This is a genomic window from Arsenophonus nasoniae (assembly GCF_004768525.1).
Classification (GTDB): Bacteria; Pseudomonadota; Gammaproteobacteria; order Enterobacterales; family Enterobacteriaceae; genus Arsenophonus; species Arsenophonus nasoniae.
The window spans coordinates 634,386-865,071 of record NZ_CP038613.1 but is presented as its reverse complement, the minus strand read 5'-3'; the positions used below and the strand labels follow the sequence as shown (position 1 = coordinate 865,071).

197 protein-coding genes, 2 tRNA genes, 4 rRNA genes and 19 pseudogenes (2 of these 222 only partly in view) are annotated in these 230,686 nt (G+C 37.8%); 101 read left to right on the top strand and 121 right to left on the bottom strand.

Annotated features, from left to right (window positions below):
- From ArsFIN_RS04055 to ArsFIN_RS04040, 4 genes are all read left to right on the top strand, one after another.
- On the top strand, positions 1-746 hold the 3' portion of the coding sequence (locus tag ArsFIN_RS04055) for a hypothetical protein (RefSeq protein ID WP_026822363.1). It extends 190 nt beyond the left edge of the window; 746 of the gene's 936 nt are visible here — the last part of the coding sequence; the start codon falls outside the window, past its left edge; it ends in the stop codon at positions 744-746.
- 446 nt (positions 747-1,192) lie between these two features.
- Positions 1,193-2,905, top strand: a complete 1,713-nt coding sequence (cptA, locus tag ArsFIN_RS04050; RefSeq protein WP_026822364.1) for a phosphoethanolamine transferase CptA — start codon at positions 1,193-1,195, stop codon at positions 2,903-2,905.
- Between the two features lie 656 nt (positions 2,906-3,561).
- Positions 3,562-4,857, top strand: coding sequence for a dicarboxylate/amino acid:cation symporter (locus tag ArsFIN_RS04045; protein WP_051296972.1), 1,296 nt, complete (start codon positions 3,562-3,564; stop codon positions 4,855-4,857).
- A 587-nt stretch (positions 4,858-5,444) separates the two neighbouring features.
- On the top strand, positions 5,445-5,969 hold the full coding sequence (locus ArsFIN_RS04040) for a hypothetical protein (RefSeq protein WP_026822365.1): 525 nt from the start codon (positions 5,445-5,447) through the stop codon (positions 5,967-5,969).
- A gap of 651 nt (positions 5,970-6,620) precedes the next feature.
- Here ArsFIN_RS04040 and ArsFIN_RS04035 read toward each other — a convergent pair.
- The 7 genes and pseudogenes from ArsFIN_RS04035 to ArsFIN_RS04005 form a co-directional block, all read right to left on the bottom strand.
- A pseudogene (locus tag ArsFIN_RS04035) lies at positions 6,621-7,466 on the bottom strand (M10 family metallopeptidase C-terminal domain-containing protein); the annotation flags it as partial.
- Between the two features lie 2 nt (positions 7,467-7,468).
- Positions 7,469-9,085: a reprolysin-like metallopeptidase gene (locus ArsFIN_RS04030; RefSeq protein ID WP_135677479.1), complete on the bottom strand. Its 1,617-nt coding sequence runs from the start codon at positions 9,083-9,085 to the stop codon at positions 7,469-7,471.
- A 332-nt stretch (positions 9,086-9,417) separates the two neighbouring features.
- Positions 9,418-10,122, bottom strand: a complete 705-nt coding sequence (locus tag ArsFIN_RS04025; protein WP_135677478.1) for a hypothetical protein — start codon at positions 10,120-10,122, stop codon at positions 9,418-9,420.
- A gap of 111 nt (positions 10,123-10,233) precedes the next feature.
- The gene (locus ArsFIN_RS04020; RefSeq protein WP_051297170.1) at positions 10,234-11,907 is read right to left on the bottom strand and encodes a hypothetical protein; all 1,674 of its coding nucleotides are present in this window, start codon (positions 11,905-11,907) and stop codon (positions 10,234-10,236) included.
- Positions 11,894-12,451 (bottom strand): hypothetical protein, encoded by a 558-nt coding sequence (locus tag ArsFIN_RS04015; RefSeq protein ID WP_026823972.1) that lies wholly within the window; start codon positions 12,449-12,451, stop codon positions 11,894-11,896. Before ArsFIN_RS04015 ends, ArsFIN_RS04020 begins: the two co-directional genes overlap by 14 nt.
- Before the next feature lie 18 nt (positions 12,452-12,469).
- A protein-coding gene (locus ArsFIN_RS04010) for an IS5 family transposase (protein ID WP_135677415.1) occupies positions 12,470-13,314 on the bottom strand; the annotation gives its coding sequence in 2 pieces (ribosomal slippage) (positions 12,470-12,969 and positions 12,969-13,314; 846 coding nt in all).
- A 37-nt stretch (positions 13,315-13,351) separates the two neighbouring features.
- A complete protein-coding gene (locus tag ArsFIN_RS04005) occupies positions 13,352-15,082 on the bottom strand; it encodes a hypothetical protein (protein WP_026823645.1) in 1,731 nt (576 codons plus the stop codon).
- Between the two features lie 664 nt (positions 15,083-15,746).
- Here ArsFIN_RS04005 and ArsFIN_RS04000 point away from each other — a divergent pair.
- A complete protein-coding gene (locus ArsFIN_RS04000) occupies positions 15,747-16,766 on the top strand; it encodes a hypothetical protein (RefSeq protein WP_051297124.1) in 1,020 nt (339 codons plus the stop codon).
- A gap of 731 nt (positions 16,767-17,497) precedes the next feature.
- Here ArsFIN_RS04000 and ArsFIN_RS03995 read toward each other — a convergent pair.
- Entirely contained in the window at positions 17,498-19,597 is a 2,100-nt protein-coding gene (locus tag ArsFIN_RS03995; protein WP_026823644.1) for a hypothetical protein, read from the bottom strand.
- Positions 19,598-20,632: 1,035 nt separating this feature from the next.
- Here ArsFIN_RS03995 and ArsFIN_RS03990 point away from each other — a divergent pair.
- From ArsFIN_RS03990 to ArsFIN_RS03985, 3 genes are all read left to right on the top strand, one after another.
- A complete protein-coding gene (locus tag ArsFIN_RS03990) occupies positions 20,633-22,105 on the top strand; it encodes an NAD-dependent succinate-semialdehyde dehydrogenase (protein WP_026823643.1) in 1,473 nt (490 codons plus the stop codon).
- Positions 22,106-22,471: 366 nt separating this feature from the next.
- Positions 22,472-22,624 (top strand): DUF5993 family protein, encoded by a 153-nt coding sequence (locus ArsFIN_RS27190; protein WP_246067335.1) that lies wholly within the window; start codon positions 22,472-22,474, stop codon positions 22,622-22,624.
- A 10-nt stretch (positions 22,625-22,634) separates the two neighbouring features.
- On the top strand, positions 22,635-23,090 hold the full coding sequence (locus ArsFIN_RS03985) for a disulfide bond formation protein B (protein WP_280625569.1): 456 nt from the start codon (positions 22,635-22,637) through the stop codon (positions 23,088-23,090).
- Positions 23,091-23,356: 266 nt separating this feature from the next.
- Here the strand turns inward: ArsFIN_RS03985 and ansB are convergent.
- Positions 23,357-24,409: pseudogene (ansB, locus tag ArsFIN_RS03980) on the bottom strand (L-asparaginase 2).
- Between the two features lie 153 nt (positions 24,410-24,562).
- On the opposite strand from ansB, the gene ArsFIN_RS03975 reads away from it, so the two are divergent.
- The 4 genes and pseudogenes from ArsFIN_RS03975 to istB (ArsFIN_RS03960) all read left to right on the top strand — a co-directional run bounded on the left by ArsFIN_RS03975 (position 24,563) and on the right by istB (ArsFIN_RS03960) (position 27,540).
- Positions 24,563-25,021, top strand: coding sequence for a hypothetical protein (locus ArsFIN_RS03975; RefSeq protein ID WP_210409078.1), 459 nt, complete (start codon positions 24,563-24,565; stop codon positions 25,019-25,021).
- A 9-nt stretch (positions 25,022-25,030) separates the two neighbouring features.
- Positions 25,031-25,663: pseudogene (locus ArsFIN_RS03970) on the top strand (IS91 family transposase); the annotation flags it as partial.
- Between the two features lie 88 nt (positions 25,664-25,751).
- Positions 25,752-26,792, top strand: a pseudogene (gene istA / locus ArsFIN_RS03965) (IS21 family transposase).
- Positions 26,779-27,540 (top strand): IS21-like element helper ATPase IstB, encoded by a 762-nt coding sequence (gene istB, locus ArsFIN_RS03960; protein WP_135677409.1) that lies wholly within the window; start codon positions 26,779-26,781, stop codon positions 27,538-27,540. Before istA (ArsFIN_RS03965) ends, istB (ArsFIN_RS03960) begins: the two are co-directional and overlap by 14 nt.
- An 84-nt stretch (positions 27,541-27,624) precedes the next feature.
- Here istB (ArsFIN_RS03960) and ArsFIN_RS03955 read toward each other — a convergent pair.
- The 6 genes and pseudogenes from ArsFIN_RS03955 to ArsFIN_RS03935 all read right to left on the bottom strand — a co-directional run.
- Positions 27,625-28,035, bottom strand: a pseudogene (locus tag ArsFIN_RS03955) (phage baseplate assembly protein V); the annotation flags it as partial.
- Positions 28,032-29,219, bottom strand: a complete 1,188-nt coding sequence (locus ArsFIN_RS03950) for a phage late control D family protein (RefSeq protein ID WP_026823818.1) — start codon at positions 29,217-29,219, stop codon at positions 28,032-28,034. The gene ArsFIN_RS03950 and the pseudogene ArsFIN_RS03955, both read right to left, overlap by 4 nt.
- Complete coding sequence (locus ArsFIN_RS03945) at positions 29,207-29,431, bottom strand: tail protein X (RefSeq protein WP_407062016.1); 225 nt, start codon at positions 29,429-29,431, stop codon at positions 29,207-29,209. The genes ArsFIN_RS03950 and ArsFIN_RS03945 overlap by 13 nt, the downstream gene beginning before the upstream one ends.
- 128 nt (positions 29,432-29,559) lie before the next feature.
- Entirely contained in the window at positions 29,560-29,772 is a 213-nt protein-coding gene (locus ArsFIN_RS27185; RefSeq protein WP_051297144.1) for a hypothetical protein, read from the bottom strand.
- 65 nt (positions 29,773-29,837) lie between these two features.
- Positions 29,838-30,326: a phage tail protein gene (locus tag ArsFIN_RS27180; protein ID WP_051297145.1), complete on the bottom strand. Its 489-nt coding sequence runs from the start codon at positions 30,324-30,326 to the stop codon at positions 29,838-29,840.
- Complete coding sequence (locus ArsFIN_RS03935) at positions 30,326-32,824, bottom strand: phage tail tape measure protein (protein WP_026823820.1); 2,499 nt, start codon at positions 32,822-32,824, stop codon at positions 30,326-30,328. Before ArsFIN_RS03935 ends, ArsFIN_RS27180 begins: the two co-directional genes overlap by 1 nt.
- Before the next feature lie 40 nt (positions 32,825-32,864).
- Between ArsFIN_RS03935 and ArsFIN_RS26190 the strand changes: the two genes are divergently transcribed.
- Positions 32,865-33,146, top strand: a complete 282-nt coding sequence (locus ArsFIN_RS26190) for a hypothetical protein (RefSeq protein WP_026823821.1) — start codon at positions 32,865-32,867, stop codon at positions 33,144-33,146.
- Positions 33,147-33,229: 83 nt separating this feature from the next.
- Here ArsFIN_RS26190 and ArsFIN_RS03925 read toward each other — a convergent pair whose 3' ends face one another.
- On the bottom strand, positions 33,230-33,502 hold the full coding sequence (locus tag ArsFIN_RS03925) for a phage tail assembly protein (protein ID WP_026823822.1): 273 nt from the start codon (positions 33,500-33,502) through the stop codon (positions 33,230-33,232).
- 122 nt (positions 33,503-33,624) lie between these two features.
- Positions 33,625-33,834, bottom strand: a pseudogene (locus ArsFIN_RS03920) (phage major tail tube protein); the annotation flags it as partial.
- Positions 33,835-33,934: 100 nt separating this feature from the next.
- Between ArsFIN_RS03920 and ArsFIN_RS03915 the strand changes: the two are divergent.
- Positions 33,935-35,095 (top strand): annotated as a pseudogene (locus ArsFIN_RS03915) (IS3 family transposase).
- 5 nt (positions 35,096-35,100) lie between these two features.
- Here the strand turns inward: ArsFIN_RS03915 and ArsFIN_RS26185 are convergent.
- On the bottom strand, positions 35,101-35,250 hold the full coding sequence (locus tag ArsFIN_RS26185; RefSeq protein WP_167876655.1) for a hypothetical protein: 150 nt from the start codon (positions 35,248-35,250) through the stop codon (positions 35,101-35,103).
- Entirely contained in the window at positions 35,250-35,603 is a 354-nt protein-coding gene (locus ArsFIN_RS03910; protein WP_135677475.1) for a putative holin, read from the bottom strand. Before ArsFIN_RS03910 ends, ArsFIN_RS26185 begins: the two co-directional genes overlap by 1 nt.
- A gap of 277 nt (positions 35,604-35,880) precedes the next feature.
- Here ArsFIN_RS03910 and ArsFIN_RS03905 point away from each other — a divergent pair, with 277 nt between their 5' ends.
- Positions 35,881-36,648 (top strand): DNA adenine methylase, encoded by a 768-nt coding sequence (locus ArsFIN_RS03905; protein WP_026821882.1) that lies wholly within the window; start codon positions 35,881-35,883, stop codon positions 36,646-36,648.
- A 32-nt stretch (positions 36,649-36,680) separates the two neighbouring features.
- Here ArsFIN_RS03905 and ArsFIN_RS28715 read toward each other — a convergent pair whose 3' ends face one another.
- The gene (locus tag ArsFIN_RS28715) at positions 36,681-37,592 is read right to left on the bottom strand and encodes a DUF3102 domain-containing protein (RefSeq protein WP_210409082.1); all 912 of its coding nucleotides are present in this window, start codon (positions 37,590-37,592) and stop codon (positions 36,681-36,683) included.
- A 266-nt stretch (positions 37,593-37,858) separates the two neighbouring features.
- On the opposite strand from ArsFIN_RS28715, the gene ArsFIN_RS03895 reads away from it, so the two are divergent.
- From ArsFIN_RS03895 to ArsFIN_RS03875, 5 genes are read left to right on the top strand one after another with little or no spacing between them, the layout of a single operon-like run.
- On the top strand, positions 37,859-38,092 hold the full coding sequence (locus tag ArsFIN_RS03895; protein WP_026821883.1) for a helix-turn-helix domain-containing protein: 234 nt from the start codon (positions 37,859-37,861) through the stop codon (positions 38,090-38,092).
- Positions 38,093-38,149: 57 nt separating this feature from the next.
- Positions 38,150-38,470, top strand: a complete 321-nt coding sequence (locus tag ArsFIN_RS03890; protein ID WP_026821884.1) for a helix-turn-helix domain-containing protein — start codon at positions 38,150-38,152, stop codon at positions 38,468-38,470.
- Positions 38,471-38,482: 12 nt separating this feature from the next.
- Entirely contained in the window at positions 38,483-39,208 is a 726-nt protein-coding gene (locus tag ArsFIN_RS03885; RefSeq protein WP_135677474.1) for a DUF3102 domain-containing protein, read from the top strand.
- Positions 39,209-39,221: 13 nt separating this feature from the next.
- Positions 39,222-39,437 carry a hypothetical protein gene (locus ArsFIN_RS03880; protein ID WP_135677473.1) on the top strand — a complete coding sequence of 72 codons (216 nt, stop codon included), beginning with the start codon at positions 39,222-39,224 and terminating at the stop codon, positions 39,435-39,437.
- Positions 39,434-40,984, top strand: a complete 1,551-nt coding sequence (locus ArsFIN_RS03875) for an integrase catalytic domain-containing protein (RefSeq protein ID WP_135677472.1) — start codon at positions 39,434-39,436, stop codon at positions 40,982-40,984. The genes ArsFIN_RS03880 and ArsFIN_RS03875 overlap by 4 nt, the downstream gene beginning before the upstream one ends.
- 45 nt (positions 40,985-41,029) lie before the next feature.
- Here the strand turns inward: ArsFIN_RS03875 and istB (ArsFIN_RS03870) are convergent, their stop codons facing one another.
- Entirely contained in the window at positions 41,030-41,791 is a 762-nt protein-coding gene (istB, locus tag ArsFIN_RS03870) for an IS21-like element helper ATPase IstB (protein WP_135677409.1), read from the bottom strand.
- A pseudogene (istA, locus tag ArsFIN_RS03865) lies at positions 41,778-42,819 on the bottom strand (IS21 family transposase). Before istA (ArsFIN_RS03865) ends, istB (ArsFIN_RS03870) begins: the two are co-directional and overlap by 14 nt.
- An 82-nt stretch (positions 42,820-42,901) precedes the next feature.
- Between istA (ArsFIN_RS03865) and ArsFIN_RS03860 the strand changes: the two are divergent.
- The 10 genes from ArsFIN_RS03860 to ArsFIN_RS03820 all read left to right on the top strand — a co-directional run bounded on the left by ArsFIN_RS03860 (position 42,902) and on the right by ArsFIN_RS03820 (position 46,969).
- On the top strand, positions 42,902-43,171 hold the full coding sequence (locus tag ArsFIN_RS03860; protein ID WP_135677471.1) for a hypothetical protein: 270 nt from the start codon (positions 42,902-42,904) through the stop codon (positions 43,169-43,171).
- 12 nt (positions 43,172-43,183) lie between these two features.
- Positions 43,184-44,338 (top strand): AAA family ATPase, encoded by a 1,155-nt coding sequence (locus tag ArsFIN_RS03855; protein WP_026821886.1) that lies wholly within the window; start codon positions 43,184-43,186, stop codon positions 44,336-44,338.
- An 11-nt stretch (positions 44,339-44,349) separates the two neighbouring features.
- Positions 44,350-44,652, top strand: coding sequence for a hypothetical protein (locus tag ArsFIN_RS03850; RefSeq protein ID WP_246067330.1), 303 nt, complete (start codon positions 44,350-44,352; stop codon positions 44,650-44,652).
- Positions 44,653-44,654: 2 nt separating this feature from the next.
- A complete protein-coding gene (locus tag ArsFIN_RS03845) occupies positions 44,655-44,885 on the top strand; it encodes a hypothetical protein (RefSeq protein ID WP_026821888.1) in 231 nt (76 codons plus the stop codon).
- Positions 44,886-44,918: 33 nt separating this feature from the next.
- Positions 44,919-45,449, top strand: coding sequence for a host-nuclease inhibitor Gam family protein (locus ArsFIN_RS03840; protein WP_026821889.1), 531 nt, complete (start codon positions 44,919-44,921; stop codon positions 45,447-45,449).
- Entirely contained in the window at positions 45,446-45,616 is a 171-nt protein-coding gene (locus ArsFIN_RS26180; RefSeq protein WP_167876654.1) for a hypothetical protein, read from the top strand. Before ArsFIN_RS03840 ends, ArsFIN_RS26180 begins: the two co-directional genes overlap by 4 nt.
- Positions 45,613-45,846 (top strand): hypothetical protein, encoded by a 234-nt coding sequence (locus ArsFIN_RS03835; protein ID WP_026821890.1) that lies wholly within the window; start codon positions 45,613-45,615, stop codon positions 45,844-45,846. The genes ArsFIN_RS26180 and ArsFIN_RS03835 overlap by 4 nt, the downstream gene beginning before the upstream one ends.
- 16 nt (positions 45,847-45,862) lie before the next feature.
- A complete protein-coding gene (locus tag ArsFIN_RS03830; protein ID WP_026821891.1) occupies positions 45,863-46,042 on the top strand; it encodes a hypothetical protein in 180 nt (59 codons plus the stop codon).
- A gap of 136 nt (positions 46,043-46,178) precedes the next feature.
- On the top strand, positions 46,179-46,601 hold the full coding sequence (locus tag ArsFIN_RS03825; protein WP_026821892.1) for a gp16 family protein: 423 nt from the start codon (positions 46,179-46,181) through the stop codon (positions 46,599-46,601).
- Complete coding sequence (locus ArsFIN_RS03820) at positions 46,595-46,969, top strand: Mor transcription activator family protein (RefSeq protein ID WP_026821893.1); 375 nt, start codon at positions 46,595-46,597, stop codon at positions 46,967-46,969. The genes ArsFIN_RS03825 and ArsFIN_RS03820 overlap by 7 nt, the downstream gene beginning before the upstream one ends.
- Before the next feature lie 287 nt (positions 46,970-47,256).
- Here ArsFIN_RS03820 and ArsFIN_RS03810 read toward each other — a convergent pair whose 3' ends face one another.
- The 4 genes from ArsFIN_RS03810 to greB form a co-directional block, all read right to left on the bottom strand.
- Positions 47,257-47,820, bottom strand: a complete 564-nt coding sequence (locus ArsFIN_RS03810; RefSeq protein WP_026821894.1) for a DUF2441 domain-containing protein — start codon at positions 47,818-47,820, stop codon at positions 47,257-47,259.
- A gap of 563 nt (positions 47,821-48,383) precedes the next feature.
- Entirely contained in the window at positions 48,384-49,709 is a 1,326-nt protein-coding gene (envZ, locus tag ArsFIN_RS03805; RefSeq protein ID WP_026821895.1) for a two-component system sensor histidine kinase EnvZ, read from the bottom strand.
- Positions 49,706-50,425 (bottom strand): osmolarity response regulator transcription factor OmpR, encoded by a 720-nt coding sequence (ompR, locus tag ArsFIN_RS03800; RefSeq protein WP_026821896.1) that lies wholly within the window; start codon positions 50,423-50,425, stop codon positions 49,706-49,708. The genes envZ and ompR overlap by 4 nt, the downstream gene beginning before the upstream one ends.
- 142 nt (positions 50,426-50,567) lie before the next feature.
- Positions 50,568-51,053 carry a transcription elongation factor GreB gene (gene greB / locus ArsFIN_RS03795; RefSeq protein WP_026821897.1) on the bottom strand — a complete coding sequence of 162 codons (486 nt, stop codon included), beginning with the start codon at positions 51,051-51,053 and terminating at the stop codon, positions 50,568-50,570.
- Between the two features lie 188 nt (positions 51,054-51,241).
- Between greB and ArsFIN_RS03790 the strand changes: the two genes are divergently transcribed.
- The 4 genes from ArsFIN_RS03790 to ArsFIN_RS03775 all read left to right on the top strand — a co-directional run bounded on the left by ArsFIN_RS03790 (position 51,242) and on the right by ArsFIN_RS03775 (position 56,735).
- A complete protein-coding gene (locus ArsFIN_RS03790; RefSeq protein WP_026821898.1) occupies positions 51,242-53,563 on the top strand; it encodes a Tex family protein in 2,322 nt (773 codons plus the stop codon).
- A gap of 311 nt (positions 53,564-53,874) precedes the next feature.
- The gene (gene feoA / locus ArsFIN_RS03785; protein ID WP_026821899.1) at positions 53,875-54,102 is read left to right on the top strand and encodes a ferrous iron transporter A; all 228 of its coding nucleotides are present in this window, start codon (positions 53,875-53,877) and stop codon (positions 54,100-54,102) included.
- Between the two features lie 67 nt (positions 54,103-54,169).
- Complete coding sequence (gene feoB, locus ArsFIN_RS03780; RefSeq protein WP_026821900.1) at positions 54,170-56,485, top strand: Fe(2+) transporter permease subunit FeoB; 2,316 nt, start codon at positions 54,170-54,172, stop codon at positions 56,483-56,485.
- Between the two features lie 10 nt (positions 56,486-56,495).
- A complete protein-coding gene (locus ArsFIN_RS03775; protein ID WP_026821901.1) occupies positions 56,496-56,735 on the top strand; it encodes a FeoC-like transcriptional regulator in 240 nt (79 codons plus the stop codon).
- A 90-nt stretch (positions 56,736-56,825) separates the two neighbouring features.
- Here ArsFIN_RS03775 and bioH read toward each other — a convergent pair whose 3' ends face one another.
- Complete coding sequence (bioH, locus tag ArsFIN_RS03770; protein WP_026821902.1) at positions 56,826-57,602, bottom strand: pimeloyl-ACP methyl ester esterase BioH; 777 nt, start codon at positions 57,600-57,602, stop codon at positions 56,826-56,828.
- A gap of 39 nt (positions 57,603-57,641) precedes the next feature.
- Between bioH and gntX the strand changes: the two genes are divergently transcribed.
- From gntX to glpD, 6 genes are all read left to right on the top strand, one after another.
- A complete protein-coding gene (gene gntX, locus ArsFIN_RS03765; RefSeq protein ID WP_026821903.1) occupies positions 57,642-58,325 on the top strand; it encodes a DNA utilization protein GntX in 684 nt (227 codons plus the stop codon).
- Positions 58,326-58,383: 58 nt separating this feature from the next.
- The gene (gene nfuA, locus ArsFIN_RS03760; RefSeq protein WP_026821904.1) at positions 58,384-58,962 is read left to right on the top strand and encodes a Fe-S biogenesis protein NfuA; all 579 of its coding nucleotides are present in this window, start codon (positions 58,384-58,386) and stop codon (positions 58,960-58,962) included.
- A 94-nt stretch (positions 58,963-59,056) separates the two neighbouring features.
- Positions 59,057-59,383, top strand: a complete 327-nt coding sequence (gene glpE, locus ArsFIN_RS03755) for a thiosulfate sulfurtransferase GlpE (protein ID WP_026821905.1) — start codon at positions 59,057-59,059, stop codon at positions 59,381-59,383.
- Between the two features lie 15 nt (positions 59,384-59,398).
- Positions 59,399-60,253 carry a rhomboid family intramembrane serine protease GlpG gene (gene glpG, locus ArsFIN_RS03750; protein WP_026821906.1) on the top strand — a complete coding sequence of 285 codons (855 nt, stop codon included), beginning with the start codon at positions 59,399-59,401 and terminating at the stop codon, positions 60,251-60,253.
- Positions 60,254-60,270: 17 nt separating this feature from the next.
- Positions 60,271-61,029 (top strand): DeoR/GlpR family transcriptional regulator, encoded by a 759-nt coding sequence (locus tag ArsFIN_RS03745; protein WP_026821907.1) that lies wholly within the window; start codon positions 60,271-60,273, stop codon positions 61,027-61,029.
- Between the two features lie 259 nt (positions 61,030-61,288).
- On the top strand, positions 61,289-62,785 hold the full coding sequence (gene glpD / locus ArsFIN_RS03740; RefSeq protein ID WP_026821908.1) for a glycerol-3-phosphate dehydrogenase: 1,497 nt from the start codon (positions 61,289-61,291) through the stop codon (positions 62,783-62,785).
- Between the two features lie 75 nt (positions 62,786-62,860).
- Here the strand turns inward: glpD and pfkA are convergent, their stop codons facing one another.
- On the bottom strand, positions 62,861-63,838 hold the full coding sequence (gene pfkA, locus ArsFIN_RS03735) for a 6-phosphofructokinase (RefSeq protein ID WP_026821909.1): 978 nt from the start codon (positions 63,836-63,838) through the stop codon (positions 62,861-62,863).
- A 637-nt stretch (positions 63,839-64,475) separates the two neighbouring features.
- Here pfkA and ArsFIN_RS03730 point away from each other — a divergent pair.
- Positions 64,476-65,138, top strand: coding sequence for an acyl-homoserine-lactone synthase (locus tag ArsFIN_RS03730; protein ID WP_026821910.1), 663 nt, complete (start codon positions 64,476-64,478; stop codon positions 65,136-65,138).
- Here the strand turns inward: ArsFIN_RS03730 and ArsFIN_RS03725 are convergent.
- The 3 genes from ArsFIN_RS03725 to ArsFIN_RS03720 form a co-directional block, all read right to left on the bottom strand.
- Positions 65,109-65,846: a helix-turn-helix transcriptional regulator gene (locus ArsFIN_RS03725; RefSeq protein ID WP_026821911.1), complete on the bottom strand. Its 738-nt coding sequence runs from the start codon at positions 65,844-65,846 to the stop codon at positions 65,109-65,111. The genes ArsFIN_RS03730 and ArsFIN_RS03725 overlap by 30 nt on opposite strands.
- Positions 65,847-66,730: 884 nt before the next feature.
- Positions 66,731-66,856 (bottom strand): hypothetical protein, encoded by a 126-nt coding sequence (locus ArsFIN_RS28110; RefSeq protein WP_276324655.1) that lies wholly within the window; start codon positions 66,854-66,856, stop codon positions 66,731-66,733.
- Between the two features lie 513 nt (positions 66,857-67,369).
- The gene (locus ArsFIN_RS03720) at positions 67,370-68,233 is read right to left on the bottom strand and encodes a YicC/YloC family endoribonuclease (protein ID WP_026821913.1); all 864 of its coding nucleotides are present in this window, start codon (positions 68,231-68,233) and stop codon (positions 67,370-67,372) included.
- Between the two features lie 118 nt (positions 68,234-68,351).
- Between ArsFIN_RS03720 and rph the strand changes: the two genes are divergently transcribed.
- Entirely contained in the window at positions 68,352-69,065 is a 714-nt protein-coding gene (gene rph / locus ArsFIN_RS03715) for a ribonuclease PH (protein ID WP_026821914.1), read from the top strand.
- 72 nt (positions 69,066-69,137) lie between these two features.
- Complete coding sequence (pyrE, locus tag ArsFIN_RS03710) at positions 69,138-69,794, top strand: orotate phosphoribosyltransferase (protein WP_026821915.1); 657 nt, start codon at positions 69,138-69,140, stop codon at positions 69,792-69,794.
- Positions 69,795-69,871: 77 nt separating this feature from the next.
- Here the strand turns inward: pyrE and slmA are convergent, their stop codons facing one another.
- From slmA to coaBC, 3 genes are all read right to left on the bottom strand, one after another.
- Positions 69,872-70,471: a nucleoid occlusion factor SlmA gene (gene slmA, locus ArsFIN_RS03705; protein WP_026821916.1), complete on the bottom strand. Its 600-nt coding sequence runs from the start codon at positions 70,469-70,471 to the stop codon at positions 69,872-69,874.
- A gap of 113 nt (positions 70,472-70,584) precedes the next feature.
- Positions 70,585-71,043 carry a dUTP diphosphatase gene (gene dut, locus ArsFIN_RS03700; protein WP_026821917.1) on the bottom strand — a complete coding sequence of 153 codons (459 nt, stop codon included), beginning with the start codon at positions 71,041-71,043 and terminating at the stop codon, positions 70,585-70,587.
- Positions 71,021-72,235, bottom strand: a complete 1,215-nt coding sequence (gene coaBC / locus ArsFIN_RS03695; protein ID WP_026821918.1) for a bifunctional phosphopantothenoylcysteine decarboxylase/phosphopantothenate--cysteine ligase CoaBC — start codon at positions 72,233-72,235, stop codon at positions 71,021-71,023. The genes dut and coaBC overlap by 23 nt, the downstream gene beginning before the upstream one ends.
- A gap of 193 nt (positions 72,236-72,428) precedes the next feature.
- Between coaBC and radC the strand changes: the two genes are divergently transcribed.
- From radC to ArsFIN_RS03650, 8 genes are all read left to right on the top strand, one after another.
- Positions 72,429-73,097 carry a RadC family protein gene (radC, locus tag ArsFIN_RS03690; protein ID WP_026821919.1) on the top strand — a complete coding sequence of 223 codons (669 nt, stop codon included), beginning with the start codon at positions 72,429-72,431 and terminating at the stop codon, positions 73,095-73,097.
- A 246-nt stretch (positions 73,098-73,343) separates the two neighbouring features.
- Positions 73,344-73,580 carry a 50S ribosomal protein L28 gene (gene rpmB / locus ArsFIN_RS03680; RefSeq protein ID WP_026821920.1) on the top strand — a complete coding sequence of 79 codons (237 nt, stop codon included), beginning with the start codon at positions 73,344-73,346 and terminating at the stop codon, positions 73,578-73,580.
- An 11-nt stretch (positions 73,581-73,591) separates the two neighbouring features.
- On the top strand, positions 73,592-73,759 hold the full coding sequence (gene rpmG, locus ArsFIN_RS03675; RefSeq protein WP_026821921.1) for a 50S ribosomal protein L33: 168 nt from the start codon (positions 73,592-73,594) through the stop codon (positions 73,757-73,759).
- 1,442 nt (positions 73,760-75,201) lie between these two features.
- Complete coding sequence (gene rfaQ, locus ArsFIN_RS03670) at positions 75,202-76,272, top strand: lipopolysaccharide core heptosyltransferase RfaQ (protein WP_026821922.1); 1,071 nt, start codon at positions 75,202-75,204, stop codon at positions 76,270-76,272.
- A 4-nt stretch (positions 76,273-76,276) separates the two neighbouring features.
- Positions 76,277-77,401 carry a glycosyltransferase family 4 protein gene (locus tag ArsFIN_RS03665; protein ID WP_026821923.1) on the top strand — a complete coding sequence of 375 codons (1,125 nt, stop codon included), beginning with the start codon at positions 76,277-76,279 and terminating at the stop codon, positions 77,399-77,401.
- Entirely contained in the window at positions 77,394-78,191 is a 798-nt protein-coding gene (rfaP, locus tag ArsFIN_RS03660) for a lipopolysaccharide core heptose(I) kinase RfaP (protein ID WP_026821924.1), read from the top strand. The genes ArsFIN_RS03665 and rfaP overlap by 8 nt, the downstream gene beginning before the upstream one ends.
- A gap of 50 nt (positions 78,192-78,241) precedes the next feature.
- Positions 78,242-79,285 (top strand): lipopolysaccharide 3-alpha-galactosyltransferase, encoded by a 1,044-nt coding sequence (gene waaO, locus ArsFIN_RS03655; protein ID WP_051296932.1) that lies wholly within the window; start codon positions 78,242-78,244, stop codon positions 79,283-79,285.
- A complete protein-coding gene (locus ArsFIN_RS03650; RefSeq protein WP_026821925.1) occupies positions 79,282-80,286 on the top strand; it encodes a glycosyltransferase family 8 protein in 1,005 nt (334 codons plus the stop codon). Before waaO ends, ArsFIN_RS03650 begins: the two co-directional genes overlap by 4 nt.
- Before the next feature lie 36 nt (positions 80,287-80,322).
- On the opposite strand, the gene rfaL is transcribed toward ArsFIN_RS03650, so the two are convergent.
- Positions 80,323-81,537: an O-antigen ligase RfaL gene (rfaL, locus tag ArsFIN_RS03645; protein ID WP_034249249.1), complete on the bottom strand. Its 1,215-nt coding sequence runs from the start codon at positions 81,535-81,537 to the stop codon at positions 80,323-80,325.
- A 106-nt stretch (positions 81,538-81,643) separates the two neighbouring features.
- Here rfaL and mutM point away from each other — a divergent pair, with 106 nt between their 5' ends.
- On the top strand, positions 81,644-82,453 hold the full coding sequence (gene mutM, locus ArsFIN_RS03640; protein ID WP_026821927.1) for a bifunctional DNA-formamidopyrimidine glycosylase/DNA-(apurinic or apyrimidinic site) lyase: 810 nt from the start codon (positions 81,644-81,646) through the stop codon (positions 82,451-82,453).
- A 19-nt stretch (positions 82,454-82,472) separates the two neighbouring features.
- Here the strand turns inward: mutM and coaD are convergent, their stop codons facing one another.
- Entirely contained in the window at positions 82,473-82,955 is a 483-nt protein-coding gene (gene coaD / locus ArsFIN_RS03635; protein WP_026821928.1) for a pantetheine-phosphate adenylyltransferase, read from the bottom strand.
- Positions 82,956-83,257: 302 nt separating this feature from the next.
- On the opposite strand from coaD, the gene waaA reads away from it, so the two are divergent.
- Positions 83,258-84,535 (top strand): lipid IV(A) 3-deoxy-D-manno-octulosonic acid transferase, encoded by a 1,278-nt coding sequence (gene waaA, locus ArsFIN_RS03630; RefSeq protein WP_026821929.1) that lies wholly within the window; start codon positions 83,258-83,260, stop codon positions 84,533-84,535.
- 192 nt (positions 84,536-84,727) lie between these two features.
- Positions 84,728-86,194 carry an ArnT family glycosyltransferase gene (locus tag ArsFIN_RS03625; RefSeq protein ID WP_026821930.1) on the top strand — a complete coding sequence of 489 codons (1,467 nt, stop codon included), beginning with the start codon at positions 84,728-84,730 and terminating at the stop codon, positions 86,192-86,194.
- Between the two features lie 164 nt (positions 86,195-86,358).
- Here ArsFIN_RS03625 and rfaC read toward each other — a convergent pair whose 3' ends face one another.
- The 5 genes from rfaC to envC all read right to left on the bottom strand — a co-directional run bounded on the left by rfaC (position 86,359) and on the right by envC (position 91,885).
- The gene (gene rfaC, locus ArsFIN_RS03620) at positions 86,359-87,333 is read right to left on the bottom strand and encodes a lipopolysaccharide heptosyltransferase RfaC (protein WP_026821931.1); all 975 of its coding nucleotides are present in this window, start codon (positions 87,331-87,333) and stop codon (positions 86,359-86,361) included.
- Positions 87,334-87,335: 2 nt separating this feature from the next.
- Positions 87,336-88,382, bottom strand: a complete 1,047-nt coding sequence (rfaF, locus tag ArsFIN_RS03615; RefSeq protein ID WP_026821932.1) for an ADP-heptose--LPS heptosyltransferase RfaF — start codon at positions 88,380-88,382, stop codon at positions 87,336-87,338.
- Between the two features lie 11 nt (positions 88,383-88,393).
- Positions 88,394-89,332 carry an ADP-glyceromanno-heptose 6-epimerase gene (gene rfaD, locus ArsFIN_RS03610; RefSeq protein WP_026821933.1) on the bottom strand — a complete coding sequence of 313 codons (939 nt, stop codon included), beginning with the start codon at positions 89,330-89,332 and terminating at the stop codon, positions 88,394-88,396.
- 301 nt (positions 89,333-89,633) lie between these two features.
- Positions 89,634-90,557 (bottom strand): divergent polysaccharide deacetylase family protein, encoded by a 924-nt coding sequence (locus ArsFIN_RS03605; protein WP_051296936.1) that lies wholly within the window; start codon positions 90,555-90,557, stop codon positions 89,634-89,636.
- Positions 90,558-90,595: 38 nt separating this feature from the next.
- Complete coding sequence (envC, locus tag ArsFIN_RS03600; RefSeq protein WP_026821935.1) at positions 90,596-91,885, bottom strand: murein hydrolase activator EnvC; 1,290 nt, start codon at positions 91,883-91,885, stop codon at positions 90,596-90,598.
- Between the two features lie 341 nt (positions 91,886-92,226).
- Between envC and ArsFIN_RS03595 the strand changes: the two genes are divergently transcribed.
- The 4 genes from ArsFIN_RS03595 (at position 92,227) to cysE (ending at position 95,075) form a co-directional block, all read left to right on the top strand.
- Positions 92,227-92,664 (top strand): rhodanese-like domain-containing protein, encoded by a 438-nt coding sequence (locus ArsFIN_RS03595; RefSeq protein ID WP_026821936.1) that lies wholly within the window; start codon positions 92,227-92,229, stop codon positions 92,662-92,664.
- 72 nt (positions 92,665-92,736) lie between these two features.
- Positions 92,737-93,213: a protein-export chaperone SecB gene (gene secB / locus ArsFIN_RS03590; protein WP_026821937.1), complete on the top strand. Its 477-nt coding sequence runs from the start codon at positions 92,737-92,739 to the stop codon at positions 93,211-93,213.
- Positions 93,213-94,235 carry an NAD(P)H-dependent glycerol-3-phosphate dehydrogenase gene (gene gpsA, locus ArsFIN_RS03585; RefSeq protein ID WP_026821938.1) on the top strand — a complete coding sequence of 341 codons (1,023 nt, stop codon included), beginning with the start codon at positions 93,213-93,215 and terminating at the stop codon, positions 94,233-94,235. The genes secB and gpsA overlap by 1 nt, the downstream gene beginning before the upstream one ends.
- A gap of 24 nt (positions 94,236-94,259) precedes the next feature.
- Complete coding sequence (gene cysE / locus ArsFIN_RS03580) at positions 94,260-95,075, top strand: serine O-acetyltransferase (RefSeq protein ID WP_026821939.1); 816 nt, start codon at positions 94,260-94,262, stop codon at positions 95,073-95,075.
- A 26-nt stretch (positions 95,076-95,101) separates the two neighbouring features.
- Here cysE and trmL read toward each other — a convergent pair whose 3' ends face one another.
- The 14 genes from trmL to cpxR form a co-directional block, all read right to left on the bottom strand.
- On the bottom strand, positions 95,102-95,605 hold the full coding sequence (trmL, locus tag ArsFIN_RS03575) for a tRNA (uridine(34)/cytosine(34)/5-carboxymethylaminomethyluridine(34)-2'-O)-methyltransferase TrmL (RefSeq protein ID WP_026821940.1): 504 nt from the start codon (positions 95,603-95,605) through the stop codon (positions 95,102-95,104).
- Positions 95,606-95,689: 84 nt separating this feature from the next.
- The gene (locus ArsFIN_RS03570; RefSeq protein ID WP_026821941.1) at positions 95,690-96,643 is read right to left on the bottom strand and encodes an NAD-dependent epimerase/dehydratase family protein; all 954 of its coding nucleotides are present in this window, start codon (positions 96,641-96,643) and stop codon (positions 95,690-95,692) included.
- A gap of 30 nt (positions 96,644-96,673) precedes the next feature.
- On the bottom strand, positions 96,674-98,128 hold the full coding sequence (locus ArsFIN_RS03565; protein ID WP_026821942.1) for an oligosaccharide flippase family protein: 1,455 nt from the start codon (positions 98,126-98,128) through the stop codon (positions 96,674-96,676).
- Positions 98,129-98,369: 241 nt separating this feature from the next.
- Positions 98,370-99,179: a glycosyltransferase gene (locus ArsFIN_RS03560; protein ID WP_026821943.1), complete on the bottom strand. Its 810-nt coding sequence runs from the start codon at positions 99,177-99,179 to the stop codon at positions 98,370-98,372.
- A complete protein-coding gene (locus tag ArsFIN_RS03555) occupies positions 99,169-99,969 on the bottom strand; it encodes a hypothetical protein (RefSeq protein WP_051296933.1) in 801 nt (266 codons plus the stop codon). Before ArsFIN_RS03555 ends, ArsFIN_RS03560 begins: the two co-directional genes overlap by 11 nt.
- Positions 99,966-100,376, bottom strand: coding sequence for a hypothetical protein (locus ArsFIN_RS03550; RefSeq protein WP_135677470.1), 411 nt, complete (start codon positions 100,374-100,376; stop codon positions 99,966-99,968). The genes ArsFIN_RS03555 and ArsFIN_RS03550 overlap by 4 nt, the downstream gene beginning before the upstream one ends.
- Positions 100,373-101,497 (bottom strand): adenylyltransferase/cytidyltransferase family protein, encoded by a 1,125-nt coding sequence (locus tag ArsFIN_RS03545; protein WP_051296935.1) that lies wholly within the window; start codon positions 101,495-101,497, stop codon positions 100,373-100,375. Before ArsFIN_RS03545 ends, ArsFIN_RS03550 begins: the two co-directional genes overlap by 4 nt.
- Positions 101,498-101,528: 31 nt before the next feature.
- A complete protein-coding gene (locus tag ArsFIN_RS03540) occupies positions 101,529-102,536 on the bottom strand; it encodes a sulfotransferase (protein WP_135677469.1) in 1,008 nt (335 codons plus the stop codon).
- Positions 102,537-103,007 carry a glycerol-3-phosphate cytidylyltransferase gene (gene tagD, locus ArsFIN_RS03535; protein ID WP_026821945.1) on the bottom strand — a complete coding sequence of 157 codons (471 nt, stop codon included), beginning with the start codon at positions 103,005-103,007 and terminating at the stop codon, positions 102,537-102,539.
- 9 nt (positions 103,008-103,016) lie between these two features.
- Complete coding sequence (locus tag ArsFIN_RS03530) at positions 103,017-104,132, bottom strand: EpsG family protein (RefSeq protein ID WP_135677468.1); 1,116 nt, start codon at positions 104,130-104,132, stop codon at positions 103,017-103,019.
- Positions 104,122-105,207 (bottom strand): glycosyltransferase, encoded by a 1,086-nt coding sequence (locus ArsFIN_RS03525; protein WP_026821947.1) that lies wholly within the window; start codon positions 105,205-105,207, stop codon positions 104,122-104,124. Before ArsFIN_RS03525 ends, ArsFIN_RS03530 begins: the two co-directional genes overlap by 11 nt.
- Positions 105,200-106,384, bottom strand: coding sequence for a CDP-glycerol glycerophosphotransferase family protein (locus ArsFIN_RS03520; RefSeq protein ID WP_026821948.1), 1,185 nt, complete (start codon positions 106,382-106,384; stop codon positions 105,200-105,202). The genes ArsFIN_RS03525 and ArsFIN_RS03520 overlap by 8 nt, the downstream gene beginning before the upstream one ends.
- Positions 106,385-107,740: 1,356 nt before the next feature.
- Positions 107,741-109,111: an envelope stress sensor histidine kinase CpxA gene (cpxA, locus tag ArsFIN_RS03515; RefSeq protein WP_026821949.1), complete on the bottom strand. Its 1,371-nt coding sequence runs from the start codon at positions 109,109-109,111 to the stop codon at positions 107,741-107,743.
- Complete coding sequence (gene cpxR, locus ArsFIN_RS03510; RefSeq protein ID WP_026821950.1) at positions 109,108-109,803, bottom strand: envelope stress response regulator transcription factor CpxR; 696 nt, start codon at positions 109,801-109,803, stop codon at positions 109,108-109,110. Before cpxR ends, cpxA begins: the two co-directional genes overlap by 4 nt.
- A 169-nt stretch (positions 109,804-109,972) precedes the next feature.
- On the opposite strand from cpxR, the gene ArsFIN_RS03505 reads away from it, so the two are divergent.
- From ArsFIN_RS03505 to ArsFIN_RS03475, 7 genes are all read left to right on the top strand, one after another.
- Complete coding sequence (locus ArsFIN_RS03505) at positions 109,973-110,470, top strand: Spy/CpxP family protein refolding chaperone (protein ID WP_167876653.1); 498 nt, start codon at positions 109,973-109,975, stop codon at positions 110,468-110,470.
- Positions 110,471-111,173: 703 nt separating this feature from the next.
- On the top strand, positions 111,174-111,854 hold the full coding sequence (locus ArsFIN_RS03500) for a response regulator transcription factor (protein WP_034249251.1): 681 nt from the start codon (positions 111,174-111,176) through the stop codon (positions 111,852-111,854).
- A complete protein-coding gene (locus ArsFIN_RS03495; RefSeq protein WP_026821953.1) occupies positions 111,841-114,153 on the top strand; it encodes an ATP-binding protein in 2,313 nt (770 codons plus the stop codon). The genes ArsFIN_RS03500 and ArsFIN_RS03495 overlap by 14 nt, the downstream gene beginning before the upstream one ends.
- A gap of 293 nt (positions 114,154-114,446) precedes the next feature.
- A complete protein-coding gene (locus ArsFIN_RS03490) occupies positions 114,447-115,184 on the top strand; it encodes an outer membrane protein (RefSeq protein WP_026821954.1) in 738 nt (245 codons plus the stop codon).
- A gap of 180 nt (positions 115,185-115,364) precedes the next feature.
- Positions 115,365-115,529: a helix-turn-helix domain-containing protein gene (locus ArsFIN_RS03485; protein ID WP_081700612.1), complete on the top strand. Its 165-nt coding sequence runs from the start codon at positions 115,365-115,367 to the stop codon at positions 115,527-115,529.
- Positions 115,530-115,566: 37 nt separating this feature from the next.
- Positions 115,567-116,411, top strand: a protein-coding gene (locus tag ArsFIN_RS03480) for an IS5 family transposase (protein ID WP_135677415.1) whose coding sequence is annotated in 2 segments (ribosomal slippage) — positions 115,567-115,912 and positions 115,912-116,411 — 846 coding nt in all. Because the reading frame shifts where the segments join, the coding sequence is not laid out codon by codon here.
- Between the two features lie 618 nt (positions 116,412-117,029).
- Positions 117,030-118,178, top strand: coding sequence for a BamA/TamA family outer membrane protein (locus ArsFIN_RS03475; protein WP_026824001.1), 1,149 nt, complete (start codon positions 117,030-117,032; stop codon positions 118,176-118,178).
- A gap of 591 nt (positions 118,179-118,769) precedes the next feature.
- Here ArsFIN_RS03475 and ArsFIN_RS03470 read toward each other — a convergent pair.
- The 3 genes from ArsFIN_RS03470 to ArsFIN_RS03460 all read right to left on the bottom strand — a co-directional run bounded on the left by ArsFIN_RS03470 (position 118,770) and on the right by ArsFIN_RS03460 (position 122,887).
- On the bottom strand, positions 118,770-119,879 hold the full coding sequence (locus ArsFIN_RS03470) for an SGNH/GDSL hydrolase family protein (protein ID WP_135677467.1): 1,110 nt from the start codon (positions 119,877-119,879) through the stop codon (positions 118,770-118,772).
- Positions 119,880-120,360: 481 nt separating this feature from the next.
- Positions 120,361-122,685, bottom strand: a complete 2,325-nt coding sequence (locus ArsFIN_RS03465) for an MMPL family transporter (protein ID WP_051297122.1) — start codon at positions 122,683-122,685, stop codon at positions 120,361-120,363.
- Entirely contained in the window at positions 122,660-122,887 is a 228-nt protein-coding gene (locus ArsFIN_RS03460; protein ID WP_135677466.1) for a hypothetical protein, read from the bottom strand. Before ArsFIN_RS03460 ends, ArsFIN_RS03465 begins: the two co-directional genes overlap by 26 nt.
- A gap of 768 nt (positions 122,888-123,655) precedes the next feature.
- Between ArsFIN_RS03460 and ArsFIN_RS03455 the strand changes: the two genes are divergently transcribed.
- The gene (locus ArsFIN_RS03455) at positions 123,656-124,642 is read left to right on the top strand and encodes a hypothetical protein (RefSeq protein ID WP_135677465.1); all 987 of its coding nucleotides are present in this window, start codon (positions 123,656-123,658) and stop codon (positions 124,640-124,642) included.
- 219 nt (positions 124,643-124,861) lie between these two features.
- On the opposite strand, the gene bla is transcribed toward ArsFIN_RS03455, so the two are convergent.
- The 3 genes from bla to ArsFIN_RS03440 form a co-directional block, all read right to left on the bottom strand.
- Positions 124,862-125,668, bottom strand: coding sequence for a class A beta-lactamase (gene bla, locus ArsFIN_RS03450; protein WP_246067329.1), 807 nt, complete (start codon positions 125,666-125,668; stop codon positions 124,862-124,864).
- A 483-nt stretch (positions 125,669-126,151) separates the two neighbouring features.
- A complete protein-coding gene (locus ArsFIN_RS03445; RefSeq protein ID WP_026823634.1) occupies positions 126,152-126,865 on the bottom strand; it encodes a 4'-phosphopantetheinyl transferase family protein in 714 nt (237 codons plus the stop codon).
- A gap of 346 nt (positions 126,866-127,211) precedes the next feature.
- The gene (locus ArsFIN_RS03440) at positions 127,212-130,994 is read right to left on the bottom strand and encodes a beta-ketoacyl synthase N-terminal-like domain-containing protein (protein WP_026823635.1); all 3,783 of its coding nucleotides are present in this window, start codon (positions 130,992-130,994) and stop codon (positions 127,212-127,214) included.
- A gap of 128 nt (positions 130,995-131,122) precedes the next feature.
- On the opposite strand from ArsFIN_RS03440, the pseudogene ArsFIN_RS03435 reads away from it, so the two are divergent.
- A pseudogene (locus ArsFIN_RS03435) lies at positions 131,123-132,283 on the top strand (IS3 family transposase).
- A 27-nt stretch (positions 132,284-132,310) separates the two neighbouring features.
- On the opposite strand, the pseudogene ArsFIN_RS03430 reads toward ArsFIN_RS03435, so the two are convergent.
- The 7 genes and pseudogenes from ArsFIN_RS03430 to ArsFIN_RS03400 form a co-directional block, all read right to left on the bottom strand.
- Positions 132,311-132,716, bottom strand: a pseudogene (locus ArsFIN_RS03430) (phage portal protein); the annotation flags it as partial.
- A complete protein-coding gene (locus ArsFIN_RS03425) occupies positions 132,716-133,270 on the bottom strand; it encodes an HK97 family phage prohead protease (protein ID WP_135677463.1) in 555 nt (184 codons plus the stop codon). The pseudogene ArsFIN_RS03430 and the gene ArsFIN_RS03425, both read right to left, overlap by 1 nt.
- A gap of 19 nt (positions 133,271-133,289) precedes the next feature.
- Complete coding sequence (locus ArsFIN_RS03420) at positions 133,290-134,444, bottom strand: phage major capsid protein (RefSeq protein ID WP_135677462.1); 1,155 nt, start codon at positions 134,442-134,444, stop codon at positions 133,290-133,292.
- An 847-nt stretch (positions 134,445-135,291) separates the two neighbouring features.
- Positions 135,292-135,588: a winged helix-turn-helix domain-containing protein gene (locus tag ArsFIN_RS03415; RefSeq protein ID WP_135677461.1), complete on the bottom strand. Its 297-nt coding sequence runs from the start codon at positions 135,586-135,588 to the stop codon at positions 135,292-135,294.
- Positions 135,578-136,635 (bottom strand): annotated as a pseudogene (locus tag ArsFIN_RS03410) (IS3 family transposase); the annotation flags it as partial. The gene ArsFIN_RS03415 and the pseudogene ArsFIN_RS03410, both read right to left, overlap by 11 nt.
- Positions 136,636-136,665: 30 nt before the next feature.
- Positions 136,666-137,832 (bottom strand): annotated as a pseudogene (locus ArsFIN_RS03405) (IS3 family transposase).
- A 225-nt stretch (positions 137,833-138,057) separates the two neighbouring features.
- The gene (locus ArsFIN_RS03400) at positions 138,058-139,623 is read right to left on the bottom strand and encodes a toprim domain-containing protein (protein WP_135677459.1); all 1,566 of its coding nucleotides are present in this window, start codon (positions 139,621-139,623) and stop codon (positions 138,058-138,060) included.
- Between the two features lie 82 nt (positions 139,624-139,705).
- Here ArsFIN_RS03400 and istA (ArsFIN_RS03395) point away from each other — a divergent pair.
- Both istA (ArsFIN_RS03395) and istB (ArsFIN_RS03390) read left to right on the top strand, forming a co-directional pair.
- Positions 139,706-140,745, top strand: a pseudogene (gene istA, locus ArsFIN_RS03395) (IS21 family transposase).
- Complete coding sequence (istB, locus tag ArsFIN_RS03390; protein WP_135677409.1) at positions 140,732-141,493, top strand: IS21-like element helper ATPase IstB; 762 nt, start codon at positions 140,732-140,734, stop codon at positions 141,491-141,493. Before istA (ArsFIN_RS03395) ends, istB (ArsFIN_RS03390) begins: the two are co-directional and overlap by 14 nt.
- 29 nt (positions 141,494-141,522) lie before the next feature.
- Here the strand turns inward: istB (ArsFIN_RS03390) and ArsFIN_RS03385 are convergent, their stop codons facing one another.
- From ArsFIN_RS03385 to ArsFIN_RS03335, 10 genes are all read right to left on the bottom strand, one after another.
- Positions 141,523-142,107, bottom strand: a complete 585-nt coding sequence (locus ArsFIN_RS03385; RefSeq protein WP_135677458.1) for a primase-helicase zinc-binding domain-containing protein — start codon at positions 142,105-142,107, stop codon at positions 141,523-141,525.
- A complete protein-coding gene (locus ArsFIN_RS03380; RefSeq protein WP_135677457.1) occupies positions 142,104-142,454 on the bottom strand; it encodes a hypothetical protein in 351 nt (116 codons plus the stop codon). Before ArsFIN_RS03380 ends, ArsFIN_RS03385 begins: the two co-directional genes overlap by 4 nt.
- 10 nt (positions 142,455-142,464) lie before the next feature.
- The gene (locus ArsFIN_RS03375) at positions 142,465-143,001 is read right to left on the bottom strand and encodes a hypothetical protein (protein ID WP_026823228.1); all 537 of its coding nucleotides are present in this window, start codon (positions 142,999-143,001) and stop codon (positions 142,465-142,467) included.
- Complete coding sequence (locus ArsFIN_RS03370; protein ID WP_026823229.1) at positions 142,998-143,315, bottom strand: hypothetical protein; 318 nt, start codon at positions 143,313-143,315, stop codon at positions 142,998-143,000. The genes ArsFIN_RS03375 and ArsFIN_RS03370 overlap by 4 nt, the downstream gene beginning before the upstream one ends.
- A gap of 2 nt (positions 143,316-143,317) precedes the next feature.
- A complete protein-coding gene (locus ArsFIN_RS03365; protein ID WP_034249815.1) occupies positions 143,318-143,539 on the bottom strand; it encodes a hypothetical protein in 222 nt (73 codons plus the stop codon).
- Entirely contained in the window at positions 143,532-144,536 is a 1,005-nt protein-coding gene (locus tag ArsFIN_RS29130) for a hypothetical protein (RefSeq protein WP_026823230.1), read from the bottom strand. Before ArsFIN_RS29130 ends, ArsFIN_RS03365 begins: the two co-directional genes overlap by 8 nt.
- Positions 144,527-145,228 (bottom strand): Rha family transcriptional regulator, encoded by a 702-nt coding sequence (locus tag ArsFIN_RS03350; protein WP_135677456.1) that lies wholly within the window; start codon positions 145,226-145,228, stop codon positions 144,527-144,529. The genes ArsFIN_RS29130 and ArsFIN_RS03350 overlap by 10 nt, the downstream gene beginning before the upstream one ends.
- A gap of 67 nt (positions 145,229-145,295) precedes the next feature.
- The gene (locus ArsFIN_RS03345; protein WP_026823232.1) at positions 145,296-145,514 is read right to left on the bottom strand and encodes a helix-turn-helix transcriptional regulator; all 219 of its coding nucleotides are present in this window, start codon (positions 145,512-145,514) and stop codon (positions 145,296-145,298) included.
- Positions 145,515-145,715: 201 nt separating this feature from the next.
- Entirely contained in the window at positions 145,716-146,432 is a 717-nt protein-coding gene (locus tag ArsFIN_RS03340; RefSeq protein WP_034249817.1) for a hypothetical protein, read from the bottom strand.
- 378 nt (positions 146,433-146,810) lie between these two features.
- Complete coding sequence (locus ArsFIN_RS03335; protein WP_026823234.1) at positions 146,811-148,022, bottom strand: tyrosine-type recombinase/integrase; 1,212 nt, start codon at positions 148,020-148,022, stop codon at positions 146,811-146,813.
- Between the two features lie 456 nt (positions 148,023-148,478).
- Between ArsFIN_RS03335 and prlC the strand changes: the two genes are divergently transcribed.
- From prlC to ArsFIN_RS27150, 6 genes are all read left to right on the top strand, one after another.
- Positions 148,479-150,521, top strand: coding sequence for an oligopeptidase A (gene prlC / locus ArsFIN_RS03330; protein ID WP_026823235.1), 2,043 nt, complete (start codon positions 148,479-148,481; stop codon positions 150,519-150,521).
- A gap of 6 nt (positions 150,522-150,527) precedes the next feature.
- Complete coding sequence (rsmJ, locus tag ArsFIN_RS03325) at positions 150,528-151,289, top strand: 16S rRNA (guanine(1516)-N(2))-methyltransferase RsmJ (RefSeq protein WP_026823236.1); 762 nt, start codon at positions 150,528-150,530, stop codon at positions 151,287-151,289.
- 231 nt (positions 151,290-151,520) lie between these two features.
- Complete coding sequence (locus tag ArsFIN_RS03320; protein ID WP_051297059.1) at positions 151,521-152,204, top strand: collagenase; 684 nt, start codon at positions 151,521-151,523, stop codon at positions 152,202-152,204.
- A gap of 65 nt (positions 152,205-152,269) precedes the next feature.
- The gene (locus ArsFIN_RS03315; protein WP_051297060.1) at positions 152,270-154,189 is read left to right on the top strand and encodes a hypothetical protein; all 1,920 of its coding nucleotides are present in this window, start codon (positions 152,270-152,272) and stop codon (positions 154,187-154,189) included.
- A gap of 348 nt (positions 154,190-154,537) precedes the next feature.
- The gene (locus ArsFIN_RS03310; protein WP_246067327.1) at positions 154,538-156,019 is read left to right on the top strand and encodes a type I secretion system permease/ATPase; all 1,482 of its coding nucleotides are present in this window, start codon (positions 154,538-154,540) and stop codon (positions 156,017-156,019) included.
- Positions 156,020-156,602: 583 nt separating this feature from the next.
- The gene (locus tag ArsFIN_RS27150; RefSeq protein WP_338023350.1) at positions 156,603-157,505 is read left to right on the top strand and encodes an HlyD family type I secretion periplasmic adaptor subunit; all 903 of its coding nucleotides are present in this window, start codon (positions 156,603-156,605) and stop codon (positions 157,503-157,505) included.
- A gap of 168 nt (positions 157,506-157,673) precedes the next feature.
- Here the strand turns inward: ArsFIN_RS27150 and gdhA are convergent, their stop codons facing one another.
- Both gdhA and uspA read right to left on the bottom strand, forming a co-directional pair.
- On the bottom strand, positions 157,674-159,014 hold the full coding sequence (gdhA, locus tag ArsFIN_RS03300) for an NADP-specific glutamate dehydrogenase (RefSeq protein WP_026823237.1): 1,341 nt from the start codon (positions 159,012-159,014) through the stop codon (positions 157,674-157,676).
- Between the two features lie 254 nt (positions 159,015-159,268).
- Positions 159,269-159,700, bottom strand: a pseudogene (gene uspA / locus ArsFIN_RS03295) (universal stress protein UspA).
- Positions 159,701-160,112: 412 nt separating this feature from the next.
- Here uspA and uspB point away from each other — a divergent pair.
- Complete coding sequence (uspB, locus tag ArsFIN_RS03290) at positions 160,113-160,430, top strand: universal stress protein UspB (RefSeq protein ID WP_026823238.1); 318 nt, start codon at positions 160,113-160,115, stop codon at positions 160,428-160,430.
- 120 nt (positions 160,431-160,550) lie between these two features.
- Here uspB and pitA read toward each other — a convergent pair whose 3' ends face one another.
- The 14 genes and pseudogenes from pitA to ArsFIN_RS03220 all read right to left on the bottom strand — a co-directional run.
- Positions 160,551-162,038 carry an inorganic phosphate transporter PitA gene (gene pitA / locus ArsFIN_RS03285; RefSeq protein WP_026823239.1) on the bottom strand — a complete coding sequence of 496 codons (1,488 nt, stop codon included), beginning with the start codon at positions 162,036-162,038 and terminating at the stop codon, positions 160,551-160,553.
- A 478-nt stretch (positions 162,039-162,516) separates the two neighbouring features.
- A complete protein-coding gene (locus ArsFIN_RS26930; protein WP_210409096.1) occupies positions 162,517-164,001 on the bottom strand; it encodes a phage tail fiber protein in 1,485 nt (494 codons plus the stop codon).
- 9 nt (positions 164,002-164,010) lie between these two features.
- Positions 164,011-165,042: a DUF6453 family protein gene (locus ArsFIN_RS03275; protein WP_026824074.1), complete on the bottom strand. Its 1,032-nt coding sequence runs from the start codon at positions 165,040-165,042 to the stop codon at positions 164,011-164,013.
- Complete coding sequence (locus ArsFIN_RS03270) at positions 165,042-167,285, bottom strand: phage tail tip protein J-related protein (protein ID WP_135677455.1); 2,244 nt, start codon at positions 167,283-167,285, stop codon at positions 165,042-165,044. Before ArsFIN_RS03270 ends, ArsFIN_RS03275 begins: the two co-directional genes overlap by 1 nt.
- Positions 167,286-167,299: 14 nt before the next feature.
- Positions 167,300-168,459 (bottom strand): IS3 family transposase gene (locus ArsFIN_RS03265; RefSeq protein WP_135677411.1). Its coding sequence is split into 2 segments (ribosomal slippage): positions 167,300-168,180 and positions 168,180-168,459, totalling 1,161 coding nucleotides; the frame shifts between segments, so codons are not numbered across the junction.
- Between the two features lie 62 nt (positions 168,460-168,521).
- Positions 168,522-168,827: a hypothetical protein gene (locus ArsFIN_RS03260; RefSeq protein WP_026824017.1), complete on the bottom strand. Its 306-nt coding sequence runs from the start codon at positions 168,825-168,827 to the stop codon at positions 168,522-168,524.
- Complete coding sequence (locus tag ArsFIN_RS03255) at positions 168,827-169,225, bottom strand: DUF6950 family protein (protein WP_026824016.1); 399 nt, start codon at positions 169,223-169,225, stop codon at positions 168,827-168,829. Before ArsFIN_RS03255 ends, ArsFIN_RS03260 begins: the two co-directional genes overlap by 1 nt.
- Positions 169,225-169,902 (bottom strand): Ail/Lom family outer membrane beta-barrel protein, encoded by a 678-nt coding sequence (locus ArsFIN_RS03250; RefSeq protein WP_051297181.1) that lies wholly within the window; start codon positions 169,900-169,902, stop codon positions 169,225-169,227. Before ArsFIN_RS03250 ends, ArsFIN_RS03255 begins: the two co-directional genes overlap by 1 nt.
- Positions 169,903-169,965: 63 nt before the next feature.
- Positions 169,966-170,547 carry a hypothetical protein gene (locus ArsFIN_RS03245; protein WP_026824015.1) on the bottom strand — a complete coding sequence of 194 codons (582 nt, stop codon included), beginning with the start codon at positions 170,545-170,547 and terminating at the stop codon, positions 169,966-169,968.
- A complete protein-coding gene (locus ArsFIN_RS03240) occupies positions 170,547-171,143 on the bottom strand; it encodes a hypothetical protein (RefSeq protein WP_026824014.1) in 597 nt (198 codons plus the stop codon). The genes ArsFIN_RS03245 and ArsFIN_RS03240 overlap by 1 nt, the downstream gene beginning before the upstream one ends.
- 1 nt (position 171,144) lies before the next feature.
- Positions 171,145-171,585: a phage tail tape measure protein gene (locus ArsFIN_RS27145; protein ID WP_246067325.1), complete on the bottom strand. Its 441-nt coding sequence runs from the start codon at positions 171,583-171,585 to the stop codon at positions 171,145-171,147.
- A gap of 202 nt (positions 171,586-171,787) precedes the next feature.
- Positions 171,788-173,442, bottom strand: a pseudogene (locus ArsFIN_RS03230) (terminase large subunit).
- Positions 173,417-173,782: a phage terminase small subunit P27 family gene (locus ArsFIN_RS03225; protein ID WP_135677454.1), complete on the bottom strand. Its 366-nt coding sequence runs from the start codon at positions 173,780-173,782 to the stop codon at positions 173,417-173,419. Before ArsFIN_RS03225 ends, ArsFIN_RS03230 begins: the two are co-directional and overlap by 26 nt.
- Positions 173,783-174,022: 240 nt before the next feature.
- Positions 174,023-174,457 (bottom strand): annotated as a pseudogene (locus tag ArsFIN_RS03220) (HNH endonuclease); the annotation flags it as partial.
- Positions 174,458-174,546: 89 nt separating this feature from the next.
- Here ArsFIN_RS03220 and istA (ArsFIN_RS03215) point away from each other — a divergent pair.
- The 4 genes and pseudogenes from istA (ArsFIN_RS03215) to ArsFIN_RS03205 all read left to right on the top strand — a co-directional run bounded on the left by istA (ArsFIN_RS03215) (position 174,547) and on the right by ArsFIN_RS03205 (position 176,981).
- Positions 174,547-175,587: pseudogene (gene istA / locus ArsFIN_RS03215) on the top strand (IS21 family transposase).
- Entirely contained in the window at positions 175,574-176,335 is a 762-nt protein-coding gene (gene istB, locus ArsFIN_RS03210) for an IS21-like element helper ATPase IstB (RefSeq protein WP_135677453.1), read from the top strand. The pseudogene istA (ArsFIN_RS03215) and the gene istB (ArsFIN_RS03210) overlap by 14 nt, the downstream one beginning before the upstream one ends.
- Positions 176,336-176,390: 55 nt before the next feature.
- Positions 176,391-176,567, top strand: coding sequence for a hypothetical protein (locus ArsFIN_RS26175; RefSeq protein WP_167876652.1), 177 nt, complete (start codon positions 176,391-176,393; stop codon positions 176,565-176,567).
- A gap of 219 nt (positions 176,568-176,786) precedes the next feature.
- A complete protein-coding gene (locus ArsFIN_RS03205) occupies positions 176,787-176,981 on the top strand; it encodes a MerR family transcriptional regulator (protein WP_135677452.1) in 195 nt (64 codons plus the stop codon).
- On the opposite strand, the pseudogene ArsFIN_RS03200 reads toward ArsFIN_RS03205, so the two are convergent.
- A pseudogene (locus ArsFIN_RS03200) lies at positions 176,947-178,152 on the bottom strand (tyrosine-type recombinase/integrase). The gene ArsFIN_RS03205 and the pseudogene ArsFIN_RS03200 sit on opposite strands and share 35 nt — an antisense overlap.
- Before the next feature lie 252 nt (positions 178,153-178,404).
- Here ArsFIN_RS03200 and ArsFIN_RS03195 point away from each other — a divergent pair.
- Complete coding sequence (locus ArsFIN_RS03195; RefSeq protein WP_026823201.1) at positions 178,405-179,598, top strand: BaiN/RdsA family NAD(P)/FAD-dependent oxidoreductase; 1,194 nt, start codon at positions 178,405-178,407, stop codon at positions 179,596-179,598.
- A 605-nt stretch (positions 179,599-180,203) separates the two neighbouring features.
- Here ArsFIN_RS03195 and pckA read toward each other — a convergent pair.
- From pckA to ArsFIN_RS03175, 4 genes are all read right to left on the bottom strand, one after another.
- On the bottom strand, positions 180,204-181,793 hold the full coding sequence (gene pckA, locus ArsFIN_RS03190; RefSeq protein WP_034249793.1) for a phosphoenolpyruvate carboxykinase (ATP): 1,590 nt from the start codon (positions 181,791-181,793) through the stop codon (positions 180,204-180,206).
- Positions 181,794-182,021: 228 nt separating this feature from the next.
- The gene (gene hslO / locus ArsFIN_RS03185) at positions 182,022-182,894 is read right to left on the bottom strand and encodes an Hsp33 family molecular chaperone HslO (protein ID WP_026823199.1); all 873 of its coding nucleotides are present in this window, start codon (positions 182,892-182,894) and stop codon (positions 182,022-182,024) included.
- Between the two features lie 27 nt (positions 182,895-182,921).
- Complete coding sequence (hslR, locus tag ArsFIN_RS03180; protein ID WP_026823198.1) at positions 182,922-183,338, bottom strand: ribosome-associated heat shock protein Hsp15; 417 nt, start codon at positions 183,336-183,338, stop codon at positions 182,922-182,924.
- 15 nt (positions 183,339-183,353) lie between these two features.
- A complete protein-coding gene (locus ArsFIN_RS03175) occupies positions 183,354-185,498 on the bottom strand; it encodes an IgaA/UmoB family intracellular growth attenuator (protein WP_026823197.1) in 2,145 nt (714 codons plus the stop codon).
- A gap of 349 nt (positions 185,499-185,847) precedes the next feature.
- On the opposite strand from ArsFIN_RS03175, the gene nudE reads away from it, so the two are divergent.
- Positions 185,848-186,399 (top strand): ADP compounds hydrolase NudE, encoded by a 552-nt coding sequence (gene nudE / locus ArsFIN_RS03170; RefSeq protein ID WP_026823196.1) that lies wholly within the window; start codon positions 185,848-185,850, stop codon positions 186,397-186,399.
- Between the two features lie 90 nt (positions 186,400-186,489).
- On the opposite strand, the gene mrcA is transcribed toward nudE, so the two are convergent.
- Positions 186,490-189,015: a peptidoglycan glycosyltransferase/peptidoglycan DD-transpeptidase MrcA gene (mrcA, locus tag ArsFIN_RS03165; protein ID WP_026823195.1), complete on the bottom strand. Its 2,526-nt coding sequence runs from the start codon at positions 189,013-189,015 to the stop codon at positions 186,490-186,492.
- A gap of 115 nt (positions 189,016-189,130) precedes the next feature.
- On the opposite strand from mrcA, the gene pilM reads away from it, so the two are divergent.
- The 11 genes from pilM (at position 189,131) to trpS (ending at position 198,744) form a co-directional block, all read left to right on the top strand.
- Positions 189,131-189,964 (top strand): pilus assembly protein PilM, encoded by an 834-nt coding sequence (gene pilM, locus ArsFIN_RS03160; protein WP_026823194.1) that lies wholly within the window; start codon positions 189,131-189,133, stop codon positions 189,962-189,964.
- Entirely contained in the window at positions 189,961-190,518 is a 558-nt protein-coding gene (locus tag ArsFIN_RS03155; protein ID WP_081700665.1) for a PilN domain-containing protein, read from the top strand. Before pilM ends, ArsFIN_RS03155 begins: the two co-directional genes overlap by 4 nt.
- The gene (locus tag ArsFIN_RS03150) at positions 190,505-190,999 is read left to right on the top strand and encodes a hypothetical protein (RefSeq protein ID WP_026823192.1); all 495 of its coding nucleotides are present in this window, start codon (positions 190,505-190,507) and stop codon (positions 190,997-190,999) included. The genes ArsFIN_RS03155 and ArsFIN_RS03150 overlap by 14 nt, the downstream gene beginning before the upstream one ends.
- Before the next feature lie 48 nt (positions 191,000-191,047).
- Positions 191,048-192,091 carry a secretin N-terminal domain-containing protein gene (locus ArsFIN_RS03145; RefSeq protein ID WP_026823191.1) on the top strand — a complete coding sequence of 348 codons (1,044 nt, stop codon included), beginning with the start codon at positions 191,048-191,050 and terminating at the stop codon, positions 192,089-192,091.
- 622 nt (positions 192,092-192,713) lie between these two features.
- Positions 192,714-193,235, top strand: a complete 522-nt coding sequence (gene aroK, locus ArsFIN_RS03140) for a shikimate kinase AroK (RefSeq protein WP_026823190.1) — start codon at positions 192,714-192,716, stop codon at positions 193,233-193,235.
- A gap of 55 nt (positions 193,236-193,290) precedes the next feature.
- Positions 193,291-194,385 (top strand): 3-dehydroquinate synthase, encoded by a 1,095-nt coding sequence (aroB, locus tag ArsFIN_RS03135; RefSeq protein ID WP_026823189.1) that lies wholly within the window; start codon positions 193,291-193,293, stop codon positions 194,383-194,385.
- Between the two features lie 126 nt (positions 194,386-194,511).
- The gene (locus ArsFIN_RS03130; RefSeq protein ID WP_026823188.1) at positions 194,512-195,384 is read left to right on the top strand and encodes an SPOR domain-containing protein; all 873 of its coding nucleotides are present in this window, start codon (positions 194,512-194,514) and stop codon (positions 195,382-195,384) included.
- A gap of 79 nt (positions 195,385-195,463) precedes the next feature.
- Entirely contained in the window at positions 195,464-196,321 is an 858-nt protein-coding gene (dam, locus tag ArsFIN_RS03125) for an adenine-specific DNA-methyltransferase (protein WP_026823187.1), read from the top strand.
- 2 nt (positions 196,322-196,323) lie between these two features.
- Entirely contained in the window at positions 196,324-196,995 is a 672-nt protein-coding gene (gene rpe / locus ArsFIN_RS03120; protein WP_026823186.1) for a ribulose-phosphate 3-epimerase, read from the top strand.
- Positions 196,995-197,699, top strand: a complete 705-nt coding sequence (locus tag ArsFIN_RS03115; protein ID WP_026823185.1) for a phosphoglycolate phosphatase — start codon at positions 196,995-196,997, stop codon at positions 197,697-197,699. Before rpe ends, ArsFIN_RS03115 begins: the two co-directional genes overlap by 1 nt.
- A gap of 1 nt (position 197,700) precedes the next feature.
- Positions 197,701-198,744 (top strand): tryptophan--tRNA ligase, encoded by a 1,044-nt coding sequence (gene trpS, locus ArsFIN_RS03110; protein ID WP_026823184.1) that lies wholly within the window; start codon positions 197,701-197,703, stop codon positions 198,742-198,744.
- Positions 198,745-199,024: 280 nt separating this feature from the next.
- Here the strand turns inward: trpS and sodA are convergent, their stop codons facing one another.
- On the bottom strand, positions 199,025-199,651 hold the full coding sequence (gene sodA / locus ArsFIN_RS03105; protein ID WP_026823183.1) for a superoxide dismutase [Mn]: 627 nt from the start codon (positions 199,649-199,651) through the stop codon (positions 199,025-199,027).
- A gap of 345 nt (positions 199,652-199,996) precedes the next feature.
- On the opposite strand from sodA, the gene acs reads away from it, so the two are divergent.
- Positions 199,997-201,955 carry an acetate--CoA ligase gene (gene acs / locus ArsFIN_RS03100; protein ID WP_026823182.1) on the top strand — a complete coding sequence of 653 codons (1,959 nt, stop codon included), beginning with the start codon at positions 199,997-199,999 and terminating at the stop codon, positions 201,953-201,955.
- A gap of 147 nt (positions 201,956-202,102) precedes the next feature.
- Here acs and rrf (ArsFIN_RS03095) read toward each other — a convergent pair.
- The 7 genes from rrf (ArsFIN_RS03095) to gmhB form a co-directional block, all read right to left on the bottom strand.
- A 5S ribosomal RNA gene (gene rrf, locus ArsFIN_RS03095) occupies positions 202,103-202,218 on the bottom strand.
- 150 nt (positions 202,219-202,368) lie between these two features.
- Positions 202,369-202,484 (bottom strand): 5S ribosomal RNA (gene rrf / locus ArsFIN_RS03090).
- Between the two features lie 189 nt (positions 202,485-202,673).
- Positions 202,674-205,749: ribosomal RNA gene (locus tag ArsFIN_RS03085) — 23S ribosomal RNA — on the bottom strand.
- A gap of 345 nt (positions 205,750-206,094) precedes the next feature.
- Positions 206,095-206,170, bottom strand: a tRNA-Ala gene (locus ArsFIN_RS03080).
- A gap of 57 nt (positions 206,171-206,227) precedes the next feature.
- Positions 206,228-206,304 (bottom strand) — tRNA-Ile (locus tag ArsFIN_RS03075).
- 66 nt (positions 206,305-206,370) lie between these two features.
- Positions 206,371-207,912, bottom strand: a 16S ribosomal RNA gene (locus ArsFIN_RS03070).
- The 16S, 23S and 5S rRNA genes sit together here with 2 tRNA genes alongside, the layout of an rRNA operon.
- Positions 207,913-208,293: 381 nt before the next feature.
- Positions 208,294-208,881 carry a D-glycero-beta-D-manno-heptose 1,7-bisphosphate 7-phosphatase gene (gene gmhB / locus ArsFIN_RS03065; protein ID WP_026822061.1) on the bottom strand — a complete coding sequence of 196 codons (588 nt, stop codon included), beginning with the start codon at positions 208,879-208,881 and terminating at the stop codon, positions 208,294-208,296.
- A gap of 166 nt (positions 208,882-209,047) precedes the next feature.
- Between gmhB and metN the strand changes: the two genes are divergently transcribed.
- The 6 genes and pseudogenes from metN to proS all read left to right on the top strand — a co-directional run bounded on the left by metN (position 209,048) and on the right by proS (position 214,670).
- Positions 209,048-210,079, top strand: a complete 1,032-nt coding sequence (gene metN / locus ArsFIN_RS03060; RefSeq protein WP_026822062.1) for a methionine ABC transporter ATP-binding protein MetN — start codon at positions 209,048-209,050, stop codon at positions 210,077-210,079.
- A complete protein-coding gene (gene metI / locus ArsFIN_RS03055) occupies positions 210,072-210,722 on the top strand; it encodes a methionine ABC transporter permease MetI (RefSeq protein WP_026822063.1) in 651 nt (216 codons plus the stop codon). The genes metN and metI overlap by 8 nt, the downstream gene beginning before the upstream one ends.
- A gap of 51 nt (positions 210,723-210,773) precedes the next feature.
- Positions 210,774-211,595, top strand: a complete 822-nt coding sequence (locus ArsFIN_RS03050) for a MetQ/NlpA family lipoprotein (protein WP_026822064.1) — start codon at positions 210,774-210,776, stop codon at positions 211,593-211,595.
- A gap of 286 nt (positions 211,596-211,881) precedes the next feature.
- Positions 211,882-212,141, top strand: a pseudogene (gene rcsF / locus ArsFIN_RS28710) (Rcs stress response system protein RcsF).
- Entirely contained in the window at positions 212,134-212,847 is a 714-nt protein-coding gene (gene tsaA, locus ArsFIN_RS03040) for a tRNA (N6-threonylcarbamoyladenosine(37)-N6)-methyltransferase TrmO (RefSeq protein WP_026822065.1), read from the top strand. The pseudogene rcsF and the gene tsaA overlap by 8 nt, the downstream one beginning before the upstream one ends.
- 107 nt (positions 212,848-212,954) lie before the next feature.
- On the top strand, positions 212,955-214,670 hold the full coding sequence (proS, locus tag ArsFIN_RS03035; protein WP_026822066.1) for a proline--tRNA ligase: 1,716 nt from the start codon (positions 212,955-212,957) through the stop codon (positions 214,668-214,670).
- A gap of 60 nt (positions 214,671-214,730) precedes the next feature.
- Here proS and nlpE read toward each other — a convergent pair whose 3' ends face one another.
- Positions 214,731-215,393 carry an envelope stress response activation lipoprotein NlpE gene (nlpE, locus tag ArsFIN_RS03030; RefSeq protein WP_026822067.1) on the bottom strand — a complete coding sequence of 221 codons (663 nt, stop codon included), beginning with the start codon at positions 215,391-215,393 and terminating at the stop codon, positions 214,731-214,733.
- A gap of 271 nt (positions 215,394-215,664) precedes the next feature.
- On the opposite strand from nlpE, the gene rof reads away from it, so the two are divergent.
- On the top strand, positions 215,665-215,931 hold the full coding sequence (gene rof, locus ArsFIN_RS03025) for a Rho-binding antiterminator (protein ID WP_026822068.1): 267 nt from the start codon (positions 215,665-215,667) through the stop codon (positions 215,929-215,931).
- A gap of 38 nt (positions 215,932-215,969) precedes the next feature.
- On the opposite strand, the gene tilS is transcribed toward rof, so the two are convergent.
- From tilS to cdsA, 12 genes are all read right to left on the bottom strand, one after another.
- Positions 215,970-217,310 carry a tRNA lysidine(34) synthetase TilS gene (tilS, locus tag ArsFIN_RS03020; RefSeq protein ID WP_026822069.1) on the bottom strand — a complete coding sequence of 447 codons (1,341 nt, stop codon included), beginning with the start codon at positions 217,308-217,310 and terminating at the stop codon, positions 215,970-215,972.
- A gap of 236 nt (positions 217,311-217,546) precedes the next feature.
- Positions 217,547-218,506 (bottom strand): acetyl-CoA carboxylase carboxyl transferase subunit alpha, encoded by a 960-nt coding sequence (gene accA / locus ArsFIN_RS03015; RefSeq protein ID WP_026822070.1) that lies wholly within the window; start codon positions 218,504-218,506, stop codon positions 217,547-217,549.
- An 11-nt stretch (positions 218,507-218,517) separates the two neighbouring features.
- Positions 218,518-222,000, bottom strand: coding sequence for a DNA polymerase III subunit alpha (gene dnaE / locus ArsFIN_RS03010; RefSeq protein ID WP_026822071.1), 3,483 nt, complete (start codon positions 221,998-222,000; stop codon positions 218,518-218,520).
- A gap of 4 nt (positions 222,001-222,004) precedes the next feature.
- Positions 222,005-222,607: a ribonuclease HII gene (gene rnhB, locus ArsFIN_RS03005; protein ID WP_026822072.1), complete on the bottom strand. Its 603-nt coding sequence runs from the start codon at positions 222,605-222,607 to the stop codon at positions 222,005-222,007.
- On the bottom strand, positions 222,604-223,752 hold the full coding sequence (gene lpxB, locus ArsFIN_RS03000) for a lipid-A-disaccharide synthase (protein ID WP_026822073.1): 1,149 nt from the start codon (positions 223,750-223,752) through the stop codon (positions 222,604-222,606). Before lpxB ends, rnhB begins: the two co-directional genes overlap by 4 nt.
- Positions 223,753-223,801: 49 nt before the next feature.
- Entirely contained in the window at positions 223,802-224,599 is a 798-nt protein-coding gene (gene lpxA / locus ArsFIN_RS02995; protein WP_026822074.1) for an acyl-ACP--UDP-N-acetylglucosamine O-acyltransferase, read from the bottom strand.
- 14 nt (positions 224,600-224,613) lie between these two features.
- Entirely contained in the window at positions 224,614-225,066 is a 453-nt protein-coding gene (gene fabZ, locus ArsFIN_RS02990) for a 3-hydroxyacyl-ACP dehydratase FabZ (RefSeq protein ID WP_026822075.1), read from the bottom strand.
- Positions 225,067-225,179: 113 nt separating this feature from the next.
- Complete coding sequence (lpxD, locus tag ArsFIN_RS02985; RefSeq protein WP_026822076.1) at positions 225,180-226,208, bottom strand: UDP-3-O-(3-hydroxymyristoyl)glucosamine N-acyltransferase; 1,029 nt, start codon at positions 226,206-226,208, stop codon at positions 225,180-225,182.
- Positions 226,209-226,211: 3 nt separating this feature from the next.
- On the bottom strand, positions 226,212-226,703 hold the full coding sequence (locus ArsFIN_RS02980) for an OmpH family outer membrane protein (protein WP_026822077.1): 492 nt from the start codon (positions 226,701-226,703) through the stop codon (positions 226,212-226,214).
- Positions 226,704-226,763: 60 nt separating this feature from the next.
- Positions 226,764-229,169 carry an outer membrane protein assembly factor BamA gene (bamA, locus tag ArsFIN_RS02975; protein WP_026822078.1) on the bottom strand — a complete coding sequence of 802 codons (2,406 nt, stop codon included), beginning with the start codon at positions 229,167-229,169 and terminating at the stop codon, positions 226,764-226,766.
- 33 nt (positions 229,170-229,202) lie between these two features.
- A complete protein-coding gene (rseP, locus tag ArsFIN_RS02970; RefSeq protein WP_026822079.1) occupies positions 229,203-230,558 on the bottom strand; it encodes a sigma E protease regulator RseP in 1,356 nt (451 codons plus the stop codon).
- Between the two features lie 5 nt (positions 230,559-230,563).
- On the bottom strand, positions 230,564-230,686 hold the 3' portion of the coding sequence (gene cdsA, locus ArsFIN_RS02965; RefSeq protein ID WP_034249301.1) for a phosphatidate cytidylyltransferase. Its footprint extends 738 nt past the window's final position; the window shows 123 of its 861 coding nt (coding positions 739-861); its start codon lies off the right edge, out of view; its stop codon occupies positions 230,564-230,566.

Here is a 230,686-nt window from a genome sequence, read left to right as displayed (position 1 = left end):
GCTGCCCAAGAAACAATATTCGTATATTAGTAAGAACAAGTGATTATAATAGCTATGTCGATACTTATAATGGTAACAAAGTTTATGCTACTGGAACGCCAGGAATTGGTTATGCAATAAACGATTATCAACTAAATACAGCCGATCGCGATCGTTGGTTTATGTGGGGAATGGTAAGAAATAACACTGAATTTGTAGCTGGCCAAATGGGTGCCTATGCAGGCGTTAGTTTTTATAAAACCGGTGATATTCAACCTGATGCCACCATCACAAATTTTAATCTGGCAAAATTTTATTTACGCTGTCTTGGTGGTAATCCAGGGCCAAGTCGTCTGATGGCTACCTTAAAATTTGTTGGCCGACTAACAATGAAAGTCGAGCAAGATAATAATAGTGGTTCGAACAACGGTGGCTGGAATAATAGCGGACAAAGCGGTAATGGCAACAATGGCGGTTCGAATAACGGTGGCTGGAATAATGGCGGACAAGGCGGTAATGGCAACAATGGCGGTTCCAACAACAGCGGCTGGAATAATGGCGGACAAGGTGGTAATGGCAACAATGGCGGTTCGAACAATGGCGGACAAGGTGGTAATAACAACAATGGTGGTTCGAACAGTAGCGGACAAGGTGGTAATAACAACAATGGTGGTTCGAACAATGACGGACAAAGAGACAATAATCCAAATAACAATAACAACAACAATAGTAATAGCAATAATAGCAACATTTGGCCGACTCATTAATAAATAAAATAATGATAAAAACTATTTAATAAAAATAATACATAAATAATCAATAAACTTTATACGTATAAAAAAACTATTTTATAAAATAGTTTTCAGTGGAGTTTTCACTATAACTCCACTGCTATTATTGATTATTTTATATATTTTTCTCAAATCGAAGCACTGGCTGCTGTTATTATTACTGTACTTTTCATCTTTATTATTAAAACCCAAAATAATTGGCTATCTTGTTAATCAAAATAAAATTTCATTTAATAATACTTCTTTATAACTGCAAGTCTAGCAACATATTTTCAACAATCACTTAAGAGCAATAATATTTTTGTTGCAATTATCTGTATTTCGTTTAATGTTCAAAAATTATCAGTCACCCAAAAATCTGATAATGAAAATAATACACAACACCTTACGTTTGAAAAACAAAATTGATGAGCATAAATTATATGTTTAATTCTTCACCAAGTAAAAAAAATAACTTGGTAGCCTTTATCTGGTTACTTGTATTTTTTCTCTATTTTTCTACAGTTATTCAGATCATTGTAGTAACAACCGGTCAAAGTAATACTATTGGTCTAAGAGATTCTCTTTTATACAGTACTGTTTGGCTTATTCCAGCACTGTTTTTTTCTCGCCATATTAAATTGGTTACCGCTATTATAGGCATTATTCTCTGGCTATCCTCTGCGATCGCGTTGGCCTATTATATAGTTTATGGCCAACAATTTTCACAAAGTGTCATGTTTATCATGTTTGAAACAAACACACATGAAGCTAGTGAATTCTTAACACAATATTTAAGTATTAAAGTTATCGCAACCCTATTGGTTTATACGCTAATCGCTATTTTTTTATGGACACGCATAAAACCTGTTCATATATCCGTTTCTGCTAAATTTTTATTGTCAACAATTATTATTGGTATTCTTTTTGGCGCACCTTTTTACAAAAAAGTTATCAAATCCAACGGTGATCTCGATGATCTAATGCCATATCTAAATGCAAGAATGGCTTATGCTGCTCCTTGGCAATTTATCAGTGGTTATTTTCTCTATCAGAATCAGCTTACGAATATGGAGGCTATTTTAACCAACAATGCTAAAATTCCTCCGTTAAAAAATTTAATTGATAACAATGGTGCTACGCCAAGAACATTAGTGTTGATTATCGGTGAGTCGACCAGCCGAGGCCGCATGAGTTTATATGGCTATGGCCGTAAAACAACACCACAACTAGATGCATTAGCAGAACAATACCCTGATAATTTAAAAGTATTCACCGACGTGGTTACTTCACGCCCTTATACTATCGAAGTGTTACAACAAGCATTAACTTTCGCCGATCAATTACAACCCGAACTTTATAAAACGCATCCCTCCCTAATGAATATGATGAAGCAAGCGGGTTATAAAACTTTCTGGATCACCAATCAACAGACTATAACTCAGCGTAATACGATGTTAACTGCGTTTTCACGTCAGACCGATAAACAATATTATCTGAACAACGATATGGCGCAAAGTTCACGGCAATATGATACATCGGTGCTAACTCCATTCCAGGAGGTATTAAAAGATCCCGCAGAGAAAAAATTTATTGTTGTCCATTTACTTGGCACTCATATGAAATATGCCTATCGCTATCCAAAAAATGAGGGGATATTTGATAATAAAACAGATACTATGCCGGCTAATCTTAGCAAAAGTGAACAAGCCGATTATAACGACTATGATAGTGCACAACACTTCAACGATAAGGTAGTGGCAATGCTAATTAAAGATTTTGCTGCATCTAATGAAAACGGTTTTTTAGTCTATTTTTCTGATCATGGAGAAGAAGTTTTTGACACACCGCCACATCATATATTAGGTCGTAATGAAGCAGCTCCAACGCGCCCTATGTATGAGATCCCTTTTATTATCTGGCAATCACCGCAATGGATTAATACTCACCACCACCATTTAGATAACATGGTAAATAGGCCTTATAGTATTATGCATTTGATCCACACTTGGTCAGATTTAGCCGGTCTTAAGTATGATGGATTTGATGCCAGCAAAAGCGTCGTCAATAAAGATTTTCAGCCTACTCTCCGTTACATTGGCAATCCTTATAATAAACAACAACCACTAAAAACTTATGATCAACTAAAAAAATAATCCTTTCATTTATTCCCCTGGTTAATTCTCAGGGGATAAAACCACTAATCTTAAGATTTAAAGACAAAAATCATACCCCATAAGCAAATTTAAACTGACTGATCTTCAAACAAGATTATAGTGGCGTACTTTTATTTAAGATATCAATTAAATGATAACTAAAAAGCTAAATTATTAGTTAATAATGGCAAAAATAGCCGAATACCTGCTATTACTAGAACATTTTATTAATTAAATAAACTAATAATATCAGCTCGTTAAGTCACAAAATTTAAAATTATTCATTAAATTATATGGTTTGTTCACTTTAATGCTGTTATGGTTATCATTCTACACAGTAGGATTGCATACAAAATGAAATACTAATGTGTTTAGTGCTTAATGGTATCAATTATTTTTTGACATATAATTTAACACTTAATTAAATAAAAATAATCAATATAAACATACGCTTAACTTGATACTAACCATGTATCTATACCAGGATATTGTATCAATTTCGATAAAAATATAATCAATATTATTTCTCATTTTAAATACATTTATTTAACAAAATTAAAAATAAAGGATGCCTTAGATAATTACACTGAAATACTAATTCAGGGCTTGTTAAATAATATGAGATCTAATATCAGCCTGACAAAAACGGAATCATTATGAAATCGAAAAGTTTAACTACTTGGATTATTATAGGCCTGATCACCGGGATAATCGTTGGATTTGCATTAAATTCACTTACCAGTACAGAAGTAACAACCAGCTACGCTAAAAATATTTCTATCATTACAGATATCTTTTTGCGTTTGATTAAAATGATCATTGCACCATTGATTATTTCAACACTGATCGTCGGGATCGCCAAAATGGGTGATGCCAAAACGTTGGGACGTGTTTTCTCAAAAACGTTGTTACTGTTCATGGTCGCATCTTTCATTTCAATTACCGTTGGTCTGGTTATTGTTAATATTCTCGCACCCGGAGTAGGTATCAATTTCGTGGCAAATACTAGTTCAGCGGTGACAAATATCGAACCCACGACCTTTTCTTTCCACAATTTTATTGCCCATGCTATACCCACCAGCATCATTGATGCAATGTCGCGCAATGAGATTTTACAGATTGTAATTTTCTCAATTTTTATGGGATGTAGCTTATCTGCTATAGGTAAAAAAGGTGAACCAATTATTAAAATTCTAGATTCACTGGTTTACGTAATGTTAAAACTAACAAGCTACGTTATGCTGTTTGCCCCCATTACCGTTTTTGCCGCTATCTCAGCCATGATTGCTGAACGCGGATTAAGTGTACTGATTAGTACTAGCATTTTTATGGGAGAATTTTACTTTACTTTAGCGTTACTTTGGTTGATCTTAATTGGGGTATCGGTGTTAATCGTTGGCCGATGTATTTTACGCTTAGTCAAAAACATCATGCAACCCGCCTTACTGGCTTTTACGACTTCAAGCTCTGAAGCCGCTTTCCCTGGCACCTTAGAAAAACTGGAAGAGTTTGGTATTTCTAATAAGATTGCTAGCTTTGTTTTACCCATTGGCTATTCATTTAACCTTGTTGGTTCAATGGCTTATTGCTCATTTGCAGTTATCTTTATCGGTCAAGCATGTAATATTCATTTAAGTATGGGTGAACAAATCGCAATGTTGTTGATTTTAATGCTGACATCTAAAGGTATGGCCGGTATACCACGCGCATCATTGGTCGTTATTGCAGCGACACTAACCCAATTTAATATTCCAGAAGCTGGCTTAATTTTATTAATGGGTATTGATCCTTTCTTAGATATGGGACGTTCAGCAACCAATGTTATGAGTAATGCCATGGGAGCAGCGCTTGTTGGTCGTTGGGAAGGTGAACACTACGGTGACGGCTGCCGAGGCACACCGAAAGAAAAATCTGACAATTTTTTTACCGATAAAATCAGTTTGAAATCTTAATAGCAGATAATATTCCAGCTAAATAGAACCAAGGCGCGCTGATCGGTGCGCCTTAATGATTTAAAATACAATTCAATTTATTGATTTTAAATATTAATTGATACCACTCGAGAAACGGTTATCCATTATCATTTTTAGCTCAATTACTTATGCTATTTTTTTTTCATTCCTCTAATTCTCATCTATGCTTAATAAATAACGGACATAAGCTACAGAGTTATACTTATCAAGTTGTTATATTGTTAAAATCTTATATCCTGTCTTATGTCTTTATCAAAGTTTGCCGTAAAACCCCGTCCTTTAGGACGAGGATATAAGGCGGTTTTTGCCAAGGTATGTTAGAATCTCAAGTCATACCGCAGGACATGCGGAATTTTAAGCCTGTGGAGAGATGAGGTTTGTGACTCACTCAGCGAAGCAGGAACCCACCGAAATGATTCAGGCTTCGATCTGGACGTAGTAGGAATCCTTGCACTTTAGGGCGGGGAGGATGTCAACCAATAGATGTATCTATAATGTTAAAGTCTTTTTTATTGATTATAGACTTATTTATGATCGTCCATGAATATAGAGAAAGGAACCTATTAATGAACAAAAAAATTCTAAGTATGCTTATCTTGACGGGTATAATAACTGTTGTTACCGGTTGTGATGAATCGCCTAAAGTTGACGATGCTATCCAACAAACCAAGGAGAGCGCTGAACAAATAAAACAGGCTGGTACAGAAAAAGCGAAACAAGTGGTTGATGATGCAAAAGAAGCTGCGACCAATATAAAAAATAAAGCTGCTGAAGAAGCGGATAAACTATCGACAAAAGCAGATCAATTAAAAGAAACAACTCAACAAAAAACATCAGAGTTACAACAAAATATTTCAGATAAAGCGACTGAAGTCACAAATCAAGCAAAAGAGAAAGCAACTCAAGTTAAAGAAGGGTTTAATTCTGAAGTACAGACATTATCTGATAAAGCAGCAGCAGCTAAAGAGGATATAACAAATAAAGCAGCAGCGGCTAAAGAGGATATAACAAATAAAGCAAACGCATTAAGCGAAAGCGCGAAAGAAAAAGCGCCTAGCATGCAACAAAATACTCAACCACCAAAACAATAAAATTCAATTAGTTTGATGAAAGAAAAGAAATATTGTTAAAAATTAATTGTAGCCAGAACCATTAAAAATAAAAATAATATTGTTTTTACACTTCCTTCTAACCTGATAAGGCCAGTAAATCTGGCCTCTTTTTTAACCTAGTTAGATTGATCACATGAAATTTATCATAATTTGACATTAATACTGTGACATGATTATTAAAATAGGTTCTAGATTTGTTACATCAAAAGTAATTTACAAAATAGTCTATTCGACAGTATCTTTATCAGCAGCCAGCGTTGGGATTAGACGCGACATTAATAGCATTATATATAATATTCTCATCAATAATGATAAACTATTAGATAAATATTGAATTAACAGAGAAATATAAAATTTTAGCTTTATACTTTTTAAAACAAATAGTTATTAGAATAATTTACTTTACTATTGTTTATATAAGTAATAATAAAGCAAATAAAAATCTATTCGATTTTACTAACTTAATGCCTCTTAAGCAGAAATAAATTAATCTCATGAGCAAAATAGATGCATTCAATATCACCGATTTACAAACATAAAATTCAACTAATCATTTAATATTGTTAATAATAGTAACATTATTAATTTAAAAATCTTTTTAACTTACCAGATTATAGACAGCTAATATAACTACCATAAAATAACATCGGTATCTGGATTAAAAGAACCAAAAATGTCTAGCATAAAATCCCCTTCCGAATAACTATCCCCTCTGATAAGAATACGATGTCCATTATCCGAATAATGCTTTACCTCAATTTTTCCAATCTTATTACTGAACTGTTCAACAACAAAGTCTTTATTTGTATTTTGCGCTTTATTGCTAATTTTCATAGCAGAGAGATCTATTTTATCAATTCCAGCCTGAAATCCTATAATCATGTCACAAGCTGAGGGTGTTGATTCTTTAGCAGAAAAATAAATAAAGCGATCTTCTTCAATAATTTCATGAGAGATAGCAGCGGTTCTCCGATCGGCTATTTGCTGCGTAGTTATTTGTTGTTGCGTGGTAGATTGGTTAGCTTCTGCTCCTATTATTCCAGCCGCATTGGCTGAATCAAATGCAGTTATCTCCTGTTCAATAGATTGCCACTGTTCTGGACTTAAAGTATCAAAATCAAACTTCTCTGCGCCAATACTTTGCATGGCCTGAGTAAACCGAATCGATTGCGGATTTACGCCATCACCCCAAAGTCGATCCGCACCAAGTCCCCCATAAATAGTATCATTGCCCGCTCCGCCTTTAATATCATTATTAACATCGTTACCGACAATAGTATCATTGCCATAACCGCCGATAACATTTTCAATAACGGTTCCCTTAGCGATTGAAACATTAGCTTTTAAACCACCAACATCAGAAAATGCACCCTCATTCAAATTTATTCGTTGCCTTTGAAAATAGCCGGAAAGATCTAAAGTATCATTACCTCCCGCATCCCATATGCAGCATATCAGCTCGATACGGGCATCATCGGTTAAATAGTAATCTTTGCCCGTATTAGAATTAAAACCATAAGTTGTATCTCCATATTTGGCCCATACAACCGTTGTATAGCGCTGATATCATCTAGCAATGGAGCCGCTGCATAAAATCCTTGAAAATAGGCACCGGTAGCATCCTCACGCCAATAACTCATTACACTGTATTGGCGAGAATCTTCCTTATAACGCGCATCAAACAAATAATTTAATCTAACACCCTCCTGTGCATTATATTCACCCGGATGAGATAAACCTAAGGCATGACCAATCTCATGAACATAAGTATGCCGGCCATAATTGCCATTCGTTGGATATAAATTTTCTGAATGATTCTGAACATTAAACCAGCATTCACCAGACAGAACCCCAGAATTGGGTAAATAAGCAAAAGCTTGACCTTTCGGTCTGTTAAAATTACCAAAATCAAGATCTGATCGGCCATTAAGCGATGATTTAAGCTTAAAAGTGATATTAGCGACATCAGCCCAAGAATCTAATGCCAGCAATATATGCTGCTGTTGTTGTTCACTAAGGCCAACCACCTGATTGGAACCAGGCGAATTTGCCTGTGACCAATCATAAAAAGTGTAAGTTATGTCAGCATGTCGACCAAGAACATTTTTTCCATTCCAAGTTGAATTTGCTCGCGATATTTGTTCTGCGGCTTTAGGAATATCATAAGAAGGTTTATTGTTAACCCCATAACTATAACCGCCTCTGGCATAATCATTTATTAGCTCGACAATTTGCTTTGACGCCGGTGAACGAGGTATAAATGATGCTTCGTGTAGCGTTACTGCTGGCTGTGATGAAGTCGGTGTTCTATCTATTATTAACGTATAGTCTAAATCTACATTTGAACCCGGTATCTTAATTTTTACATGTGAAGTTGGCGTTGTGGTTACAGGCTGTGTAGTTGGTGACGTCGTTACAGGCTGCGTAGTTGGTGACGTCGTTACAGGCTGCGTAGTTGGTGACGTCGTTACAGGCTGCGTAGTTGGTGACGTCGTTACAGGCTGCGTAGTTGGTGACGTCGTTACAGGCTGCGTAGTTGGTGACGTCGTTACAGGCTGCGTAGTTGGTGACGTCGTTACAGGCTGCGTAGTTGGTGACGTCGTTACAGGCTGCGTAGTTGGTGACGTCGTTACAGGCTGCGTAGTTGGTGACGTCGTTACAGGCTGCGTAGTTGGTGACGTCGTTACAGGCTGCGTAGTTGGTGACGTCGTTACAGGCTGCGTAGTTGGTGACGTCGTTACAGGCTGCGTAGTTGGTGACGTCGTTACAGGCTGCGTAGTTGGTGACGTCGTTACAGGCTGTGTAGTTGGTGACGTCGTTGAGGTGACAACAGGCTGCGATGATGTCGGTGTCGTATGTATAACCTCATAATTTAAATCTACACCAGGCCTCTTAATCGTTACATGTGAAGTTGGTGACATCGTTGTGCTATGCGAAGTCGGCAATGTCGTTGTGGTCTCTGTAGCGGGTAATGGGGTTGACCTATCAGAAGAATTAACAGTAGAGACTTGATCTGAAGTAGGTAATGTATACCGAGTATCCGATTGCTTGGAATTATTGTAATTTATCCTAACATGCGTATAACTTCCCCCCATATCCCCTCCTATTCTTAGATGTTAATTTTTTTAACAAACCATAATAGTTTATAACATTACTTTATTTTTACAAATTCACCGCCACCTACTTGCTTATTTTTAAATATCACTCAATTCGCCAATAATAGAAAAATTAAGAAATTGGTAAAATACCAACCGAAATAAAATTAGCAAAAATAGCTATTGAAAAGCCACCTCTACTTATTGAATATAAAAAACACAGACTATTATTTGATATAACGAAATAAATAAAGTCTGAGTTATCATTTTAATTAGTCCTGTTATCAGCAAATTTAATTATGTATACAATCAGTAAATTATCCTTGTCTTTACTAATGTTCCTCTTTTGACAATAATTGATTTAATAAATCAAATGAAGAATGACTTAATGAAAGAATTTCTATTATTAACTCAATAAAATTTTGTTGAGTCATTTCTTGGGAAGTAAATGACCTTATTAAAGATTTTAGCTCCATAAGTGCTTGAGGATATATTCTTCCATCATGCGAAATATATTCTGGATGTAATTCTAAAAAATCCTCTTCATTGATTTTCTTTAATATCAATCTCGCCGCGTCATAGATCAATTGTATTAACAAATATTCTGGTTTAGGTAAATTTAGATGCCTTTCTGCTTTAGCAGAAATGATTTTTTGATTTTGATATAATCCAGCTAAGTCTTTGTAAAATTTATTATTTCTTATATGCTGTTCATCAGCTAAAACTAACTTATTCGGTTCATATATTTTAGGTTTTGTCATCCATTCTTCTTTAGGATCCTCAAACGTTTTGCTCATTGAAAAAGGATAAGCGATTACTTTTTTGTCAAATATATTAGCTAATTTTTGTCCTAAAGACTGGCTACCAAAGGTACTAAAACAAGATTGTAACTCTATCGTATCTATTTTTTGTAAATCAATCGAGTTCGTTTCCTGCATTGATAATCCTTTAATAACATTGGCCAGCTCTAATGCATCCATATCATTAACAATTGATGGTGCTCCTTGCACCTTAATAAGTAATTTATTGCCATCCACCGTAAAGAGAGAACCTTTACCTAATAAAGCGCTTTGTCGCATGGATTTTAGATTGATTTGTCCAATAGTTACCTGCTGATCATCAGATTTGTTATTAAAAAAATTATTAAATTAGCTGGGAGAAATGAGTTCATTATCATATTTAGACGTTTTTTCTAAATGTTCAGAAAATAGCGTAATGAAACCTTTTTTTCCAATACTCATCATTATATAGCTAACTTGATAATCGGTTTTGTGAAAAATAACCAAAGTACCTGATGATAATGCAGTCAATTGATTAACATCACTAATTTTTTCTTTATTAGTTATCACATCATTAATTGTTGTTTTAGAATTGTCAGAGTCGCGCAATATTTCGATTGTGTCACTAAAAATTAAAGCTTGTTCAGGAGATAACTCGCCAGACTTTTGTAAAATAAGCGAAATAAAGCTGGGTGTGTTTTTTATTTTTTTCCCATCGGCTAAATATTTATAAACAGTCGTTAATAACGAAGAATCTTGTTCCGACGAATCTTTTGGATAACCAGCATAAACAAAATATTTTGGTATAGTTAATGGATTTAATAATTTTAATGTTTTTCCTGTAATAAGAGGAATGAGTTGCTCCGCCATAAGAAATTGCATTCCATCATCTAAACTAGGATCTAGCGCATTACTTGCCATAGTGGCAAATCGCCCATTTCCAAGGCTAACCATTGTATGAACCCGTGATTTATTTTTATAGACTAATTCAGAATCATTATCGCTAAAAACAACCAATTCTCCTTTTTTAAGCTGTAATAGTTGATCGATTGTGGTAATTTGATGGGCTTGTTCAATTAGTTCATTAAGTTGTTCATATCTGCTTGATCCTGCTTGTTGAGATATATTCTTTAATCTATCAATTAATTTTGTTTTTTGCGCCTCATTAATTAGACCGCTATGCTGTAATATTTCAGCAGTAAAAGTAAAATTATCCTTAATTGGCAGATCTGTTGTTGCGATTTGATATATTTGATCGCGTATTGTCGGGGTCGCATTTGAATCAATATTTGGTAATTCTATTAAATCATTTTGATTAATATCTTTTTTTACTGTCTTCCAATACCAAGGTGGTGTAATTAGAATTTTTTCACCATCGATAATTTCATTAGGCGCATGCCCTGGGTAGGCGTTATAGACATCTGAAGCTCTATTTGCAGTGTTAAAATCTTTGTATTTAATTAATTTATTGCTCCCTGCAGCAATATATCTTTTTCCCCATTCGGTTTCCTCTAAAATAAGAGGCGCATTTAGACTAGGCATTCCCTCATTTGCAAACTGATGGGCAGTCAAATCAAATACATAATTTTTATCGTTTTTTTTGCCTAAAACAACAAAGTGATTTAACGGCATTTCATCAGTTGCATCATCCCAAATATAAATCCCTCGGTATTTAATGTTAGTCATATCGTGATTAGCCATAAAATTTGCTACAGGTTCCATTAATGATTCGCATTGTCCGATTGGACTAGTAATTTTTTTATTAATCGTATCATCAGCTTTCAGTTGAGCGAGATATTCCACTGATGGAATGTCATTGGTTAGATTATCGGGGTTAATCCTAGACAGCATTTTTATCTCAAAACGATTTTCAAGTTCATTAGGCTCAAGCTTTAATATTTTGCTGCTTTGCTGTAACTGATCATTTTTTGAAAAATTTTTTATTGCATCATTAATATGCAAGCTTTTTTTTATAAATTTATTCTTTAGGTAAAGCTTTATTGATTTTGCTAATGTTTTACTTGCAACTTCAGAGAGATTCACCAAGTAATTCGGCGACAATATTAATGATTCCCTCTTTTAAATAAAGATAATATTCGTCTGATGTATCACTAATCGCTGCCTGAAAAAAAGAAGGCGATGCCGCCAAAATACTTTGATATGCTACCCCTGTGATTGACCCGATTAAAAGGGTTGGCGGAGAAAAATATACCTCAATATCTTTAAATCGTTCAAATAATTCAAATAATAATGCCTCATTAGGAGAACGTACTAATATATCCGCTTCTTCAATATTAAATGTTAGAATATTTTCATATAAATAAGAGTAATCCCGTTCTTTTTTAATTAATTTCATAGTAGAAATATTGGGATCGCTATAATTACTAAAATGATTTTTAAACCATACTTTTAACATTATATTATTATCAATTTTCATTTTCATATCACGAAAAGAAGCAAATTTAAGACGTTCACCCGTTAAAATTGAAACGACGTCAATCGGTGTATCTATTGGATTAATTTTGTCATTAATAATATCATTTCCCGTTCTAGGTCCCCTATTTTTATCTGCAAAAAAAAGCAACAATGGGCTAGGCTGTGTCCCTTAATTGCGTAATCGGCGGTAAAACAAGCGAATGCAGCCCAGTTTCACCATTGCTAGATAGTTTCTTGCCGTTTTTTCATAACGTGTAGCGATCCGGCGATATTCCTTTAAACGGCCAAAACACCTTTCCACAACGTTGCGATGGCGATAAGCATCACGATCAAGTTGCGAGCGTCCATCTGAAGCCAGTTTTTCATTTGATTTTCGGGGAATAACCGTTTTCATCCCTTTTCTTTTCAACTCGTTACGTAGCGCATTCCCAGAGTAGGCTTTGTCAGCCAGTACCGTATGACCACGACGCTTCATGCTGCCGTTCTGGCGTTGCACGCCAATGCCGTCCAGGAGTCGTAGCGCGAACAGGCTTTCGTGAGCCTGCCCAGCACTCAGTACGATGTTTAGCGGGATGCCGCTTCCGTCAGTCGCCATGTGGATTTTGGTGCCATAACCACCTCGTGAGCGACCCAAGCTGTTATCGTCGGTAATATCGGGATGTTTTTTTGAGCACCAGCCGCACATTTGAGAGCACGAATATTACTGCCATCCAGCGCAATGGCTGACCAGTCAACCAGTTCATGAGCATCAAGAAATGAAAGCAACTTATTGAAAATAATGTTAATAGTTCCATCCTTTGACCATCTGTTGAAACGGTTATAAACGGTTTTCCATGGGCCGTAACGTTCAGGTAAATCACGCCATGGGGCGCCTGAACACAGTATCCAGAACATGCCGTTGACGATTTTGCGATGTTCTGCCCACGGCCGACCGACCCGCGAAGATGTCAAAACGGTTGGCAACAAGGGCTCAATGATTGCCCATGCTTCATCAGAAAGATCGTAGCGAGCCATAATTCAAAGTATCGTAGAAACAGATGGATACTATAGCTCAAGCAATTAAGGGACACAGCCTAGTTTCAAGTAAGTAATAGGATTGTTCTTTTTTGTTATAAGTTGCTAACAGCTCTTTTAAAAAAATATAAAACTTCTCTTTCATTTCATTATTATTTTTTAAATTTTCTATTTTGGAGATGTAGATATTTTGAATATCAGTATTATTTATTTCACTTTTTATTTTTTCTGTATATTGAAAAGGAAAAATTCCATTTTTATAATTATCATCACGCTTATATTGTATGTTTTCAGATAACCACTTTCTTTCTTTTCCTAATAAAATATCCCGTATTGTATATTTCATCTCAATTGGCGGGTAAAAATTTTTACTAGCTGCATTAACTTCAGGATTAAAAGAATCAGAGTTATATCTAAAAATTACTTTATCCTTTAAATCAACATTAGTTATATTATTTTTTTCACTTAAATTTAATAAAAATATTGTTAAATATTTTTCTAAGTCTGGTATTTCATCTCTCAATGCATCTTTTTTTTCTTTTAATAAATCAATATTTTTTATTAAGTCAAAATCTTTTTTTAATTGTTTTGCTTCCTCATCTAAATAGTTAATTAATGCAATATTATATTCTTTGGGGTATTTTATATTAACTTTATTTCTTATTGATAAAGGTGACTGACTTTCTTTAATATATCTAGTTAAGCAATCAAAAATAGTTGTTGTATCATATTTTATTTTATCATTTTCATCTATGTAACTATAAATCAACTCAGTATCAATAATATCGTTTATTGATAAATCACCAAAAGCATGTTTATCGGTATCATTAATAGATTTAATTATATTATATATTACGTAAATATTTATTAGGTCATTTGTTCCATTATAATTTAATTTGTTTTTTTCGTAAAATAACTTTGTAATATGATTAATTAAATTAACAACCTCCAATGTCTTTCCTACATTTTCATTGCTTAAATTCTGGTTTAATAAAGAATCAATTAGCTCTTGATAAATTTCTTCTTTTTTAAAATGTAAAGGTGGATTTTTTATATCGGATAATTTTTTATCAATATAATTTTCCATAATAATGGAATAATGTTCTTCAACTTTTTTGTATTCCTCATCTATTAATAAATTAAAATCATTGACTTCAGATAATAATGATTCTTTATCACTCATTGAATTATTTATATTATAAACCTTTTCTTTAAAAGAATTAATTTTATCAACAACTTCTTCTAATGTTTTAGATTCCAAACTAAAACCAGTAATATAAATATGATAAATATGATTACACTGTTCAGATAACAGTAATATGCTGCGATAAATTTCAATATCTTTTTCTTGATTAATAATATCTTTTTTTAAAAATTCATATTCGTTACTTATTTTAGATAAAGATGAATATAAAACCTTATCCTTTTTTATATCAAAGTTAATTTCATTTATTTTATCTTTTAACTCAATATAATGGATACTTTTTTTGATATCATAGAATTGTTTTATATTTTTAATTGAAGTGTCCATAAGGTCAATTAGCATATTAACAGTTACATCTGCTTTATTTTTCGCTAAAGTCACATCTCTAATACTTCTCTTTTTAGCGAGGTTATTGTTTTTAATTTCATCATTCATGTTTATTGAATTATCTAAAGTCAATAATTGATCTTTTATTTTTATATCTTCCTGTTGCAGTAGTTTATTTTCTTTTTGGTAGCTCAGATAGTTATGGGAGTAACAAAGATCAGCAAGTTTATTTATCATCAATATATCCTAAAAAATAATTTGTATTTAAAGTTTTAAATATAGAAAATTTTAACAACTGCGCAACAAATTTAATGCTGTTGTATGAAATATTTATTTTCTTGCGCAAAATTTAAGCATTGACATAATTTTTCATCAACAGCTACATTAAGCAGTTAATCCTATTTATCGATAATTAATAGCTTATTATTTTAAATTTTTTAATATATTGAAAATATTTTTGTATAAAGCTCTATTCATTGGCTAGTTAACTTGAGAAATATAACCATGGCGCTTTTATCATCCTGTATCTGCGCTATAAAGTTCAGCAATCCTTTATCAATTTTAACAATCCAATATGTCTAAAAGTAAATAATAGTAAATAGAGCATTGTGTAGAAAAAACGAAAAGAGCAAAAACCCTTCAAGCTAATCAGTTCCAAAATACTCTACCAAAGACAATCTACTTAGGTTTTTGAGATTGAAATTAATTATTAAGCAAAAAAGCACAATAAATTGACCGCATCAACAAAAAAATCATTTCCATTAATATCATTAAAGCGTTAAATCTTGACATCTACCAATCAGTGCTCAAAGATGAATATAGGTAACCATTTAATGTAGCCACTAATGAAAAAATTATTGCAACAGAGGAAAAGGGGTTATTAGTCGCAAATAATCTGTCAATGGATGAGACTGATAATGAGAGTAAACGATTTGGCAATAATACGATGAACACTTGCAATATCAATGAGAAGAAAAGGAATATGGGGATTAGAACATATTTGTACAATATTATTATATTTGTCGCGCTGTTCTATTCTGGAGCGAGCGCAAAAAGCTATTGTTTAGAAAATACAAATGAGGTTCCTTTTCCTAAAAATAAATTAAATAAAAAAGTTAATGACTCAGATAAATATATACTTCCTGATCGAAGAATCGTTGCTTATTATGGTAATTTTGACTCAAGAAAAATGGGCGTATTAGGCGAGTATTCTCCCTTACAGATGTGGAATAAATTAAAAACTGAAGCTGCACAGTGGAATGCAGCGGATCCAACAACCCCAGCGATAATGGCCTTGCACTATGTCGCCATCGTTGCAAGTAATTATCCAGGTAACGATGGTCAATACATTAACAGAATGAACAAATACCAGATACAAAATGCAATTTCAATCGCTGGTATGGAAAAAGACACCATTTTATTTTTAGACATCCAACCCGGATTGAGTGATTTAAGATACGAGGTGGCAAAACTTCATTCTTATTTAAAAATGCCAAATGTTCATTTAGGCGTAGATCCTGAGTTTATGATGCATAATGGCAATATACCTGGGAAGGTAATAGGTTCGATATCTTCTGTAGAGATCAATTATATTATTGATTATTTATCAAACTTGGTTGAAGAGTTTAATCTACCACCTAAAGTTTTAATCATTCATCGATTCACAAAGAGAATGGTAATTGATTTTGACAAGGTGAAAAAATCGAAAAATGTGCAAGTGGTGTTAAATATGGATGGTTTTGGCGCTCCAGTTTTAAAAAAAACCAAGTATAGCCAAGTAATATCTTCAGAACCTAATGCTATTTATACCGGGATAAAAATATTTTATAAAAATGATTTAATCTCTCCTCCTCACAGACTGCTTTCCAAGCAAGAAATTCTTAATTTAGAACCAAAACCTTTATATATACAATATCAATAATAGCTATTCACCCTTTAGCGTAAATTAAGAAGAGAGCAGCTCACTTCCAACCGCTGACATATTAACAATATGTTTTTCTATTTAAAAAATGATTGAGTTTATATACCATCTCTGTATTTTGATAATTTTTTATCAGACAGATATACGACACCTGTTGTTAAACCTGTATGGTTACATAAATAATATTTTTCGTAAATTTCATGTTTCACCGTTTTTTAACGATAAGTACTTTCAAACCAATGTCGATTATTTAATAAGCTATCCTGGTATTTAATAAAGTAAATAATTTACCGGCACTCGACGAAATATTATTCATCTTTAATGTCGTTATTTTTTGCCATTTATTTTTTGTTACAGACTAACACAATATAACGTAACCCGATGCTATTAAATTATATTTATAACATTATTTTACTCTTTTCCTTTATTAAATTTTCCAAATAGAATCTATTTAACATAAGGTAAATCTATAGCTATAACGACAATCAACTAAAACTTTCCATTTGATAATAAGATAGTAGTATAATGCTCATTTTCATTCGCAATTATTTAACTAATTTTTATAATAGAAGTTAGTTGAAATTTTCAAAAAATCACATCAATTAACTTAACTTAACTTAACTTAACTTAACTTAATTTGTGTAGCATAGTGATATATTAACATTAAGTTTACTATTTAATTTGTTACTATTAATATAATATTTGAAATAGATATAATTCATAGTGTCTTATTATACAGATTTATTGGTATTTTGTTCAGACGTCGATTCAGTTGCTAATCCATTTATTATATGCTCATAAGCATTATCTCTTAGAAATTTAGCTTCATTTTTTATTTGCTTAATAACATAATGGTTATAATGTTGTGTATAAATAGCTTTGGCTTGTTTATCAAGCTGGATTAATTGTTGCAAGTCATTCCAACTAAATAATTTATTAGATGTACCATCTTGATGTTGTAAAGCTTCTTTGATTGTTTTGTTTTCTGTTGTTAGCTGTAAAAAATCGTGTGCACAAGATTTTAATATTTTTTCTTTGGTAGTTGTTGATAGTAATATTTTATGCTCTTTTTGTATCTGCTCTAACCTAGGTATTAAATCATAGTATCCTTGTTGGTTTATTAATTTAATTTCAAGATAGTCAACCCTATATTCACCTAAGGTAAGCATATCTTTTATTATTTTTAGATCATCTAATAATAAACTAGTAGATTGGCGGATAAAATGTTTATTTGGTTGTTCTATAAATCGTTTTTGGCTCTTTTCTACTCTGTCAAATAATTGATTTACTTTATCGAAAACCTTTTTATGTAATGTTTGTGCCGTTAGTAGAGTTTCATTCTGATATGCTTTATTAAGAATCTCTAGAATTATTGACAGTAATTTTGCTTCTGCTAAGATTTTTTGTTGTTGTAGCATAGTATTAGTAGCTACTTTAACAATAGTATTAAGTGTATTAGTCGTTGTTGTTGATGGTGTTGCTTGATTGGTGTCAGTAGCGGTTTTTTTAGCTATATTTTTCGTTAACTCATCAAAATTTAAACGTTTATCAGATGAATTTTTAGCTTCTTTAGCACCTAAAAATTTTACTTCTTGCACCTTACTTCTTATGCGGATAAAGGCTCCATAGATAGTCGCTGGAGCCCCAATTACGGCAGGTACAAAGCCTACCGGCGCACCAACGCCAGTCATTGCACTTAAAGAACTTAATGCCATCGCTGACTGCCCAATAGCCGTTACAACTCCATACTCCAATCTTTGCTTAGAATTATAATGTATTTTGCGATCTGCTATCTCTTTTAATTGAGCAATATTTTCTTTAATAATCTCTTGTTGTTGGTTGTTTTCTAATAAAGTACGATTTTCTTGCAGTAACTTATCCCGTTTATATCCAGCAATGGTTTGAGAAATTCCATAGGTTGTCATCATTATTTGGGCTGGCAAAAGTAGAATATTGCTTACCATTGCTGCCGAATCACTAGCTACTTCTGCTGCCTGGATCCCTTGTGATAACAATAGATCTGCAATTGATTTTGCAGACAAGCCAACCATTCCAGCCGTCATCAAACTCATCGCCGCAGCTTGTAATGGAGAAGAATTGCGTTCAATTCTAACGGCAGGAAGTTCTTGTTTTATACGTTGATACTCGTTAGTTATATACCGTATCTTAGCTGTGCAATAATCCTGTTCTTGCAAGTACTTCCAAGCAGCACACATTTGCTGGATATGTTCGCTATTTTCTTGTTGATTTTCACCTTGTAACCAATCAATCCAAGCATCAAAAAACTGTTCAACTTCTCTTTCAATGAGTTTCTTGTCGATATTATTTGCAACATTAATTTGCTGTAGTGCTTTTAATATTTCCTGTTTTTTTTCCTTAATTTCTTTTATAAATGAGGGATAAATATCCTGAAAATTTTCTATTGATTCATCAATAGCACCTTTAGCACCTATTCCAACCAAAGGTATAGCGGGTAGTAATATACCTAACGATAATAATGCTTGTTGAAATTGTGGTAAGATTTGTCCTGTCGCCCCAGTAAATTCATCAATACCATCAATAGAACGTAAGTAATGATATGCTGAACTTGCTATTTTTTTACAAGAAGTTTTTGCACTATTTAATATATTTTTTTGTTTATCTACTGCATTTGGCTGGATAAAGATAGAAGGTGTAGATTCGTTATCTATATTTTGATTAGAATTACTGACATTATTTATCATAGAAGAAAAAGTTGATTGTTCTATATTATATTTAGCTTCTGGAATCTTTTCCAAAGAATTAGTTGGGTTATTCGAATTTGCAAAAAAGACAGTAGAAGGAGAAAGCATATTAATATCTCATAAATGTAAATGATACTGATTACCAATATCATTTATCATATCAATTTTTTTTATCCTAATGGTAGCTTTTTATTGGTAACTTTTAGTTTTATCACATTAATTGTAAAAAATTTAATTTGGCTAGAATAGAATGTTTTTTTAGACAACAAAAGCATAAAAAAATTTTTTAGCAAAATAAAATAATAAAAAAACGCCTTAATAGATAAAATAATAATTTTTTCGACTTTTATTGTACCTTTAATTACATGAAATGGATGAATAATAATTATTCTAATTGAATTATTATTTACTTCATTAACAATAAAAACCGAATAATTTTAAGGGCTATTTTATGAAAAAACCATAATAATAATGAATAGAGTAGTAATAACACCTATACTTTATTTTCTGTGAAAATTTTATTTAATAAACATGAATAATATTAAGATATGGTAGCGTTTATTTTTATTCCTCTTAATTAAGTTTCGTTATTATATTGTATCAATAGGGTATGATAAATTTATTATTTTTCATTAACATTAGTAGACCAGCAAAGACTACTCTGCTGTTTTTTTAGTCAGCTAACAGATAAATTTGGACTGCCACTAGCAAGTCTTCCCTTTTTGAAAATACAAGTATGTTCGCCAGCAACGATAGCAACTATTATTTTAACACTCCAATGTAGTGCGCCAAATTTATTGCTTCCTTCGCTATAATATAATTGGTGATATTTATGATGAACAAGGTATTCCACCTAGCAATATGATACTAACATGACAAAATGATCACCTAATGCAAAATTATTAACCGGTGATCATTGTTTAGTGCAATAAAATTGGTGTTATTTGTGCTTGGGTTATTATTGTATTTTCAAAATTAGCATAAAAACCTAACCTAGCAATGATGATAACTATCATTAACCTAGTTTTAAATTAGTTAGCAATTGTTGCATGTTCTATTTTGCAGTTTTTAACCATAATTGAAAATAAAATTAAAGATAAAATATCTAATGGTATACCACCCCTAAATTCTGGAGAAAAATCAATGGAAAATAATCTTATTAATTCTCCCCTTTTCCGTCAACAAGCCTTTATCAACGGTCAATGGGTCGATGCTGACAAACATTCAACATTTAATGTTATCAATCCTGCTAATGGTGATGTAATTGCTAAAGTCAGTGATTTAGGCAAAATCGAAACACAAAATGCAATTGCTGCCGCTGACAAGGCATTACCCACCTGGCGAGCGATGAGCGCAAAACAACGCAGTCAAATTTTAAATAAATGGTTTTATCTGATTATGGAGAATCAGTCCGCCTTAGCAGAAATATTAAGTCTAGAGCAAGGTAAATGCCATAGCGAGGCAATAGGTGAAATAACTTATGGCGCTAGTTTTATCCAATGGTTTGCGGAAGAAGCAAAGCGAACCTATGGTGAAACGATCCCTGCTCCTGTCACTGATTGCCGAATAATGACCATTAAACAAGCTGTTGGTGTTGTAGCTGCTATTACGCCGTGGAATTTTCCCAATGCCATGATCACCAGAAAAGTTGCACCTGCCCTGGCAGCCGGCTGTACCGTTATTCTAAAACCCGCCGCTGAAACACCGCTGTCGGCTTTAGCATTAGCCGTACTTGCTGAAAAAGCAGGTATTCCAGCCGGTGTTTTGAATATTGTACCTAGTACCGATGCAAAAACGATTGGTTCGGTTATGACAGAAAGCCCCATTGTCCGCAAATTAACTTTCACTGGCTCAACACAGGTGGGTAAATTATTAATGGCACAGTGTGCTAATACCGTCAAAAAGGTCTCATTAGAGTTAGGCGGTAATGCACCTTTTATTGTTTTTGATGATGCGGATTTAGAAGCCGCGGTTCAAGGTGTATTAGCAGCAAAATTTCGTAATAGTGGACAGACTTGTGTTTGCGCTAATCGTATCCTGGTTCAAGCTAATATTTATGATGAGTTTGCAAAACGGCTTAGTGCAGCAGTAAAAACTCTGCGCATCGGGCCGGCAAGTCAAAAAGATGCACAACTCGGCCCGTTAATTAATCAGCAAGCAATCGATAAAGTAAAACAACATATTACAGATGCTATCGAGCTAGGTGCACAGCTATTAACCGGTGGCAATGTTGCTTCACAAGGAAAGTTATTCTTTGAACCAACAGTATTGATTAATGTAAATAATCAAATGAAAGTCGCTAAAGAAGAGACATTTGGTCCATTAGCACCACTATTTAAATTTACTGATGAATCAGAAGCGATTCAGTTAGCTAATGAAACCGAATTTGGCTTAGCCGCCTATTTTTATTCACGCGATATTAGTCGCATCTATCGTGTTGCTGAAGCATTAGAGACAGGTATGATTGGTATCAATGAAGGACTTATCTCTCACGAAATGGCGCCTTTTGGTGGTATTAAACAATCAGGACTTGGGCGCGAAGGTTCCCATTATGGCATCGATGAGTTTTTAGAAATAAAATATCTCTGTTTTGGTAATATTAAAGCGACTATATAATTTAACGTAATGAAATATTAATATTTTTTATAAAGAATGAAAATTTGAGGGTAATGTTAACTAATAAAATTTGTTTCATTATCCTATTTAATGTTAATTTTCTATTTACTTTTTATATCACTAATCATATAACTTTATAATTATTTATTATATTAAACTTCAGTTTAATAAAAACAATAATTTTGAGTAGTCTATTTTGCCATTAAATTTAAATTATTAACAAATTTTGACATCGTTTAGTTAACATCTATAATTTATAATTAAAGATAATATCTGATATAATATTATAAAATATATCAGGTGCTTTGATAATATTATCATGTATATAAAATCGAATAGTTAATTTTGTATTAATAGGATCTTATAATGTTTTTACCTTTCCTCATCGCTTTTCTGGTTACTATTTCACTTATTTTCAAACAGAGAAAACTAAGTTATCTACTTTTATTAATGCTGTTTATTATAACTATTTTATTATTTAAATATCATGCAACCGACAATATTAATCTATCTTTTTAGTTAGAGAATTATGATGAAAACACTATCTTCAACAAAAATCATTTCTAACCTAAATATCCTAGGATTATTAGGAATATGTGCGATATTAATTGTTGCGTTCTATTATCAAATTATATTACATGAAATACCATGTCCACTATGCTTATTACAACGAGTGGGCATTATAATGATAGGCATCGGTTTTCTATTTAATCTTATCCTTGGCATTAATCAGCGCCATTATAGCATAATTATTTTTAGTTCTATCACCACATGTATGACGGCAACCCGACAAGTGTTAATTCATATTCTGCCAGGTGATCCTGGATATTACTCCACCGTCTTCGGTTTGCATCTTTATACTTGGTCGTTACTTTTCTCTTTAGCTATTATTCTATTCATTTCAGTATTAATGTTATTCAATACCGCTGAAATACAAGTCGCAAAATCCCCTGCTAGAGAAATAGCAATTTATTTATGTTTTTAATATTCGCTAACCTTATATCCACCATACTGGAGTGTGGGCTAACACAATGCGTTGATAACCCCACGTTTTATAAATTATTAAATTAAAAATTTAATTTATTATCTATTGAAAATCCACGACTTTTTAACTCAGCCCAAAAACTACAGGTAAGGTTTAAAAGAATAAGTTTTAGGAAAAGTAAGAAGTTTTTTTGTAATAAGAGTTTAACAATAAACAATGACTACAGCGGCAGCAACTAAACTGGGGCTATACGCCCCAGTTCGTCATTAATACTGCGTGAAATATTGCTGGATTTTCTTCGGATCTTTTGTTTGTGTCAGTGCCAACATAAGTAGCACTCGGGATTTATAGGGGCTAAGCGTTCCAGACGCAATGAAACCGTGTTTGTCATCATCAATTTCACCGTTACGTGTGGTTGGCCCGGAAGAAACACGGGAGGAACGCACCACGACCAGCCCTTTTTGGGCGGCATCGGATAGCGTATTTAATAAGGCATGGGAGATATTGCCATTGCCTACGCCCGCGCTAACAATGCCCTGATAGCCGTTATCAATAAAGGCCTTGGCTGGAATATCAGACGCATTAGCGTAATTGTAGACAATACCCACCTCTGGCAGTTGGGTCAGCTTGCTGACGTCAAACGGTGTTTGTTTAGTGTGCTTTTGCGCAGGCGTCCGGGTATAAGTGACTTTGCTGTCGGAGACAGACCCCAAAGCGCCATAATTGATTGACTGGAAGGCTCCCAAATTCTCAGTATTTAATTTCGTTACATCCCGTGCATCAAGTACCTTGCCATTCATCACTAGCATCACACCCCGCCCGGCGCTGTCCGGTGACGCTGCCGTCACGATTGCGTCGTACAAATTTGCCGGTGCGTCAGAGCTAAGTGCAGTCACCGGACGCATCGCACCTACCAGCACTACAGGTTTCTCACACTTCACTGTCAGGTTTAGAAAATAGGCAGTTTCCTCAATGGTATCGGTACCGTGAGTAATAACAAAACCGTCGGTGCCAGAACACTGCGCGTTTATTTTTTGCGCCAGCTTGAGCCATACCGTCGTATCCATATCCTGTGAGCGAACAGTAACCACCTATTCACCTTTAACATTGGCGATCTGCTTTATTTGCGGCACCAGCGACACTAGCTGATCGATTTTAATTGTCCCGGGTGTATAACTGGCTTTGACCGGTGACTCACCGCTGCCTGCGATAGTGCCGCCGGTTGCCAGGACAGTAATATTAGGTAGTGCGAAGGCTGAACAAGAGCAGGAAACACCGAAGGCTAGTACCAGAAAGCTGATTTTCATTTTCGTTTTCATTTTACTATTCCTTAAACAATGAAAGTGCCGCTTCATCATAGAACGTAGCACGCTACGCGTGAGCGGCGCAGCGGTGCTGCTTCGGGGATGTTAATGAGTTGAGTACTGTTTTATACTCTGCAGTAGGTTAATTTTTTTCAGGGATTCATCTCGATGGCTCGCAATAAATCTCCCAGAAAGCGTAAACCGGTTAAATCAGGCAGGCTGCCCGTCACTTCACGTGCCACAGCGCCTGTTTATCCGAAACGTTTTATGATCTCTCTCCCACCCGAAAATGATGATGACAGACCGCCTGAATTTTTTTATGACACCCTAAAAGAAGCCATACGCCACTGCGTCCGACTCGGCCCCCAATTTTTTCTCGACACGCAGTATTACCCGCCGCTAGTCACGATTATCAGGGGTTTTGAACAACGCCAAGACCAAGCCGATGACGCTGGATACGACTACACTGAGGGGGGAATAACTGAAAGTCTGCCTGCCGATGAATTCATCACCTATACGGAGCTAGGAATAATCCCTGTTTCCTTTGAACCCTGGGATAAACACACCGATAACTGGGCTGACGAATCTGACAATTTCTGTTTCTTTGGCAAGATGCCCATAAGGTAATTGAGTCAGATGTATATCCCTCGTCCTGCTAAACTACTTTTCACCATTGATGACGGTTGGAATAAATTCCTCGAAAAATACGGCGATAGCGTTAGTTCGTGGACGAGTTTATCTGTGGAGCGCATGCTTGCCTGCGGCACTTGTGCCATGGGTGTCCGGCGCTATTGTTGCGCTTCGTCTGATTGTTCTCACAGCCGTTTTTTCTGCCAAAGCTGTAAGTCAAAAGCCTGCAGTTCATGTGGCTTTAAAGCCACCGAGCAGTGGTTAGCACAGCAGGTTCATATTTTACCCGACTGCGACTGGCAACACATTACTTTCACCATGCCACATCTCCTTTGGCCTTTTTTTAACAATAACTGGCCGCTACTTAATGCTCTGTTTCGGGCAGCCACTCGAGCTATGCTGCAGTTGGCTCGCAAACAGGGTATCGAAATTGGTATTTTCTGTGCCTTGCATACTTATGGCCGGCAACTCAATCAACATCCGCATGTTCATGTTTCCGTCACTCGAGGGGGTTTGGATAGTAAACATAGTGTATGGCGAAAGCTGTTTTTCAAAAAAAAGGATGTCGAAGAAATCTGGCGAGGGGCTGTTATCCGACTACTGCGTCACAGTTATGATTTAATTAACCCTGGCCTTCTTTGTCACCGATCATGCAAAACTGATCCACTAACGATCATCTAAAACTGATCCACTTGGTATTATTCGCACATTTTTGTACGGATAATTTATGTTAACCAAGGAGATATTTGTGGATATTCATGTTCGCTTTGCACAAGGACAAAGCCTTCGAAAAAATTGCCAGTGAGTTGGGTATATCCCGTAACACCGTAAAACATCATTTACAACAACAGACAATGCCAACTTATGCTAAAAGAAGTCAACAACCGACTAAATTATCCCCCTTTAAACCTTATTTGCTTCAGCGAATTGAACTGGCTAAACCTGATTGGATCCCTGCAACAGTCTTATTTGATGAGGTAGTTGAAAACGGCTATCAAGGTGGTATTGCTCAATTACGCCGATTTGTTTGTCAATTTAAACCAAGCATTGTTCCCGAAGTAGTCGTCCGTTTTGAAACACAGCCAGGTCAACAAATGCAAATCGACTTCACCAGCATCCGGCGAGGTAAAAATCGCTGAAAGCGTTTGTTGCAACGCTAGGCTATTCGCGTGCGAGTTATGTAAAGTTCTTTGATAATGAACGAGCAGAATCGTGGCAGCAAGGTTTAAGAGAAGCTTTCGACTACTTTGGTGGTGTACCACAGGAAGTATTGTGTGATAACGCAAAATCCCTCATCATCGAACGGGATGCTTATGCAGAAGGTGATCATAAATTACATGTCGAAATGCTTCAAATGTCGAAAGATTACGGGTTTAAATTGAAGGCTTGCAAGCCCTACAGGGCAAAAACGAAAGGGAAAGTAGAGCGCTTTAACCACTATTTAAAAAACAGCTTTATCGTGCCATTAAACACCGACCTTCGTGCTCATAATCTTGAACTGGATATTGAAATAGCTAATGCAAAAGTGGGTCCATGGTTACAACGCGTTGCCCATCAGCGAATTCATGGAACAACGTTAGAGAAGCCAGCAGATAGATTAGCTAAGGAAGTTAAGTCTCTTCTACCCTTACCAGCAAGGGTTTGCCAATCTATCCCACAGACTAATACGCTTAATATCCCTATCGTACCGCCCCTTGAATCTGTCAGTTTGCAACACTCAATCAGCGTATACGAAGCATTACTGGGAGGTGAACATGTTATTGCATGAACAAATTGAACACCTGTGTGAGTCATTGAAATTAAATTCTATTCCGACTCATTGGTCATCACTTGCCGAAAAATGCATTGCCCAAGACAAAAGCTACGGAGAGTTTTTACTGTCCCTGTTAAAATGTGAGCAACAACAACGAGATGAACGAACTCGTAATCTTTTGAGTCGGATGGCAGGATTCCCAGCACATAAAGAACTTAATACGTTCGATTTTAAGTTTGCAACGGGGATCCCCAAACAACACATACAGGAATTAAGCGCATTAACGTTTATTGAACGTAATGAAAATGTCGTGTTGCTTGGCCCAAGCGGTGTAGGCAAAACGCATTTAGCTATTGGGTTAGGATTAAAAGCAGTACAGGCCAAGAAGAAAACCCGCTTTACCACGGCAGCTGAACTGATGTTGCAACTCTCAACTGCCAAACGACAAAATAAGCTCAAACAATATCTATCACGTTCGGTGATGGCCCCGAAGTTGTTGATTATCGATGAGATTGGATACCTGCCGTTTGGGCGAGAAGAAGCAAACCTGTTTTTCAATGTGATTGCCAAGCGTTATGAGCATGGCAGTGTCATATTGACGAGTAACCTATCATTTGGGCAATGGCCAAGTGCTTTTGCTGATGACGCAACATTAACTGCCGCTATGCTTGATCGTTTACTTCATCATTCGCATGTACTGCAATTAAGCGGTGAAAGCTACCGATTGAAAGATAAGCGGCGCTCAGGAGCAATAACTGAGTAAAACAGTGGATCAATTTTGATTGATCGGATTTAGATAAAAAGTGGATCAGTTTTCGGTGATCGTTGACAGTGTGAGCTGTTTACTCGCTTTTACCGTCGCATTTTGCGTCTGGATATGCACATTGCCCTGGGTGGTCAGTATCAGGGTCTGTATCTCGCCCCCGATAGCCATCGCGTGTTTTTTTCGGTCATACTCAACAAAGGTGCCATCGGCAAAGTCGACCCGGCGTTTATCGCGTGACGCAATAGCCGGTCGGTCGACCTGTGAATAGACCGCGCCGAGCACCACACCATCATCGCCATAGGGGTCAAGTAACAGTTTGACCTGCTCGCCAATATCCGGTAGCCAGTAGTCCTTGTTATTCTGTGTGTTGCGCTGCAATACCTCAAGCCAGGCAGTACGCAGATTATCCAGTTCAGGCAAACGAACGCGTACCCGCACCGTTTTCTCATCCACCGCACTCACCGTGCCCGTGGTAAATTTGATACCGCTCATCGTTTTTTCTCCTGTGCAACGGGGGTTTCTGTTGCCACCACGCCAATACTGCCGTCGGCTTTTTTGCCGATGACCATAAGACTCTGTGGCTTGCTGGCCTTGCCTTTTTTATGCGCATTGGCAATCGGCCCCTGACCTAACGCCAGTTCGCAGGTATAGCCGCTTTGTCGGTTAAGGTCGTGCCGCACCGAGGTGATGAGCCAGACTCCGGACAGGCGACCGAAGTCCGCCAGTTGCACCGTGATACCGGCTTTGAGCCGGGTCTGACCCGGCAGGCTGAGATTTGCCGTGCGCTGGTATTCATTGTGGCGGTTAAGCCCGGCACACAGCTTACCGACCGCTTCATCGCGGGTGCGTGCCCGGTTTTGCATCTGCAGCGTATCCGCACTGGGGGTTCGGCTTCCCTTGGCAGGGACGGTTTCCTCTGCCACCGTGCCGATGCTGCCATCGGCCAGCACCCCGACGGTGACCAGTTTCTTGGTGCGGGTGTCCTGATATTTAACCTTGCCTTGCTGATAAATGCGATTCAGTGTATCGCGCAGGGTAAAGCGACTCACCGCTGATGGCGTCAGCGTCAACAGCGACGTGGCTTCGCGCAATGTCGCGCGATGGGAAAACACCAGTGCCTTATCGGTCACCTTGACAATATAGCCATACTCACGCCCCAGTCGGGTGATAAACGCCAAATCGGTTTCGTTATACTGCGTCACCCGGTCGAGCGCCAAAGGCGCAAGGGCCCCTTCCAGCCGCAGATGATTTTTTTTGGCTATCCGGCTGGCGATTGCCCGCAGCGTGGTGGCTTCAAAGGCCCGGTTACTGCGGGTACGCAACGCGCGGGTGACCGGGGCCGATAGCCCCCGTAACCGTACGCTGTCCGGCGGGCTGGAAAATTCCAGCTCATCCAGCGAGAACGTCCCGCACGCCAGCAGCGGTTGACCGGCCAGACCTATCGCCAGCGTCAGGCTGTCGCCTTTGCCCGGATACCAGGCCTCGCGCCAACGACCGTCACTGTCTTCCAGCTCGACTTCAATTTCATCCGATTCCCCGGCCAGCCGGTCGGTAAAGCTTACCGACAGCACATAAGGCGTCACTTCCCGCGAGATATCTTTCTGGCCGTAATGCAGGGTAAAGGTAGGCGTATCTACCGGGGTTATCGTGTCAGACCAGGGGGTTAGCGCAGCCATGGTGGTGTGTTCTCCTCGGTGTCATCCGCTGCAATGATAGGGATAAGCAGCTGCACCCCTGCCGGGAGCGACGCGGTAATGGCCACCTGCGGGTTAGCCATAATGATGCGCCCATAGCCGAACGGGTCGCCATAATAGTGATGCGCCAGGGTGTCCCAGCGTTCGCCTTCCCGGGTGGTATGGATCATGACGGCAGGCGTATCAGCAGACATCATTATCCCCTCCGGCTAATAATACGGCTGGCCAGGCGACTGAGCGGTGCTGACTGATGCTGGTAAACCGTCACGGCATTGCCAACCAGACCGGCGACGGTATCGAGCGCACCGGGCAGATGTTGACTCTAGCCCGGCGCAAGGCCGCGCAGGGTGTCCTGGGCATGGTCTATCATCGTGGCCGCTTCACCGCTCGCCCGCAGGAGCGGGATAGCGTCGGGTAAGGTGCCGGTTAACTGGCGCAGCCAGGGTTGCGATTGCGCCATCGGGGCGGCCACATCGCCCAGGCTGGTCAGTACGCCGGGTACGCGGGTCAGCGCCGCCACCGGATTACTTTTCATCTGCCGTGCGACCCGGATGACACTGGAGGCGGCCTGTAGCGCCGATTGCGCCTGCCGGGCAAAGCCTACCGCCTGGCGCAGCGTCTGCCCAGCCCCGACGCGGGCAAGGCCGTCTGCCGGGTCTGATTCAGGTTTGGCAACCCACCTTTGACGGCAGGCGGTTTCGGCGGCTTTTGCGGATCGCCGGTATATTCGCGCAGCGTCACCTCAACCGATAGCGCCTGGGCACGGCCCTGCGCGCTGCAGAGCTGGGTACTCAGCGACAGGTCAGTAATGACAAACCAGCCCTTGTAATCGCCGTTACCCAGCACAAAGGCCAGCGCCTGATGGGCACGGCTCGCCGCCTGCAGCCGTTGCCACTCACGGGCAGGGTCACAGTAACGCTGATGAAGCACCAGGATCAGATGGTACTCATCCAGTTTTGCCCCGGTAAACTGTAAGCCCGGCTTGTGGCCAATGCGTGCCTGCTCGGCAAAGTCATTGCCAAAAGTCCCGTCCAAAGCATCAAAGCTGGTACCCAGCTGAAAAGGGATATCCCCCAATACGGCAAACATTATTCCAGCCTCCTGCGCTGCTGTTGTTGCAGTACGCGCGCCAGCATCTGCTCCAGTTCGCGCACACCCAGACTCAACGCCTGCTGTACCGCCGAACCGGGGGTTTGCGACCGACCATCCAGTACAATGTGAGGACTAAAATGCACCACGATACCCCCCTGGCCTGCCATGCCATGACCGGCAAGCCCCGCCCCGTTCGGCAGCGAGGGGACGGGAGCGGGTCGCCAGCCAGGCAGACCCGGCAATGCCAGCCCTGAGCCAGCCTGCAACAGAGAGGCCAGCCAGTCGAGGGTCGCGCTGCGGGTTTTGGGGGTGGTGCGTCGGATACCGATAGCGGCACCTTCAACGATATTGTCCCCAAAACCCATAAAGACCCGTGAGGGGCTATTAATGCCCAGCGTCTCGCTAAACCAGCTTTTGATACTGCCACCAAACTCGGTGATACTCTCTCTCGCCGCCGTCAGCTTGCTGCGAATACCGCTGACCAACCCCTCAATCAGGTTGCGACCGAAATCGGTAAAATTGGCGGGTAACTCAATATTGAAATAGCGCATTACCCCCGCGAACGCCTTATAGAACAGCCCCACCGGCGACCAGTTGATAATCAGCGCCGCGACGCCACCGATGCCGCCGGAAAACGCCTGTTTGATATCCGCCCAGCGGGCTTTGAGCCAGGCGCTGATAGGCCCCCAGTAGCGATAAATCAGGAAAGCCCCCACAGCAATACCGGTGATCAGCAGCCCAATGGGGGTCAGCATCAGCGCCCGACCGATAAACAGCACGGCCCGTCCGGCTATCATCAGGCCACGCACCAGTCCGCCGCCGAGCACCTTGCCCAGACGCAACGCGCCGCGTGAGAGTCGGCCCATGAGTCCGGCCAGACGGCGGATCCTGCTGCCCTGGCTAAAGGTGCTTTGCAATAACACCCATTGACTTCGCAGCGTTACAAAACCTTTCCACACCGACACGAAAGGGGTAGCTAGCAGGTTAAGTCCCATCCGTAAAATAAACAAAACCGACTTAAAGGCGATCAGTCCCGTGACGACACCGGCTATCCCGGTCACTAATTGAGGATTGGCTTTTATCCATGATCCAAGCACTGTGACGCAGGGCAGTATTTTATCTACCGCAGTAACAATAGCAGGCGTTAATTGTTCACCCAACGTGATCGCCAGATCACTGCTAGCAATCATCAATTGCTTCATTTTCTCAATCGGTGATGCCAGGCGCTGGGAATAATCCCCCGCCAGCACGTCGCTGTTGGCGGCGCTCAAGGCTTCAGCACGGATAGTGCGGTATTTCTTCATATTGGCCAGCATCGGTCGGACAAACGCCATCACCTGCATATCGGCGAACAGCTCACCCAGGCCGAAGTTCTTCTGCAACGCCTGGAGCGCCCGATCTCGAGCAGCATCGTCCTTTAATGCCATAGCCGCCTTGAACTGTTTGACCGCTTCCGGGCCTTTTTGCGCCAGAGACCACTGGATGGTGTTCATCATCCCTTCAATCGGAGAGATCCCGGCTGCCTTTTGGCGCATCAAGGATTGCTGAAGGTTGATCCCCTGATCGGCAAAGTGCTTTTGCGTGTCCGGGGCAAACATTTTAGTGAGGAAATTCTTGAAATTGTTGGCCGCTTCATCGGGTGTACCCGCACCGATTTTAGCGACCTGTAGTGCGGCGGCCATCTCGGCGACCGCCTCTTTCCCCTGGGCAATGCCCGCCATCTGTGGAGCCAGCGCAGGTAACCATTTAACCTGATCGGGAATTTCAAATGATCCCGCCTTGCCACCGTAGGCCATGATGTTCTGTACGGCGGCAAAATCTTTCGCGGCAATCCCCAAGGATTGCTTGGTCGTGAACGCCGCCTCAGCCCATTGTGCTGCAGTGGTACGCGTTGCGGTGGCACCACGCGCAATGCTTGGCAGATAAGCGCGCAGATCATCCAAATCATCAATATTATTGCCAATCAGTGAACTGCTTGCCGCCTGTAAATCGTCCTGAGTCTGGTTGTACTGCAGGCTCCAGGCACGAATATCTTTCCCCAGCGTGTCGCGGGTTTTCGTGTTAAAGCCCGCCGTGATCGCCATGTCGATCATGTTGTCCTGAAAAGACATGTACTTTTTTACTGAAGGCTGAACGGCACCATAGGCAGCGCGGGCCATACCATAGGTTTCCAGTCCCTGACCGTAAATTTTCAGGCGATTATCACGTAAGGCAGCCGAGGTGGCAGTGGCGCGAGTCAGGCGCGCTTGTTGGCTTTCCAGCCGGGACAGCGTGTGACCAACCCGGGTCAGTTCACCGTTCAAGCGCCGGGCGGCATCCCCACCGAGGCTACCATATCGACTGACCGCCCGTGTCAGCGATGCCTGTCGCTGCTGTAATCGGGATGTTGCCGTACCCAGGCTTTCCAGTGTTCGCTGGGTGCTGCCCATCACACTGCGAAAAGCCCCTGAAAGGGTAGCAGAAACGACAACACCAATTGAAAAACTACTCGCCATAATGGTAAACTCAGTTCAGGTTAAATAGTAAGGCAACAACATGATTATACTCGCTTTCTTGCTGGGAGCCGCGGTAATAGGCAGTTACGGATGGTGCGTGGCCCAGCTTTATTTCTATTTTATGTCCACTGGCGACGATATTTGGCTTAATCTTATCTTGACCCTGATGGGGGCCGCAGGGATTGGCCTGGTTTATTGTGTTGCGCTGTTTTTTCTTCAGCCGGTTATTTTCCTGTTAGCGGGCGTTTGTGAAGGATTATTCCAATTCATTCGCTGGATTACTCGCCGTATTCGCGCTTTATCTGTTCGCCCGCTTCCTTAAGGTAGCCCTCAAATTCTTCTACCGCTAGCCGCTCAATTTCACTGGGCGGCCAGCGAAACCACCTTGCCAGTAACGCCTCCGCCTTACGCAGTTGTCCCGGATACTGTATCCAGCCCCGCAAAGTCGCGAAATCGGCCATGCAATGCCTGGTAATCCGCCAGATCCATTTTGTCCAAATCTTCCGGCAACAACCCGGTCATGCTGGCAACCAGCAATTCATCCAAATCAGACGGATCCTGACTTTGCTTGCGTACCTGCTTCATGTCGCGCACGGTCAACCGCCGCACGGTGACCTGGGTCAGCATCTCGCCATTGGCCAGCGGATAGGGAAAACGCAGAGGGTAAGTATCGTTCATAATAAGCTCCTAGGTTGAGGGGATTTCTTGACCCTGACAGTCTGGCATTCGGGTGGGCTGGGGGCTTTTAAACGCCATTAAGAAGACAGGGACGATAACGCCCCCTGAAAACGGATGGCTCACTAACCACCAATATTGGCCCGGTAGTCTGCCAGCATATCCACCCCGCCCACGCGAAAAATATTCGCCATGTAGTCCAGCTCCAGTAATTCTTCGCCATCCAATACCTGCTTGATATAGGTGCAGGTAAAAGCGCTGCTTAAATCCGGATCCTCATGCTGTTTGAAGGTACCCAGCGGGTTCTTTTTAAACATCACCGTCATATAGGTCACCATCGGCACTTCATTGAACCGACCCTGGCTACCTGTAGTGGTCTAATAAAACTGTAGAGATTTATAGCTTATAATTAAGCAAAATCTTATAGGTATAAATATGACCCGAAAAGTAAAAGTAACCTTTAGCGGAAAGCAAAAACTGGAATATGCAAAACTCATGGTTGAAGGTGGATATAGCAATATCCAAGTTGAAAAAATATCCGGTGCGGGTAAATCTGCCGTATCACGATGGAAGCAACAATATCTTGCCGAGTTAAATGGGAATACGCCTGTAAAATCAAAAGCGTTAACACCCGAGCAACAGCGCATACAAGAATTAGAAGTTCAACTTAAGCGTGCTCAGAGGGATAATGACATATTAAAAAAAGCCGCGGCTTACTTCATCCTCGACAATCAAAACTCAAAATCGTGAAGCAACTGAAAATCATGTACCCCAATTTTACGGTCACTGAGTTATGCCATCTTTTTGAAGTAAGCAGCAGTAGTTTTTATTATGAAACGAAAATACCGACAGTTGAAAATGAAAGACTGTGTGGCGAAATCAAACGTATTTTTTATACATCGGGTCAAATTTATGGCAAAAAGACGTATTCAAGCCGAGTTAAAGGGTTTAGGGCACCAAATTGGCACTTATAAAATATCGAACATCATGAAATTAAATCAATTAGTTGCAATTAGACCAACGAAAAAGCACTACTATCACTCATCGGGTAACGAACATCGATATGCCCCTAATTTGCTTAAACGACAATTTTCCCCTGAACAGCATAATCACTATTATGTCGGGGATATCACGTATATTAGACATCACTATGGGTGGAGCTATTTAGCCTGTGTGTTGGATTTAGCCACCAAAGAAATTATTGGTTATGCCTTATCAACAAAACCGGATTCGAAATTAGTGAAAGAAGCCTTAGATAACGCAATTGAACGGCAATTACCGGATACGACAAGTTTGATGTTCCATTCAGATCAAGGTTGCCAATATTCATCGGAGGAGTTTAGGGCGCACCTCTTTGAACGGAAAATAACTCAAAGCATGAGTCGGCGAGGTAATTGCCTCGATAATGCCGTGATGGAAAGATTTTTTAGGAGTTTAAAGACAGAAAGACTTAACCGTTTATCGTTTATGAATCATCAATCTGTTGTCTGTGAAGTTGAAAATTATATTCAGTTTTACAATTATTATCGACGCCATTCAACGATTGGTTATTTAACTCCACATCAAAAATATCATGAACTAAAAAATGCCGCTTAGATCTTCTACAGAATTTGTTGACCATTACAGTACGGGAGTGCGGCTTGCGGGGGACGGGCGGCATCTGCATCAAAGGCACCCCCCAGCAGTAGCATCAGCAAAAAGAACAGCATCATGCCGGGTGGGTTATCGGGGTGTGGGTGGTTATTCATCATCACAGCCCCGTCGCCACGGCAAGACACACCGCCGCCACAATCACCGCCCGACGCAGCTGCGCAGCAGCAAAGACCTGATGGCAGCCGCCGCGCACCGGATGTCGACCCTGTGCTACCTCGGGGTGGTCATAGTGCAGGTATTGTCCGGGACGGGCTTTGGGGAATAGCGAACGGTCAAGCCAGTAACCCTCGACTGCCGCCAGGGTGATTAATGCCAGCTTATAGAGCACCACCGGCAATTGCTGCGGTGAGACCAGGCCAATCACCAGCAACAGACCAGCAGCGGTGAGCAACCAGCCGCTTAATCGCGGGGTTTTAAATGGGGGCAAGGTCAATTTTTTTCGCGTTTTCATCACCATCTCCCTGAGAATCAGGCAGACAGTGTGACAAGGCAGGGCGCTAAACGCTTTTAAAGCGGTTTACTAGTGGGAGGATGGGTGAACGGTTAGGTTAGGCGCAGTGATTAGCCCCGAGCGGGGCAAGGGAAAAAGCGCGACCTACCCAGTGCACGAACACCGGACAGGCCGTCAACACACAGAGTTCGCCTGTGAGTCAACCGTGGCGCTTTCCGTTCTCGAGAACAGGAAAGAGTCTACACGAATTTCCATTAGTGAAAAAGGCTTACAGACAATGCAGCAACATTTTTTACCCATACTGCCCTGGATAGGCGGTAAACGGCGGCTGGCCAAACAGATTTTACCGCGCTTCCCGGCGCATATCTGCTACGTGGAACCGTTTTGTGGCGCGGCGGCGCTCTTTTTTATGAAGTCACCCAGCAAAGCAGAAGTGATTAACGATATCAACGGCGAGCTGGTCAATCTCTATCGGGTGCTGAAACACCATCTGGAAGAGTTTATGCGCCAGTTTAAATGGGCGCTGGTCAGCCGGGCGATGTATCAATGGTTAAACATCACGCCGACCGAGACCTTAACCGATATCCAGCGCGCAGCCCGTTTCTATTACCTGCAAAAGCAGGCGTTCGGCGGCAAGGTGGCGGAGCACACCTTTGGCGTGACCACTACCAGTGGGCCACGCTTGAACCTGCTACGCATGGAAGAAGAGCTGTCGCTCGCCCATCTGCGATTATCACGCACCACCATTGAACACCTGGATTGGGCCAGCTGTATTGCCCGTTATGACCGTCCGCACACGCTGTTTTACTGCGACCCGCCGTATTGGGGAACGGAAGGCTATGGGGTGGATTTTGGTCTGGATCAATATGAAAAACTGGCGGGAATGGGACGAGACCTGACGGGGATGATGATTATTTCGGTCAATGATATTCCTGAAATGCGGGAAGTGTTTCAGGGGTTCGAGATGGAGAGCGTCCCGATTCGTTATAGCCTCAATAGCAATCAGCCCACCCAACGGCGTGAGCTGATTATCACTGTCAAATAACCCTCTTTCGCGGCAACGAATGCAGGGAAGACTTAAGCGCGGTGACGAGTGGCTTTTTTCTCTGCCATTGCCGTCAAGGTACGTTTGGCCACTTCGCGTGTTTCGCCGGGAATATGGCGAAAGGCCGTTAACACCTCAGCCTCTTCTTCATCCCTCACCACATCGAGCGCACTGGCTTCATCGTGGCGCTCACCGGTCATCACATAATTAAGATCGACTCCTAACGCTTTCGCGGCGATTAAGTAGCCCGCATCAGGATGCCGCTCACTTTTTTCATAGTTGTACTGAGTGAGCTTTTTAACCCCGCACCGTTCGGCAAAGATCTCCTGGCTAAGTCCCAATCGCAGTCGCTCAGATTTGAGACGGTCTCCCACTCCTTCTAGTGTTAGTGTCACCCACTGCTGGGTATCGAGTGAGGCCTGTTCATTGCTTGTAGTCGCTGTAGAGGTCTTTCCAGTCAGTTGCTGGCTTAACTGTTGTAACTGCTTCTCTTTTTCGGCTACCAGTTGCTGGCTGCGTTTAAGCGCCGCTTCATCTTTACGTAATGCTGCCCGTAATTCCCGTACCGACATCCGGTCAACTTCGTCGAGGGTCAGACCTGCGATAGTGCCGCCTTCGGCGAGTTCAGCGAGGTCTTCATCGTCTTCCAACATCAGCTCATAGAGTTTTGCCTTGCCGAGAGCCGCAAACGTCTGCGCTTTTCCACCTAATTGAGGTGATAAATATTTTAGAGATGCCTTCATCATAATTTGAGCGGTTCTTTCAGCTAGCCCTAACTGGCTTGTTACGATATTTACAAACTCTCCATGCGGCTCATTCTCTTTCAGAATAATCAACCGCTTTCCCGCCTCCAGCATGGCTTCGGCACTCTGTGCCATATAGAAGCGCGCTTCATGCACAATCCTCTCCCGTTCATAGGGCAGCCCATCGCCAAAACGTGCCATCACCTCCTGCTGGGCACTGTTTGCTGCATTTTTTTCAGGATATGCAATTGCCTCCCCCCCCCCCCGCAATCGTGATATTGTCCGCGGTAGTTACAGGCAGGCTGGTTGCCGCTTTTTTCTTTGCCATACAGGTCTCCTTTAGGCCGATAACAGCCCGTGCTTTTTAATAGTGATAAGGAATATACAAAAACAAACAAAAAAGACTTTACATCATTTTGCATATCAATGTATATTTATTTTTAACTTTTTATGACGGAGATAAAACAATGTCACTGCAACATCCAGCCGACTTTAAGCGCAATTTTTATGACCGTGTCTATCAGAACTACCCGACGGTGGCGGCGTGGGCGCGCCAATCCGGCTTCAAACCCTATCAGGTTTATATGTTGCTTGATGGCTCCTGCCAGGGCTGGCGCGGGGAAGCACGCAAAATCAAACAGGCGATTGAACAGATAATGGGTTCCCCCATGCCATCGGGCAAAAAGCGCCATAAAAAATAACATTCGCCTGTTTCGCTGACGGTATCACAATTTCCATTAATGAAAAAGAGGCATCCGATGAAAAACACCTTATTACTGCACCCATCTTCACGTACACGACGGGCGCTGCGTATTTTAAAAGCCATGAAGGGGCATTACCGAGACGGCTTGTCCAATAAAGCCCTGGCGGCGCTTATCAATGACTCCCCGGCCAATATCAGTCGTACTCTGCCATTTTTAGTCGAAGAGGGCATGGTTGAGCAGCGCTTCAATGGGAACTACGCCCTCAGCGAGGAATTGATACAGATTGCGCTAGCCTTTTTCGATGAAACCGAACGGGCGCAAATCAAGATGGCAGAAAAACGTGGCCGCTGCATAGCCTCACCGTCAAAATTGTAAGAGAGAAAAATAATGGGTAGAAAAGCGTTACCGATGACGGCTGAAATCACCCCCGAACAGCCTTTGGCACCGGATTTAATGAATAACCTTAACGCGCTAGCTGAACATCAGCAGGCCATTATGGACAAGTACGGCGAGGGCCTACCCTATGAACGGGAAAGGATTGTGCATGAGGCACGTTTCTATATGGCACAAAGTGCGGAAGCCATGCTGGAGGCGGGAAAGCGGTTGATTATTCTGAAAGAGAATGAGCCGCATGGAGAGTTTGTAAATATCGTAACAAGCCAGTTAGGGCTAGCTGAAAGAACCACTCAAATTATGATGAAGGCATCTCTAAAATATTTATCACCTCAATTAGGTGGAAAAGCGCAGACGTTTGCGGCTCTCGGCAAGGCAAAACTCTATGAACTGATGTTAGAAGACGATGAAGACCTCGCCGAACTCGCCGAAGGCGGCACCATCGCGGGCTTGACGCTCGATGAGGTTGATCGCATGTCGGTACGTGAACTAAAGGCAAAACTGCGCGAAACCCGTGATAGCTTGGAAGCCAGCCGCCGCCTAGCCAACGAAAAAGACCAAAAAATCAATGAGCTGAGTGAAAACCGCCTGCTTAATCAGCATCGCCCGTTAGGGGAAGAAGGCATACGCCAGCTCCGTGAAGAAATCGGCCTGGTGGGCTTTGATGTTAAAGCCATATTGATGGGGCGCTTTCGGGGAAGGGTTGGAAAAATTGCATAGCCACAGTGGCGATATGACGTCTCACGCCGACTATTTAGCAGGCTTGCTTAATGATATTGAGTTTGAAATCAATGTCTTACGTAACGACTTTGCGTTACCCTACCACGCGGTGTCAGAGGCGGTACCTGACTGGGTAAAGGCGGATGCCGAGGCCGAAGACGCGGATTTTCAGTTACCTGAACATTTACGCGGTACCGGACAGGATAGCGGCGAGGAGGGGGTGTTATGAACGCCATCCTGACCGAACGCGTACTGGCGATTGCCCAGGCCGCCGAAAAAGCCGGACATGGCGGCAAAGACGCGGTTTATCAAACAGGTTGCCAGGCACTCGGCATTTCCAAAGCCACGCTACTGCGAAAAATCAAACAGGTAAGCTATAAACCGCCGCGCAAGCAACGGGTGGATTGTGGCACCAGCGCCCTGACCCGTGAGGAAGCGCTGCAAATATCCGGCGTGATGATGGCCTCGCATCGCAAGAACGGCAAGCGCCTTTACAGCCTGGAGCAGGCGGTTAATGACCTGCGGGCGAACAACCTAATTAATGCTGGGTATATTGATAACGAGACCGGCGAGTGGTTCCCCCTGTCGGTCGATGCCATCAGTCGGGCGTTGTACCAATATCGCCTGCACCCCAACCAGTTACGGGCACCAGCCCCGTGCGTCCAGTTAAAAACCGAGCATCCCAATCATGTCTGGCAACTGGATGCGTCGCTGTGTGTACTCTATTACCTGAAAAATCCCGCCCAAGGGCACACCACGCGCGATAGTGGCCTGCGCATGATGAGTGAGGCGGAGTTTAACAAGAACAAGCCAAAAAATCTGGCGCGGGTGATTAACGACCGCGTCTGGTCATTTGAGCTGACCGACCATACCAGCGGCTGGATTTATGCCGAGTACCGCTTTGGCGGCGAAACGACACAAAACTTTACCGATGTGCTGATTAACGCCATGCAAGAACGCGGTGGGGCCGACGTCCTGCATGGCGTGCCGCGCATCCTTTATACCGACCCCGGTTGCGCGCTGGTCTCGTCCACCCTGCGCAACCTGTGTAAAACCCTTGGTATTCAACTTATCGCACACAAAGCCCGTAATGCCCGCGCCACCGGCTCAGTGGAAAAAGCGCGCGACATTCTCGAGTGCCATTTTGAATCCGGGCTGCGGTTTGTGCAAGTCAATCATATTGATGAACTGAACCGCCTGGTTGGATTGTGGCGTAAAAAGTATAACCGCACCGCGCTGCATCGCCGTACCGGCATGACTCGCACCGACTGCTGGCTGCATATTACCCCTGGACAGTTAATCAAGGCACCGCCTGTTGACGTATGCCGTGAGCTGGCGGTGAGCCAGCCGGAAAACCGTAAGGTTAGCACCCACCTTCGCGTGTCGTTCAGGGGGAGTGAATACGATGTACGGCAAGTCCCCGGCGTTTGCGTGGGCGACACCGTACAGATAGTGCGTAACCCCTGGCGTGACAGTGAGGCGCAGGTGGTCGTGATTAATGAGGACGGACTGGAAGTCTTTTGCCGGGTGCCGGAAGTGGCGAAAGACGACTACGGTTTTGCCCTCAACAGCCCGACACTCGGCGAATCGTTCAAGGCATTACCCCACACCCCGGCGCAACACCATCTGTCGGAAGTCGAGCAGACCCTGTATGGCACCACCACGCCGGGGGAAACCGCCGCCGCGCAAAAAGCCAATGCCTTACCCTTTGGTGGACGCTTTAACCCTTATCTGGAAAATGAACGCGATACCCTGTCAACGATCACCGAAAACTGATCCACTTTTTATCTAAATCCGATCAATCAAAATTGATCCACTGTTTTACTCAGTTATTGCTCCTGAGCGCCGCTTATCTTTCAATCGGTAGCTTTCACCGCTTAATTGCAGTACATGCGAATGATGAAGTAAACGATCAAGCATAGCGGCAGTTAATGTTGCGTCATCAGCAAAAGCACTTGGCCATTGCCCAAATGATAGGTTACTCGTCAATATGACACTGCCATGCTCATAACGCTTGGCAATCACATTGAAAAACAGGTTTGCTTCTTCTCGCCCAAACGGCAGGTATCCAATCTCATCGATAATCAACAACTTCGGGGCCATCACCGAACGTGATAGATATTGTTTGAGCTTATTTTGTCGTTTGGCAGTTGAGAGTTGCAACATCAGTTCAGCTGCCGTGGTAAAGCGGGTTTTCTTCTTGGCCTGTACTGCTTTTAATCCTAACCCAATAGCTAAATGCGTTTTGCCTACACCGCTTGGGCCAAGCAACACGACATTTTCATTACGTTCAATAAACGTTAATGCGCTTAATTCCTGTATGTGTTGTTTGGGGATCCCCGTTGCAAACTTAAAATCGAACGTATTAAGTTCTTTATGTGCTGGGAATCCTGCCATCCGACTCAAAAGATTACGAGTTCGTTCATCTCGTTGTTGTTGCTCACATTTTAACAGGGACAGTAAAAACTCTCCGTAGCTTTTGTCTTGGGCAATGCATTTTTCGGCAAGTGATGACCAATGAGTCGGAATAGAATTTAATTTCAATGACTCACACAGGTGTTCAATTTGTTCATGCAATAACATGTTCACCTCCCAGTAATGCTTCGTATACGCTGATTGAGTGTTGCAAACTGACAGATTCAAGGGGCGGTACGATAGGGATATTAAGCGTATTAGTCTGTGGGATAGATTGGCAAACCCTTGCTGGTAAGGGTAGAAGAGACTTCACTTCCTTAGCTAATCTATCTGCTGGCTTCTCTAACGTTGTTCCATGAATTCGCTGATGGGCAACGCGTTGTAACCATGGACCCACTTTTGCATTAGCTATTTCAATATCCAGTTCAAGATTATGAGCACGAAGGTCGGTGTTTAATGGCACGATAAAGCTGTTTTTTAAATAGTGGTTAAAGCGCTCTACTTTCCCTTTCGTTTTTGCCCTGTAGGGCTTGCAAGCCTTCAATTTAAACCCGTAATCTTTCGACATTTGAAGCATTTCGACATGTAATTTATGATCACCTTCTGCATAAGCATCCCGTTCGATGATGAGGGGATTTTGCGTTATCACACAATACTTCCTGTGTTACACCACCAAAGTAGTCGAAAGCTTCTCTTAAACCTTGCTGCCACGATTCTGCTCGTTCATTATCAAAGAACTTTACATAACTCGCACGCGAATAGCCTAGCGTTGCAACAAACGCTTTCAGCGATTTTTTACCTCGCCGGATGCTGGTGAAGTCGATTTGCATTTGTTGACCTGGCTGTGTTTCAAAACGGACGACTACTTCGGGAACAATGCTTGGTTTAAATTGACAAACAAATCGGCGTAATTGAGCAATACCACCTTGATAGCCGTTTTCAACTACCTCATCAAATAAGACTGTTGCAGGGATCCAATCAGGTTTAGCCAGTTCAATTCGCTGAAGCAAATAAGGTTTAAAGGGGGATAATTTAGTCGGTTGTTGACTTCTTTTAGCATAAGTTGGCATTGTCTGTTGTTGTAAATGATGTTTTACGGTGTTACGGGATATACCCAACTCACTGGCAATTTTTCGAAGGCTTTGTCCTTGTGCAAAGCGAACATGAATATCCACAAATATCTCCTTGGTTAACATAAATTATCCGTACAAAAATGTGCGAATAATACCAAGTGGATCAGTTTTAGATGATCGTTAGTGGATCAGTTTTGCATGATCGGTGACAACCCCACCGATTTATCTCCCTAAACAAGGGCAGGCCTCCCCGGTTTGCGCGCCGCGTTTTGAAGAGCGCTTAAACCCGGTCGTGGTGGTGCAACAGTTGCGGGCGCGTTTTCAGGCGGCGGGTAAGACCTGGCGCAGTGAATTTTACACCACACTAACCCAGCGCTTCCCGGACGGCATTCCCGCCGACCAGGTCGACGCGCTGGGTGATGAATTAATGGCGCAGACGGGCGATGTGGTGGTCAGCCTGGCCAGTCACGGTTAACGGGAGGCCATCATGCTGAAACTGAAAACCCTGTTACAACAACACAACCTGACGCAAGCGGCACTGGCCCGCGCGCTTGACCTTTCCGAGGCGACGCTGGCGCAGATAGTCAATCACCACCAGTGGCCAAAACAGGACACCGACACGCTAAAACACCGTATCCGTGCCTGGTTACGTGACCAGGGTATCGCGGCGGACGACTGTTTTGACGGGGTCACGTCCGGCGGAAAGGAAAAACGCCCACTACCTAGCAATGAGGAAGACACCATGTTACTGAAAAAACAGGTATTACTGCCTGCCACCAAAAAACATTTTGGGCTGTTTCGCGCTCCATTTGATGACAACGCAGTACAAGGTCATGACGATGTGTTTTTAACCCCGGAAAGCCGTTATGTGCGTGAGGCGTTGTACCAGACCGCCCGCTATGGTGGCTTTATCGCCGTTATCGGTGAATCCGGCTCGGGTAAAAGCACGCTGCGACGTGACCTGACGGACCGCATTTATCGGGAAAACGCCCCCGTGGTGGTGATTGAACCCTACGTGCTGGCGATGGAAGACAACGACCATCAGGGCAAGACCCTGAAAGCCGCCAGCCTTGCCGAGGCTATTGTCCATACCCTAGCCCCACTGGAAAAGCTCAAACGCTCGCCGGAGGCCCGCTTCCGTCAGTTACACCGACTATTAAAAGACAGCAGCCGCGCCGGGTACAGCCATGTGCTGGTGATTGAAGAAGCCCATTCTCTGCCCATCCCGACCTTAAAGCACCTCAAACGCTTCTTTGAGTTGGAAGACGGCTTTAAAAAACTGCTGTCCATCGTCCTGCTGGGACAACCCGAACTGGGTGACAAGTTATCTGAACGCCTGCTGGCGGTCAGGGAAGTGGTGCAGCGCTGCGAGGTGATTGACCTGCCGCCGCTGGATGACCACCTGGCTGACTTTCTTGATTTCAAGTTTAAACGCGTCGGCGGCGACCTTGGCAACGTCCTCGGCCCGGATGCGATACCGGCACTGCGTCAACGCCTAAGCTGGCTGCGCCCGAAAAAAGACACCCCGGTCAGCCTGCTTTATCCCCTGGCTATCGGCAATCTGGTGACCGCTGCCATGAACCTGGCCGCACAAAACGCCATCCCGGTTATCGATGCCAATATTATTCACAGTGTGCATTAAAGGAGGCTTTTATGCTCAACCCCGCCGTGACCATTAAAAACCCGTCAGCGATGACCTACCAGGCCATCCAGCAGCAGTTCAGGCAATGTCTGTCGGTGATGGAGAAACTCAACCAGGAAGGTTTTATCGTCAGTCAGTTTACTGTTGATGGCTATAGCCGTCCGACCCTTACCCTGCTGCATGACCGACGGTGTGATGCGTTACATAAAAAGGGGCATGCCGTTCGCTATGCCCTGGGTACCGACCGTCAGGGCCGCTGGGAAAAATACCAGTTCCTGCAAGATAACTGCCGAATCACCTGGGAGGTACGTTAATCATGACAACACGACCTGTCCGTATTACCGCTCGCCAATCGGTTTATCTGGAAAAAACCGTCGATATTACCGAGCAGGACTATGAAACCTATTTATCGATTTGCGAAAACTGCCGTGATGTTGATGAACAAGACCAGCGTCTTGGTGAAATCGCGGCCCGATATAACATGAATTTATTTGAGCATATTCAACACAGTGACGCCCTTGAAGACATTATTTTCGAGCGCGTTTAATTCCCGACGTTGTTAATTAAAAGGTAAAAAAAGATGGCAAAGAAAATAACGCGGCTTAAAGCCGCGGCGGGTGCCTGCACGCCGCAAACCCGTGAACAGGTGATGGACGATATAAAACGGATGGGTGATATCCAGCGGGAAATGACCCGACTAGAGACACAGATTAATGATGAAATCGCACGGTTAACGCATCAGCATGCGGCTGATATTGAGGCCATGAAAGCCCGGATAACCCTGTTACAAAAAGGTATCCAGACCTGGTGCGACGCCAACCGAGAGGGGCTGACCCAAAACGGAAAAACCAAAACCGTTAACCTGATAACCGGCGAGGTGTCGTGGCGAAACCGCCCGCCGTCCGTGTCCCTCAAAGGGATGGACGATATCTTGCAGGCACTGGAAGAAAACGGGCAACACCACTGCATTATTCGCAAGGCGCAGGTGGATAAAAATGCCCTGCTAAAAAATCAGGATACCATCAGGCACCTTAATATTCGCGGCATTACCTTTCATCACCAGCTTGAGGATTTCATTATTACGCCCTTCGAGCAGGAGGTGACCTCATGAGCTATCAGGAAATAAAACCTCTGCGCCGTCAGATTGAAAGGCACATAAACCGCGCCATGCATCACCTGCGGGCAGACCATTCCGCCGCTGCGTATTGTGAATTTCAAAATGCCTTCGAGATATTGGCCGAACTCATCGTCGACTTAGATAAGGAAAACCCGTTATGAGTATTACCTGCATCAGCTGCCATCAGGCAACCCGACGCCTGAATCCTACCCAGGCAGACATTATCCAACAACCGGAAAGCGGCGAGTGGGGAATTGACCTGCTACTGGCCTGCCCACACTGCGGACAGTCGTATAGCGCCTGGGTACTTAACTGGGATGTCGTGCCACTAAAAGGTATCACGGCAAATTCGCCATCAACGCCACACACTCACCATAAACCCGCCGATTAACGAGGAGGACATCACCATGTGGATATTAATTTTGGCCATGTACGCCAGTCCTTATAGCGATAATGCCTTTTCCACTCTGCATACACAGGAATTTGACACGGAAACCGCCTGTCAACAGGCCGCCAGACTGTTTGCGAAAAAATTTGAAACCTTCAAGGATATTGATGCCAGGGCAATTTGCGTGAAGAAGTCATAGCGGAAAAGCGGCATGTAAATCATTCAATTGTATAATAACGCTATTCATTTTATAATCCTTCAAAACCCGAAGGATTATTTTTTGCTCACTGCATAAGGAACCCTGACCCCGACCACAACGATAAAGGAAGCCTCCGATGACCCGACAAAAGTACCTGCAGTTAATCCATATTGGCGCCCACAATCTCAAGCTGGACGACACGACTTACCGCCAGATGCTGCACAGGCTAACCGGGAAAACATCGGCAAAAGCCCTGAATATCGGTCAACTGGCTCAGGTGTTAAACGCCCTGAAAGCCAAAGGCTTCCGCATCCAACCCCATCACGCCAATACAAAAAAGCAGACTGACCGTCCGCAAATCCAAAAAATACAGGCCCTGTGGCAGGCAATGGCTCACGAGGGCATTGTCCGTGATGGGTCAGCAACAGCCCTGGCCCACTTTGTTAAACGGGAAACCGTCTGTGATTCGCCTTACTGGCTAGATAACCAACAGGCCAGCCAGGTTATCGAGAAACTCAAGCAGTGGCAAAAACGCGTGGCGAGGGCAACATCATGCTAGAGAATACCTTTCGTAGCAAAGGGCCGGAGTTACTGGTTGAGCTGGCCGAACACACCGCCCAGACCGTCAGGCAGATTATCGACGTTGACCCCGCCGTTGCCAGCCAGATAGGCGATGCCGTCGCCAGTCAGATGATGGCGGTCTGGGGTGGGCAAAACGTCTATTTTCCGATGGGCCTGATATGGAAAGTCAGCCAGCGTGACCGGGAGATATTTGCCGACTTCAACGGTCATAACCACCACGCGCTGGCGCGTAAATACAAAGTCTCGCTACAGTGGATTTATTCCGTGGTGAAGCGGGTAAAAAAAGAAGAACTGGCCCGCATCCAGGGCAATCTGTTTGAAGATGAAGATAAGCCGCCTCGATGACTGTTTCTTGTTTCACACAATGAAACATGAGGAAAGCAGAATGACTAACACGATATCATCCACCTGTAAACCAGGTTTTCTTTTTGGGATTGATGACGTCGGAGAGAAAAACATAATCTATACACTGAGCGTGTATGCCGGCAGCCCCTCTGAAGCGATAACAGATTTAAAAGTGGCACTGCTTGCTTTGGAAGAGAGGAGAAGCCATTTCTCTGAAGGCGAAAATAATACGATGATGATCGGCAATGTGGCCGCAACATCACGATACAAACGCCGCCAAAAGCGTGCTACCATGGCATCTGCTGACCAATCAAGGCTGGAAGGGGAATTAGACATTCCCAGAACGGTTTTTCCCCTTTCTTAAGAGGACTGGCCTCTCCAGACCAGTAAAGATGTGCCCGGCGATACAGCTCCAGAACCGGGCAATTACTGTTCAATAGTCTCATATCACCACGATGAACTATTCCCTCAGTAATAACCTCATATATTGATGCTGTTCTTATTTCATCATCATCTTTCTCATCTGCCAGTAATTCCCTGAATTGCTTAACCTCACTGATTTGCTGACAAGCAAATAATGATTGATAGCGGGGTGGTTTCTCTGGAAAATAGCTGCGTCGCACCAGTTCAAATACCAAGCCAATCAGAAAAGTTTGGCTCAGATCGGTGTGAGCTCCCATCATGATGCTAGGGTTACAGAGATTGATGTAGCCGTGTTTTGACAGGCCTTCGGGATGTATTTGATTGAGAAAAGCGGCTAGTTCAGCTTCTTTAGGCGTATAGTGATATAACTCCACCTCGCAAAACTGAAACAGACCCTTTGCAGAATCAACAGTGTAATACACTTCCATTCAGGGAAGCGTCTTTATGAATAGTAACGCGCAACCACATACTTTGATTGTTCTTTTTTGCATACGAAACATAGCAGTCTCCAACAGTGGTAGTCATAGTGATTGAGAGGTGGATTGTAATTCAGGCGAGGAGATTATTGCAACAACAGAGGATTTGAGTACTGATTTCTGTTTCACTATGTGTAACTTAATCACCCTGACTTGTCCCAGATAGATCCAGTTTGTCCCAGGTAGATCCACATTTATCGCACGTTTCCCTTTTAAATATCTCACGTCCTATCAGCATCAATTTCATAATCCCTCCTATTTGGGATGAAAGAGAAACAAATTACTCTGTTAATTGTAGCGAGTTAAAAAAATACGAGGAAAAAAATAGGTTAGTTAGATGACAGAAAGATGTATTATTTATGACAGTTTTATGACTGTTAAATTAATATCCAATTTATTTAAAAATATAGCTTTTAAAATAGATATAATAAATTTTTAAAATCAAAGAATTATATGATTTCATAAAATATAATAAAATTTTCCGTTAAATTACGGCTAAATAAAAATATAAATTTCTATTTTTCCATTAATGGTAAAGTTGCCCGTATAGATAATCCTCCCCGTTTACTTTTATCTATAATAATTTCACCATCATGAGCATCAATAATTCGGCGAATAATTGCTAATCCTAGTCCTGTGCCACCATTACTTCTTGCTCTTTCACCTTGCACAAAAGGTTGAAAAAGATGTTGAATACTCTCTTTTTTAATTCCTGCACCATCATCCTCAACCTGAAACCAAGCATGATCTTTTATTACACCACTACTGACTTTTACCCAACCATTGCCATAGCGGAAAGCGTTAACCAGCATATTGGTTACTGCTCGTTTAATAGCAATTACATTAGCATTAATAATGATAGGTGATGAACTAATCTGCGTCTCAATATTAGGCAGGAAACTACTCTCAGCATTAACAGCTTCAAGTAGGACTTTGTTCAAGTCACAAAACTCCATATTCATTTCTCGGCCTGTACGTATATAGTCCATGAATTGCTCAATGATAGCATCACACTCTTCAATATCTTTGTTAATTGATTCTGCAAGATACTGATCCTTTTCATTCATCATTTCTGTCGCTAACCGAATCCGTGTTAACGGCGTTCTCAAATCATGGCTCACGCCGGCCATTAATATCGTTCTATCATTTTCCAGCATTTTTATCCCTGATGACATACGATTAAAAGCGCGGATGACATAACGTATTTCTAATGAACCTTCTTCCTTGATTGCTGGAACCATGACACCTTTTCCCATTTGCTTGGCATAGTTTTCTAACACAAATAATGGCCTACTCTGATAACGTATATAAAGCCATGTAATAGCAAAAATAGTTAAAAAAATAGCCAGTGTATAACGAAATACAACTGCAAACTGATTCTGTCCTATTTCAGTTAAAGGCAGTCGTATCCATACATTTGGGGCAAGATAAGAATTTAACCATAGAAAAGGATGTTCTTTGGCGATTTCAAGACGAACATCCGCCTTGCCACCCATATATTCCGCCATCTGTTGGCTTAATTCCTCATAATGTCTCGCCCAACGTAAGCCTTTATCCATAGCAAGTGACTTGGTATAAAAATTAATACCTAGCTCTTTATAGATTTTCTTCTTAAATGATAGAGGCATCAAAATTGCATTTCCATCTTGTAATTCAATTTTCTCTGTTAATAACGTATGCACTTCATAAGCTAAGACTTTATTGAGCTGCTGAAGACTCGGCATCACAACAAAATTAAGTACAACCAAATAGCTGGTGACTAAACTAGCAAACAGTAAAGTAACAATAACAAATAATGAACGAGAAAACGTGTTACGTCTGGAAAAACGCAATCGTTTCATGCTTTACTACCATCCGGCACAAATACATAACCCAATCCCCAAACCGTTTGAATATAACGTGGGTGAGTCGGATCATCCTCAATCATTCGACGTAGACGTGAAATTTGCACATCTATCGAACGCTCCATCGCACTATATTCACGCCCGCGAGCAAGACTCATCAGTTTGTCGCGTGATAGAGGCTCACGTGGATAAGAGACCAGTACTTTTAAAACAGCAAACTCACCACTCGTTAATGGCATAGACTCATCATCTTGAAACATTTCCCTTGTTCCTAGATTTAATTTAAATTTACCAAACCGAATTACCGCCTCATCCTGTGCCGGCGCACCCGGCAGCTCATTTGCCTGACGTCGCAATACGGCACGAATACGAGCCAATAATTCTCTAGGATTAAATGGCTTAGGTATATAATCATCCGCCCCAATCTCTAGTCCAACAATCCGATCTACCTCTTCACCTTTTGCTGTTACCATAATAATCGGAATAGGATTATTTTGACTTCTTAAACGACGGCAAATAGATAAGCCATCTTCACCAGGTAACATCAAATCCAGTACAATTAAATGAATAGATTCACGCGTCAAAATACGATCCATTTGTTCCGCATTAGCAGTACTACGTACTTGAAAACCTTGTTCAGTTAAATAACGCTCTAGTAAAGAGCGCAAACGCATATCATCATCCACAACAAGAATTTTATAATTTTCTTGCATTTTTTGACTCCATAAATATTTTTAAGATCCCTATATATAGTGCCTTAATAACAAATAAGACCATATAATAATATAACTAATTCCTATTAGACTTTTTTAGATTAATATTTACATTTTATTGATCTTTTTAATTTTATATCATTTACAACTCAATCCCTTGATAATTAATTTCCAGAATCCAGTAAGTAATAATACCATTTGGCGTATTCACCGTAACTTCATCATCAATTTGTTTACCTAATAATTCCCTTGCCACGGGTGAGTTAATAGAAATCCATTTTTTAATCGGATTAAATTCATCGGCTCCAACTAAGCGAAAAACTTTAATAACACCATTTTCATCTTGTACTTTTACCCAAGCACCAAAATAAACTCTACCTTCCTGCCGAGGATCGGGATCAACTATCTTTAATATTTCAAGACGTTTAGATAAAAATCGAATACGTCGATCAATTTCTCGTAATCGTTTTTTACCATAAATATACTCGGCATTCTCTGAGCGATCACCAAGCGCCGCGGCCTCTGATACAGCTTGGGTGACTTTCGGACGCTCCTCTCGCCAAAGAAACTTCAACTCTTTTTCAAGCTTGTTCCAGCCTTCACGAGTAATATAATTATTTTTCACAATAAAAACTCAGTATGATTAACCTTAATTTAAACTAATTACTATATATAATTCAAAAAAAGTTTTTGTTGACTACATCAGGTTCTAATATCCAAATATAATGTTAACTGGAAATTATTGTTTTCAACACGTATAAATGTGCATATAAGCAGTTAATTGCGTCCTATTTAAGTATTGAAGAAACTAAAATGATGAATAAATCCTTAAGCAAAATTATTGCACATGAATTAGATACAACGCCAGCGCAAGTACTTTCAGCTATTACATTACTTGATGAAGGAAATACCGTTCCTTTCATAGCCCGCTATCGTAAAGAAGTCACAGGCGGGCTCGATGATAACCACCTGCGTAAACTTGAAACGCGTTTAAGTTACTTACGTGAATTAAACGAGCGCCGCCAAACTATTCTAAAGTCGATTAATGAACAAGGAAAGCTTACCGCTGAGCTTGCTGAAGCGATTAATAACACTTTTAGTAAAACTGAGCTCGAAGATCTCTATTTACCATATAAACCCAAACGACGTACACGAGGCCAAATAGCAATTGAAGCAGGCTTAGCACCACTCGCGGAGCAATTATGGAATGACCCCCAGCAGATACCAGAACAAATAGCCGAAACCTTTATTGATCCACAAAAAAATATTAATGACACTAAAGCTGCACTTGATGGTGCCCGTTATATTCTAATGGAACGCTTTGCTGAAGATGCAAATTTACTTAGCAAAATTCGTGATTATTTGTGGAAAAATGCCCACTTAACAGCCAAAGTTATCGAAGGTAAAGAAACAGTAGGGGCAAAATTTAGCGATTATTTTGATCACCATGAGCTTATTGCGCATATCCCATCCCACCGAGCACTTGCCATGTTTCGTGGCCGTAACGAGGGTATTTTACAATTATCACTTAATGCCGATCCACAATTTGAACCATCGCCAAAAGAAAGTTATTGTGAAGAAATTATTACTCGCCACTTTGGCTTACATCTAAATAATGCACCAGCAGATAAGTGGCGAAAAGCCGTTATTAGTTGGACATGGCGAGTCAAAATTCTGTTACACCTTGAAACAGAATTGATGGGTACCTTGCGGGAAAAAGCAGAAGAAGAAGCGATTCATGTTTTCGCACGTAATCTACATGACCTTTTAATGGCAGCGCCTGCCGGTATGCATACCACTATGGGATTAGATCCTGGTTTACGTACAGGCGTTAAAGTTGCCATTGTTGATGGGACTGGCAAACTCATTACTACAGACACTATTTATCCTCACACCGGACAAGCAACAAAATCTGCAGCAACTATTGCATCTTTATGCGAGAAATATAAAGTTGCCTTGGTCGCTATTGGTAATGGTACTGCTTCGCGTGAAACTGAACGCTTTTTTACCGCAGTTAAAAAACAGTACCCCGAAATTACCGCCCAAAAAGTGATTGTTAGTGAATCTGGCGCTTCAGTTTACTCGGCCTCTGAGTTAGCGGCTCAAGAATTTCCCAATCTCGATGTTTCTTTACGTGGAGCAGTCTCTATTGCTCGCCGTTTACAAGACCCGTTAGCGGAATTAGTAAAAATCGATCCTAAATCAATTGGTGTTGGTCAATACCAACATGATGTTAACCAAACCTTACTCGCTAAAAAATTAACAACGGTAGTCGAAGATTGTGTAAACGCAGTTGGTGTCGATCTCAATACCGCCTCTGTTGCTCTTCTTTCACATGTTGCAGGGCTAAATAAAACAATTGCCCAAAATGTCGTTAATTGGCGTAATGAACACGGACGTTTTAATGACCGCAAACAACTATTGAAAGTCACGCGTCTTGGTACAAAAGCTTTTGAGCAGTGTGCAGGTTTTTTACGCATCATGGCAGGGAATAATCCTCTCGATGCCTCAACAGTTCATCCTGAGGCTTATCCGATCGTAGAAAAAATTTTATTAACCACTAAGCAACCCTTGAAAACGATTATGGGTAACACGAGCGTGCTCAATAATCTCAAACCAGAACAGTTTACTACTGACAAATTTGGTATTCCGACGGTAAATGATATTTTAAAACAATTAGAAAAGCCTGGACGAGACCCACGACCAGAATTTAAAACAGCCTCTTTTGTCGATGGCATTGAAACAATGGAAGATCTTAAAGTAGGCATGATATTAGAAGGTTCGGTAACCAATGTGACCAATTTTGGTGCATTTGTGGATATTGGCGTTCACCAGGATGGCTTGGTACACATCTCCTCCCTGTCCGATAAATTTATTAAAGATCCGCATTCTTTAGTCAAAGCAGGAGATATTATCACCGTTAAAGTCATCGATATTGATTTAAACCGTAAACGAATTGCGCTAACTATGCGCCTAGATGAGAAAACAGCAGATACATCACGACATCGTCATAAACAACAAACAGGCAGAAATACCCCCTCAGCCAGTTCAACTAAAACATCCCAACCAAACAATACGCCATTAGGTAATAGTGTTATGAGTGATGCGCTGGCGGCAGCACTCAATAAAAAGCGCTAATAGAAAATATTTATATAGCTAATAGTCTGATCTTGCATCAGGCTATTACCCTATTCAATTTTAGAAAATCGTTTTTTTAATAAAAATAATGAATTAACACTAATTTTGATGCCAATAGCTCACTCACTAGGGAACTATTGATCAATATCAATTGCTGTCATTTAAAAAAAGCGCTAAATTAATTCGAGTAGCACATAATTATGATTATCATTATTAATGTGATAATGATAATATTTCCTATTAAATTTGCTATTCGTCTGGTACCCATTTACGGTATCTTTGTTTTTTTGGGCTTTATAGTGGAAGTGTCTATGTCAATTCTTCCTAATCACCGATACAAAATTGTCGGATTTTCAACAGAAATAAATCCAGCTTACCGTCAGAAGTTACTCTCTTTAGGCATGTTACCTGGATCTTTTTTTAGCGTTATTCGTATAGCACCGCTCGGTGATCCTATTCAAATAGAAACTCGCCGTATGAACTTGATCTTAAGAAAAAAAGATCTTGCACTATTAAATTTAGACGATGCCGGCAACTAAGCGGTATAAAAATATTTTTATGATAATTAAATAGCCTATTGCTTATTACTCATCTGACCCCAGAACTATGAAATCATTAACTATTGGCCTTATTGGCAACCCTAACGCTGGTAAAACAACACTCTTTAATCAATTAACAGGCGCGCGCCAACGTGTTGGAAATTGGGCTGGTGTCACCGTTGAACGAAAAGTTGGCCGCTTTGCAACCTCGGAATACGATATTGAATTAGTTGATTTGCCTGGCACCTATTCATTAACCACGATTTCAGAACAAACCTCACTCGATGAACAAATTGCCTGTCATTTCATCCTAAGTGGCGAAGCGGATATGTTGATCAATGTTATCGATGCCGCTAACCTCGAACGAAATCTTTATCTAACAATACAACTTATTGAATTAGGTATACCTTGTATCGTCGCACTGAATATGTTGGATATTGCTGAAAACCAAAATATTCACATTAATATTGATGAACTACAAACACGCCTAGGTTGCCCTGTTATCCCTCTCGTATCGACTCGCGCGAAAGGTATTAGCAAATTAAAACAAGCTATTGATCAACATAGTAATAATCTTATTGCAACCCTCATCCACTATCCCGATATTTTGCTCACTGAAGTAGAAAAATTAACTCAAATTATCGACCATAATAAATTCAGTCATCAACAGCGCCGTTGGTTAGCACTACAAATATTAGAAGGCGATATATATAGCCTCGAACGTACCGCTATTCCCACTGATAAATTAGGTAAAATTAAAGCACATTTGCAGTCCAAACAACCTGAAGAGCCTGAACTTATCATCGCTGATGCACGCTATCAAACTATTGCAACCATTTGCGAAGCAGTCATTAATACTGAAACGGCAAAACCGAATACCTTAACGCAATTTATTGACAAGATTGTCCTTAATCGCTGGCTTGGGCTGCCTACATTTCTTTTTATCATGTATTTAATGTTTATACTTGCTATCAATATTGGTGGTGCATTACAACCCCTGTTTGAAGGTGGCTCAGAAGCCATTTTCATTCATGGAATTCAATGGATTGGCCATACTTTTAATTTACCACAATGGCTGACGGTTTTCCTTGCCCAAGGGGTAGGCGGAGGTATCAACACGGTATTACCTTTAGTTCCTCAAATTGGTTTAATGTATCTATTCCTTTCTATATTGGAAGACTCAGGTTATATGGCTCGCGCGGCATTTGTCATGGATAGGCTAATGCAAGCACTAGGTCTGCCTGGTAAATCTTTTGTTCCTTTAATTGTCGGTTTTGGTTGTAATGTGCCAGCTATTATGGGAGCACGGACATTAGATACCCCGCGTGAACGATTAATCACCATTTTGATGGCGCCCTTTATGTCTTGCGGTGCAAGACTGGCTATCTTTGCTGTCTTTGCGGCCGCTTTTTTTGGCAAAAATGGGGCAAGTATTGTTTTTTCTCTTTATTTATTAGGTATCATTATTGCTATCCTAACCGGATTGTTATTGAAATATACTATTGCACGGGGGGCTTCTTCGCCTTTTATCATGGAATTACCGGTCTACCATGTACCCCACGTAAAAACATTACTATTACAAACTTGGCAAAGACTGAAAGGTTTTGTGTTAAGAGCGGGAAAAGTAATTATTATTGCTAGTATGATTATCGGTGCACTTAATAGTTTTTCTTTATCCGGTAAGGTTGTTGATAACATTAACCAATCAGCATTAGCGTCAGTAAGTAAAACCGTTACCCCGCTATTAAAACCTATTGGCATCAACGATGATAATTGGCAAGCAACCGTTGGGCTTATTACGGGCGCATTAGCAAAAGAAGTTGTTATCGGAACATTGAACACACTGTACACTGCCGAAAATATTACCCAAGCACCTTTTGATGCCGAGCAATTTAATTTATTAGATGAATTAAAGGATGCCGTGAATGAAACTTGGGATAGCCTGAAAGAAACATTTAGTTTAAGTGTCTTATCCAATCCTATTGAAGCAAGTAAAGGTGATGGTGACATGGACAGCAGTACAATGGGTGCCATGGCGGCACGATTCGGATCGACTTTATCAGCCTATAGCTATCTAATCTTTGTGCTACTTTATGTTCCTTGCATTTCTGTATTAGGTGCCATTGCTCGCGAAACAAATCGAAGCTGGATGACGTTTTCTATTCTATGGGGCTTGAATGTCGCTTATTCGGTCTCTGCCTTGTTCTACCAAATAGCCACTTTCTCACAACACCCACAGTATAGTGCTGTGGTTATTGGCTTGCTCGTCGCCTTTAACCTGCTGCTAATCACACTGTTACGCCATTCACGTAAACGCATAACACTAAAACTTAATCATAATGTCCAAAAATGTAACCACCGTGAACGTGGTTCATGTCATTAGGAGGAACGATATGATCAGTTTATTGCAAGTTAGAGATATGGTTGCGCTGTATGGTAGAACGGATGCTTACCAAATTAGTCAGAAATGCTCTGCATCCTTACCTATGATTGAAGCTATGTTAGATAAATTAACCGCTATGGGAAAATTAGAACAAATTGATCAATCATCCTGTTTGACAGGTCATAGTTGTAAGTTTTGCCCTGAGACAAAAAAGTGTAACCTAAAAATTTATCAAGTGACTACTGTCTGATTTATGCAAGTAAGCGTTAATTTTTTGATAAATTAACGCTTACTTTATTAGCATAAGAAACGTTTTTAATTCTATTCTGACTCACCATATTTATTTCTCCAATTGGCTAGAAAAATTTACTAACAGTTGAATAAACTGCTTAGGATGGGAAATAAAAGGGGCATGGGCAGCATGTTTTATTATCACTGAGGGCGAATTTGGTAACCATCCATCTATTATTGGTACGACTTTTCTGGGCACTAAACCATCAAGATCACCATAAATGCGCAAAAAAGGCTTATTCAGTGTTAATAAAGATTGCCGTAAATCAGTTGTCCGCAAAATTTCTAAACCTGCGTTTAACACAGCTACGGAAGGTAACGGCTGTTTCAGTAACACTGTTTTTAATAAACGTATATCTTCATGTGCTGTTTTAGTGCCCAATGTTTGCAATGCCAAAAAACGTTCTACTGTACGATGAAAATTAGCCTGTAATTGTTGTTCAAAGCCTGTAAGCACCATAGGTTTAATACCTGGCCAGTTTTCTTGCTGACTAAAACATGGCGTCGAAGCCACAGTTATTAAACCCGCAATTTCAACTTGATGGTTAAGAGCAATGATACTGGCAATTAATCCGCCTAACGACCAGCCTAACCAAATAGCCTGCTTTGGCGCCTTTTGCCAAATGACTTCTGCCATTTGTTGTAACGACATCGGCGGGAAAAGATGACTACGACCATAGCCAGGTAAGTCAACAAGATGCAGACGAAAATGGGAACCACATCCCACTTCAATGGTACGCCAAACTTCTGCATTTAATCCCCATCCGTGCAATAGCACAATATCTTGTTTTCCTTTACCCGACTGCTGCCAAAACAGTGTTGTCATAGTTATTCTCTCTTTATACTTATAAAAAAGGACATCATTATGTTAACAATGGTTGGATACTGTTGGCTATGCCACCAAACACTAAAATATCGCTTTCATGGCATTTGTCGCTACTGTTTAAAACATTTACCTTATCTAAGACAAGTTTGTCATCACTGTGCTTTACCCATCGAACAACTCACCCTTACTTGTGGTCGCTGCTTACAAACGCCACCCTATTGGCACAATCTTGTTGCCATTACTCCCTACATACCACCATTAAGTAAGCTAATACAGCAGTACAAATTTAAAAAAATTCCCCAAATTGCCTTTATTCTTGCACGCTTATTTCTACTTTATTGGCAACAAGGATATCGTCAGCAACGCTGGCGCAAACCCGATATCATAATAGCAATACCGCTTCATCATGGTAAACATTGGCAACGTGGATTTAATCAAGCTAGTTTAATGGCAACACAGCTAGCTTATTGGTTAGGATGCCAATATCAAATTAATTCAATTACTCGTACTCGTGCTACACTACCACAAACTCAACTTTCTGCTAAAAAACGCATCCAAAATCTGAGTAACGCTTTTAGGATAAAAAAAACGTTTCAAGATTGCCATATTGCTGTACTTGACGATGTCATAACAACAGGAACAACAATGAACGAAGTGGCTAAATTGCTCATTAGTGCTGGTGCAAATTCAGTACAAGCCTGGGCAATATGCAGAACCTTGTAGAAAGTAATGAAAAGAGCGTATGATAAACATACTAAAATGATAAAGTTGAGCATCGACGATGATTAATATTACTGAAGCAGCACAAGCTCATTTTGCCAAATTATTGGCAAATCAAGAACCTGGTACACAAATTCGCGTATTTGTTATCAATCCTGGCACACCTTCTGCGGAATGTGGTGTCTCTTATTGCCCTCCTGATGCTATTGAATCGACTGATATTGAACTTAAATTTGCTAAACTATCAGCCTATGTTGATGAAATTAGTGCCCCTTTTCTGGAAGAAGCTGAAATTGATTTCGTAACGGATCAATTAGGCTCTCAACTTACTTTAAAAGCACCTAATGCTAAAATGCGAAAAGTTGCAGATGATGCGCCATTGATTGAACGAGTGGAATATGTTATTCAATCACAAATTAATCCACAGTTAGCTGGCCATGGAGGACGGGTTTCATTAATGGAAATCACTGATGATGGATATGCCATCCTACAATTTGGTGGGGGTTGTAATGGTTGTTCAATGGTCGACATCACTTTAAAAGAAGGTATTGAAAAGCAGTTGCTAAATATGTTTCCAGACGAATTGAAAGGCGTGAAAGATTTAACTGAACATCAGCGTGGTGATCACTCTTATTATTAAAATAATTACCCCTTTTTGCTAAAGATAGATACTCTTTAAGAGTATAGAGAGTATCTTATTTTTCCGAACATAAAATAATATAACACAGATTACTATGGATAATTTTCAATTACTTACAGTTGAACAAGCCTATAAACTTTGGCAAACAGATAATAGCATAGTGGTCGACATTCGTGACCGACAAAGTTTTCATTCAGCGCATATTACTGGTGCTTACCATCTTACAAATGAGACCTTGAATAACTTTATTACGCAAACAGACCTTGACACGGCGGTAATGGTAATATGTTACCATGGCCATAGTAGTCAAGGCGCAGCACAATATTTGGTTAATACGGGCTTCGAAACTGTTTATAGCATAAACGGCGGTTTTGAAGTATGGTCGAGAGAATATCCACACACTATCAATTCACTCTCTTAAGCGATATAACAGGCTATGATCCATTTAATTTCGATAGCAAATCCTAGATTAGCACAAGCATTTATTGATTATATGGCAATGCAAAACATTGTTATTGAAATACGCGCTGAACCCCAAGGGAAATTCTTTGATCTTTGGTTGCAGGATGAAAATAAGTTTGAGCAAGCACAACAAGAACTAAAACTGTTTATGCAAGATCCTCTTAACTCCCGTTATCAGGCGGCAAGTTGGCAAACTGGACATATTGATAAAAAATTTGGCTACCGTAATTATCTCACTTTCGATTATTTAAAAAAACAATCTGGACCACTAACCATTATCGTTTTCTTTTTAGCTATTTTTATTTATATTTGGATGTTAATTTCCGGTAATGACGCCGTAATGGCTTATCTTGCATGGCCATCAAGTATTCAATACACTGAAATCTGGCGAATATTCACTCCTGCCTTACTCCATTTTTCATTAATGCATATTTTATTTAATTTAATGTGGTGGTGGTATTTAGGTAGTCAAGTAGAACGCCAATTGGGTACAGGTAAGCTATTTGTCATTACTATCGTATCAGCTCTTTTTAGTAATTGGGGACAATCGCTCTTTAGTGGCTCTGCTTTTGGTGGCCTTTCCGGCGTGGTTTTCTCGTTAATAGGTTACGTTTGGTTAACCGGTGAACGTCACCCAGCAAAAGGTATTTCTATTCCTCGAGGGTTAATGATATTTGCTGTTTTATGGTTATTTCTTGGTTACTTTGACATTTTTGGTATGAAGATAGCTAACACGGCGCACACTGCCGGTCTAATTATCGGTTTATTAATGGGATTATGGGATAATAGACATAAACCAGATAATACAAAACATAACCAATATATATAGTGATACTTGAGGTTTTTGTGAAGCAAACTCAACGCCATGATGCCATTATCGAACTTGCCCGTATTCAAGGCTATGTAAGTACTGAAAAGTTAGTTGAATATTTCAATGTCAGCCCACAAACTATTCGTCGTGATCTCAATGAACTGGCGGAAAAAAATAAAATTCAGCGTCATCACGGAGGTGCCGCGCTTCCTTCAAGTTCTGTTAATACGGCTTACCATGATCGTAAAATGATGTGGTCGAACGAAAAAGAACGGATTGCCCAACATGTTGCACGCCAAATTCCTAATGGGGCTACATTATTTATCGATATCGGTACCACACCAGAAGCTGTCGCCTTTGCTTTGCTAAATCATAAAAATTTAAGGATCGTAACTAATAATCTTAATGTTGCAATCCTACTTATGCCCAAAGAAGATTTTCGTTTGATCTTAGCAGGAGGAGAAGTTCGTAGCCGTGATGGAGGAATTGTTGGTGAGGCAACCTTAGATTTTATATCTCAATTCCGTCTTGACTTTGGTATTTTAGGCATTAGTGGTATCGATGAGGATGGTTCATTACTCGAGTTTGACTACCATGAAGTACGGACAAAAAAAGCAATTATTGAAAATTCTCGTTGCGTTATGCTGGTCACTGACCACTCAAAATTTGGTCGCAATGCAATGGTCAACCTAGGCAGTATGGAGATGATTGATTATCTCTTTACTGACAAAGCACCTCCTGCAAACATCCACAAAATGATTGAGCATCATAATGTAACCCTTGAAATATGCTAATGTTCGTCTTATCGCAGGAAATTTTCTCATTTCCTGCTCTATTCTGTAGCTATACTTCTTTATAAGCTCATATTCTCTCCAAATTAAATACTCATTTTCTAAATTAGTTTGCTATTTTGGTCTATTTTTCCATCAAATGATAAATGGCATTAATTTTATGGTTTTTTCCGCTTAATAATAGTTGGCTTTCGAATCTAATTTGATTAAAATTGTGAGCGAAAACGAACATATTTGAGCAATCTCGAACATTGGGGGACGCATGGAAATAAAAGATTTAATTGTGCTAGGTGGTGGTATAAATGGTGCAGGTATTGCCGCTGATGCTGCTGGTCGAGGATTATCAGTATTACTACTAGAAGCTCAAGATCTTGCTAGCGCAACTTCTTCTGCTAGCTCCAAACTGATCCATGGCGGATTGCGCTATTTAGAACATTATGAATTTCGTTTAGTCAGTGAAGCCCTTGCCGAGCGTGAAGTTTTGCTTAAGCTTGCTCCCCATATCGCTTTTCCTATGCGTTTTCGCCTACCTCATCAACCTCATCTTCGCCCTGCCTGGATGATCCGTGCTGGCCTTTTCCTTTATGATCATCTAGGTAAACGTACCAGTCTACCTAGCAGTAAAGGGCTAAAATTTGGTAAAAACTCTGTCTTGAAATCAGAATTAACAAAAGGTTTTGAATATTCAGATTGTTGGGTAGATGATGCACGCTTAGTCGTCCTCAATGCACAAGAAGTTCTTAGACATAAAGGTGAAGTTCGAACTCGTACTAAAGCGACGAGAGCCTGGCGTGAGAACGGGCTCTGGGTCGTGGAAGCAGAAGACCTACGTACGGGTAAAAAAGAAACTTGGCAAGCAAAAGGATTAGTAAACGCAACTGGACCTTGGGTTAAATCTTTCTTTGATGAAGGGTTACAATTAAAATCTCCCTACGGTATCCGACTAATTAAAGGTAGCCATATTGTTGTACCTCGTGTCCACGACGGATCACAAGCTTATATTTTACAAAATGAAGATCACCGTATTGTCTTTGTTATTCCTTGGATGGACGAGTTTTCTATTATAGGTACTACTGATGTCGAATACCAAGGTGATCCAAAAAATGTCCACATCGATAATAATGAAATCAATTACTTATTAAAAGTTTATAACGATCATTTCAAAAAACAGTTAACACAGCAAGATATTGTCTGGACTTACTCTGGGGTACGTCCATTATGTGATGATGAATCTGATTCACCTCAAGCCATTACACGTGATTACACACTTGACATCCATGATGAACAAGGAAAAGCACCTCTATTATCTGTTTTTGGTGGGAAATTAACCACATATCGTAAACTTGCCGAACATGCGGTCGATAAATTAGCGCATTACTACCCTAATACTGGCAAAGCATGGACTAAAGAAGCAACACTACCTGGTGGTGATATTGAAGGTTATGATCGTGATGGTTATGCTCAACTATTACGTAAACGCTATCCATGGTTACCAGAAGGAATTGCATTGCGATATGCCCGTACTTACGGTAGTAACAGCAATTTGATCTTAAACCAAGCACAATCGTTATCAGATCTAGGTGAAGCTTTTGGGCATAATTTATATGAAGCTGAATTACGTTATTTAGTCGAAAATGAGTGGGTTACAGAGTTAGATGATGCCATCTGGCGTAGAACTAAATTAGGCATGTGGCTCAATGACGATGAGAAGCAACGCATAACACAATGGCTAACTAAACTTACAACCATTACGCAATAAAACCATATAAGCCTCATAAATTTATGAGGCTTATATCGCAACTTTACCGCTTACAATCCAATCCGTTCAAGAAAGTCAATAAAGTTTCTTCGCCGTATCTAACCAATCCTGCTTAAACTTACGTTGCATGTTTTCAACTGCATCAATAATATCATGATGAACAAGTTTATCATTTTGGATACCAACACAGCGACCACCATACCCTTGTAAAAGTAACTGAATAGAGTAAGCGCCCATACGGGATGCCAGAACACGATCACTCGCTACTGGGCTACCACCCCGCTGAATATGACCTAAAACAGTTGCCCGTGTCTCATGACCCGTTGCTTTTTCAATATATTTCGCCAATTCATTAACATCACAAATATGTTCAGTAATAGCAACAATCGCATGACGTTTACCTCTTGCTAAGCCAGATTTAATTTCTGTTAGTAACTCTTCCTTATCAAAAGGTATTTCGGGCAATATCACAAACTCACAGCCTCCAGCAATCGCCGCAGATAAAGTCAAATCACCGCAGTGGCGCCCCATTATTTCAACTATCGAAATACGTTTATGGGAAGTTGAGGTATCACGTAAACGATCAATTGCCTCAACAATGGTATCCAAAGCGGTGAAATAACCAATCGTATAATCAGTACCAGCAACATCATTATCAATCGTTCCAGGTACACCGATACAAGGGAAGCCCGCTTCAGTGATCCTCTTTGCGCCGCGATAAGAACCATCTCCACCAATGACAACCAAGGCATCAATATTATGTTTTTTCATATTATCAATAGCTTGGGCTCTTACCTTCTCACTATCACGAAATTCAGGAAAACGGGCAGAACCTAAGAAAGTACCGCCACGATTAATAATATCCGAAACACTAAAACGGTTAAGTTCTTTTATTCGATTTTCATAAAGCCCCATATAACCATCAAAAATACCATAAACTTCTAAACCTTCAGAGAGTCCCATTCGCACAACACTACGAATAGCAGCATTCATTCCTGGCGCATCACCACCACTGGTTAAAACGCCAACTCTTTTTATTCCTTTTTTATTCATGGTGACCTCTGATTTAATATATCGCCATAAGTATAAAAACCATATCATTTATTTTACTTATGACCCTGACGGGCTGTATTGATTCGGCTTACTACATTATACGATAAAACTTTTACCGTGTGCTTTAATTATTAACTTTCTTTGATAAAGGTGAAATTTATTATAAATATTGCAAATACTCTCATTAAAATAATTAAATAAAAAATTTTCAATGATTATGTTAATAAAATATATTTTTAGCGGATAATTCAGTTATCTTAATAAATACTTTAATTTTTTATACTATAAATATATGGATTACTTTCTTAAAACCAACGCTATCAATAAAACGCTTTTTATGTCTTTTTAGTATAGCTAACTTCATCTATAAAAATTTTTAACTTTTAATTAAAAACTGTCTGATTAATTTACACCTCCGACTTACACTTCAACTAAAATATTCCTTATAAGTCAGTTAGTTCCATCTCAAAACTCACATATAAACTTAACACCACTAGTGTACAAAAAATTATAGAGAAGGCAAAATATAATAGGCATTGTTACCCATAGTGGAAATCGAAAAATAGTATCGCTAGATAGAAATATTTTAGTAATTTTAAATATAGGATCTGCGAGTAAATGAAATAATGGAGAAAAAATGTTAGAAATATTCGATGTGAACTATAACCTTTTGACTGAAAAAAAATCAAAAGAATTATTTACGTTAAGAAAAGAAACATTTAAAGATCGGCTTAACTGGGCAGTAAATTGTATTAATGGCATGGAGTTTGATGAATATGATAATGACAAGACTAACTATCTATTTGGCGTAAGAAATAACACCATCATCTGTAGTGTCAGATTTATTGAAATGCAATTTCCTAACATGATTACAGGCACATTTGCACCTTTTTTCAAACATCTCAATCTCCCTAAAGGAAACTATATTGAATCAAGCCGTTTTTTTGTGGCCAAGGACCGAACAAAAGAACTAAATTGCGACAAATATCCCGTCTTTTTTATACTATGTCTAGCAATGATTAATTATGCGCAAAAAGGCGATTATGATGGGATTCTTACTATTATCAGCCATGCTATGTTAAAAGTAGTAGAGCGATCAGGTTGGGAAGTTTCAATCATCGAACAAGGTTTATCAGAAAAAAATGAAAAAGTGTATCTACTGCTTTTGCCTATAGATTCTAGAAATCAAAATAAGTTAATTGGAAGGATAAGGAGCCATTATGACAGCCTAGTTAATAATAATTTAAAAAAATGGCCATTGATATATCCATCATTTGGAGACAGGTTTAATGAGTTGTAATTCGACACCAAGTCTTATTGCATGCTTAGCATTCATAACGCCTAATTTTTTCACAACACTGCCAATATGAAATTTTACTGTACCCAATTTTATGCCTAGTATGGTTGCAATTTCCGAGTAGGTTTTTCCCATACTAGCCCAATATAAAATTTCATTTTCGCGTGGTGAAAAACACTCTTTTCCACTTGCTGGGTTCTGATAGTTTTGTCTAATCATCTCTCGATACAGAGAGGTGATTTTTTCATGAACATCAAGAAGAAGCATATGCAAATCATTTTTATGCTCTTTTATCTTCTTTTTTATTTCCACAACTTCCGAACTCACCATCATAATTGATAACATAGCAAGGCGATTGTTATAATCGTGTAATACAAAAGTGTAGCCATTTACAACATTATAATCTTTCGAAATATCAAAAATTTTGGAGAAATCAACATTAGAATTAATAGACAAACTTTCGTCCCACTCAAAAGGAGAAACTCTATTCAGAGCAAAGATAACAACGGGATCAATTTGTTGATAATTCCTTTCCTTATATATTTCAACCCACTGATCTGGATAATTTGTTATCGCAAACAATTCCGCTGGATTTCTTTTATTCAGAATAATATATGCATATCTAAATTCCCCAAAAACCGCTAATTCTCTATCTAAGTAGTTTTTTATTACATTATTTATCGTATCATTATCAAAAAAAGCCTTTGACATCCAGCTACTCCCCCAAAAATACATAACAACTTCCATGTAAGAACAAAAGTATAGTGCAAAACTAGACTTAAGTCTAACTACAATCGAAGCATAAAAAAAGGTAAAGTCACTATTAGATTTATATAAAAACAATAAAAAAACCTGACCTCATCTAAGGTCAGGCTGCCAAGTTAGCCAACACCATGGAAATTTATTTCTTAATATCATAAAGCCATATCGTCAGTAGAAGCAAGATGTCTCTACTGGCTTTATAGCTTTTTTTCATCATAATTTACTATTAGTAATTCTTTTTTCTTACTTAAAAATTTAATTTTTACTTATATATCAATATATTAACCTTAACAAAGAAATAAACTTTTGCTTACAAATTTATTTATAATAAAATCAACATATCGGCTAATTAGCCATATTTCATTCTAAAAATCTATTTAAACTACATATCAATTGCGCTGTAAACTTCTCTCGGTTATATATTGAACATTCTACACATTCAAATTATCTAAGAATTTTACGATACAAAAACATTATGAGTAGTTTAATCTTCATGAAAATAAATGTGCTAAATAAGTAACATTTTTCTGATAGACGCTTTTCATAATTAAATTTTTCAATACAATGTCACTAATTAGCATTTTTTTACAAAAATAACATCATAGCACTACAAGTGTGTTATTTAACCATGCTAACAATTTTAGAAAATACCCTTAACTTAATAAACTACTATGATTTTGAATACTGAATAGCGTCTTAGCAATATTATTTGATTATATTTTGCTAAGCTAATTTTTGATTAATTGTCTGATTTGACTAACGACATGCAACGCAAGGATTATTCAACCAATTAAATCAATACAATTTATGTACCCACGTAACTACCGTGCCAACTATTCAACAGTTTTTGCTCCCATAGCCGCTTCTTCTATTAAGTTTTCCAACGTATTATCATGGATAACCATTGCTGTCGAGAAAAGTGATGGTAACAAAAAATACTGAGTGCTTTTTTCCGTCATTAGAGATGTCCTCAAGTAATAACAAGTCAGTATTACACGCTTTAATTTTCTTTGTACACTTGAGCCAATATTGACCATATCGAGAATATCTTCTAAATGGTCTTCAAGATTGTGTCCTATATGTATGGGACCAGTCATCTTTCGCTCATTCTAAAACAGGCGTAAATAACGGTATTCCGAATATTCTAGCTGCTTAGAAAGCGCTTTAACCGACCAAATTACTACCAGATTCATCAATTCTTTTTATTTCTTCAAATGGCTGGTGGTATTGAACCATGTATCGAACCTCTTATATTTATTAGTGGTATAGATTGATAATATAGACAGCTTACCGTAGTGTAATTCAAATACTGTTTATGCCATCCAAGAATAACCTGCTCGTCCCCCCCATAACGATTAAACTGTAATGATCAACTAGAATTGTGTTTCTTTCTACCATGCTGCGATAGTAAAAAAGCCAGTCAATACAAGGTATCTTCTGGCTTATAATTTGTTGTGAATCGTTATGAAATACTACTCAATATTTTGGATCTGCTCACGCATTTGTTCTATTAATACTTTTAATTCAACAGCAGAATTAGTCACTTGGCTATTAATAGACTTAGAGGCCAAGGTATTTGCTTCACGATTAAATTCCTGCATCATAAAATCCAACCGACGGCCGACAGCTTCTTGCTTTTTGAGAATATTACGTGTTTCTTTAACATGGGCATCCAGCCTATCAAGTTCTTCTGCAACATCAATACGTTGGGCTAACATGATTAGTTCTTGTTCTAATCGATTATTATCTATCTGAATTTCTGCCTCTTCTAATTTTGTTTGTAAGCGCTCACGCTGCCATTTTAAAATTTCAGGCATTTGACGACGAATGTCTTGAATTTGTTGACAAACAGCATCTAGCCGTTGCTCAATCATTATCTTTAGCATCTTACCTTCTCTTTCCCGACTGAGAATTAAATCATCTAAAGCAATTTCTAATTCTTTAAGTAAATGCGTACAAATAACATCCAAATTTTGCTCCTGAGCTGACATAACCCCAGGCCAGCGAAGAATTTCTAATGGATTAATTTCGCCTTCACCACTACTCTTTTTTATCCAGTTAGCAGCGCTGATCAATTGGTTAGCTAACTCTTCATTCAGGACTAATTCGCTCTGCTGATGTGAGCTAAGTTCAAAACGTAAACTACACTCTACTTTCCCTCGTGTTAATCTGGCACGTAGACGCTCACGAATAACCGGTTCCAGACTTCTAAATTGTTCCGGTAAGCGAATATAAGTTTCAAGATAACGTTGGTTAACGGAACGCAGCTCCCAAGCCGCATTTCCCCATTCACTTTTTATATCTCGTCGTGCGAAAGCGGTCATACTATGGATCATATTTCGTTCCTATAAATAAAAATTAGATTATAACCTTGAGTGAAAGCATAGGATAGGCATTCAATGTCGAAGAACGTATAATGCGCCACCAACATTATTTAACTAAGGAGATAACACCATGCGTCCAGAGAATAGAGAAGCTGATCAGGTGCGCCCTATAAAAATCACCCGCCAATATACTAAACATGCCGAAGGTTCTGTTTTAATTGAATTTGGTGATACCAAAGTATTATGTAACGCCACAATTGATGAAGGCGTTCCCCGTTTTTTAAAAGGCCAATCACAAGGATGGATAACAGCAGAATACGGTATGTTACCTCGGGCAACAAATTCGCGTAATATACGCGAAGCGGCAAAAGGCAAACAAACAGGTCGCACCATGGAGATACAACGCCTTATCGCACGTTCTCTACGCGCTGCTGTTGATTTAAAACAATTAGGTGAATATACCATTACACTAGATTGTGATGTCATCCAGGCTGATGGAGGCACTCGTACCGCTGCAATTTCTGGTGCCTGTGTCGCTTTAACTGATGCATTAAATAAAATGGTCGCAGAAGGAAAATTAAAACAAAGTCCGCTTAAATCGATGGTTGCGGCAGTTTCTGTCGGCATAGTGGATGGCAAACCTATTTGTGATCTAGAATATAGTGAAGACTCTGTGGCAGAAACAGATATGAATGTTGTCATGATGGATAATGGTAAAATGATTGAAATTCAAGGTACTGCCGAAGGTGAACCATTTAGCCATGAGGAGCTGCTATCGCTACTTTCTTTAGCAAAAAATGGCTTACAAACCATTTTTACCGCACAGAAAGAAGCATTAGAATAATAAACTGTTACATCTTACTAGCTGTCTTTATAGCTGTTAAATTAAAAGAAAATAATTAAAGAGGAAAATTTAATGAAAGGCTATCAGCGCGAATTTATTAAACTCGCCATGAAAAAAAAAGCATTGGAATTTGGTGAATTTACGTTGAAATCTGGTCGCAAGAGCCCCTATTTTTTCAATGCTGGCCTCTTTAATACAGGGAAAGATTTAGCTGCACTAGGTCATTTTTATGCCCAAGCATTTATGGATCATAATCCTGCTTGTGACATTATTTTTGGTCCAGCCTATAAAGGTATTCCGATCGTAACAACAATGGTGGTTGCACTATCTGAACATTATCACTTTGATAAACCTTATTGTTTCAACCGTAAAGAGGTTAAAAAACATGGAGAAGGTGGAGAATTAGTCGGTAGTCCATTAAAAGGAAATGTTGTGATCGTTGACGACGTTATTACAGCAGGAACGGCAATTAAAGAATCTGCAGAAATAATTAAACGACATAAAGCTAAACTTAGCGCAGTTATATTAAGTCTAGATCGTCAGGAAAAAGGTGAAAAGAACCTATCAGCCGTGCAAGAAATCGAAAAAAAATTTAAATGCCAAGTATTTTCTATTATCACTTTGAATGATTTAATTGATTATTTAAGTGAAAATCCGAATATGTCAACCCATTTGCCTATGATGAAAACTTATCGTGAGAACTATGGTACCACTCCTCTTACCAAATAAAAAATTAGTAATTTTTAACCCACTAGTACAAAAAAAAACTCCGCCCAAATATCAGGCGGAGTGAGTAGTACAATTAATTATTGTAGCTGCGCCAAAATCATAGGCCAGCGTGCATCAAATTCTTTAGTTGGGTAATAACGAAATTCTGAACGCACAAATCGTGATAACATACCCTCACAAAATACTAATAATTGAGATGCTAATAAACTCTCATCATAACTAAAACTTTGCTTATCACGTATTTTTCTTTCCTTTAAAACCTGTCTAAATTGCGCTTCGATACGTTCAAATAATTGGCTAATCCTATCTTGTAACTGAACCTGCTCAAACATCAACGCATGTGCCGTCATTATTCGTGTTAATCCAGGATTTTTCTCCGCAAAACCGAGGATCAACATTAAAATCAACCGAATACGCCTAATGGTGTCTTTCTCATCTTGCAGAATCAGATTAATACGCGAAATTAAAGAATTTTCAATAAATTCAATAAGACTATCAAACATTTTTCCCTTACTCGGAAAATGCCGGTAAAGTGCTGCCTCAGATACACCAACATGACTTGCCAACTTAGCTGTGGTAATGCGCTGGCTGCCATCACTCGTTTCCAACATTTGCGCAAGCGCCTGCAAGATTTCCTCACGCCTGTTTTTCTTCTTTGCTATCTCTTTTCCTGCCATGGCTAAACAAGCCCCCTGATAAAACAACAAAACAGACCATGCAATCCTTGCTTTTCATCATTTATAAAGCAAAAAAATTAACAAATTGATAATATTTCATAAATAACAAGATATTATTGGCGGCCTGAATGACCAAAACCACCACTACCACGTTTTGTGGTTTCAAAATCTTGCACAAGCTCAAACTCGGCTTGAACAATTGGTACAAAAACCATTTGTGCTATACGCTCACCCGGTTCAATAGTGAAACTTCTATCACCACGATTCCAGACCGAAACCATCAATTCACCTTGATAATCAGAATCAATTAAACCGACTAAATTTCCCAACACGACACCATGCTTATGTCCTAAACCTGAGCGAGGAAGAATAACCGCTGCCAATTGTTGATCTGCAATATGTACTGCTAATCCTGTAGGTAATAGCTCAGTTTGTCCTGGTCCTAATTGAATAGCCTGATCTAAGCAAGCTCGCAGATCTAATCCAGCAGATCCTTCTGTCGCATAAGTGGGCAAAGGAAATTCATTTCCTACACGAGGATCAAGAATTTTAATGTCTATTTTTTTCTTCATAATGTTGAAGTATCTCATCGAGTAAACGGTGGCCAAGCTCTAATTTATGACTATGTGGTAAATATATCTCTTTATCTTCCCAAAATAAATTCAGAGCATTGCTTTCTGAATTAAATCCGTGATCAGCTAATGAAACATCATTTGCACAAATAAGATCCAGATTTTTTTGCATACGTTTATTACGAGCATATTCTTCCATATTTTGTGTCTCTGCTGCAAATCCAACAACATAAGGACGATTTTTAGTCAATTTACCAACACTTGCCACAATATCAGGATTTTTTACCAATGTCAGAGTAATTTCATCTGCCTGCTTTTTAATTTTTTCTTTTGCAAACGCTTTAGGTCGATAGTCAGCAACTGCAGCACATCCAATAAAAATTTCTTGTTTATCAATTATATTATGTACTTGGTTATACATCTCCAACGCACTAACAACATTAATACGTTTAACGCCTACTGGCGTTGATAAATTAACTGGACCGGTAATAAGTGTTACATTAGCGCCTCGCTCTGCAGCCGCTTGTGCTATCGCGAAACCCATTTTTCCCGAACTATGATTAGTAACAAAACGAACGGGATCGATTTCCTCTTGGGTTGGCCCCGCCGTAATTGCTAAATGCAGGTTTACCATATCTTGCTTATGCTGAAAACTATTCTCAGCTAACTCGACAATAGCTAACGGCTCTAGCATTCTACCAGGGCCAATATCACCACAAGCTTGACTACCTTCATCAGGACCCCAAATTAAAACATGGCGCTCTTTAAGTAGTGTAATATTTTGCTGAGTAATATTAGCGCGATACATCTGCTGATTCATTGCTGGCACAACAGCTATTTTTGCCTCTGAAGCTAAACAGACCGTTGTTAATAAATCGTTAGCCATACCAACAGATAAACGAGCAAGCAAATCTGCAGTTGCTGGCGCTAAAATAATTAAATCTGCCCATTTAGCTAATTCAATATGACCCATTGCCGCCTCTGCGGCAGGATCCAAGAAATCATCAGCAACTGGATAGCCCGAAACAGCCTGTAGTGTCAACGGTGTAATGAAAGATTTGGCAGCATTCGTCATGACCACACGTACAATTGCACCATGATCACGCAAACGACGAACTAATTCCGGAGTTTTATAAGCTGCAATACCACCACTAACGCCAAGTACAATATTTTTACCTGTAAGTTCTGCCATCATATCTATCCAAATTCAAATGATGAATTTACTGATATTACCATAAGCTGAAGTTTAGGTGAGAATAGCATCAATTTTTATCCATAAAAAAACTTTTTTGCAAAACGCTACGCAACTACGCTAGAAAATTTTGGCGCATATTTTGGCATACTGTAACCTGTTAAAGCGACAGGGAAATAGATAGGAAAAATATATGGACGAAATAAATTATGCACTTCAACCTAGAGAAAAGCTTTTAGCTTATGGGGCATCATCATTAAGTGACAAAGAGCTTTTGGCCATTTTTCTTCGCACAGGGTTGCCTGGATTTCCGGTTTTAATGTTAGCAGAAAACTTATTAAAAGAGTTTGGTTCGCTTCACAAACTATTAACGGCTGATTATCAACAATTTTCAGCACATAAAGGGCTAGGGGTTTGTAAGTATTCACAATTACAAGCGATTGGTGAAGTAGCTAAACGATTTTTCACACAACAACTTATTAATCAAAGTATTATGAGAAGCCCTAAGCACTTGAAAAAATATCTACTTGATTTTTATCTTGGACAAGATAGAGAAATTTTTATTGTATTATTCTTAAACAACCAAAATCAAATTATCTGCTACGAAGAGATGTTTAAAGGTACCATAAATCGAGTAGAGGTACATCCAAGAGAAATTTTAAGACAGGCCGTTAAGGTAAATGCAGTATCCATTATTCTAGCGCATAATCATCCATCAGGTAATCCAGAGCCCAGTTTAGCGGATAAAGTTGTCACTGAAAGAATCGCCAATGCTTGCCGTTTGATAGACATAAAATTACTTGACCATTTTGTCATCACCCATAAGAAATGCCTTTCATTTGTTGAGCTTGACCTACTCTAGTACTATTTTTTGACTAATAAATAGCAACTTTATTAGTTCTGGGCTTGAGTGAAAGCGCTAGAGGGCGTATACTACGCCACCTTTTAGGATCTCGGGTTTGACAAGAAGGGCCTATCTCAGTAAATTTTTACTGAAGTTAAGTTGTTTTTTATATTAAGAAAATTTGCTGAGATAGGCTCCCAAGTCTGACGAGGCAGTCATTCCCGACATAGAGCTCGAGCTGATTAGATTTTTGGAGAAATAGACATGTCACGAGTCTGTCAAGTTACTGGTAAGCGCCCGATGAGTGGTAATAACCGCTCACACGCAATGAATGCAACTAAACGCCGCTTTCTGCCAAACCTGCACTCTCACCGTTTCTGGGTTGAGTCTGAGAAACGTTTCGTAAAACTTCGTGTGTCAGCAAAAGGCATGCGTATAATCGATAAAAAAGGGATCGACGCAGTTCTTGCTGAACTTCGCGCCCGTGGTGAGAAATACTAAGGAGCTTAAAAATGGCTAAGGGTATTCGCGATAAAATTAAACTAGTTTCTTCTGAAGGTACAGGCCACTTCTATACTACAACGAAGAACAAACGCACTATGCCTGAAAAATTGGAAATGAAAAAATTCGATCCAGTTGTTCGTAAGCATGTGATTTATAAAGAAGCCAAAATTAAATAACTTCTTTAATAAAAAACCCAGCTTGCGCTGGGTTTTTTATATAGAAGCCTTGGTGTATAGAAGAGAGTTTTATATTATTCACATTTTATTCATTCTGTTCTGTTCACAGCAAGATCTTCGCCCTCATTTGAGAAATTTACATCTCACTTTTAATATTTTTTACTTCTTTTTAATCAAGAAATAAACTGTTAATGGTTTAAAATACATAATAAGTTATTTTCACTGACTAAAAGTATGCTACCTAACAAAATCTGTCCTATAGATCCATTATTAAAAATATTAAGACATTTTAGCCTTTGGGTTAGTCATGATTTAAGTAAGCTTAAATTCTCAGCTTTCTCTGATATCAGCTATTTATTAATTTATCGATAGTAATTGTTACTACTGTAGGTAGCAAAATAGTAATAGTCTAATGTATTTTTTTATAATTAGGATATAAACGACCAAGACAAGATCGTATCATCGCTAATGAAAGATCATCGATAACCAAATTGCTGATTAATAGATGTCTAATCGATTATATAGAAAACAGCCGACCGAAACATTTTATCATGTGTTTACATCAGTAAAGAGAAAAGTAACTACCAGGCGTATTTTCGGTATTTCACGACAGGAATACAGACTGAGTGCCAAAGAATGCGATGAACAATATGAATCACAATATAATTTTAATTAATACTTCAGTAGTAAATATCTCTTTTGACTTTGTATTAAAATCAATTAAAAAATTTTTCGTTAATATAATAAATAACCTTTTGAAAAACTTAGCGAATATAAATAATTATCAAAAAAGAAAAAATTCTATTATTTTATTTATTAAATTTGAGCTCATATATTCATATAATTTTTCTTTGAATAAAACATCATTTAGACGCTAGAGAATCACAATTTTTCGGGATAATAAAATAACCATCCAAAATTTTTATCTAAAATGAGATAATCAGTAACTTTAAAAATTATTACTAAAATTATTCAAACTGTTAACAAAAGGCTTAAGAATAACAAAAATCATTCAATTTTTATTGTTATAATAAACTAAATTACGCCATCGACTTATCTTACTTTTATACTAACCAGATATTATAATCTCTCACCACTATCGATTCAAACATACTAAAATATTTTGTGATATTTGTTTTTAAAAATAGTCGCATACCATTATGTGTAGAAAAAATAACATAGAGTAAATTACAAATCAGTAATCTTATTGTTAATTCATTGATAGTATTTAAAATCCTTAACTTTGTACAACTTCAAATTTTTATTATTTTTTCAAATCTACTAAAAATTTTTAAAACAAAGGTTATTTCTAAGACTAAAAGGTAACCCTTTAGATTATTCTAATAAAATTAACTATCTTAAATTTGTTGAATTTATAGAGATAACATCGGTCAAAAATCAGATAAACTTATAAACAAACAATTCAAGAGTGACTGCAGCAAGTGGATAAACAATTTAAAAAAATTCTGATCATTAAAATGCGATTTCATGGAGATATGTTGTTGACAACACCGGTCATTAGCACACTCAAAAAAAATTATCCAGCCGCTAAAATTGATATTCTTCTCTATCAAGATACAATACCTATCTTGTCTGAAAATAAAGAAATTCATGCACTTTATGGCATAAAAAACAAAAAAAATAACAATATAGCCAAATTAGTTAATTTTATTATATTAATCAATAAATTAAGAAAAAATCATTATGATTTAATTATAAATTTAGCCGATCAATGGATTGTGCCTTTTTTAGTAAGATGTATTCCTGCCAAGATAAAAATTTCTCATCAATTCAACCATAGAGATACAAACTATTGGTCTGGAAGTTTTACACATATTGTTAAACCAACGGGAAAACATGTTGTTGAGCAAAATCTCTCTATATTAGAACCTCTTCAACTTAATACTTTGTATTCCAGTACAACAATGGCTTACCAACCAACTGATTGGGAAAAAATTAATCATCAATTAATTTCTCTAGGTGTACATAGTAGTTATGTTGTTATCCAACCAACAGCTAGACAAAAATTTAAGTGCTGGGATGATGAAAAATTTGCGGAAGTGATTGATAATCTACAATCTAGAGGATATCGAGTTATACTAACATCAGGTCCCAGTAAAGATGATCTAACCTGTGTGGCTAATATTGCACAACAATGTCGTCAATCACCCGTTACAGAATTTGCAGGAAAAACAACATTTTCAGAATTAGGTGCTCTAATTAGTCATGCCGCTTTATTTATCGGTGTAGATTCAGCACCAATGCACATTGCGGCAGCATTAGAAACCCCAATTATTTGCTTATTCGGTGCTACAGATCATCAATATTGGAAACCATGGAGTAAAAACGTTATTCAAATTTGGGCTGGCAATTATGAAAAAATGCCAGAACGACATGAGCGTGATCGTAATAAAAAGTATCTATCAATAATTCCCGCTAAAGATATTATCGCCGCTACAAAAAAAATGTTACCAATGGATATACAAACCATTAAATCTGAGATAGAGATATAACTCCATGGAAATTGCATTTTTTTTATATAAATATTTCCCTTTTGGTGGACTACAAAGAGATTTCATCCAGATCCTTTCTGCTTGCCAAAAACGCGGACATCAAATACGTGTTTACACAATGGTATGGGATGGTGAAATTCCTGCTCATATTAACGTTATCATCATCCCAGTTAAAGCACATACAAATCATGGGCGTAATGAAGCATTCTATCATGAGGTCAAAATACATTTAACCCAACATCCTGCTGATGTTATTGTTGGTTTTAATAAAATGCCAGGATTAGATATTTATTATGCAGCAGATGTTTGTTATGCAGAAAAAGTTGAAAAAGAAAAAGGCTTTTTTTATAAACTGACCAAACGGTACAAGCATTATATCGCTTATGAAAAAGCGGTCTTTGATGTAAACAGTCACACTAAATTATTAATGTTGACCCAACATCAAATTGATGACTTTAAAAAACATTACAAAACACCTGACGCACGTTTTTATCTGTTACCACCGGGCATTGATCTCAGTAGAAAATATGACCAGCAAATTGCTAACGCTAAACAGATATATCGTAAAAAAAATGCCATCTCCAAAGATCAATTTCTTTTATTGCAAGTTGGTTCAGATTTTAAACGTAAAGGTGTAGATAGAACACTTAAATCAATAGCTTCCTTGCCTAACAGCATAAAAAATAAAACTATGTTAATGGTGGTAGGGCAAGACTCACCTACCCGCTATCAACGATTAGCAAAAAAACTGGCTATAGATAAGCAAGTTTTATTTTTTCATGGGCGTAATGATATAGCCGAATTGATGGCTGCTGCTGATGTATTAATTCATCCTGCCTATCAAGAAGCTGCCGGCATAGTATTAATCGAAGCTATTGCAGCGGGTTTACCCGTCATTACAACCGAGATTTGTGGCTATGCGCCCTATATCAAACACGCCGATTGTGGCATAGTAATAAATGAACCTTATAGACAAAAAAATCTTAATAATGCTTTGGCGACAAGTTTAGCTAATGAGTCTCTATTAAATCAATGGGCGAAATCTGCACGCCACTTTGCTGATACTCAAGACTTATATAGTTTGCCTGAAAAAGCTGCAGATATTATTTTGGGATGCCAGCATGCTTGAACTGAAACAACCTTTTAAAAACTTATGGCAAGATAAAGATCCTTTTATTGAAATAGAAAAATTAGATGGTAAAATTTTTCGTCAATTAGAGACACGCAAAACATTATGCTTTACGCTTAATGCAAAGAGTTATTTTCTCAAAATTCATTATGGCACTACGTTAAAAGAAATACTAAAAAACCTATTTTCTTTACGAACACCAGTATTAGGCGCCGATAGAGAATGGAAAGCCATTCATCGTTTAACTGAGGCCGGCATTAATACGATGCATGGTAAAGCTTTCGGCCAAAAAGGAATTAATCCTTTATGCCGTAAGTCATTCATTATTACCGAAGCGCTTATTCCAACCATTAGCTTAGAAGAGTACTGCGTAAATTGGAAAAATTCAGCCCCAAAATTTAGTACTAAAAAAACATTAATTTGTCGAATGGCTGAAATAGTGCGTAAAATGCATGCATGTGGTGTCAATCATCGCGATTGCTATATTTGCCATTTTTTATTACATTTGCCTTTTGACGGCGATGAAAAAAAATTAAAAATTTCAATCATTGACTTACATCGCGCCCAAATACGGCAACGTGTACCAAAACGTTGGAAAGATAAGGATTTGATTGGGTTATATTTTTCTTCACTAAATATTGGGTTAACCCAACGAGATATTTTTCGTTTTATGCAAATTTATTTTTGTGATAGTTTAAGAAATATCCTCAATAATGAACAAAAATTAATATTCAGCGCTAATATTAAAGCAGAAAAAATAAAAGAAAGAACCGTTAGGAGAGGACTATAACTCTAAACGTTTTGTTTTTATAAAAGATTCTATAAAGATGGGTATAGTACATGTATTTTGACAAGCACAAAGTTATTACACAAAAACTCTGCTTAACGCAAAATATGCATGCTGATTGTCACCCTAAATTCCATATTGCATATGGAGTAGATAAAAATTTTTTATACGGTTGCGGAATTTCAATAACATCAATTGCGCTACATAATTCTGATATTAATTACTGTTTCCATATATTTACCGATTATTTTGATCATGAGCAAGAAGCGCTATTCGACACCCTTGCACGGCAATATAAAATTGAAATAAATATTTATTTAGTTAACGATCAAAGCTTAAAATCATTGCCCAGCACTAGAAACTGGTCCTATGCCACCTACTTTAGATTCATCATTGCGGACTATTTTACAAATAAAATAGACAAAATTTTATACTTAGATGCAGATATCATATGTAATAATAATTTAGATAGATTACAGAAAATTCAATTCAATAATAATGAAATTGCTGCAGTTGTAACAGAAAAAGATGAAAAATGGTGGCAAAAAAGAGCATCCGAATTAGAAGTGGCAAATATTTCACAAGGATATTTTAATGCTGGATTTTTACTCATTAATCTTATTCGCTGGGCAGAAGAAGACATTTCAACACAGGCAATGCAACTGCTTAAAAATAATGCGTTAAGAAATAAACTCTCTTTTCTAGACCAAGATGTTTTAAATATTCTGTTAACAAATAAAGTAATCTATTTGGCAAAAAAATATAATACTCAATACAGTATAAATTATGGTCTGCAAAGTGTTAAACATGATACTTTTGCTCTTGATACTATTTTTATTCACTATATTGGCTCGACCAAGCCATGGCATGAATGGGCTATATCTCCCTTTTCACAACCCTTTATAAAAGCAAAAAATGCCTCTCCCTGGCAAAATAAACCGCTATTAAAAGCAGAAAGCGCACATCTTTTAAGATATTGCGCTAAACATAAATTCAAACAAAAAAAATACCACGAAGGTTTAAAGAATTATACGCACTACTATTTAGCAAAATTTAGAATTCTCTTTAAAAGAGTTAAAGGGCTATGTTTATCATGAGGCATTTTATAAAACAAAAATTTAATATTGCAGGGGAAAAAAAGCTTACTGAAAATAATAAAAATTTTAACATTGCTTATGGTGTCGATAAAAATTTTCTACTTGGTGCAGCGATATCAATTAATTCCGTATTAATTAATAATACTGATACAGATTTCAATTTTCATCTATTCACTGATTATATTGATGACGGGTATATACAACGTTTTCAAACAATGATAGCAAAATATAATTCTAATATAATTATCTACCTATTAGATGCTGCAGAATTAAAACAACTATCAACCTCAGACTTCTGGTCTTACGCCACCTATTTTAGGCTAATCGCTTTTGAATATTTGAGTACTAACATACACGCTATTTTATATCTAGATGCTGATGTTATTTGCAAAGGCAGCCTAAAAGAAATATTTCAGCTAAATTTAGCTGATTCTTTTGCCGCTGTTGTACTCGATGTTGATAGCATGCAGCAATCAAGTGCTACTCGACTAAATTTAGCCGATTTAAATGGCAAATATTTTAATGCCGGCGTAATCTATGTGAATTTACAGAAATGGATCGAAAATGATTTTTCCAAAAAATCATTGGAGCTGGTACGAGGAAAAACAAATTTCGGTAAATTAAAATATCTCGATCAAGATGCCCTAAATATATTATTTCAGACGCAAAATATCTATTTATCTCGCGATTATAACTGTATATATAAGTTGAAAAATGAATTGGCTTATCACGATTTGTCCAAATACAAAAATACCATTACAGATAGCACCATTCTTATCCACTATACTGGCGTTACAAAACCCTGGCATACTTGGGGTATTAATTACCCTGCCAGTCAATTTTTTTTCAATTCATATATTCACTCACCGTGGAAAGATCAGCCATTAAAAATGGCAGAAAAGAGAACGGAGCTGCAAGAGAAATACAAGCATCTATTTTTACAACATAAATATATGCAAGGTTTCTTATGCTTAATTAAATATAAACTATTAAAAAAATAATCTTAAAGCACCTCATAGATAGGTGCTTTAGTTTAGCTAATTAATCAATTTTTCATCACTATTCAGTGCTAATGCTATTCCTATTATAATAGCCATATTTGAAACATTTACCGTTTCAAATAAACCTCTGACAATTATATCGCCAATGAATATTAACATCAGGATCAAAAAACCGTCTTTTACCGTATTATTACGATATCCATTAAATAAGTGTATAAAAATCGAAACAAAAAGATAGAGGATAGCTATTAGTCCAAATATTCCAGCGGCAAACCAAATTGACAAAACTGTATTATGAGGCCCAATCGATTGTTTAAAAATCCAGTCAGGATAATCGATTACTCTTTCATTATAAATTTTATAAAATAATTGCTCGCCATAGCCATAACCTGTTATTGGATTCTCTTTAATAAGAACTAAGGCTGAATCCTGAGTACCATTACTATATCGATGACTGCTATTTGTCTGTCCTAATTTATAAAATAATTTATCAAACTGACCTTGATTAATCATTGCCAAATAGGATAACAAGACACCTATGCCAATAACAGCAAGGCTGGGTAACTTAATCTGTTTTTTTACTACACACCAGATAAAAAATATTACCGCAATCGATAACCAAGTACCTCGTTGTAATGTCCCGATTGTAATAGCAACAAAAGTAACCGAAAGCAAGAAAAATAAGATTTTATTTTTAACGCCTTTATAAAACCAAAAAGAGAGTAAAGCGGGTAGAATGAAAATTAACCAATCGGAAATATATCGATGTTCAAATGCTGATAACGGCAGGATGCCCTGATGATATTCGTCAATATATTGCAGAATTTCCTTAATGGCTAATGGCAAAATAGATAAAATTAAAGAAAAAATCAATAGCTTGGTTATATGCTCTTTTTTCTCTTGATAGAGCACGATAGCAATCGCTACTGAGGTAATAAATAATTTTTCAATAACACCTTTATTAATAGCTTTTAATGAAATGTTAATATCTTTAGAGATAATTAATGAATAAAGCATTGCTATAACAAAAAACACTAAAGACAAAAATAAATTATTCTTAAATATACTGAAAACGCGCTTTCTATCTTTAATTAAATAGATAATCGCAGTAAAGTAAATTAATCCTGCTAAGCCATGCTTATAACGCGTAACACCATCGAGAAAATAAATAGCAATAAAAAAAAATACTACCCCTAAATTCCAATAAGAGCAGTAATTAAATCGTTTATTAATTATAGGGATAACCTTCATTTCTACTCCAGATAACACATTAATGCATTCTATTCTATCGACTAAGCAACACAATATACAGTAGTATGTATTAAGATTAACGACTAGTTACATAATTAAGGAAACTATGCCAGAACTACCTGAAGTTGAAACCAGCCGACGTGGAATTGAACCCTATTTGGTTGGTAATAAAATACAATATAGCATAGTACGCAATAGTCAATTACGCTGGCCGGTAGCGACAGAAATTTTACATATCGCCAACGAATCAGTCTTAAGTGTTAAACGGCGTGCTAAATACTTACTCATCCAACTCCAGCATGGCTGGATAATTATTCACTTAGGTATGTCAGGTAGTATACGCATTTTAGCCAAAGAGCAATTAGCCGAAAAACACGATCATATCGACTTGGTTCTAGCCGATGGCAAAACATTGCGTTATACCGATCCCAGACGTTTTGGCGCCTGGTTATGGACTAATGACCTGGATAATTGTCCGGTTCTTTTCCATTTAGGACCGGAACCCCTTTCTACCGACTTTAATGCAGATTATCTTTACCAACGAGCAAAAAATAAAAAAACCGCCATCAAGCCTTGGTTAATGGATAATAAGATAGTGGTTGGAGTGGGTAATATTTATGCCAATGAAGCGCTATTTGCAGCCAAAATTCTGCCAACCAGGGCCGCCCATTCACTAACAAGAAAAGAGATAGATAATTTAGTTATCCAGATCAAACAGATACTTCAGTGTTCAATAAAGCAAGGTGGGATAACATTGAAAGATTTTTTACAGTCAGATGGAAAACCAGGTTATTTTGCTCAACAGCTGTTTGTTTATGGTAAAAAAGGTGAAGCTTGTTCACACTGCGGTCAACTGATTGAATCAATAAAACTAGGGCAACGCAGTACTTTTTTCTGCTATAACTGCCAAAAATAATCTTAAGTGTAATTCGTTTTTATTGTTCAATTTTTTGCAACATAGCTTTAGCTATTGGTTCTGGTAAAAAAGATGAAATATCACCACCATGTCTGGCGACATCTTTAATCAAAGAAGAAGAAACAAACGATAACTTCGGTGAAGGTAATAAAAAGATAGTTTCCAGATCAGCCATTAGATGACTATTCATATGCGCCAACTGGCATTCATATTCAAAATCTGACACAGATCGCACACCTCTAATCAAAATATTAGCTTGGTGTTTTTGCGCAAAATTTACCGTGAGCTCACAAAACCCAGTTACTTCAACATTAGTTAAATGCTTTGTCTGTTTTTTAGCAAAGACAATACGTTCATCGAGGGTAAACATCGGATTTTTACGTGAACTATCTGCGATAGCCAATATTACCTGCTCAAATATTAAGGCAGCACGTTCTATAATATCCAAGTGACCGTAAGTTATAGGATCAAAAGTACCAGGGTAAATTGCTTTGTTTTTCATAAAGTTCTTTTCACTAATAACGGGCAATTGAACATATATTATCTTATTATTTAAGCATATTGAACAATTATGCTGACAAAATAAATCCTTATCATTGATAAGAATAGCTATAAATTATTATCTTTTGAAAATAAATGATAATTACTATTATATTTTTAGTTAATCACTAGTTTAATTTAAATTAATTAACAAAATTTTATCTTTAATGATGAATAAAAACGCTATTTAAATAGATATTCATTGCACTTTCCTATGTGCAATATGCTACTATAGTGCTAATCTCAATCAGTCAATGTGATAGAATGTTATTACGTCTATATCAAATACTTATTTACGTTATTCAACCTATTATTTGGTTACGTTTATTATGGCGTAGTCGCAAATCCCCCGCTTATCGCAAACGTTGGAGTGAACGATATGGCTTTTGTAATGGTAAGGTAATTCCCGGCGGGATATTATTACATTCTGTTTCAGTAGGAGAAACGTTAGCAGCTGTTCCGTTAGTTAGAGCATTACGCCATCATTATCCAACACTACCAATTACCGTTACTACCATGACCCCAACTGGTTCAGAACGTGTTTTATCAGCATTTGGTGATGATGTTCAACATGTATATTTACCCTATGATTTAGCGGGTTCTGTACGCCGTTTTCTTAATCATGCCGATCCTAAATTAACCATTATTATGGAAACAGAACTATGGCCAAATCTTATTCTTCAATTAAAACAACGTAAAATTCCATTAATTATTGCTAACGCCCGTCTATCTGAACGTTCAGCGGCACGTTATCAAAAATTGGGTTATTTTATCGAAAAGCTATTGCAAAAAATCACCTTAATTGCGGCACAAAACCAAGAAGATGGCGAACGTTTTATTAAGCTGGGTTTAGCAAGAAAAAATTTGTATGTTACAGGTAGTCTAAAGTTTGATATTTCTGTCACCCCGGAATTAGCCGTAAAAGCTATAACATTACGTCGACAATGGGCTCCTCATCGTCCAGTTTGGATTGCTACCAGTACTCATGAAGGAGAAGAGTCAATTATTTTACAGGCTCATACTAAACTATTAAGACAATTTCCCGACTTATTACTGATTCTTGTTCCTCGCCATCCGGAACGCTTTGCAAAGGCAAAAGAGTTAACCCAAAAAGCTAAATTTCGCTATATTTGCCGTAGTGAAAACCTCGTTCCTAATACGGATACTCAAGTTATTATTGGCGATACCATGGGTGAACTCATGTTACTCTATGGTATTGCAGATCTCGCTTTTGTTGGAGGTAGTTTAGTCAAAAAAGGTGGGCATAATCCTTTAGAGGCAGCCGCACATGCTCTGCCGGTTTTAATGGGACCTTACACTTTCAATTTTAAAGATATTTGTACCAAACTAAAACAAGCAGATGGCCTTATTACAGTTAATGATAGTAAATCCTTAATTCTTACTGTTTCTCATTTGCTTAAGGATGAAGATTACCGTCTATATCATGGTCGTCAAGCAGCAGAAGTTTTACATGAGAATCAAGGGGCATTGCAAAAATTACTTAAGCTACTGGAACCCTACCTGCCACCAGTAACCCATTAAATACGAGTATCATTAATATATTGAATATCGCTCAATCCCATAGCGAAATAGCGTTTATGATAACTAACTAAACAGTAATAACTTAATAAATACTACATATTTTATTTTTTCTTTATTATAGTGTTACTGGTTTAATCCAAATAAATGGGATTTTTTACCCCACCAATTTTACAACTGACGATGAAAAATAATATGCCTTTATTTAGCACAAACTCAAAAATATTGCTTTACTTGTGGGTGTCAGTTTATGCAATTTTATGGATTTGTGGAAGTTATTCATTAGATCCAACTGTACCTTACGATGCTGTTGAAGCGGTTAACTGGGGAATGAATGGCGAATGGGGTTCCCCCAAAAACCCTTGGTTTGTTGGTGCCGTTATGTGGCCCGCCATCTACTTAAATTTTTCCTACAGTTTTTATTGGTATTTTATTCACTTTGTTGGTATAGCGATTGGTATGATAGGCGTATGGCAGTTGGCTTACCGCCTTAGCCACAAAATTGAATTAGCTTGGTTTGCATTATTGATACTCAATTTATCAGGCATCATCAATTTTGATATCATCCCATACAATGATAACTATATTCTGGTCACGCTATGGCCCTGGGTGCTGCTCTTTTTCCTACGTGCTGTCTATGATCATCCAAAATGGTGGCTTGCCTTTGCACTGGTGTCTGGCTTAGCGACAATGGGTAAATATTCAACCTTGGCCCTTATTGGTACTGTTTTTTTATTAACCCTTTTTGTGCCTAAGGTGCGAAAAAGTTATCAACAACCACTTTTTTATATTGCCATTGCACTTTGGTTGGCCTTAATCTTACCTAATCTATTCTGGTTAATAGAAAATGATTTTTCCGCCTTTAAATGGGTTGATTCACAGATCGAACAAGGGTTCAACCTCCATGTTGTTAGTTCAACATTATCTGTTTTCTATCCGTTAATTATTGCTACTATTATTCTCTATCTATTAGGCGGTAAAATCAGCTGGCCTAAAGAGCAACCTAATCAATTGGTTAACATTATTTTGTTACTTCCGTTAGCCGTAATTTTTGGTTGGTTTTTGTTTCATGATGGTGGGAGAATGACAGAATGGTTACAACCATTTATGATGATTGCGGCCCCATTGTTAATTGGTTCTATTTCCGCTCAACCGAAGAAATCATTACGAAAAACATTTTTTGGCTTGATTATTATTGGCGGCCTGATCTTTTTAGGTTACTGCCTAGTGTTAAATTATAATATTCGTGGTGCTGGCCAGAAAATGATCGGCATTAAAGCACTCACAGCAGAAGGACAACAGCGCTGGCGGCAAAAGTATGGCCAACCATTAAAATATGTTGGTGGCGAAGATAATCTTTATCAATGGTTTATTATCTATGCTTCTGATAGGCCGCACACTATTCAGCCTTGGGATACCAGTGAAGCTCAGCCACCAAATGTTTATTATCGCGATATTACGGCAGAAACAATCAAAAAACATGGTGCTTTACTATTAGGGCGAAAAGGTAAAGATTGCAGCCAAGAAAATTTTACTCGGATGTCAAAATATTGGCCACAATTTACGATTGAAAAAGAAACCATTATTTACCAGTCAGAACCAAGCGCTGATCCGCAATCCATGTGCTTAGGATTTATTGCGCCAGAGAAAAACAATTATTAAAAACCGCGTGACAATGAAATAGGAAAAACATTTTCATTGTCACATCATTTCTACCGACATTGGCCTCAACCAGACAATTTTGCCAAAGCTAGCTTCAATTTAATCGATAAAGCTCCCTATATTTGATTAAATTTAATTCTTCAACAAATAAATAAGCATTTTCACTATTTATTATCAATTTTTAAAATTAATTGTTGATAGACATCATTAGGTTCAATTGTTGCCATATTGCCATCAGCTGAAATAATGGCTTGTTGTGCTTCACCATAACCGCCAATTAATCCCGGATCGGTCGGGCCATAGAGAGTAATATTCGGTTTGCTCAGTGCCGCTGTTAAATGGCTTAAACCTGTATCAACGGAGACGACTGCTTTGGCTGCGACAATTTGTTGAGCTAATTCGTTTAATGAAAGCTTGGGTAAAACTTCCACATGCTTAAAACCGGCGGCAAGTCTTAGAGCACGTTGATGTTCCAGAGCCGTTGCCCACGGTAATTTAACCGTTAATCCTTTAGCTTGTATAGCGGTGATCAATTGTCGCCAATGAGATTCAGGCCAATGCTTTTCGTCACGTGTGGTGGCATGGAAGAAAATAATATCAGCAGCGTTTTCCTTTGCCAAAACCAGTGGTGAAAAATAGGGGGCAATACCATAATCACCGGCAATAGTCGGTTTATTATAATGTAAACTCTTGGCAAATAATTGTCGGATACGTTCAACGGCATGTTGCTGTTTATTGACACGATAGCGATAGTCATAAAATAGACTTGCTAGCGGTTCACGAGCGCTTTTCCAATCATAACCATGACTTACACCACGAGCTATGCGTGTGATTAAAAAGGCACTTTTCAACAATCCTTGTGCATCGATCACCGCATCGTATTTTTGCTGTTGTAATTGAGCCCGGAAAACTGCTCTTTGCTGTCTGACAGATTTTGCCAACCAGTTTTTTCGCCAGCGACGAATAGCTACCGGAATGACTCGCTTAACGGCAGAATGCCAGTATGGAATTTCGGCGAAATTCTCTTCAATAACCCAATCAAACTGGATATCAGGATAGTATCTGACTGCATCAGTCAGTGCAGGTAAAGTATGTAATACATCACCCATCGATGAGGTTTTAACGATCAACACTTTCATTGTTACTGACTCTCCGCCAATAACTTAGTTAATGCGGTCATCACGCGTTCAGGTTTTATATCAATCAAACTTTGATGATAACCACTCTCTGCACTCCCTGTCCTAACCTTATGATAGCCGGTTATTAAACGGATAACTTCTACCCGATTTGTCAAGGGCGGCGTAAAATCAGGGCTACTTGGCCCATAAAGCGCCACCAGCGGTCGATTTAAAGCTGCTGCAATATGCATTAAACCTGAATCATTACTAACCACCGCTCGACAAGATGCCAATAGATTAACCGCCTGCTCAAGGGTTGTTTTACCGGCTAGATTAAAACAATGTTGCTGACAATCGACGGAAAGCGATTGTCGAATATCTTCACCGATATGACGATCTTTTTGCGAACCAAAGATTAAAATTTGATAACCGTGAACAGCAACCAATAATTGTGCCAACTCAGCATAATGATAAGCAGGCCAGCGTTTAGCTGGACCAAATTCTGCACCTGGGCAAAAGCCAATAATAGGTAGCTGAGCTGGAATATGAAAAATGCGTTTACTCTGGCTAATTTCCCTTTCTGTCACGGAAAGTTGCGGCCATAAAATCGGTTTAGGCAGCTCATCGGCGTTATTAACTGAATCTTTTTTATAAGCCAAAGCAACATAACGCTGAACCATTTGCGGAAAAGCGGCTTTGTCTAATAGGCGAATATCATTCAGCAACCAATAACGCATCTCACCGCGCCACCCTGTACGTATAGGAATTTGAGCAAAAAAAGGCACCAGTGCAGATTTAAAAGAGTTGGGTAAAATATAGGCTTGATCATAACGTCGAGTACGTAACTGAATACCAAGCTGACGACGTAAACTGATAGCTAAACGGCCATGACCCAAAGGCATCGATATGGCCTGGTTGACTTCAGACATTTTATTTAATAGAGGCCGGCACCAATCAGGTGCCATAACATCAATTTCTGCCTCTGGGTGTAGAGTCTTCAAAGTACGGTAAAGACTCTGCGACATCATCATATCACCCACCCATGAAGGGCCAACGACCAATATCTTCATGCTATTTCCATTTAATCATCGCAATTTAACCATTGCATATAATCAGCAACCCCTTCCGCCACAGTTTTGAACGGTTTATCATAACCTGCAGCACGTAATTTGTTGAGATCTGCTTCGGTAAATGCCTGATAGCAACCTTTTAATTTATCTGGAAAGGCAATATATTCCACTGAGAGATTTTTTTCTTGATGAAAAGCGATTACCGCATCGGCTACCGCCTGAAAAGAATCAGCCTTACCGGTACCACAGTTAAATATGCCGGAGATTTTATTTTGCCAACACCATAAATTAACCGCCGCTACATCACTTACATGAATAAAATCGCGTTTGAATTTCTCACTACCCGCAAAAAGTTTTGGCTTTTGTCCTTGATTAATTTGGCTATTTAAATGGAAAGCGACGCTTGCCATATTCCCCTTATGACCTTCACGTGGACCATAAACATTAAAATAGCGAAATCCGCATACCTGTGATGTGATTTGCGGTAAAACTTTGCGGACATATTGATCAAATAAAAACTTGGAATAGCCATATACATTCAATGGCTTTTCATATTGCCGCTCTTCAATAAAATGCTCACTACGTCCACCATAAGTTGCAGCTGAAGAAGCATACAAAAACGCAATATCCCGTTCAATACAGTAATGAAGTAACTCTTTCGAATATTCATAGTTATTATTCATCATATACTGACCATTCCATTCAGTGGTTGATGAACAAGCACCTTCATGAAAAATCGCATCAACATCACCCAGATTATCACCAGCTATAATACTGGCGATAAAATCTTCTTTGTCGATATAATCTGCAATATCTAAATCGACTAAATTGACAAATTTAGCCCCATTTTTAAGATTATCGACCACCAAAATGTCACTACGTCCTATATCATTCAGTGCTTTAACAATATTGCTGCCAATAAAACCAGCACCACCTGTGACTATGATCATTGGATTTACCTCTATTCAATCGAGATCATTGTTGCTTATATTGATCTGATAATAACATTTATCCGGCGTTAACCACAGTAACTCATAGGATTTATCCAAACAGGATAACTAACCAGAGGTAATAAAACGGTTAAAATCCTCAATAAGTTTCTCAATTTTCTATGCTATTATACTAAAATAAATCACAGCAGAACGAGTCAGCGCAATTTCCTGTTATTTATTAAAGATACAGAAAAAAGCATTATGGCGCGTCTTTTCACACCAACAAAGTGATGTGTCATGGTTGTCAGGTATTATTTTATTAGGATGAGGAAATTTTTTTGCCAAACAGTGGCTTTCTCTGTTGAGTAAATAATTTTTTAAAGTCAGGATCATGATAAATAGCATCCACAATATATATCATTAAATCAATACCCGATAATGCTGTTGTTACTGGTGATATTTTGCAGTAACCGATAACAACTTGCGGTAATTGCACGGGTCGTGCTGGAACTTTCTCCGGCTCTTGTCCAACCGTTCGACTAGCTAATTTATCTTTTATCGTATTGTTAAGTAGTTTACTTACCGCCACGAGCTCAATATCGCTAGGTAACTCAAATAATGTTTGGTGTAATACTTGAATGGTAGCAGGATAGGGGTGGCCAATAACAATACTACTTCCCTGCTTACGGGCAAATGAAATAGCATGGGCAAACTGTTTACGAATTTGTGCTTCTGTTTTTACATCATCTAAAAAAACATTGCGACGCAAGGTTGGCAGCGCAAAAAATTTAGCTGCTTCATTGACCTTAGTGTTTGCTATTGTCACACTATCGAGAAAATAGAGATCGTAATGCGAGAGCACGTGCATAACATTTTTCATAGCCACTAAATTAGCCGTCATCGCACTACCCATATGATTATTCATACCTTTAGCATGAGGTACTTGCTTAATCGCAGCGATAATCTTCTGCTCTATTTCACTGGCACTCATCTGCGGCGTTAAAGTGTTTTTTTCAAGTGGTTGCTGGCTAATCGGTTTCATGGGCATATGAATTAAAATTTCTCGCCCTTGTTGATTGGCTTTTTCGGCCATTTCTCTGCCATAAGGAGAGTCTGGTAAAATGGCAATAGAAATTGCCACCGGCAAAGCTAATATCTGATTGTCTTCCTTTTTACGATAACCAATATCATCAATCACAATGGCCAATTTGCTAGCATTGACTTGTCCACTGACAAGTAACATGAGCGCCATGATTATCAAAACAATCCTTTTTAGCACGGTTATCTGCCTAACCAAGGCTGTGGATTAACGGTTTTACCTTGACGGCGGATCTCAAAATAAAGCGAGGAGCGCTGCTGTCCACCACTGCTACCCACTAACGCAACCGGCTGACCTGACCGAACTTGTTGACCCACGTTCACCAATGCACTCTGGTTATAACCATATAAACTCATATCTCCCTGACCATGATCAATAACCACCACTAAACCATAGCCTTGTAGCCAATCAGCAAGTAAAACACGGCCAGCAGAAATAGCTTTAACCTCTGTTCCTTCAGCGGCATTGATCACCATCCCTTTCCAGCGTAATTCATCGGAAATACTATCACCATAGTGATGTAGAATCTGGCCGTGAACTGGCCACAGAGCTTGACCAACAGGACGACCTAAACCGCCAGTACGCGCCATCAAAGCCCGTTCATCTTCGGTTGGACGATAAGTAGTGCCTTTTTGCTGTGCCTGCCGTTGTTTTGCTCGAATACGCGCCGCCTCTTTCGCTTCTCTTTGCGCCCTAACTTTTGCTTCTCGCTCGGCCTTGGCAATTTTACTTCGCAACAGTGTTTCGTTACGTTTCATCACCGCCAAACTCTTTTGATCCGCTTTTAACGTCGATTCCAACGATAACAGGGTTTTCTTTCGAGCATCCTGAGCCGAATCTAGCGTTTTCTTTTCCTGATCTTGCTTAGCTAAGTTTTTTTTCTGTGCCAATTGCTTTTGCTGTTTCTGTTGTTTCTGCTCAGCAAGTAAGGTCGTGGTTTGCTGCAATTTAATAATCGTTTGCTGTCTAGCTTCATTTAAGTAGCTATAATAGGCTAGAATACGCTCTTCTCGTTGCCCTTGTTCACCTTTAAATAATAATTCAATCCCTTTTTGCTGGCCTAATCGAAACGCGGCATCGAGCTGCTTAGCTAACAATGATTCATGAATCTGCTTTTGTTGTTGTAAACGGCTAATATTTTCATTTAATTGCGTCACTTCTTTTGCTAACTGCGAAAGTTTTTTACGTGTTTCATGTAATGCACGTCCAGCAGCAGCGATATTTTTTTCCTGACTTTTCAATTGATCGAGTAAATGGTTTCTCTCAGCTTGCTGCTGTTTAACACTTCTCTCTTTTTCGGCAATATTTGATAACAGATCTTTCAGTTTTACTTTATTGTCACTGATAGGATTGGCAATGGTAATTGATGGCCAGATAAAAAATAGCGAGACAAAGAGTAACGGCTTAACCACTACTCTCTTTAGTAGAGCCAAAAGGATTAGGACTAAACCATATCGGCTGGTATTGTTCATCTTAGTTCAGCATCCTGAAACAATATCACTTAAAATTATTGACAATTACTATAATTAGTAAACATTTCCGCTTCTTTTAGGATAATACTGAAAAAACTTAATTTCTTCATTTATACAACAAATCACAAAATAACTATAGGTTATTATCAATATTGCTTTCATTCAGCTACTTTTTAAGTGGTATCAATTAACTGATATCGATAGCAAATATCATCGGTATAAATCCTATTTGCAAAAAAACTCTAGCCAATTTATGCAAATTGGCTGTAATTGCGCAGCGACAAAGGTATACTTTGCAAACTAGATCTATCTATTATTAACTACGGGAGTAATTACCCCACATGATGCAAGAAATCATGCCATTTATTAGCCGGCATCCAATACTCAGTCTGGCCTGGATCGCTTTGTTGATCATTGTGATTATTTTAACCTTTAAGGGCTTGTTCGCCAAAACAAAAAACATCACCCGTGCCCAAGCGATACAACTGATTAATAAAGAAGAAGCAGTCACTATTGATTTACGTTCCCGTGATGATTTTCGTAAAGGACACATTATTGATTCAATTAACCTGACTCCATCAGAAATTAAAGACAATAATATCGGAGAATTGGAAAAACATAAGCAAAAACCCATTATTGTTGTCTCAACAAATGGCATGGAAGCATCTAAACCTGCTGAACAACTGGTGCAATATGGTTTTGAACGTGTCTTTATTCTAAAAGAAGGAATTACAGGCTGGTCTAGCGAAAATTTACCTCTGGCTCGCGGTAAAAAGTAATTCATCGGACACATCAGCAATTATATTTATAAAATTCAATATCATAAGGACATTTAAAAGGTAATTAACATTATGTCAGAACAAAGTCATGAAGAGATGGTATTCCAGATCCAGCGAATTTACACCAAAGATATTTCATTTGAAACACCAAGTGCCCCTAATATTTTTCAGCAAGAGTGGCAGCCTGAAGTCAAATTAGATCTAGACACCTCGTCTAGTGAATTGGCCGAGCATGTTTATGAAGTTATCTTACGCGTCACTGTTACCGCCACCGTCGCTGATGAAACTGCTTTCCTTTGCGAAGTGCAACAAGCTGGCATATTTTCTATCGATGGTATCGAACAAAGCCAAATGGCTCATTGTTTAGGCGCTTACTGCCCAAATATTTTATTTCCCTACGCGCGCGAATGTATTACCAATTTAGTTAGCCGTGGAACTTTTCCTCAACTAAATTTAGCACCTGTTAATTTTGAGGCCTTGTTTATGAACTATCTACAACAACAGCATACCGCCCAAACTGAAAATTCGGCAAATCATCAGGAAGCTTAATGAACACTGTTTCGATGACAGTTATCGGTGCCGGCTCTTATGGCACCGCATTAGCCATTACACTTGCCCGTAATGGCCACCGCGTTTTACTTTGGGGACATGATCCTCAGCACATTAAAAAATTACAACAAGAGCGCTGCAACCACGCATTTTTACCTGACGTTCCATTGCCAAACAATTTGTTACCTGAAGCTTGCCTGAAGACGGCAATAACCTCGAGTAACAATATATTGATCGTCGTCCCAAGCCATGTTTTTAATCAAGTTTTGCAAAATATCCAACCTTACTTGACGCCACACTCACGCATTATTTGGGCAACAAAAGGATTAGAACAGGGTACTGGACGTCTGTTACAAGACGTTGCCCGCGAAATACTCGGGGGCAAAATTCCACTCGCTGTCCTCTCCGGCCCAACCTTCGCCAAAGAATTAGCTGCCGGCTTACCGACAGCCATTGCGGTAGCCGCCTCTAATGCGGAATTTGGTGAAGAGCTACAGCAACTTTTCCATTGTGGTAAAATTTTTCGCGTCTATAAAAATCCAGATATGATCGGTGTTCAATTAGGAGGGGCGATCAAAAACGTCATTGCGATTGGTGCAGGTATGTCTGATGGTATGGGATATGGCGCCAATGCTCGCACAGCACTGATCACCCGAGGATTAGCTGAAATCAGCCGTTTAGGCATCGCTATGAGTGCCCAACCCTCTACATTTATGGGAATGGCTGGTTTAGGCGATCTGGTTTTAACATGTACCGACAATCAATCGCGTAATCGCCGCTTTGGCATGCTACTCGGCCAAGGCATGCAGATTGAAGAAGCAGAAAAACAGATTGGTCAAGTAGTTGAAGGCTACTTAAATACCAAAGAAGTCCGTGCATTAGCGCAACGCGTTGGCGTAGAAATGCCAATTACCGAGCAAATCTATCAAGTTCTATACGGTAATAAAAATGTACTCGAAGCGGCAAATACATTACTTAGCCGCGCAACTAAAGCTGAAATTAATGATACCGGTGTTTTTTAATTATTAAAATGTCAGAGTGTGAATATGTCGCGACAAGAACTTGAAGAGATTTGGACGACAATTAAACAAGAAGGTAAAACTTTTGCCAATTGTGAGCCAATATTAGCCAGTTTTTTTCATGCAACACTACTTAAACATGACAATCTTGGTGATTCGCTTAGCTATATACTAGCCAATAAATTAGCTACCCCGATTATGCCAGCGATTGCTGTTCGAGAGATCATTCAAGATGCCTATAAAAACGATAAACAAATGATCGCTTATGCAGCGCGTGATCTTAAAGCCATCGTACAACGTGATCCAGCCGTCGACAAATATTCAATCCCTTTATTATATTTAAAAGGCTTTCATGCTTTACAGGCTTATCGTATTGGCCACTGGTTATGGAAGGTAGACCGCAAGACATTAGCAATATATTTGCAAAGCCAAATATCCGTCTCTTTTGCGGTTGATATCCATCCTGCTGCTCGTATTGGTTACGGTATTATGCTTGATCACGCAACCGGTATCGTTATCGGTGAAACAGCGGTAGTGGAAAATGACGTGTCAATCTTGCAATCGGTCACGCTCGGTGGAACTGGCAAAACTGAAGGAGATCGGCATCCTAAAGTTCGTGAGGGGGTGATGATCGGGGCAGGAGCAAAAATTTTAGGCAATATAGAAATTGGCAAGGGCGCCAAAATTGGCGCGGGTTCGGTAGTACTTCATGCTGTGCCCCCGCACACTACTGTGGCGGGAGTACCGGCGCGCAAAGTTGGAAGGCCGAATAGCAAAAAACCTTCGCTGGATATGGATCAAAACTTTAGCAATTCAATCCATGGTTTTGGTGAGGGTATCTAACCAACAATAGTTTGTGCAGAATAAAATTACTCGCGTAACAGCGCACCTGAGTAATCTAACTGGCGCCATGCTTCAAATACCACTACCGCAACGGAATTGGACAAATTCATACTGCGGCTATCTGCTAACATTGGAATACGGATCTTTTGACTGGTTGGCAATCCATCAAGAACATAAGCAGGTAAGCCTCGCGTCTCCGGTCCAAACATTAAATAATCCCCCGGCTGGTATACCACACTACTATGGCTCGGTGTTCCCTTGGTTGTCAAAGCAAATAAGCGGTTACCAGATGGTGTCTTCAAATGCGCTTTAGATAAAGCCACAGCGGTTAGAAAAGCAAAATAATCATGATGGCGCTGAATATTAGCAAACTCATGATAATCTAATCCAGCCCGACGCAGACGTTTGTCGTCCCAGGTAAAACCTAACGGTTCAATTAAATGTAACTGAAAACCCGTATTCGCACACAGACGAATAATATTGCCAGTATTGGGTGGAATTTCCGGTTCAAATAAAACGATGTTTAACATACAGCCCTCAATAATAAGCGCTGTATTCTAACATAGTCATCGCTACTATTAAGTTTTTAACTAAGCAAAAAGTTTTTTATTAATCTAATGATGTTTAAACTCAAACTGAACGGTATTTTCTATCCCTTTTGCCAAGGTTACCGGCGCTTCAAATCCCGTTTCAGCGATAGTATTAGATTTGAATTGCGTACGCGCACAGAATTTCTTCACCCGAATACTACTAACCGGAAAATTTTTACCCATTATTTTAGCAAGCAAGTCAAAACCATAACCTGCCAAAAGACCCAACGAATAAGGAATACGTAGATCAGATTTCTGTTTTTGTAATGCCAGACAAATAATTTCGGTTAATTGATTCATGGTAAAATCAGGTTTATCAACATAATTAAAAATATGACGACCCGCTTTTAATTGAGTAACGAAATATAAAAACGCAGCCACATTTTCCACATACGCCATCGATTTCTGATTATTACCTGAACCAATCATCAAAAAACGCCCGGCAGCAATTTGTCTAAATAAATTATAAACATTACCGCGATTACCCTCACCGAAAACCACTGTCGGTCGAATAGTCACTAATGTCCGTTGGCTATCTTTCGCTTGCCATCCATCATAGACCTGCTCCGCCGCCAACTTCGATTTACCATAATCATTAAATGGCTGAAATTTACCATCTTCGCCAGTTTCTTGTGCAACAAAACCATAAACCGCCACCGAAGAAGTAAAAATAATCTGTTTAATATTTAATTGTTCAGCAACCTGACAAACATTTTTCGCCCCATCCACATTCACGTCATAATAGAGACTGGTAGGATGAACATTATCTTGATGCTGCGCTGCTAGATTAATAATAATGGAAGCGTCTTTTAATGGCTCCAATAGGGTTTCTGCTTTAGTCACATCACCAAATAGCCATTTATCTGGATGCAGCTGACTTTTTTTAATATCAATAATTTTGAAATCAATGTGCTGTGATGCTAATTGATTAGCAAGACGGGTACCGATAAAACCGGAACCACCGAGGATTGTTAGCATGAAAAAACCTTTAAATTAAATAATAAAATCTCAATTGAATTTAATGAGTACTTTTTTTATAAGACTTTGTGATATTTCTTCTTTACAAATAAATAATATCAAAGAATAGGTAATGGCAGAATATATAACACTAGAAAACATAAACAAATAAATATTATCGAAACATTTTCTAACAAATGGTAAAATAAAAATTGGAATTGATGCAAATAAATATATAATAATACTAGAATTTAAGAGTTTAATAACTATCTTTTCTTTAAAATAAATATAAATATAAAGAAATAAGCACATTATAAACAGCAAAATCATAGTGATTAATATGCTTATTTCCGCTGTTTGATAATTTCTAATAAAAAACTTGATAAAAATATTTATTCCACCAAATATAAACAATAATAAAATAATTACTTTCTCTTTATTTAAAGAAAATAGAACTTGACTACCTATAACTTTCAAAAAAACAAAAATCAGAAGATAAAAAGAAAAAATATGCATAATATTGACTGCACCAAAATATTCTACTGAACCAAAAAAATATAAAATTTCTTTTGATAAAAACAAAACACCAAATAAAGATGGAATAACTATCATCATTAATGCTGTATATATTTTTTGTACAAATATAGAAAATGCAACCCTATCTTGATTAGCAAGTATAGATAATCTAGGCAAGGTAACTTGAGTTAAAGTTGATGATAAAACAACAGTAATAAGAATTATTTTTTGAACTAAACTATAATATGCAACTTCCTTATTTGATGCATATATACCCAACATAATCTTATCAAAACTAAAAAAGAAAAAACCAATATCAATAACAAATAAAGTTGCAATTATATTTTTAAAATATTTTTTTATTAACGATAATTTTATTAATCGAAAAGAAAAAAATACTTTTTTTCTATAAATTAAAATATAATATAAAGAAATTAAAGAGTTTGTTGTATCAAATAATACATTTAACCATACATAAATTAGATAATCTTCCTTTGTAGTAACTAAAAAATACATTAAGATCAAAGAAATTGACCTACAAAACATAGTTTTTATAGATATAAATTTATATTCTTCGTAAGCTTCATTAACCCATTCAATATCAAACAATAATAAAAATAATTTAAACATTAAAACAAGAGAAATTAAATAAACTTTATCATCAGATATAAAAAACAATAGAATTATTAAATAAACAAACAAAGAAAACAAAACCGTCATAATATTTACGACAAAAATATTAGAAAAAAGCTGAGACGCTTTTATTTTTTTATTTCTTATTATACCTAATTCTCTAATTGCATAATACGATATTCCTAAAACAGCTAGAAAATTTATATATGAATATATACTTTCTGCGTAATCAACAGCACCAATATTATCAGCTGATATAGTACGATAGACATAGGGAATAATAACAACAGGTAAAGTAAATCTAAACAAATTTAAAACAAGCTTATAAATACCATTAAAAGTTATAGAATGATTCATATTATCTCTATCTTATTTATCAACTTTATCAAATAAATCGCTAAAAAGGCTATTAGTATCTTCTATATCAATTGTTTTTAACCATTATTACACTATAGTAAATTTTTATCATTTTTGTATAAACTAAGTTTAATGACTTTAGATATAAAAATAAATTTACAAACATGTTTATAATTAATTATTATTTAGCAACTAACATATTTATTCAAATTCTCCATAAATTGCTAGATAACAAAATTTATTATTTTCTTAATATCATATAAAATTTAGATAGTAGATAAGAAGGCATTAATCTGAATATTGCTCGCAAAGTAAAAATTGATATAGTAGAAAAATTTTTACCTATTTTAAATTTCAATAAATATTTCAACATAATTATTTCAGATTTTAAATACAAAATACCTTTTCTTCTTTTTATCATTTTTATCCCGGTTCTTGCATCAACTAGAATTTCATTTATATTTTCTAATTTATATCCTTGTGCATAAAGCCTTATCCATAAATAATAATCTTCCATAAATTTGAAATCTTGATAACCACCAACAGCAAGAATATGCTTTTTTCTGAAACAAACTGTCATGTGATTAAATGGGTTACGTTTGTTAATAACAGAACTAATTTCTTTGCCTATTGGTACAAACCGAAAGCCTATAATATTTGTTGGCTCATTATCAAATTCCGCAATATGTGAACCACACATAGTAATATCAAGGTTTTTATTCATATAATTATATTGCTTTTCAAATCTATCAGTATGATTTATATCATCAGAGTCAACCCGCATAACTAAATCATTAGTGCATGCATTTAATCCTCTATTCAAAGCAATACCTAAACCCTGATTTTCTTGAAGAATAACATCTTTAATCGGTAACAACGTTTTCCATTTATTTATAATGTCATATAACTGTTGAGTTAATTTACCATCTTGAACAACAATAATTTCATTTGGTAAAAAAGTTTGCCGATAAATACTGTCTAATGCCAAATCAAAAAATAATGGATTTTCTTTAGAATAAACAGAGATTAAAACAGAAAAATTATATAACATTACAATATTTTCCTCTTTTAAACTTTTGTTTAATTAAATTATACAGCATATAATATATTATAAAAATTGCTAGCGTACCTGTATAATCAATCTTTATAAATCCTTCTGATGAACTAATAAAACCTGTATAACCAATAAAAAATATCACTAATAGCAAATATGAAAACAATAAAGCATAATTATATTTTTTTAATTTAGTTGATTTCATCACTAAATCAGCACTTACCCTTAATATTGAATCAAAAGAATTGACAATAAATAATAAGCCTACAATACTCATTATCATAAAATAATAAATTGGCACTGAATTATGTTCCAATGAAAAAAGATATAATACAGTAAACCAAATAGCCAATAATGCTGTTGGTACTACTAACATTAGAATAAATAATCCTATTGGCGTCATTCCATTAGGGACAAAGGATGCAACAAATTTTCCAATCATCAAACTCCACGAAAACCACCAAAACATATAAAACTGATGGTGTTCATTCATAGGAATAACAAACAAATATATGTTTTTAATATAATCAAAAATACCTAAAGATAATGTAGATAAAAATAATACCGCTGATTTATTAGTAATATTTAAGACAACACCAATAACAACTAAAACAATAAATAAAAAGATAGAAAAATAACTTAGTATTTTTATAAATCTAACTTTCAACGCAGAAAGTGTTGATAAAAATAGCAGTCCCACAGTTATCATGACAATTGTAGTATGCGTAAACAAATCTTGATATTGTTCTACAGAGAAATCAGAGAAATAAAATTTAAAAAAAATCACAAATAAATTTGCTGTAAAAGCATAAGTAAAGCTAAAATAAACTTCATCTTATTATTTTCAAACAATTTTACTTTAACCTCAATATAAGCAAAATAAAATGTCGTTAAAAAATAAAAAATCCATACTGCCCCCCCCCAAAAACCAATTTCTACAGATAATGGATTAATACCTAAATACTCTGGATTTTTATATTTATTAAATTCCATTAAAGGAAACATTATTAATCCTATATCCAAACCTGATGTAAAAAGAATACATGAAAATGCTAATTTGGATACAGGGGTAGCTGAGGAAACTAAAGAGACATTATATTTCGTATTTCTAAATTTTATTAAAACATATACTGTTAAGACTATTATTAATACACATGCTATTTTCAAGTTATTATTCAGAATTGATTCTATCATTTAATCTCTCTAAGTTTTTTCTTATAAAAATTCATTTTTTCTATATACATTTTAACAAGATTTTCTTCATATTTTTCAGGATAATGCTTATACCAATTAATCCATACGATACATTGAAAAATAATAAGTAAAGAGACAAATTTAATATCAAATTCATTTTGATCCAAATCTGAAAAGTCAATAACATCATTAATTACACAAGAAGCAATATCCATTTCAAAAGGAGCCATATCCGCATACTCCCAATCTATAAAAATTATTTCATTTTTGCTTGTTTTAATAATATTTTCTCTGACTAAATCATTATGCGTCCAACACCAACTCCGTATATCTTCATATATTATGTCAAAGAATTTTAGCGTTTCCAAAAGAACAATATTTTTTTTATCTATGTACTTCATTAATGCTGGACAAAATGCTTTAATCTCATTTTTTGCCTGCAATCCAGTTATAAAGTTTTTAGTATCCCTTTTTTTCTGTATAAAATACTCTACAATTTCTTTACTATTAACGTGACCTACAATACCATCAATATATTGATATAATGCAAAAGTTCCGCCCAATATAATACAATCATGCCGTAAAGAAAAAGACTCAGCAGTCGACGATTGTAAATATTTTAGAACACACTTTTTAGCAAGCATCTTAGATGATATTTTCCATGCCATATTTGATATGCCGCCATATAATGGCTCTACAATGAAATCTTCCCCAACTATATCTTTTAGCTTTGAAATACAAGATGTTGTTGACTCTATGGGATCTCGACCAATAAATCGGATTATGGATAAATCCTTACCTCCTTTGTAATAATCAATGGCACCAGCATCATCATCTCCTTGTACATGTAATGTAATACCAAAAAAATCATAAAACTGTTTATTTGTAAATAAAGGTGCTGTTATCACTTCATCGACAAAATCTAATGACTTTATCATCTTAATACGTTGCTCATAAGGAATAACAGGTTTGCGCTTATATGATTGAGTATCTTCATCGGTTGCAACGCCAACAATTAAAATAGCATCTTTTCCTCCTTGAGCTTTTGCTGACTTAAGTGCTCTGACATGGCTTGCATGTAATAGATCAAACACACCTGAAGTATAGATAACATTTTTCATAGATAGATCTTTTAAGAATTAAAAGTTAAATTTATAACAATATTGAACTAGCTTTTTTCTTTATAAAATTAATGTCTTTTAAAAAATGAGGATATTGTTTTTCCAGTTGAGTATTTTTTACGGAGACATTTGGATTAAAATATTTAAATTTATTTTTATGATCAATAATATCTAAATTACAAAAATTACATACTTTCAATACAGTTTTTGAATAATTATAAATAAAATCTTCAAATGATAATCTAAGTACTATAGAGCTATCTTCATGTTCATAGTTTTGGTGCTTTCTTAGCAGCTCAAACCATTTAACATATTGTTCGACACTATCAGTAGGTATCCATTTTTCTTTCCAACACTCTTTATTCAATAAATAGAGATCAACTGGATCACGATCAATAATGATGATTTTTATATCATCAAAATATTTAGAATAATGTAATGTATTATTAGGAGGAACCAACTGATCAAAAACAACATAAGGTAAAGCGTCAAAACTAGTACTATTAACTAATTTTCTAATATATTTTTTAGTTTCAATATAAAAATCTTCGCTTGGATATGCATAGTACATTTTTTTATTAAAAAATTTATTATACAAAATAGCACTACTATCTTTAATTTTTAATACTTTCTTTTGGTAAAAACGTTCTGTATAGTAAAGCAATTTTTCAAATAATGATGCATCTATTATATCTTGATGCCAGTAACCCTCCCATCGACTTTCAGTAAGATTATTTATATATTCAATTGATAATTTTTTAAATACACCATTAAAAAACTTTTCATATGGATATACTTTACTACTACTTAAAAAATTCACATAATTAATAAAATTATTAATATGATAACTTGTAGTCAATCTATTATTATTTTGCACTAAGCCATAATCTAAATCTCTAATTCCTTTGGGATCTTGCAGAAATCTAAACTCAAAATCCCCAAATGAATAAACATTTGAAAATTCTTTTAAAAGATCAGACACAACACTTGAACCAGTTCCCCCATATCCCGTACAGGTAATAATTCTAGGATTTACCATTTATTTATTAACTCCTGATAGAGACCTTATCACATTGAATATGTTATTTACGGAATATTCTATTTCTGCTAATTTTTCTGGTGTAATAATCGCTAACTCTTTTTTTATTTGAGTTGAGGATATACTTTCTGTTCTATCTAAATATATTACCTCACAAATATCATTTAAACTATCAAACTTTCCTGACCAATCATTACCCATACCTAAAATATTTACTTGATTATTTAATATATCATGCCTTTTTTGTTCCCAATTATTTTCAGCAATCACTAAATCAACATATTTACACGATTCAACAATTTCCTTTCGTTCGGCAAACGAAAAAAATGATTTCTTACCTTTTAAGCTATTAAAGTCATCTGTTGAAATAGCTACAATCAAATAATCACCTAAAGACTTTAATCTTTTTAATAAACGAATATGCCCTACGTGAAAAAGATCAAAAGTTCCATATGTAATTACTTTCTTCATAAATCCTCATTAATGAATAATATTTCCTATAAATTGATCTACAAACCAAGATCTATTTAATAAATAAAACAAATATAATAAAGTATAGAATATAAAAAATATCTTTACTAAAGATTTAAATGAATTGGAAATAACATTACTACTTAAAATACACATATATAATATAGGTATCAAATATTGCAACATTATATAATGTCTTATAGCTAATTCTCTGTTAAAAGACATAAAAATTGATAAAGAAAAGATTGATATATATGTTTTTATCAATCTTCTAAAGAAAAAATTATTATCTTTTTTATAAAAATAAAGAAAAATCGCAAGATGAAACATGTACATTAATATATTAAGATAGATTGTAGTTTCTGAACGTCGCACATTGAAGTATATATGCCGTGCAAGCGTTCTTTGAATTATATAATAATTACTAAAATTATTTACAATATAATCGCCAAAGCCTAACAAAAATAAAAATAAAAATAAAAATAAAAATAAAAATAAAAATAAAGATAATAATAAAAATAATAATGCTGTCCTTAAACTAAAAAATCTAAAGAAAATTATGCAAAATATTAAAATTATATTAGCATTATGTATTAATACTGAAGCTAAAAATAATAAAAGTATAATTAAATTTAATCTATTTTTTACTGTATATAGTGCTAAACCTATTAATAAAAAAGAAAAACCAAGTGGTTGCCTAAAGTAATTGATTGTTCCTGTTAACATTGCCTGACTAAACAACACACAAAATATAAATATTATTATTTGAGAGTTAACATTTCTACCAAAAATGAAATAGGCTATAAAAATATTTATTCCGTATATTATAGATAAAATTAATAAATAATTACTTGGATTATCAGTAAATGATCTTATTACATCGGTAAATAGTGTAAATAAAAACTCAAAATTACGATCTCCATTTATAAAATTACTTACATATGCTTCCGTATCAGAACCAATAGAATAGTCACGTAAACCTAAAATGACAACATACATTATCACCATTAAGAATGATAATATATAATCTATTTTTTTATTCTTAAAACTATCGGATAGTATTGCAACAAATAAATATATTATTGCGGATAAAGAAATAAAAACAGGACTATACTCACTTATCATCAGTTAAAATCAAACTCCAATTTTTTGCTATTTTATCGATCATAAACTCCTCAGCTTGAATATAGGCATTTTGTCTTAATTTATTTATTAATTCATCCGAATTAATTAACCTATTGATTTTTATAGCTAAATCATCTATATCTGAAATTTTAACCAATAATCCATCTATCCCATCATTAATTAATCTTTTACCTCCATTCGTCTTTGTCGCAATGACCACACAACCTTGAGATTTAGCTTCAATTATACTCATTGGCATTCCATCAAAAAGTGAGGGTAACACATTAATTGTTGAGTCGATTAGATAAGGTTTAATATCATTTTTCGATTTAATAAATTTAATATTTTTTATATGTAATTCATTAGATAGAGAAATGAATTTATCTTTATCTTTTCCATCACCAACAATTATTAATTGCCAATCTTTATTTTCTATTTTTTTCCAAGCTTTTATTAATATATCTATTCCTTTTTCTTTTGTTATTCTTCCTATATAACTCACAACTTTATTATTAAAAAAACTAGTACGATAAAAAATATCAAATGGGCAAGGATTCTTGATATATACTATTTTTTCATCAATGACTTCTTTGGGAGTTTTATCTGTGTTTTTGTACAAACATATAACCTTATCAAAAACACTAAATATCATATTCACACGATGTTTTGTAGACCATTTTGCCATATAATATTGTTCAAAATCATTATTACCTCCATGGCAAAAATATATAAGCTTAACTGATTTAAATAGCCCTAATTTTCTCCATAAATATATCGGCTCAATATACGCAGATTTATTAACAATCAGATATGCATTTTTTGCTCTGAATAAGATAGGTAAAATCAAAAATATATTTATTGGTAAAAATAATACTTTAAATTTAAATATAAACTTAACAAAATCAAACTTTACTTGTTTAGCTAACTCAAAATAAGATTTTCCTGGCACTACTGATAATATTTCGCATGAATAACCCTTATAAGCAAAATAATTCGCCCAAGTTGTTATGACCCTAACAACACCACCCGCACCTACCATACTTTGTGTTATGAAAATTAATTTCTTATTAGACAAACTCTTTCTCCTTAAGTTTTCTTAATATAAAAGAATAAATTTTTTGAGAGCTGCCTTTAACTGTTTGGTTAAAATATTTGTTTGTGAATTTTCTTTCTTTTAAATAATATGAGTTATCGTTTAATAATTTATATATTTCTCTTATAAATTCTGATTGTTTTTTTGGTTTCGGTCCAGGTGTTATATCATTATATTCAAAATTCAAACCAACATTTTTTTCGTATAAAGTAAGATCATAAGGTAAAAATAAAACGGGCTTTTCCAATATTAAAAAATCAAAATATATACTAGAATAATCAGTAATTAATAAGTAAAAATTAGATAGTACATCCATTATTTCATTACAAATACTGGCAGAAAAATTCCTTATCCAATAAGTTTCCTCTATTTTTACTTGTTGTAAATGATGAGGTCTTATTAAAAGTAATATTTTTTTTTTCGATAAAAAATCTTCTAATTTTTTTAGATTAAAATCAGTAAAAGGAAAAAATTTAGTATCATCACCTTTCCAATCTTGTCCATAAATACCCTTCCTCCATGTTGGAGCATAGAGTATGACCTTTTCATATAAAGGTAATTCTTCAATATAATCACTAATTTTGTTTTTTTTATAGAAAAGAAGATCATTTCTTGGTTGACCTAATGAAATTACGATATCTTCCTTTATTAAAAAACTTTTTGCGTATATTTTTTTTAAGTTATCACTTGTTGATGAAAAAAGAGAATAATTTGAAGAAAACATCTTTAATGTTAACCAGACTCTAAATTTTTCAAGGCCATTATATCCCATGACTCCAATTTTCTTCAAGGGAATACCATGCCATAAATTAATTAAAACTCTTTTTTTATGATTAAATGGTGATTTTAAAGGAAAACCTCCATCTGTTATCCATACTTTTGCTTGTGAAATTATTTTTAAATGTGAAAAACTTTTTGTAGTGATAAATTTATTACCATACTGCTTTATTAATTTTTCTCTTAACAAATCATCATTAATAATATATCTTAATTCAATCTCTTGACTTTTTTTCAATATTATATATTCAAATAATACTTTTGTATTAAATTTGAAACTATTACCGTCAAAAGTAAATATTATTATGTTTTTTTTAGGTTTATAAATTAAAGGTAATAAAAAACACATTATATAATTTATTAATTTCTTAATTCTTCTCATATATTATCAATTTTTTCCAATGATATCTCTATTAAAAATATATTAAATAATAAAACGGAATAAAATTATAAAAATAGAACGCTGAAAATAACTTAATTTAAAAAATAGATTATTTAACTATTAAAAAATTTTATGCAAATTACGAAAAACTTTAACGTTTTAATTTTTTATTTAATTCTTCATAACTAATTAAATTTTTTAATAATTAATTATTTTTGTTGAAAAGTCCATTTAATAAAACATAGCTACCGCACTGAGTTGTCGGTTCCCAGAGCACCATCTTTAGCCTTACCAATCATATATCCTTTTGAATATCAATCCTTTTTTCATCAAAAGTTATATGATTTTGCTATTTCCTAAGCCTTACAGAGTATGCATTAAGCGGTCTTAGGTCTCGATCTACATACTTACCATTTATTTTATCACTTACTGATACGATAAACTTTGATTTACTCATCATTAAAAAATTATTTTTATCATTGCTAATGCTTTCAACAAAACAATTTTTGATAACAAATTAACTGTCTTAAGCTATCTTTGCCCCCTAACATAAGCTTTATGCTAAGAGATTTAATGGGTCATGTTAGATATGTGTTTAGTGTTTACCGCATTGAGTTTACAAACATTACCTCAAACCTGGGCATATCACGGTTTCTTTAACCAATTTAATTATCACTCTATGAATTTTCTGCTGTTTAACAATCAGCTATTTTTATTACTAAATTATAACCCCTAGCACAAAGTTATAGGTAATTAAATTATTCAATATAATCAACTAGGTAATAACATAATTATAAGCCACGGCATATACTCTGCGTAGCTAACTGACTAAGGGCAGGATTTTAATTCATAACTTGATCAAATGCCATTAATGCTAATATGATAAAATAGTTTACATAATGAAATATATTGAAACAAACAAGATAAAAAACGTTAAAAAACATTTAAACAGAATAATACATTAATCATTAATACATTATAAAGATAAAAACATTTTTTTAAGTAATTATGATTTAACGCAAATAAGATAACAAATTAACAATAAAATCAATTTATTATAAAAAGTAATAAAACATAAAGAGAATAAGATAGTTATTTTTTATCTAATCTAACTATAAAAATAAAATAGTTATTATCTTTTTAAACTATCTTTCAACTTTTTTCTTCATTAAACTAATTTAATATCCCCTTTTAGAAGCAAAAATAATGGCTACCAATCAGGATAAGAAATCTGCTCTGCTGCAAAGAAATATAACCTTTAACTCATTAATTATGATAATGTATTACTCAACAAGTTACAAACTCAATACTATTGAAAACATTATTAAATCCTGTAATTTTTCACGTAAAAAATAGTTAACGGCCATGCAACGGTAACCAAAGCCTTAATTGCAACCCACCTAATGGACTGTCCGAAGCTTTTACCCACCCTTTATGGTGAAAAACCGCTGTTTCGACAATCGCTAGCCCTAAACCAGTCCCGCCAGATTGCCTATCTCGCGCTTCATCAGTTCGATAGAATGGACGGAAGATTTTTTCTCGATCTTCTTTTGATACACCAGGACCATCATCATCTACTGTAATCAAAATACCTTGATTTTCTTCTTTAAATGCAACTTCAATACGGTTATGGGAATAACGTAAGGCATTGCGAACAATATTTTCTAATGCGCTACCCAAAGCAGGAGGATTACAATAAATCGTCCAAGCACCAGGCGGAGCGGTAACATTCAGCGTTTTGTTCATTTGTTCGGCTTCAAAAGTGGCATTATCCAAAATATCATTCCAAAGATCGGTAACTTTTATATTTTGTCTCAATATCTCATTCTTATGTTGACTATGTGACAGTACCAACAAATCATTAATCATACCATCAAGACGCAACGTTTCAGTTTCAATCCGTTCTAACTCTTTACTCTCGCCATGCCGGCGACGTAGTAATGCTGTCGCTAATTGTAGGCGTGTTAATGGAGTACGTAACTCATGGGAAATATCAGAAATCATACGCTGTTGTGCACTAACCATTCCTTCTAACGCACTAATCATCTGATTAAAGCTGTTTCCTACCGCCAAAAACTCCTGGGGTCCAGATTCCAATTCAGGGTGTTGACGTAAATTGCCATTAGCAACATCATCAGCTGCCATTTTCAATTTTCTGGCCGGTTTTGCCAAACTCCACGCTAACCATAACAACAAGGGAGCACTAATCAACATCGTGGCAACTAGTAACAAAAATGGTCTATCAAAAAGTAAACTTATAAAATCAGACTGGGGACTACTTGCAGGTCGAACCAAATAAAGTTGATAATGATCTTCCCCATCACGAATTGAAAATGGCCCTAACATCTCGATCCGACCATATTTTTTCTTTTTCGGATGATCTGCATTATCTGATTGCCCAATAAAATTACGAACCACCTGCATTTCATTAGGCATAGCGCCAATAACCCGTCCTTCACTGGTCACCATAATAAGATGCTGACCTGGAGGAGCCCACTTTTGAATGGCGTTAGAGAGCCGGCGCCACCACATAAGATCATTAATCGGGTCGCCAGCTAATTCAGCTTCTATATGCTGTTCTAACATAATACCTTGGCGGTATTCACTCTCCAGCAGCGGTGTGATTTGCCTTGAATCAAGCTTAGGTACCATCAACACCAACATCAATACTAAAGCCAGCGTAAACCAAAAAATGGCAAATATCCTGGCTGTTAAACTATTTATCATGTCGCTGAAACCATCAAATAGCCTCGTCCACGCAAAGTTTTAAACCAAGGCAAACCATCGGTTCTTTCAGGTAATTTACGCCGCAAATTTGAGATATGCATATCAATAGCACGATCGAACGGTGTTAAACGTTTCCCTAAAACTTCTTGGCTAAGATGTTCTCGGGAAACAACTTGACCAAGATGTTGTGCTAATAAATAAAGTAAAGTGAACTCTGTTCCAGTAAGATCAAGAACCTTTCCATTAAAACTGGCCTCTTGCCGTCCTGGATTTAGCTGTAAACCATCTACCTGACAGATTGACGAATTAAGATTATCCTGACTTTGCTCGCTCCAATTTGAACGCCTTAGTAAGGCTCGTATACGTGCAACTAATTCACGATCATTAAATGGTTTAGGTAAATAATCATCGGCTCCTAATTCCAAACCAAGAACACGATCCAAATCTCTACCGCGAGCGGTTAACATAATCACCGGAATTTGATATTGTCTACGTATCTCTTTTAATGTATCAATACCATTTTTCTTATGCATCATGATATCAAGTAACAGTAGATCAATTGTTGAATCGAGAAGCGTTAATGCTTGTTCGCCATCATAGGCGATAATTACACTAAAGCCCTCCATTTCAAGTAATTCTTTTAACAGCGAAGTCAGTTCGCGGTCATCATCAACAAGTAAGATTTTATGCATTAGTCATATCCTCCAAGAGCAAAATACGACAAGAATCGCCGCGATGCCATGACTTTACGTTCTTTTACACGCTCTGACGCTAGTTTTCAACCACACGGATATAGTTAGTATAATATTAACATTTTTATCCAAAGAGGGCGGGAGTAAATTATTAATGCGTCACTGGGCAATGATAACTTTTACATCATCGCTATTTATTGTTGGCTCAACATCGGCTTTAGCCGAAACAGCAGATGTTAATTTAGCAGCAACACAATCCGCCAAACAAATACAGGCTGTAAAACATGATAGCCCTATTTCTAAGCGGAACATAACAAGAGACCGGCTATGTAATCCTTATGATATATTTGTTCCTTTAATAAAAGGTATTACATTAAGCGAAAGACAACGCCAGCAAATGCGTGACCTGATGGCTTCACAGCGGCAACAAAGCTTTAAAAAGAATGTTTCACGTGAAGAACGAGAAACTTTACATGATTTAATGACAGCAGATATTTTTGATGAAGTCGCTTTTCGTGCAACAGCAGAAAAACTGTCACAAGAGATTGTTGAACAACAAATTGAGATGGCTCGTATTTATCACCAATTTTATAAATTATTGACACACGATCAAAAAATGATACTGGAGAAACAACATCAAAAACAGCTATCACGATCAAAGTATTGAATATTTCGTAACAAACTTAGCGATAAGTAGCAAGTAATCATTGAAGTTTTTCCTTGCCATAGACACCATCCCTGTCTTTGTTGCCCTCTATTATAGAGGGCTTTTTTCTATGTTAAATATGTATTAATTATTAAATAGTTAAAATACTATAACTATCTAAAAAATAAAGTGTAGTTATAGTAATCTAACAAAATAATTTACTATTTTTTATCCTAAGATAATTAATATATAACTCGGCATGTATTTCGGCATAATAGTTTTTTATTGTTACATAACTTAAAAATAGGTTCTATCCACTAAATCATTAACTTTGTATAAAATAGGTCTAACAATTCTTAATTTCTTCAAGTTCCTAAATAAATTCTATTTCTATAGCAATATGTTTAATTAATTTTCAGCTAAAAAATTTAACAATAAAGAAAATATTTAAATTTATAATACCATCTAGATAAACCACAGACTAAATTAGCAACATTTTGATTATTTTTTAACTGTTAAAATAATAAAATATCTTATTAAATTTGGGTTCGGTTTCTCACGCCAATAATTAGCTATTTAACAATCTACTTAAAAAAATATAATAAATTGTTTATAATCGTTATTTTTCCATTATAATTAAAAATAAATTATTGAAGATTTTGTTTATAAGAGAAAAATGACATTCTTAAAACTATTCCAGTTTCTGCTATTGTAAAGGATATGTATGAAAAAGATAGAAGTAGTTGTACTTGATGATCATTCTATAATTTTATCTGGTATAGAAAAAGAACTGGAATCAACTCATGTTTCAGTATTAAATAGTTACACAAATTCTCATGACTTAAAAAAACATTTAGCCGCCAATGTACCTGATATAATAATCATGGATTATGCATTATCACCTCAAGATCTAGATGGACTTACCTTGATAAAGGATCTTCATAAAAGATATAACAAATTAAAAATATTAGTAATATCTGCCTATTCAGATCTTGCCATAATAGGACAAATTTTCAGATGTGGAGCAAAAGGTTTTATAAGTAAAAAAAATGCTAACAAACAACAGCTAATAAATGCAATAAATGCGATATATAAAGAAAAATATTATTTTAATCAGGTTTTTGACAGTTTAAAAAAACTTGAGTTTTACTATAAAAGTATCATTGATAATTCACCAAATTCTATATTATCAAATGTCTCTATTTCTGATTTATCTAAAAAAGAGCTAGAAGTTATTCGCTGTTTTCTCGATGGTTTAAGTGTTTCAATGATTGCCCAAAAATATAATCGCAGTATAAAAACAATAAGTGGACAAAAACAAACCGCGCTTAGAAAATTAGGTTTAACCGCCGATCATCAATTATTTATTATAAAAGACGAAATATTAAAAAATGAAAAAATTTAAATTAATTAGCCTAATTTTTAATTTAATTTTACCGACGACTACATTAGCGACAGAATTTAATCAAATTGAACGGGATTGGTTAAAGCATAATTCTGTCATTTATTATACTATCGTTCCTAATAATCGAATAGAGTATATTCATAATAATGTTCATCATGGAATATCTCGCGAATATCTAAATGAAATAGAAAAAAAAACCGGATTAAAATTTATCTATCGTGATCAAAAGGAAAAAAATATAAAAATTATTGCTAATTTTATTAGTAAAACGTCTCATGATAAAAAATGGTTACAAAGTTATCCCTATATCTTCACTTCAGCAGTGATTGTTACAAGACCAGATGCACCATCTATGTTTACACCTCATCAACTTGATGGGAAGAAAGTTGTGGTAAAAAGAAATAGTCCTTATGAAGCTTTTTTAAAGGAACACTACCCCCAAATAATATTAATTCCAGAAGAAGATGCAATTTCAAGCTTAAATCGGCTATGTGATACCTGTGATGCATATGCCGTTATAGGTCCAAATCTTATATTTTGGCCTTTAGTTCATAAATATTATGCCAATCATTTAAATTTTTCTGGTGTAATTCCTGAATTAAACGCCAATATCACTATGGCTATTGCATCCGATATGCCAATATTAAAATCTATTATTGATAAATCGCTAAATAGTATCTCTGCAAAACGAAGTGATGAAATATATAAAAAATGGATTGATGAATTAGATATCACCGCACCACCATTTAATATGATATTAAAATATTATTATCTAGAAATAATTACCACTATTTTAATATTTTTATTCCTATTAACATTACTTTTCTATATCAGAAAAGCGCAAATATCAGCTCAAAATAATGAATTATCAAAATCACTTTTTATCTCTATGATGAGTCATGAAATTCGTACACCATTAAATGCAATCATAGCCTCACTAGAAATATTAAAATTGAAATTAAAAAATAAGGATTTGGAGAAGTTTACAACTATCTCAATTAATTCATCCGTAGCTTTGCTATCATTTCTTAATAATGTATTAGATGCTTCTAAATTAGAAGCAAAAGAACTAAAATTAAACAACAAAACAATTGATATCAATAAGTTACTTATTGAAATAAAAAATAAATTTACTCCTTTATCTGAATCAAAAAAAATAGATTTAATTTATAAATCTTTTATTCCGGAAAAAACGTATATCAATATTGATTGTGACAAATTACGTCAAATATTACGAAACATCATATCCAATGCAATAAAATTCACAGAAGAAGGCTACATTTTATATACCGCTAACTATAAAAAAAATAAATTATTTTTATTAATAAAAGACTCTGGCATAGGAATTGATGACAAAAAACAAAAAAAACTCTTTCAACCATGGTTTCAAGTTACAAATAAAGAATTAAATTATAATCAAACGGGTAGTGGTCTTGGATTATTCATCTGTAAACAATTTTCTAAGATTATGAAGGCTGATTTTTCAATTAAAAGTATAAAAAATATCGGTACAGAAATAAAAATTGCTATTCCAGCTGATAAATCTAATGAAATAATAAACATTAACAAAGATGAAGAAATAAGTATCGAAAAAATCAGTACACTAAATAAATTATCGATTCTTATTATTGATGATAATATATATAATATTGATGTTATCACTAAGCAATTAGATATTTTAAACTGTGATTGGGAATATGTATTAAATGGCAATGATGCAATAGAAAAATTCAAACAAGAAAATTATTATGATTTAGTACTATTAGATAGTTTTCTACCTGACATGACGGGATATGAAGTATGTAATACAATAAGAAATCTAGAAAAAATACAAAATCGGGTTACTACACCAATAATTTCCATCTCTGCGAATACCAGCAATCAACATATTGAACAATTCATTAATCATGGTGGCAATAATATTTTATCAAAACCGATAACATTAAAAGATTTAGCCACATGTTTAACTAAATGGAGTTATCTTAATTCCAATATAGAAGATCTAGCTGAAAACATTCATACTAAAAATAGCGATGAACTATTTTATAGAATATTAACCTTAGATTTTAAAAATTTAAGTTTAGCTAGCACTATGAATGATACCAATAATATTAACTACTATTTACATCGAATGAAAGGAGCCGCTTTACAAAATAATAGTTATACCATAGCCAATTTAATAACCTCGATTGAAAATTTAATTAAAAAAAATAGCATTGATATAAAAAACAATGAGGTTATAAAATCTTTACTGTTCCAATTAGAAACTTTAATTGTTGAAAAAAATGATCATAATTAATCATGATTATCTCTGACTAAAAAACGACATATTCCATTTTTCTACTTTCTTATTTTTGAGAGTACTCTTGTTTAAATCTCATCAAGTTAACTTTATATTACCGCTAAGTAATTTTTATGTGACAAAAATTACTCAACATAATAAAAAAATATAAGCCATATAATAATGGTTAATTAGCGCATACTTGATTGTGACTGATCATTATTTACAGGCTTTATTCTGATTAATTTAGAAAGGTTAGTCAGTTGTTTTTTAATATATTCTGATATCAATTTAACTGGAGAAATTATTGTATGAAAAAGTGTCTTGTTTTATTTTTAATAACGGGATTGCCTGCCACCATGGCAAATGCAGCAAACCAGACAGGATTGTATGTCACCGGTAAAGTCGGTGGTTCTGTTGTACAATCAACAAAATCTACAGGATCAATTTCTGCAATTTCTGCTGCAGAAAAGAGGAATATGAGTGGAAAATTAGATGATATTACTTCTGGTGCCTTTGGAGGCGGAATTGCATTAGGTTATAACTTTAAGCCTATGTTTCAATTGCCGGTCAGAGTGGAATTAGATTTTACAGCCAGAAGTAATCTGAAAAAAAATGGTTCAAATGGTGCAGAAATTGCAGGTCAGCCCTTAGATATAGAAATGAAAGATAAAATTCAAATCAATACTTTAATGGTAAATGCAATGTATGATTTTGAGAATAGTAGCCAATTTACACCTTATGTTTTAGCAGGCATGGGGGTTGCGCAAAATAATCGAACTACGGATATTAGTGCTGATTATCAAAATAAGAACGCTAAATTATTGTCGGGTAAAAAAGTTAATTATAATTTTGCCTGGAGTATTGGTGCAGGTGTAAAATATGATATTAATAGTAATCTGGCTTTAGATCTTAGCTACCGTTATATCAATGCCGGAAAAGCAAAAACCAATGGTGAAACAAATCTTGGTCCAATAAATATAAAAGGCAATCTGGAGTCCAGATTACATAGCCATGACATCATGTTAGGAATGACATATCTATTCTAATTTAATTTATTTTTTAAATTAGTAATTTTTTAACCTAATTTAAAATATATAATATTTTTTGCTAATTTTTATCTGGATAATCAGATAATTTATTTTCTGATTTCCAAATATTTTCCCATATTTATTTTGTTAGCCGATTTATTATAATTAAAATAAACCCAATATTAATTGGAGCATTTCATGAAAAGACGCCAAGAGATAGCTTGTTTATTAGGTAGAAAAATTAAAAAAATCAGAAAATATAATGGAATGACAGGAAAAGAATTATCGGTTAACCTTGGCATATCACAACAACAATTATCACGCTACGAAAATGGTATTAGGCTGTGTCCCTTAATTGCTTGAGCTATAGTATCCATCTGTTTCTACGATACTTTGAATTATGGCTCGCTACGATCTTTCTGATGAAGCATGGGCAATCATTGAGCCCTTGTTGCCAACCGTTTTGACATCTTCGCGGGTCGGTCGGCCGTGGGCAGAACATCGCAAAATCGTCAACGGCATGTTCTGGATACTGTGTTCAGGCGCCCCATGGCGTGATTTACCTGAACGTTACGGCCCATGGAAAACCGTTTATAACCGTTTCAACAGATGGTCAAAGGATGGAACTATTAACATTATTTTCAATAAGTTGCTTTCATTTCTTGATGCTCATGAACTGGTTGACTGGTCAGCCATTGCGCTGGATGGCAGTAATATTCGTGCTCTCAAATGTGCGGCTGGTGCTCAAAAAAACATCCCGATATTACCGACGATAACAGCTTGGGTCGCTCACGAGGTGGTTATGGCACCAAAATCCACATGGCGACTGACGGAAGCGGCATCCCGCTAAACATCGTACTGAGTGCTGGGCAGGCTCACGAAAGCCTGTTCGCGCTACGACTCCTGGACGGCATTGGCGTGCAACGCCAGAACGGCAGCATGAAGCGTCGTGGTCATACGGTACTGGCTGACAAAGCCTACTCTGGGAATGCGCTACGTAACGAGTTGAAAAGAAAAGGGATGAAAACGGTTATTCCCCGAAAATCAAATGAAAAACTGGCTTCAGATGGACGCTCGCAACTTGATCGTGATGCTTATCGCCATCGCAACGTTGTGGAAAGGTGTTTTGGCCGTTTAAAGGAATATCGCCGGATCGCTACACGTTATGAAAAAACGGCAAGAAACTATCTAGCAATGGTGAAACTGGGCTGCATTCGCTTGTTTTACCGCCGATTACGCAATTAAGGGACACAGCCTAGCTTGATTACCCTTGATAAAATCTATATTTTTTGTGATATTTTTGATATAACGATTAGCCAATTTTTAGACCCTTGTAATGAGCAAAAAAGTTTAAGCCATCATCATTTCTTGAACTCTTTTTATTAATTAATAATAAAAAACTATAAGCCTCCATTTATAGTGATAAATAAAAATTTTTTTTCTAATTAAATGCTAAAAAATAAAATTAAAAAAGATTATTTATAACATAATAATAAAATTTTACGATTAATTAAAAATTAACTTTTGCCTGCAATAATAAATTTATTAATCTGATAATATTATTATTTATTTTTAATTAAATATGCAAAATAACATGCCAATGCTAAACTAGAATATTTGATAATCTGATAAAATCCCTATATCATCGTCATCATTAAGGTTTTTGAACTTTAGTGTCACAATATAAAAACACCGCATAAAAAGTTCAGAAACTAACTGCAAAATCACCTAATATCTAGAAAACAAATCCAATTACAACGATAACTGTAAGGCTTGGATTAATACTAATTGTAATAGGTTTTCTAAAATCGGCGCCAATAATAGCCGTAATGACCTTATTTCCCAGGGGAGCTGTAATTTTTAATGCGTTTTTATCGTAACATCATAAGATTAATTATAATTAATCTACTTACTGTGTCGACGACGGCCAACACCAATATTTTGCCCGCACGACAAAATATTGATCGCGGGCTTGAAAAGTTGGGTGGAGCAAACCGTTTTGATGAAACTAAAACTATCGACTGGGGATTATTGCCAGGCCCTTTTTATACACCAGAAATGAGCGTCGGCGTTGGTGTAGCATTAGTTGGTTTATATCGTATTGATAAAAATGATAAAATTAGTCAACCTTCATCATTGGGTGTAAGTGGATTTGCATCAGCGACTGGCGCTTTCGGACTAAATTTTAATAATTATAATTTTTTATCTGCAGAACAATGGCGTTTATTTATTTCCGGTACTGTAAATAATATTCCCACCTACTATTGGGGAAAAGGTTATTCTGCCGGTAAAAATGACCACAACAAAGTGGAATATAAATCTCAAGAATTTGCTATCAGACCGAGAGTACTTTATCGCATAATCGATAACACTTATATAGGGTTAGGTTGGGATTTTTCATCACTCAATGCTAGTGATTTAGATGAACGTGGAAAAAATTATTTTACCAAATCAGTAGGTGGTCGCTCTATACGTAGTTCTGGAATTAGTGCCCACTTCAATTATGATTCACGTGATTTCTTACCTAACGCTCGACATGGTCAAGCCCTTGAAGTTATATATAGCTATTTTTCTCCAGAACTGGCTAGCGACAATCGCTTTCAAAGCACACAGTTGCAATATTCTGCCTATTATACACTATCTGAAAATAGTGTCTTAGCCGTTGATAATTATGCCCGTTTTACCTCAGGTACAGTTCCTTGGGATCATCTCTCTTTATTAGGTAATGCAAATCAGATGAGAGGTTATTATGAAGGGCGTTATCGTGATAATAATGTTTTTACTACCCAGTTAGAGTATCGTCGCAAGTTAGATTGGCGCCATGGTATCGTTGGTTGGATTGGGGCAGGCACACTTAGTGACTCACCATCAAAACTAGGCGCTAATCAATGGTTACCCACTGTTGGTATAGGCTATCGATTCGAATTTAAACCTAGAATGAATATTCGATTAGATTTTGGTATGGGTCGCAATAGCACTGGCTTTTATTTCCAAGTAGGTGAAGCATTTTGATTAACAAAAATTTGTTATTTATTGTAGTAATAAGATAATTATTAAGTGGAAATGGAAATCAACAATATTAATGGAATTAATTTCCAAATCTCGCAATTGCCAGATCAATTTGCACTAACATAATAACCAATTTTTCAATTAAACATAGAATAATTCGATAGATCTATACAAAATTTAAGAAAATATTTTTGCCTAACTATGTTCTGAACCCTATTGTATGGTACAAATTTTATTCGCTATGTAGACAGAAAAGATTTTTATTTTCTCTTCCGTCGACAATATTTTTAACCAATTACTTTTTAATACAATCTTTTATTTGCTGTAAGCGTTATCAAGATCGACATCAAGGCGACACAATATATCAGTAAATAAATTCGGTCGACAAAAAGATAAAACTGTACGAAAAAATAAGATGTCATGTCGCTGACTATATAAGAAATTTCTGTTCTATCTTTTGATAAAAGAGACGTTTATAATTAATACTACATTGAAAATCATATAAATATATTAATTGTTAACATAAATAGACTAATTTAATTATTTTCTATTATTAAAAATGAAATAACATAATATTGCTAAAATCTCCATCATTTAATTAAGAATTTGTTCATAAATTAATCTTCCCAGCTCTTCATATCCTAAATTATTAAAATGAAGGTGGTCAATATAAATATTATCGTAAAGTTTAGGCGATAGTCTCATTAAAAAATTCATATCATAGTAAGGTATGTTTTCTTTTTGACAACCCGCTTCAAGCTGTGAAGAATACTTTTTATGTAAATCTAAGGCACATAAATGATCAAATAATTGCCAAAACTTATTTGCACAAGCCTTTACTGCATAAAACATCGCTTCTTCCTCTTTATGAAACTGCTCTTTGCTCCATAGAGATAGTGGCTGAAGGATATAATACACTTTAGCATCATGCTTTTTGGCTAACTGTTTTATCTGAACTGCTGATTCAACCGTCATTTTAACTGCACGATTGATACGCTCTTTAATATCTACATAGGTATCAGTATATACCTTTTCCATTGGGTTTTGAGCAAGATCATCAAGCCAATTATTTAATCTATCAGCAAGCTTCGGGATAAACTTTTTTGCAGCGCTATTACTGCATTGGGCACTAGAATTTATTCCATACATTAAATCTTGATTATATTTATTCATATAATGAACTAATTCGTAAGAATAATAATATTTACCATATTCTGAGGTAAAATCGTCGGGAAGGCCCTCAAAAGTTAATGTGCTAAGACCACTTAAGATAATAATATTTTTTATTTTTTTAAACCGATGCTGATTCAGCATAAAAAGAATTGCTTCTTGCACACAATTATATCCACTACCACCAAAATTAAGCCATATTTCTCCTGTCAACTTAGAAAGTCTCGAAGAAATTGTATATGCATCCGAAGTAGCTCCGGTTCCCATTGCAGTCGAACCGCCAATAACAATGTTAACTAATTCATCGGTTGGAAAATTAGTTGGTGAAACCCAGCCAGAAAATGATTTACTTATTCGGAAGCCCATTTCATCGGTATTAATCACGGCTGATCGATAATTCTTTTGGTGAAAAAACATAGTGTAAGGAAGCCAGCGAACGCTTAAGGACATAAATTCATCATATTCACGCAGTTGTGGTGTAAGTTCATAACATCTTTTCACAGCTTCCTGATGGGTCATTTGTTTATATTTCATTATTTACCCCCCTAAAATTTTATGAAAACATGTAATTTAATATTTTCTAACAATCAATTATCCCAAACTAAATAATTTTTAGAACATTCACCTTATACACCTACAAATGCTATATTAAATTCCATTCTTGAAATAAATACCGACTTCATGACTATTAATAAAAATTAATATAATAAAAAATTACACGTTCTAAGTGACATGCAATCTTTAACTTTTATTTACACCGCGAAGTCACAATACTATAAAAACATTTCCTAACGGGATAAAATGAATTTAATTCCTGAAACGATGAAATAACCATTGCGGCATTCGAAATCTACTTAGCAAAAAGATTTATGTCAACAAAAATTTAACATTAATGCCGTTTTAGCTAATTATAAATTAGATTAAAGTTATAAAATTTATGTCGTCAATAGTTTTTAAATACAGCTGATGATAGAATATAAATATATGATAAATAAAAAATTAATATTAAAATAAATTAGATGCTAAATTTTATAGTAATTTTTTCTTTACATTTAAACATCACCATAGGTGATAACAAATAAGCAACAAAAATTCCACTACATAAAACAATTCCAAAACTACTAATGGTTAAGCTATTACTAAAAATTAGTACACTTAAAGTAAAAATTGTTGTCATCATAGCTAAAGTAATCGTAAATAAAGCACTAAGTGGTTCATTTTTTGCATTACTCAGAAAAAATGTATAATTAACACCAATACCCAGCACTAAAACCAAAGCTAATAGTGAAAAAATATTTAGGCAATGTCCAGTAAACGCAAGCATGGCAAGGCTACTAACTAACGACAATATTGAAGGTAATAAACTAATCACCCCATGACATAGACCCAATTTAGCTATCATACAAGCAGCAATCACGCCAAGTGCCGCAAATAATAACCCCGTAATAATCATACGATATAGGGTAAATATTTCATTAAAAACCGCTTTACTATCGATCCATTCTACACCTGGAAGTGCTTCAGCCAAGGCTGAAAGCGCAGCACTATTGTTAACACCATCTACCGGAATTAAAATACCATTTCTACCATCCGCCAAAGTTGTCCATATCAAACGCCAACTTTCATTGACTGAATTTTCAGCATATTGCTCAATTTGACTTAGCATTAAAGCCATTTTTAATTTTTCTAAAACATTTCCTGTACGATGATTGGCTTGGTCTTCTGTTATCGTAAGATTGCGAACAAAGGCCGTATCGCTATATTGATTTTGTTCTGAATCAAATGGAATAAGATGATAATTTGTCAACCAACCACGTTTTTTCGCTATATTAAGTTTCATAATAAAAGCTTTAAGACGCTTGAATGTTTCTTTAGAATTATCACCATAGATCATAAACCATTTTTGATCACTCTTGTTACTGGTTAAACTAATAATAGTTTCCTGAGATAAAATCACTGAAGGCAACACTTGAAGCGAAGAGACATCGTCATTAATTTTAAACATTGCCAATCCAAGTAATGACACGACACCAACAAAAAGTGGTAACCCAATACGTAACATTTTGTATCTTTGCCAAGCTCTAAACCAGAGCAATATAAAAGTTTTAGCGGGTACTGCTCTTACTGGTATACCACGACATAACCATGGAAACCAAAAAACAACCGTTAAATATGAGCCAATAAAACCTACTGTAGCGAAAAATATCATTTGGCAAATTTCAGGAAAAGGCGTAAACATCATAATAATATAAGCAGTTACAGTAGTAATAAGTACTAATAATAATGTCGCTTGTATTTTTCTAAGACTTTGCCAAGGATCTGCTTGATGGCCATAAACCATACGTTCTGTGAGATAGTAAAGAGAATAGTCAACCGATAGCCCTATGATGCTTATATTCATTACTAAAGTAATTAAATATAATTCACCAAAAACGAATAATGTAGTAATACTTGCAACTAACGCACCAATACCAATTGATAAAAAACAAAGTAATAATGAACGAAATGAACGAAAAACAACCAAAATTAGTGAACCCATTGCCAATACGGCAATAATGCCAAAGGTAAAAATATCCTCTTTTATCTGCTGGCTCTTATAATCACTATATAGCATCGTACCACGTGATAAAACTTGTGCCTGTGGATAATCAGCCGTAAATTGTTTCGCTTTGGTTTCTAAATTTGTTACTAGTTGATCGATGCTATGCATATTAAAAGACGAATCTATCAGTTCTCCATAAATCAGATACCAATATTGCCCTTGATAATCTTGTATTATAATCCAGCCATTTTGTAGACATAGCTGACTGGTATTTTGTGCTAATTTTTGCCACGTATTAGGCATTAGTATTAGAGGATCAATAAGAGAATTTTTGTGATTATCAGATAAAACGTCATAAATTTGAGAAAATATCCACTGAGCATGAGCATTATTATGATTTTGTAATACTGGTTCTCTAGGAAGTTGTTCATCTTTACGGCAATGAGAAAGAATGCTTCCTTCTAGTTGTTTTTGTCGTTGAGTATCAATCGGGCCTTTAACAAAACTAATACCAGGTTCTAAACGCAACAATGCTAACCAATGTTCTGCAACCGATGAATCTGGCTGCTTTCCCGGACTTATTAACCATAGTAATTGTCGCTCGTCCGGCTGTATAAAATCATTATTAAGAGAGGGAGATGAATGGTTTAAATTTTTTTGCGGTAACCACGTTAGAATATTGTCACTAAATCGTACATTAGGTAACAATGCCAATAATGCGATTAATAGCAAACAAATTAAGAGCCAGATAACTGCTCCCCAGTGCAAAAATTTAATCGGCAGAACGGGGGTCTTCATCGTTAATCAGTGTAAAAAGCATCCATTGATATTGCCCACCAGCATAATTAACCGGATAATTTTGCTCATCATTTAATAAAAAAGCATCTAGACAAAATAGATTTTCAAAATAATTAATCTGAATAACATTATTTAATAATTTATTTATCAAGAGAAAATATAATAGAAGTTTACGTTTAAATATTGATAAACAAGTTTTCATTACGATGAGAAAACTGTAAAAAACTCTCACAAAATCACTCCCTGACACTAAAATAAAAATTTTCTTGCTATGATTTTTTAACGCTATTTTAATTTACAGCGTAAATCTACTTGCTTTAATTGAATAAAAAACGAGCAATCATATAACGACTCCATTCTAAAGAAATAAGTAAAATTGAAAAATTACCCTATCAAAAATCTATTAATAGTGTAAAGAAATATCCACTCCATAAATGAATAGTTGGTTGTTTATGCTGAAAATAATTATATTTTTAACATATAAAAATAAAAACATTATTCACTAATATTATAATAAAATATTTTTATAATAAACTGGCTAAAAAAGAGGTTACCATTTACTAAGCAATAGCAAAAAAGAACTGGCATATCTTTTGTGCTTGTTAAAAAATTTGTCGTTTATATTCATTAATTACTTAATCGCTATTAGGTGCTCCATTAAACAATGACTCTTTAGTTATCTTTCTTGATTAAAAATGACGATTGAGTTTTATAAAGAGCAGAATAATCAATAATAAACATTAATTATTTAATATATTTATATTTCTTCTAAACCACACAATAAATTTTCATAGTTATGTTTTAATTGCTATTTGTTCAATAACAATCAAAATTTTCTTTGCTGTATACGCGTATAAATCATCTTCTTTCTGCACATTAAACTAAGGCTGTTGCCACAAATTAAAAACATAGCGCGTCACGTATTCTTTGTGCTAGATTTTGACTTATAAGTAACGAACTTGTGGATATTATGTTTACTATCATCAAAAAGCTATTGAGAAAAAAACTCATCATCGTAGCGATTAGCCTAACTATCGTAACGCCCTTATCAACCTTTGCTAAAGAACCGAAAAACTTCATTTATACCAGTTCAGATGATTTCGAATCGGTAGCAGCCATTTTAGAACGTAGCGATATTCACGGCATACAGATTGTTTACAATTGGCGTTTGCTCGAACCAGAAAGAGACAAATACGATTTCTCAAAGATTGAAATGGATCTGTCACGCCTTAAGAAAACTAGAAAAAAATTATTTATCCAGATTCAAGATCGATTTTTCGAACCGAATGCCCGATACGTTCCTGATTATCTATTAAATGATCCAATTTATAACGGTGGAGTGTCACCACAGTTTGATAATCCAGGAGAGGGAGGCATTGTTGGCTCTGGTTGGGTAGCACAGCAATGGGAACCTGCGGTACGTCATCGTTATCAAGCGCTATTAGCTGCACTTGCTAAGCGTTTTGATGGCCAGGTATATGGAGTGAACTTACCTGAAACTGCCATTGATTTGGATGAGAAAGCCCCCCCTAAAGGATTTTCCTGTGATAATTACTTCGCCAGTGAAATAGAAAATCTCGCCTTTGCACGAAAGGTGTTTACCAAATCATATGTAGTGCAATATGTTAATTTCTGGCCATGCGAATGGAACAATGATAAAAATTATATGAGTCGATTATTCGAGTTCGCTAGTACTCATAACATTGGCCTCGGTGGTCCTGATATTGTCCCCAACCGTAAGGCGCAAATGAAAAACTCATATCCCTTCTTCAATCAATACAAAAATAAATTAGCCCTTGTTGCCATGGCAGTGCAGGAGCCAACCTTAACCTACATAAATAAAAAGACGGGTAAGCCATTCAGCAAGGCCGAGTTTGTACAATTTGCTGAAAATTACCTTGGAGCCGATATCATTTTTTGGAGTACAAAATCACCGTGGCTGACTAAAAATAAGTAAAAGTAACCACAAAGCATACGTTTTTTAATCAACAAATCGCTCAAGAAAAAATAGGTTTGAGCGATATACCCATCACAAATTAATAAGCTGAAAAATGATTTTAAAAGCAAAAGGCGTTAAACCAAATCTAGTCTGACAAAGGGATGTGAACAACGGAAAATGATTCAATATGCGATAACTAATATATCTTTCCCTCACAAGGCATTTTAAATAATGTCACTAATTTTTCTTATCCGTGGCGGAAAATATGACTTTACCAATACGAGCAATAGCTTCATTACTTTGGGCTAGGGTAGCTTTTGTTTGTGTAATGTAGATAGCGATGATTAATGGCTGACGGTTTTCTGGCCAAACAAGACTGATAATCGATCTGGAGCCATAATCTCCAGACCCCGTTTTATCGACAATTTTCCACTGTGTTGGCAGAACAGAACGTAATAACGCATTCGCGACTTTGTCATCTTCCATCCACTGCCTTAATTGCTGACGCGATGAAGGCTGCAACACATCACCAAGCACCAATTTTTGTAATGTTTGGCTAATAGCCACTGGCGTTGTAGTATCACGCATATCACCCGGTATAGCACTATTTAATTCAGGTTCGAAGCGATCAAGCCGGGTAATCGAATCACCTATGGTACGTAAGAAACGGGTAAAACTCGCCGGGCCACCTATTTTTTCCGCAATGAGATTAGCCGCCGTATTATCACTGTAACTAATTGCTGCACTGCATAATTGTTGCCAGTTCATCGATAAAGGAGAGGTAAATTTTTCAGTCACAGGAGAGTAAGTAACCAGTTGTTCTTTCTGAAACTGGACACTTTCCGTCAATACGATTTTTCCATTATCCACCTGGTGTAACAACCTACCACATAACAACGCTTTAAAAGTGCTGTTTAGAGGGAATCTTTCATTACCTCGATAACTTATAGTGACATTATCAGTCGTATCAATGATAGCAACACCAATACGAGAATTTAGTTTTTTTTTCTTCTTGCTTAACAATGTTAGCCAACTGAGTGTCATTAATTGTATATGCAGTGGCGTTACTACAGACGGCAATAATAAACAAGATCAACCCAACAGATTTCATTCGATGTTTGAAAAACATAGTATCATCCTATCCTGGTAATTATCTAAAAACTCAAACAAAAACTCACTATTATTATTGATAACATATTACAAAGATTAATTGGTTTATGGATTTATATTGAATAAAATTATTAACGCAAATTTTTATTCCACATTTATGATTATATTTATAGGCACTGTTACATACAGGGTGATAGATTTGCTAAAGTAACTTTTAATCTTCAATTACTTTATTGTTATTCAATTTAAATATAATAAAGTCCCATAAACGCCACCAAATAAATTTTAGTGATATTATCTTGATCAATTGCTTTTCCCGCTTAATCAGGTTCTTCTCTCTATCAATACCGCCTAAAAATTTCTTCTACTTACGCCTAGCGATAAGCGTTATTATGTCCAGATATAACAAGAGATATTTCAGGCAAAGAAAGTAATAACCTGATTGTGACGCAAGACATAATAGCCCGTTATCTGGCTACCTTTTGTACGATACTCGGTCAGTGATTGGGTCAATTCAAGTGTAATTCGTTGATGTAAAATCTCTATTTTACAAACTCTGGCTGCTTCAAAACCAAACAAATATCTGACTTCAGGGTAAAGTGCCTTGAATAAACTTTCTTTGGCGGAAAACGTAATTAATAATGCGATTTCATAATCAATACCACTATCTACCAGCAGAGCTTGTTCATCCAAAGAAGAAAAAAGATTTGCAGTCTCTCTTATTGTTATCGAAGAGAATGTCTCGATATCGACGCCTGGTATCAGGCCTGCTTCCTGTGACGTCACTAACGCGATAGCATATCCATCGGTATGAGAAAGACTACCACACCATCCTGATGGCCAAACTGGTGCACGATCCTGCCCAATACCCGGTGGGTTATTACATCCTTCATTTTGTAGCAGTATTTTAGCTGCATATCGTACTGCAACATATTCCGCGCGACGTTTAACCACCGCCGAACTCAATGATTGAGGAAAAGGAATAGCAAAATAAGCAAACAATTCGTCCTGATAACAGCGAATATCAAAATTGATCAAACAGTAACGTAAGCAAGGTAAATGGATAGCCATCCCAACCTCAAAATAGCGAATAAAAGGCATAGCTGAGCCGGTTGTGATTGAAGTGAACATTTAACTAACCATCGCTAATAACTAACAAAATAAAACACGATAAAACAATTAATTAGGCCAATATCAATCACAGCTTAAAAGTAATTCATTTTTCATATCTCGCGAAAATTTAATCTTGCTCCACCGTTTCTCTTCGGGTCAACTTGCGTAATGTTGCTCTCGTTACGCTTTTTTTTAAAAACAATCGCCTTTCTTTTCTCTGTACGATTTATGAGCCTGCACCTAGCACACACTCTTTGCCACAAAGGTCAAAACTCTTTACATAACCAATCAATGTTGTCAGATTTGTTTTGCACTTTCCCTTCAACATTAATTGGTTTTGCAAGCAAGGCTTATCCCTCGCAAGTTAGGTTAACGCCTGCTCGAGCGTAGGCGAATACGTAGTCACGGCACTATCGTTGATGACATTGGCAATAATTCGATTTAGTTGACTGAATAGTTGTTTCCCGTTGTTGCTGTTCAAAATTGAGTAGTGGTTACCTTCAATACAAATACACTCGGCGGTTTTAAGTTGCTGACGCCAGAATTGCATCGCCTGTTGACTCTGACTAGCATAAATCAGATAGGTAACTACTCGCGGCGGGTAACTCGGAATGAAACTACGCAGGCAAGTGAGGTTACGCCTGAAAGCTTGTAGTAGATTGCCGACATAATTTTGCGTAAAGGGTGATAGATCTAATTCATCACTATCCTCCCCCATCATCAAAAGTTTTACTTGTGGCAGAGTAATGTCTTGCAGTTTGTAATTCAGTTCTTTAGCAAACCCATGCAGTTGTGAGTCATCTGTTGGTGGCGTTTGCCATGCATTGGCAGCAGGCGGATCTAACATGACTAAAACCGGTTTTTTGCTCTGCAGTTCCGACATAGCAGCCATCTGATAGGCTAGCAGTGCACCAAATGACCATCCCATAATAATCAGAGGACAGTTGTCTTTCAGCTGAGGCAATACTTGGTGGCAATAAACAGCAGCTCGTTCAATAAGCGTGTCTTCGGTAAGTATCTGTCCACCTAACATAGGATCTTGGATCTGAATAACGCCGATCCGACTATCCAGCATCTTCAACATTTCCCGATAAGCTAATAGATCTCCGCCAATCGGGTGAAGTAAAACGATCTGAGCCAGTTCTACCTTATTGACCTGCTGTGCTGGTTTGGCCATATCCTCAATAAAACGGTAAAGTGCCTCAGGTGTATCCAGCTGCATAAATTCAGCCAGCGTCAATGGGCGAGGCGATTTGTTATTCAACTCATCCAGTAGTTCTAGCGCCTGAATGCTGTCACCCCCCATACTCTCCCAGGAAGTGTCATTGTTACTCTCAGCAAGACCAAGATGTTCTGCGTACAGTTTTCTAATCAATGGTAATGAAAATTTATCAGTGGTATCAGGGCTGGCGACCACAGATGGACGGGATGGTATATGTTGTTGATAAAACCAGCGGGATTCGGCAAAACCCGTTGTGCAGACTAACTGCTGGATCTGCGGTGAACTCATGACTTGATAGAGCATTTCAGCCCCCTCACGACGAGTGATACCGATACTTAAATGCAGCAGATTATCATGGCGACGCAGTCCAGCCGGAAGTTGATGAATGGACATACCACCATCCTGCCAAATATCCCAGTTGATTGTTCGGTAGCAACAATTTTGCTGGCTTGCAGCTTTAGCTGCTACCCACGCATCCAAATATCCGTTAGCACAAGCATAACTGAGCTGCCCAACACCACCATGAATAGCTGACATAGAGGAGGAGCAGATAATCCAACGCGGCTCCAGTGTCTGGAGGATCTCCAGCGCTGCACAGCTACGAATTTTTTCCTCAACAACAGAGAAATCGTCAACACACTGGTGACGGGCAATAAGCGCGCCCGCTGGCACGCCAGCACAGTGTAAAATCCCCTGTATATGGTTATAACGCGCTTGCAACAAGTTGGTTAGTGATTGCACTTCGGTTATGTTGGTAATATCACAACTCAGCGATTCGTATTCACACTGACCGGCTAAATGCAAACTGATCGGGTCTTTATTTACACGGCGTGAAACAAGAACAAATTGGCTATGTGGTGCAATGGCGGCAATTGCCTGCACTAAAGCCTGGCCGATGCCACCGCTGCCACCGAGTACAACATAAGTGCCTGATGGCAACAGCATGGGTAACTGATGTAGTGGTTGCTCTACCAGCGGTTGATAGCTGAGCTTTAACCATTGCTTGCTGCGCCATGCATGTACGATGCCCTGCTGACTCAGACCATATCCGATAACGACAGTAGGGCTATTAGCACAGCAATCAAAAAGTGCACAATGTATCTGTGGGTGTTCCTGCATAATAACATTCAGTGCACTGGTTAACATCGCCTGTTCAGGTAGAACAACTTCCCCCGCTGCCGTACTTAATGCATTGACGGTAAGTAGATTCAATTCTAGCGTGCGATTCGGCAGGCACTGGCTAGCTACCTGTATGACATGAGTTAGATTTAACAACAGCTCAACAGCGCTTTCGCCAACAGAGGAAATCCACAGAATTTGTACATTTCCTGAGGTGTTTGCTGCCTGCTTTAATAGTTGGTCGGGTTTTTCTTCTGGTGATAATACCAGCACCTGTCGTGCCGTCAGCTTTACATTATTGGGCAATATGCCAATCACCAGGCAGAGATCAGCGACCGCCATCTGAGGTTGAGCTACTACTTGCCAGCAAGGCGTGTAACGCCACTGTTTAGTGGCTAGCTTTGCTGGAACCTCCGCAGGAAGTAACATAAAAGGTGCAAAGGCAAAGTTGGTGATAGAAAACTGCCAGCTTGCAGGATGATTATTGACCCGGTTGACTGGCCAGCTACTTTCTTCGTCCAGCAACCAACCACGGCACTGCTGAGCCTGAGCAGGGGATAGCTGCTGGCTATTTTGCAGTCTATCAATTCGCCGTAATATCTGCTGATTGTTTTGTCCCTGTGTTAACCAACTTTCCATTTCTGCCTGCGCTTTAGCCAAATCGTTCCATATACCGAGATGGCGTATTCGCTGCGGTTTATGCAGTGATAAACGTGCGCAAAGGGTAGATAAATCCAGCGAAGAGGTACGCATGACATTCAACACTTGAACGATAAGCTGTTGTAACGCCTGTGGCGTAGCGGCAGATAAGGGTGCCAGACAGAGCCCTTCTTGCTTAACTGAATGCGAACAGCGCTCTTCTTGGCGCGGCTCACGCAAGATAAGATGCGCGTTAGTTCCCCCCATGCCAAAACTACTGACGCCAGCATAGCGTAGCGCATCACTTTTCCACAAGCGACTGGTGGCACTGGTAGTAAACGGTGTTTTATCTATTTCTAGCAATGGATTAGCCCGCTGAAAGCCTACATTAGCAGGCAGTACCTGATGATAGAGTGCTAAAGCGGCACGAATCAACCCTAAGATACCAGCTGCTGGACCGGCATGACCGAGTTGACTTTTTACTGACGAGATATGGCAGAAACCTGTTTTACGAGTTGTCGATGAGAATGCTCGGCTAAGCGCGGCAATTTCGATCGGATCACCCAGCGGTGTTGCTGTGCCGTGAGCTTCAACATAACCAATTCGATCGGCAGTTATTCCGGCACGGGTTAATGCCGAACTAATCACTTTTGCCTGGCCAACAACAGAAGGCGCGGTATATCCCGCTTTATCCTGCCCATCATTGTTAATTGCACTACCACTGATAACGGCATAAATGCGATCATTGTCACGCCGAGCTGCTGCCAATGGTTTAAGGATCACGACGCCACACGCATTGGTCGCCAGCGTGCCATCCGCATTGTCACTGAACGGATTAGTACTACCTTGTCTAGAGAAGATGTGGCCTGGCGCCCATTTATACCCCTGTACGGCATCCGGATCGATATTCACCCCAGCCACTATCATCATTTCAGCATCACCCATGCTTAATGCATTGCATGCCTGATGCACTGCGACCAGAGAGCTTGAACAGCCAGTTTGAACCGTTAGCGCCGGGCCACGTAAACCAAGATAATAAGCCACTTTTGTCGCCACAAAATCCTTCTGATAAGATAAACCTAAGAAAAAAGGATCGCTATTGCGACTTTCAGTGCAATTTCGCCGCGCTAACCAGCGCTGGTAAAATGCATCGCCAGTGCTGGCCACTATGCCAACCGACGCCAGATCTTCCCTACTACTATAGCCAGCATTTTCTAACGCCTGTACTTGTAGTGGTCTAATAAAACTGTAGAGATTTATAGCTTATAATTAAGCAAAATCTTATAGGTATAAATATGACCCGAAAAGTAAAAGTAACCTTTAGCGGAAAGCAAAAACTGGAATATGCAAAACTCATGGTTGAAGGTGGATATAGCAATATCCAAGTTGAAAAAATATCCGGTGCGGGTAAATCTGCCGTATCACGATGGAAGCAACAATATCTTGCCGAGTTAAATGGGAATACGCCTGTAAAATCAAAAGCGTTAACACCCGAGCAACAGCGCATACAAGAATTAGAAGTTCAACTTAAGCGTGCTCAGAGGGATAATGACATATTAAAAAAAGCCGCGGCTTACTTCATCCTCGACAATCAAAACTCAAAATCGTGAAGCAACTGAAAATCATGTACCCCAATTTTACGGTCACTGAGTTATGCCATCTTTTTGAAGTAAGCAGCAGTAGTTTTTTATTATGAAACGAAAATACCGACAGTTGAAAATGAAAGACTGTGTGGCGAAATCAAACGTATTTTTTATACATCGGGTCAAATTTATGGCAAAAGACGTATTCAAGCCGAGTTAAAGGGTTTAGGGCACCAAATTGGCACTTATAAAATATCGAACATCATGAAATTAAATCAATTAGTTGCAATTAGACCAACGAAAAAGCACTACTATCACTCATCGGGTAACGAACATCGATATGCCCCTAATTTGCTTAAACGACAATTTTCCCCTGAACAGCATAATCACTATTATGTCGGGGATATCACGTATATTAGACATCACTATGGGTGGAGCTATTTAGCCTGTGTGTTGGATTTAGCCACCAAAGAAATTATTGGTTATGCCTTATCAACAAAACCGGATTCGAAATTAGTGAAAGAAGCCTTAGATAACGCAATTGAACGGCAATTACCGGATACGACAAGTTTGATGTTCCATTCAGATCAAGGTTGCCAATATTCATCGGAGGAGTTTAGGGCGCACCTCTTTGAACGGAAAATAACTCAAAGCATGAGTCGGCGAGGTAATTGCCTCGATAATGCCGTGATGGAAAGATTTTTTAGGAGTTTAAAGACAGAAAGACTTAACCGTTTATCGTTTATGAATCATCAATCTGTTGTCTGTGAAGTTGAAAATTATATTCAGTTTTACAATTATTATCGACGCCATTCAACGATTGGTTATTTAACGCCACATCAAAAATATCATGAACTAAAAAATGCCGCTTAGATCTTCTACAGAATTTGTTGACCATTACACTCGGCGGATAAGGATGTAATGAAGCGGGCTGTCCGTCTTTACCCCATGTGATAAGCGCATAGGCATTACCATTGAGTAAGCAATGGCGCATTAGGGTTCGTTTAAACTGGAAAGGTGTTTGACAATCATTTGGTTTTTCATTGAGCAAATAATCTACCACGTGGTTACTTAGCCATTCCCGTGATTCCATACCCTTATCATTGTGTACCCGATATAAAAAACAGGGCATCGTCGCCACCGCTTCACTAATCACCGTAACGGCATTGATAACAGCGGGTAAGCCTTCTGCGGTGATCGGTGAGACATATTCGCCTGACCGACTGTTAGGAATGCCAGCCAGCGAAAGGAACTCATCAATACTAAAGCTGCGTTCTTCTGCCTTTTTATGTCTGAATGGCCACATCATTCCACCTCGGATAATTGGAGCCACCGATGGTGTAAATGCGTGGGTTTGGGGTGATAGGCATTGAGTGAACGTTTGGCAATTTCGACACCACTTTCAGGGTAAGCGGGTAAACTGGTGATCGTAATTTCGAGCAATTCAGCCTCAATCACCGTTCTAAGATAAGGTTTTACGCCAATTTCCCAATGGTCTTTTATCGTTCTAAACGCAAAGCTCATCCCCGATATATCCCCCCGTTCAACCAGTGTCAGAACATCTCGGCCTAATTGCGTATCTGGTGGTGTAAGTTCGAACCGTAACCCCGTTTCATCCTCAGCCAGTTTTAACGTACCCGACGCGGTACGCCCTAACAGATTGGTCACATCATGTTCATACAAACATCGTGTATCTGTTCCTTTTCCTAGACTGTTTTTAAACGCATACGGGGCGAAGGTTTCAATAAATTCACCCCACAACAGTTGTGAGCGGCTATTCCACTTAACTGCATATCCTGTTAGCCTTTTTTCATCAGCAGACAGGCTTGCCGTGCGTATTTCAAAATCGGTTGATTTCATGGATAAATGACCAGAGGGATTAGACTCCGGCTCCTTTCGCCTTGACCTCAAGCACTTTAATTGCATTGGAATCGACTAATCCACCGCCGAGATATTTATCAGTATGGATCTTGATAAAGCCAGGCTCAGTAATATTGTCAGGCCGTGTACGAGTGCCTGTCTGATGGTCAACAATGGTGTAACCGCGTTTGAAGTCACCCAGCGCTATCACATCATCATCCATAAACTCAAGGTAATGAACCGATAAACCTAACAGACTATCAGGGTCACCCACTTGTAACCGTTCACGCCAGATATAATCACCATTACCATTTTTCAATTTTTGTACTTTGGCAGCGGTGTTTGAGTTCATTACCCATACGGCATTTTTGCGATATTTGTTCTTTAGCGTGAATTTCAGGTCAATCAGACTATCAGCTTCCAGTTTGGTCACTTCCTGCTTTTGCAATGTGCCAAAGCTGCGGTCTTTATCGGCTTTCGTATCACGGGGATAGGCTAAAAAGCCTTTTGCTTTCTTTGTACCGTTACCACTGACTAAATCGGTTTCTTCGGTATCAACAAAGGTGTCAGCGATTTCACGGGTTAACCAGCCTAAAATATCGACATCACTAAAATCTAAGATTTCCTGAGTGGTTTTAGGATAAGCATAGACAGGGAATAATTTGATACTCACTTCTTCCAGTTTAGGGGTTGCGGTTTCGGTGCGCGCTTTGCCTTCCTCACCGTGATTGATCACCGCCCCACCAACAGAAACCAGTTGCTTATATTCGTTGCTGTGAGTGGTCTTGAGGGTACAGATTTTACGCATGACGGACTCATCACTAAGACGTTGCATAATCTGTTTATTTAGTTCAGGAATAACAGTATAGCCACCATCAGCCGGAACCCCAGTCGAAAGTCCGCGCGTTTCCCCTGTCAAAACATAATGCCTTAATGCAGCATTTCCCTGTTCTTTTTGTACAGGCTTTGCCGCTAATGTTCTTTCTTCATCAGCAAGCGCTTCATAACGGGCAATTTCAGTATTGAGGGTTTCCGACTGATGACGCAACGCATCAAAGTTTTTAGCTTCATCTTCGGTCAGTGTTCGTTTTTCTGTTTCTGCTAACGTCAGCATTGATCGCATTTGTGCCGTTAAATCGGCTTTTTGCTGACGTAATTCAAGTAATCTTTTCAAGGTTGGCTCCTGCATGCAGTGATTGTCTTAACTGAACATGCAGAAAAAAAGCGACTAAGGGAAGGTGATATAAACCTTAACCGCTTTTAGTAACCATGAATATTTCAAAATACACCTGCATGAATCAGGAACCTCAATTTAACATGATGAAAAATAACAGGAAATAACCTCACGGGTAGACAAGACAAATGTGGAAATAAGTGGACAAATAATTTACATAACTTTACATATTTTATTTATTAAACATCATCAGCCAAAAGTTTGACCGATGTTCCACTCACTTTGTCATTATTCCAAGTCACTGTTGTCATGACATCGAAATAACCCGCTAACCCTTTGATTTACTGCAAGGGGTCAAATTGACCCCCTGCTAATATATTACCTACCAAGGAAAAGAAATATTTTTCGGGGATCCTTGTTCTTTTCAGAAAATTAAATTTTATTTATAACTATATCGATTAAAGAAAAAATAGGGGGGGTGTGTAAAAGTTTATGGTTTAACTGTTCATACTGTTCATATTTAAAATTATATCATATAAAACAATAGATTAACCCATGAACACTTCATGAACAGTTATGAACACTTATGAACACTCGGTATAAATTTTTCCTCTTTTCATGAACACTTATGAACACTTCATGAATAGTTTTACTTCAAGTGTTCATGCTTTAATTAATTGATATATAATGTGTTTTTAGCATACATGAACAGTATGAACACTTTTTGCTAAAACTTTTCACACATACCCTTTTCTATTTTAGTAAACATAATCTTTATTTATGTATTAAGAATAAAAAAACCAGCCTTTTACTGGCTGGCAATATTTGTTTAATATTGTTGTGTATTCTATGCTATGGGTACACTTGGCAGCCAATCTTTAGCTTCCTCTTCATCTAATTCAAGATTGGTTCTATACCCATACATTGTTCTTTCTCTAATATACTTTTTTCCCATTTCTTTTAACGCCCCATTAATTGAGCGCCCAAAGTTGGTTAAACTCAATGCGTTTTTATTTCCATTCCCTTGCATATAAGCCATGTAAGCATGATATAAATACTTTCTTGGCACTTGAGGGAAGATATTAGCATTTCCCATCAACATACTGTAATGGTCAACAAATTCTGTAGAAGATCTAAGCGGCATTTTTTAGTTCATGATATTTTTGATGTGGCGTTAAATAACCAATCGTTGAATGGCGTCGATAATAATTGTAAAACTGAATATAATTTTCAACTTCACAGACAACAGATTGATGATTCATAAACGATAAACGGTTAAGTCTTTCTGTCTTTAAACTCCTAAAAAATCTTTCCATCACGGCATTATCGAGGCAATTACCTCGCCGACTCATGCTTTGAGTTATTTTCCGTTCAAAGAGGTGCGCCCTAAACTCCTCCGATGAATATTGGCAACCTTGATCTGAATGGAACATCAAACTTGTCGTATCCGGTAATTGCCGTTCAATTGCGTTATCTAAGGCTTCTTTCACTAATTTCGAATCCGGTTTTGTTGATAAGGCATAACCAATAATTTCTTTGGTGGCTAAATCCAACACACAGGCTAAATAGCTCCACCCATAGTGATGTCTAATATACGTGATATCCCCGACATAATAGTGATTATGCTGTTCAGGGGAAAATTGTCGTTTAAGCAAATTAGGGGCATATCGATGTTCGTTACCCAATGAGTGATAGTAGTGCTTTTTCGTTGGTCTAATTGCAACTAATTGATTTAATTTCATGATGTTCGATATTTTATAAGTGCCAATTTGGTGCCCTAAACCCTTTAACTCGGCTTGAATACGTCTTTTGCCATAAATTTGACCCGATGTATAAAAAATACGTTTGATTTCGCCACACAGTCTTTCATTTTCAACTGTCGGTATTTTCGTTTCATAATAAAAACTACTGCTGCTTACTTCAAAAAGATGGCATAACTCAGTGACCGTAAAATTGGAGTACATGATTTTCAGTTGCTTCACGATTTTGAGTTTTGATTGTCGAGGATGAAGTAAGCCGCGGCTTTTTTTAATATGTCATTATCCCTCTGAGCACGCTTAAGTTGAACTTCTAATTCTTGTATGCGCTGTTGCTCGGGTGTTAACGCTTTTGATTTTACAGGCGTATTCCCATTTAACTCGGCAAGATATTGTTGCTTCCATCGTGATACGGCAGATTTACCCGCACCGGATTGTAATGGTCAACAAATTCTGTAGAAGATCTAAGCGGCATTTTTTAGTTCATGATATTTTTGATGTGGCGTTAAATAACCAATCGTTGAATGGCGTCGATAATAATTGTAAAACTGAATATAATTTTCAACTTCACAGACAACAGATTGATGATTCATAAACGATAAACGATAAACGGTTAAGTCTTTCTGTCTTTAAACTCCTAAAAAATCTTTCCATCACGGCATTATCGAGGCAATTACCTCGCCGACTCATGCTTTGAGTTATTTTCCGTTCAAAGAGGTGCGCCCTAAACTCCTCCGATGAATATTGGCAACCTTGATCTGAATGGAACATCAAACTTGTCGTATCCGGTAATTGCCGTTCAATTGCGTTATCTAAGGCTTCTTTCACTAATTTCGAATCCGGTTTTGTTGATAAGGCATAACCAATAATTTCTTTGGTGGCTAAATCCAACACACAGGCTAAATAGCTCCACCCATAGTGATGTCTAATATACGTGATATCCCCGACATAATAGTGATTATGCTGTTCAGGGGAAAATTGTCGTTTAAGCAAATTAGGGGCATATCGATGTTCGTTACCCGATGAGTGATAGTAGTGCTTTTTCGTTGGTCTAATTGCAACTAATTGATTTAATTTCATGATGTTCGATATTTTATAAGTGCCAATTTGGTGCCCTAAACCCTTTAACTCGGCTTGAATACGTCTTTTGCCATAAATTTGACCCGATGTATAAAAAATACGTTTGATTTCGCCACACAGTCTTTCATTTTCAACTGTCGGTATTTTCGTTTCATAATAAAAACTACTGCTGCTTACTTCAAAAAGATGGCATAACTCAGTGACCGTAAAATTGGGGTACATGATTTTCAGTTGCTTCACGATTTTGAGTTTTGATTGTCGAGGATGAAGTAAGCCGCGGCTTTTTTTAATATGTCATTATCCCTCTGAGCACGCTTAAGTTGAACTTCTAATTCTTGTATGCGCTGTTGCTCGGGTGTTAACGCTTTTGATTTTACAGGCGTATTCCCATTTAACTCGGCAAGATATTGTTGCTTCCATCGTGATACGGCAGATTTACCCGCACCGGATATTTTTTCAACTTGGATATTGCTATATCCACCTTCAACCATGAGTTTTGCATATTCCAGTTTTTGCTTTCCGCTAAAGGTTACTTTTACTTTTCGGGTCATATTTATACCTATAAGATTTTGCTTAATTATAAGCTATAAATCTCTACAGTTTTATTAGACCACTACAGATATTTTTTCAACTTGGATATTGCTATATCCACCTTCAACCATGAGTTTTGCATATTCCAGTTTTTGCTTTCCGCTAAAGGTTACTTTTACTTTTCGGGTCATATTTATACCTATAAGATTTTGCTTAATTATAAGCTATAAATCTCTACAGTTTTATTAGACCACTACAATACCGCTTGCCGCTTCCATTGCAATAAGATAAGCACAGAAATCGATGAGAGGATCACTCTCCCGTTTAACCTCGGTTGCTTCGCCTGAGTCTCTTTGTTCAAGTAATAACTGATAGGCTTTCTCTGGTTGTGTAAATTCAAGCAATAAGTCTCGAATAATAACAGGGATCTCCGCTTCTATTTTCTCTGTCAGTTTTTTATCTTTATCTTTGTCAGGAACTGATTCATTAAAATGAAATATGACTCGCCTCCTGGCTATGCCGTTATGACGCTCTGTAAATTGCATGGGACGATTGCCTGTTATAATCACGACAGACTTCATCACCATTGAGAACTGTTTCTCGTATTTTGGGTCAATTCCAACATCATCACCACCTGTAATGGCTTTTAATCCTTCACCATCACCGCTATATTTTCGTTGATCAGGAAGTAATATCAGCTTTTTGCCAACAAATTGCGCTCTTCCTCTTGCATCATCAAGAGATTTAAGTTCTCCACTCGAAGTGTTGTGTTTTCCTGTCAGAAATTCAGCAATATGCATAAAGACACTTTTACCGCTTCCGCCTACGCCTGTTACTTCAATAAACAGTTGCCAGTCATAACGATTAGCCAGCACCATATATAAACCGGCTTTTATCCGTCTGGCTTTATCAGCATTACCGCCTGATACATGATTTAACCATTTTGTATAATTGGGGGCATTTGCTTCTAATGTCTCACCTTCTACCGCTTCGGTGTAGGTGATCCCATTTTCATGTAATAGCCAATCATCAGGATTATGGGGACTAAACTTATGGTTTTTTGTATTTAACACACCGTTAGCAAATCCAATAACATCAAGATCTCTTTCTCTTATCGGTTCAGCAATGACTTTTAATACATCAATCACGCCATTAATTCTTCTCATACTAAAATGAGTGTTATTTTCAGTGAAGAAATTAGCCATTTCACGAGATAATTCACTATCTTTTATCGGCTGCCATATTATCCCATTGTAGTTATATATCGTTGATGATTCCATATTTACAGCAAGCCTACCATAACGAGAAATTAACAATTTAGCTAACTGATTGGGTGCTAATTGTGCGATATCTGTATCCGTATCAATACTCAGTTTCTTATCACAATTAACTAAAATTTTATTCGTTTTCATATTATTTTCGCTTAATTTGTACACCCCCTCTATAAACGCCTGTTTTGTTGCCTCAATCCCATGTTTTTGACGGTAATCATCCCAATCAGCCTTCTCCTTGGTTGGCGGTAATGTCACCCAACCATTAACCACTTTTGCGGTTTTCTCCGCTTTAATCTTGCCAATATTGGCTTCATCGGGCTTAACATCATTATCCGCCGCAATAATGATTTTTGATTGGGGGTAATGCTTCCTGACCCATGTAGCAACAGGTAATAAATTACCTTCATCAAGCGCTGCCAGTACTACCCCTTCATGTAACTGGCTCACGGTTAAAGCGGTTGCATATCCTTCGGCAATTAACACCGTATCGGGCGTTCCAGTGAAATCAACGACGGGAATATAGCCCCCTTTTGTCACCGATCATGCAAAACTGATCCACTAACGATCATCTAAAACTGATCCACTTGGTATTATTCGCACATTTTTGTACGGATAATTTATGTTAACCAAGGAGATATTTGTGGATATTCATGTTCGCTTTGCACAAGGACAAAGCCTTCGAAAAATTGCCAGTGAGTTGGGTATATCCCGTAACACCGTAAAACATCATTTACAACAACAGACAATGCCAACTTATGCTAAAAGAAGTCAACAACCGACTAAATTATCCCCCTTTAAACCTTATTTGCTTCAGCGAATTGAACTGGCTAAACCTGATTGGATCCCTGCAACAGTCTTATTTGATGAGGTAGTTGAAAACGGCTATCAAGGTGGTATTGCTCAATTACGCCGATTTGTTTGTCAATTTAAACCAAGCATTGTTCCCGAAGTAGTCGTCCGTTTTGAAACACAGCCAGGTCAACAAATGCAAATCGACTTCACCAGCATCCGGCGAGGTAAAAAATCGCTGAAAGCGTTTGTTGCAACGCTAGGCTATTCGCGTGCGAGTTATGTAAAGTTCTTTGATAATGAACGAGCAGAATCGTGGCAGCAAGGTTTAAGAGAAGCTTTCGACTACTTTGGTGGTGTACCACAGGAAGTATTGTGTGATAACGCAAAATCCCTCATCATCGAACGGGATGCTTATGCAGAAGGTGATCATAAATTACATGTCGAAATGCTTCAAATGTCGAAAGATTACGGGTTTAAATTGAAGGCTTGCAAGCCCTACAGGGCAAAAACGAAAGGGAAAGTAGAGCGCTTTAACCACTATTAAAAAACAGCTTTATCGTGCCATTAAACACCGACCTTCGTGCTCATAATCTTGAACTGGATATTGAAATAGCTAATGCAAAAGTGGGTCCATGGTTACAACGCGTTGCCCATCAGCGAATTCATGGAACAACGTTAGAGAAGCCAGCAGATAGATTAGCTAAGGAAGTTAAGTCTCTTCTACCCTTACCAGCAAGGGTTTGCCAATCTATCCCACAGACTAATACGCTTAATATCCCTATCGTACCGCCCCTTGAATCTGTCAGTTTGCAACACTCAATCAGCGTATACGAAGCATTACTGGGAGGTGAACATGTTATTGCATGAACAAATTGAACACCTGTGTGAGTCATTGAAATTAAATTCTATTCCGACTCATTGGTCATCACTTGCCGAAAAATGCATTGCCCAAGACAAAAGCTACGGAGAGTTTTTACTGTCCCTGTTAAAATGTGAGCAACAACAACGAGATGAACGAACTCGTAATCTTTTGAGTCGGATGGCAGGATTCCCAGCACATAAAGAACTTAATACGTTCGATTTTAAGTTTGCAACGGGGATCCCCAAACAACACATACAGGAATTAAGCGCATTAACGTTTATTGAACGTAATGAAAATGTCGTGTTGCTTGGCCCAAGCGGTGTAGGCAAAACGCATTTAGCTATTGGGTTAGGATTAAAAGCAGTACAGGCCAAGAAGAAAACCCGCTTTACCACGGCAGCTGAACTGATGTTGCAACTCTCAACTGCCAAACGACAAAATAAGCTCAAACAATATCTATCACGTTCGGTGATGGCCCCGAAGTTGTTGATTATCGATGAGATTGGATACCTGCCGTTTGGGCGAGAAGAAGCAAACCTGTTTTTCAATGTGATTGCCAAGCGTTATGAGCATGGCAGTGTCATATTGACGAGTAACCTATCATTTGGGCAATGGCCAAGTGCTTTTGCTGATGACGCAACATTAACTGCCGCTATGCTTGATCGTTTACTTCATCATTCGCATGTACTGCAATTAAGCGGTGAAAGCTACCGATTGAAAGATAAGCGGCGCTCAGGAGCAATAACTGAGTAAAACAGTGGATCAATTTTGATTGATCGGATTTAGATAAAAAGTGGATCAGTTTTCGGTGATCGTTGACACCCTTTTTTTCTTGTGCCTGAGATAAAACGCTTTTCGCCATTAGGCTTAATAATCTGCGCACCTAACAACTCATCACCCTGTTTTACAGGTAATATCATTGAGCCATCTTTCAATAGCTTGATTGAACAGGTATGACCTTTGCGTATTAAGTACTGAGATTGACCTGATGTGGCTTCTTCTAATAACTTTTTGGCCTTCTCTACAGCGGTAATATTAGGCGGTTGAGGGTTTTCCCCATAATTGGCGAAAACTAATTTTTTAGTCAGCGGTATCGCTAATACCTTAGCCACTTCCTGAGCAGCCTCCGTGACATCAACATTAAATAACCGTCTCACTAAATCCAGTCCGTCACCACTACCACACTGATTACAGATAAATGTGCCGTTACCTTCCTTATCATCAAAGCGAAAGCGGTCTTTACCTCCACACGCTGGACAGGCGGTATGTTTATTCAAGGGGACTTCTGCCCCCAGTGATGCTAATATACCTTGCCAACGTCCTGTAGCTTGCTGCTTAACCTGACGGATTAAATCAATATTTCTCATGATTTATCCTCCTGAGCAGCAGCGCTATCCGCCATGTCATTCATCATGTCAACCCACATATCAAGCCCCATCCCTGACAACTTGCCGTTCTCAACACTCAAGCCAAGTATTTGTTCAGCGACAGATTCCCAAGATTTGTATTCATCTTTCAACGGTTTTAATGCATAAGTATCAACCAGCTTTCTAATCCCTTTTACACCGTCGATAATATCAACATGAATAGCGCCATCTTCCGTATATAAGGTAAACCAGTCTCCGCCGTTTTCTTCTCTTACATCCTGATAGATTGCTTTAGCAAAAGTGTTAGCCCGTGCATTCAGGCGAAAGTTTAAATTGATTAATGTCATCTCTCCCTCCTTAATGCACGGTAACGGGCTTAACATATTCGTTAAGCACATCATCAATAAATAGGTCATGGAGTTCAGATAGCGTTTTTTGCCCCATTGATGAGAGCTTTAAACCCTTATCACTTCCCTCTAGCATATTTTGGTAAAACGTTAGAATGTGTTTTTCTGCTACTGATTTACTTTCCCTCTCATAAAAAGCCCCCTCAATATTGTTCTGCATGCCCATCCGTTCAGTCATCAGATAAACCGGAAGGTGGTAATTTCTATGTGTGTAGTAAGCCTGTCCATTTGTCATGACACAGTGCAGTAAGAAAACCACCGCAATCACACAGCGATAAGACAGGATTAAATCCGCGTTGTTGAAATTGCCTTTTTTCCAGTATTCATTGATTAACAAGAGCGCTAAAGAAGGGTTATCATCCCATTCCCCCTCATTGACACGATTAGGGATATCCGCTATTGGAACAATTAATTTTTCAACCTTGCCTTGTTCATCAGACTGAGTGATTTTTACGTTTTTACCGATAGTTTTTATGGTATTTCTCATTTCACACCCTCCGATAAAAACAAGCCTTCACGCCGATAAAGCGTAAACGTTGCATCATTAGCACCCTGATTTAACGCTTCGGCGATTCTCGGTAAGTGTTGCAAGGCATTACCTAAACGGTATAAATCTTGCTGAGCCTGACCCTCTGGATAATCCTCATTGGCACTCGCCCAGAAAGCACATGTACCCATCACTTGAAGCCCTGACATAATTCCACTATAAGCATCTTTATAAATACAGAGTATTTCGCGTAGCTCGTCATTGCTCATGTTGTTTAGATTATCGTTTGCAATGTAGTGATAAATATCCGCCATGATTAAGCCCTCCCCGCATAGGTGTATTCTTGAGGGATAGATATGTTCTCAACAATGGTTATTGCATCTTTATGTATTAACTGGTTTAAATCACACGCAATGCCTAATAAATCAAATAATTGTCTTGAGCACTCATCCGTTGCTTTTTCTAAAATCACCTCGTACAAAGAGCTTGCCAATTGGGATTTATACTCAATGTTATTTATGGTTAAGGAATTACGCATGAGCCACCTCCTGACCGTGAGAAGCGGAGCACTCTATGATGCTTTGGGGCGCAATGGGCTTACGGCCTGACCAGACAAGCCGATCATCTTTGAACAGCACATGAAATAATCTGCGCTCACGACGGGTTAATGACACTTTGCCGTAGGGAATGTTGGAATCTAACCGGATAATCCAGTAAGTATCTGTAAATTTAGGGTGAGTTTGGGTAGACTTATACAAAGCCATAACTGTTACCTCAATTAACATTGTGGTTAGAAACCCTATAAGTGCTCGAACACTGTAGGGTTTCGCTATTTTTTGACTAGGAATAGCTAAGGTGCACAAACACTTTACATCTAGGTGTATAAACACGTCAAGTTTTTTTAGTTTTTCGAGTATAGTGTTTGAAAACACCTTTAAGGAATTAATGACTATGCCTACTGGATATAAAAATAATAAATCAACTACTAAGGGGATCCGATTTCCCCATGAACTAATTAGTGAGATCAATACTTGTGTCGAACGTGATAAACCTACTAACACAACTGTTAGTTTTTCATCATGGGTCATTGACGCTTGCGAAAAAAAACTCAAATCAGAAAAGCATAAATCTAAAGGCTGAGATCGCTTAGAGCAGTATTCCTCTGACTGAGCCAACCCAACCAACCGGATATTATCGGGTAGCCTCATCATCAGAGAAAAATTTCCCTGATGTTCTGAGTGACCATGAGCAAAAAATTTTGCCGAGTCACTAACCGTTCCTCTTAATGATGAATGGTTATTTTTTGCACTCGCCAGTTTTGGCGAACTCAAATATTTTAAGCTGCGGTTATCTGGTTGTTTTGCATACTGCACAAATGGATAATTATCTCTATATATCAAAGCATTAAGTGGGCATAACGATTGTCTAGCTATATTAGGTTGTTTTTCGTACTGCACAAATGGAGTTAACTTATTGTTTTTAAATGTTTCTTTTGTGCGCACCTCTCTAATAGCTTTTGAGTTTATCAATTGCATTTGTCGCCCCCAATCTGTAGAGATGGCGTCATTAGGGTTGCAAACATATCGATGCGTTTACTGACTTCTCGCACTGCCTGAGTCGGTGACATGCCTGATTCAATGGCTGACTGAAACGTTGCTTGCTCTATCTTCTGCATGCAAAGCAAAATACCAAGCTGTTGGTCATTGGCTTTACTTCGCTCACCTGAACATAAACCTGCTAAACGGTTCTCAATGTTTGCCAGATTGATGTAATGATGTTTCTCCGCACCTAAATCACGTAAAGCATCACGGGACTCATGGTAATGAGGTAAATACTCTCTTCTAATAGGTTCAGCAGCCCGTTTTTTAGCAAATGCTTTGGTGACATCCAGTTTAAATTGCGTCATTTTCTCGTGATTACGTCCGCGGACAATGCGACACATAAAATCAAACTGGTTTTCATTGAGTAGAACATACTTATGTTCACGCACACCCAGTTGAACAGTATTTAATCGCTCCGTTTGAAACGGAAGGATGCCAAACTCACGTAAGTTTTTTGAATTCTTTCTAATTAATTCATAAAGATTTTTATGTTTAATACTTAGCCTTTTGGCAAACAGACGGCTATCTATTCTTGGCTCCGTTCTATGTTGAATTAAAATACCGGAGTCCTCACTTTGGGCGTAAAGAAGCCCTTCACGGTTATTCACCGCGTTTTGAATATTCATATTGAAACCTTATTTAAGTCTTATTTAAAACTTTATTAAATTTGTAGAATTACATTAAGAAGTAGCGCTATTTATCGGCTTTCTTCCTCGAACGTGAGGCTATTTTGTCAGCTACCCACTTATCGACTTCTGATTCAACAAACGCGATTGAACGAGTGCCAATTTTAACTTGCTGAGGGAATTCGCCATTATCCATAAGTTTATATATCCAAGCCCGTCCGTAACCTGTACGGCGCTGTACTTCCGGTAAGCGAATAAGATTTTGTTTTGATGTGAAGTTGTTCATGTTATCCCTGTTATCTGGTTTAAAGTTTGTCTTGGAAGACGGTTATTGATTGCAAAAATTAAACAATGACAACAAAGAAATTAATAGGTGATAAGGGTTTTTATGGGTGAGTACCCTTCCTTAAATTCATAAGATAAAATAGATAAAAAAAGGGTGGGTGGCATTATGAAAGGTCAAGTAAATACAGGCATATAAAGGTAGTTACCCCTTTCTTTTTGGTCTTCTTCCTGTCGATCTAAGGTGGTTTGGTCTTAATATTAAATCCACTGCTTTAGATAAGTTTTTACTTGCTCCTCGACTAATTAAATAATTTTCGACCTCTTGTTTAGTCGGCATAGTCGTATAATCATTCTCATCATAAGTTGACCAGAATTGCCTTATAGCATCATCAACAAACTCTAATCCCTCTGATTTGTGTTCATAATGCGGTAATAACAATGTTTTATTTTCTTTATCTGGCGGCAAAAGTTTTTGCTCATCATCGTTAAGGTCAAGCCCATACTCAAAACTATGCTTGTCTATTCCATTTACTATCTTGATTTTTCTGGGAATGAAATAATCTATATTCTCTTTCTTAATCCAATCAAATAATGAATCTCTAGTTATAATAGTTTTTCTATGATCAATATCATGACTGCGGTCAGAGTTCTTGATAATGACAGAATTTACCCATCCGAAAGAGTCCAGAGCTTCACCATAACAAATAACAGGTGTTAATATTCCTCGCCTGATAGCTGTTTTAAGCCCTAAGCAAAACCCCTCTGCATGTTTCCATCTAGGATGATTGTTTTTCCTAACTGTTATCAAATCCATATCCAGCGGATCTATGCCAGATAGTAACAATGCAGCTTGCTCAAGAGTAAACTCTTGTACTGTTTTCCAGTGAGTTGTATCGGGATAATCATTAATTTCTATCATCACGCCACCTCGCGCCCTCATTTAGTAGGGGCTATGCCAGCCAGTAGAGGTGTACTGGTATTCGGGGATCAGCCTAGACATAGCCTTATTCATTAATGTCTAGGTAAGTCTACTAAAGTAACTGCTAGCTGTCTAATTGCCTGATTAAGATATTCTCACCAAGATAATGTAATAACTATCCCTCTTTCCATGAACACTTATGAACACTTCATGAATAGTTTTACTTCAAGTGTTCATGCTTTAATTAATTGATATATAATGTGTTTTTAGCATACATGAACAGTATGAACACTTTTTGCTAAAACTTTTCACTCATACCCTCAATTAGAGATAAAAAAACCAGCCTTTTACTGGCTGGCTGTGGTTAATTAATATCTACTATGCTTGTTTGAAATTACCATGTATTACATTATCACCATTCTCTAATGCGTCCATGTAATCAGCGTACCATTGCAGCATTTCTCTTCTACCATCTAGATATTGAGCATGGTTATAAGTACCTCTGATTGAGTTTTTATCTACATGTGCTAACTGTGTCTCAATCCATGCAGTGTTATACCCTTGCTCGTGCAAAATAGTGCTCATGGTATGCCTAAATCCATGTCCAGTTATCCTTCCCTTATATCCCAATAATTCAATAACCTGATTTATACTCTCTTGACTAATAGGCTTTCTATAATCATTCCTTCCTATGAAAACTAAAGGGTGACGACCACTAATAGGCTGTAGTGATTTAAATAAATTTATACATTGAAATGACAAAGGTACTAAATGAGGACGTTTCATCTTCATCACCTCAGGGGGTATACTCCACAATCCATTCTTTAAATCTATATCTTCCCATTTAGCCAATCTTAGCTCTTGTGTTCTAACGCCTGTCAGCATGATTATTTTAGTGGCTGTCTTGGTTATAACGCTACCTGTATAAGACGCTAAATCATTTAAAAAGAACGGCAGATCGCTAACAGTTAAAAACGGGAAATGTTTTTTTTTGGGTATAGATAACGCACTCGCTAAATCAGGCGCAGGATTATATTCGGCTCTGCCTGTAATAATTGCATAGCGAAACACTTCGCCACAACGCTGGCGAACTTTCCTCATTTTCTCTAATGCTCCTCGTGCCTCAATCTTTTTTAAAGTTTCTAATAAAACTAAAGGCTTGATATCTGATATAGGTAAATAACCAATAAAAGGAAAAATATCTTTTTCAAAAGTATCTATGATTTCATCTCTGTAAGATAACGACCATCTGTCAAACTTTGATTTGTGCCATTCTCTAGCAATACTTTCAAAAGTATTACTATTTTGGTGACGACTCGCTAATTTTTTTTGTTTTTTATCTAAGCTAGGGTCAATGCCTTCTAATAATAAGTTTTTAGCTTCATCTCTTTTTCTTCTGGCAGTTGCTAGTGTAATTATCGGATATACCCCCAAGGATAATAATTTTTCCTTTCCTCCAACCCTGTACTTTAATCTCCAATATTTACTTCCATTAGTTTTAATTAACAAATGCAATCCTCCGCCATCTGATAACTTATAATCTTTATCTTTAGCTCTACTATTATCTATCTGACGTGCTGTTAGCTTCATTGGGGGTATCTCATTTTAAAACTAAAATTTATACCCCTATATATACCCCCAAAATACACTTGATTTCAATAGATAAATATAAACGACCTTAGACAAGGAATTGAACAAATCCCTTTATTTACATGGTTTTTGTAGACTTTAATAGATGTTAATGGAAGTGATAAACACGAAGACAACAGGAGTCGAACCTGCCAAGGACCGCTGGCGGCCCCATCTGGATTTGAAGTCCAGCCACCCCACCGGGGACGATGATCTTCCATGGAAAAATTGGTAATCATTATAATCCTATTTATAGAAATTCTAAACCTTTGTATTTAAACAATCTTGTAAAAAATCAGATAAAATATTGGTCCTAATATTGAACTCAGCCATTTGTAGCCATATCTTAATCACATCTCTTATTTATATTTAATTGTACCTACCAAGTAGTATAATTAATCACAGGATGTTTTTATTATGACAAATCCTTTACTAACAAAATCGGTGTTACCCCATTTTTCCACCATTACACCGCAAGATGTAAGCCCAGCAATAAACACTGTATTAGACAGCTATCGGCAGACAATTGAGACCATACTTAAAGAAAATAGCACTTTTAGCTGGAACAATTTATGCCAACCGTTAGAGGAAGCTAACAACAAACTCTCCCGCGCTTGGTCACCTGTTGGTCACCTCCATGCAGTAAAAAACAGTGATGAATTACGACAAGTTTATGATAACTGTTTACCTATGCTATCAGAATTTAGTACCTGGATGGGGCAACACACCGGCCTTTACCAAGCTTATAAGTCACTAAAAAATAGTGCTGAATTTGATACGCTCAATCAAGCACAACGTAAATCAATTGAAAATACGTTACGTGATTTTGAGTTATCAGGAATTGGTTTACCAGCAGAAAAAAAGAAGCGTTATGGCGAAATTGCTATTCGAATTGCCGAATTAAAAACTAAATTTAGCAATAATGTCCTTGATGCAACGATGGGTTGGACAAAACTGATTAAAAATAGCGACAAGCTTGCTGGTATACCAGAAAGTGCTCTGTTAGCAGCAAAAGCATTAGCTAACTCTAAAGGAGAAGAGGGCTGGTTATTCACGTTGGATATGCCAAGCTATCTGCCGATTATGACTTACGCTGATAATCGTGAGCTACGCCAAGAAATACATCATGCCTATAACACCCGTGCTTCTGATCAGGGGCCAAATGCTGGCAAATGGGATAATAGTGAGGTTATGGACGAAATTTTAGCCTTACGTTACGAATTAGCGCAATTACTGGGTTTTAATAACTTTGCTGAAAAATCGCTAGCCACTAAAATGGCCGAATCACCCAAACAGGTGCTAGATTTTCTTACCGATCTTGCCCAGCGAGCCTACCATCAAGGTGAAAAAGAGCTTGCTGAATTGACCCAATTTGCTAAGGATCACTACGGGATTGAGAAACTTGAGCCCTGGGATCTGGGTTATTACAGTGAAAAGCAAAAACAGCATAAATTTTCAATTGATAATGAACAATTACGTGCCTATTTTCCAGAACAACGGGTTATAAACGGTCTGTTCGAGGTGATTAACAGAATTTATGGTTTGACAGCTAAAGAACGTCATGATGTGGAGATATGGCATCCCGATGTGCGTTTCTTCGAATTATATGATGAACGCGGTGATTTATGCGGTAGCTTCTATTTAGATCTCTATGCCCGAGAACATAAACGTGGCGGTGCCTGGATGAATGATTGTGCAGGCAAATTAAAACATGCCGATGGCAGCGTTCAAAAACCGGTAGCTTACCTAACCTGTAATTTTAACAAACCCATTGGTGATAAACCGGCGCTGTTTACCCATGATGAAGTTATTACCCTATTCCATGAATTTGGCCATGGTTTACACCATATGTTAACTCAAATTGACGTAGCGGATGTTGCTGGCATTAATGGTGTACCCTGGGATGCTATCGAACTGCCAAGTCAATTTATGGAAAATTGGTGTTGGGAACCGGAAGCGCTTGCTTTTATTTCAGGTCATTATGAAACCGGTGAACCATTACCAAAATCAATGTTAGATAATATGTTAGCAGCCAAAAATTATCAGGCTGCAATGTTTATTCTTCGTCAATTAGAATTTGGCTTATTTGATTTTCGTTTACATACAGAATATTCGCCGCAAAAAAGCGGACAAATTTTATCAACCTTACAATCAGTGAAACAACAGGTTGCAGTAGTACCGTCTCCAGAATGGAGTCGTTTCCCGCATGCATTTAGCCATATTTTTGCTGGTGGTTATGCGGCCGGTTACTATAGTTATTTATGGGCCGACGTTTTAGCCGCCGATGCATTCTCACGATTCAGCGAAGAAGGTATTTTTAATCGCAGTACTGGATTAGCATTTCTTGATAATATTTTAAGTCGTGGTGGTTCAGAGGAACCCATGGTACTGTTTGAACGTTTCCGCGGACGAAAACCAAAGCTGGATGCAATGTTACAAAGTTATGGTATTAATGAATAAATGACAATTGATATCCAATTAATTTGTGAACCCGGCGCTTCTCAAAGCGCCTTATCGTCTATTGCTGAAAAATGGCAACTTAAACATACACCGACTGCATTAATGGCATTAGTATTCACACCAAAGCATTTACAACTAAAAAAATTAGACGAACCCAAATTAGGCGGCATTTATGTTGATTTTGTTTCAGGTACAATGAGACACCGACGTCAATTTGGTGGTGGTCGAAATGAAGCTATTGCCAAAGCAGTTGGCATCAAAAAATCCTATTTACCCACTATTGTTGATGCGACTGCCGGTCTTGGTAGAGATGCTTTTGTCCTTGCTGCCCTAGGCTGTGAAGTACGGCTGTATGAACGTCATGCCGTGGTTGCGGCACTGCTTGATGACGGATTACAGCGAGCTTATGCTGATGCTGAAATAGGAAGCTGGTTAAGACAAAGAATGACATTGCTACATGCTTCAAGTATTCAGGCATTAGCAACGCTATCACCTGCCCCAGATGTGGTTTATCTCGATCCTATGTACCCCCATCGACAAAAAAGTGCCTTAGTAAAAAAAGAAATGCGTGTTTTTCAATCTCTTGTTGGTAATGATGAAGATGCAGATAGCCTTTTAATTCCAGCAATGACGATAGCAAAACGCCGTGTGGTTGTGAAACGACCCAATTATGCATCCCCCCTCGCAGCAACCTCGCCACAAACGACGATCAAAACTAAAAATCATCGTTTTGATATTTATTTATGTTCAACTGATTCATCCTGTTAAATATTAATAAAAATAATTAACAACCAAGAATGTTAATAAATGGTGAAACTCACTATTTATTAACAATTTCATAAAAACATTCACCGTATGTAGCTCTAAAAACACAAAATTTTTAAAAATAATATTCACATTATAAACATTAAAATAAACTTGCAATAACACTAAAATAAATGTAGTTTAACAAATGTTATTGTTTAAAAGGATATTTGTTAATATAATTGGAGATAATTTGTGGATTATAAAATAAAACAACTGAACAAATTTGATTATTATTTCGACACCAATAATTCAAAAAAAGAAATAACTATAGCCGAAAAAATAAAGGTTATTCTTCATTATAAAAATCTCACCCCCAAAAAACAAAATAAAACAATTGAAGAACTCAAACAGGTTGTCGATGATTTTAAAATATTTGCTAATTTAAAAGATATTAAACCAAGCCAACAGCCACTTGAAATATATATTTTCGATAATAAAGAAGATTACCAATATTATGGTAAAGAAAAAGGTTTAGGCGTCGAAGGCGGTAAATTCTACTCAGGAAATCCACCGACCATATATATATATCAACAAGGCAACATTCTTAATCTCAAACATGAATTCACCCACTATTTAACTGATACCAATATACCCAATGCTGATAGTTTACCTACTGTATTAAAAGAAGGTATTGCTGATTATATTGAGCATTTATCCGATAAAAAATTTAATTCCCAAGCAAATAGCATTGATTTGACTGAAGCTGAAATAAAAACAAAAAATATAACTCAGCTTTTAGATTTAAAATATTCAGATAACTTTCATGATAATGAAATGGTTTATAAAGCAGGGCATTCTATTATAATGTATTTAAATGATAAGAACCCTGAATTATTAAAAAAATCTTACATAATAAAAATCCAGAACAATATTTAGATCAAATTAAAAAAGAAAATAATGATTTTAAAGATTGGCTTACTGAAAATAATACTGATAATGCCATGCAAAAAATAAATGCATTAGAAGTGACTAAAGGCGATTTTATTGCTAGCAAAAAAGAAATAATAGATGGGGAAATTAAAAATGTAAATTATTATACTGCTAATATAAAAACTTTAACAACAAAAGAATCGGTTGGAGAATTTGCTACTGTAGAATATATGGGTTTTGGTAATTACATTCGTTGCTCTTCAGCCGCAAAGAATATCCATATCGATATCAGTTTAGACAGTGATTATCGCCATTTAAAATTAATTAAAAAAAATAACAATGAATTTAAATTAATATTTACCAATAAAGACGGTACTAAAAATTTTACTGAAAGTAGTGAATATCAATATCAACACCAAATTGTAAAATCAAAATACACTAAACAAAACTCTGATGAACCAATAACTGATGAAAAAATAGATGAAATAATCGCTGAATTAATAGAGATTAATGCCAATACACTGACCAATATGGACTTAACCAATAGACCTTTAAATACCATTTTCAGCGTTAAAAAACTGGGTAATGGTATGGCTAGTGCATTATCTTTATATAATGAAGAGGAAAAAGTTAGCGAATTACTTTGTGAAAGCGGTATATTTAAACAAATTGAAGGCCAAGAAAATAATAAAATGTTTATTTTTCATAATGGCCTACAACGATTTTATGTTAATTATGATAATAAAGCTTACCTAGCGATTGAAAATGAAGATGGACAATATAAAGCCGCATTTATCGATGGTAGAGCAGTTAATAACGATGCCTATTTTGATTTTTCGCATTTACACAAAAACGAATTATTAAGTCCAAATATTAATCATATTAAACAAGAAAAGCTTCCAGTTTTACAACTTAATAATACTAAAATATACAATCATAAGGATTCTACATTTGCGCAATATTCAGCCTTCCAAAAAGAACACGGTCACACCATCAAGAAAGGTGAATTATTAGATAATAAAGGCAGTGCGAGTACAGAAGATGATGTACATAAAGCAGAACTCCATAAAGAAAATAAGGCATTTTATGATTTCAAAACTATCGGATTTTATATTAATGAAGAATTAAGAGACCAAAATAATAACCTTATTGATGGAAGTGATTTATTTATTCATGATCATGGTAAAAACATTCGCTATCAATTGCCAAAGGAAATAACTTATCTTAAGTTAATAAAAAAAGATAACGATTATAAATTAGCGGTTTGTGATCAAAATGGGACTGAATATACTGACATACCCGATGAATATAGACTTATCGATCCCATTTTTGCCCACCAATACGAAAAAAAAGATCATTCAAATAAGCATCTTAATATTGGCTTAATAGATTTTAAACAATATACAGAAGGTACTCTGTTTAAACTTAAATATGATCCAAATGATTATCATATTCCGAGAGATAAAAATAATGAAATATTAAGAAGTTCTGATAATCAAAAATATGTGACTAAAGTAAAAATATTCCATAATGACACCGAAATCGGCATGTTATCAAATGATCATCATAATTTTCAAGGTGATATTTTCTTTTCCATTGATTATAACTACAGTTACAATAATTTTCTTGCTTCTTATTCTCCACAAATAGATATTATTGAAGAAACCATACTCTTCGAACAAGGTGATGGTGATATTGGTGATACCAATCGGGGATATACTGATTATAAAAAAATTAATTTTGTGAAAAATAACAATCATCTGATTACTGAAAATTGGGACGATGAAATTACTACTGAAATTCTTTATAATGAACAATCTTCCAGTTATTACCCTTCCCATCAACTATTAGCCAACAATCAATCTAATGAAAATGTGTCTTATTATAGACAAGATCCGAATATAGACTATGCTGGTTATCAGTATGAGATTAATGAGTATACGGACAATAATAATGCAATGATTACTCCTGAACAGATTATGTATATATAGCAATAGATAATATTACCTAATAAAAATAACGTTGATTACTAATTTTAAATACATTGGAAAATGCAAAGCATTTTCCAATATTTTAATTATTTAAATAATAGGTATTAGGATTGGATCTTATAAAAATAAAAATGGGAATAATATGATAGACAATTCAAAAAGTAAAAATACCAACATATTAATTAATGAAATAAAAACATATAAAAAAGCGTTTTATAGTATTGGAATATTTACCGCCATCATCAATATACTGATGCTCGCCCCCTCTATTTATATGTTACAAGTTTATGATCGTGTCTTAGCGTCAAATAATAAAATGACGTTATTAATGTTGACACTTCTTGTAATTTGTATTTATTTATTGGCATACTTGAATGGGTGCGTAATCTAATTGTTATACGTATTAGCACAGGTCTCGACTTATCAGTTAATCAATCGGTATTCAATGCGGCTTACGAGCAAAGCTTAAAATATAATGATTCACAGGCCAGTCAAGCGTTAAGTGATCTAACAACATTACGCCAATTCGTAACAGGTAATGCTTTATTTGATGCTCCCTGGTTTCTCTTTTTTCTCTGTGTGGTATTTTTACTTCATCCATGGTTAGGATATCTAGCTTTAGGTGGTGCAACCTTCATTTCCCTGCTCGCTTGGCTAAATCAACGCTATACTCATAAACCACTGGCGCAAGCCAATCTGATGGCACGCAAAGCCATTAATCAAGCCTCTACCCACTTGCGTAACACAGATGTGATCGAGGCAATGGGCATGTTAGGTAATATTCGTCGTTGTTGGTCAACTTACCATCACGCTTTTTTATCCCATCAAAATTTAGCCAGCGAAAGGACTTCAGCTAGCAGCGCCTGGTCAAAAACAGCACGTTTAATGCTACAATCACTGGTTTTAGGTATGGGTGCCTGGTTAGTCACTAACAATGAATTGACCGCTGGTATGATGATCGCCAGTTCTATTCTGGTGGGACGTGTACTCAGTCCCATCGATCAACTTATTGCAGTTAGCAAACAATATAATAATGCCAGACAGGCTTATCAACGCTTAGATCTGTTATTCAAACAACATCCCCCCCGTAAACAAGTGATGACCTTACCTGCACCAACTGGCGAATTAAGTGTTGAAAATGTTCTTTATCGCCCTGATCCTGAATATCCACCGCTGCTATTTGATGTCCAATTTTCACTCTCTGCTGGTCAGACATTGGCTATTATTGGTGCATCTGGTGCAGGAAAATCAACATTGGCGCGGATACTGGTTGGAGCCCTTCCGCCAACCTTAGGGTACATTCGGTTGGATGGTGCCAATATTCACCAAATGGATAGAGAAATTTTAGGGCCTCACATTGGTTATCTACCGCAAGATATACAATTATTCGATGGCAAAATAGCTGAAAATATTGCCCGCTTTGGTGAAATTGCTGTAGACAAAGTGATTACCGCTGCCAAAATTGCCCGAGTGCATGACTTAATTCTGGCTTTACCCAATGGCTATGATACACGATTAGGTGAGTATGGCCGTGGCTTATCTGGCGGACAAAAACAGCGATTAGCATTGGCGCGTGCTATTTATGGCCTTCCCCGTTTAATTATTCTTGATGAACCTAACTCTAATCTTGATAGCGAAGGAGATAAAGCCCTATGCCTGGCGATTGAAGAACTTAAAAAACAACATTGCACCCTTATTATAATTACCCATCGCCCTTTTCTGATTAGATATGTAGAGCATGTGCTAATTTTACAAGCCGGCATGTCACCACGTTTTGGCCCACCACAAACATTATTAAACGAACATAAAACGTCACAACTAACAACGTGAGCTGCAATATTTCAGCCGGTGAAAAATAATAGCAATTAATGGAAAAAAATATGTCAGTACAAGGTAAATATCACAAATCATCTCCTATTTTAACAGACAAATTAATCAGTAATGAAAAACGCGCTGTATACCTAGGTTGGTTATTAGTGACTATTGGGTTTGGTGGTTTTTTATTATGGTCAGCTCTCGCTCCTTTAGATAAAGGCGTTCCGGTATCAGGTAATGTGATTGTGGCAGGCAATCATAAAACCATTCAACATCAATATGGCGGGATTATCGAACAACTCTCTGTCAATAATGGTGAAAAAGTACAAGCGGGACAAATTCTTTTAACACTCAATACCGTTGAAGTGCGTTCGGAATACAATATAAAACTAAAACAATACCACGAATTGTTAGTTAGAGAAGCCCGTTTATTGGCAGAACAACAAGGCAAAAAACGGTTAATTATCTCATCCGCTTTACAACGTGAAATGAAAGAACATGATGTCAACGAGCTTCTTCAATTAAATCAACAATTGCTGGAAAACCAATATCAAGTTTTACAATTAGAGTTGGCCGGTATTAAAGAAAAAATAACCGGATTAAACGCTACGCTATATGCCCAACAACAAAAAGCAAAAAGCCAAAAGCCAAAAGCCAAAAGCCAAAAGCCAAAAGCCAAAAGCCAAAAGCCAAAAGCCAAAAGCCAAAAGCCAAAAGCCAAAAGCCAAAAGCCAAAAGCCAAAAAACGCAGCTTACAATGTTATTGCAACAATTAGAAGGATTAAGGGAATTAGAAAAAAATGGCTATATTGCTCACAATACATTACTAGAAACAGAAAATAAATACACTGAAGTTGATGGTAATTTAGCGCAAACACTTGGTGATATTAGCCGAATACAACATCAAATATTAGAGCAAAAACTACATAGCGAAAAACTGCAACAAGAATATCAAAAAGATGTTCATGCCCAACTAGCTGACACACAAACTAAGATTAATCATACCTACAGCCAACTCGTTAAAGCGAAGTTCATACTGGCTAATGCTCAAATACGTGCCCCTGTTGCTGGCACCATAATTGGTATGTCAGTTTTTACTGAGGGCGGTGTGATCGTTGCCGGACAAAAAATGATGGAGATTGTTCCCGATGATCAACCACTATTAGTTGATGCACGGGTTCCAGTACAATTAATTGATCAAGTAAAATTAGGTTTACCGGTAGAGTTACAATTTACTGCATTTAATCAAAGCACGACGCCCAAAGTGGAAGGCAATGTCACAATGATCTCTGCTGACAGGCTACTTAATGAGCAAACTGGCGAACCCTATTATTTATTACAGGTTCAAGTAAATGATAAAAATCGTCAACGCCTAAACCAGTTAACCATTAAACCAGGAATGCCAGTAGAGGTCTTTATTCGTACCGGTGAACGGTCACTACTAAATTACTTATTTAAACCTTTATTTGATCGCCTACATATGAGTTTAAATGAAGATTAATAGCGCTATAGGTCAGATGATAGATAAATAATAATCGACATATTGTTACTAAAAACATCGCCTGAAAAGGATAGTTGCAGGCGATGTACAATAAACAAAATAATATTCAGAATGTTACGTTATTTAGCTATATAATTAATTTTATTTTGCTTAATGACGATTAATTTGTTACAGGATGCCTTGCGCTAACATCGCATCGGCCACTTTTACAAAACCAGCAATATTGGCGCCTTTAACATAATTAGTCTGCTTATCTCCTCCACCATATTTCACACAATGCTGGTGAATATCTAACATAATATGTTTCAAACGGCTATTCACTTTTTCTGCAGTCCAACTCAAATGGGCCGCATTTTGTGCCATTTCTAAACCTGATGTTGCTACCCCTCCTGCATTAGCTGCTTTTCCAGGCCCAAACAGCACACCAGCCTCAAGAAATGCATCCGTAGCTTCAATTGTTGTCGGCATATTTGCACCTTCAGCAACCACCTTGACACCATTTTTAATTAAAATTTTTGCATCATCTATATCAAGTTCATTTTGAGTGGCGCAAGGTAAGGCAATATCTACTGGTACCGACCAGGGGTTTTTTTCTTTAAGATAAGTCAAACCAAACTCTTCTGCATATACCTCAACACGACCATACTGATTTTTAATCGCTTCCAATCGTTTAAGTTTTTCTGGTGTAAAGCCCGCTTCATCAACAACGGTGCCATTTGAATCAGAAGCAGTAACTACCTTAGCACCTAATGACATACATTTTTCAATAGCATACTGAGCAACATTGCCCGCTCCAGAAACGGATACGCGTTTCCCCTCAAACGATAAACCATGATGTTTTAACATCGCATCAGTAAAATAAACCAAACCATAACCGGTAGCTTCAGGTCGAATTAAGCTGCCACCAAAAGACATGCCTTTACCGGTAAAAACACAGGAAGTGTTGTTTGACAACTTTTTCATCATACCTGTCATAAAACCGACTTCTCGCCCACCCACGCCAATATCGCCAGCAGGAACATCGGTATAAGGACCTAAATGTCGGTAAAGCTCGGTTATCAATGCCTGACAAAAACGCATAACTTCTGCATGGCTTTTTCCTTTAGGATCAAAATCTGAGCCCCCTTTACCTCCGCCCATAGGTAAAGTGGTTAACGCGTTTTTAAAAGTTTGTTCAAAACCGAGAAATTTTAAAATTGATAAATTAACTGATGGATGAAAACGCATTCCACCTTTAAAAGGACCGATTGCCGAATTAAATTGTACCCGCCAAGCTCGATTAACTTGAACATTTCCCTTATCATCAACCCAACAAACACGAAACTGAATCACCCTCTCTGGCTCTACTATTCTTTGCAGTAATCCCTGCTCGCAATATTGAGGATTATTGCGTAAAAATGGCGCCAAAGAAGTAAAAACTTCACGCACGGCTTGTAAGAATTCAGCTTGATCAGCATAACGTGACTGGATTGATGTTAGGAATGTTTCTAAAGATAAGCAACCTTTCATACAAAATTCCTTAGATTAAAAGATAAATTATTATATTTTCATACTTATTAACGTTTTTTTGCAAAATGACCTGCTATATGTGGATTTACTTATTGAATATATCACTAATTTATCTCTATTTTTAATGAGATTTTTTGTGTCTTAATCACATTTTCCGGCAAAATATAAGTAATTTAAATTAGCGGAGATGAACAAAAAAACACTTGATTAATCAAGTGTTTTTATTGAAAAAATTTAATTATTAATAAATATTATTAATCATTATCCTTTAATGGCACAATTAACATATCAACATGAACAGTATTAATTAGTTGACGAGCCGAAGACATTAACTTACTCTAAAAATCTTGATGATGACCACACACAACTAAATCAACCTTATATTCTTTTATTGCATCGACCAAAACCTGTCCAAGATCACCTCGACCACTCAATTCTTTTTCAATCTTATAATCTGCTTCTTTTGCTAATTTTGTCAATGCATGGTGAGTTTCCTTGGTAATACGTTGCTCCATATCACCAAGATTCACATCAATCAATCCGGTATAAAGATCAGAATAATTTACATCAACATGAATTAAAGAAACTTTTGCATTATAAGGTTTTGCCATGGAGACAGCTTTATCAACTAAAGTTTTACTTTCTGGGGACAAATCAACTGTAACAAGAATATGTTTGTAAGCCATATTTAGCTCCTTTCAAACGTCCGCTCTTACAAAAGAATAGCTCTTTTTATGATAAATATTTAGCGATCAAACCTGATACTTAAATATCACCTTGAACATAGTTTAATAAAAATTTTACCCATTAAATTATGAAAAATAGATTCCTTACTAATAATTAGCATAGACCAAACCAGCTAATTTTTCCATAATTTAGCATAAAAATCATAGTGTTGAAGACATTAATTATTCGTTAAAAAATACATACCATAAAAATTAAATCAATAAAAATAATTCCAATGGGTCATTTTGTGAAGTTGTTAGATTATTCTACAATAAAAATAAACCGGCAACTGATGAGCAAATATTCTCTTTTGTGATTGTTAAAAACAATATCAGCGGCTAAATCTATATTTGTTGAGGTAATTATCTTAATATGCATGCATGGTTTTGGGCATTATGTATACTTTGCATTATAAATATGATGCGATATTTTTCTTCAATCAGAGTATTACTTTTTATTCTGCGGGAATCTGATCCCTTGTTCTACCAATCTGTTGATGGCAACGGATTCTTTACAGCCCATGGCCAATGGACTAAGCATATAAAACTAATTCGATACATTAATACTAAGCAATATTTTAATCACCACGATCCGGAAGTTATTTTACGTTGTGAACGCATTCGCAAACAATTTATGTTAATCAGTGGATTAAGTATTATTGTTTTTATCAGTTTAATATGGGCCATTTAGGGATTTTAATCGGCTTAAATAACATTTAAATGAGATAGATAATATATTATCAAAAGAACAAAAATAGTGATGCCTAAATTAAGCATCACTGTTTTTTGTTATATACCTTGTCTCATGTGTCTATATTAGTTTTAATGATATCCAATAAAACAGACCAGAAAGGATAATAGAAATAGGCAATGTAAATAACCAAGCCAGTAATATATTTTTAATTGTCTTAGCTTGTACACCACCACCATCAACAACCATTGTACCTGCAACAGCAGAGGATAAAACTTGGATTGTTGATACAGGCATACCCGTATAACTTGCAACACCAATGGAAACCGCAGCAGTCACTTGTGCAGAAACCCCTTGTGCATAAGTCATACCTTTTTTACCAATTTTTTCACCGATCGTTATAGCAACACGTTGCCAACCAATCATGGTACCAACAGAAAGCGCCAAAGCAACGGCAATAATAATCCACAGTGGTGCATACTCTACTGTATTAAGTAAATCGTTACTCAAATTACGCAGAAAACGTGCATCGGAAGAGGACGTTTCAGGTAGTTTAGCTACATCTAATGCCGTATCTGATAAACACATTAATAATCGGCGCATTTGATTACGTTGCTCAGGCTTAAGCGCGGAATAACTTTGAATATCCGTCAACATCAGTGATGTCTGTTTTAACACGTTAATAGGACGTGAATTATCACAATGGAATTTCTCATCTAAAATTTCCAATTCCGACTCGTGTTGTGACTTATTAACAATATGCTTTACTGCTGACTGATGTTCTTCATAATAATGTTGTAAATGCACTATCGCGTCATGGGTACGAGTAATATCATAACCACTGGCATTCATATTAAGCACAAACCCGGCTGGCGCCACGCCGATTAATACCAGCATAATAAGACCAATACCCTTCTGACCATCATTAGCGCCATGGGAAAAACTAACGCCAACTGCAGATAAAATTAATGAAGTACGGGTCCAGAATGGCGGTTTTCTTTTACCATCTTTCTTCTCTCGCTCAGCCGGTGTTAAATGAATGCGACGACGTTTTTTCGTACCACTCCAATAACGGCGTAAAAAGAAAATTAGCAATCCTGCTATAACAAAACCAATCGCAGGAGAAAGAATAAGAGAAAGAAAAATTTCAATCACTTTTGGAATGTTTAATGCATCCACTATAGAGGAATCGGTCACTAAGGCATTGGTTAAACCAACACCAATAATAGCACCGATTAATGTATGTGAACTGGAAGCCGGTAATCCCAAATACCAGGTACCCAAATTCCAAATAATAGCCGCCAATAGCATAGAAAAAACCATTGCTAGACCATGAGCAGAGCTTACATTCAAAAGAAGATCTGTTGGCAATAGATGCACAATGGCATAAGCAACACTTAAGCCACCTAAAATAACGCCAAAAAAGTTAAAAACACCCGCCATAACAACCGCAAATTGAGCTCGCATTGCTCGAGTATAAATAACCGTTGCTACTGCATTTGCGGTATCATGGAAACCATTAATTGCTTCGTAAAATAGCACAAATAATAGCACTAGTATTAATAACAGACCGGTGTAGAAATCCAAACCAGTAAATAAATGTAGCATAAACCTTAAGCCAATTTGTTGAATATGAACTCAATGCATTATCAGTGACAAACGTTAGCGGTGGAAGCAAAATCTACATCTTTTTTGACTTTAATTGACAAAAAAAATAAATAAAAAAAATATTCTTTACTTTCATTAAGTTACTAAAGTAAAAGATAAGTAGATTTTTAGCACTTACTAACATTGTCTACTCAAATTTAAATCGTAATAAATATTTTACCCTATTTAATAAAAAACTCGCTATTTTTATTATTAATAAATATCTTTTCAGATAATACATTTTAATCAATAGGTTAAATAACATTAATTTATCTATTTTATTTTTATATACACAGTTATGTACAAATTATTTTTTCACCCCCGTGTGCTATCTTCGCCATAACGCTAAGTACAAAACCTCAATCTCACACAAAGCCACTTACCCGCAACCAACAACTAATAGTTAACAACTTCCTCCAACGCTGCTAATATGATGGGGCTATTCTTTTTGCGCGTGTTGCTGATTCCAAATTGAATCAACGGGCATTTCTACCCTCACATCTAGCCATGTTGAGGGTGGAATATCACACTGCTCACCATCGACATAATAAGTGGGTTTTCCATCAATAATTTCTTTAATCCGCCAGTTCTGAAAATCTTCTTGTAAATGGGGGTGTTGTCGGTGAAATGTTTGAATCTCGATGCTACCATTAGATAAAATTTTGTCTTTGACGTAGATAAGTTCTAATCCATTAATATCTTTAGGTACTGAAATACCTCCATTCACACCCCATGCGCCATCCGAGTTATAGCCCAATATTCCTGAAATTAAATATTTTCCAACGCCAGTTCGCTTAACAGCTGCGCCTTCTGATTCTCCGTTAGTTTCAAAATGCCCATCAGGATGAATTTTAATAATCGGGGAGGCTTTTTTAAAATATCCGTTAGAATCTGCCCTCATTTTAGGAATATCAGAGGTTAGAGCTATAGTTCCGCCCTTTCCGGGTAAATAAATATTAAATTTTCCAACTTTTTCAAAATATGAACGTTGGTCATTATTATTAGAACCTATTCGCCAAGTATTACCATTAGCTGCGATTAATTCTATATATCCATGAGTACTAGGAGACTTAACTACTAATTTAGGTGCGGTTATATCTGTAGGATTATTAGTTAAAGCCAGTGTGCCATTTTTATTTGATGGAATAGTGACAACGGCTTTATTGTTATTTTTAGCATCTCTATACACGAAATAGGCATCGCCAGGGGCAGTTTCGAGTAACAGTTTATTCCCATCACCTTTGATAAGGGTCAAGCTGGTATAATTACCGTTACTCTTTATATTTATCTGCCCAGCAGTGAAATTTTCCCAGGAATCTTTCTTGGCATAGAACTCGTCACAGGCTTTTTGGCTTATCACTTTATCTGTGGCATTGCCTGTCGTTTGTAATACGCTTGCTTTATCAAATTTTGTTTCTAATTTTTCGCTTATTTCTCCGACAGTTTTAGCATCAGCTTTACCCTTTACGGCTTCCTTGATTTTATCGATATCATTTGCATCTGCTTTGCCTTCAACAATATCCTTCAGTGCTTTAATCGACTCTAACTTAACCGTTTTGCCACTGGGTAGCGTAAGTTCAACGACACCGTTGTCCCCCATCCAGGTATCCATGTTTTGCAGGAAGTAAAGGATATAAGTGTTAGCTGCAACCAGTGCTCTTGCCGCATCAGAATTATTATTGGGTTCAGTGAGATTAATGCTGTAAGGGGTATCTGTTGCGCTAAAAGTCGGCTTATCTGCTAACGTTAATTCAGTATCACTGTTAACTGTTAATATCATGTAAGGATAGTTAATATCGCCGTTTTTAATCAGCATTAACATGCCAGGTGATACCAACGGATTATTACTGTTCCATTTTGTGCCTGTGCCTTTTACAATAGAAGAGCCTGACACAACGGTTACGGTGCCTGTGTTATATATCATATAATTTCTCTAAAAATAAAGATCGAAGTCGATAACGTAAGATGGCGTGCTATAAGTGATATCATCAATAGCTGATGTATCTACAAACACCCATTCTAAATTCCTTCCCTGCTGAATAGTTATTGTATTTCCTTGAAAACGATAACCGCCCGCTTTGCAATATGTCCAGCCCTGATAGACGCGATCTATCATTTCTGCACATTCATTTGCTTGTAACATTGGGCGTGCAAATGGCGCCGTTACTCCCCATTGGGTTAATGTTATATTAGCGCCAACCAGAAAAGGTAAATAATTAGATGAGTAACTCACTGTTCCTTTTTGATTGTAAATATTAAGACCGTAATCAACTGGCAATAGTGTAAAATCAGTCGTGAATACGAGTACGTAAACATCTGTTCGCACATTGCTATAAATATTTTTATTGTCTCTAGAGATAGAAACAACTGCATTTTGATTTGTTGGTCTAATAAAAACTAGACTTTTACCAATACTTGGAACAGTGTTAGGGATTTTATAAGTGCCATTAGTACTTATCGATATTTTCTTTCTAAAAACACAATACCCTAACTTTGATTGCTGAGTGATTTCTACTGCATTACCTAAACCACCAATAAATAGTCCATAATCACCACTAGTTGCTTGTTTTGGATAGCCATAAACATCTATTTTATACACATTTTCGTATTGTTCACCGTACAAAAATGTTCCTCGATCTGACACCCCTCCTCCTGGGCCACCCCAAAACCAGTGGATACCCCAACGATCCCAATTGCACTTTAATTGATTTCCTTCAACGCGTATATTTTCAAGTCTCAGTTGACGTACAGCATAACTTCTGGATACTTGATAAAGTCTAGATATGACTTTAGGGACGATTATTAGATTATATTTATCTGCTTCAGGAATGGTGAAGCTATGATCTCTTTTTTTTAGATCGTGGTTATTTGTACTTAAAAGTTTTGTCAGTATTCGACTTTTACTGGTTATTTCAAAGGTTTTAAAACCGTCATTCAAATCAACAAACAAACCGTAATCTGACATTATGGCCTCCTGCCTAGTTTTATTACCCCACCAGAAGCGGGATAAACGGCAAGCCCGGTATTATCTAACACAATTTTTGAGGCATCTCCCATGATTTTAAAGTCTTTATTAATGAGTAAGCGATTAAACTCTGCGATACCGGTTTCACCATCTATCTTGAAACCGGTGTCTCCCGCCTGATAATTTTTTGACTGAATAACAGAGCCGATTAATAATTCTTCAATCGTTCCTTTATCAATAAATATTGTGCGTAAAAAAACCTGCCCATTTCTAATAGCAAAAACAGGCTCCATCTTGCCATTAGCCGGATTGTAGACGATGAAAGTTTGGGCACTAAAGCCAATTTGCGTACTGACTTTGCCGTTTTTAAGCTCCGCACCAATGACCATTCCTGCATCATAAGAGACGCCGTCATAAACAATCTTGACTAACGATGTCCAGGTGGCAGAAGCCTCACCCTTTTTCATGTCATATTTGGCTTGTAGCGAGTTCTGCGCCGCTGCCCATGACTTATCCGCTGTCGCTCTGACCTGATGGATAGACTCGGCTAAAGCTTTGGTCTCTGTTACCACATAATTATCAACCCTGACAATTTCCGCCTTCATCTTGCCGTTTTGACGCATGAAATACTGCGTATTGCCGTTGAGTCCCTTCGCGTTTTCCAGTATCGCTTCCGTGCTGCTGTCTATTCCTTTCTTTAACTGCTTAATCGCTTCTGTGTCGTTAATTTTTTTGTCGATTTCTTCTAAAATATCACCCGGTAAACTATCCGGTTTTCCTGATGCTTCTACAAAAGGCGATTTACCATAACTGTTTATCGTACGAATATAGAAATAATACTCGTGACCAACCTTAAGATTCTCCTGTGTCCAAAACTGTCCTTGTCCGACTTTAGTGGTATGATTAATGACTTCATGTTCTGATGCGTCTGGCAATTTCTTATCACTAAACCAAAATTCAAAGGTACTGCCATAGGCGGCTGAATCGCCTAACCTGGGAGCAGCGGTTAATGAAAACATGCCGACAGTAATATCAACATTGATTGGCGGAGGTGGGGCTACGATTGAAAAATCACGAATGGTGGGTTGTGATATTGCCCCTGCTGCATTAACGGCTCTAACTTCAACGCGATAGGTTCCTCTTGGTAATCCAGCAATATCAACACGCTCACCAGGTACTTGGATCGTTTGAATGACTTTGCCTTCCTCAATAATATTGACTGTATTGTAACGTACATCCGCCGCCACATCTTGCCAGCTTAAATATCCTTGAACCACATCACCGATATTGACAGGCATAAAGGCAAGATTTATCGGCGGGGCGACACCACCTGTTGGTAATGTCGTAAATGGCGGTCTTTCAAAAGGCTTACCGATAATATCTTCGTAAATATAAGCGCCGTCTTCTTCTAACAGAATTTCTACGCCTTCCTGCGGATGAAATTTCCATTCAGCCACGCGGAATTCAAGCGATTTAATGCCTAAATTCGGTAAATCGAGCAATACCACATCGCCGGGACGATAAGCGTAGCCATCCAAGTTTAATGTTAGTTGAACCCTGCGGCCGGCGCGCTTTTTGCGTAAATAAAGATTAGCCAAACGCTGTGCCTGATAGGGACTGGTGACAAAGCGATAATCGATATTTTCTTTAATCTCAAGTCCGTCTTCTTCTACCCATTTATCCATTACAATAGGGCTAAAGTCCGTTTTAGTGTATTTTTGCTCCGCATCAACAAAAGTACCATAAATCGCATTGGTCGCTTCACTTAACGGCAGTTCAGGCGTAATACTCACCGTGTCGATGATTTGATGCGGTTCAATTTTGAGCGTAGCAGGGCCATGATAAGCCCACATTAATATGCCATGTTGCCCTGCAATGTACGTTGGCTCTGCCCCAATACAACGGTGCATATGTTCGAGAATGGATGCGGGGGATTCCGATAACTCATAGGCGCCATTTAAGGTATAACGCGGCTCAGATTTACCCTCGGGCGTCGTCACTGACTCATCACATAAATCCGCTGCAATCTTAAAAGCATTGAAATCGATATCACTATCGGGCACGTTTAAATAACGGCGATAATAGTCTAAAATAACCAGTGCCCCATTATTACTCCAAGTGGTTCTGTTCGATCTTGGGTCAAACAGTTCTTTCCCCCACACTTCCACTTTTATATTGGGTATACCATGTGGGTACTTTTCTTGGTCATAGAAAAGTGTAAATCGGAGTGTAATGGTCAACAAATTCTGTAGAAGATCTAAGCGGCATTTTTTAGTTCATGATATTTTTGATGTGGCGTTAAATAACCAATCGTTGAATGGCGTCGATAATAATTGTAAAACTGAATATAATTTTCAACTTCACAGACAACAGATTGATGATTCATAAACGATAAACGGTTAAGTCTTTCTGTCTTTAAACTCCTAAAAAATCTTTCCATCACGGCATTATCGAGGCAATTACCTCGCCGACTCATGCTTTGAGTTATTTTCCGTTCAAAGAGGTGCGCCCTAAACTCCTCCGATGAATATTGGCAACCTTGATCTGAATGGAACATCAAACTTGTCGTATCCGGTAATTGCCGTTCAATTGCGTTATCTAAGGCTTCTTTCACTAATTTCGAATCCGGTTTTGTTGATAAGGCATAACCAATAATTTCTTTGGTGGCTAAATCCAACACACAGGCTAAATAGCTCCACCCATAGTGATGTCTAATATACGTGATATCCCCGACATAATAGTGATTATGCTGTTCAGGGGAAAATTGTCGTTTAAGCAAATTAGGGGCATATCGATGTTCGTTACCCGATGAGTGATAGTAGTGCTTTTTCGTTGGTCTAATTGCAACTAATTGATTTAATTTCATGATGTTCGATATTTTATAAGTGCCAATTTGGTGCCCTAAACCCTTTAACTCGGCTTGAATACGTCTTTTGCCATAAATTTGACCCGATGTATAAAAAATACGTTTGATTTCGCCACACAGTCTTTCATTTTCAACTGTCGGTATTTTCGTTTCATAATAAAAACTACTGCTGCTTACTTCAAAAAGATGGCATAACTCAGTGACCGTAAAATTGGGGTACATGATTTTCAGTTGCTTCACGATTTTGAGTTTTGATTGTCGAGGATGAAGTAAGCCGCGGCTTTTTTTAATATGTCATTATCCCTCTGAGCACGCTTAAGTTGAACTTCTAATTCTTGTATGCGCTGTTGCTCGGGTGTTAACGCTTTTGATTTTACAGGCGTATTCCCATTTAACTCGGCAAGATATTGTTGCTTCCATCGTGATACGGCAGATTTACCCGCACCGGATATTTTTTCAACTTGGATATTGCTATATCCACCTTCAACCATGAGTTTTGCATATTCCAGTTTTTGCTTTCCGCTAAAGGTTACTTTTACTTTTCGGGTCATATTTATACCTATAAGATTTGGCTTAATTATAAGCTATAAATCTCTACAGTTTTATTAGACCACTACAGTATGAAGTTTAACCCCCCTATAACAGGCACGTTGATTTTTTTTGTTTCGGCAAAAAATAATAACCCCGAACAAACCGTTTTACCTACAATCACCGTTTCTGACGCCGTCGACGAGCGCAATATTTGTTTACGTTCTGCCTGGTCACGATATCCATCCGGCGGCTTTTGCTGAAACAGCAGTGAGCCTGCGGTTTGAACGGCCATTCCCGCAGCAATCAACGCCAATCCTAAGCCGCCCGTTGCCAGTACGCCAGCGACCATCAACCCTGCACCGATTACGCTTGTGACGGTTTTGCCCATTATTCAACTCTCCATGCCCTGACAGGAATTTTATCAACCGGCCTTGCGCCAATATCCGTCACCGCCCAAATCTTATTTGCCCATAAAACACCCAGTGTTAGCCCTTCATCTCCCTCAAACATCACCACATAGCCACGCCTTGCCTGTTCAACGGGTATTGTGTTGAAAAAACGACTTACCCCCTGTTGTAAACTGCCAAATTTATTTTTTAATACCCGTAATGCCCCCGCTTTTGAACGATAACGCCCGCGAATTTCTGAGCAAGGGTCAAAATCACAAACGGCCATCACACAGTCAGCGGCAAACAAGCAACAGTCATGTTCGCCCCATGAAAAAGGGCGACTCATCGCCGCCCTTAGGGTATCTGGTAGTCTGGTTGCCCAGTCTGGATGTCGCATTAGAATTTATACCCTAAACCTATGGTAAAAGCGTCTGTTTTCCACTCGCCACTGCCTGAACGTTCATAGCCCACATCTAAAGTTGCCCCTTGCCAGAAGTTGACTTGCATACCAACCCCATAGGCTAACTGTGTTTTGTTATCTGAATTTGAATATTTAGCGCTATTAACTAATTTATCATTTCTGAACTCTTGTGAATTCGATTCATAAGAAGCTTTCTTATAGGCGCCACCGATTAATCCATAAAGGCTGACATATTCATTAACGCGATAAGTGGGGCCTACCATCAAAGAAACATAATCACCGGTTACTTTACCCGTAGCATGTATTCTATCTTTTTTATCATTTTTATCCGCCTTTGCAGTGGCATTATAATCCTGGGTAGAATAGGCAATTGAACCGATTACACCCCATTCGTCATCAATTTCATACCGATAGCGCATAAAAGCGCCGCCTAAATCATGATAACTATCTGAGGAAAGGATTGCCGGTTTGCCAAAATGACTATTAATTTCATCACTCGCTTTCTTTGCGTTATCTTTAAGTAAATTAACCTGGTCTTTGACTCCACCCGATTTCACATTCAAATACCCAAAAGAGAGCGTACTCTCACCCGCCTTTGCCATTACCGCGCCTGAAAATAGTGTCGGGATAACCCACAACAATAATTTTTTCATTGTTTGTCCTACTATTAGAAAAAACATTCATGAGCATAGTGTGAATTAATCTTTGCTCAAACCTCACCTATACACAAAAGCGGGCGCATCTTTTTTACTGCCCCAATAAATCGCCCGCTCAGCCATTTGCGCCACATACCGAAATATGCGATCGTCACTTTTCCGTTTGCGCCATGACTCATCCGTGAATCTGTCCGGTAACCCCATGGACCAGCGCTCAAACCGATTGGATACCGTCACTGCAACCGCATTCTCTTCGCCTGTCGTCACGCCAATGTTTGAGATTTGACCCGCGAATATCACCTCTGCAATTTCAGGCTTCCCTTCCTGGTTGATAGCAACCAGCATTAGCCGTACATTCCGGCCTCGACTGCGCTCATTCATAACATCGCCAATCAACAACGAGTCAAACCCTGACAGTGACAAGATGAGTTGTTGTGGGCTGGTATTGTTTTGTTCCTTAACCTGTTCCACTTTGCCAAATTGACCCACACCTTGATAAAGCTCACCTGCAATAACTAAATTGCCGACACCAGTATGCGCACGCGTCACACCGGATTTTAAATCTAAACGGGCGGCGATAACAAGCTCATAGTTCTCATTTATCGCTTTTACCATGTTGTTTGAAAAGGGATGATAAAGCATTAGTAAAGCGCCTCCTCAAATGCTAAGGTGACGGTCGAAAACACGCCAGGTCGATACTGGAAATTTCCTTGGTCATTGGTCGTTAACTTAAAAATACCAAACGGTGAACGGGTTTCTATTTTATCATTTATTTTAGGCGCGTATCGCAACATCGGTGAAATGGGTATGGCAGCATTCCCCTTGACATCACTGGTTACATTATTCGTCACCATTTTAAGTTCGTTATTCACCGTCAGATAATCGCCTTTTCTCATCACAATTGAACTGGGGAGCCAATCCTTGGTTTGCAGTATTCTCCCCGTTTGGTTAGCAACGCTGACTACCGGCTCTCTTCTGCCCGTTAAGCCTTTTCGTATCCAGTTGTATATTTTTATTCGCCCACTTTCACCGTCAAGCTCAGCAGCCAACGCTTCAAGTTCACGTGACTTATCCTCAGTAAGGTTATTGAAAGTTAAGCTGCACCGCCAACGACTCCCAGGGAAACGCACCGTCTGAACACTTCCGGTAAACGTTGACGTAAACGTTTTGCTGTTACTCACTAGTTGCCAGTTCATAGTCGAAGGGATGATATTTTCCGGCCATTCCATTACCGCCATCTTAACCTCCTAATAATCTTCTTGTTCGACCATTGGTGGCGAAATCCCGCTGAATGCGTGCAATGGCATCATCTGCTCCCTGTTTTGCTGCGCGTTGGGTTATTTCTCCAATGACTTTATCGCCATTTCCCATCACATTAATTACCTGATGGATATGAACCGCTGTATTGCCTGGTGTCTGTGATGGATCCCCTACTGACCGGACACCTAGCGAACCATCCCGCCCTCGGGTCAGTGGCATAATGGCCTCCGGCCCTGCTTCACCCATTAGCCCGACTCCTTTAGCAAACGGGAATAACGTCGGCGAATCAACAACGGTATTACGGTAGGCACTTAAGCCCGAAGATTGATAAACTCCGCCAAGGGCATTGACTTTTATACCAAGAAAATTACCCAGCCCAGTGCCACCTAAGCTTGATTTCAGGGCTTTAAACACCATCATTTTAACAATCATGCGCGTTATATCATCATATCAATTAATCATATGATAATTAAGTATTTTTATTCAAAATAAAGGTAATTTAGCGTTACTATTTATATAGGTATTTATACATAGTGTCCTGAACGAGCCTATAAACAAGACACAACATGAGAACAAGATAAATAAAAAATAATCTTCAAAATACCTCATATCCATCAACCCGCTACACACCATCAAATGAAGCTAATCGTTGTTTCTGCTCATCGGTCAAACTAAAGGTAAAGTCCTCATGCTCTATCTGCCATGTGCCAAAACTCATCAGAAACGCTAAGGCCGGGTCGATTTTATTAGCCGATTTCTTCTTGTTCGGTTTAATATTGGCGTTTGCATCGGTTTCCATCACTACATTTGCGATCGCCCATGTTAAAACAGGGTCGCCGTTATGGTGGATATTCTGACGATTAACAAACACTTCTGCTGACTTGGCGACAGGGCTTAAACGCATATAGGTTTGTGGGAAGGGTTCAACATCTAAACCTGCACCCTGTAATTGCGTTCTAAGATGAGTCGCATTCCACGTATCAAAGCCAATGAGCTTAATCTCAAACTGCTCACTGTCTTTGAGAATATCATCTCTGATACGGTCATAATCAATACAATCGCCTTTGGTGGTTCTCAGCCAGCCTAACCGCACCCATTGATGATAGATTGCTCTATTTTTATTCGCTGGACTCTGTAATTGCGCTTCGGGGATATAGTGACGGCTCAATAGCAAGAGCGCATTCTCTTGTGGGAAGGTATAACAGACGCTAGTAATATCGTTTGTTGAGGATAAATCCATCCCTGCATAACAGGTTTTTCCCTTTAAATCCGTTTCCTTGTAGTCCTGTTGACAGGCAGCCCAAGCCCTTCACCCATCCACGGCGTTTGACCCTGACACCAGATATTAAATCGTTTGGTTAACATCTCTGTCCATTGTGAGGGAATTCCCTTGCTTTTAATCGTATCGTTCAGGGCATGACTTTCTACAGAGACATTAAGATTAGGATTGGCTTTAACCCAGTTATGCTCATCATCAAGCTCACCGTCTTCGTCTAGTTCATAAATCAGGGCAAAGAGTGATTCATTCTGCGCTTCACCGTCCAATATCTGACAACAATAATCATAGTGCTGTTTACAGGCTGAAATAACATTGCTCCTGCGGTGGTAATGGCAAAGTAGTGCTTCAGGGCGTGCCCCCATCCCTAACTCAAGCGCGGAATAAACCGCATTATCAGGGTGTAGATGGTACTCATCGACAATCGCCAGACTCGGATTAGTGCCCTCAATGGTGGCAGCTTTGGCAGCAAGCGGCTTTAGCAAACTGTTATTTTTAGGATAAATTATTTTATGTTGCTGGATAGTCAGCCGTTTCTTTAGGCTAGGGGATAGCAAACACATCTGACGGGCATCATCAAAAACAATGCGTGCCTGGTCTCGACTCACGGCTGCCGTATAAATATCCTGTTGCCCCCCTTCCATGATTAAAAACCAATTAGCCAGTATTGCAGCCAATGTAGACTTAGCGTTCTTTCTTGGCACTTGGATATACGCACTACGATATTTTCTTCTTCCCGTGCTAACTTCTTTGAATCCTAAAATATTCGCTATAGCAAATTGCTGCCAAGGTTCTAATTGAATGGGCTTACCTCGAAGATGTCCTTTTACATGGGGGCAGAGACGGGAAAAAGCGATAAAACGTGCTACCGTTGGCGTATCGAAGGTATAAACGGGATTATTGCGGTCATTAAAATAACGATTAACCGCCTGTTTTAAGCGCTTACAGGCCGGAATATCGCTATTTCTGACGCGCTCAGCGTATTGATGCCAATCGGTCAAGTTCATCTTCTTCTTGCATTTCTACCGGATTACGGCGACGTGATACGGGGTCAAAACCTAATAGGGAGGCCATTTTTATCATGGTTTTTTCTGCCTCAGCTTTGGCGCTTAATGCGGGGTTCCTACTTTCGCTTCCCTGACTGTTGGCGATACTAAATCCGCGTTCTGCGAGGTCTGCAACGGCTTTTCGGTAAATGGAATAGTTGACGCAATACAGCTCAAAGCTACTCCAATCAGTGGGGTTCAGGTCGTTACGCTCTGCAACGAATTTTGCCTTAGCTTTCCATTCTGTAGTAGCAATCTCATCAAGATAGCTAGGGGCTTTGGGTGCTCTTGCCATAATCTACTGTTTTCCTTATTGTTTTATTTTCAAAAAAATGACCGCGCATAAAAATTCGATTGACGTGCGGTCCCAGCGCAATAGGGGGTTGTCATATTTAACTCCCCCACCCCCTACTTCCAAGGCTGATTCCTAAAACATTCCATTAGCTCACGGTCACGCTGAGTCAATCGTTTAACGTAGGATTTATTCGCGCTTGGCTTAACGCGTCGATAACCTTGGCTATGTCTAAGTAATCCCTTAATCAATTGATTTATCTGATATTCGTCCATTAAGGTTATACTCGTGTATCCAGTCATTACGATGAGCAGCTTTTTCTTCCTGCTCACGGAACATGCCAGCTTTACGCTGTGCTTTAGTTATTGGATCTTGCTGAATAATTTTGCGGTTATGACATCCCTGACACAATGATTGATGGTTATCTTGCCACCAGAACAGTACATCGCTATCTCCATCGATTGGGATGATATGGTCAACGATTTTAGCGGGTGTATATATCCCCTGACTTTCGCACTTCACGCAAAGAGGATGCTCCTTCAAATAAATCAGACGATATTTAGCCCATTGGCTGGAGTAGCCACGCTGGGTATGCGTTCCTCGTTGTTTTTCTACTCTGCGTCTGGCTGCTCGTTTATGCGCCTCGCACTTACCCGATTTAACTCGGGTGCTACAGCCTTGTCACCGATCATGCAAAACTGATCCACTAACGATCATCTAAAACTGATCCACTTGGTATTATTCGCACATTTTTGTACGGATAATTTATGTTAACCAAGGAGATATTTGTGGATATTCATGTTCGCTTTGCACAAGGACAAAGCCTTCGAAAAATTGCCAGTGAGTTGGGTATATCCCGTAACACCGTAAAACATCATTTACAACAACAGACAATGCCAACTTATGCTAAAAGAAGTCAACAACCGACTAAATTATCCCCCTTTAAACCTTATTTGCTTCAGCGAATTGAACTGGCTAAACCTGATTGGATCCCTGCAACAGTCTTATTTGATGAGGTAGTTGAAAACGGCTATCAAGGTGGTATTGCTCAATTACGCCGATTTGTTTGTCAATTTAAACCAAGCATTGTTCCCGAAGTAGTCGTCCGTTTTGAAACACAGCCAGGTCAACAAATGCAAATCGACTTCACCAGCATCCGGCGAGGTAAAAAATCGCTGAAAGCGTTTGTTGCAACGCTAGGCTATTCGCGTGCGAGTTATGTAAAGTTCTTTGATAATGAACGAGCAGAATCGTGGCAGCAAGGTTTAAGAGAAGCTTTCGACTACTTTGGTGGTGTACCACAGGAAGTATTGTGTGATAACGCAAAATCCCTCATCATCGAACGGGATGCTTATGCAGAAGGTGATCATAAATTACATGTCGAAATGCTTCAAATGTCGAAAGATTACGGGTTTAAATTGAAGGCTTGCAAGCCCTACAGGGCAAAAACGAAAGGGAAAGTAGAGCGCTTTAACCACTATTAAAAAAACAGCTTTATCGTGCCATTAAACACCGACCTTCGTGCTCATAATCTTGAACTGGATATTGAAATAGCTAATGCAAAAGTGGGTCCATGGTTACAACGCGTTGCCCATCAGCGAATTCATGGAACAACGTTAGAGAAGCCAGCAGATAGATTAGCTAAGGAAGTTAAGTCTCTTCTACCCTTACCAGCAAGGGTTTGCCAATCTATCCCACAGACTAATACGCTTAATATCCCTATCGTACCGCCCCTTGAATCTGTCAGTTTGCAACACTCAATCAGCGTATACGAAGCATTACTGGGAGGTGAACATGTTATTGCATGAACAAATTGAACACCTGTGTGAGTCATTGAAATTAAATTCTATTCCGACTCATTGGTCATCACTTGCCGAAAAATGCATTGCCCAAGACAAAAGCTACGGAGAGTTTTTACTGTCCCTGTTAAAATGTGAGCAACAACAACGAGATGAACGAACTCGTAATCTTTTGAGTCGGATGGCAGGATTCCCAGCACATAAAGAACTTAATACGTTCGATTTTAAGTTTGCAACGGGGATCCCCAAACAACACATACAGGAATTAAGCGCATTAACGTTTATTGAACGTAATGAAAATGTCGTGTTGCTTGGCCCAAGCGGTGTAGGCAAAACGCATTTAGCTATTGGGTTAGGATTAAAAGCAGTACAGGCCAAGAAGAAAACCCGCTTTACCACGGCAGCTGAACTGATGTTGCAACTCTCAACTGCCAAACGACAAAATAAGCTCAAACAATATCTATCACGTTCGGTGATGGCCCCGAAGTTGTTGATTATCGATGAGATTGGATACCTGCCGTTTGGGCGAGAAGAAGCAAACCTGTTTTTCAATGTGATTGCCAAGCATTATGAGCATGGCAGTGTCATATTGACGAGTAACCTATCATTTGGGCAATGGCCAAGTGCTTTTGCTGATGACGCAACATTAACTGCCGCTATGCTTGATCGTTTACTTCATCATTCGCATGTACTGCAATTAAGCGGTGAAAGCTACCGATTGAAAGATAAGCGGCGCTCAGGAGCAATAACTGAGTAAAACAGTGGATCAATTTTGATTGATCGGATTTAGATAAAAAGTGGATCAGTTTTCGGTGATCGTTGACAATATTGCGCATGCCGATGCCGTCATTGACCCACAAATCAGGTTTAAACGTGGCGAATTAGGCAATATTCAATTAGGCGGACAAGAGCTACTGGTTATTGGCATCATGCTAGTGCCAGCTCTTATGGTTTATTTGGGGGTATTCCTCGACACATTGAAGAAGTAGCATAAAGAGAATAAGCATTATCCCACCTGAATTTTCCTACTCTAATTAGCAATATCGAAAGGTAAGCATTTAGCTATTAAAAAAGACCAGCACAAGGCTGGCCAACACCAGGGAAAATCACGTTGTGAATAGCAAGCACACAACAAAGAAAATCGTAACAAAAAAATCAATCACTGTATATAAAAACAGGTGTAAAGATGTAATAAAGGAGAAAATCCTATGAATGAATCCCCTTTTGTCAAAACCAGTGAACTGGCAAAAAGGTACGGAGTGTCAACTCACACTATCAGACTGTGGGCGGGTAACGGATACCAACGGCGGGAAGGTTTTCCACGCCCTCGGTTTAGGTCTGATGAGCTTAATTTTGCCCGGCAGGATATTATGGATTGGGAGATGGGTAAACGATTTGATTAACTTTATTCCACCAGCGCTCATAAGCCTCTCGCTGTTCCTCTAGGTAGGTGTGCTTATCGTATACCTGCCAAACCCCCGGTAATTTATGTCCTAACATGATTTCAGCAACATGGGGTTGAGTTAACTCCGCAACCCCCGTACGCATGGTTTTACGTAAATCGTGAATTGACCAGTGAGTATAGTTCTCAAATCTACTAGCCATTTTTTTGCTAAGAGCGGTAATGAAAACGGTATGACACTGTACACATAATGTTTTATTTTTTGATAATGTAAACAAATAATCACTGCCTTGACTCAATTTTTTAGCAGTTTTTATCAATTCCTCTGCCGCTGGAATAATAGGCCGGATAATCGGCTTTTTACTTTTCCGCCCTGTTTTATGATTTTCTGGCGGTACTGTCCATATTCCTTTAGTAAAATCGAAATCAGCCATTTTTGCTTTTAGCAACTCACCTATCCGGCAACCAAACAATAACGCCAGCTTGATTATCAGGGTATTTCTAGGGTTATAGTCTGGGGCATCAATTAACGCAAATAACACTCTGAGTTCTTCTTCACTTAATACCCTCTCGCCCTGTTGATTTATCACCCCCAAGTCCTGGCGGTCACATCGATAAGCGGATTTAAACTGATGACTTCTACGTATCCCCACCGATGGGCTGTTTTGGTATAAAGCAAGATCCGTGCTCCTATAGCCGGTTTTGCTTTTACCACCTCTTCAATTAGCGATAACCAGACATGCAAATGTTTCATCATGAGGCAAATTGCCTATCTTGGGGAAAACATAAATTTCAAATGACCGTAATATCTCGCCCGCTTTTATCTGTGCATTTTTAAGCGATTTTTCCCACCAATCTCTGATAACCGACTCAACGGTTTGCGCATCAATCGACTGTTGCTTCCGAGTGCGTTTAACCACTTTAGGATTTCTATGCTGCTCCAATTCACCACGGTAAAAAAGCGCACTATCCCGCGCATCTTTTAAACTGATTGCCGGATACGTTCCAATATCTATCCGATCACCTTTCCCTTGCCAACGATAGCGATATTGAAAAATCACTTTACCTTTTGGTGTTACGCGAACTGATAACCCCTCTCTGTCTGATTTAGTCACCATTTTAGCTTGTAGCTTACCATTTACCGCTCTTAACCATGAATCACTTACCGCCATCTTTTTTTCTCCTTGTGTCCAATCTTTTTATGATATTTCATGTACACCAATATGTACATAAATTTCATGACACAAGGATTATAATAGGTGACTAAAAACAGCTATTATATACTAAGGTAAAAAATAAAAATGATTTAAAACAGAGTATTAATTTTAATTTATCGACTATTAGCGACTGTTGACGACTGTTATTTATTGTTATAAATTATTTGTATTATTAATAAATATCTTTTCAGATAAAAGAGAAATTTTGTGGAAAAATTTGACGTAATCATTATAGGTGCAGGAGCGGCTGGTCTATTTTGTGCAGCCAATGTAGGCCAAAAAGGGTTAAAAGTACTGGTCCTGGATAATGGCAAAAAAGCGGGTAGAAAAATTTTAATGTCTGGTGGCGGGCGATGCAACTTCACCAACCTTTATATTGATCCTACTGCTTATATATCTACTAATCCTCATTTTTGTAAGTCAGCCCTCGCTCGTTTCACTCAATGGGATTTTATTGCATTAGTACAAAAACATAATATCCCTTATCATGAAAAAATATTAGGTCAACTTTTTTGTGACAATAGCGCACAAGATATCGTCGATTTACTATTAATTGAATGTAAAGTCGCTGGCGTTAGTTTACGCTTTCAAAGCGAAATAACTGAGATAAAAAAAATAGATAATAAATTTTTAGTCTATGTTAATGAAAAAGTTATTAGTTCAAACGCATTAATTGTTGCTAGCGGTGGCCTTTCAATGCCTAAATTAGGAGCGACTCCTTTTGGTTATCGTATAGCTGAGCAATTTGGACATAACATCCAGCCCACAAGAGCAGCTTTAGTGCCTTTCACATTACATAAGACACTGCTTGACGTTTTACAAACACTTTCTGGTATTGCTATTTCAGTAAAAGTTAGTTCACAAAATGCAATGACATTCCAAGAAAATCTTCTGTTTACGCATAGAGGATTATCAGGTCCAGCCATTTTGCAAATTTCAAGTTACTGGCAGCCAGGAGAGCATATAAGTATTAATTTATTTCCCAATATTAATCTTATCGACTACTTAACCCATGAACAAACAATTCATCCTAATCTATTGTTAAAAAACCTATTAGCAAAATATCTACCCAAACGCTTTATCGAGACACTACAAATATTAAAAAAAATTCCAGATAAATCGTTAAAACAACTTAATAAAAGTCAGATAAACACCATTGCAGAAGGGTTACACAACTGGCAGATACAACCAAATAGTACAGAAGGCTACCGTACTGCAGAAGTCACTCTTGGAGGTGTTGATACGAGTAGCATTTCATCAAAAACAATGGAGTCAGAAAAAGTAATCGGACTCTACTTTATTGGTGAAGTTGTTGATGTTACTGGTTGGTTAGGGGGATATAACTTTCAATGGGCATGGAGTTCAGCTTGGGCATGTGCCCAACACCTGATAAAATCCTAACGCTTTCGTTATAGTTATATTATTGATGTTGTCAGCTAAAATGATCTCGTTATTTTTCATTTATTGCCTTAACCATAAAATTATTGTTTTAAGTTTGTAATTTAAATTACCATAAAAATACATGATTATTATCAATAATTTATCATGTAAAATATTTTTTTACATTTATATTAAAAAAACCACTTTACAAATGATAGTGATAACTATTATCATTAAATCACTTTCAGATGAGCCTTTCTGGGATCATATGAAAGGACGACATTGCTCACATTGCTCACATTGCTTACAGTGTTTACTTATGCCAGCCTAGCGCTGGCACTTTTTTAGCACTTTTCTATTTTTAATTTTTTCCAATCAATTTTATCATCACGGGTAATTAATAAAGATTTCATTATAAAACCAGGTGTTTTAATAAACTCCGCTTTTGACTTATATACTATCGGGTATTACAGAACAGCAAGCGATAGAAACAACCGTAAAAAAATTTTTGCCATCCGATTTCAATTCATTAATACCGCAATGCATATTCACAATTAAATAAAAAGTGCATAGCTTTAATTATATTCTATGCACTTTTTATTTTATTAGTAACCTTTAATTAAAAATTACAACTTAGGACCTGCTTTCACGAGTGCAGCACCAACTTGGGTATCAGTATATTTCTCAAAATTATTAATAAATCGCGTAGCCAAATCTTTAGCTTTAACTTCCCATTGGCTGTTATCTGCATATGTATGACGCGGATCTAAAATATTATTATCGACCCCCGGCAAATTGGTAGGTATAGCTAAATTAAAAACAGGTAAATTGATAGTTTCTGCTTTATCTATATCCCCATTTAAGATCGCATCAATAATTGCACGAGTATCTTTGATCGAAATACGTTTACCGGTTCCGTTCCAACCGGTATTAACCAGGTACGCTTTTGCACCAGCGGCTTTCATACGTTTACCTAATACTTCAGCATATTGAGTAGGATGTAATGTCAGAAAAGCGGCCCCAAAACAGGCTGAAAAAGTGGGTGTTGGTTCAGTGATCCCGCGTTCGGTACCCGCTAATTTAGCGGTAAAACCTGACAAAAAGTGGTATTCAGTCTGTTCAGGCGTCAAACACGATACCGGTGGCAAAACACCAAAAGCATCGGCTGTCAGAAAAATAACTTTCGTCGCATGGCCTGCTTTAGAAATGGGTTTAACAATATTATTAATATGGTAAATAGGATAAGAAACTCGCGTGTTTTCTGTTTTTGTTCCATCATTGAAATCAATAGTACCATCAGTCAAAACAGTAACATTTTCTAATAATGCATCACGTTTGATCGCATGATAAATATCAGGCTCTGCCGCTTCAGACAAATTTATTGTCTTAGCATAACAACCACCTTCAAAATTAAATACACCATCATCATCCCATCCATGCTCATCATCACCAATTAATTTACGCTTGGGATCGGTAGAAAGGGTTGTTTTTCCTGTACCAGACAAACCAAAGAAAATAGCCACATCCCCTTTTTCACCAACATTAGCTGAACAATGCATCGAAGCAATGCCTTTTAATGGCAGCAAGTAATTCATGACAGAAAACAATCCTTTCTTCATTTCACCGCCATACCAAGTACCGCCAATAAGTTGCATACGTTCAGTCAAATTAAACGCCCCAAAATTTTCTGAGTTTAGGCCTTGAGCCTGCCAGTTGGGATTAGTACATTTTGCACCATTCATGACAACAAAATCTGGTTTAAAATCAATCAACTCTTGTTCAGTAGGTCGAATAAACATATTTTTTACAAAATGTGCCTGCCAAGCCACTTCAGTAATAAAGCGCACCTTCAAACGGGTATCTGCATTCGCACCGCAAAAAGCATCAATAATAAATAAACGCTTACCTGACAATTGGTTAGTCACTAAATCTTTTAATGATTTCCAAACCACTTCGGTCATCGGTTTATTATCATTTTTTCCTTTACCTTGATCCGCCCACCAAACGGTATTCATAGAGACGTTATCACGAACAATATATTTATCTTTAGGTGATCTACCGGTAAAAATACCGGTATCAACGGCCACTGCGCCTAAGTTAGTTTCAATACCTCGTTCATAGCCTTTCAAAGAAGGTTTTATTTCTTCTGCAAATAATTGTTCATATCCTGGGTTATAAACGATTTCAGTAACTTGATGAATACCATACCTAGCCATCTCTTCTGGAGTAATATTTTTTTTGCACTCATTAATTTATGCTCCTAAATGAATTTTAACCTTAATTAGGAGCTATCATAAATTTTTACTCGAAATTAACAGCGATAAAAATCAATAAATTTCATCTAAACTATTTTCTCAACTAGAAATGCGATCTAGAGCACAATCAACGCTACAGTAAAAAAATGTGTATATCCTTTATTACGGCATAAAATAAGCACGGATGACTCAATGAATCTGCTGTTTTTTAATTCGCTTCAATTCCTCTATATCTTGTTGATTAAACAGATAATCAGCCCCACAAAATTCACATTCAATATCAATTTCACCCCGTTCATGTAATATATGCTCAATATCTTCATCAGGCAGAGATAGCAAAATATTTTCACAACGCTCTTTTGAACAGTTGCAATGAAAGGTGACTGGCTGTGGATCATATAAAGTCACATCTTCTTCATGATAAAGACGATGAAGAATTTGCTTTGTTTCTAAGGTATATAGCTCCTCACCCTTAATCGTAGCGGTTAACTGTACTAGATGATCAAATTTATGCTGACTTTCACTACCTGCAGAGGGCAATACCTGCAATAACATTCCACCGGCAGCAGGCTGGCCATTTATCTCACCTGAATGAATAAATAAACGTGTCTGCAACTGTTCTGATTGTTTAAAATAATCATCCAAACATTCTGCTATTGTACTACTTTCCAATGCAACAATGCCTTGATAACGCTCGCCATTTGTTGGCGTAATCGTGATCACCATATAGCCTTGACCAACCATCTGTTTTAATGATAATTGATTAGTAACTGAACCCTCGACACGAGCAACACCTCTCATTTGTTGATAATTATTTCCGTTTATTACCAACATTTTTACAGGGCCATCTCCTTGAATCTGTAGAGTAATATCACCATCAAATTTTAAAGTTGCCGTTAATAAACTAGTGGCAACTAATAATTCACCCAATAATAAATTAACTGCTAGCGGATAATTGTGTTGATGGAGTATCTTTCTATAAGTCTCATTAACTGAAACTAATTCACCACGAACAGCATCATCTTCAAATAAAAAACGGTTTAACTGGTCATGTTTAGACATATTTTCTCTCATTGCTAAAGTTAGTCATCAAAATGACTCATTTAAATTTGTATGCTTAAATTTAATCAAGTTACGTCGTTCTTTCTTATCAGGACGACGTTCTGGATTTGGCATCGTTAATGAGTTGGTCTTCCGCGCTAATGCTAATTTTTCTCTATTAACAATACTGTCTTGTGTTTCACGGTATAACGCTTTTGCTTCAGATGCGCCCCGTCGTTGATCGCTAATGGCCAATACTTTTATAGTTAGTTCACTGTTACCTTGTCTTAATTTTATAATGGCATGCTTTTCAACGACTTTACTTGGTTTACTTCGCTGCCCGTTATAGTGAACTTTGCCACCCTCAATCATTTTACGAGCAATTGCACGAGTTTTATAAAAACGTGCAGCCCATAACCATTTATCTAAACGGATAATCAAATCCATATCTGACTGTATTTTCATATTTTATTCATTACGTTAAATATTTTTTTGCTGGTCAGAGGAAGAAACAATATTGAAACAATGCTCATAATATTGTCGAATACTTTTTAATCGCCATTTATTTATACGCTTACGTGTAATAACCAGAATAAAATTCAATATAAATGTTGCCATTAAAACCAAGTTTAATAGAAAAGCACTAATATAGCGTAAAAGTAACATAGAACTAGGTTTACTATGTAAAATAATATGACGCGTGCCTTTTGCATCGACAAATAATTTAGTGATAATACCTTTTGCTTCAAAAGGAGTATGCATCAAAATATCTGACAATTTTTGCAGCTCTTGCCATTTTTGTAATGGAGTATAAGAATCAATAACAGGAGAATGAAATGAAACTAAATCGACAAACTGTTTTCCTTCTTCACTAATTAGTAATACACCTCTAGGTAGCGGTGAATTCAATAATGCTGCTGCTTTTTCTATTTCTCTATTAATATAAAAGGATGTCGTTTCATTAACCAGTTTTTCCAAGGTTTCTGCTCCACCTGGCCGCAATATCACATTTATACCTGCTAATTTTCCATTTTTAGCTCGAGCAACAAGTACCGACCATTCATAGGTATCACTTAAATTAACTAAAGCGCTCTTTAAACGAAAACACTCATTATTAAGAGGGCATAATGAATTTGTTTTTAAAATAATATCAGAAAAATTATCAAGCAAATTCATGCCAGATTTCATAATCTCGCGTCTAAGTTGCTGATTAACTTTATGATCCAGATTATTAAAATAAAGCTGCTGTTTAACTGTTGTAGAAAGCGAAAAGACTTTTTCAACTATATCAGATTCAGGTATAGGAGAGGGGCTTATATTATTCCAATAAATACCGGAGCAATCAAAAGGGAGAAAATCAAACCGATTCCCTTTCTCTATAAGATCAATGGGTACATAGCACATACCCACACCTTTAACTGCAATATAATCACCAACCTGTAACGGCATCACTTCCAATTCAGTGTAATTTGTTGTATGTCGATAATTTTCTCCATTAAGCCAATGAAAAATTAACCTAGCTGGTAAATGCACCGGTTCATAAAAATGAAGCAGTAACATGAGGAAAAAACTGGTTATCATCAACATTAAATTTTTGCCATATCTTTTATATGGGTAACGACGTGCCTCTTCATGTAAAGATAAATAACGTCCTTGACGAACAACGTAACCGTTTGCATACATGTCAATATTAATAGCTTGATCAATCTCATATTCCAGGAATGGCTCCCAATGAGATGGATAAATAAGATCGATTCCAGCCAATGAAATATTATGTTTTTTACCTTTATCAAACTCGCCGAATAAACCCAATCGTTTAGGTTTACCTACTACACAACGAATATCCTGTTGATATCTCTTACGAAAAATATATGGTCGATAAAGAAGATATACTCCAACAAAAAAAGTAAGTCCACCAAACAACATTAACCAAGGAAAAAAAATAGCAATAACAAATAACGAAAGTGCACAAACAATTAACCCAACACAAATAACACCACTGCCCCACAAACTAAACGATCGATTAAGCTTATACTCTTCCAACGTCTCTTTTCTGACCTTAATAAATTTTACCAGTTGTTGACCACTCTCTTGAATTAAAGCATTAACTGGTGGAAATGTTATTTCTCTAGCAAAGTGAAATTGTTTAAAATCTTGCTTAAAATCAGCCAAAAAATGATTATTTACTGATATAACAAGTGGTAAGGTATCCGTATAAACAACATCCATAACATTCTGTGTTGTTAAGTAAGGCTCTAATTGTCGAGGTAAATGAACTTCTTTAGAATCAATAAAATAGCGCCATAAATTATCTTGCTCGTTGATTAAAGAAAAACGTGTTATTGCATTACAGCCCGTAGAAACCCAAGCATTTCTTTTAGGAAAATCAAATAACTTTCTTATTGTCACCTCTTTTGTCTTTATTAAGATTTGTTCAGAGTTGGTATATTTAAGATAGTCACAAATTATCTGATATTCATCAGAAGTAATTTTGCGATAATTAGCATGTATTAAGAAAGGTAATTTATCTACATCATTACCTTTTTTTCCTTTCATAAACAAAAAGAAAATTAATATAAACAAGCAAATAATTAAAATAACCAATATAACAAAAGGTAAGCTCATTTCTTCCCCGATGTAACAAATAATGCCAGTGCAGAATAACAACCCTTTCCTTAGCTCTAAATAAGGTAATTCCTATTCTAGTTTTCTATTTTTAATATTAATAACAATGAGTTACGATTTGACATTGTTTATTTTAACAACATGGTAGTTTAATTAATAAGTAATTTAATAAAAATATTACTAAAACACCCTTATTATAATAATCAGCGCTGGTTAAATTTATTGATATATTATCACTAAATAGATAGATTGAATCACAATTGATTTCAGCAAAAAATCAAAAGCCTATCCTTGCCTTTAATATAAAAAGTTATAATCTATTCAACAAATTTTGTCCGGGACACAGTATATGAAACAAATGAAAAAACCCAAAATACTGAATATAAAAAATATTGCTGAATCTAGACTTTTTCGTATCCAATCTGTTGATCTTGAATTTAGTAATGGCGTTAAACGTCTTTATGAACGAATGCAGCCAACAATAAATGAAGCCGTACTGATTGTTCCTATCATTAATAACGAACTAATTTTAATACGTGAATATGCAGTTGGTATTGAAGAGTATGAATTAGGTTTTCCTAAAGGAGCAATTGATAAAGGAGAAAGTGCCATACAAGCTGCTATAAGAGAATTAAAAGAGGAAATTGGTTATGGTGCAAAACATGTTGAATTACTAGCAAAATTAACAATATCACCAGCCTACTTTTCCAGTAAAATGAATATATTCATTGCACAAAATCTTTATGAGGAAAAACTGGAAGGCGATGAACCAGAGCCGCTAGAACAAATTCGTTGGCCAATAAACAATATGATGCAACTACTCGATGTTAAAGATTTTAACGAAGCAAGAAATATTAGCGCATTATTTTATGCCCAGCGTTATCTCAAAAATATTAGTTAACCTTAAATAAGTCCTAATATTGTAAAATGAAATAGGGTCTATCTAATAACCCTAATTTCAAAGACAAAAATTAAAGATCATTATTACTGTTCAAAAAAGTTCCTGACTATTTCCATCTTCAGAAATAACGATTGTACCTACCTCTCGAATAGCGGCTGTTTTAGGTTCAGTTCCTTCAATAAAATATTCCAAACTTTTACTTACAGAATTATTTGTTGCTAATTTACCTGTTTTGTTATCAATAGTAATAGAAATAATTCCATCAGGAGGTTGTATTTTATTTTCAGCAACTCCTTCAAGGACAACTTTCATATAATCATTCCAGATAGGTTGAGCACTTTTTGCACCTGCTTCACCACCTGTAATAGTACGCCCTAAACTGCGTTTATTATCATCAAAGCCTATCCAAGCGGTAGCAACGACATCAGGGCCATAGCCAGAAAACCAAGCATCTTTAGAACTATTAGTCGTTCCTGTCTTTCCACCAATATCTTTACGCTTAAAATCTCTCGCACGCCAGCCTGTCCCCATCCAACCTGGCTCTCCATAAATATTCGTCATCATTGCATTACTAATTAAAAAAGCCAAAGGTGTACTAATAACATGTGGAGCATATTTTTCTTGTTGAACGGTTATTGGTATTTCATTATTAATATCTACTCTAGGCTCAAGACTCATCGGAGGCGTCGTAGATTTAACTATATTCTCAATAGATTCTGCATTTATTTCTTTAATTTTTGGTACATCATCATAAATAACAGCGATATCTTTACAGTTAGGACAAGCGATGTTAGGTTTAGCTTCAAACACAATTTGACCTTGTAGCCCCTCAACTCGACTAATGAAATAAGGATCGATAAGGTAACCACCATTAGACATAACGGCATAACCTCGAACTATTTGCATAGGCGTAAATGACGGAGCTCCTAATGCCAATGACTCGGTTCGATTAATATTTTCTTCAGGAAAGCCAAACCGTTTTAAATAATCCGCCGCATAATCAACCCCCATCGCACGCATAGCTCGTACCATAACAACATTTTTCGATTGGCCTAATCCTTGCCGCAAAGTGATTGGGCCTGCATATTTGGCGGGAGAGTTTTTAGGTCGCCAATCTGAATCAGCTCCAGCATCCCAACGAGTAATAGGCATATCATTTAATAAGGAAGCTAACGTTAATCCTTTATCTAATGCTGCGGTATAAAGAAAAGGTTTAATATTGGAACCAACTTGACGTAATGATTGGGTTACTCGATTAAATTTACTTAACTCAAAATCAAATCCGCCAACTAACGCAACAATAGCGCCATTGATTGGATTAAGAGCAATAAAAGCTGAATTTGCTTCCGGTATTTGTGCTAACCACCAACTATCTTTAACTTGTCGTACACGAATTAATTCTCCCACTTTCACAACTTCGTTAACCGTTTTAGGTGTTACACCTTGACGCTCATCAGAAATATATTTACGTGCCCAAGAAACACCATTCATTGCCAGCTCAACAGTAACACCATTTGACATTATAACTTCAGCTTTATTTCTATTTGTCGCAATAACTACTGCGGGAATTAATGGCCCATAAGTAGGTGTTTTTTTGAGTTTTTCAATAAGTTGCTCATGAGTCCAGGGTGTTTGTCGCTGCGTCCAAAGAATTTTTTCTGCTCCTCGATAGCCATGACGAATATCATAATTAATTAAATTATTACGCAAAGCATTAACTGCTGCTGTCTGATCTTTACGGATAATGGTAGTATAGACTTTATAACCATCGGTATAAGCATTCTCACCATAGCGTTTATAAAGCTCTTGCCTAACCATTTCTGCCAGGTAGGGTGCTGAAAACGAAATTTTTGGTGCGTGATACATGGCAATAATTTTTTCACCCTTTGCTTCATTATATTGCTGTTGAGTAATATACCCCTCTTCTAACATACGTAATAATACGATATTGCGGCGATTTATTGCTCGTTCATAGGAATAAAGGGGGTTAAAAGTAGAAGGTGCTTTTGGTAAACCTGCAATCATAGCAATTTCACTTAAACTTAATTCATTTACAGACTTACCAAAATAAACATAAGCAGCTGCACCTACCCCATAAGCACGATTTCCTAAATAAATTTTATTTAAATAAAGTTCAAGAATTTCATCTTTTGACAATAATTGCTCAATCCGGACAGCTAAAAATACCTCTTTAGCTTTACGCATCAATGTTTTTTCTCGACTTAGGAAAAAATTTCTTGCTAACTGTTGCGTTATTGTACTTGCCCCTTGCGAAGCGTGACCGGAAACAGCTATAACCGATACAGCTCGAAAAATTCCTATAGGATCAATACCATGATGCTCATAATATCGGCTATCTTCCGTCGCAATAAAAGCTTTTATCATTAGTGGGGGAATTTCCTTTAATGACAACGGAAGACGACGTTTCTCTCCAAATTGCGCAATTAACTCACCTTCTGCACTTAACACCTGCATAGGTACTTGCAATCGGACATCTTTTAACGTTGCTACATCAGGCAGTTCTGATTCGACATATTTGTACAAACCAAAAATAGATCCAGCTCCCAAAACAAGACAACAAACTATAAAAAAAAGAAAAAACTTTACGATCTTCACCTGAAATTCCCATTTACAATTTATTGGGTGGTTTATAAACAATGAATACTTAGTATAAATGTTTGAAATTACCTTGAATATGGAATTTTATACATTAACAATAGGGAAATCGTCTATGTTTTTACAAAAATGGCAGATTGGCCTTGATATACATCATAATAAAATTCAACTTGTGGCGGCTACTCAACACAGACATGGCTGGCAACTTCGCGAATGTTGGCAACATTCTTTACCAATCACTAAAACCCAAGATACTGAAACCCAAAATATTCGTATAACCACACTAAAAAATATCTTGCAACAATGGCACAAGAAACTACCTAATAATTGCGATGCAAGATTCTCCTTATCCACATTACAAATCCTAAAATCTCACTTCCTTTTGCCGGAAAAAATAACACTAACTGAACCAGAACTTGGATGGCTCGTTCACAGTAAAGCTGAAACCCTATTTCCTATGGACATCCGTGAACTTATTTTGGATTATCGTATTTATCAAAAGCAAATATACCTTTGTGCAACTAGACGTAGTGATATTGTTTTTTGGTCTGAATTATTACATGAAGTAGGTTTTTCACTTTCTGTCATCGATATATCTCCTAATGCCCTTCGTTACTTAGCTCATAAAGCCTCTATTCCTGATAACACTTGGCTTATTTATCGGCGACAACAAGAGTGGATATGTGCTGGTCCTTTATATCAATCAATACACTATCAACCTCTTGAGATAACTGAAGTAGACTCTATAGAAAAACTGGTCTTATTACTACCTAAAGAAACGCAACAACAACCTAATACTATTTATTATCTCGGTAACGATATAAAGCATCATCATTTTTCCACTTGGTCTCTGTTAGATTCTTTTCAATATTACTCTATCAAGTTACCAAAAGATTTTCATAATTTTGCGATTGCCGCGGGTTTAGCACTTCGCGAAGGAGATAAATGATGTATCAAGTTAATTTTCTGCCATGGCAGAAAAAACGCCTTAAACAACGCTATTATGTATGGATATCTCTCTTTCTTATACAAATTTCAAGTTTGATATTAATTCTGTTTTTTATAATTGATAGGCATAAACAGCAATACCTTCATCAACAATATTTACTTGATAATGAAAATATAGAAATTGCGGCCATTGAACAACAGCTTGGTAACATTGAGCAACAGCGCCAGCAACTTGATCAATTAACTCAAAAATTCAATACGTTAATTCAAATCGCTAACCACAACAAACAACAACTTTATTTACTACAACAAATTCCGAATATTCTACCAACAGGTAGTTGGTTAGAAGCGCTTTCAAGCCAAAGAGATGAATTGATAATTAAAGCAAATAGCTATGATTATCATGAAATTTTACAGTTCATGCGCCAATTAACCGAGCAAAAGTTAGTAACGCAAATCCAATTACAAACAATACAACTAACCTCACAAAATATTCAAAAAACCACATTAAATGCAAAGTGGCTACGTACGGAGAATCAATATGGTAAAAAATAAAATATATGAATGGTTTTATAGGCCATTATGGAAACAACTTATCCCACAATGGTTAACGCTTTTTTTAATTTTTCTTTTTTTCTTTATTTTTTATTGGTCAAAAAATTCTTTAATTATTGATCAATTGAATCAACAACGGAAAAACAACAGACAACATATCAATATATTAAAAACACAACTCATACAAAATATAACAAAAAGCAAATTAAAAACTCTAATAAACAAAAAGAAACAACAAATAACAGACTTACTTACTTCGATACAGACTGAACCTCTAGTTTCTGCCCAATTCAAATTTCCGCTACCAATTTCAAATGAAAAACTCATTTATTGGCAACAACAAAATCATAATAATCGTGTAGATTACTATCTCACAATTTTAGCAAGCTACTATCAATTAATCGCCTTTATCGAAAGCTTACAAAAAACACATCCACTACTCCTTATTTCAACAGCTAAAGGTAACCCCAAAGAAAAATAACTTATATTGTGAGTTCATTCTTTCATCCCTAACAAAAAGCCTAACATAATGAATTTACTTAATTTAATATTAATTTTAGTATTAATAACATTATTTAGTATTAATGCTATAGCCGCCAGAGAACCATTTACGCCGCCAAAAATAAAAGAAATTATTGAAAATAATGTTACTCATACATCACCAATACCTGAAGAAAAAAGTGATATACATTATCTGAGTTACCCCCTGCAATATGCCGAAGCAGAATTACTAGCATCTCAACTTTCACAAAATAATCCACCTTTACTCTCAAAAAAAGGAAAAGTTTTTGCCGATAAACAGACTAATAACTTAATTTTTGAAGATACTCAGAGACACATTGAACGTCTTCAATCCTGGCTAAAAAAAATTGATATACCGCAACAACAAGTACAAATAACAGCCTATATTATTAATACAAGTCGAGAGGCTTTATATGAACTAGGAATATTTTGGGAACTCAGTAGCGATAAAATAAACCAGGTCGGGATCAGCCGGCTAAATATTCATCAACCAGCACCATCTTCAATTCCACATATCGCTTTTAATATTGCCAAAATTAAAAGTCACTTATTGTCACTGGAATTAAGTGCATTAGAACAAGAAAATCAGCTATCTATTATTGCTAGCCCCAGATTAATGGCCTCACATAACCATTCTGCCAGCATTAAACAAGGCACAGAAATTCCTTATATCATTCAAAGTAAAAATAAAAGTCAGATAAAATTTAAAGAAGCAATATTAGGCATGGAAGTCACACCTACCATTTTACGAGGAGGTAAAGTTCGTCTAGCGCTAAAAATTAGTCAAAATACCCCCAATACTAGTTTGCTAGCAAATACTTACCAACATATTGCAATCAATAAACAAGAAATATCAACACAAGTTACGATTAATCATGGGGAAACACTTATCCTAGGTGGAATTTTTCAACAGAAAAAAAACAATCAACAACAAAAAATTCCCTACCTGGCAGATATTCCCTTCTTTGGCCAGTTATTCACCAAAGATGGAAAACAAACTTACCATAGGGAATTAGTCATATTTATAACACCTCAATTAATTAATATTTAATAAAATATAGTAAGCAATAATTATTTTTTATAATATAACTTCATACTAAACAGCACTAAATAGAGCAAAAATCATCCGATTATTGTGAATAATGGATTATAAATTTGACGATAAGAAAGATTTAGCTTACAAGGTTAGTTATTTAGCGAAATAAACAATTTAAATGCGTACACTCGATGATAAAACCTTTACATGTACGATTAAAGTTGCATTTTTAGCTAATCTATTGCGATAATTTTTATATCCAATTTAATATCTTTCATAATTGGCAGCAAATAATACGCTTTGCGTATAGATATCGGCGTGGTTTTCAAATTGATTGATGTTAAACTTAGTGCACAAACAAACTTAAAGACGAATACTTGAGCTTCGTAATACTGTATATTACGTATTACGAGACATTTGGGATTTTAAACCTGTGAAGAAATACTGCTATCAGTTATGTTACAAAAACAGGCCCTTCCGATATAATTCAGAAAAAACTGAATGTATTTGGGATTTTTTTGCTTTTATATGCAAGAAAAGATGTCAATACTCATGAGGTTTCAATTATAGGTCCCGTTGCTAATTTGATTAGCCGGGCGGGTTATCATTAACGAATAATCTTAGTAATACCAAAAACATGGCAGAGAAACGTAATATCTTTCTGGTTGGGCCTATGGGCGCCGGAAAAAGTACTATTGGTCGCCAGCTAGCGCAGCAACTTAGTATGGAATTTTTTGATTCTGATCAAGAAATTGAACGACGTACTGGTGCTGATGTGAGTTGGGTATTTGATTTGGAAGGCGAAGAAGGTTTTCGGGAACGTGAAGAAAAAATTATCAATGAGCTTACAGAAAAACAGGGAATTGTCCTAGCAACAGGGGGAGGGTCGGTAAAATCAAAAGAAACACGCAACCGTCTGTCTGCTCGTGGGGTAGTCGTTTATCTTGAAACAACGATTGAAAAACAAATGGCACGAACTCAACGCGATAAAAAAAGACCTTTATTGCAAGTAGATCAGCCTGCTCGTGAAGTTTTAGAAAAACTCGCTCATGAACGTAATCCACTTTATGAAGAAATCGCAGACATTACTATTCATACCGACGATCAAAGTGCAAAAGTAGTTGCTAACCAAATCATAGGATTATTGGAAAATACTTAATTTCAATAAATTAATATGAATGACTGATTGACCATGCCATAAAGGTAAAATCAATATGGAAAAATTGACAGTTACACTTGGTGAACGGAGTTACCCGATTAGCATTGCCTTTGGTTTACTTAACTCACCTGACGCATTTTTGCCGCTTAAAAGTGGCGAATACGCGATGATTGTAACGAACAAAACGCTAGATTCCCTTTATTCTACAAGAGTAAAATCAACTCTTACAAAAATGGGTGTCAAGGTTGATGAGATCATTCTACCTGATGGAGAACAATACAAAACATTAGCTATTCTTGATACGATCTTCACTGCTTTATTGGAAAAAAATCATCCTCGAAGCACCACACTTATTGCCCTTGGTGGCGGAGTTATTGGTGACTTGACAGGATTTGCTGCCGCCTGCTACCAAAGAGGCGTTCGTTTTATCCAAGCACCAACCTCGCTTCTATCTCAAATTGACTCTTCTGTTGGAGGAAAAACAGCAGTCAATCATCCGTTAGGTAAAAATATGATTGGTGCTTTCTATCAACCAATATCGGTTATTATTGATTTAGATAGTCTAAAAACATTACCAGTACGTCAATTCTCTTCTGGCTTAGCAGAAATTATTAAATATGGCATTATTCTAGATTATGATTTCTTTTGTTGGTTAGAAAAAAACATTAGCAAACTATTTGAATTTGACGAAAAAACAATAAGTTATTGCATCCTACATTGTTGTGAATTGAAAGCAAAAATCATTGCTATAGATGAAAAAGAAACCAATGGACAACGTGCATTATTGAACTTAGGGCATACCTTTGGTCATGCGATTGAAACTGAATTAGGCTATGGTTCCTGGCTACATGGTGAAGCAATTGCTGTAGGTATTGTGATGGCTGCAAAAACTGCAGAGTTAATTGGTCAATTTGATAATAATGATACTAAGCGTATTTTAAATTTACTGAGGCAAGCAAATCTCCCTACTAAAGGACCAGCAAAAATGGCTGCTGAAGCTTATTTACCTCACATGATGAGAGATAAAAAAGTAGTTAATAATCAACTTAATCTGGTGCTACCTAAATCTATTGGCAATGCAGAGTTATACACTAATATAAGCCATGAGGTTGTTTTAAAAGCAATTAAACAATGCCTACATACAGATTAAACCGTGATTGAGATAGCAAGATAGCCATAGTGACACTATAATAAATATCCGTATTTTAGAATTAAACTGTACTAAAAATCATCTTTATCCATGATATGAGGTCATTCACCTTAAAAGGGAGGGGAAATGGACGAGTTTAAACCAGAAAGAGATCCTCAAGATCAGAGTAACTTCCGGCCAGATACATCAGATAGGCCTGTATTACGTTCACGTCAGCAAGGATCTAAACACCATCTAGCCTCTCGGCAACATGTCATGATAGGTATCGCTGTTTTGGTTCTATTATTACTCATTATCGCGATTAGCTCAGCACTTAAAGCTCCAACTGATCATGAGAAAGAACATACCTCTGTAACAAATAATGAACGTAACATCGATATTTCAAAAACAACATCACTGGCAAATGAGTCTTCTTTATCTCAAGAACATAACCAACCACAAAACGTAACCATGCCTTCAATTAGTGATACACCGACTGAAGGATCCTTGCCTCCAGCCAACCAAGGACAAGGTAAACGTATTGAAATTCCTGGTGACGTTGTTGATGCTTTACGGCAAGGCCAAACATTGCCTACTACTAAGCAACAACTGGTTGAAAATCCAACATCAACACCATCATCAACAATACTTCCCTCAACTACCCCCCCTAAGATAGTGGAACCAATTAAAACTAATCCCGAAACAAAAACAAAACCCATAGTTCGAACACATACGCACCATAATGGTGATTTATTATCATCCCCAGCGAGTAATTACACCCTACAATTAAGTAGCGCAAGCCGTTCTAACTCCCTAGAAGCATTTGCTAAAAAAAATCGCTTAACTAATTATAAAATCTATAAGACCGTACGTAATGGGCAACCATGGTATGTTCTTATCCATGGTAATTACCGCTCAGTCAGTGAAGCAAAAAACGCAATTTCAACTTTGCCCACTTCTGTCCAGGAAAAAAAACCCTGGGTTAGAAAATTTCAGCAAGTTAAGCAAGATCAAAAATAAAGAATCATTAGGCGCAAGTATGCTGTCCTAAACAGAGATATACCAAAAACTCTGGAACATTTAGATAAAATATGGCGGCATGAAGAAAAAACGCGCTTTTTTAAAATGGGCTGGCGGTAAATATCTTCTGGTAGAAGAAATTAAAAAATATCTACCAGAAGGTGATTGTCTGGTAGAACCATTTGTCGGGGCAGGTTCAGTATTTTTGAATACCAACTATAATGCTTACATCCTAGCTGACATTAATAATGATCTTATCAATTTATATAATACCGTAAAATATCATGCTGATACATTTGTGCAGCATTCACGTAAGCTTTTTAACTCTGAATTTAATACACCAGAGCAATACTACCGTTTACGAACTGAATTTAACCTATGTAATAATTCTCAGCGTCGTAGTGAACTATTTTTATATCTTAATCGTCATTGCTACAATGGTCTTTGTCGCTACAATTCGAAAGGAGAATTTAACGTTCCATTTGGGCGTTATAAAAAACCTTATTTTCCCGAAGATGAACTCTATTGGTTTGCTGAAAAAGCGCAAAAAGCTATTTTTGTCTGCCAAACCTATCAAGAAACATTGCTATCAGTAAATAAAAGTTCTGTTGTTTACTGCGATCCACCCTATACACCGCTTTCAGATACGGCTAATTTTACTACATATCATACAAATAGTTTTGGCAACAAAGAACAATATAATCTAGCTCAGATCGCTTATCACTTATCATCAACACGCGGAATACCCGTATTAATATCAAATCATGATACACCAGCGACTAGAGAATGGTATCATCACGCCAAACTAAATGTTGTTAAAGTACGTAGAACAATTAGTCGTAACAGCCTTGCTCGTAGAAAAGTCGACGAACTTTTGGCATTCTATAATCCAACTTATAAAAAAAACGCAAAAGGTAAAAAAACAAATCGGAGATAATTATGAAAGATTTTCTGATTGCCCCCTCTATTTTATCCGCAAATTTTGCATGTTTAGGTGAAGATACTGAGAAAGTAATTAAAGCTGGAGCTGATATTGTCCATTTTGACGTTATGGATAACCATTATGTCCCAAATTTAACTTTCGGCCCAATGATATGTAAAGCATTGCGAGATTATGGTATTAAGGCTCCCATTGATGTGCATTTGATGGTAAAACCTGTAGATCGACTAATTCCTGACTTTGCTAAAGCTGGTGCAACCTATATTACCTTTCACGCTGAAGCAAGTGAACACATTGATCGCACATTACAATTAATTAAAGATAATGGATGTAAAGCAGGTTTAGCTTTTAATCCTGCTACACCATTAAACTATTTAGATTACGTGATAGATAAATTAGATATGATCCTAATTATGTCGGTAAATCCTGGTTTTGGTGGACAATCTTTTATTCCACAAACCCTAAATAAATTGCGTCAAGTTCGTAAAATGATCGATAGTAATGGTTATAATATCCGCCTAGAAGTTGATGGCGGGGTTAATGTTAATAATATTATTAATGTTGCAAATGCAGGAGCTGACACTTTTGTCGCAGGTTCTGCCATTTTTAATCAACCAGATTACAAAACTGTCATTGATGCTATGCGTAAAAAGTTAGCTGAGGCAATTTAATGACATTTAAAAAATTAACCGATATTCAAGCTATCGCATTTGATTTGGATGGTACATTAGTCGACAGTGTTGGCGGATTAGCTAATGCCTTAGATCATGCTTTAATTAATCAGCAATTACCAGCTGCGGGTAAAGAACTTGTTTCCACTTGGGTTGGTAATGGTGTTGATATGATGATAGAACGCGCATTAACTTGGGCAAATGTTAAAATCACACCAAAAATTAAAAATAGTACTCGTCAATTATTTGATAAAATTTATGCAACAACAGTAATAACAGGTAGTCAGCTTTTTCCTGGAGTAAAAGAAACATTAGCAGAATTGGCCAAACAACCTTTCCCAATGGCAATCGTCACCAATAAACCAACACCATTTATTGACCCTTTATTAAAAAAATTAGCAATTAATTCTTATTTTTCTTTAATATTAGGGGGAGATGACGTAAAAAAGAAAAAACCCCATCCGGCTCCACTATATCTTACAATGGGAAAATTTGGTCTACTTAAAGATCAATTATTATTTGTCGGCGATTCTCATAATGATATCTTAGCTGCTAAAGCGGCTGGCTGTCCTTGTGTGGGTTTAACTTATGGATATAACTATGGTGAATCTATCGCATTAAGTAAACCAAATTATGTATTAGATAACTTTGCCGATCTACTTCCTACGTTAGGACTAACACCTTTGACAATTCTGGAATCATAATATGAATACCCCCCCGATAAAATCGACTAATACCCTCAAAAAACCTACTGTATTCAGTGGGGCTCAACCGTCTGGAGAATTAACCATCGGCAACTATATTGGCGCATTACGTCAATGGGTTCACATGCAAGATAATTATGACTGTATTTATTGTATTGTTGATCAGCATGCCATTACAGTCCGTCAGGATCCCAAAGAGTTAAGAAAGCGTACGCTTGATACGCTAGCCTTATATCTTGCTTGCGGTATCGATTTTAAAAAAAGCATTATTTTTGTTCAATCCCATGTTCCACAACATACTCAACTTAGCTGGGCTCTTAACTGTTATACCTATTTTGGTGAATTAAGTCGCATGACACAATTTAAAGACAAATCAACTCGTCATGCTGAAAATATTAATGCTGGATTATTTGATTATCCAGTATTGATGGCTGCTGATATTTTACTTTACCAGACAAACCAAGTCCCGGTTGGTATTGATCAAAAACAACATTTAGAATTAAGCCGAGATATCGCTCAACGTTTTAATTCGCTCTACGGAGAAATATTTACTATACCCGATCCTTTTATTCCGGAAAAAGGAGCGCGGGTTATGTCTCTACAAGAACCACAAAAAAAGATGTCAAAATCAGACGATAATCGCAATAATGTCATAACGTTATTAGAAAACCCTAAATCAGCAGCTAAAAAGATCAAACGTGCCCTTACTGATTCTGATGAGCCACCACAAGTTTATTATGACTCAGAAAATAAACCGGGTATTTCTAATCTGATAGATATCCTTTCTGGCGTAACAGGTACATCTACCTCACAGATAGAAAAACAATTTGCTGGAAAAATGTATGGCGATCTTAAAAACACCGTGGCTGAAGCCGTTTCAGATATGTTAATAAATATCCAAAGTCGTTTTGATGAATTTCGTAATAACGAAAAATTATTGAATGATATTATGTCCGAAGGCGCTAGCAAAGCAGAGGTTCGAGCTAAAATAACGCTAAATAAAGTTTATGACGCTATTGGTTTTATTAATCCTATAAAAAAATAATTCTCTTCTCCCCGTAAAACACGAGGGAGATTGACACTAAGAATAAATTATTTATAAAAAATTAATAAAATAAAAATCAATCTTTATTTTATTAATATATTTATTAAAGAAGGAACAATATTTAGTAACATCAATCATTTTTTCAACTGATTATATATAATTAACAGTACCTTGTAATTTTTATTGTTATATTTTCAATTAGCTATCCAAAGACATTAGTAGGCCAGTATCTAATCTGGCACCACTAACATTGATAAGAAACAAACAGATAAGGTCAATGTTATTTTATTTTTTCCGCGAAACGTTTCGCAGCTTCATCCCAGTTAACAACTGACCAAAAGGCTTTAATGTATTCAGGGCGACGATTTTCATATTTAAGATAATAAGCATGTTCCCAAACATCAAGCCCTAAAATAGGATAACCAGAAACACCAGAAATAGACTCACCCATCAGCGGATTATCTTGATTAGCTGTCGAAACAACCGCCAGTTTTCCATCCGATTTCAAGACTAACCATGCCCAACCAGAACCAAAACGAGTTGCTGCCGCTTTTTCAAAAATTTCTTTAAAATTCTCTACACTATCAAAATCACGTTCAATTGCCGATTTCAGCTCACCTTGTAGTTCAGTACCAATTTTTAATCCAATCCAAAACATACTATGATTGGCATGGCCGCCTGCATTATTGCGTAAAAAAGTACGTTTATCTACTGGCACTTTATCTAAGTTTTGAATCAAATCATCTATATCAAGTTTGGCAAGCTCAGGAAAATCTTTTAACACATCATTGGTATTGTTGACATATGTTTGATGATGTTTAGTATGATGGATTCTCATTGTCCTTTCATCAAAATGTGGCTCTAATGCCCCATATTCATAAGGCAGGGAAGGTAATGTATAGCTCATTTGCATTAACTCCTGTTACTTAAATATAAAATAAATGTTTCAATCAATACTTATTTTACAAGGATTGCCATCATAATGAAAACAATTATAAACAATATATTTTTTTAAGGTTTTTACTTCCTGTAAAAATAATCCAAATATTAGCCCATTAGATTGAAATAAATTCTTAATAAAAAACATCAATTAAAACAATTTAAATAGGATAATTAATTGATAAATAATAAATCTAAAATAAAACACCAACATTTACGTGATCACAAACACAAAAAAAAAACAAATTCTTTTTCATAGGTTTAGTTAACTGCTCTTTGACATATGATTAACACAACTGAGGAGAAGAAAAATATGATATCAACATTCAAGTACCCCATACCTACTGAAATTGCCGCACATACCTTAGTTAATAAAAAGCAATATCTAAAAGATTATCAATTATCCCTTAAAGATCCTGACGCATTTTGGCGAGAAAAAGGTCAAATTGTTGACTGGATAAAACCTTATACCAAAGTAAAAAATTCTTCATTTGATCCAGGGCACATTAATATCCAATGGTTTGAAGACGGTACCTTAAATTTAAGTACTAACTGCCTAGATCGCCATTTACAATTACGCGGTGATCAAACTGCAATCATTTGGGAAGGCGATGATCCATCACAGTCTTATCATATAACTTATCGTCAACTTCATCATGATGTTTGCCTATTCGCCAATGCATTGAAAAAACTAGGCATCAAAAAAGGTGATGTTGTTGCTATTTATATGTCCATGGTACCTGAATCTGCTATCGCTATGTTAGCATGCACACGCATCGGTGCTATTCACTCTGTTATCTTTGCTGGTTTTTCACCAGAAGCCATTGCAGGACGCATTATTGACAGTAAAGCTAAACTTATCATTACAGCAGATGAAGGGATAAGAGCAAATCGTACTATACCATTGAAAAAAAATGTTGATGAAGCGTTAAAAAACCAGGCTGTCGAAACGATTAATAATGTTATTGTTTTTAGACGAACCGGTAATCAAATCGATTGGCAAGAAAAACGTGATCATTGGTGGCATGAAATTATTAAAGGGCTTAACGCTGATTGTCCTGCAGAAGAAATGAATGCAGAAGATCCTTTATTCATTCTTTATACGTCGGGTTCAACAGGCAAACCAAAAGGCGTCTTACACACCACTGGTGGTTATTTAGTTTATGTTTCTATCACTTTCAAATACGCATTTGACTACCAAGCAAAAGAAATTTATTGGTGTACTGCTGACATAGGCTGGGTAACAGGCCATAGTTACTTAATTTATGGTCCACTATCTAATGGCGCCACTACCTTAATGTTTGAAGGTGTGCCTAATTATCCAAGTATAAATCGCATGAGCCAAATAATTGATAAGCATAAAGTAAATATTCTATATACCGCACCAACGGCAATTCGTGCTTTGATGGCCGAAGGTGATAAAGCTATTGAAGGAACTCAACGTAATTCTTTAAGAATTTTAGGCTCTGTTGGTGAACCTATTAACCCGGAAGCTTGGGAATGGTACTACAAAAAAATAGGTAATAGCCATTGCCCTATTATTGATACATGGTGGCAAACTGAAACCGGCGGTTTTATGCTTTTACCCTTACCGGGAGCAACTGAACTTAAACCAGGCTCAGCCACGTTACCGTTTTTTGGTATTAAGCCCGAGCTTATTGATAATTTAGGTAATTTACTTGAAGGTATTGCTGAAGGCAATCTTGTTATCATGGATTCATGGCCAGGACAAGCTAGAACAATTTATGGTGACCATGAACGCTTTGAACAAACTTATTTTTCACTATTTAAAGGTATGTATTTCAGTGGAGACGGTGCTCGCCGCGATGAAGACGGTTATTATTGGATAACCGGTCGTGTTGACGACGTTTTAAATATTTCTGGTCATCGTTTAGGTACAGCCGAAATCGAATCTGCACTTGTAGCCTTCCCTAAAATTGCTGAGGCTGCCGTCGTTGGTGTCCCGCATAATATAAAAGGTCAAGCTATTTATGCCTATATTACATTAAATCAAGGAGAAGAACCTTCAACAGAACTTTATAATGAGGTACGCAATTGGGTGCGTAAAGAAATTGGGCCAATAGCCACACCAGATATTCTTCATTGGACTGATGCATTACCAAAAACTCGCTCAGGTAAGATTATGCGACGTATTCTAAGGAAAATTGCTACTGGCGATATAAATAATCTAGGTGATACATCGACTTTAGCCGATCCTAGTGTTGTTGTAGAATTACTAGAAGAAAAGGGCTCAATCAATATTTCTAGTTAAATTAATGAGCTATAAGAAATTCTAAAATGTTAACAAAGATGGTCGATAAAATAGATATAGTTCAACTATAAAATATATTATTTATTAACATAACTTTATTTTTTTAATATAAAAAAGCCACCCTAATTAGGTGGCCTTGTATTTTAAGCTTAGCAGTTCCCTACTCTCACATGGGGAGACCCCACACTACCATCGGCGCTACGGCATTTCACTTCTGAGTTCGGCATGGGATCAGGTGGGACTACCGCGCTATAGCTACTAAGCAAATTTTTTGCTATTTAGATTCTATCGAAAGTTTAAGCAGTGCATTCATTGAATTAATAATAAAATTTATAGACAAATAACGACTAACCTAAACTGTTCTATCATATATTTATTTCACTAATGGCCTTAGCCATTAGCATTAAATTAAAGTCTGGCAGCTCCCTACTCTCACATGGGGAGACCCCACACTACCATCGGCGCTACGGCATTTCACTTCTGAGTTCGGCATGGGGTCAGGTGGGACCACCGCGCTATTGCCGCCAGACAAATTCTTTTTTACCTATCCCGTTTCAGTACGCTGCCATCTCGGCTAGCCTTTCGGCTCACTCACCTACCTCAGTAGGCGCTCACCATCAACAGCGCCAGTTCACGCTCCTTCGCGTAATATCTCGTCAGGATAGACTCTTGAACAAGCTAAAATTCTTCTCTCTTCTCAAAACACCTTCGGTGTTGTCAGGTTAAGCCTCTCGGGTCATTAGTACTGGTTAGCTCAACGTATCGCTACGCTTACACACCCAGCCTATCTACGTCCTCGTCTCGAACACCCCTTATAGGACATTACTGTCAGGGAAGACTCATCTTGAGGCAAGTTTCCCGCTTAGATGCTTTCAGCGGTTATCTCTTCCGCACTTAGCTACCAGGCGATGCCATTGGCATGACAACCTGTACACCAGTGGTGCGTCCACTCCGGTCCTCTCGTACTAGGAGCAGCCCCCCTCAATCTTCCTTCGCCCACGACAGATAGGGACCGAACTGTCTCACGACGTTCTAAACCCAGCTCGCGTACCACTTTAAATGGCGAACAGCCATACCCTTGGGACCTACTTCAGCCCCAGGATGTGATGAGCCGACATCGAGGTGCCAAACACCGCCGTCGATATGAACTCTTGGGCGGTATCAGCCTGTTATCCCCGGAGTACCTTTTATCCGTTGAGCGATGGCCCTTCCATTCAGAACCACCGGATCACTAAGACCTACTTTCGTACCTGCTCGCGCCGTCACGCTCGCAGTCAAGCTGGCTTATGCCTTTGCACTAACCTCACGATGTCCGACCGTGATTAGCCAACCTTCGTGCTCCTCCGTTACACTTTGGGAGGAGACCGCCCCAGTCAAACTACCCACCAGACACTGTCCTCAGCCCGGATAACGGACCTAAGTTAGAACATCAAACATTAAAGGGTGGTATTTCAACGTTGGCTCCATGCGAACTGGCGTCCACACTTCTTAGCCTCCCACCTATCCTACACATCAAGGCTCAATGTTCAGTGTCAAGCTATAGTAAAGGTTCACGGGGTCTTTCCGTCTTGCCGCGGGTACACTGCATCTTCACAGCGAGTTCAATTTCACTGAGTCTCGGGTGGAGACAGCCTGGCCATCATTACGCCATTCGTGCAGGTCGGAACTTACCCGACAAGGAATTTCGCTACCTTAGGACCGTTATAGTTACGGCCGCCGTTTACTGGGGCTTCGATCAAGAGCTTCGCCTTACGGCTTACCCCATCAATTAACCTTCCAGCACCGGGCAGGCGTCACACCGTATACGTCCACTTTCGTGTTTGCACAGTGCTGTGTTTTTAATAAACAGTTGCAGCCAGCTGGTATCTGCGACTGGCTTCAGCTCCATGGGTTAACCATTTCACCTAACGCCAGCGTGCCTTCTCCCGAAGTTACGGCACCATTTTGCCTAGTTCCTTCACCCGAGTTCTCTCAAGCGCCTGAGTATTCTCTACCTAACCACCTGTGTCGGTTTGGGGTACGATTAAGGATTACCTATCGCTTAGCGGCTTTTCCTGGAAGCTGGGCATCAACTACTTCACCACCTTGGTGGCTCGTCATCACGCCTCAGTGATATAGTCGTACGGATTTGCCTGCACGACCCACCTACACGCTTAAACCGGGACAACCGTCGCCCGGATAGCCTAGCCTTCTCCGTCCCCACTTCGCAGTAACCCTTAGTACGGGAATATTAACCCGTTTCCCATCGACTACGCTTTTCAGCCTCGCCTTAGGGGTCGACTTACCCTGCCCCGATTAACGTTGGACAGGAACCCTTGGTCTTTCGGCGAGCGGGTTTTTCACCCGCTTTATCGTTACTTATGTCAGCATTCGCACTTCTGATACCTCCAGCAGACCTCTCAGTCCACCTTCAACGGCTTACAGAACGCTCCCCTACCCAACAACATTGCTGTTGCTGCCGCAGCTTCGGTGCATGGTTTAGCCCCGTTACATCTTCCGCGCAGGCCGACTCGACCAGTGAGCTATTACGCTTTCTTTAAATGATGGCTGCTTCTAAGCCAACATCCTGGCTGTCTAAGCCTTCCCACTTCGTTTCCCACTTAACCATGACTTGGGGACCTTAGCTGGCGGTCTGGGTTGTTTCCCTCTTCACGACGGACGTTAGCACCCGCCGTGTGTCTCCCGTGATGACATTCTTCGGTATTCGGAGTTTGCATCGGGTTGGTAAGTCGGGATGACCCCCTAGCCGAAACAGTGCTCTACCCCCGAAGATGAATTCACGAGGCGCTACCTAAATAGCTTTCGGGGAGAACCAGCTATCTCCCGGTTTGATTGGCCTTTCACCCCCAGCCACAAGTCATCCGCTAATTTTTCAACATTAGTCGGTTCGGTCCTCCAGTTAGTGTTACCCAACCTTCAACCTGCCCATGGCTAGATCACCGGGTTTCGGGTCTATACCCTGCAACTTGACGCCCAGTTAAGACTCGGTTTCCCTACGGCTCCCCTATACGGTTAACCTTGCTACAGAATATAAGTCGCTGACCCATTATACAAAAGGTACGCAGTCACCCCATCCTCAAATGTCCCGCTTGTCTTTGCGGCCAATCTTGCCCGCTTTTTTAACTTCCGCTGCTCGTGTACTTCTAGCTACACTGCGCTGCGGCTTGAAAAAACCGAACAACCTTGTTGGCAAAGCCTGCGCTGTTATTGTGATGGTATACCATCACCCAACTGCCGAGGCACTTGAGTGATGGGGCTCCCACTGCTTGTACGTACACGGTTTCAGGTTCTCTTTCACTCCCCTCGCCGGGGTTCTTTTCGCCTTTCCCTCACGGTACTGGTTCACTATCGGTCAGTCAGGAGTATTTAGCCTTGGAGGATGGTCCCCCCTTATTCAGACAGGATAACACGTGTCCCGCCCTACTCTTCGAGCTCACGATACTAACACCTTCGGATACGGGGCTATCACCCTTTATGGCTGGCCTTTCCAGACCCTTCTCCTGATGCTAATATCGATGCTGACTCTGGGCTACTCCCCGTTCGCTCGCCGCTACTAGGGGAATCTCGGTTGATTTCTTTTCCTCGGGGTACTGAGATGTTTCAGTTCCCCCGGTTCGCCTCGTTTGACTATGAATTCATCAAACGATAGTGCATTAATGCACTGGGTTTTCCCATTCGGACATCGCCGGCTATAACGCTTCATATCAGCTTACCGACGCTTTTCGCAGATTAGCACGTCCTTCATCGCCTCTGACTGCCTAGGCATCCACCGTGTACGCTTCATTCGCTTAACCTCACAACCCGAAGGTGTCTTTATTTCACTGTCGTTCTGATAGGTTATGGCTGCGCGTGCAGCAATTCTTTGTTGGGCAGTGCTCACCATGCTCACGTACTTTTTGTACGCTGCGCTGACTGCGCGCTGGCCGCCTCGAATTCCTGACTGCTCGCTCATAACGCCTGCCTTCCTGACAGCGAATACACTTCGCGTTGGAGTTTTGAGAGTTCTCCACATTATTTTTCTCAATAATGTGTGTTTCAATTTTTAGCTTGTTCCAGATTGTTAAAGAGCATTATTATTCGCAGCATACTGTTGCCAGCCTGCTCTGAATAACCTTTTATCTATTTTTTATCTTGCAATATGGTGGAGCTAAGCGGGATCGAACCGCTGACATCCTGCGTGCAAAGCAGGCGCTCTACCAGCTGAGCTATAGCCCCATTAAGATATCGTATCATTACTCCTTCCCGCTAACTTCGCCTGTCAGCAAGCAATGTTGGTAGGCCTGAGTGGACTTGAACCACCGACCTCACCCTTATCAGGGGTGCGCTCTAACCACCTGAGCTACAAGCCTAATGATACCTTCAGCTCAATCTTCATCAGACAATCTGTGTGAACACTCACATTCCATCTATCTCGGTAAGGAGGTGATCCAACCGCAGGTTCCCCTACGGTTACCTTGTTACGACTTCACCCCAGTCATGAATCACAAAGTGGTAAGCGCCATCCCGAAGGTTAAGCTACCTACTTCTTTTGCAACCCACTCCCATGGTGTGACGGGCGGTGTGTACAAGGCCCGGGAACGTATTCACCGCGACATGCTGATCCGCGATTACTAGCGATTCCGACTTCATGGAGTCGAGTTGCAGACTCCAATCCGGACTTCGACGTACTTTCTGAGTTCCGCTTCCCCTCGCAGGCTCGCCTCTCTCTGTATACGCCATTGTAGCACGTGTGTAGCCCTACTCGTAAGGGCCATGATGACTTGACGTCATCCCCACCTTCCTCCGGTTTATCACCGGCAGTCTCCTTTGAGTTCCCGACCGTATCGCTGGCAACAAAGGATAAGGGTTGCGCTCGTTGCGGGACTTAACCCAACATTTCACAACACGAGCTGACGACAGCCATGCAGCACCTGTCTCAAAGTTCCCGAAGGCACGCCTCTATCTCTAAAAGCTTCTCTGGATGTCAAGAGTAGGTAAGGTTCTTCGCGTTGCATCGAATTAAACCACATGCTCCACCGCTTGTGCGGGCCCCCGTCAATTCATTTGAGTTTTAACCTTGCGGCCGTACTCCCCAGGCGGTCGATTTAACGCGTTAGCTCCGGAGGCCACAGTTCTTGACCACAACCTCCAAATCGACATCGTTTACAGCGTGGACTACCAGGGTATCTAATCCTGTTTGCTCCCCACGCTTTCGCACATGAGCGTCAGTCTTTGTCCAGGGGGCCGCCTTCGCCACCGGTATTCCTCCACATCTCTACGCATTTCACCGCTACACATGGAATTCTACCCCCCTCTACAAGACTCTAGCTAACCAGTCTTGAATGCCATTCCCAGGTTAAGCCCGGGGATTTCACATCCAACTTAATTAACCGCCTGCGTGCCCTTTACGCCCAGTAATTCCGATTAACGCTCGCACCCTCCGTATTACCGCGGCTGCTGGCACGGAGTTAGCCGGTGCTTCTTCTGTCGCTAACGTCAATTGCTAAGCTTATTAACCTTAACACCTTCCTCACGACTGAAAGTACTTTACAACCCGAAGGCCTTCTTCATACACGCGGCATGGCTGCATCAGGCTTGCGCCCATTGTGCAATATTCCCCACTGCTGCCTCCCGTAGGAGTCTGGGCCGTGTCTCAGTCCCAGTGTGGCTGATCATCCTCTCAGACCAGCTAGAGATCGTCGCCTAGGTGAGCCTTTACCCCACCTACTAGCTAATCTCATATGGGTTCATCCGAAGGTGTGAGGCCAGAAGGTCCCCCACTTTGCTCCTTAGAGATTATGCGGTATTAGCCACCGTTTCCAGTGGTTATCCCCCGCCTTCGGCCAGATCCCCATACCTTACTCACCCGTCCGCCGCTCGCCGGCAAGAAAGCAAGCTTTCTCCCGCTGCCGCTCGACTTGCATGTGTTAGGCCTGCCGCCAGCGTTCAATCTGAGCCATGATCAAACTCTTCAATTAAAAGTTTGATGCTCAAAGAATGTTTTACTGGCCGTAACGCTTTTTTGCCACTTTGTCGGCCTTTTATCGCCTTCGCTGTTGGCCAAAATAACGTTACTGCTTATTAGTTCATATATGAATTAACTGTTTGTCACTCTTTAAGACTTAATCTTCAAATAGTTTTTGATGATGTCTTGCGAGTGCCCACACAGATTGTCTGATTAATTGTTAAAGAGCGTGCGACCGTAGTCGCGAGGTGGCGTATATTACGCTTTTCACCTTAAATTCGCGTTATACTTTACTTTTATTCACTTGTTGATGAATAAGTCGCGATAACAGGAAGGGCATTATAGATTTATTTTATCTTTGCACAAGTACTTTTTTAAAAAAAATAATTTTGCTTTATTTATGAACAATAAGTTCATTTTTTTGACAATTTTTTATCTTATTGGGTAAATCTGCCAGGCTATTTATAATCCAATCAGCGCATTTTTTATCATCTTCAGTGACAACCTTTGCTGAAGTAACCAATACATTAGTCCCAATATGCGCCTCTTTACCTGCTTGCATATCAGAAAGCTTATCACCAACCATATAAGAAGCTTTCATATCAATATTAAGTTGTTTTTGCGCGGACAATAACATACCGGCCTTCGGCTTACGGCAATTGCATATTTGTCTATATTTTTGTTCAATTGCTGCCGGATGATGAGGACAATAATAAATACCATCCAGCTCAACACCACGATCAATAAGAGACCAATCCATCCATTCCGTCAAGGCAAGAAATTGCGCTTCTGTGAACAACCCTCTTGCAATGCCTGATTGATTGGTAACAAGTATCAAAGCATAACCCATTTTTTTTAATTCAAGCATTGCCTCAATGGCACCTTCGATAAACTGAAAATTATCTATTTCATACACATAACCATGATCGTGGTTAATGGTACCATCACGATCAAGGAAAATCGCCGGAATACTTTGACTCACCGTATTACTCCATTAAATTTAACTTTGTTCATTATATGAAAAGCGGTTAAATAAGAACAGGATCAATATTTACATTTTTGTTGACTTAGACGTCTAGACACCTTAACATCCATGTTAAATAGGATCGAATGTTCTCACCACTATTTCCATTATTTAGTAGATCACAATGATAAGACTTTCTAACATTAATAAAATTTTTCACCAAGGAACACATGCAATTCACGCATTAACCAATATTAATTTGCATGTTCCTCAAGGCCAAATTTACGGGGTTATCGGTGCTTCCGGTGCCGGAAAAAGTACGCTAATTCGTTGTGTTAATATGCTTGAACGCCCAACATCAGGAGAAGTATTCATTGATGGGCAGACATTGACCGATCTTTCTGAAAAAGAGTTAATCTTCACACGCCGTACTATCGGAATGATCTTCCAGCATTTCAATCTACTTTCTTCACGAAATGTTTTCGATAATATTGCCTTGCCTCTGGAGCTAGATAACACACCAAAGGCCAAAATCCATCAACGCGTAACAGAGTTATTAACACTAGTCGGTTTAGCAAATAAAAAAGATGCCTATCCAGCCAGTCTATCTGGAGGACAGAAACAACGCGTTGCTATAGCACGTGCTTTAGCCAATTCACCTAAAGTATTATTATGTGATGAAGCGACAAGTGCATTAGATCCGGCAACAACCCGTTCTATTCTTGAGCTATTGAAAGATATTAATCGACGTTTAGGTTTAACCATTTTACTTATTACTCACGAGATGGACGTTGTAAAACGTATATGCGATCAAGTCGCGATTATTAGTGAAGGGCGCTTAATAGAACAAGATAGCGTTAGTGAAGTATTTTCTCATCCAAAGACCCCGATTGCGCAAAATTTTATTAAATCAACACTTGTATTAGATATTCCTGAAGATTATCAAAAGCGTTTACAGATGGCGCCGGCACCCGATTTATCGCCATTATTGAAATTGGAATTTACCGGTAAGTCAGTCGATGCACCATTGATTTCAATGGTGGCTAGGAAATTTAATATTGACATTAATATATTAAGTTCACAAATTGACTACGCCGGTGGTGTTAAATTTGGTTTTATGCTGGCTGAACTCCATGGTCTTGACGAAGATATTGAAAAATCAATTACCTTTTTAGAAGAGCACCATGTAAAAGTAGAGGTCTTAGGTTATGTCTGAAAAAATGATTATCCTGCTACTAAATGGTACGCTAGATACACTAATTATGACTTTTGTGTCAGGATTTTTGGGGTTTTTATTAGGACTTCCCATTGGGATATTACTTTATGTGACTCGCCCCGGACAAGTTATGGAAAATCTGACACTTTACCGAACAGTGTCTGCATTAGTTAATGTGTTTCGTTCCATCCCATTTATTATTTTACTGGTTTGGATTATTCCATTAACTAAATTCATCGTCGGCACATCTATCGGTATTCAGGCCGCGATCGTTCCACTGACTATTGGGGCTGCACCTTTCATTGCCCGTATGGTTGAAAATACGCTGTTAGAGATCCCCAATGGTTTAATTGAAGCCGCTCGTTCAATGGGCGCAACGCCACTACAAATCATTAGTAAAATCTTGTTACCTGAGTCTTTGCCCGGTTTAGTCAATGCAGCGACCATTACCTTAATTATGTTAGTCGGTTACTCTGCGATGGGCGGTGCGGTTGGTTCTGGCGGGTTAGGTCAAATTGCGATGCAATACGGCTATTATACCTATAACCCAACTGTTATGAATACGGTTCTTGCTTTACTAATTATTTTAGTTTTTGCTATTCAATTTGTTGGCAATCACCTAATGAAAAAAACACGTAAATAAAATCCTCACTTAAAAAGGGTTAAAACTGAGTCTGGTCTTAAAGAGGTAATTATGTCTATCAAAATAAAAACTAGTGCCGTTGTTGCGGCACTATTCAGTATATTAGTTTTTAGTGGCTGTGGTGAAAAAACAGAAAAACCTAATCACATCAGAGTGGGTGTCATCATGGGCAAAGAGTTAGCAGTGGCTGAAGTCGCACAAAAAGTCGCCAAAGAAAAATATCAGCTTGATGTTGAATTAGTTACCTTTAATGATTTTGTACTGCCAAATGAATCTCTGGACAAAGGCTATATTGATGTTAATGCATTTCAACACAAACCTTATTTAGAGCAACAAATTAAAGATCGCAATTATAAATTAGTCGCTGTTGGCAAAACATTTATTTATCCTATTGCGGCTTATTCTAAAAAGATTAAGTCTGTTGAACAACTAGCTGATGGTGCCCAAATCGCAATTCCCAATGATCCTACTAACTTAGGACGTTCACTATTGTTGTTACAAAAACAAGGGCTAATCAAAGTAAGTAATAGTGCCGGTTTACAACCTACCGTATTGGATATCACTGAAAATCCTAAAAAGCTGAACTTTATTGAACTGGAAGCACCGCAATTGCCTCGTAGTCTAGATGATCCCAAGATTGTTCTCGCGATTATTAATACAACTTGGGCTAGTAGCGCCGAACCTAAATTAACACCAGCAAAAGATGGATTGTTCGTTGAAGACAAAAATTCACCTTATGTAAATCTCATCGTGAGTCGTATAGATAATAAAGATAATGAAAATGTGAAAAAATTTGTTAAAGCCTATCAATCTAGCGAAGTCGCTGAAGCAGCGAATAAAATTTTTGACGGGGGGGCTATCCCTGGTTGGTAATTGCTTTATCAAAAAGAGTGACATTATAATAAAACAAGCGGATATAATCCGCTTGTTTTATTATAAATTTCATTCAATTAATTATTCCATTATGATGGCTAAAACTGATTTTTAGCGCTAATTTGATTTTTTTAATAAGGAATTTATATGCGCTTATTACTCTGTTGTCTTGTACTTTGTATTTCAGGCTGTAATTTACTTTCTCCAACTGAATATAATAAACAAGATAACTCGCTAAAAAAAACAAAAAAATGTTATCAACAAAATATCACCACAAAAAGGTTCTGTGGTAAAAGTTATTGATAAAACAGAAGCGCTGCTAGGTAAACCATTTAAGGATCTGGGTATTGTTTCCGGTATTTCATGTCAACCTAATCGACAAGATCCAAGCGTAAGTATTCCAAAGGCGAAAAAAACATGTTGAAAAAGGCCTCTTCTCAGGGAGCAAATATCGTGTTATTGCATCGTTGTGAAATAATTAGTACACCTGATTGTTATCAAACTGCTATTTGTGAAGGTTCTGCACTGAATATTATCAATGAATAATTTCCAATTTAACGTGATTGGGCTGATAGAATCACCCTATAAAGAAAAATTTGCCATCCCGAGACAACCAGGCTTAATTGATGACGGACAGGGTTTTTTGCGTCTATTACCACCTTATAATCATCCTGATGCGGTTCGCGGATTGGAACAATTTAGCCATATTTGGGTTATTTTCATTTTTCATCAAACCAAACAACAAAGTTGGCGCCCACTGGTAAGGCCTCCCCGTTTAGGCGGCAATACTAAAATGGGCGTTTTCGCCACTCGTTCTCCATTTCGTCCTAATCCTATAGGTATGTCATTAATTGAATTGAAAAATCTAATTATCCGTGATAGCGAGGTAGGCTTGACTCTAGGGAGTATTGATTTAGTTGATGGAACTCCTGTTATTGATATAAAACCCTATCTTCCTTTTGCCGAATCTTTACCAAAAGCAGTTGCTGGATTTGCGCAAGCTGCACCCGCTAATAAAATGACAGTTATTTTTTCTGCTACCGCCCAAAAACAGCTGATTGAGCAACAAACCCGCTACTCTTTCCTTGAGCGTTTTATTCGACAAGTCTTAGCCCAAGACCCACGTCCAGCATATAAAAAAAATGCTGCTGATGAAAAAATCTACGCTGTTCATCTGCTTGATTTTAACGTTAGATGGCGAATTTCAGCGAATATAGTGGTCGTTCTTTCCTTAGATACGCTAAAAAATTAAGTTATCTCTTTTGACATTAGCAAGTCACTGGTAGACTGGGGAATAATTTTGTTTTAATGGTTGGTTAATGCCAACTGGAAGTAATTCGTCGTTGATGGAAGCTAATAATGCGTACAAGCCAATATCTTCTCTCTACTTTAAAAGAGACTCCCGCCGACGCTGAAGTTATCAGTCATAAGCTGATGCTTCGCGCAGGTATGATCCGTAAACTTGCTTCAGGGCTATATGACTGGCTACCAACCGGTGTCCGTGTGTTGCGCAAAGTTGAGAACATTATTCGTGAAGAAATGAATCGCGCTGGTGCAATTGAGATCTCCATGCCGATAGTTCAGCCAGCCGATCTCTGGCAAGAGAGTGGGCGTTGGGAGCAATATGGGCCAGAATTACTTCGTTTTGTTGATCGTGGCGAGCGACCTTTTGTGTTGGGCCCAACTCATGAAGAGGTAATTACCGATCTTATTCGTAACGAAGTAACTTCTTATAAGCAGCTTCCGTTGAACCTTTATCAAATCCAAACAAAATTTCGTGACGAAGTAAGGCCACGTTTTGGTGTGATGCGCTCCCGTGAATTTATTATGAAAGACGCTTATTCTTTTCATACCGACCAAGACTCGCTGCAACAAACTTACGATGCTATGTATGCGGCCTATAGTGCAATCTTTACGCGTATTGGCTTCAATTTTAGGGCAGTCCAAGCAGATACTGGTTCTATTGGTGGTAATGCCTCGCATGAATTTCAAGTATTAGCGGATAGTGGTGAAGATAATATTGTTTTTTCTACTGCTTCAGATTATGCCGCTAATATTGAACTGGCCGAAGCCATTTGTCTTTCGAATGAACGCGCTGCACCAGTTGAAGATATGCGTCTTGTCGATACGCCTAACGCCAAAACCATTGCCGAACTTGTAGAGCAACATGATTTACCTATTGAGAAAACAATTAAAACTTTAATTGTTAGTGCCGCAAAAGAGAGTGGTCACCAGCTTATTGCTTTATTGGTCCGCGGTGATCATGAACTCAATGAGGTTAAAGCAGAAAAACACCCTTTGGTGGCAAGTCCACTGAGATTCGCAACAGAAGAAGAAATACGTGCCACCCTGAAAGCTGGCCCAGGTTCATTAGGCCCTGTTAACTTGCCAATACCGGCGATTATCGACCGCAGCGTTGCTATGATGAGTGATTTTAGTGCAGGCGCTAATATCGATCATAAACACTATTTTGGTATCAATTGGCAACGGGATCTCTCTTTACCCGAAGTTTACGATCTACGTAATGTCGTCGAAGGCGATCCGAGTCCAGACGGTAAAGGTACTCTACAAATTAAACGTGGGATAGAAGTTGGTCATATCTTTCAACTTGGAACTAAATATTCTGAAGCAATGAAGGCCAGTGTACAAAATGAAGATGGCCATAATCAAACGGTAACGATGGGATGTTATGGTATTGGTGTCACGCGGATTGTCGCAGCAGCAATTGAACAAAGCCACGATGATAAAGGAATTATTTGGCCTGATGCTATTGCGCCTTTTCAGGTTGCTATTTTACCGATGAATATGCATAAATCCTATCGTGTAAAAGAGGTTGCTGAAAGACTTTACCGTGATTTGCAAGCCAAAGGAATTGATGTTCTTTTAGATGATCGTAAAGAGCGGCCTGGTGTGATGTTCGCCGATATGGAGCTTATTGGCATACCTCATACAATAGTGATCGGTGATCGTAATTTAGATAACAACCAGGTTGAATATAAACAACGGCGAAATAATGAGAAAGAATATATTAATATTGCTGGGATAGTTGATTTTCTGCATACAAAACTTAACTAATCAGCCTCATTAAGGCAAAATGCCCAGCTCTTTTAGTTGGGCATTTCATATAACTGATAATTAGCGAGACTGACAAGTACGCAATTTATCAAATTTAATCGTTCCAGTCTGGATCAATGTGGCATCAAACAATCCATCCTCCATCGAAGGACGGATAGTATAATAGCCCTCAACTTCAACATAAACTGGTTTACCCGCTTCAATACCCGTTGCGCGATATTGGTTTTCTAAATCAATACCACTCACACTATAAGTACGCCCCGTTTTACACTCTTTAAATAAAGCCGCGTCGGCGATATAGCGATATTCTCCGCTCTTTATGTCAGGCTTAACTTGCTCTAATGTATAATTTAAATTGCTTTCTATTTTATTTCCTTCCTGATCGAGATATTCTATTGTTTTATCATCAGTACTAGGTTGAAAATAGGTTTTTTGTTCTTCAGAATCAATCAAAAATAATTTAGTGCCTTTTTTAGTCCAATTTCCGCTAGAAAAAAAAGTATTTTTTTGTTCTTCCTTACCCAAATAAGTCAATTGTTCAATATATGTACCATTCGGATTAAAAAGAACGGTTGTTTCAATACCTGAACAATCTGCGCAAGGAAGTACGCCAGTATAAACTTTATCTACTGGCTGGTTCTGAGATTGTGATAATTTATGCTGGCAGCCAGCTAGGCTCAGCGCACCTATTGTGAGCAATATTTTTAATACTTTTTGATTCATCATTCGCTCCAAAATCCATCAATAAAATAGATCTATTACAATAACAATCGTTTATTTTCAGCAAACCATTTTACCTGGTTAAACAATATTTAAAACCATTTGTTAAATTTCATTGCGTACCATTAATATTAGCCAAAATCATACTAATGTTTTCGTTCTTCGTTACAAAAAAAAGTCTGGTGCTATTATGCGCTTTAAGTAGTAAATGCTTATAATTACAAATATCCGAAGGCGGCAAATAACCGCCACTTAACAATAGTGGTGAGGGATTATGTCTAAAGATACTGAATACAAACCAATTAACTGTGATGACTATGATTATTTAGAACTCGCTTGCCAACATAGTCTTCAATTAGCTATAAAATTGAATAATGGGGAGATTATTGAAGGCAAAGCAATCGATCTACTGTTAAAAAAACAGGTTGAATATCTGGTTGTTGAGGCTGCTAATGAAAAAAAGCAACTGCGATTAGATCATATTGTTAGTTTTAGTCATCCTGAAATTGGAGACATCGTTATTGATCATTCTGGATCATAAAAGAAGCCATGATTAAACAAGCGCGAGAATAACCCTTACTAGTAGAGTAAGGGTTTTTTATCGGTTATCCATTTTACGTTCAATGCAGACTGCCCTTGAATACATCGCCCAGATTCGGTAATAAATACACCAACAGCGGCAATAAGTTCATCGTTATAATAAACCAAAGGTATTCTTTCTCTTAACCATGGAGCAACACCTAATTCTTGCCAAAGTTTTTTACTCCGCCTCGCGTGCTGGCGGCCAATAATTTTAATATTGCCTTTTAAACCAAATCGAATAGTCACCTTTTCATTTTGTAATGGAGCACGAACACTAATGCCTTTATCTACCACCCTAAGCGTCCCTAAATTATCGGGTAATTTAATGGCTGCAGGCAACTGCCACGCTAAACAAATTTTAGTCAGATCGTTAAATTGTGGTAGCAACCAAAGTTGTTGTTTAAAACGCCGAATAACATTGTTGTTAGCTAACTTAAATTGCGGTTCGGCATCTGGCCGCGCACAGATCACGTCTTGCCAAATCTGTTTTAATTGAACACGAGAAGGCATCAAAATTCGATGAAAACTCAACCAACGGCGTAATATTGCGTTACGTTTTATTGCAGAATAACTTGCTAAAGCATCAAGCTGCAAGGCTCCTTCTGCCGTTACTAGCTGAGATAAATAATCTTGTAGTAACTCATTTAGTAAGGCTTCTTGTTCGGCACATAAACTGGCACTTCTAGCCACTGCTTGCGAAAAATGCGGCCAACGTCGATTGAAATGTGGCATTATCGTCAAACGTAAAAAATTACGATCATAGCGCTGATCTTGGTTACTATCGTCCTCTATCCAAGAAAGTGCTTTTTTTTGCGCATAAACAACCAATTGCTGACGGCTAAAAGATAATAAAGGTCTGATTAAATAGCTATCAGCAAACGGCATAGAAATTGGCATGGCAGATAAGCCTGCTGGCCCACTGCCCCGTTTTAATGCTAATAAAAAAGTTTCTGCTTGATCATCTAAATGTTGGGCAGTAACAATAATTTCTTCAGGTAATAATATTTCGCGAAACGCTCGATATCGTGCATCACGCGCCGCTGCTTCTATCCCTTTTTTAGTCGGATCGATATAAACCGGCTGTGAATAAAACGCTACCTGCAAGTCGCAACAAACTTGTTGGCAATGGATAGCCCAATCATCAGCTTTATCATTAAGTCCGTGATGAATATAGACCGCACGGATGTTAAGATTTGGCACTGCGGTTTGACGTAATGTCACTAAGGCATGTAATAAAACCGTTGAATCCAGTCCACCACTGAAGCCTACCAACACTCGGCGTGTTGAGCCGATAGCTTTTATAATTTGGTTCAGTAATGCAGCCTCATCAACATTCATAATTATTCTTATTACCTCTTTTCGGCATTAATTATCTGCTCTATTTTCCACTCATCATACTAACAGTATTCATATAATATTTTGTATTAAATAAAATTTACTCAGAAAATAAAAGGAGAAATAAATTTTTTAAGGATCATTTCTGATAATAAATCAACGATAAAACATTTTACGCATTAAAAAATGGAAATAACCATTAATAGTTATTTCCATTTTATTCATTTGCTACCGCAATATTAGCAATAACCACATTCCATTAAACGTTGATAACGTCTGTTTATCAACTCTTCCGGACTAAAAGAATCGATATCACTCAAATCATTTAAAATCCGCTGTTTAAGATTATGCGCAATTTGCTCATAATTACGATGCGCGCCACCTAGCGGCTCTTCAACAATGTTATCAATCAGATTAAGTGATTTTAAACGCGAAGCGGTGATCCCCATCGCTTCAGCGGCTAATGGTGCTTTATCGGCGCTTTTCCAAAGAATAGAAGCACAGCCCTCGGGTGAGATAACAGAATAAGTACTGTATTGTAACATATTCACTTTATCACCCACACCTATAGCTAATGCGCCACCAGAGCCTCCCTCACCAATTACGGTACAGATAATAGGCACAGAGAGCCGTGACATTTCACGTAAATTACGCGCAATTGCTTCAGACTGACCGCGTTCCTCCGCCCCAACACCAGGATAGGCTCCCGGTGTATCGATAAAGGTAATAATCGGTAATTTAAAACGCTCTGCGATTTCCATCAATCGTAAAGCCTTACGGTATCCTTCCGGTGCTGGCATGCCAAAATTACGCCGAATCTTTTCTTTTGTTTCACGCCCTTTTTGATGGCCAATAACCATTACTGGACGCCCATCCAACCGAGCCAATCCGCCAACAATGGCTTTATCATCAGCATAAGCACGATCACCCGCTAGCTCCTGGAAATGAGTGAATATACGCTGAGCATAATCCAGGGTATAAGGTCGCATCGGATGACGAGCAAGTTGTGCTATTTGCCAAGCGCCTAAGTCAGAAAAAATTTTGCGTGTTAACTCTAAACTCTTTTCGCGAAGTCTAGCGACCTCTTCATCTAGGTCAATATCTAGCTTGGTATCCTGACGATTTACTGCCGTTAACGAGTCTATTTTTGCTTCCAACTCAGCAATCGGCTGTTCAAAATCCAGAAAATTAAGGCTCATAATATTCCTATTTAGTCAAATTCTAATTCTACCTGCTGATTACCTAGCAGAGTTCGCAGCTCAATCAGAAGATTATCTGTCGGTGTTACCCGCCAAGTGACGCCTAATTTTAATTTAGCGCGCGCGTCTTTTTTCTGATAATAAAGATTAACCGGTATTGTTCCTGAACGATAAGGTTCCAATGTGCTACGAAGACGGTTTAATAATTGGTCATCAATTTGTCTATCTGTCAATGAAATAGCAATACTCCGGGCATATTTTGCCCGAGCTTCGCTAAGATCCATCAATTCACGAACAGACATTTTATTACCACCATTGAATTCATCAAAGCTGACCTGACCTGTGGCAATTAATATTTTATCTTTCTCTAGTAAATGCTGATACTTTTCTAATGCATCAGAAAATAACATGATATCCAAGCGCCCAGAACGATCATCTAAAGTACATATGCCTATTCTGTTGCCACGCTTAGTTGTTACCACTTTAGCTGTTAGCGCTAAACCAACCACCGTAGACATTTGTCCCCGCGGCGTTGGATTCACATCCTTAAGTCTTAATCCACTAGTATAACGTTCAATCTCTGACAAATAGGCGGTAATAGGATGCCCAGTTAAATAAAGACCGAGCGTTTCACGTTCACCTTCTAATATTAAATGTTCAGGCCATTTCGCTACACTAGCATAAGATTGTTCAACCTGCTCAGGCGCTTCAGCTAATACGCCAAACATATCAGTTTGTCCAATAGCTTCTGCTTTAGCATGTTGATCCGCCGCTTTTAAGGCATCTTCTAATGAAGACATTAATGCGGCACGATGCGGACCTAAATGATCAAAAGCACCGGACATTATCAATTTTTCCATCACTCGACGATTAAGTTTTTTAGTATCGACCCGCGCACAAAGATCAAAAATTTCTTTAAAATAACCACCTTTTTGTCGAGATTCAATAATGGCTTCTATTGGACCTTCACCAACACCTTTAATTGCACCAATACCATAAACAATTTCACCTCTGTCATTGACATGAAAATGGTATAATCCACTGTTGATATCGGGTGGTAGTACTTTCAACCCCATACGCCAACATTCGTCAACTAAACTAACCACTTTCTCGGTATTATCCATATCCGCTGTCATCACGGCTGCCATAAATTCAGCCGGATAGTGGGTTTTTAACCAAAGGGTTTGGTAAGAAACTAAAGCATAAGCAGCAGAATGTGATTTATTAAATCCGTAACCGGCAAATTTTTCCACCAGGTCAAAGATTTTCATGCCTAACTCACCATCTATACCATTTTTAACTGCTCCCGCTTCAAAAATTGAGCGCTGTTGTGCCATTTCTTCCGGCTTTTTCTTACCCATTGCCCGCCGGAGCATATCTGCGCCACCTAGCGTATAGCCAGCAAGTACCTGAGCAATCTGCATGACTTGTTCTTGATAAAGAATGATACCGTAGGTAGGCTCTAAGACCGTTTGTAATGATGCATGCTGCCATTCAACATCAGGATAAGAGATGGCTTCTCGCCCATGCTTGCGATCAATAAAATTATCCACCATCCCTGACTGTAGTGGGCCGGGACGAAAAAGTGCAACCAAAGCGATCATATCTTCAAAGCAATCGGGACGTAATCGCTTAATCAGGTCTTTCATACCACGCGATTCAAGTTGAAATACCGCTGTCGTCTCTGCCCGTTGGAGCAGGTCAAAACATTTTTGGTCAGTAAGTGGGATCGTCGCGATATCAATGGGCGCTAAATTTTGTTTTGCTCGACGTTGATTAATCATATCTAACGCCCAACTAATGATTGTCAAAGTCCGAAGACCCAGAAAATCAAATTTTACTAGACCGGCGTATTCAACATCATTTTTATCAAATTGAGTAAGCGGGTTTTGCCCTTCAGGATCACAATAAAGTGGTGCAAAATCGGTTATTTTGGTCGGCGCAATCACTACTCCGCCAGCATGTTTACCTGCATTGCGCGTCACACCTTCCAGTTTACGCGCCATATCTATTAATGCCTTAACTTCCTCATCAGCATCATAAATTTCTTGCAGCTGTGGCTCAACAACAAATGCTTTTTCAAGGGTCATACCAGGATCAGATGGAACTAATTTGGCGATACGATCAACAAATCCATACGGATGCCCCAATACCCGGCCAACATCTCGAATAACCGCTTTTGCTGCCATGGTACCAAAGGTAATAATTTGTGAGACAGCTTCACGACCATACATTTGCGCAACATGTTCAATGACCTGATCGCGTTTTTCCATACAAAAATCGACATCAAAGTCAGGCATGGATACACGTTCAGGATTAAGAAAACGTTCAAATAGCAGATCAAATTCAAGTGGATCCAAATCTGTAATTTTTAATGCGTAGGCCACTAATGAGCCAGCACCTGAACCTCGTCCCGGGCCAACCGGGATAGCGTTATCTTTTGACCATTGAATAAACTCCATTACGATCAGAAAATAACCCGGGAAACCCATTTGGTTAATCACGCGTAATTCAGTATCTAAACGTTCATCATATTCAATCCGTCGCTCAGCTCTTTCTTTCTCATTGGGATAAAGGAATTGTAAACGTTCTTCCAGACCAGCTTTAGCACATTTGATAAGGAAATCTTCCGTTGCCATATCCCCAGTGGGAAATTGCGGCAGAAAATATTCACCTAAACGCATCATCACATTACAGCGCTTAGCAATTTCGACACTATTTTCAAGTGCTTCAGGAATGTCAGCAAATAACTCAACCATTTCCTGTTCACTGCGTAGATATTGCTGAGGACTATAATTTTTAGGTCTTTTCTGATCAGCGAGTGTAAAACCATCATGGATCGCCACCCGTATTTCATGTGCGGCAAAATCATCACTATTAATAAAGCGAACATTGTTGGTGGCTACGACTGGCACGCCTTTTTCAGCCGCCAATTGGACTGCTGCATGTAAATAACTTTCTTCATCAGGCCGTCCTGTCCTAACAAGTTCCAGATAATAGTTATTAGGGAAATGAGTTTGATAAAAATCCAAACATTGCTCAACCAGTTGCTGATTTCCGCGTAATAGAAATTTACCCACATCTCCCAGACAACCACCTGACAGTAATAATAGCCCTTCTTTATGGGTTACCAACCATTCTCGTTTGATTGTTGGTCCTATCGCGCCATAACCTTTTTGATAGGCTGCTGAAATAAGTAATGTCAGATTATGGTAACCTTTATTATCTCTAGCCAGGATGGTTAAGTGAGCAACTTCATCACCGAGTAACTCACTTTCTAGATAAAAATCTGCACCAATTATCGGCTTAATACCCTCTGCATGAGCAGCACCATAAAATTTTATTAAACCATAAAGATTGGTAAAATCAGTTATCGCCAGTGCCGGCATGCCTAATTCTGCCACTCGATTAACGAGTGGGTTAATTTTTGCTAATCCATCGATAATGGAATAGTCACTATGGACGCGCAAGTGTATAAAACGTGGTTCGGCCATTTTCTTAGCTATACTCTCTAGAATTTAGTACTCGGCGAACAGGAGCAAAACTTTTGCGATGAAACTGTGTTGCACCATGCTGAGCCAGTTTTTCTAAATGAAATGCTGTTGGGTAACCTTTATGTTGAGCAAAACCATACTCTGGAAAAAGGATATCTAACTCTCGCATTTCCCTATCACGGGTCACTTTCGCTAATATTGACGCGGCGCTAATTTCTTGCACTAAACTATCACCTTTAATAATTGCCTGAGAAGGTACAGGAAAACCTGGGCTCTTATTGCCGTCCACCAAAACAATATCAGGCCGAGTGGTAAGTCCTGCCACTGCTCTGCGCATGGCTAAAAAAGTTGCCTGTAATATATTGATTTTATCTATCTCTTCGGGCTCTGCACGCCCAATGCTCCAACATAATGCCTTGTCTAGAATCTCAATACAGAGTGCATTACGCCGCTTTTCGGTTAATTTTTTTGAATCCGCTAATCCTATTATCGGCTGTTTGGGATCTAAAATCACGGCCGCTGTCACCACTGCCCCAACTAAAGGTCCTCGGCCTACCTCATCAACACCAGCAATAAATTTAGCTTTAGGATAAATAAAATTATTCATTTTTTACTTACCTCCAAGACGGCTTCTGCCGCTTGTTGATCCGCATGGCAACGGATACTTTGATGTAGTTGCAAGAAGGTCTGTTTTAGCTGCTCAACCTTTTTTTCGTCGTTTAGCAAAGACTTTAGTGAGGCTGCTAAATGTTCAGGTTGACAATCTTGCTGAATAAATTCTTTAACCAATGCTTCGCCTGCTAATAAATTAGGCAACGAAATAAAAGGCGTTTTAACCAAGCGCTTAGCTAACCAATAGGTTATTGGCTTCATTCGATATGCAACTACTATTGGACATTTTGCTAACATACATTCTAATGAAGCTGTCCCCGAAGCTAATAAAGTAACATCAGCTGCGATCATCGCTATGCGCGCTTGGCCATCTAAAATTTTCAGTGGTAAGGTAGGTGAAACCTCACGATAAATCGCTTCAAATTGCTGCCGACGTTGTTGATTAACGATAGGAACTAAGATTTGCAATCGAGGAAAGTCTTTTAACAAAATTTGAGCAGCGTGCAAAAAATCTGCACTCAACATTTCAATTTCAGCACGGCGGCTACCTGGTAAAATAGCCAAACATTTAGCATCATTGGTGATATTGAGTTGTGCTCTGGCTGCCTGTTTATCAGGCAGTAACGGGATGATATCAGCCATGGTATGGCCGATAAAACGACAGGGAATGTCGTAGCGATCATAAAACCTTTTTTCAAAGGGTAACAAAGCAAGCACCAGATTTGTCGCCTCCCCTATCTTGAAAACTCGATCCTGTCTCCACGCCCAAACAGAAGGACTGACGTAATGAATGGTTTTTATCCCTGTTTGCTTTAATTTCCTCTCAAGCGTAATATTAAAGTCAGGCGCATCTATGCCAACAAATACATCAGGCTGCAAGTTAGCAAAACGTCTAGTTAGGTCAACACGAATTTTTAATAATCGCGGAAGTCGCCCCAAAACTTCAACTATCCCCATAACAGCAAGCTCTTCCATCTCATACCAGGCTTCACAGCCCTCTGCTTGCATTAATGGGCCGGCAACACCGACAAAACGCGCATTAGGAACTTGCTGTTTTAACGCACGAATAAGACCGGCACCAAGTATGTCGCCTGATGTTTCTCCCGCAACGAGACCAATAGTCAAAGGTCGTTGTTGAATTGCAACTTGATGACTATTCGCCAAAAATTTCTCCTATTCAGATTGCTTGTTAACGAATAATCCCGCGGTTAGATTGCGCTGAATTTTCTAAAAAATCACTCAATATTTTTACCTGTTGATTATTTTTGCCTAGTTCAACCAATTCTTGTCTGGCCTCGTCTAGCGTTTTACCACAGCGGTAAAGGATCTTATACGCGTTCCTAATCGCATGTAGTGATTCTTTATCAAAACCACGACGTTTTAAACCTTCAATATTCACACCATAAGGAGTCGCATGATTGCCTTGTGCAATGACATAAGGCGGAACATCTTGGGCAACACCGGAACAGCCTCCAACCATAACATGAGCGCCAATTTGGCAAAATTGATGCACCGCACTCATACCACCAATAATGGCATAATCATTCAGTTTAACATGTCCACCAAGCGTACCGTTATTAGCAATTATACAATAATTGCCTAGCAAACAATCATGGGCGATATGGGTATTTACCATCAATAGATTATCATTACCTATTTTGGTTAAACCTCCGCCTTGCAGGGTACCTCGGTGAATAGTGCAACTCTCTCTAATGCGATTGCGATCACCAATCTCAACGCGCGTTTGCTCTCCTTGGTATTTTAAATCCTGATTAATTTCACCTATAGTAACAAACTGAAATATCTGGTTATTACAACCAATTTTGGTATTGCCATTGACAACCACATGAGATTTCAGGGTGGTATCTGCCCCAATTTCAACCTGAGAACCAATATAGCAAAACGGGCCTATACGGACATTCGCACCGATAATCGCGCCCTCTTCAATAATAGAAGAGGGATGAATAATCGCTGTTTTATTAATCATTTCAGCCCTCATTTTTACGCTTCTTGACTGCGAGCACACATCATTGTCGCTTCGCAGACAACTTTATCACCCACTTTTGCTATACCTTCAAAACGTGTCAAACCACGCTTCGTTTTAACAAACGTTACCTCAAAAATCATCTGATCGCCAGGTTGTACCGGATGTTTAAATCTTGCTTCGTCAATGCCAGCGAAATAATAAAGTTCACCAGGCTCCAATTTTCCGACACTCTTGAAGGCTAAAATACCAGCAGCTTGAGCCATGGCTTCAAGAATTAATACACCCGGAAATATGGGTTTACCAGGAAAATGACCTTGAAAGAAAGGTTCATTAAAAGAGACATTTTTTACTGCACGTAAAAATTTACTTTCTTCAAAATCCAACACACGATCAACTAACAAAAAAGGATAGCGATGGGGTAACAACCCTAAAATTTCTTCTATATCCAGAGTATGTTTATCACTCATAGAAAAGACTCTTCTTGTTTAAATTTAAAAAATCATATATTAATAATGCGGCCTGCTTTAACCCTAAATAAGGTTACTCACAGGCCGCAATTAACAAATCTACACAATGGTATTTAGTTATTTTTACTAAATACCTTACGTTCTAGTACCTTCAGTCGCTTAGCCATTTCGTTAATATTCAAGACTAAAGCGGCTGTTTTTCGCCAAACCTTATTTGGCTGTAATGGAATGCCTGAAGAGTATATTCCCGGCTCACTAATTGGACGCATTACCATTCCCATTCCGGTTATAGTAACTTTATCACAAATTTCCATATGTCCATTAATCACGCTAGCTCCACCGATCATACAATATTGGCCTATTTTCAGGCTACCGGCCATAACGACTCCACCTGCAATAGCAGTATGATCACCGATAATCACATTATGAGCAATCTGACATTGGTTATCAATGATGACCCCATTACCAATAATTGTATTGTCTAGTGCGCCGCGATCAATGGTTGTACAAGCACCGATTTCGACATTATTACCAATGATAACTGTACCTAACTGCGGTATTTTTACCCATTGGCCTTTTTCATTTGCATAACCAAAACCATCTGAACCAATGACTGTTCCAGATTGAATTAAACACTGTTTACCTATCTCGACATTATGATAAATCGAAACATTTGCCCATAAACGCGTAGACTGACCGATCCTGACATTTTTACCGATAAAGCAACCGGCGCCGATTATAACCTGATTACCTAATGTCACCCCTGACTCGATAACAGCATTAGCGCCAACGGCAACATCTTCACCGAGCTGAACATCTTCGGCAATAACTGCAGAAGGATGGATATTTTGTGCAGGTTTAGGCGTTGTATCCAAAATTTGAGCTAATCGCGCATAGGCAAGATAAGGATCTTTAACCACTAATGCTGCTATTTTACTATCTGGTAGATCCTTCTGCTTTAATACCACAGCAGCAGCTTTACATTTTGCTAATTGCGTTAGGTAACGGCTATCCGATAAAAAAGTAATTTGCCCTTCCTTCGCTAAATGCATAGGTGCAATACTGGTGATGATAATATTACCATCACCATGTAGCTGCGCGTCCAATTTTTGGGCTAAATCCGCTAATCGAATAGAAACCATCTATTATTTAACCTTCTTAATAACCAGATCGGTAATATTTTTCAGGTTGGAACTGTTTTCTGGGTAGAGAACCGTACTCGCGTCTACCACAACGTCATAACGCTCTTTCTCAGCAACAGCTTTGGTGGCCGTCTTTATAGTTTGCAAAATTTTATTGCGCTCTTCTTGCTGACGACGCTGGTTATCTTGTTCAAATTGCTGTGCTTTTTTAAGAAAATCTGTCCGTTTAGCCTCAAATGCTTGCAGATCTTTCTCATTAGGCTTAGCCGCATTTTTTTGCAATTTTTCTGCTCGAGTCTGCAAATCTTTTTCCATATTTTGCAACTCGTTTGCTCGTCCTTTAAACTCTTTTTCAAGTTGCTTAGATACCGCTTTTTTGGTCGCTATGTCCTGAAAAACTTCACCGACGTTAATAACGGCAATTTTCTCGGCATAAGCACTGGTAGATACGGATAAAATTAAACCTAAACCTGCTGCACACAACAATTTTTTCACACTAAACTCCTTATCTCTTATGAACTGACCACAAGCGAATTGATGAATTGAATTGACGTTTTACCACGTCCTACCGATATTAAACTGAAACTCTTCAGATTTGTCACCTTCATAATCTTTTATTGGCTTGGCATAAGAAAAGACCAGTGGGCCAAGCGGTGACATCCATTGCAATGCAATCCCTGTCGAAACTCGAATATTGGATGCCTTACCATAGTCAGGCATTCCTGCTCTCCAGCTTGCCGGGGTGTTACTCCAATTCGAATCCCAAACAGTACCCGCATCAATAAAGAAAGAGGTTCTGATTGAATTAGCATACTTTTCATCAATAAACGGGGTTGGCGTAATTAACTCTAATGACGCTGTTGCCATTGCATTACCACCAACAGCATCCGTTGATGGGCTGCCCGATTTTGGACTTATGTCACCCTTTTTATCTTTTTCAAGATAAATTGCTTTAGGACCGATATTATTGGAACGGAAACCACGTACCGTTCCGGCACCACCAGCATAAAAGTTTTCATAAAACGGTAATTCTTTACCGCCAAAACCATTACCGTAACCCAGCTGTGCTCGACCTAACAATACCCATTTATTATCTTCATCAATGGGATAATATTGCGATGTATCAAACCGAATCTTATAGTACTGATTATTAGAACCTGGAATAGTGATCTTACTATTTAATGAGGTTTTATTGCCCGCTGTCGGGAAGAAACCACGATCCAGGTTATTATAAGTCCAGCCTAAATTAAGGGTAAAATCATTAGCATTATAGCGCGCTTTATCATCAAAATTGGGATTTTCGCCCATACTTTGTAAATAACGCCACATCCCAACTTGAGCTTTCATATCAGATAGGGAGTTATGAACAAAACCTGCTCCGATTCGAAACGCATTATTTTCATTAAAAGGAAAACTCAAGGTACTATCAACACCATAAGTTTTATTATTATAGCGTGAAAGATCGGCATCCTTGGCACTAAAATCATTATAGAATAATCGCCCACCTAAGCTAACCCCATTAACTGTAAAGTAAGGATCAGTTAATGATAATTCCGCATAAGTCGAATAATCATTCTTGCTGGCACTAATACCAACGGCATTACCTGTACCAAGCCAGTTTTCTTGTTGAACGCCGACTTGGAAACTGATACCACTCTCAGTACCAAAACCAATACCAAAGTTCATCGAACCGGTATTGCGTTCTTTAACTTTATAGATAACATCAACTTCATCCGGTGTACCGGGTACTCGTTGCGTTTCAACATCAACGGTCTCAAAAAAGCCCGTTCGATTTAATCGTTCTTTACCCAGGTTAACCAAATCATTGCCTAACCAAGCGCCTTCCATTTGACGCATCTCACGACGTAAAACAGAATCTTTACTAACATCATTGCCGACAAAACGGATTTGGCGAACATAGAAACGGCTACCCGCATCAACATTCACATGCAGTTTTACCGTTTTATCTTCATCGTTGATTTCTGGTTGGGTAATAACACGGGGATAGGCATAACCATAACGGCCAAGGAGATCCTTGATTTTATTCTCCATGTTAGTGACTTCAGTACCATTATAAAGCGAAGCAGGTTTTATGGTGATTAATTGATTAATTTCATCATAATGACCAGCGGTTTCGCCATTCAATTCAACGCCTGATATGGTATATCTATCGCCCTCTGTAACATTGATGGTGACATAAATACCTTTCTTATCAGGTGTTAGACTGACATTGGTTGAATCGATATTAAATTTGGCATAACCCCGGTCGAGATAAAAACTGCGTAGTGTTTCTAAATCGCCAGCCAGTTTTTGTTTTTGATATTTTTGATCAGCAATAAAATTCCACCAAGGCACATCATCACGTAATTGAAAACGATTTACCAATTCAGCAGTGGTAAATGCTTTATTACCGACGATATTAATCTGTTGAATCTTAGCTGAAACGCCTTCAGAAAAGATTAATTTTAAGTCAGCACGATTACGCGGTAACGGTGTGACGATAGCTTTAACCGTCGCGTTATACTTACCAACACTGTAATAAAAATCTTCAAGACCCTTTTCGATATTCGCCAGCTTAGTGCGATCAAGAGCTTCACCAACGCGAATATTTGAAGCTTCAAGATTTTGCTTTAATAAATCGTCTTTAACTGACTTATTACCAGAGAATGTGATGCTTGCAATGGTTGGCCGCTCTTTTACTTGAACAATTAGCGTATTTCCATCACGCAAAACTCTAACATCTTCGAAATTACCCGTTGAAAATAGCGCTCGAATAGTACGACCTATATCGTCATTATTAATCGTATCTCCTACCCGAACCGGCATATTCAATAGTGCTGCACCAACGGCGACGCGCTGAAGTCCTTCAAAATGAATATCTTGTACTACAAACCCGTCTGAACCGTATGCAGTGACGCTGCCAAATAGCAGCGATGCTATGAGCAACTTTTTCATCGCCATTGTTGTTATGAGTATTCCTAACTAGTCTCTCTCTTAAAGACGAGAGAAATCATTGAAAAGTGCAAGCCCCATTAATAATATCAATGCAATAGCACCAATACGATAGCTGAAGTCTTGTACACGCTCAGACACTGGCTCTCCTTTAATCTTTTCGATTAGCAAGAAAAGTAAGTGCCCACCATCTAATACAGGCAAAGGAAACAGGTTAATGATCCCTAGATTGACACTAATTAATGCAATAAACATCAGATAATACACTAACCCGGACTCAGCGGAAATGCCGGCCCCTTTTGCAATAGAAACAGGTCCGCTAAGATTATTAAGTTTAATATCACCGGTAACCAATTTACCTATCATGCTTACTGTCAATTTCATTAATTGCCACGTTTTGTCCGTTGCCTGATACAGCGCATAAAACGGACCATATTGCTGAGTGATTTTATACTCATCTGCCAGTGGTATTACTGATAACTCAAGCCCAGCAAAACCAACTTGCTGGCCTTTAGCTATCGTTTTTACTTCAGGTGTTAACGTTAATTGCTGTTGTTCACCTTGTCTTTCGATAGTCAATAACAATGGAACGTTAGGACTTTGTCGAACAAAATAGGTGAATGGATGCCAAATATCTATTATTTGTTCACCCACTTTTACAATCCTGTCTCCTATTTGTAAACCGGATAATGCCGCCGCTGAGCCAGGTTGAATATTACGTACAACCGGATCTTGCCTGGCACTAACAGGCATAATTCCCAAAGATAAAACGGGATCCTGGGTTTCTGGATCAAAGTGCCATTCCCTTAAATCAATCACTTTGCTTATCGGCGTTGGATTTCCTATAGGTAAAACTTTTACTTTTAATTCTTCATCGCCAATTTTACTAATTAAGGCGAGACGAACTGCGTTCCAGTCAGGGGGTTCGATTCCATCTATTGATTTTAGTTCCATACCTGGTGAAATATTAGCTTGCTCAGCAATCGACTTTGATTGAATATCTTCAATAACCGGACGCACGGAAGGTATACCAATAATGAAAACTAACCAATAAGCAAATATTGCCAATAAAAAATTGGCGATTGGCCCAGCACTAACCACTGCGGCACGCTGACCTACTGTTTTATTATTAAAAGCAAAGTGGCGACGCTCTGGCGCTACAGGAGCAACTCGCTCATCTAGCATTTTGACATAACCACCTAAGGGGATCAGAGCGATAACAAATTCTGTCCCATGGCGATCGACTTTACGCCATAAGGCTTTTCCAAAACCAATGGAGAAACGCTCAACATAAATACCACAGCGCCTAGCTACCCAGAAATGGCCAAATTCATGTACGATAATTAGCACACCTAATGCAATAATAAATGCAGCTAAACTCCAAAGAAATCCCATGATATACCTTAAGAACTAAAAAATAACAATGTCAATCCTGCAAAGACAGGTATAGCGGCTGTCAAACTATCGATTCGATCTAATACACCACCATGCCCTGGAATTAAATGACTACTATCTTTAATCCCAGA

Bases quoted from the DNA above. Each gene is read 5' to 3' on its own strand.
- ArsFIN_RS03935 (WP_026823820.1), bottom strand. From the start codon at position 32,824: ATGGCGAGTAGTTTTTCAATTGGTGTTGTCGTTTCTGCTACCCTTTCA.
- pfkA (WP_026821909.1), bottom strand. From the start codon at position 63,838: ATGAATAAAAAAGGAATAAAAAGAGTTGGCGTTTTAACCAGTGGTGGT.
- ArsFIN_RS03050 (WP_026822064.1), top strand. From the start codon at position 210,774: ATGTCTATCAAAATAAAAACTAGTGCCGTTGTTGCGGCACTATTCAGT.
- ArsFIN_RS03890 (WP_026821884.1), top strand. From the start codon at position 38,150: ATGAAAAACACCTTATTACTGCACCCATCTTCACGTACACGACGGGCG.
- ArsFIN_RS03905 (WP_026821882.1), top strand. From the start codon at position 35,881: ATGCAGCAACATTTTTTACCCATACTGCCCTGGATAGGCGGTAAACGG.
- ArsFIN_RS03370 (WP_026823229.1), bottom strand. From the start codon at position 143,315: ATGGCGGATATTTATCACTACATTGCAAACGATAATCTAAACAACATG.
- glpE (WP_026821905.1), top strand. From the start codon at position 59,057: ATGGATAATTTTCAATTACTTACAGTTGAACAAGCCTATAAACTTTGG.
- ArsFIN_RS03895 (WP_026821883.1), top strand. From the start codon at position 37,859: ATGTCACTGCAACATCCAGCCGACTTTAAGCGCAATTTTTATGACCGT.
- ArsFIN_RS03835 (WP_026821890.1), top strand. From the start codon at position 45,613: ATGAGTATTACCTGCATCAGCTGCCATCAGGCAACCCGACGCCTGAAT.
- ArsFIN_RS03500 (WP_034249251.1), top strand. From the start codon at position 111,174: ATGAAAAAGATAGAAGTAGTTGTACTTGATGATCATTCTATAATTTTA.
- ArsFIN_RS27190 (WP_246067335.1), top strand. From the start codon at position 22,472: ATGTTTTTACCTTTCCTCATCGCTTTTCTGGTTACTATTTCACTTATT.
- ArsFIN_RS29130 (WP_026823230.1), bottom strand. From the start codon at position 144,536: ATGCAATTGATAAACTCAAAAGCTATTAGAGAGGTGCGCACAAAAGAA.
- rpe (WP_026823186.1), top strand. From the start codon at position 196,324: ATGAAAGATTTTCTGATTGCCCCCTCTATTTTATCCGCAAATTTTGCA.
- pckA (WP_034249793.1), bottom strand. From the start codon at position 181,793: ATGGCTAGGTATGGTATTCATCAAGTTACTGAAATCGTTTATAACCCA.
- rfaD (WP_026821933.1), bottom strand. From the start codon at position 89,332: ATGATCATAGTCACAGGTGGTGCTGGTTTTATTGGCAGCAATATTGTT.
- ArsFIN_RS03845 (WP_026821888.1), top strand. From the start codon at position 44,655: ATGACAACACGACCTGTCCGTATTACCGCTCGCCAATCGGTTTATCTG.
- istB (WP_135677453.1), top strand. From the start codon at position 175,574: ATGTTATTGCATGAACAAATTGAACACCTGTGTGAGTCATTGAAATTA.
- ArsFIN_RS03205 (WP_135677452.1), top strand. From the start codon at position 176,787: ATGAATGAATCCCCTTTTGTCAAAACCAGTGAACTGGCAAAAAGGTAC.
- feoB (WP_026821900.1), top strand. From the start codon at position 54,170: ATGAAATCATTAACTATTGGCCTTATTGGCAACCCTAACGCTGGTAAA.
- ArsFIN_RS03350 (WP_135677456.1), bottom strand. From the start codon at position 145,228: ATGAATATTCAAAACGCGGTGAATAACCGTGAAGGGCTTCTTTACGCC.
- ArsFIN_RS03460 (WP_135677466.1), bottom strand. From the start codon at position 122,887: ATGAAAACTTGTTTATCAATATTTAAACGTAAACTTCTATTATATTTT.
- ArsFIN_RS03345 (WP_026823232.1), bottom strand. From the start codon at position 145,514: ATGAACAACTTCACATCAAAACAAAATCTTATTCGCTTACCGGAAGTA.
- ArsFIN_RS03255 (WP_026824016.1), bottom strand. From the start codon at position 169,225: ATGCGACATCCAGACTGGGCAACCAGACTACCAGATACCCTAAGGGCG.
- ArsFIN_RS03520 (WP_026821948.1), bottom strand. From the start codon at position 106,384: ATGAGAAGAATTAAGAAATTAATAAATTATATAATGTGTTTTTTATTA.
- mutM (WP_026821927.1), top strand. From the start codon at position 81,644: ATGCCAGAACTACCTGAAGTTGAAACCAGCCGACGTGGAATTGAACCC.
- ArsFIN_RS03560 (WP_026821943.1), bottom strand. From the start codon at position 99,179: ATGTTATATAATTTTTCTGTTTTAATCTCTGTTTATTCTAAAGAAAAT.
- ArsFIN_RS03465 (WP_051297122.1), bottom strand. From the start codon at position 122,685: ATGAAGACCCCCGTTCTGCCGATTAAATTTTTGCACTGGGGAGCAGTT.
- istB (WP_135677409.1), top strand. From the start codon at position 26,779: ATGTTATTGCATGAACAAATTGAACACCTGTGTGAGTCATTGAAATTA.
- waaA (WP_026821929.1), top strand. From the start codon at position 83,258: ATGTTATTACGTCTATATCAAATACTTATTTACGTTATTCAACCTATT.
- nlpE (WP_026822067.1), bottom strand. From the start codon at position 215,393: ATGAATCAAAAAGTATTAAAAATATTGCTCACAATAGGTGCGCTGAGC.
- dut (WP_026821917.1), bottom strand. From the start codon at position 71,043: ATGAAGAAAAAAATAGACATTAAAATTCTTGATCCTCGTGTAGGAAAT.
- proS (WP_026822066.1), top strand. From the start codon at position 212,955: ATGCGTACAAGCCAATATCTTCTCTCTACTTTAAAAGAGACTCCCGCC.
- ArsFIN_RS03115 (WP_026823185.1), top strand. From the start codon at position 196,995: ATGACATTTAAAAAATTAACCGATATTCAAGCTATCGCATTTGATTTG.
- rfaP (WP_026821924.1), top strand. From the start codon at position 77,394: ATGCTTGAACTGAAACAACCTTTTAAAAACTTATGGCAAGATAAAGAT.
- trpS (WP_026823184.1), top strand. From the start codon at position 197,701: ATGAATACCCCCCCGATAAAATCGACTAATACCCTCAAAAAACCTACT.
- prlC (WP_026823235.1), top strand. From the start codon at position 148,479: ATGACAAATCCTTTACTAACAAAATCGGTGTTACCCCATTTTTCCACC.
- dnaE (WP_026822071.1), bottom strand. From the start codon at position 222,000: ATGGCCGAACCACGTTTTATACACTTGCGCGTCCATAGTGACTATTCC.
- ArsFIN_RS03875 (WP_135677472.1), top strand. From the start codon at position 39,434: ATGAACGCCATCCTGACCGAACGCGTACTGGCGATTGCCCAGGCCGCC.
- ArsFIN_RS03495 (WP_026821953.1), top strand. From the start codon at position 111,841: ATGAAAAAATTTAAATTAATTAGCCTAATTTTTAATTTAATTTTACCG.
- ArsFIN_RS03665 (WP_026821923.1), top strand. From the start codon at position 76,277: ATGGAAATTGCATTTTTTTTATATAAATATTTCCCTTTTGGTGGACTA.
- cptA (WP_026822364.1), top strand. From the start codon at position 1,193: ATGTTTAATTCTTCACCAAGTAAAAAAAATAACTTGGTAGCCTTTATC.
- pilM (WP_026823194.1), top strand. From the start codon at position 189,131: ATGTTTTTACAAAAATGGCAGATTGGCCTTGATATACATCATAATAAA.
- ArsFIN_RS03375 (WP_026823228.1), bottom strand. From the start codon at position 143,001: ATGAGAAATACCATAAAAACTATCGGTAAAAACGTAAAAATCACTCAG.
- ArsFIN_RS28715 (WP_210409082.1), bottom strand. From the start codon at position 37,592: ATGGCACGTTTTGGCGATGGGCTGCCCTATGAACGGGAGAGGATTGTG.
- ArsFIN_RS03830 (WP_026821891.1), top strand. From the start codon at position 45,863: ATGTGGATATTAATTTTGGCCATGTACGCCAGTCCTTATAGCGATAAT.
- sodA (WP_026823183.1), bottom strand. From the start codon at position 199,651: ATGAGCTATACATTACCTTCCCTGCCTTATGAATATGGGGCATTAGAG.
- ArsFIN_RS03260 (WP_026824017.1), bottom strand. From the start codon at position 168,827: ATGGGCAAAACCGTCACAAGCGTAATCGGTGCAGGGTTGATGGTCGCT.
- gntX (WP_026821903.1), top strand. From the start codon at position 57,642: ATGTTAACAATGGTTGGATACTGTTGGCTATGCCACCAAACACTAAAA.
- slmA (WP_026821916.1), bottom strand. From the start codon at position 70,471: ATGGCAGGAAAAGAGATAGCAAAGAAGAAAAACAGGCGTGAGGAAATC.
- ArsFIN_RS26930 (WP_210409096.1), bottom strand. From the start codon at position 164,001: ATGATATATAACACAGGCACCGTAACCGTTGTGTCAGGCTCTTCTATT.
- ArsFIN_RS03505 (WP_167876653.1), top strand. From the start codon at position 109,973: ATGATAACTTTTACATCATCGCTATTTATTGTTGGCTCAACATCGGCT.
- lpxA (WP_026822074.1), bottom strand. From the start codon at position 224,599: ATGATTAATAAAACAGCGATTATTCATCCCTCTTCTATTATTGAAGAG.
- aroB (WP_026823189.1), top strand. From the start codon at position 193,291: ATGGAAAAATTGACAGTTACACTTGGTGAACGGAGTTACCCGATTAGC.
- rfaL (WP_034249249.1), bottom strand. From the start codon at position 81,537: ATGAAGGTTATCCCTATAATTAATAAACGATTTAATTACTGCTCTTAT.
- ArsFIN_RS03650 (WP_026821925.1), top strand. From the start codon at position 79,282: ATGAGGCATTTTATAAAACAAAAATTTAATATTGCAGGGGAAAAAAAG.
- ArsFIN_RS03820 (WP_026821893.1), top strand. From the start codon at position 46,595: ATGCTAGAGAATACCTTTCGTAGCAAAGGGCCGGAGTTACTGGTTGAG.
- ArsFIN_RS03945 (WP_407062016.1), bottom strand. From the start codon at position 29,431: ATGTCTGCTGATACGCCTGCCGTCATGATCCATACCACCCGGGAAGGC.
- ArsFIN_RS03175 (WP_026823197.1), bottom strand. From the start codon at position 185,498: ATGAGCTTACCTTTTGTTATATTGGTTATTTTAATTATTTGCTTGTTT.
- metI (WP_026822063.1), top strand. From the start codon at position 210,072: ATGTCTGAAAAAATGATTATCCTGCTACTAAATGGTACGCTAGATACA.
- ArsFIN_RS03340 (WP_034249817.1), bottom strand. From the start codon at position 146,432: ATGATAGAAATTAATGATTATCCCGATACAACTCACTGGAAAACAGTA.
- ArsFIN_RS03925 (WP_026823822.1), bottom strand. From the start codon at position 33,502: ATGAACGATACTTACCCTCTGCGTTTTCCCTATCCGCTGGCCAATGGC.
- ArsFIN_RS04040 (WP_026822365.1), top strand. From the start codon at position 5,445: ATGAACAAAAAAATTCTAAGTATGCTTATCTTGACGGGTATAATAACT.
- ArsFIN_RS03565 (WP_026821942.1), bottom strand. From the start codon at position 98,128: ATGAATCATTCTATAACTTTTAATGGTATTTATAAGCTTGTTTTAAAT.
- cpxR (WP_026821950.1), bottom strand. From the start codon at position 109,803: ATGCATAAAATCTTACTTGTTGATGATGACCGCGAACTGACTTCGCTG.
- ArsFIN_RS26190 (WP_026823821.1), top strand. From the start codon at position 32,865: ATGATTATACTCGCTTTCTTGCTGGGAGCCGCGGTAATAGGCAGTTAC.
- ArsFIN_RS03475 (WP_026824001.1), top strand. From the start codon at position 117,030: ATGCGTTTTTATCGTAACATCATAAGATTAATTATAATTAATCTACTT.
- dam (WP_026823187.1), top strand. From the start codon at position 195,464: ATGAAGAAAAAACGCGCTTTTTTAAAATGGGCTGGCGGTAAATATCTT.
- ArsFIN_RS03245 (WP_026824015.1), bottom strand. From the start codon at position 170,547: ATGCTTTATCATCCCTTTTCAAACAACATGGTAAAAGCGATAAATGAG.
- hslO (WP_026823199.1), bottom strand. From the start codon at position 182,894: ATGTCTAAACATGACCAGTTAAACCGTTTTTTATTTGAAGATGATGCT.
- lpxD (WP_026822076.1), bottom strand. From the start codon at position 226,208: ATGGTTTCTATTCGATTAGCGGATTTAGCCCAAAAATTGGACGCGCAG.
- ArsFIN_RS03485 (WP_081700612.1), top strand. From the start codon at position 115,365: ATGAAAAGACGCCAAGAGATAGCTTGTTTATTAGGTAGAAAAATTAAA.
- ArsFIN_RS03950 (WP_026823818.1), bottom strand. From the start codon at position 29,219: ATGGCTGCGCTAACCCCCTGGTCTGACACGATAACCCCGGTAGATACG.
- ArsFIN_RS03545 (WP_051296935.1), bottom strand. From the start codon at position 101,497: ATGAAAAATGTTATCTATACTTCAGGTGTGTTTGATCTATTACATGCA.
- ArsFIN_RS03995 (WP_026823644.1), bottom strand. From the start codon at position 19,597: ATGCTTTCTCCTTCTACTGTCTTTTTTGCAAATTCGAATAACCCAACT.
- ArsFIN_RS03725 (WP_026821911.1), bottom strand. From the start codon at position 65,846: ATGTCAAAGGCTTTTTTTGATAATGATACGATAAATAATGTAATAAAA.
- ArsFIN_RS03595 (WP_026821936.1), top strand. From the start codon at position 92,227: ATGATGCAAGAAATCATGCCATTTATTAGCCGGCATCCAATACTCAGT.
- ArsFIN_RS03825 (WP_026821892.1), top strand. From the start codon at position 46,179: ATGACCCGACAAAAGTACCTGCAGTTAATCCATATTGGCGCCCACAAT.
- ArsFIN_RS03130 (WP_026823188.1), top strand. From the start codon at position 194,512: ATGGACGAGTTTAAACCAGAAAGAGATCCTCAAGATCAGAGTAACTTC.
- ArsFIN_RS26185 (WP_167876655.1), bottom strand. From the start codon at position 35,250: ATGATGAATAACCACCCACACCCCGATAACCCACCCGGCATGATGCTG.
- rpmG (WP_026821921.1), top strand. From the start codon at position 73,592: ATGGCTAAGGGTATTCGCGATAAAATTAAACTAGTTTCTTCTGAAGGT.
- tilS (WP_026822069.1), bottom strand. From the start codon at position 217,310: ATGAATGTTGATGAGGCTGCATTACTGAACCAAATTATAAAAGCTATC.
- ArsFIN_RS04045 (WP_051296972.1), top strand. From the start codon at position 3,562: ATGAAATCGAAAAGTTTAACTACTTGGATTATTATAGGCCTGATCACC.
- ArsFIN_RS03150 (WP_026823192.1), top strand. From the start codon at position 190,505: ATGGTAAAAAATAAAATATATGAATGGTTTTATAGGCCATTATGGAAA.
- rfaC (WP_026821931.1), bottom strand. From the start codon at position 87,333: ATGAAAGTGTTGATCGTTAAAACCTCATCGATGGGTGATGTATTACAT.
- ArsFIN_RS03625 (WP_026821930.1), top strand. From the start codon at position 84,728: ATGCCTTTATTTAGCACAAACTCAAAAATATTGCTTTACTTGTGGGTG.
- aroK (WP_026823190.1), top strand. From the start codon at position 192,714: ATGGCAGAGAAACGTAATATCTTTCTGGTTGGGCCTATGGGCGCCGGA.
- ArsFIN_RS03145 (WP_026823191.1), top strand. From the start codon at position 191,048: ATGAATTTACTTAATTTAATATTAATTTTAGTATTAATAACATTATTT.
- ArsFIN_RS03570 (WP_026821941.1), bottom strand. From the start codon at position 96,643: ATGCTAACAATCCTCGGTGGTTCCGGTTTTATCGGTACCCGTCTTGCT.
- ArsFIN_RS28110 (WP_276324655.1), bottom strand. From the start codon at position 66,856: ATGACGGAAAAAAGCACTCAGTATTTTTTGTTACCATCACTTTTCTCG.
- ArsFIN_RS27145 (WP_246067325.1), bottom strand. From the start codon at position 171,585: ATGATGGTGTTTAAAGCCCTGAAATCAAGCTTAGGTGGCACTGGGCTG.
- ArsFIN_RS03540 (WP_135677469.1), bottom strand. From the start codon at position 102,536: ATGGTAAATCCTAGAATTATTACCTGTACGGGATATGGGGGAACTGGT.
- metN (WP_026822062.1), top strand. From the start codon at position 209,048: ATGATAAGACTTTCTAACATTAATAAAATTTTTCACCAAGGAACACAT.
- ArsFIN_RS04005 (WP_026823645.1), bottom strand. From the start codon at position 15,082: ATGATAAATAAACTTGCTGATCTTTGTTACTCCCATAACTATCTGAGC.
- tagD (WP_026821945.1), bottom strand. From the start codon at position 103,007: ATGAAGAAAGTAATTACATATGGAACTTTTGATCTTTTTCACGTAGGG.
- ArsFIN_RS03730 (WP_026821910.1), top strand. From the start codon at position 64,476: ATGTTAGAAATATTCGATGTGAACTATAACCTTTTGACTGAAAAAAAA.
- accA (WP_026822070.1), bottom strand. From the start codon at position 218,506: ATGAGCCTTAATTTTCTGGATTTTGAACAGCCGATTGCTGAGTTGGAA.
- istB (WP_135677409.1), top strand. From the start codon at position 140,732: ATGTTATTGCATGAACAAATTGAACACCTGTGTGAGTCATTGAAATTA.
- glpG (WP_026821906.1), top strand. From the start codon at position 59,399: ATGATCCATTTAATTTCGATAGCAAATCCTAGATTAGCACAAGCATTT.
- ArsFIN_RS03425 (WP_135677463.1), bottom strand. From the start codon at position 133,270: ATGAAATCAACCGATTTTGAAATACGCACGGCAAGCCTGTCTGCTGAT.
- uspB (WP_026823238.1), top strand. From the start codon at position 160,113: ATGCATGCATGGTTTTGGGCATTATGTATACTTTGCATTATAAATATG.
- envZ (WP_026821895.1), bottom strand. From the start codon at position 49,709: ATGAAACGATTGCGTTTTTCCAGACGTAACACGTTTTCTCGTTCATTA.
- ArsFIN_RS03250 (WP_051297181.1), bottom strand. From the start codon at position 169,902: ATGAAAAAATTATTGTTGTGGGTTATCCCGACACTATTTTCAGGCGCG.
- tsaA (WP_026822065.1), top strand. From the start codon at position 212,134: ATGAATAATTTCCAATTTAACGTGATTGGGCTGATAGAATCACCCTAT.
- trmL (WP_026821940.1), bottom strand. From the start codon at position 95,605: ATGTTAAACATCGTTTTATTTGAACCGGAAATTCCACCCAATACTGGC.
- coaD (WP_026821928.1), bottom strand. From the start codon at position 82,955: ATGAAAAACAAAGCAATTTACCCTGGTACTTTTGATCCTATAACTTAC.
- ArsFIN_RS03985 (WP_280625569.1), top strand. From the start codon at position 22,635: ATGATGAAAACACTATCTTCAACAAAAATCATTTCTAACCTAAATATC.
- ArsFIN_RS03490 (WP_026821954.1), top strand. From the start codon at position 114,447: ATGAAAAAGTGTCTTGTTTTATTTTTAATAACGGGATTGCCTGCCACC.
- ArsFIN_RS03775 (WP_026821901.1), top strand. From the start codon at position 56,496: ATGATCAGTTTATTGCAAGTTAGAGATATGGTTGCGCTGTATGGTAGA.
- ArsFIN_RS03275 (WP_026824074.1), bottom strand. From the start codon at position 165,042: ATGTCAGATTACGGTTTGTTTGTTGATTTGAATGACGGTTTTAAAACC.
- ArsFIN_RS03810 (WP_026821894.1), bottom strand. From the start codon at position 47,820: ATGGAAGTGTATTACACTGTTGATTCTGCAAAGGGTCTGTTTCAGTTT.
- hslR (WP_026823198.1), bottom strand. From the start codon at position 183,338: ATGAAAATACAGTCAGATATGGATTTGATTATCCGTTTAGATAAATGG.
- pyrE (WP_026821915.1), top strand. From the start codon at position 69,138: ATGAAAGGCTATCAGCGCGAATTTATTAAACTCGCCATGAAAAAAAAA.
- ArsFIN_RS03850 (WP_246067330.1), top strand. From the start codon at position 44,350: ATGCTCAACCCCGCCGTGACCATTAAAAACCCGTCAGCGATGACCTAC.
- ArsFIN_RS26180 (WP_167876654.1), top strand. From the start codon at position 45,446: ATGAGCTATCAGGAAATAAAACCTCTGCGCCGTCAGATTGAAAGGCAC.
- pitA (WP_026823239.1), bottom strand. From the start codon at position 162,038: ATGCTACATTTATTTACTGGTTTGGATTTCTACACCGGTCTGTTATTA.
- ompR (WP_026821896.1), bottom strand. From the start codon at position 50,425: ATGCAAGAAAATTATAAAATTCTTGTTGTGGATGATGATATGCGTTTG.
- ArsFIN_RS03365 (WP_034249815.1), bottom strand. From the start codon at position 143,539: ATGCGTAATTCCTTAACCATAAATAACATTGAGTATAAATCCCAATTG.
- coaBC (WP_026821918.1), bottom strand. From the start codon at position 72,235: ATGGCAGAACTTACAGGTAAAAATATTGTACTTGGCGTTAGTGGTGGT.
- ArsFIN_RS03225 (WP_135677454.1), bottom strand. From the start codon at position 173,782: ATGGCAAGAGCACCCAAAGCCCCTAGCTATCTTGATGAGATTGCTACT.
- ArsFIN_RS03720 (WP_026821913.1), bottom strand. From the start codon at position 68,233: ATGATCCATAGTATGACCGCTTTCGCACGACGAGATATAAAAAGTGAA.
- ArsFIN_RS03605 (WP_051296936.1), bottom strand. From the start codon at position 90,557: ATGTTACTTGTCAGTGGACAAGTCAATGCTAGCAAATTGGCCATTGTG.
- feoA (WP_026821899.1), top strand. From the start codon at position 53,875: ATGTCAATTCTTCCTAATCACCGATACAAAATTGTCGGATTTTCAACA.
- ArsFIN_RS03530 (WP_135677468.1), bottom strand. From the start codon at position 104,132: ATGATAAGTGAGTATAGTCCTGTTTTTATTTCTTTATCCGCAATAATA.
- gdhA (WP_026823237.1), bottom strand. From the start codon at position 159,014: ATGAAAGGTTGCTTATCTTTAGAAACATTCCTAACATCAATCCAGTCA.
- ArsFIN_RS04000 (WP_051297124.1), top strand. From the start codon at position 15,747: ATGGATGAGACTGATAATGAGAGTAAACGATTTGGCAATAATACGATG.
- ArsFIN_RS03470 (WP_135677467.1), bottom strand. From the start codon at position 119,879: ATGAAATATAAACAAATGACCCATCAGGAAGCTGTGAAAAGATGTTAT.
- ArsFIN_RS03885 (WP_135677474.1), top strand. From the start codon at position 38,483: ATGGGTAGAAAAGCGTTACCGATGACGGCTGAAATCACCCCCGAACAG.
- ArsFIN_RS03550 (WP_135677470.1), bottom strand. From the start codon at position 100,376: ATGATAGAATCAATTCTGAATAATAACTTGAAAATAGCATGTGTATTA.
- ArsFIN_RS03315 (WP_051297060.1), top strand. From the start codon at position 152,270: ATGCAAAAAATAAATGCATTAGAAGTGACTAAAGGCGATTTTATTGCT.
- ArsFIN_RS03415 (WP_135677461.1), bottom strand. From the start codon at position 135,588: ATGCCGCTTAGATCTTCTACAGAATTTGTTGACCATTACAGTATGTTG.
- acs (WP_026823182.1), top strand. From the start codon at position 199,997: ATGATATCAACATTCAAGTACCCCATACCTACTGAAATTGCCGCACAT.
- rpmB (WP_026821920.1), top strand. From the start codon at position 73,344: ATGTCACGAGTCTGTCAAGTTACTGGTAAGCGCCCGATGAGTGGTAAT.
- cysE (WP_026821939.1), top strand. From the start codon at position 94,260: ATGTCGCGACAAGAACTTGAAGAGATTTGGACGACAATTAAACAAGAA.
- rfaF (WP_026821932.1), bottom strand. From the start codon at position 88,382: ATGAAGATATTGGTCGTTGGCCCTTCATGGGTGGGTGATATGATGATG.
- ArsFIN_RS03910 (WP_135677475.1), bottom strand. From the start codon at position 35,603: ATGAAAACGCGAAAAAAATTGACCTTGCCCCCATTTAAAACCCCGCGA.
- ArsFIN_RS03990 (WP_026823643.1), top strand. From the start codon at position 20,633: ATGGAAAATAATCTTATTAATTCTCCCCTTTTCCGTCAACAAGCCTTT.
- fabZ (WP_026822075.1), bottom strand. From the start codon at position 225,066: ATGAGTGATAAACATACTCTGGATATAGAAGAAATTTTAGGGTTGTTA.
- ArsFIN_RS03790 (WP_026821898.1), top strand. From the start codon at position 51,242: ATGAATAAATCCTTAAGCAAAATTATTGCACATGAATTAGATACAACG.
- envC (WP_026821935.1), bottom strand. From the start codon at position 91,885: ATGAACAATACCAGCCGATATGGTTTAGTCCTAATCCTTTTGGCTCTA.
- ArsFIN_RS27180 (WP_051297145.1), bottom strand. From the start codon at position 30,326: ATGTTTGCCGTATTGGGGGATATCCCTTTTCAGCTGGGTACCAGCTTT.
- bamA (WP_026822078.1), bottom strand. From the start codon at position 229,169: ATGGCGATGAAAAAGTTGCTCATAGCATCGCTGCTATTTGGCAGCGTC.
- ArsFIN_RS03840 (WP_026821889.1), top strand. From the start codon at position 44,919: ATGGCAAAGAAAATAACGCGGCTTAAAGCCGCGGCGGGTGCCTGCACG.
- ArsFIN_RS27185 (WP_051297144.1), bottom strand. From the start codon at position 29,772: ATGAAAAGTAATCCGGTGGCGGCGCTGACCCGCGTACCCGGCGTACTG.
- istB (WP_135677409.1), bottom strand. From the start codon at position 41,791: ATGTTATTGCATGAACAAATTGAACACCTGTGTGAGTCATTGAAATTA.
- rph (WP_026821914.1), top strand. From the start codon at position 68,352: ATGCGTCCAGAGAATAGAGAAGCTGATCAGGTGCGCCCTATAAAAATC.
- gpsA (WP_026821938.1), top strand. From the start codon at position 93,213: ATGAACACTGTTTCGATGACAGTTATCGGTGCCGGCTCTTATGGCACC.
- ArsFIN_RS03335 (WP_026823234.1), bottom strand. From the start codon at position 148,022: ATGAAGCTAACAGCACGTCAGATAGATAATAGTAGAGCTAAAGATAAA.
- glpD (WP_026821908.1), top strand. From the start codon at position 61,289: ATGGAAATAAAAGATTTAATTGTGCTAGGTGGTGGTATAAATGGTGCA.
- ArsFIN_RS03155 (WP_081700665.1), top strand. From the start codon at position 189,961: ATGATGTATCAAGTTAATTTTCTGCCATGGCAGAAAAAACGCCTTAAA.
- secB (WP_026821937.1), top strand. From the start codon at position 92,737: ATGTCAGAACAAAGTCATGAAGAGATGGTATTCCAGATCCAGCGAATT.
- ArsFIN_RS03975 (WP_210409078.1), top strand. From the start codon at position 24,563: ATGGCTCGCAATAAATCTCCCAGAAAGCGTAAACCGGTTAAATCAGGC.
- bioH (WP_026821902.1), bottom strand. From the start codon at position 57,602: ATGACAACACTGTTTTGGCAGCAGTCGGGTAAAGGAAAACAAGATATT.
- ArsFIN_RS03880 (WP_135677473.1), top strand. From the start codon at position 39,222: ATGACGTCTCACGCCGACTATTTAGCAGGCTTGCTTAATGATATTGAG.
- rnhB (WP_026822072.1), bottom strand. From the start codon at position 222,607: ATGAATAATTTTATTTATCCTAAAGCTAAATTTATTGCTGGTGTTGAT.
- waaO (WP_051296932.1), top strand. From the start codon at position 78,242: ATGTATTTTGACAAGCACAAAGTTATTACACAAAAACTCTGCTTAACG.
- ArsFIN_RS03240 (WP_026824014.1), bottom strand. From the start codon at position 171,143: ATGGCGGTAATGGAATGGCCGGAAAATATCATCCCTTCGACTATGAAC.
- nudE (WP_026823196.1), top strand. From the start codon at position 185,848: ATGAAACAAATGAAAAAACCCAAAATACTGAATATAAAAAATATTGCT.
- ArsFIN_RS03385 (WP_135677458.1), bottom strand. From the start codon at position 142,107: ATGAGAAATATTGATTTAATCCGTCAGGTTAAGCAGCAAGCTACAGGA.
- nfuA (WP_026821904.1), top strand. From the start codon at position 58,384: ATGATTAATATTACTGAAGCAGCACAAGCTCATTTTGCCAAATTATTG.
- bla (WP_246067329.1), bottom strand. From the start codon at position 125,668: ATGACACTCAGTTGGCTAACATTGTTAAGCAAGAAGAAAAAAAAACTA.
- ArsFIN_RS03380 (WP_135677457.1), bottom strand. From the start codon at position 142,454: ATGACATTAATCAATTTAAACTTTCGCCTGAATGCACGGGCTAACACT.
- ArsFIN_RS03455 (WP_135677465.1), top strand. From the start codon at position 123,656: ATGTTTACTATCATCAAAAAGCTATTGAGAAAAAAACTCATCATCGTA.
- ArsFIN_RS04030 (WP_135677479.1), bottom strand. From the start codon at position 9,085: ATGGGGGGAAGTTATACGCATGTTAGGATAAATTACAATAATTCCAAG.
- ArsFIN_RS03855 (WP_026821886.1), top strand. From the start codon at position 43,184: ATGCTGAAACTGAAAACCCTGTTACAACAACACAACCTGACGCAAGCG.
- rof (WP_026822068.1), top strand. From the start codon at position 215,665: ATGTCTAAAGATACTGAATACAAACCAATTAACTGTGATGACTATGAT.
- cpxA (WP_026821949.1), bottom strand. From the start codon at position 109,111: ATGATAAATAGTTTAACAGCCAGGATATTTGCCATTTTTTGGTTTACG.
- radC (WP_026821919.1), top strand. From the start codon at position 72,429: ATGGACGAAATAAATTATGCACTTCAACCTAGAGAAAAGCTTTTAGCT.
- ArsFIN_RS03445 (WP_026823634.1), bottom strand. From the start codon at position 126,865: ATGTTCACTTCAATCACAACCGGCTCAGCTATGCCTTTTATTCGCTAT.